Origin of the sequence: Streptomyces sp. NPDC050619, assembly GCF_040654815.1 — a bacterium.
Lineage (GTDB): Bacteria > Actinomycetota > Actinomycetes > Streptomycetales > Streptomycetaceae > Streptomyces.
Genome location: NZ_JBFAIR010000002.1, coordinates 345713 through 576398 on the forward strand (window position 1 = coordinate 345713; position 230686 = coordinate 576398).

General features: G+C 70.8%; 201 protein-coding genes and 10 pseudogenes (2 of these 211 cut by a window edge). 101 read left to right on the forward strand and 110 right to left on the reverse strand.

Annotated features, from left to right (window positions below; genetic code table 11):
- Positions 1-768, forward strand: partial view of a D-alanyl-D-alanine carboxypeptidase/D-alanyl-D-alanine-endopeptidase gene (gene dacB, locus AB0I77_RS04580; protein ID WP_363280853.1) — the 3' portion only. The gene continues 570 nt to the left of window position 1, outside the view; only the last 768 of its 1338 coding nucleotides appear in the window; its start codon lies beyond the left edge, outside the window; the stop codon is at positions 766-768.
- A gap of 176 nt (positions 769-944) precedes the next feature.
- Here dacB and AB0I77_RS04585 read toward each other — a convergent pair whose 3' ends face one another.
- The 4 genes from AB0I77_RS04585 to AB0I77_RS04600 form a co-directional block, all read right to left on the reverse strand.
- On the reverse strand, positions 945-1544 hold the full coding sequence (locus AB0I77_RS04585) for an ATP/GTP-binding protein (protein WP_363280854.1): 600 nt from the start codon (positions 1542-1544) through the stop codon (positions 945-947).
- A complete protein-coding gene (locus AB0I77_RS04590; RefSeq protein WP_363280855.1) occupies positions 1531-1932 on the reverse strand; it encodes a DUF742 domain-containing protein in 402 nt (133 codons plus the stop codon). The genes AB0I77_RS04585 and AB0I77_RS04590 overlap by 14 nt, the downstream gene beginning before the upstream one ends.
- 82 nt (positions 1933-2014) lie before the next feature.
- Entirely contained in the window at positions 2015-2491 is a 477-nt protein-coding gene (locus AB0I77_RS04595) for a roadblock/LC7 domain-containing protein (RefSeq protein WP_363280856.1), read from the reverse strand.
- Positions 2488-5688 (reverse strand): ATP-binding protein, encoded by a 3201-nt coding sequence (locus tag AB0I77_RS04600; RefSeq protein WP_363280857.1) that lies wholly within the window; start codon positions 5686-5688, stop codon positions 2488-2490. Before AB0I77_RS04600 ends, AB0I77_RS04595 begins: the two co-directional genes overlap by 4 nt.
- Before the next feature lie 429 nt (positions 5689-6117).
- On the opposite strand from AB0I77_RS04600, the gene AB0I77_RS04605 reads away from it, so the two are divergent.
- Both AB0I77_RS04605 and AB0I77_RS04610 read left to right on the forward strand, forming a co-directional pair.
- Complete coding sequence (locus AB0I77_RS04605) at positions 6118-7074, forward strand: ABC transporter substrate-binding protein (RefSeq protein WP_363280858.1); 957 nt, start codon at positions 6118-6120, stop codon at positions 7072-7074.
- Between the two features lie 10 nt (positions 7075-7084).
- The gene (locus AB0I77_RS04610; RefSeq protein ID WP_363280859.1) at positions 7085-8569 is read left to right on the forward strand and encodes an aromatic amino acid lyase; all 1485 of its coding nucleotides are present in this window, start codon (positions 7085-7087) and stop codon (positions 8567-8569) included.
- 34 nt (positions 8570-8603) lie between these two features.
- Here the strand turns inward: AB0I77_RS04610 and AB0I77_RS04615 are convergent, their stop codons facing one another.
- The 5 genes from AB0I77_RS04615 to AB0I77_RS04635 are packed head-to-tail and all read right to left on the reverse strand — an operon-like array spanning position 8604 to position 14823.
- Entirely contained in the window at positions 8604-9521 is a 918-nt protein-coding gene (locus AB0I77_RS04615; RefSeq protein ID WP_363281144.1) for an ROK family protein, read from the reverse strand.
- A 5-nt stretch (positions 9522-9526) separates the two neighbouring features.
- The gene (locus AB0I77_RS04620; protein ID WP_363280860.1) at positions 9527-11170 is read right to left on the reverse strand and encodes an ABC transporter ATP-binding protein; all 1644 of its coding nucleotides are present in this window, start codon (positions 11168-11170) and stop codon (positions 9527-9529) included.
- A complete protein-coding gene (locus AB0I77_RS04625; RefSeq protein ID WP_363281145.1) occupies positions 11167-12039 on the reverse strand; it encodes an ABC transporter permease in 873 nt (290 codons plus the stop codon). Before AB0I77_RS04625 ends, AB0I77_RS04620 begins: the two co-directional genes overlap by 4 nt.
- A 20-nt stretch (positions 12040-12059) precedes the next feature.
- Positions 12060-13019: an ABC transporter permease gene (locus AB0I77_RS04630; protein ID WP_363280861.1), complete on the reverse strand. Its 960-nt coding sequence runs from the start codon at positions 13017-13019 to the stop codon at positions 12060-12062.
- A 10-nt stretch (positions 13020-13029) separates the two neighbouring features.
- Complete coding sequence (locus AB0I77_RS04635; RefSeq protein WP_363280862.1) at positions 13030-14823, reverse strand: peptide ABC transporter substrate-binding protein; 1794 nt, start codon at positions 14821-14823, stop codon at positions 13030-13032.
- 187 nt (positions 14824-15010) lie between these two features.
- Between AB0I77_RS04635 and AB0I77_RS04640 the strand changes: the two genes are divergently transcribed.
- Positions 15011-16174: an ROK family transcriptional regulator gene (locus AB0I77_RS04640; protein ID WP_363280863.1), complete on the forward strand. Its 1164-nt coding sequence runs from the start codon at positions 15011-15013 to the stop codon at positions 16172-16174.
- Between the two features lie 14 nt (positions 16175-16188).
- Positions 16189-17691, forward strand: a complete 1503-nt coding sequence (locus AB0I77_RS04645) for a M81 family metallopeptidase (protein WP_363280864.1) — start codon at positions 16189-16191, stop codon at positions 17689-17691.
- Here the strand turns inward: AB0I77_RS04645 and AB0I77_RS04650 are convergent.
- The 6 genes and pseudogenes from AB0I77_RS04650 to AB0I77_RS04675 all read right to left on the reverse strand — a co-directional run.
- A complete protein-coding gene (locus AB0I77_RS04650) occupies positions 17672-18304 on the reverse strand; it encodes an ATP/GTP-binding protein (protein ID WP_363280865.1) in 633 nt (210 codons plus the stop codon). The two genes, AB0I77_RS04645 and AB0I77_RS04650, sit on opposite strands and share 20 nt — an antisense overlap.
- Positions 18291-18656 carry a DUF742 domain-containing protein gene (locus AB0I77_RS04655; protein WP_363280866.1) on the reverse strand — a complete coding sequence of 122 codons (366 nt, stop codon included), beginning with the start codon at positions 18654-18656 and terminating at the stop codon, positions 18291-18293. The genes AB0I77_RS04650 and AB0I77_RS04655 overlap by 14 nt, the downstream gene beginning before the upstream one ends.
- A gap of 1 nt (position 18657) precedes the next feature.
- Positions 18658-19089, reverse strand: a complete 432-nt coding sequence (locus AB0I77_RS04660; protein ID WP_363280867.1) for a roadblock/LC7 domain-containing protein — start codon at positions 19087-19089, stop codon at positions 18658-18660.
- A gap of 14 nt (positions 19090-19103) precedes the next feature.
- Positions 19104-21521, reverse strand: a complete 2418-nt coding sequence (locus AB0I77_RS04665) for a nitrate- and nitrite sensing domain-containing protein (protein ID WP_363280868.1) — start codon at positions 21519-21521, stop codon at positions 19104-19106.
- 74 nt (positions 21522-21595) lie between these two features.
- Positions 21596-22609, reverse strand: a complete 1014-nt coding sequence (locus tag AB0I77_RS04670) for a substrate-binding domain-containing protein (protein WP_363280869.1) — start codon at positions 22607-22609, stop codon at positions 21596-21598.
- Between the two features lie 296 nt (positions 22610-22905).
- Positions 22906-23036: pseudogene (locus AB0I77_RS04675) on the reverse strand (SAM-dependent methyltransferase); the annotation flags it as partial.
- Between the two features lie 84 nt (positions 23037-23120).
- Here AB0I77_RS04675 and AB0I77_RS04680 point away from each other — a divergent pair.
- Together AB0I77_RS04680 and mgtA are read left to right on the forward strand one after the other, a co-directional pair.
- Positions 23121-23465: a metalloregulator ArsR/SmtB family transcription factor gene (locus AB0I77_RS04680; protein ID WP_363280871.1), complete on the forward strand. Its 345-nt coding sequence runs from the start codon at positions 23121-23123 to the stop codon at positions 23463-23465.
- On the forward strand, positions 23455-25986 hold the full coding sequence (gene mgtA, locus AB0I77_RS04685; RefSeq protein WP_363280872.1) for a magnesium-translocating P-type ATPase: 2532 nt from the start codon (positions 23455-23457) through the stop codon (positions 25984-25986). The genes AB0I77_RS04680 and mgtA overlap by 11 nt, the downstream gene beginning before the upstream one ends.
- Here mgtA and AB0I77_RS04690 read toward each other — a convergent pair.
- A complete protein-coding gene (locus tag AB0I77_RS04690; RefSeq protein ID WP_363280873.1) occupies positions 25977-27467 on the reverse strand; it encodes an LCP family protein in 1491 nt (496 codons plus the stop codon). The two genes, mgtA and AB0I77_RS04690, sit on opposite strands and share 10 nt — an antisense overlap.
- Before the next feature lie 80 nt (positions 27468-27547).
- On the opposite strand from AB0I77_RS04690, the gene tatA reads away from it, so the two are divergent.
- Complete coding sequence (gene tatA / locus AB0I77_RS04695) at positions 27548-27745, forward strand: Sec-independent protein translocase subunit TatA (RefSeq protein WP_363280874.1); 198 nt, start codon at positions 27548-27550, stop codon at positions 27743-27745.
- A 7-nt stretch (positions 27746-27752) separates the two neighbouring features.
- On the opposite strand, the gene AB0I77_RS04700 is transcribed toward tatA, so the two are convergent.
- Both AB0I77_RS04700 and AB0I77_RS04705 read right to left on the reverse strand, forming a co-directional pair.
- A complete protein-coding gene (locus AB0I77_RS04700) occupies positions 27753-28184 on the reverse strand; it encodes a DUF6114 domain-containing protein (RefSeq protein ID WP_363280875.1) in 432 nt (143 codons plus the stop codon).
- On the reverse strand, positions 28184-28795 hold the full coding sequence (locus AB0I77_RS04705) for a DUF6230 family protein (RefSeq protein WP_363280876.1): 612 nt from the start codon (positions 28793-28795) through the stop codon (positions 28184-28186). The genes AB0I77_RS04700 and AB0I77_RS04705 overlap by 1 nt, the downstream gene beginning before the upstream one ends.
- Before the next feature lie 396 nt (positions 28796-29191).
- Here AB0I77_RS04705 and AB0I77_RS04710 point away from each other — a divergent pair, with 396 nt between their 5' ends.
- Positions 29192-29845: a Tat pathway signal sequence domain protein gene (locus tag AB0I77_RS04710; protein WP_363280877.1), complete on the forward strand. Its 654-nt coding sequence runs from the start codon at positions 29192-29194 to the stop codon at positions 29843-29845.
- 28 nt (positions 29846-29873) lie between these two features.
- Here AB0I77_RS04710 and AB0I77_RS04715 read toward each other — a convergent pair whose 3' ends face one another.
- A complete protein-coding gene (locus tag AB0I77_RS04715; protein WP_363280878.1) occupies positions 29874-30833 on the reverse strand; it encodes a lytic polysaccharide monooxygenase in 960 nt (319 codons plus the stop codon).
- Between the two features lie 545 nt (positions 30834-31378).
- Here AB0I77_RS04715 and AB0I77_RS04720 point away from each other — a divergent pair.
- Positions 31379-33190: a S8 family serine peptidase gene (locus tag AB0I77_RS04720; protein ID WP_363280879.1), complete on the forward strand. Its 1812-nt coding sequence runs from the start codon at positions 31379-31381 to the stop codon at positions 33188-33190.
- A gap of 68 nt (positions 33191-33258) precedes the next feature.
- Here the strand turns inward: AB0I77_RS04720 and AB0I77_RS04725 are convergent, their stop codons facing one another.
- Positions 33259-34110, reverse strand: coding sequence for an SDR family oxidoreductase (locus AB0I77_RS04725; protein ID WP_363280880.1), 852 nt, complete (start codon positions 34108-34110; stop codon positions 33259-33261).
- Complete coding sequence (locus AB0I77_RS04730) at positions 34107-34751, reverse strand: ScbR family autoregulator-binding transcription factor (protein WP_363280881.1); 645 nt, start codon at positions 34749-34751, stop codon at positions 34107-34109. The genes AB0I77_RS04725 and AB0I77_RS04730 overlap by 4 nt, the downstream gene beginning before the upstream one ends.
- Before the next feature lie 213 nt (positions 34752-34964).
- Here AB0I77_RS04730 and AB0I77_RS04735 point away from each other — a divergent pair, with 213 nt between their 5' ends.
- The 3 genes from AB0I77_RS04735 to AB0I77_RS04745 all read left to right on the forward strand — a co-directional run bounded on the left by AB0I77_RS04735 (position 34965) and on the right by AB0I77_RS04745 (position 37765).
- The gene (locus AB0I77_RS04735) at positions 34965-35831 is read left to right on the forward strand and encodes a ScbA/BarX family gamma-butyrolactone biosynthesis protein (protein WP_363280882.1); all 867 of its coding nucleotides are present in this window, start codon (positions 34965-34967) and stop codon (positions 35829-35831) included.
- Between the two features lie 70 nt (positions 35832-35901).
- Complete coding sequence (locus tag AB0I77_RS04740; protein WP_363280883.1) at positions 35902-36549, forward strand: ScbR family autoregulator-binding transcription factor; 648 nt, start codon at positions 35902-35904, stop codon at positions 36547-36549.
- 43 nt (positions 36550-36592) lie between these two features.
- Positions 36593-37765, forward strand: coding sequence for a damage-control phosphatase ARMT1 family protein (locus AB0I77_RS04745; RefSeq protein ID WP_363280884.1), 1173 nt, complete (start codon positions 36593-36595; stop codon positions 37763-37765).
- A 232-nt stretch (positions 37766-37997) separates the two neighbouring features.
- Here the strand turns inward: AB0I77_RS04745 and AB0I77_RS04750 are convergent, their stop codons facing one another.
- Positions 37998-38255 (reverse strand): hypothetical protein, encoded by a 258-nt coding sequence (locus AB0I77_RS04750; protein ID WP_363280885.1) that lies wholly within the window; start codon positions 38253-38255, stop codon positions 37998-38000.
- Between the two features lie 298 nt (positions 38256-38553).
- Here AB0I77_RS04750 and cyc2 point away from each other — a divergent pair, with 298 nt between their 5' ends.
- Positions 38554-40710, forward strand: coding sequence for a germacradienol/geosmin synthase Cyc2 (gene cyc2, locus AB0I77_RS04755; RefSeq protein WP_363280886.1), 2157 nt, complete (start codon positions 38554-38556; stop codon positions 40708-40710).
- A gap of 15 nt (positions 40711-40725) precedes the next feature.
- On the opposite strand, the gene AB0I77_RS04760 is transcribed toward cyc2, so the two are convergent.
- Entirely contained in the window at positions 40726-41451 is a 726-nt protein-coding gene (locus AB0I77_RS04760; RefSeq protein WP_363280887.1) for a hypothetical protein, read from the reverse strand.
- 87 nt (positions 41452-41538) lie between these two features.
- Here AB0I77_RS04760 and AB0I77_RS04765 point away from each other — a divergent pair, with 87 nt between their 5' ends.
- The 4 genes and pseudogenes from AB0I77_RS04765 (at position 41539) to AB0I77_RS04780 (ending at position 45509) form a co-directional block, all read left to right on the forward strand.
- A complete protein-coding gene (locus tag AB0I77_RS04765; RefSeq protein ID WP_363280888.1) occupies positions 41539-42405 on the forward strand; it encodes a LysR family transcriptional regulator in 867 nt (288 codons plus the stop codon).
- A gap of 125 nt (positions 42406-42530) precedes the next feature.
- Complete coding sequence (locus AB0I77_RS04770; protein ID WP_363280889.1) at positions 42531-43166, forward strand: PDZ domain-containing protein; 636 nt, start codon at positions 42531-42533, stop codon at positions 43164-43166.
- 185 nt (positions 43167-43351) lie between these two features.
- Positions 43352-44480, forward strand: a pseudogene (locus AB0I77_RS04775) (aminopeptidase P family protein).
- 48 nt (positions 44481-44528) lie between these two features.
- Positions 44529-45509: an aminoglycoside phosphotransferase family protein gene (locus AB0I77_RS04780; protein WP_363280890.1), complete on the forward strand. Its 981-nt coding sequence runs from the start codon at positions 44529-44531 to the stop codon at positions 45507-45509.
- Between the two features lie 62 nt (positions 45510-45571).
- On the opposite strand, the gene treZ is transcribed toward AB0I77_RS04780, so the two are convergent.
- The gene (gene treZ, locus AB0I77_RS04785; protein WP_363280891.1) at positions 45572-47317 is read right to left on the reverse strand and encodes a malto-oligosyltrehalose trehalohydrolase; all 1746 of its coding nucleotides are present in this window, start codon (positions 47315-47317) and stop codon (positions 45572-45574) included.
- A gap of 196 nt (positions 47318-47513) precedes the next feature.
- Here treZ and AB0I77_RS04790 point away from each other — a divergent pair, with 196 nt between their 5' ends.
- The 3 genes from AB0I77_RS04790 (at position 47514) to AB0I77_RS04800 (ending at position 50031) form a co-directional block, all read left to right on the forward strand.
- On the forward strand, positions 47514-48065 hold the full coding sequence (locus tag AB0I77_RS04790; RefSeq protein WP_363280892.1) for a DUF1707 and FHA domain-containing protein: 552 nt from the start codon (positions 47514-47516) through the stop codon (positions 48063-48065).
- Between the two features lie 185 nt (positions 48066-48250).
- A complete protein-coding gene (locus AB0I77_RS04795; RefSeq protein ID WP_363281146.1) occupies positions 48251-49615 on the forward strand; it encodes a M14 family zinc carboxypeptidase in 1365 nt (454 codons plus the stop codon).
- The gene (locus tag AB0I77_RS04800) at positions 49612-50031 is read left to right on the forward strand and encodes an SSI family serine proteinase inhibitor (RefSeq protein WP_363280893.1); all 420 of its coding nucleotides are present in this window, start codon (positions 49612-49614) and stop codon (positions 50029-50031) included. The genes AB0I77_RS04795 and AB0I77_RS04800 overlap by 4 nt, the downstream gene beginning before the upstream one ends.
- A gap of 53 nt (positions 50032-50084) precedes the next feature.
- Here the strand turns inward: AB0I77_RS04800 and AB0I77_RS04805 are convergent, their stop codons facing one another.
- Entirely contained in the window at positions 50085-51338 is a 1254-nt protein-coding gene (locus AB0I77_RS04805) for a M14 family zinc carboxypeptidase (protein WP_363280894.1), read from the reverse strand.
- 100 nt (positions 51339-51438) lie between these two features.
- Positions 51439-51648, reverse strand: a complete 210-nt coding sequence (locus tag AB0I77_RS04810) for a hypothetical protein (RefSeq protein ID WP_363281153.1) — start codon at positions 51646-51648, stop codon at positions 51439-51441.
- A 112-nt stretch (positions 51649-51760) separates the two neighbouring features.
- Here AB0I77_RS04810 and AB0I77_RS04815 point away from each other — a divergent pair, with 112 nt between their 5' ends.
- Positions 51761-52981 carry a cytochrome P450 gene (locus tag AB0I77_RS04815; RefSeq protein WP_363280895.1) on the forward strand — a complete coding sequence of 407 codons (1221 nt, stop codon included), beginning with the start codon at positions 51761-51763 and terminating at the stop codon, positions 52979-52981.
- Positions 52982-53003: 22 nt separating this feature from the next.
- On the opposite strand, the gene AB0I77_RS04820 is transcribed toward AB0I77_RS04815, so the two are convergent.
- From AB0I77_RS04820 to glgX, 7 genes are all read right to left on the reverse strand, one after another.
- Positions 53004-54281 (reverse strand): cytochrome P450, encoded by a 1278-nt coding sequence (locus AB0I77_RS04820; RefSeq protein ID WP_363280896.1) that lies wholly within the window; start codon positions 54279-54281, stop codon positions 53004-53006.
- Positions 54278-54889: an ATP/GTP-binding protein gene (locus AB0I77_RS04825; protein WP_363280897.1), complete on the reverse strand. Its 612-nt coding sequence runs from the start codon at positions 54887-54889 to the stop codon at positions 54278-54280. The genes AB0I77_RS04820 and AB0I77_RS04825 overlap by 4 nt, the downstream gene beginning before the upstream one ends.
- Positions 54870-55229, reverse strand: a complete 360-nt coding sequence (locus AB0I77_RS04830; protein WP_363280899.1) for a DUF742 domain-containing protein — start codon at positions 55227-55229, stop codon at positions 54870-54872. The genes AB0I77_RS04825 and AB0I77_RS04830 overlap by 20 nt, the downstream gene beginning before the upstream one ends.
- On the reverse strand, positions 55226-55645 hold the full coding sequence (locus AB0I77_RS04835) for a roadblock/LC7 domain-containing protein (RefSeq protein ID WP_363280901.1): 420 nt from the start codon (positions 55643-55645) through the stop codon (positions 55226-55228). Before AB0I77_RS04835 ends, AB0I77_RS04830 begins: the two co-directional genes overlap by 4 nt.
- Before the next feature lie 103 nt (positions 55646-55748).
- Positions 55749-57452 (reverse strand): ATP-binding protein, encoded by a 1704-nt coding sequence (locus AB0I77_RS04840; RefSeq protein ID WP_363280902.1) that lies wholly within the window; start codon positions 57450-57452, stop codon positions 55749-55751.
- A gap of 204 nt (positions 57453-57656) precedes the next feature.
- On the reverse strand, positions 57657-60032 hold the full coding sequence (gene treY / locus AB0I77_RS04845; RefSeq protein ID WP_363280903.1) for a malto-oligosyltrehalose synthase: 2376 nt from the start codon (positions 60030-60032) through the stop codon (positions 57657-57659).
- A 65-nt stretch (positions 60033-60097) separates the two neighbouring features.
- On the reverse strand, positions 60098-62215 hold the full coding sequence (glgX, locus tag AB0I77_RS04850) for a glycogen debranching protein GlgX (RefSeq protein ID WP_363280904.1): 2118 nt from the start codon (positions 62213-62215) through the stop codon (positions 60098-60100).
- Positions 62216-62412: 197 nt separating this feature from the next.
- Here glgX and AB0I77_RS04855 point away from each other — a divergent pair, with 197 nt between their 5' ends.
- The 4 genes from AB0I77_RS04855 to AB0I77_RS04870 all read left to right on the forward strand — a co-directional run bounded on the left by AB0I77_RS04855 (position 62413) and on the right by AB0I77_RS04870 (position 66811).
- Positions 62413-63243, forward strand: a complete 831-nt coding sequence (locus tag AB0I77_RS04855) for a Tat pathway signal sequence domain protein (protein ID WP_363280905.1) — start codon at positions 62413-62415, stop codon at positions 63241-63243.
- A 53-nt stretch (positions 63244-63296) separates the two neighbouring features.
- On the forward strand, positions 63297-64616 hold the full coding sequence (locus AB0I77_RS04860) for a copper amine oxidase (RefSeq protein ID WP_363280906.1): 1320 nt from the start codon (positions 63297-63299) through the stop codon (positions 64614-64616).
- A 101-nt stretch (positions 64617-64717) separates the two neighbouring features.
- Positions 64718-65959 carry an SAV2148 family HEPN domain-containing protein gene (locus tag AB0I77_RS04865; RefSeq protein WP_363280907.1) on the forward strand — a complete coding sequence of 414 codons (1242 nt, stop codon included), beginning with the start codon at positions 64718-64720 and terminating at the stop codon, positions 65957-65959.
- Between the two features lie 129 nt (positions 65960-66088).
- Positions 66089-66811 carry a 3'-5' exonuclease gene (locus AB0I77_RS04870; protein WP_363280908.1) on the forward strand — a complete coding sequence of 241 codons (723 nt, stop codon included), beginning with the start codon at positions 66089-66091 and terminating at the stop codon, positions 66809-66811.
- A gap of 9 nt (positions 66812-66820) precedes the next feature.
- Here AB0I77_RS04870 and AB0I77_RS04875 read toward each other — a convergent pair whose 3' ends face one another.
- Both AB0I77_RS04875 and AB0I77_RS04880 read right to left on the reverse strand, forming a co-directional pair.
- Positions 66821-67063 (reverse strand): hypothetical protein, encoded by a 243-nt coding sequence (locus AB0I77_RS04875; RefSeq protein WP_363280909.1) that lies wholly within the window; start codon positions 67061-67063, stop codon positions 66821-66823.
- Positions 67033-68001: a DMT family transporter gene (locus AB0I77_RS04880; protein ID WP_363280910.1), complete on the reverse strand. Its 969-nt coding sequence runs from the start codon at positions 67999-68001 to the stop codon at positions 67033-67035. The genes AB0I77_RS04875 and AB0I77_RS04880 overlap by 31 nt, the downstream gene beginning before the upstream one ends.
- A 94-nt stretch (positions 68002-68095) precedes the next feature.
- On the opposite strand from AB0I77_RS04880, the gene AB0I77_RS04885 reads away from it, so the two are divergent.
- Complete coding sequence (locus AB0I77_RS04885) at positions 68096-69013, forward strand: LysR family transcriptional regulator (RefSeq protein WP_363280911.1); 918 nt, start codon at positions 68096-68098, stop codon at positions 69011-69013.
- A gap of 30 nt (positions 69014-69043) precedes the next feature.
- Here AB0I77_RS04885 and AB0I77_RS04890 read toward each other — a convergent pair whose 3' ends face one another.
- Positions 69044-71029 (reverse strand): hypothetical protein, encoded by a 1986-nt coding sequence (locus AB0I77_RS04890; protein WP_363280912.1) that lies wholly within the window; start codon positions 71027-71029, stop codon positions 69044-69046.
- A 191-nt stretch (positions 71030-71220) separates the two neighbouring features.
- Positions 71221-72084: an aminoglycoside phosphotransferase family protein gene (locus AB0I77_RS04895; RefSeq protein WP_363280913.1), complete on the reverse strand. Its 864-nt coding sequence runs from the start codon at positions 72082-72084 to the stop codon at positions 71221-71223.
- Between the two features lie 228 nt (positions 72085-72312).
- On the opposite strand from AB0I77_RS04895, the gene AB0I77_RS04900 reads away from it, so the two are divergent.
- From AB0I77_RS04900 to AB0I77_RS04910, 3 genes are read left to right on the forward strand one after another with little or no spacing between them, the layout of a single operon-like run.
- A complete protein-coding gene (locus AB0I77_RS04900) occupies positions 72313-73248 on the forward strand; it encodes a sugar ABC transporter permease (protein WP_363280914.1) in 936 nt (311 codons plus the stop codon).
- Positions 73245-74078, forward strand: coding sequence for a carbohydrate ABC transporter permease (locus AB0I77_RS04905; protein ID WP_363280915.1), 834 nt, complete (start codon positions 73245-73247; stop codon positions 74076-74078). The genes AB0I77_RS04900 and AB0I77_RS04905 overlap by 4 nt, the downstream gene beginning before the upstream one ends.
- Positions 74078-75352 (forward strand): sugar ABC transporter substrate-binding protein, encoded by a 1275-nt coding sequence (locus AB0I77_RS04910; RefSeq protein ID WP_363280916.1) that lies wholly within the window; start codon positions 74078-74080, stop codon positions 75350-75352. Before AB0I77_RS04905 ends, AB0I77_RS04910 begins: the two co-directional genes overlap by 1 nt.
- 19 nt (positions 75353-75371) lie before the next feature.
- Here the strand turns inward: AB0I77_RS04910 and AB0I77_RS04915 are convergent, their stop codons facing one another.
- Positions 75372-76262, reverse strand: a complete 891-nt coding sequence (locus AB0I77_RS04915) for a DUF3152 domain-containing protein (protein WP_363280917.1) — start codon at positions 76260-76262, stop codon at positions 75372-75374.
- Between the two features lie 149 nt (positions 76263-76411).
- Between AB0I77_RS04915 and AB0I77_RS04920 the strand changes: the two genes are divergently transcribed.
- From AB0I77_RS04920 to AB0I77_RS04955, 8 genes are all read left to right on the forward strand, one after another.
- Positions 76412-77104, forward strand: coding sequence for a response regulator transcription factor (locus AB0I77_RS04920; RefSeq protein WP_363280918.1), 693 nt, complete (start codon positions 76412-76414; stop codon positions 77102-77104).
- Between the two features lie 53 nt (positions 77105-77157).
- Complete coding sequence (locus AB0I77_RS04925; RefSeq protein WP_363280919.1) at positions 77158-78636, forward strand: HAMP domain-containing sensor histidine kinase; 1479 nt, start codon at positions 77158-77160, stop codon at positions 78634-78636.
- Complete coding sequence (locus AB0I77_RS04930) at positions 78633-79202, forward strand: hypothetical protein (protein ID WP_363280920.1); 570 nt, start codon at positions 78633-78635, stop codon at positions 79200-79202. The genes AB0I77_RS04925 and AB0I77_RS04930 overlap by 4 nt, the downstream gene beginning before the upstream one ends.
- Before the next feature lie 60 nt (positions 79203-79262).
- Entirely contained in the window at positions 79263-80462 is a 1200-nt protein-coding gene (gene mgt / locus AB0I77_RS04935) for a macrolide-inactivating glycosyltransferase (RefSeq protein ID WP_363280921.1), read from the forward strand.
- 198 nt (positions 80463-80660) lie between these two features.
- Entirely contained in the window at positions 80661-81209 is a 549-nt protein-coding gene (locus tag AB0I77_RS04940) for a DUF1697 domain-containing protein (RefSeq protein WP_363280922.1), read from the forward strand.
- Positions 81202-81576, forward strand: a complete 375-nt coding sequence (locus AB0I77_RS04945) for a nuclear transport factor 2 family protein (protein WP_363280923.1) — start codon at positions 81202-81204, stop codon at positions 81574-81576. The genes AB0I77_RS04940 and AB0I77_RS04945 overlap by 8 nt, the downstream gene beginning before the upstream one ends.
- A gap of 57 nt (positions 81577-81633) precedes the next feature.
- Complete coding sequence (locus tag AB0I77_RS04950; RefSeq protein ID WP_363280924.1) at positions 81634-82218, forward strand: TIGR03086 family metal-binding protein; 585 nt, start codon at positions 81634-81636, stop codon at positions 82216-82218.
- Between the two features lie 115 nt (positions 82219-82333).
- Complete coding sequence (locus AB0I77_RS04955) at positions 82334-84940, forward strand: fibronectin type III domain-containing protein (protein WP_363280925.1); 2607 nt, start codon at positions 82334-82336, stop codon at positions 84938-84940.
- Positions 84941-85003: 63 nt separating this feature from the next.
- On the opposite strand, the gene AB0I77_RS04960 is transcribed toward AB0I77_RS04955, so the two are convergent.
- From AB0I77_RS04960 to AB0I77_RS05025, 14 genes are all read right to left on the reverse strand, one after another.
- Entirely contained in the window at positions 85004-85744 is a 741-nt protein-coding gene (locus AB0I77_RS04960; protein WP_363280926.1) for a sirohydrochlorin chelatase, read from the reverse strand.
- Between the two features lie 7 nt (positions 85745-85751).
- On the reverse strand, positions 85752-86630 hold the full coding sequence (locus AB0I77_RS04965; RefSeq protein ID WP_363280927.1) for an ABC transporter permease: 879 nt from the start codon (positions 86628-86630) through the stop codon (positions 85752-85754).
- A complete protein-coding gene (locus tag AB0I77_RS04970) occupies positions 86617-87402 on the reverse strand; it encodes an ABC transporter ATP-binding protein (RefSeq protein WP_363280928.1) in 786 nt (261 codons plus the stop codon). Before AB0I77_RS04970 ends, AB0I77_RS04965 begins: the two co-directional genes overlap by 14 nt.
- A gap of 35 nt (positions 87403-87437) precedes the next feature.
- Positions 87438-88541, reverse strand: a complete 1104-nt coding sequence (locus tag AB0I77_RS04975) for an aliphatic sulfonate ABC transporter substrate-binding protein (RefSeq protein WP_363280929.1) — start codon at positions 88539-88541, stop codon at positions 87438-87440.
- Positions 88542-88764: 223 nt separating this feature from the next.
- Positions 88765-90120, reverse strand: a complete 1356-nt coding sequence (locus tag AB0I77_RS04980) for a GTP-binding protein (protein WP_363280930.1) — start codon at positions 90118-90120, stop codon at positions 88765-88767.
- Between the two features lie 2 nt (positions 90121-90122).
- The gene (gene cysD, locus AB0I77_RS04985) at positions 90123-91061 is read right to left on the reverse strand and encodes a sulfate adenylyltransferase subunit CysD (RefSeq protein WP_363280931.1); all 939 of its coding nucleotides are present in this window, start codon (positions 91059-91061) and stop codon (positions 90123-90125) included.
- Complete coding sequence (gene cysC, locus AB0I77_RS04990) at positions 91058-91651, reverse strand: adenylyl-sulfate kinase (protein ID WP_363280932.1); 594 nt, start codon at positions 91649-91651, stop codon at positions 91058-91060. The genes cysD and cysC overlap by 4 nt, the downstream gene beginning before the upstream one ends.
- A complete protein-coding gene (locus AB0I77_RS04995; protein ID WP_363280933.1) occupies positions 91651-92361 on the reverse strand; it encodes a phosphoadenylyl-sulfate reductase in 711 nt (236 codons plus the stop codon). The genes cysC and AB0I77_RS04995 overlap by 1 nt, the downstream gene beginning before the upstream one ends.
- A complete protein-coding gene (locus AB0I77_RS05000; RefSeq protein WP_363280934.1) occupies positions 92358-92546 on the reverse strand; it encodes a hypothetical protein in 189 nt (62 codons plus the stop codon). Before AB0I77_RS05000 ends, AB0I77_RS04995 begins: the two co-directional genes overlap by 4 nt.
- Entirely contained in the window at positions 92543-94240 is a 1698-nt protein-coding gene (locus AB0I77_RS05005) for a nitrite/sulfite reductase (protein WP_363280935.1), read from the reverse strand. The genes AB0I77_RS05000 and AB0I77_RS05005 overlap by 4 nt, the downstream gene beginning before the upstream one ends.
- A 126-nt stretch (positions 94241-94366) precedes the next feature.
- A complete protein-coding gene (locus tag AB0I77_RS05010) occupies positions 94367-94450 on the reverse strand; it encodes a putative leader peptide (RefSeq protein WP_309486338.1) in 84 nt (27 codons plus the stop codon).
- A 92-nt stretch (positions 94451-94542) separates the two neighbouring features.
- On the reverse strand, positions 94543-95112 hold the full coding sequence (locus AB0I77_RS05015) for a GNAT family N-acetyltransferase (protein WP_363280936.1): 570 nt from the start codon (positions 95110-95112) through the stop codon (positions 94543-94545).
- A 38-nt stretch (positions 95113-95150) separates the two neighbouring features.
- Complete coding sequence (locus tag AB0I77_RS05020) at positions 95151-96425, reverse strand: hypothetical protein (RefSeq protein ID WP_363280937.1); 1275 nt, start codon at positions 96423-96425, stop codon at positions 95151-95153.
- Positions 96426-96831: 406 nt separating this feature from the next.
- Complete coding sequence (locus tag AB0I77_RS05025; protein ID WP_363280938.1) at positions 96832-98466, reverse strand: acyl-CoA dehydrogenase family protein; 1635 nt, start codon at positions 98464-98466, stop codon at positions 96832-96834.
- A 107-nt stretch (positions 98467-98573) separates the two neighbouring features.
- Here AB0I77_RS05025 and AB0I77_RS05030 point away from each other — a divergent pair, with 107 nt between their 5' ends.
- The 4 genes and pseudogenes from AB0I77_RS05030 to AB0I77_RS05045 all read left to right on the forward strand — a co-directional run.
- Positions 98574-99719, forward strand: coding sequence for a YihY/virulence factor BrkB family protein (locus tag AB0I77_RS05030; protein WP_363280939.1), 1146 nt, complete (start codon positions 98574-98576; stop codon positions 99717-99719).
- 22 nt (positions 99720-99741) lie between these two features.
- A pseudogene (locus AB0I77_RS05035) lies at positions 99742-100194 on the forward strand (helix-turn-helix transcriptional regulator); the annotation flags it as partial.
- A gap of 79 nt (positions 100195-100273) precedes the next feature.
- Positions 100274-100588, forward strand: a pseudogene (locus AB0I77_RS05040) (DUF6597 domain-containing transcriptional factor); the annotation flags it as partial.
- Positions 100589-100771: 183 nt separating this feature from the next.
- Positions 100772-101068 (forward strand): annotated as a pseudogene (locus AB0I77_RS05045) (Tn3 family transposase); the annotation flags it as partial.
- A gap of 65 nt (positions 101069-101133) precedes the next feature.
- Here AB0I77_RS05045 and AB0I77_RS05050 read toward each other — a convergent pair.
- Complete coding sequence (locus tag AB0I77_RS05050) at positions 101134-101553, reverse strand: helix-turn-helix domain-containing protein (RefSeq protein ID WP_363280941.1); 420 nt, start codon at positions 101551-101553, stop codon at positions 101134-101136.
- 106 nt (positions 101554-101659) lie between these two features.
- On the opposite strand from AB0I77_RS05050, the gene AB0I77_RS05055 reads away from it, so the two are divergent.
- Both AB0I77_RS05055 and AB0I77_RS05060 read left to right on the forward strand, forming a co-directional pair.
- Entirely contained in the window at positions 101660-102145 is a 486-nt protein-coding gene (locus AB0I77_RS05055; RefSeq protein WP_363280942.1) for a DsbA family protein, read from the forward strand.
- A gap of 43 nt (positions 102146-102188) precedes the next feature.
- Positions 102189-102833, forward strand: a complete 645-nt coding sequence (locus AB0I77_RS05060; RefSeq protein WP_363280943.1) for an NAD(P)H-dependent oxidoreductase — start codon at positions 102189-102191, stop codon at positions 102831-102833.
- A 263-nt stretch (positions 102834-103096) separates the two neighbouring features.
- On the opposite strand, the gene AB0I77_RS05065 is transcribed toward AB0I77_RS05060, so the two are convergent.
- The 6 genes and pseudogenes from AB0I77_RS05065 to AB0I77_RS05090 all read right to left on the reverse strand — a co-directional run bounded on the left by AB0I77_RS05065 (position 103097) and on the right by AB0I77_RS05090 (position 107962).
- Positions 103097-103693, reverse strand: coding sequence for a hypothetical protein (locus AB0I77_RS05065; protein WP_363280944.1), 597 nt, complete (start codon positions 103691-103693; stop codon positions 103097-103099).
- Positions 103694-103829: 136 nt separating this feature from the next.
- Positions 103830-104248: pseudogene (locus tag AB0I77_RS05070) on the reverse strand (ASCH domain-containing protein).
- A 372-nt stretch (positions 104249-104620) separates the two neighbouring features.
- Positions 104621-104746 (reverse strand): hypothetical protein, encoded by a 126-nt coding sequence (locus tag AB0I77_RS05075; protein WP_363280945.1) that lies wholly within the window; start codon positions 104744-104746, stop codon positions 104621-104623.
- Between the two features lie 134 nt (positions 104747-104880).
- Positions 104881-106101 carry an amidohydrolase family protein gene (locus tag AB0I77_RS05080; protein WP_363280946.1) on the reverse strand — a complete coding sequence of 407 codons (1221 nt, stop codon included), beginning with the start codon at positions 106099-106101 and terminating at the stop codon, positions 104881-104883.
- A 14-nt stretch (positions 106102-106115) separates the two neighbouring features.
- Positions 106116-106595 carry a hypothetical protein gene (locus tag AB0I77_RS05085; protein ID WP_363280947.1) on the reverse strand — a complete coding sequence of 160 codons (480 nt, stop codon included), beginning with the start codon at positions 106593-106595 and terminating at the stop codon, positions 106116-106118.
- Positions 106592-107962 (reverse strand): MFS transporter, encoded by a 1371-nt coding sequence (locus AB0I77_RS05090; protein ID WP_363280948.1) that lies wholly within the window; start codon positions 107960-107962, stop codon positions 106592-106594. The genes AB0I77_RS05085 and AB0I77_RS05090 overlap by 4 nt, the downstream gene beginning before the upstream one ends.
- Before the next feature lie 149 nt (positions 107963-108111).
- Between AB0I77_RS05090 and AB0I77_RS05095 the strand changes: the two genes are divergently transcribed.
- Both AB0I77_RS05095 and AB0I77_RS05100 read left to right on the forward strand, forming a co-directional pair.
- Positions 108112-109089, forward strand: a complete 978-nt coding sequence (locus tag AB0I77_RS05095) for a MurR/RpiR family transcriptional regulator (RefSeq protein ID WP_363280949.1) — start codon at positions 108112-108114, stop codon at positions 109087-109089.
- A gap of 264 nt (positions 109090-109353) precedes the next feature.
- A pseudogene (locus AB0I77_RS05100) lies at positions 109354-109625 on the forward strand (hypothetical protein); the annotation flags it as partial.
- A 428-nt stretch (positions 109626-110053) separates the two neighbouring features.
- On the opposite strand, the gene AB0I77_RS05105 reads toward AB0I77_RS05100, so the two are convergent.
- The 7 genes from AB0I77_RS05105 to AB0I77_RS05135 form a co-directional block, all read right to left on the reverse strand.
- Positions 110054-110974, reverse strand: coding sequence for an ABC transporter permease (locus AB0I77_RS05105; protein ID WP_363280950.1), 921 nt, complete (start codon positions 110972-110974; stop codon positions 110054-110056).
- Positions 110971-112176 carry an ABC transporter permease gene (locus AB0I77_RS05110; protein WP_363280951.1) on the reverse strand — a complete coding sequence of 402 codons (1206 nt, stop codon included), beginning with the start codon at positions 112174-112176 and terminating at the stop codon, positions 110971-110973. The genes AB0I77_RS05105 and AB0I77_RS05110 overlap by 4 nt, the downstream gene beginning before the upstream one ends.
- Positions 112173-113891 (reverse strand): ATP-binding cassette domain-containing protein, encoded by a 1719-nt coding sequence (locus AB0I77_RS05115; RefSeq protein WP_363280953.1) that lies wholly within the window; start codon positions 113889-113891, stop codon positions 112173-112175. The genes AB0I77_RS05110 and AB0I77_RS05115 overlap by 4 nt, the downstream gene beginning before the upstream one ends.
- Complete coding sequence (locus tag AB0I77_RS05120) at positions 113888-114451, reverse strand: hypothetical protein (RefSeq protein WP_363280954.1); 564 nt, start codon at positions 114449-114451, stop codon at positions 113888-113890. The genes AB0I77_RS05115 and AB0I77_RS05120 overlap by 4 nt, the downstream gene beginning before the upstream one ends.
- A gap of 176 nt (positions 114452-114627) precedes the next feature.
- On the reverse strand, positions 114628-116022 hold the full coding sequence (locus AB0I77_RS05125) for an amidase (protein ID WP_363280955.1): 1395 nt from the start codon (positions 116020-116022) through the stop codon (positions 114628-114630).
- Positions 116022-117017: a BMP family protein gene (locus tag AB0I77_RS05130; RefSeq protein WP_363280956.1), complete on the reverse strand. Its 996-nt coding sequence runs from the start codon at positions 117015-117017 to the stop codon at positions 116022-116024. The genes AB0I77_RS05125 and AB0I77_RS05130 overlap by 1 nt, the downstream gene beginning before the upstream one ends.
- Positions 117018-117361: 344 nt before the next feature.
- Entirely contained in the window at positions 117362-118006 is a 645-nt protein-coding gene (locus tag AB0I77_RS05135; protein WP_363280957.1) for a GntR family transcriptional regulator, read from the reverse strand.
- Between the two features lie 39 nt (positions 118007-118045).
- Here AB0I77_RS05135 and AB0I77_RS05140 point away from each other — a divergent pair, with 39 nt between their 5' ends.
- Together AB0I77_RS05140 and AB0I77_RS05145 are read left to right on the forward strand one after the other, a co-directional pair.
- Positions 118046-118519 (forward strand): hypothetical protein, encoded by a 474-nt coding sequence (locus AB0I77_RS05140; protein ID WP_363280958.1) that lies wholly within the window; start codon positions 118046-118048, stop codon positions 118517-118519.
- Positions 118516-119733, forward strand: coding sequence for an amidase family protein (locus tag AB0I77_RS05145; protein WP_363280959.1), 1218 nt, complete (start codon positions 118516-118518; stop codon positions 119731-119733). Before AB0I77_RS05140 ends, AB0I77_RS05145 begins: the two co-directional genes overlap by 4 nt.
- Positions 119734-119895: 162 nt before the next feature.
- Here the strand turns inward: AB0I77_RS05145 and AB0I77_RS05150 are convergent, their stop codons facing one another.
- Both AB0I77_RS05150 and AB0I77_RS05155 read right to left on the reverse strand, forming a co-directional pair.
- Entirely contained in the window at positions 119896-120486 is a 591-nt protein-coding gene (locus AB0I77_RS05150) for a hypothetical protein (protein ID WP_363280960.1), read from the reverse strand.
- An 804-nt stretch (positions 120487-121290) separates the two neighbouring features.
- On the reverse strand, positions 121291-121671 hold the full coding sequence (locus AB0I77_RS05155; protein WP_363280961.1) for a MerR family transcriptional regulator: 381 nt from the start codon (positions 121669-121671) through the stop codon (positions 121291-121293).
- Positions 121672-121735: 64 nt separating this feature from the next.
- On the opposite strand from AB0I77_RS05155, the gene AB0I77_RS05160 reads away from it, so the two are divergent.
- The 4 genes from AB0I77_RS05160 to AB0I77_RS05175 all read left to right on the forward strand — a co-directional run bounded on the left by AB0I77_RS05160 (position 121736) and on the right by AB0I77_RS05175 (position 126219).
- Positions 121736-122425: an alpha/beta fold hydrolase gene (locus AB0I77_RS05160; RefSeq protein WP_363280962.1), complete on the forward strand. Its 690-nt coding sequence runs from the start codon at positions 121736-121738 to the stop codon at positions 122423-122425.
- A complete protein-coding gene (locus tag AB0I77_RS05165) occupies positions 122422-123252 on the forward strand; it encodes a TIGR03619 family F420-dependent LLM class oxidoreductase (protein WP_363280963.1) in 831 nt (276 codons plus the stop codon). Before AB0I77_RS05160 ends, AB0I77_RS05165 begins: the two co-directional genes overlap by 4 nt.
- A 267-nt stretch (positions 123253-123519) precedes the next feature.
- The gene (gene abc-f, locus AB0I77_RS05170; protein ID WP_363280964.1) at positions 123520-125187 is read left to right on the forward strand and encodes a ribosomal protection-like ABC-F family protein; all 1668 of its coding nucleotides are present in this window, start codon (positions 123520-123522) and stop codon (positions 125185-125187) included.
- 81 nt (positions 125188-125268) lie between these two features.
- Positions 125269-126219, forward strand: a complete 951-nt coding sequence (locus AB0I77_RS05175; RefSeq protein ID WP_363280965.1) for an aminoglycoside phosphotransferase family protein — start codon at positions 125269-125271, stop codon at positions 126217-126219.
- A 17-nt stretch (positions 126220-126236) separates the two neighbouring features.
- On the opposite strand, the gene AB0I77_RS05180 is transcribed toward AB0I77_RS05175, so the two are convergent.
- The 4 genes from AB0I77_RS05180 to AB0I77_RS05195 are packed head-to-tail and all read right to left on the reverse strand — an operon-like array spanning position 126237 to position 128979.
- Positions 126237-126887, reverse strand: coding sequence for a VOC family protein (locus AB0I77_RS05180; protein WP_363280966.1), 651 nt, complete (start codon positions 126885-126887; stop codon positions 126237-126239).
- A 13-nt stretch (positions 126888-126900) separates the two neighbouring features.
- Complete coding sequence (locus tag AB0I77_RS05185; protein WP_363280967.1) at positions 126901-127917, reverse strand: DUF5954 family protein; 1017 nt, start codon at positions 127915-127917, stop codon at positions 126901-126903.
- A 46-nt stretch (positions 127918-127963) separates the two neighbouring features.
- A complete protein-coding gene (locus tag AB0I77_RS05190) occupies positions 127964-128155 on the reverse strand; it encodes a DUF397 domain-containing protein (RefSeq protein WP_363280968.1) in 192 nt (63 codons plus the stop codon).
- Positions 128152-128979, reverse strand: coding sequence for a helix-turn-helix transcriptional regulator (locus AB0I77_RS05195; RefSeq protein ID WP_363280969.1), 828 nt, complete (start codon positions 128977-128979; stop codon positions 128152-128154). Before AB0I77_RS05195 ends, AB0I77_RS05190 begins: the two co-directional genes overlap by 4 nt.
- Before the next feature lie 112 nt (positions 128980-129091).
- On the opposite strand from AB0I77_RS05195, the gene AB0I77_RS05200 reads away from it, so the two are divergent.
- The gene (locus tag AB0I77_RS05200; protein ID WP_363280970.1) at positions 129092-129499 is read left to right on the forward strand and encodes an ATP-binding protein; all 408 of its coding nucleotides are present in this window, start codon (positions 129092-129094) and stop codon (positions 129497-129499) included.
- Between the two features lie 67 nt (positions 129500-129566).
- Here the strand turns inward: AB0I77_RS05200 and AB0I77_RS05205 are convergent, their stop codons facing one another.
- Positions 129567-130475: a hypothetical protein gene (locus AB0I77_RS05205; protein ID WP_363280971.1), complete on the reverse strand. Its 909-nt coding sequence runs from the start codon at positions 130473-130475 to the stop codon at positions 129567-129569.
- 111 nt (positions 130476-130586) lie between these two features.
- Here AB0I77_RS05205 and AB0I77_RS05210 point away from each other — a divergent pair, with 111 nt between their 5' ends.
- From AB0I77_RS05210 to AB0I77_RS05220, 3 genes are read left to right on the forward strand one after another with little or no spacing between them, the layout of a single operon-like run.
- Positions 130587-132965, forward strand: a complete 2379-nt coding sequence (locus AB0I77_RS05210) for an ATP-binding protein (RefSeq protein WP_363280972.1) — start codon at positions 130587-130589, stop codon at positions 132963-132965.
- Positions 132962-133618 (forward strand): response regulator transcription factor, encoded by a 657-nt coding sequence (locus AB0I77_RS05215; protein WP_363280973.1) that lies wholly within the window; start codon positions 132962-132964, stop codon positions 133616-133618. Before AB0I77_RS05210 ends, AB0I77_RS05215 begins: the two co-directional genes overlap by 4 nt.
- Positions 133602-134552: an acyl-CoA thioester hydrolase/BAAT C-terminal domain-containing protein gene (locus tag AB0I77_RS05220; RefSeq protein ID WP_363280974.1), complete on the forward strand. Its 951-nt coding sequence runs from the start codon at positions 133602-133604 to the stop codon at positions 134550-134552. The genes AB0I77_RS05215 and AB0I77_RS05220 overlap by 17 nt, the downstream gene beginning before the upstream one ends.
- Before the next feature lie 22 nt (positions 134553-134574).
- Here the strand turns inward: AB0I77_RS05220 and AB0I77_RS05225 are convergent, their stop codons facing one another.
- The 3 genes from AB0I77_RS05225 to AB0I77_RS05235 all read right to left on the reverse strand — a co-directional run bounded on the left by AB0I77_RS05225 (position 134575) and on the right by AB0I77_RS05235 (position 136645).
- Positions 134575-135465, reverse strand: a complete 891-nt coding sequence (locus tag AB0I77_RS05225) for a DUF2690 domain-containing protein (protein ID WP_363280975.1) — start codon at positions 135463-135465, stop codon at positions 134575-134577.
- Between the two features lie 18 nt (positions 135466-135483).
- Complete coding sequence (locus AB0I77_RS05230; protein ID WP_363280976.1) at positions 135484-136266, reverse strand: peptidoglycan-binding protein; 783 nt, start codon at positions 136264-136266, stop codon at positions 135484-135486.
- A gap of 205 nt (positions 136267-136471) precedes the next feature.
- Entirely contained in the window at positions 136472-136645 is a 174-nt protein-coding gene (locus AB0I77_RS05235; protein ID WP_363280977.1) for a hypothetical protein, read from the reverse strand.
- 38 nt (positions 136646-136683) lie between these two features.
- Between AB0I77_RS05235 and AB0I77_RS05240 the strand changes: the two genes are divergently transcribed.
- Entirely contained in the window at positions 136684-140538 is a 3855-nt protein-coding gene (locus AB0I77_RS05240) for a helix-turn-helix domain-containing protein (protein WP_363280978.1), read from the forward strand.
- A gap of 245 nt (positions 140539-140783) precedes the next feature.
- Positions 140784-141323: a peptidoglycan-binding domain-containing protein gene (locus AB0I77_RS05245; RefSeq protein WP_363280980.1), complete on the forward strand. Its 540-nt coding sequence runs from the start codon at positions 140784-140786 to the stop codon at positions 141321-141323.
- Positions 141324-141376: 53 nt separating this feature from the next.
- Here the strand turns inward: AB0I77_RS05245 and AB0I77_RS05250 are convergent, their stop codons facing one another.
- Positions 141377-141796, reverse strand: a complete 420-nt coding sequence (locus AB0I77_RS05250; protein WP_363280981.1) for a helix-turn-helix transcriptional regulator — start codon at positions 141794-141796, stop codon at positions 141377-141379.
- Between the two features lie 169 nt (positions 141797-141965).
- Positions 141966-142607, reverse strand: a complete 642-nt coding sequence (locus tag AB0I77_RS05255) for a TetR/AcrR family transcriptional regulator (protein ID WP_363280982.1) — start codon at positions 142605-142607, stop codon at positions 141966-141968.
- A 153-nt stretch (positions 142608-142760) separates the two neighbouring features.
- On the opposite strand from AB0I77_RS05255, the gene AB0I77_RS05260 reads away from it, so the two are divergent.
- From AB0I77_RS05260 to AB0I77_RS05295, 8 genes are all read left to right on the forward strand, one after another.
- Positions 142761-143684, forward strand: a complete 924-nt coding sequence (locus tag AB0I77_RS05260; protein ID WP_363280983.1) for an SDR family oxidoreductase — start codon at positions 142761-142763, stop codon at positions 143682-143684.
- Positions 143685-143688: 4 nt separating this feature from the next.
- Positions 143689-144825, forward strand: a complete 1137-nt coding sequence (locus tag AB0I77_RS05265) for a hypothetical protein (protein WP_363280984.1) — start codon at positions 143689-143691, stop codon at positions 144823-144825.
- A 26-nt stretch (positions 144826-144851) separates the two neighbouring features.
- The gene (locus AB0I77_RS05270; RefSeq protein WP_363280986.1) at positions 144852-145739 is read left to right on the forward strand and encodes an alpha/beta fold hydrolase; all 888 of its coding nucleotides are present in this window, start codon (positions 144852-144854) and stop codon (positions 145737-145739) included.
- A gap of 17 nt (positions 145740-145756) precedes the next feature.
- Entirely contained in the window at positions 145757-146680 is a 924-nt protein-coding gene (locus AB0I77_RS05275; protein WP_363280987.1) for a metal-dependent hydrolase, read from the forward strand.
- Positions 146681-146703: 23 nt separating this feature from the next.
- On the forward strand, positions 146704-147807 hold the full coding sequence (locus AB0I77_RS05280; RefSeq protein ID WP_363280988.1) for a PDR/VanB family oxidoreductase: 1104 nt from the start codon (positions 146704-146706) through the stop codon (positions 147805-147807).
- Positions 147808-148052: 245 nt separating this feature from the next.
- Complete coding sequence (locus tag AB0I77_RS05285; RefSeq protein ID WP_363280989.1) at positions 148053-148307, forward strand: hypothetical protein; 255 nt, start codon at positions 148053-148055, stop codon at positions 148305-148307.
- On the forward strand, positions 148304-148894 hold the full coding sequence (locus AB0I77_RS05290; protein WP_363280990.1) for an RNA polymerase sigma factor: 591 nt from the start codon (positions 148304-148306) through the stop codon (positions 148892-148894). Before AB0I77_RS05285 ends, AB0I77_RS05290 begins: the two co-directional genes overlap by 4 nt.
- On the forward strand, positions 148891-150294 hold the full coding sequence (locus AB0I77_RS05295; protein ID WP_363280992.1) for a helix-turn-helix transcriptional regulator: 1404 nt from the start codon (positions 148891-148893) through the stop codon (positions 150292-150294). Before AB0I77_RS05290 ends, AB0I77_RS05295 begins: the two co-directional genes overlap by 4 nt.
- Positions 150295-150327: 33 nt before the next feature.
- Here AB0I77_RS05295 and AB0I77_RS05300 read toward each other — a convergent pair whose 3' ends face one another.
- Positions 150328-150906 (reverse strand): helix-turn-helix domain-containing protein, encoded by a 579-nt coding sequence (locus AB0I77_RS05300; RefSeq protein ID WP_363280993.1) that lies wholly within the window; start codon positions 150904-150906, stop codon positions 150328-150330.
- 85 nt (positions 150907-150991) lie between these two features.
- Between AB0I77_RS05300 and AB0I77_RS05305 the strand changes: the two genes are divergently transcribed.
- Positions 150992-151873, forward strand: a complete 882-nt coding sequence (locus AB0I77_RS05305) for an SDR family oxidoreductase (RefSeq protein WP_363280994.1) — start codon at positions 150992-150994, stop codon at positions 151871-151873.
- A 102-nt stretch (positions 151874-151975) separates the two neighbouring features.
- On the opposite strand, the gene AB0I77_RS05310 is transcribed toward AB0I77_RS05305, so the two are convergent.
- From AB0I77_RS05310 to AB0I77_RS05340, 7 genes are all read right to left on the reverse strand, one after another.
- Positions 151976-153067 (reverse strand): substrate-binding domain-containing protein, encoded by a 1092-nt coding sequence (locus tag AB0I77_RS05310; RefSeq protein WP_363280995.1) that lies wholly within the window; start codon positions 153065-153067, stop codon positions 151976-151978.
- A 185-nt stretch (positions 153068-153252) separates the two neighbouring features.
- Positions 153253-154872: a family 43 glycosylhydrolase gene (locus tag AB0I77_RS05315; RefSeq protein WP_363280996.1), complete on the reverse strand. Its 1620-nt coding sequence runs from the start codon at positions 154870-154872 to the stop codon at positions 153253-153255.
- A gap of 22 nt (positions 154873-154894) precedes the next feature.
- A complete protein-coding gene (locus tag AB0I77_RS05320; protein ID WP_363280997.1) occupies positions 154895-155809 on the reverse strand; it encodes a carbohydrate ABC transporter permease in 915 nt (304 codons plus the stop codon).
- Positions 155809-156693 carry a sugar ABC transporter permease gene (locus tag AB0I77_RS05325; RefSeq protein WP_363280998.1) on the reverse strand — a complete coding sequence of 295 codons (885 nt, stop codon included), beginning with the start codon at positions 156691-156693 and terminating at the stop codon, positions 155809-155811. Before AB0I77_RS05325 ends, AB0I77_RS05320 begins: the two co-directional genes overlap by 1 nt.
- 11 nt (positions 156694-156704) lie before the next feature.
- Positions 156705-158048: an extracellular solute-binding protein gene (locus AB0I77_RS05330; RefSeq protein WP_363280999.1), complete on the reverse strand. Its 1344-nt coding sequence runs from the start codon at positions 158046-158048 to the stop codon at positions 156705-156707.
- 389 nt (positions 158049-158437) lie between these two features.
- Positions 158438-159526, reverse strand: coding sequence for a LacI family DNA-binding transcriptional regulator (locus tag AB0I77_RS05335; protein ID WP_363281000.1), 1089 nt, complete (start codon positions 159524-159526; stop codon positions 158438-158440).
- Positions 159527-159743: 217 nt separating this feature from the next.
- Complete coding sequence (locus AB0I77_RS05340) at positions 159744-160760, reverse strand: hydroxyacid dehydrogenase (protein WP_363281001.1); 1017 nt, start codon at positions 160758-160760, stop codon at positions 159744-159746.
- Positions 160761-161266: 506 nt separating this feature from the next.
- Here AB0I77_RS05340 and AB0I77_RS05345 point away from each other — a divergent pair.
- The 7 genes from AB0I77_RS05345 (at position 161267) to AB0I77_RS05375 (ending at position 172704) form a co-directional block, all read left to right on the forward strand.
- Positions 161267-162616, forward strand: a complete 1350-nt coding sequence (locus AB0I77_RS05345; protein ID WP_363281002.1) for an extracellular solute-binding protein — start codon at positions 161267-161269, stop codon at positions 162614-162616.
- Entirely contained in the window at positions 162613-163611 is a 999-nt protein-coding gene (locus AB0I77_RS05350) for a sugar ABC transporter permease (RefSeq protein WP_363281003.1), read from the forward strand. The genes AB0I77_RS05345 and AB0I77_RS05350 overlap by 4 nt, the downstream gene beginning before the upstream one ends.
- On the forward strand, positions 163608-164480 hold the full coding sequence (locus tag AB0I77_RS05355; RefSeq protein ID WP_363281004.1) for a carbohydrate ABC transporter permease: 873 nt from the start codon (positions 163608-163610) through the stop codon (positions 164478-164480). The genes AB0I77_RS05350 and AB0I77_RS05355 overlap by 4 nt, the downstream gene beginning before the upstream one ends.
- A gap of 44 nt (positions 164481-164524) precedes the next feature.
- Entirely contained in the window at positions 164525-166309 is a 1785-nt protein-coding gene (locus tag AB0I77_RS05360) for a glycosyl hydrolase family 28 protein (protein WP_363281005.1), read from the forward strand.
- Positions 166310-166326: 17 nt separating this feature from the next.
- Positions 166327-169674, forward strand: a complete 3348-nt coding sequence (locus AB0I77_RS05365; protein ID WP_363281006.1) for a putative Ig domain-containing protein — start codon at positions 166327-166329, stop codon at positions 169672-169674.
- 40 nt (positions 169675-169714) lie between these two features.
- Positions 169715-170971: an alginate lyase family protein gene (locus AB0I77_RS05370; RefSeq protein WP_363281007.1), complete on the forward strand. Its 1257-nt coding sequence runs from the start codon at positions 169715-169717 to the stop codon at positions 170969-170971.
- Between the two features lie 95 nt (positions 170972-171066).
- Positions 171067-172704, forward strand: coding sequence for a carboxylesterase family protein (locus AB0I77_RS05375; protein ID WP_363281008.1), 1638 nt, complete (start codon positions 171067-171069; stop codon positions 172702-172704).
- Positions 172705-172736: 32 nt separating this feature from the next.
- On the opposite strand, the gene AB0I77_RS05380 is transcribed toward AB0I77_RS05375, so the two are convergent.
- Positions 172737-173792 (reverse strand): LacI family DNA-binding transcriptional regulator, encoded by a 1056-nt coding sequence (locus tag AB0I77_RS05380; RefSeq protein WP_363281009.1) that lies wholly within the window; start codon positions 173790-173792, stop codon positions 172737-172739.
- Positions 173793-174389: 597 nt separating this feature from the next.
- The gene (mmuM, locus tag AB0I77_RS05385) at positions 174390-175310 is read right to left on the reverse strand and encodes a homocysteine S-methyltransferase (protein ID WP_363281010.1); all 921 of its coding nucleotides are present in this window, start codon (positions 175308-175310) and stop codon (positions 174390-174392) included.
- Between the two features lie 121 nt (positions 175311-175431).
- Between mmuM and AB0I77_RS05390 the strand changes: the two genes are divergently transcribed.
- From AB0I77_RS05390 to AB0I77_RS05445, 12 genes are all read left to right on the forward strand, one after another.
- Positions 175432-176802, forward strand: a complete 1371-nt coding sequence (locus tag AB0I77_RS05390) for an amino acid permease (protein WP_363281011.1) — start codon at positions 175432-175434, stop codon at positions 176800-176802.
- 9 nt (positions 176803-176811) lie between these two features.
- Positions 176812-177960 carry an aminoglycoside phosphotransferase gene (locus AB0I77_RS05395; RefSeq protein ID WP_363281012.1) on the forward strand — a complete coding sequence of 383 codons (1149 nt, stop codon included), beginning with the start codon at positions 176812-176814 and terminating at the stop codon, positions 177958-177960.
- An 81-nt stretch (positions 177961-178041) separates the two neighbouring features.
- Positions 178042-179295 carry a hypothetical protein gene (locus AB0I77_RS05400; RefSeq protein ID WP_363281013.1) on the forward strand — a complete coding sequence of 418 codons (1254 nt, stop codon included), beginning with the start codon at positions 178042-178044 and terminating at the stop codon, positions 179293-179295.
- Between the two features lie 568 nt (positions 179296-179863).
- On the forward strand, positions 179864-181072 hold the full coding sequence (locus AB0I77_RS05405; RefSeq protein ID WP_363281014.1) for a helix-turn-helix transcriptional regulator: 1209 nt from the start codon (positions 179864-179866) through the stop codon (positions 181070-181072).
- Between the two features lie 102 nt (positions 181073-181174).
- Positions 181175-181414: a hypothetical protein gene (locus AB0I77_RS05410; protein WP_363281015.1), complete on the forward strand. Its 240-nt coding sequence runs from the start codon at positions 181175-181177 to the stop codon at positions 181412-181414.
- Complete coding sequence (locus tag AB0I77_RS05415; protein WP_363281016.1) at positions 181411-182031, forward strand: hypothetical protein; 621 nt, start codon at positions 181411-181413, stop codon at positions 182029-182031. The genes AB0I77_RS05410 and AB0I77_RS05415 overlap by 4 nt, the downstream gene beginning before the upstream one ends.
- Positions 182018-182584: a DUF6415 family natural product biosynthesis protein gene (locus AB0I77_RS05420; RefSeq protein ID WP_363281017.1), complete on the forward strand. Its 567-nt coding sequence runs from the start codon at positions 182018-182020 to the stop codon at positions 182582-182584. Before AB0I77_RS05415 ends, AB0I77_RS05420 begins: the two co-directional genes overlap by 14 nt.
- A gap of 122 nt (positions 182585-182706) precedes the next feature.
- A complete protein-coding gene (locus tag AB0I77_RS05425; RefSeq protein WP_363281018.1) occupies positions 182707-182895 on the forward strand; it encodes a hypothetical protein in 189 nt (62 codons plus the stop codon).
- 209 nt (positions 182896-183104) lie between these two features.
- Positions 183105-183401: a putative ATP-grasp-modified RiPP gene (gene tgmA, locus AB0I77_RS05430; RefSeq protein WP_363281019.1), complete on the forward strand. Its 297-nt coding sequence runs from the start codon at positions 183105-183107 to the stop codon at positions 183399-183401.
- Positions 183398-184351 (forward strand): ATP-grasp ribosomal peptide maturase, encoded by a 954-nt coding sequence (gene tgmB / locus AB0I77_RS05435; RefSeq protein WP_363281020.1) that lies wholly within the window; start codon positions 183398-183400, stop codon positions 184349-184351. The genes tgmA and tgmB overlap by 4 nt, the downstream gene beginning before the upstream one ends.
- The gene (gene tgmC / locus AB0I77_RS05440) at positions 184348-185478 is read left to right on the forward strand and encodes an ATP-grasp peptide maturase system methyltransferase (RefSeq protein ID WP_363281021.1); all 1131 of its coding nucleotides are present in this window, start codon (positions 184348-184350) and stop codon (positions 185476-185478) included. The genes tgmB and tgmC overlap by 4 nt, the downstream gene beginning before the upstream one ends.
- Positions 185479-185507: 29 nt before the next feature.
- On the forward strand, positions 185508-185825 hold the full coding sequence (locus tag AB0I77_RS05445) for a DUF6087 family protein (RefSeq protein WP_363281022.1): 318 nt from the start codon (positions 185508-185510) through the stop codon (positions 185823-185825).
- On the opposite strand, the gene AB0I77_RS05450 is transcribed toward AB0I77_RS05445, so the two are convergent.
- A complete protein-coding gene (locus tag AB0I77_RS05450) occupies positions 185810-187930 on the reverse strand; it encodes an autotransporter (protein ID WP_363281147.1) in 2121 nt (706 codons plus the stop codon). The two genes, AB0I77_RS05445 and AB0I77_RS05450, sit on opposite strands and share 16 nt — an antisense overlap.
- Positions 187931-188118: 188 nt before the next feature.
- Between AB0I77_RS05450 and AB0I77_RS05455 the strand changes: the two genes are divergently transcribed.
- Both AB0I77_RS05455 and AB0I77_RS05460 read left to right on the forward strand, forming a co-directional pair.
- Positions 188119-189216, forward strand: coding sequence for a glycoside hydrolase family 43 protein (locus AB0I77_RS05455; RefSeq protein ID WP_363281023.1), 1098 nt, complete (start codon positions 188119-188121; stop codon positions 189214-189216).
- Between the two features lies 1 nt (position 189217).
- Positions 189218-190630, forward strand: coding sequence for an RICIN domain-containing protein (locus AB0I77_RS05460; RefSeq protein WP_363281024.1), 1413 nt, complete (start codon positions 189218-189220; stop codon positions 190628-190630).
- A 27-nt stretch (positions 190631-190657) separates the two neighbouring features.
- Here AB0I77_RS05460 and AB0I77_RS05465 read toward each other — a convergent pair whose 3' ends face one another.
- On the reverse strand, positions 190658-191308 hold the full coding sequence (locus AB0I77_RS05465; RefSeq protein WP_363281025.1) for a GNAT family N-acetyltransferase: 651 nt from the start codon (positions 191306-191308) through the stop codon (positions 190658-190660).
- Between the two features lie 51 nt (positions 191309-191359).
- Positions 191360-193042 carry a rhamnogalacturonan lyase B N-terminal domain-containing protein gene (locus AB0I77_RS05470; protein ID WP_363281026.1) on the reverse strand — a complete coding sequence of 561 codons (1683 nt, stop codon included), beginning with the start codon at positions 193040-193042 and terminating at the stop codon, positions 191360-191362.
- Between the two features lie 201 nt (positions 193043-193243).
- On the opposite strand from AB0I77_RS05470, the gene AB0I77_RS05475 reads away from it, so the two are divergent.
- The 3 genes and pseudogenes from AB0I77_RS05475 to AB0I77_RS05485 all read left to right on the forward strand — a co-directional run bounded on the left by AB0I77_RS05475 (position 193244) and on the right by AB0I77_RS05485 (position 195881).
- A complete protein-coding gene (locus AB0I77_RS05475; RefSeq protein ID WP_363281027.1) occupies positions 193244-194290 on the forward strand; it encodes a rhamnogalacturonan acetylesterase in 1047 nt (348 codons plus the stop codon).
- A gap of 130 nt (positions 194291-194420) precedes the next feature.
- Positions 194421-194607, forward strand: a pseudogene (locus tag AB0I77_RS05480) (hypothetical protein); the annotation flags it as partial.
- A 272-nt stretch (positions 194608-194879) separates the two neighbouring features.
- Entirely contained in the window at positions 194880-195881 is a 1002-nt protein-coding gene (locus AB0I77_RS05485) for a hypothetical protein (RefSeq protein WP_363281028.1), read from the forward strand.
- A 77-nt stretch (positions 195882-195958) separates the two neighbouring features.
- On the opposite strand, the gene AB0I77_RS05490 is transcribed toward AB0I77_RS05485, so the two are convergent.
- From AB0I77_RS05490 to AB0I77_RS05500, 3 genes are all read right to left on the reverse strand, one after another.
- Positions 195959-197350: a hypothetical protein gene (locus AB0I77_RS05490; protein ID WP_363281029.1), complete on the reverse strand. Its 1392-nt coding sequence runs from the start codon at positions 197348-197350 to the stop codon at positions 195959-195961.
- Between the two features lie 68 nt (positions 197351-197418).
- On the reverse strand, positions 197419-198204 hold the full coding sequence (locus AB0I77_RS05495) for an alpha/beta hydrolase (RefSeq protein ID WP_363281030.1): 786 nt from the start codon (positions 198202-198204) through the stop codon (positions 197419-197421).
- Positions 198197-198784: a WHG domain-containing protein gene (locus tag AB0I77_RS05500; RefSeq protein ID WP_363281031.1), complete on the reverse strand. Its 588-nt coding sequence runs from the start codon at positions 198782-198784 to the stop codon at positions 198197-198199. The genes AB0I77_RS05495 and AB0I77_RS05500 overlap by 8 nt, the downstream gene beginning before the upstream one ends.
- A gap of 305 nt (positions 198785-199089) precedes the next feature.
- On the opposite strand from AB0I77_RS05500, the gene AB0I77_RS05505 reads away from it, so the two are divergent.
- The gene (locus AB0I77_RS05505) at positions 199090-200211 is read left to right on the forward strand and encodes a class I SAM-dependent methyltransferase (protein WP_363281032.1); all 1122 of its coding nucleotides are present in this window, start codon (positions 199090-199092) and stop codon (positions 200209-200211) included.
- 68 nt (positions 200212-200279) lie between these two features.
- On the opposite strand, the gene AB0I77_RS05510 is transcribed toward AB0I77_RS05505, so the two are convergent.
- Entirely contained in the window at positions 200280-201599 is a 1320-nt protein-coding gene (locus AB0I77_RS05510; protein ID WP_363281033.1) for a jacalin-like lectin, read from the reverse strand.
- A gap of 221 nt (positions 201600-201820) precedes the next feature.
- On the opposite strand from AB0I77_RS05510, the gene AB0I77_RS05515 reads away from it, so the two are divergent.
- Positions 201821-202654, forward strand: coding sequence for an NAD(P)H-binding protein (locus AB0I77_RS05515; protein WP_363281148.1), 834 nt, complete (start codon positions 201821-201823; stop codon positions 202652-202654).
- 3 nt (positions 202655-202657) lie between these two features.
- Here AB0I77_RS05515 and AB0I77_RS05520 read toward each other — a convergent pair whose 3' ends face one another.
- Both AB0I77_RS05520 and AB0I77_RS05525 read right to left on the reverse strand, forming a co-directional pair.
- The gene (locus AB0I77_RS05520) at positions 202658-203191 is read right to left on the reverse strand and encodes an AAA family ATPase (protein ID WP_363281149.1); all 534 of its coding nucleotides are present in this window, start codon (positions 203189-203191) and stop codon (positions 202658-202660) included.
- Between the two features lie 29 nt (positions 203192-203220).
- Positions 203221-204636, reverse strand: a complete 1416-nt coding sequence (locus AB0I77_RS05525; protein WP_363281034.1) for an NAD(P)/FAD-dependent oxidoreductase — start codon at positions 204634-204636, stop codon at positions 203221-203223.
- Between the two features lie 145 nt (positions 204637-204781).
- On the opposite strand from AB0I77_RS05525, the gene AB0I77_RS05530 reads away from it, so the two are divergent.
- The gene (locus tag AB0I77_RS05530) at positions 204782-206128 is read left to right on the forward strand and encodes an MFS transporter (RefSeq protein WP_363281035.1); all 1347 of its coding nucleotides are present in this window, start codon (positions 204782-204784) and stop codon (positions 206126-206128) included.
- Here the strand turns inward: AB0I77_RS05530 and AB0I77_RS05535 are convergent.
- Both AB0I77_RS05535 and AB0I77_RS05540 read right to left on the reverse strand, forming a co-directional pair.
- Positions 206102-207505 (reverse strand): DHA2 family efflux MFS transporter permease subunit, encoded by a 1404-nt coding sequence (locus AB0I77_RS05535; RefSeq protein ID WP_363281036.1) that lies wholly within the window; start codon positions 207503-207505, stop codon positions 206102-206104. The genes AB0I77_RS05530 and AB0I77_RS05535 overlap by 27 nt on opposite strands.
- A gap of 11 nt (positions 207506-207516) precedes the next feature.
- Entirely contained in the window at positions 207517-208119 is a 603-nt protein-coding gene (locus tag AB0I77_RS05540; RefSeq protein WP_363281037.1) for an NAD(P)H-dependent oxidoreductase, read from the reverse strand.
- Between the two features lie 113 nt (positions 208120-208232).
- On the opposite strand from AB0I77_RS05540, the gene AB0I77_RS05545 reads away from it, so the two are divergent.
- Complete coding sequence (locus AB0I77_RS05545; RefSeq protein WP_363281038.1) at positions 208233-208919, forward strand: TetR/AcrR family transcriptional regulator C-terminal domain-containing protein; 687 nt, start codon at positions 208233-208235, stop codon at positions 208917-208919.
- A 133-nt stretch (positions 208920-209052) separates the two neighbouring features.
- Positions 209053-211056, forward strand: coding sequence for a calcium-binding protein (locus tag AB0I77_RS05550; protein WP_363281039.1), 2004 nt, complete (start codon positions 209053-209055; stop codon positions 211054-211056).
- On the opposite strand, the gene AB0I77_RS05555 is transcribed toward AB0I77_RS05550, so the two are convergent.
- The 7 genes from AB0I77_RS05555 to AB0I77_RS05585 all read right to left on the reverse strand — a co-directional run bounded on the left by AB0I77_RS05555 (position 211043) and on the right by AB0I77_RS05585 (position 221285).
- Entirely contained in the window at positions 211043-212212 is a 1170-nt protein-coding gene (locus AB0I77_RS05555) for an MFS transporter (protein WP_363281040.1), read from the reverse strand. The two genes, AB0I77_RS05550 and AB0I77_RS05555, sit on opposite strands and share 14 nt — an antisense overlap.
- Positions 212213-212350: 138 nt before the next feature.
- Positions 212351-215245 carry a glycoside hydrolase family 2 TIM barrel-domain containing protein gene (locus AB0I77_RS05560; RefSeq protein ID WP_363281041.1) on the reverse strand — a complete coding sequence of 965 codons (2895 nt, stop codon included), beginning with the start codon at positions 215243-215245 and terminating at the stop codon, positions 212351-212353.
- A gap of 27 nt (positions 215246-215272) precedes the next feature.
- Entirely contained in the window at positions 215273-216166 is an 894-nt protein-coding gene (locus tag AB0I77_RS05565; protein ID WP_363281042.1) for a carbohydrate ABC transporter permease, read from the reverse strand.
- Positions 216163-217128, reverse strand: coding sequence for a sugar ABC transporter permease (locus tag AB0I77_RS05570; protein WP_363281043.1), 966 nt, complete (start codon positions 217126-217128; stop codon positions 216163-216165). Before AB0I77_RS05570 ends, AB0I77_RS05565 begins: the two co-directional genes overlap by 4 nt.
- Positions 217129-217148: 20 nt before the next feature.
- Positions 217149-218414, reverse strand: a complete 1266-nt coding sequence (locus AB0I77_RS05575) for a sugar ABC transporter substrate-binding protein (RefSeq protein ID WP_363281044.1) — start codon at positions 218412-218414, stop codon at positions 217149-217151.
- A gap of 243 nt (positions 218415-218657) precedes the next feature.
- Complete coding sequence (locus AB0I77_RS05580) at positions 218658-219905, reverse strand: ROK family transcriptional regulator (RefSeq protein WP_363281045.1); 1248 nt, start codon at positions 219903-219905, stop codon at positions 218658-218660.
- Between the two features lie 126 nt (positions 219906-220031).
- Positions 220032-221285 carry an FAD-binding protein gene (locus AB0I77_RS05585; RefSeq protein ID WP_363281046.1) on the reverse strand — a complete coding sequence of 418 codons (1254 nt, stop codon included), beginning with the start codon at positions 221283-221285 and terminating at the stop codon, positions 220032-220034.
- A gap of 183 nt (positions 221286-221468) precedes the next feature.
- Here AB0I77_RS05585 and AB0I77_RS05590 point away from each other — a divergent pair, with 183 nt between their 5' ends.
- From AB0I77_RS05590 to AB0I77_RS05610, 5 genes are all read left to right on the forward strand, one after another.
- Complete coding sequence (locus AB0I77_RS05590; RefSeq protein WP_363281047.1) at positions 221469-222788, forward strand: radical SAM protein; 1320 nt, start codon at positions 221469-221471, stop codon at positions 222786-222788.
- A gap of 192 nt (positions 222789-222980) precedes the next feature.
- The gene (locus tag AB0I77_RS05595; RefSeq protein WP_363281048.1) at positions 222981-224459 is read left to right on the forward strand and encodes a cellulose binding domain-containing protein; all 1479 of its coding nucleotides are present in this window, start codon (positions 222981-222983) and stop codon (positions 224457-224459) included.
- 252 nt (positions 224460-224711) lie between these two features.
- Positions 224712-225815: a ribosome small subunit-dependent GTPase A gene (rsgA, locus tag AB0I77_RS05600; protein ID WP_363281049.1), complete on the forward strand. Its 1104-nt coding sequence runs from the start codon at positions 224712-224714 to the stop codon at positions 225813-225815.
- A gap of 77 nt (positions 225816-225892) precedes the next feature.
- Positions 225893-227293, forward strand: coding sequence for an AlkA N-terminal domain-containing protein (locus AB0I77_RS05605; RefSeq protein WP_363281050.1), 1401 nt, complete (start codon positions 225893-225895; stop codon positions 227291-227293).
- Positions 227293-227787 carry a methylated-DNA--[protein]-cysteine S-methyltransferase gene (locus tag AB0I77_RS05610; protein WP_363281051.1) on the forward strand — a complete coding sequence of 165 codons (495 nt, stop codon included), beginning with the start codon at positions 227293-227295 and terminating at the stop codon, positions 227785-227787. The genes AB0I77_RS05605 and AB0I77_RS05610 overlap by 1 nt, the downstream gene beginning before the upstream one ends.
- A 32-nt stretch (positions 227788-227819) precedes the next feature.
- Here AB0I77_RS05610 and AB0I77_RS05615 read toward each other — a convergent pair.
- The 4 genes and pseudogenes from AB0I77_RS05615 to AB0I77_RS05630 all read right to left on the reverse strand — a co-directional run.
- Positions 227820-228155 (reverse strand): annotated as a pseudogene (locus AB0I77_RS05615) (leucine zipper domain-containing protein); the annotation flags it as partial.
- A 28-nt stretch (positions 228156-228183) separates the two neighbouring features.
- On the reverse strand, positions 228184-229131 hold the full coding sequence (locus tag AB0I77_RS05620) for a nuclear transport factor 2 family protein (protein ID WP_363281052.1): 948 nt from the start codon (positions 229129-229131) through the stop codon (positions 228184-228186).
- Between the two features lie 63 nt (positions 229132-229194).
- Positions 229195-229914 carry a YceI family protein gene (locus AB0I77_RS05625; protein WP_363281053.1) on the reverse strand — a complete coding sequence of 240 codons (720 nt, stop codon included), beginning with the start codon at positions 229912-229914 and terminating at the stop codon, positions 229195-229197.
- 149 nt (positions 229915-230063) lie between these two features.
- A pseudogene (locus AB0I77_RS05630) lies at positions 230064-230686 on the reverse strand (SDR family NAD(P)-dependent oxidoreductase); it runs 308 nt beyond the window's last position.

Consider the following 230686-nt stretch of genomic DNA (forward strand, 5'->3'; position numbering starts at 1 on the left):
GCCACCGGCTGGAACGCCGACTACGTCCCGAGCGAGGTCGCCCCGGTGCGTGCCCTGGTGGTGGACGGACACGCGGTCACGGACACCTCCCTGGACGCGGGACAGGTCTTCGCCAAGCTCCTCGCCGACCAGGGCGTCACGGTCACCGGTGACGTCACCCGCGGCGTGGCAGGGTCCGGAGACGTCGATGTGGCTCAGCACCAGTCCGACAAGCTGTCCACGATCGTGAAGCACATGCTCAAGGTGAGCGACAACAACATCGCCGAGACGCTGCTGCGGATGACCGCGCTGGGCGCCGGCCGCCCGGCCACGTTCGAGGACGGGACGGCGGTCGTACGGGACGTGCTCAGCCACACGTACGGCGTGTCGTTGGACAACTTCGAGATGTACGACGGCAGCGGGCTGTCCCGCTCCGACCGCATCCCGGCCCAGACCTTGGCGGACATCCTCGACCTGACCACCGACTCCCGCTACAGCCAGACCCTGAAGTACATCGCGGACGGCCTGCCCGTCTCGGGCGAGGCGGGCGCCACCCTGGGGCCCGAGTGGGGCCGGTTCGACACTGCGGACTCGAAGTGCGCGGTCGGCAAGGTCAAGGCCAAGACCGGCACCCTCACCGGCGCCATCGCGCTGAGCGGGATGACGCAGGCCCAGGACGGGCGCTGGAAGATCTTCTCCTTCGTCGAGAACGGCTCCACCGCCAGCGGAAGCGACATCAAGGACAGCCTGGACGGCCTCGCCGCCACGGTCAACGGCTGCTGGGCGTAACCCTGAGGCGCGCACACAGCCCGGACGCCGGTCTTCCCGGTGCAGGTTCCCGCTGTCCATGCCGCCGTGTCTGAAACCCGGTTCCCCTACACGAGTGTGCTTTCACTCTGGTCGCTGTGGTCTACGAAAGCGGGCCCGGGGCGATGGTCGCATCGCCCCGGGCCCGCCGCCGTACGTCATCCCTCGGTGCGCGCAAGCGCCTGTTCCAGTACGACGAGCAGGGCGTCGCGTACCGAGCCGCGCTCGCGGGCGTCGAACACCACGATCGGGGTGCGGTCGTTGACGTCGAGCGCCCAGCGGACCTCCTCCAGGGTGTGCTCGACCTGCCCGTCGAAGGCGTTGACGGCCACCGCGAACGGGATCTGCTTGTGCTCGAAGTAGTCGACGGCCGCGTAGCAGTCGTCGAGACGGCGCGTGTCCACGATGACGAGCCCGCCGAGCGCGCCCTCGACCAGGTCGTCCCACATGAAGCCGAACCGCTCCTGGCCGGGCGTGCCGAACAGGTACAGCTTCAGGGTCGGGTCGATGGTGATGCAGCCGAAGTCCATCGCGACCGTGGTCGTGGTCTTGCGCGGGGTGTGGCTGAGGTCGTCCACGCCCGCCGCGACCTCGGTGATGGCGGCCTCGGTGGTCAGCGGCGCGATCTCGGAGATCGAGCCGACGGAGGTGGTCTTGCCCACCCCGAAGCCGCCCGCGATCACTATCTTGACCGGCAGCGGCGGTCTTGCTGCGGCCTGCGCGGCCGCGGGGCGGGTGGCCGGTTCAGTCGGAATCACGGAGAACCCCTCGGGAGTCGGGGATGGCACGGAGGCCATCGATAACCCTTCGCAGGACGGATGCGTCGCGGATGATGCCGGTGTCGGGCACGTGCACTGTCAACTGCCCCGCCGTGCGCAGGTCCTCGGCGAGGATCCGCACCACGTTGAGGTGCAGCCGCAGCCGGGCCGCGATCTCCGCGATGGACTGCGGCTGTCGGCAGGCGGCGACGATGTCGTGCTGTTCGAAGGAGAGCCGGTCGAGCACGGCGAGGCCTTCGGCGGTGGCCACCACCTGGGTCTCGACGGGCATCGTCCGGCCGTTGGCGCTGGGTGCCACCCGGCCGGCGGTGACCAGGAACGGTCGTACGGCGGGGACGGGGCCGATCGCCCCCGGGCCCGGGGGCATGCCGCCGTCCTCGCCTGCACCTCTCGCAGTGCGGCCGTCCGCCATGGCTGTGTGTCTTCCTCCTCGGCCGGGCGGTGCCCGGTCAGCGCTTCGACGCGGCGCCGACGCTGTTCTTCAGTTCGAGTACGAGTTGAGGGCTGAGGGCGGCACCGGCACGGTTGGCGAACAGCGTCATCTCGTAGGCGATGTTGCCGAGCTTGGCCTCCTTGTCGGTGACGACGCCGAGGACGGCGCCGCTGCCGATCGCGGAGACCAGGACGTGGCCGCCCTCAAGGTCGATGATGACCTTGTTGAGGCCGCCCAGGCCGTAGTTGCCGGAGGCTCCGGCGGCCAGGCTGGTGATGCCGGAGACGATCGCGGCGAGGCGTTCGGAGTCGGCGTGCTCGCGCAGTTCGGAAACGGCGATGAGCAGCCCGTCGGAGGATACGGCGATGGCGTCGACGACGCCCGCCGTCTCGGTGGCGAAACGGTTCAACAGCCACGTGAAGTCGGCTGCCGCGGCCTGCAGTTCGGCCGGCGTGGTGCCTCCCGTCGGAGTGTCACCTGTCGACGTGCTCACTGCTCCGCTCCTTCCGGGGAGTGGTTCTGGTTGTGCGGGGGGTTGGGGACGGGGTTGGAGGTGGTGGAGTCGGTCGGGTGGGTCGCGGTCTTGTCGACGGTGGCGCCGCCGCTCCCGCTGTCACGGTGCGCACGTTCCACGGCCGCCTCGAACTCGTCGAGCGCGGCCCGGACGGCGTCCGCGTCGGCGGGGCGGGGCGCGGCGCGGTGCCCGGTCTGCTGACCGGCGTCGGCCCCGAAGGTCGTACGCAGCGTGGCTCCCCGGACGCGCCGACGCAGTGGGCGTGCGCCGGCGTCGGCGTGCCCGGACGGGCGTGTCTCGCCGCTCCGGGCCCTGGGGATGAAGGGCGCGTCGTCGGGATCGGCGGACATGTCTTGAGGGCGGGGGGTGGTTGGGGAAGCGCCGGCCGGGCTGGGCGCGGTCGATATGCCGTACGGGCCGGATGGCGGTGGCGCGTCGGTCGGGGTGGTGGGTGCGGGGGACGTGGTGTCCGAGGTGGGTGGTGTCGGGGAGGTACTGGCCGGGCCGGGGGTGGGCGTGCCGTCCGGGTCGGGGATGGCCGGCGTGGTGGGTGTGGTCGGCGAAGTGCCGTCCGCACCGGGTGTGGGCGTGCCGTCCGGGTGCGGTGCGGACGACGTACTGGCTGCGGCCTGCGCCGCCGACGCGCCGTTCAAGGTGTACGTGGCTGATGTGCCGGGCGGGGCGGGGTCGCGCCGGGGGATCCTGCGGGGGAGCGGTCCGGGCTCGTCGTCGGCCGGGATAGTGCCGTTGGAGGCGGCGTCCGCGGGGACCGCCGGGCGTGAGCCCGAGACAGCGGTCCCGTACTCGCCCGCCGGTGACGCGGCGCCGGCTTCGGAGGCCGCACCAGGCGCTGCCACCCCTGAGGCCGACGCGTCGGAGGAACTCCCCCGACCGGCCGAGGCGCCCGACCCCGCACCCGGACTCACCCCCGACCCGGAAACCAGGCCCGAACTCGCCGCCGCCCCAGAACCCGTTCCTGACCCGTAAGCCGCGCCCGCGTTCGACCTGGCTGCCGCCCCAGAACCCGCTCCTGACCCGGAAGCCAAGCCCGAATCCGACCCCGCCCCGGAACCTGCTGCCGCCCCAGAACCCGACCCCGCCCCAGAACCCGACCCCGCCCCGGAAGCCAAGCCCACCCCAGACCCCGCCGCCGAACCGCCGGAGGCAACCCCTGCCGAACCGCCGAAGGCAACAACCGGACTCATCGTCAGCAGCAAAGACGAAGGAATCGACACCTCGGCCGTCACCCCACCACCCGGTGTACGCGACAAGGCGACCCCCACCTCCCAGCGGCGCGCCAGCGTGCCCACCACGAACAGGCCGAGCACCTTCGTAGGCACCACGTCCAGGCGTTCGCGGCGGATCAGGCGGGCGTTCTCCTCGGTGAGGCGCTCGGCGCTCATGCCCAGGCCGTGGTCGGCGACCACGATCAGCGCGCCCTGGGCGCCGTTGCGCACCGTCACCTCGACGGGGCTTCCCGCGGGTGAGAACGACACGGCGTTCTCCACGAGTTCGGCCACCATCAGCGTGAGGTCGCCGATGATGTCGGGCTCGACCATGACCTCGGTCCCGGCGGACAGCTGAACCCGCTGGAAGCCCTCGATCTGGCCGAGTGCGGCCCGTACGACGTTGGTCAGGGCGGTGGGACCGGAGTCGAGGACCGTCTCGCGGATGCCGGCGAGCAGCATCAGGCTGTCGGCGTTGCGGCGCAGGCGGACCGCGATGTGGTCGATGGAATACAACCGCTCCAGCAGCGCGGGGTCGGTCTCCCCGCGTTCCACCGCGTCGATCAGCGCCAGCTGCCGCGTGGTCAGGTTGCTCACGCGGCGGCCGACGTTGCCGAACATCTCGGCGACGTTGCGGCGGCTGAGCACCTGGCGTTCCAGCAGCGCGGACGCGGTGGTCTGCACATGGTTGAAGGCCTCGGCGAGGTCGCCGATCTCGTCCTGCGCGGTGACCGGTACCTCGCGCAGCCGGGGCGCGCTGTCGTCCTCGGCGTCGTCGTCGGCCACCCGGGCGAGCTCGCGGCCGCCCGCGTCGGCGACCTGCCGGGCGGCACCGGTGAGGGCCTGCACCGGGCGGACCACCGAGCGCCGCACGAGCACCGCGAAGGCGATCCAGACGGCGAAGCCGAACAGCGCGAGGCTCAGCAGCAGGACCGCGCGCCAGGCGGCGTCGCTGGAGGCGGCGTCGGCGCGGTCGGCGATCTGGCCGATGAGCGACGAGGTGATCTCCAGCCGGGTCTGGGCCTGCTCGCGGTAGGCGGGGTAGGCGGCGAAGGCCTCGGTGAACGCCGCGCGGATCCGCTCGGGCGTGCCGGCCTGGAGGTTGCTGGGGTCGATCTGGAGCTCGGCGTAGTGCTGGCCGATGGTCGCCTGGGCGCTGTTGTGCTCGATGCCGCCCAGTTCGTCCGCCTGGGCCTCGGTGGCGAACCGGGAGAAGCGGTCGGCCTGGTGGTCGTACTCGTTGTCGAAGCCGACCGCGCCGATGAACTCGATGAGGGCGTTGCTGTCCCCGGTGCGCGCGGAGAACACGGCCGTCTCGAAGGCGCTGTGGGCGGCGTCGGCGCGCAGCAGGGAGTCCAGCAGGTTGCCGGTGAACGTCCCGGCGAGGGCCGTGTTGTGGTCCAGGCCGAGGCCGTCGATCAGGCCCTTGGAGGCGTTGGTGTAGGCCGGGTCGATGTTGTCGGCGGGCAGATAGCCCTGTGCGACGGTGTCACGCAGGCTGCTGAGGCCGTTGATCTCCCGCAGGGCCTGCGCCTCGGTGGCCGGCAGCCGGTCGCCGAAGGTGTCCTGCACCTTCTCGACCTGGGAGGCCACCGCGGCCTGCGCCTTGCGGTACTCGGCGGCGGAGGGACGGGTGCCGGGGCCGGCCGCCTCGTGGCGCACGGACAGCAGAATGGCCTGCTGGTGCTCGGTCTCCACCCGGTCCACCAACTGCGCGACCTGCGCGCTGTCCCGGACCAGCCGGGCGGCGGAGTCGGCGTCCCGCGCCTGGCTCACCTGGTCGGCGATGAGGTAGGCGAGCAGCACGGCGACCACGGCCAGCGGCACGCCCACCAGGACGTTGAGCTTGCGGCGGAACGGCCAGCGGTCGGCGAAGCCCCGTATGCCACCCCGGACCGGCGACGGTGCCGGTGCCGACGGGACGGATGCGCCCACCTCGTTCGTGGACACCAGGCCTCCTTCATGGGTGTCTCACGGCGCGCGAGGAACTCACGTGACCGTTTCTGATCGATACGGGAACGGTGTGCAACGGCACTCATACTGGTGCCAAACAAGGCCAAACAACACCGAAGCGGCCCCCGCACTCCACTGTGACCGGCGCCAACTTCCGCGAGACTACAGGCTCTTCCAGCCCCCACCAGCGCCACCCTGCGTCAAGAATCAATTACGACCCGCCCACGGTTCCGGGGGTTCGGTGCGGGTTCGTGGGTCTTTCCTTCACGAGCGGATCACAACCGATCCGCAACGATCTTCGTTCGGCAGCGCATTGACGCCAATTGGTGACCAAGCGGCTCTTGACTGACCAAGAACCCGCTGGATTGGATCAGCGGAAGAGCTTCTTCGCAAGCCCACTGAACCCCACAGGCCGGAACGGAAATCGTGACTTCTACCGCCGCACACAGCAGGTCCTTCAGGAAACACCCCGGCGTGGCCGCCGTCGCGCTCGCCGCCGCCACGGTCCTGCTGGCGGGATGTGGCTCCTCCGACGACAAGTCCGACCCGCTCTCCGAGGACACGCCGGACGGCGGCACCGTCGTCGTCGGTTCCAACAACTTCGCCGAGAGCATCCTGCTCGCCGACATCTACGGCGAGGCCCTGAAGGCCAAGGACATCAAGGTCACCTACAAGCCGAACATCGGCAGCCGTGAGACCACCTACGGCCTGCTGAAGAACGGCTCCATCACGGTCCTGCCGGAGTACAACGGCTCGCTGCTCGCCTACCTGGACCCGAAGGCGGAGCAGAAGTCGAAGGAGGCGGTGAACGCCGCGGCGAAGGCCAAGCTCGACCCGAAGCTGACGCTGCTGGAGTCGTCGCCCGCCGAGGACAAGGACTCCGTCAGCATCAACGCGGAGACCGCCAAGAAGTACAACCTGACCGGCGAGTCGACCCTCGCGGACCTCAAGGCCATCGCTCCGCAGCTGGTCATCGGCGGTTCGCCCGAGTTCCAGACCCGGCAGCAGGGCCTGGTGGGCCTGAAGTCCGCGTACGGCCTGGAGTTCAAGTCCTTCAAGGCCCTCGACGCGGGCGGCCCGCTGACCCAGGCGGCGCTGACGAAGAACACCGTGCAGGCGGCGGACATCTTCACCACGGACCCGACCATCGTCAAGGAGAAGTTCGTCGTCCTCCAGGACCCGAAGAACCTCTTCGGCTTCGCGAACGTGACCCCGCTCGCCTACAAGAGCGGCCTCTCCCAGGAAGGCGTGGCGGCCCTCAACGAGGTCTCGGCCAAGCTGGACACCAAGTCGCTGCTGGAGATGGACTCCCAGGTGCAGCTGGAGAACAAGGACCCGCTCGACGTCGCCAAGGACTGGCTGAAGTCGGTCGGCCTGAGCTGACGTCCGCACCTTGGACACCACATCGGACGGACCGGCGCGGGCGCCCTCTGGAACAGGGGGTGACCGCGCCGTCCTCGACGGCACCTCCCTCGGCCTCGGCTCGCTCGTCCGGCTCGCCGACCGCACCGCCGTACCCGCCGTGCCGCCCGAGGCGCAGGCGCGGGCCCGGCGGTCGTGGCACACCGCCCAGCGCCTCGCCGCCGCCGGACGGCTCTACGGCCGCGGCACCGGCGTCGGCGCCCACCGCTCGGTGCCGGTCGACGCGGGCGACGAGAGCGAGCACGGCCTGCGGCTCCTGCGCAGCCACGCCGGCGGCTTCGGCGCGCTCCTCCCGGCCCGCCAGGTGCGGGCGATGCTCGCCGTGCGCGCCAACCAGCTGCTCGCCGGCGGCTCCGGCATCCAGCCCGCCTTCATAGACGCGCTCACCGAGGCCCTGCGGCTCGGCGTCCACCCGGCGGTCCACGAGTACGGCGGTCTCGGCACCGGCGATCTGACCGCCCTGGCCGAGACCGGCCTCACCCTGATCGGCGAACACTCCTGGCTGGGCGACGGCGCGCAGGGGCTGCCGACCCCCGTGACCCCCGAGCCGGGCGACACCTTCGCCCTCCTCAGCAGCAACGCCCTCGCGCTCGGCCAGGCGGCGCTGGCCTGCCACGACCTCGACGTCCTCCTGCGCGCCTCGCACGCGGTGGCCGCTCTGTCCCTCGCCGCCGTCTCCGGCTCCCTGGAGGCGTACGCGGCCCCGGTGCACGCCCTGCGCCCGTACCCCGGCGCGGCCCGCGCGGCGGCGGAGGTACGGCGACTGCTGGGCGGGGCGAGTGTCGAATCCCGCCGCGTCCAGGACCCGTACGGCTTCCGCGCCTTCCCCCAGGTGCACGGCTGCGCCCTGGACGCCGCGGCGGCCCTGCGGCGGATCGTCGAAGTGGAGATCAACTGCCCCTCGGAGAACCCGCTGATGGCGGCCGACGGCACGGAGGCCTACCACCATGGCGGTTTCTTCGCCGCGCCCCTGGGCCTCGCCCTGGACGGCCTGAACCTGGCCGTGCTCCAGACCGCGCAGCTCTCCGCCGCGCGCCTGACCGCGCTCGGCCGCGCCGACCTCACCGGCCTGCCCGCGTACCTCACGGCGGGCCCCGCGAGCAGCTCCGGCACGATGATCCTGGAGTACACCGCCAACTCGGCACTCGCCGAGCTGCGTGTCAGCGCCGCCCCCGCGTCGACCGGCCACGCGGTCGTGTCGCACGGCCTGGAGGAGGCCGCGAGCTTCGCCTCCCAGGCCGCCCGCCAGTCACTGCGCGCGACACAGGCCTACGCCACCGTCCTGGCCTGCGAACTCGTCACCGCCGTACGGGCACTGCGCATGCAGCCCGCGCCGCCGCCCGTCCTCGTGTTCGCCAAGGCGACCGCGGCCCTTCCGTCCGGCACCGAGGACCGTCCGCTGACGGGGGATGTGGCGACGGCGGCAGACCTGCTCTCTGTACTCGCGGAGGTGTAGCGCCGCCCCTACTGGCGGAGTGGTAGCGAAGCCCCTACCGCACGTGCGTCACCGAGCCGAGTTCCGCCCGTGCCCGGGCCGCCGCGCCGATCGTCACCGCGTCGTCGCCCAAGCGTGCGGGCAGCACCCGTACCGGGTGGCCGCTGACCGGGGGCTCGGCCGCCAGGGTTCGTTCGATCGACGGCTCGACGAGGGCCCACGACCTGGTGACGCCGCCGCCGATCACGAAGGTCGTGACGTCCAGCAGGCCCGCCGTGACCAGGATCGCCCGGGCCACGGCGGCACCCGCCCTCTCGTACACGGCGAGCGCGTCCGGGTCGGCAGCCCCCGCCGCCTCGGCCACCTCGCGGGCGCTCAGCGTCAGCCCGGTGCGCTCGCCGTACCGCGCCGCGATCGACCGCCCGGACGCCAGAGTCTCCAGGTGGCCGCGTCCGCCGCAGGTGCAGGGCAGGTCGCCGAAGCCGGGGACGTGGCCGATCTCGCCGGCCGCTCCGTGCGGGCCGTCGTACAGCCCGCCGTCCAGCCACAGCGCCCCGCCCACCCCGGTGCCCAGCGTCATCCCGAGCACATGCGGCTCGCCCGCCACCGCGCCGGCCGCCGCCTCGCCGCGCAGGAACGCGTTGACGTCGTTGTCCAGGAACGCCGGCACCCCCAGCGCCTCCTCGACGGCCGCCGTCACCGCGAACCCGGCCCAGCCCCGGAAGGAGTCGCTCGCCACGAGGATCCGCCCGGCCCGCGCGTCCACCAGGCCCGCCGCGCCCACCCCGACGCCCAGCAACCGCGCGGACGTACGGCCGAGCAGCAGACGTACGGCGTCCAGCGCGGCCCCGACCATCGCCGCCCCGCCCTCGGCCGCCGGGGTCGGCACCTCGACGCGGTCGACGACGCTCAGATCCTCCCCGCACAGGGCCACTTGGGTCGTCGTACCGCCGATGTCGACACCGGCGATCAGGTGCGTCACGCGGTGGCCTCCGTCCTCGGGGATTGCCTGCGGCGCCGTTGCAGCACCGGATCGGGCACCGGCACGGCGGCGATCAGCCGGCGCGTGTACTCGGTCTCCGGACGCAGCAGGGTGGACATGGTCGGCCCCTGCTCCTCGACCCGACCCGCCCGCATGACGACGACCCGCTGGGCGAACTCCTGCACCACGGCCAGGTCGTGCGAGACGAACAGGCAGGCGAACCCCAGCTCGCGCTGCAACTCGGCGATCACCTCCAGGACCGTGCGCTGCACACTCACATCCAGCGCACTCGTCGGCTCGTCCGCGACCAGCAGCCGCGGCCGCAGCACCAGCGCCCGGGCCAGACTCACCCGCTGCCGCTGACCGCCCGACAGCTCGCGTGGCCCTCGGCCCGCCAACTCCCTCGACAACCGGACCAGTTCGAGGGCCTCCGCGACCCGCTCCCGTCGCTCGGCCGCCGGCATGCCGCGCCGGTGCGTCCGCAGCGGCTCGGCGACGCACTCCGCCACACTCATTCGCGCGTCCAGCGAGGCCACCGGATCCTGGAGCACCAAACCCACCCCGGAGAGCAGCGCCCGGCGGGCCCGTCCCCGCGCCCGCCCCAGGTCACTGCCGAACAGCGACACCGAGCCGGCCACCGGCACAACGAGCCCGAGCGCGACCCGCGCCGCCGTCGACTTGCCCGATCCCGACTCGCCCACGAGGCCCACGGTCTCGCCGGGGCGCACCGTGAGCGACACCTCCTCCAAGGCCCGTACGGCATGCGGCCCTCGGCCGAAACGCACGGAGACGTCCTGGAGTCGGACCACAGGAGTGTCCTCGGAAGCCGGCTTCGGGGGAGGTAGAGCCTCCCCGGTGACCCTCAGTCGCGGCACCGCCGCCAGCAGCCGTTGCGTGTACTCGTGAGTCGGACGCAACAGCACCTCCTCCACGGAACCCGTCTCCACCACCTCGCCCCGCAGCATCACGGCCACCCGGTCGGCGAAGTCCGCGACCACGCCCATGTTGTGCGTGACCAGCAGCACGCCCGTGCCCGAGTCGGCCGCCAACGCCCGGAGCAGATCCAGGATCTCGGCCTGCACGGTGACGTCGAGCGCGGTGGTCGGCTCGTCGGCGATCAGCAGGCCCGGCGAGTTGGCGATGGCCATGGCGATGACGACCCGCTGCCGCTGCCCGCCCGACAGCTGGAACGGGAACGCGGACGCCCGCCGCTCCGGCTCGGGTATGCCGACCCTGCGCAGGAGATCGACCGCCGCACGCTTGGCCTCCGCCCGCGGAACGCGCCGGTGATTGCGTATGACCTCGGTGATCTGCGCGCCGACCCGGGTCAGCGGATCCAGCGCGCTGGCCGGCTCCTGGAACACCATCGACGCCGTACGGCCGCGCAGCCGGGCGAGCTCCGCCTCACCGGCTCCGACGACCTCCGTACCGTCGACCGTGACCCGCCCCGACGCCCGCGCGTTCCCGGGCAACAGCCCCATCGCGGCGAGCGCCACCGTCGACTTGCCCGACCCGGACTCGCCGACCAGCGCCAGCGTCTCGCCGGGCCGGACCCGCAGGGACACGTCCCGTACGGCGGGCACGTCACCCGTGTCCGTCGAGAAGGTCACCCCGAGCTTCTCCATCTCCAGAATGTTCATCCACGCCCCTTCACGTCGAAGGCGTCGCGCAGTCCGTCGCCGATCGCGTTGAACGCGCACACGACGAGGATGATCGCGAGGCCCGGCGGAACGATCAGCCACCAGCGCCCGGAGTACGCGGCCGTCAGACCGGCCGACAGCATGCCGCCCCAGTCCGTCGACGGCGGCTGGACGCCCAGGCCGAGATACGACACGTACGCGACGAGCAGGATCGCGTCGGCGACCTGGAAGGTGGCCGCGACCACGATCGTCGACACCGAGTTCGGCAGGATGTGCCGGACGATCGCCCGGCCGTGCGTGCCGCCGGTCGCGCGCAATGTCAGTACGTAGTCACGGTTCTTGAGCGTGAGCGTCTCCGCCCGGATCAGCCGGGACGGCACCAGCCACGACACCAGGCCGAGGATCACGATCAGCCCCAGCGTGCCCGGCGACGTGATCGCGGAGACGACCAGCAGGATGAACAGCGCGGGAATCGCGATCCCGGCGTCCACCACCCGCATCATCACCGCGTCCACCCAACCGCCCGCGTACCCCGCGACCGCACCCCACAGCGTGCCGATGACGGTAGCCAGCAGCCCGGCCGCGAGCCCGACAAGCAGCGAGACCTTCCCGCCGTACATCAACCGCCCGAGCTCGTCGTGCCCGACGGCGTCCGTGCCCAGCCAATGGGCACCGCTCGGGGCGAGGTTGACCTGGGTGAGGTCGGTGTGGGTCTGGTCGGTGGAGTAGAGAAGTGGGCCGACAAAGCAGAACAGCAGAAAGAGCAAAACGACCATGAGCCCGGCGACGGCCAGCCTGTTGCGCGCGAAGCGAGCAACCAGGGGCGCGGGGAACTGCGCGACAAGCCCCCACCGGCCCGCACTTTGAATACGGCCTTCTCCCGAAACACTCACGCCGGGCCCCCCTTCACTCGAGGATCGACAACCCGCTGCACAACATCCGCGAGCAACGTCCCCACCACCGTCGCCACGGAAATGACCAGCACACACCCGAGCAGCACCGGATAGTCGGACGACTGTGCGGCGGACCAGAACAGCAGCCCCATCCCCGGGTAGTTGAACAACTGCTCGACGACCAGCGCACCACCGAACAGCACGGGCACGTAGTACCCGAGCATCGCGACCACCGGGGTCAGGGAGTTGCGGAACACGTGCCTGAACAGGATCGCGCCCTGCGTCGAACCTCCCGCCCGCGCCGTCCGCACGTAGTCCTCGGAGAGGTTCTCCAGCGTCGCCGCCCGCATGTACCGGCTGAACACGGCGATCATGGACGCGGCCCCCGTGACGACCGGCAGCACCAGCGCCGCCGGGTCCGCGAAGACCTGCGCCAGCGTGTCCCCCTGGGGTGCCTGGGAGGGGAACCAGCGCAGGGTCTGGGTGAAGAGCAGCACCAGGATGAGCCCCAGGAAGTACACGGGCGTCGAGTACGCGACGAAGCTCAGCGTCGTGATGACGTAGTCGGCCGGCTTGTTGCGGCGCACCGCCTGCCACATGCCGAGCGGGATCGCCAGCAGCAGCCCGACGAGCGCGGACAGCACGGTCAGCACCAGGGTTTTCGGCAGCCGTTGCTCGATCAGCCGGGAGACGGCCTCGTTGAGTGTGTACGAGGTGCCGAGGTCGCCGTGCAGAAGGGTGTTCAGGTAGTAGAGGTACTGGACCGGCAGCGGGCGGTCCAGCCCCTGGTCGTGGTTGAACGCGGCGATCTGCTCGGCGGTCGCCTGCGGGCCGAGGATCCCGCGTGCGGGACCCCCGGGCAGCGCGTGCAGCAGACAGAACACCACGACGGTGACGATGAGGATCACGGCCAGGGCCTGGAGGATCCGCCGGGTGAGGTAGAGAAGCGTGTCCATGTCCGAGGCCTCAGCTCGTCCACTTCCACTGCGCCGGGTGGAAGTTGGCGAGCGAGTCCTGGGAGAAGCCGCCGAGGCCGTTCTTGACGACCGAGACCTGGTAGACGGGCTCCGGCAGCCAGATCACCGGCAGGTCCTTGGCGAGGGCCGCGCTGTATTCCTGGATCTCCTTGTTCGAAGTCGACGTCGTCGACGCGGTGATGAGCTTGTCGACCTCCGGATTGGAGTAGTTGCCGAAGTTCGAGCCGCCCTTGGTCTGGAACAGGGAGTCGCCGGTCGGGAAGGCGTTGAAGTACCAGCTGCCCGCCGTACCGAAGTAGGACAGCTGCCACTTGCAGATCGACTGGCCGGAGGTGCACTGCGGGGTCTGCGACAGCACCGAGTTGACGGGCGCGGTCTTGATCGAGAACTTGATCCCGGTCTTGGCCAGCGAGGACTGGATGGCGCTCATCATGTTGTCCGTGACCGTCGAGCCGGACTGTGACAGCACCTGCATCTCGAACTTCGTCCCCTTGGCGACCCCTTCACCGCACTGGGACGCGCCGCTGCCCGGGCTCGTGCAGGTCATGACCCCGCCCTGCTCGGTCCAGCCGCGGTCGGTCAGCAGCTTGCTCGCGGCCGCGTTCGAGAACGGATACGGGTTGTTCTTCTGCACCGGCGAGAGGAAGTCCGACGCCTGCCCCTGCGGAATGGGCCCGTAGCCGGGCACCGCCGTCCCGTTGAAGACGACTTTCGACAACGTGGTCTGGTCGATGGAGCGTTGCACCGCCTGCCGTGCGTACAGCTGCTTGAAGACGGCGCCCATGGCCGGGTTGTTGAAGTTGTACGGCATGTAGGTGATCGCCCAGCCCGACCACGGCTTCACCGAGTAGCCCTGCGCGGTGAAGCTGTCCTTCTGGTCGAGGTCGGTCGCCTCGATGTAGCCGTAGTCGACGCTGCCGGAACGCAGGGCGTTCTTCTCGGCGTCCGCCGTGGTGAAGGGGAGCAGGTTCACCGTGGGGATGGCCGGCTTCTCGCCGCCGTCGTACTTCTTGTTGGCGGTGAGGACGACCTTGCCGGCGGTCGAGAACGACTTGACCGCGTAGGGGCCGCTGATCGTCTTCCAGAGGGCGTTCTTCTCGTAACCGCCGATGTTCTTCGCGGCGTTGTTGAGGTACGTCCACACCTGCTTGGCGCCCGCGGCCGTGCGGTCGGCGTCGGACACCGTCGCCGAGGCGCTCGTCCTGTCCCAGGCGTGCTGGGGAAGCGGGTTGATGGAGTTGAGCTCGTTGGCCAGCATCCACTGGGAGTTGTAGGTCTGGTCGAACGTGATGGTGAAGTGGCGGTCGTCGACCGTCTTGAAGGACGTCCAGTTGTCGGGCGCCTTGCCGGGGTTGTAGCCCGCCCACTCCGCCTTGTTCGCCTTGATCAGGTTGAACCAGAACTCGACGTCCCGCGAGGTGACCGGCTTTCCGTCGCTCCAGTGGCGGTTGCCCAGCGTGATCGTCACGCTCTTTCCGTCGGACGCGAAGTCGGCGGCGGTGGCGAGCGAACCGGCCTTGTTCCAGCCGATCTTCCCGGTCGAGCCGTCGTAGGCGACGAGCGGCTCCCACAGGGTGTCCGCGATGGAGATGTTGTTGGTGTTCAGGTGTGCCGCCGTACCGATCGGCAGGATCCAGTTCGGCGTGAAGTTGGCGGGCAGCGCGTAGTCGATCGAGTCTTTCGACGCGGACGACGAGCCGCTCGTCCCGGAGCAGCCCGCGAGCAGCAGTGTGCCCGCGCATAGGGCAGCACCGGCAAGAAGTCTCGTGCGAGCAGGGGACATGGCTCTCCTCGGGGAAACACAGGGAAACAGAAGGCGGGGGGTGGAGCCAGTGAACGCCCCGACTGTTCGAAGAAACAGACGCGCTGCTGTAAAAAGTCTGTTTCTGCCGTTCTGGAAATAGCCTGAGGGGCGCTCGATTGGCCTACGCTCGCTGCCTCGGCCGCCGACGACGGAAGTAACCAACCTCTTGCCTGAAAAAAGTTCCTCACTGACCACGCGCGTCCTCGAACTCCTCGCCTCCGGGCAGGCGTCGACGCGTACGGAGCTCGCCGCGCTGCTCGGTGCGGCGCCGTCGACGGTGTCGTTCGCGGTGAGCAAGCTGCTGGACTACGGCCTCGTCGCCGAGGAGGGCACCTCGGCCTCCACCGGCGGGCGCCCGCGCAAGGTGCTGCGGCTCGGCGGCAGCGACGGGTACGCGGTCGCGGCCGATCTCGGCGGCAAGCACGTCCGCGTGGGGGTCGTCCACCCCGGAGGCGGTCTCACCGACGTCTCCACCGTGCCGTTCGCGACCGCCGACGGGCCCGAGGCGGCGCTGCCCGGACTGGCCGAGACCCTCGAAGGCCTCGCCGGCCGGCATGGACGGGACCTGCTGCGGGGCGTCGGCCTCTGCCTGCCCGGCCCGGTCGACGTCGAGCCGGGCCTGGTCACGCTGCCCGCGCGCATGCCCGGCTGGAACAGGTTCCCGGTGCGGGACTGGCTGGAGGACCGGTTCGGGGTGCCGGTGGCCATCGAGAACGACGCCAACTGCATGGCCGTCGGCGAACACAGCGTCCGGCCGGCCGAGCACCGTCAGGCGATCATGGTGAAGGCGGGCTCGGGCATCGGCGCGGGCGTCATCGCCGACGGACGGCTCTACCGGGGCGGCACCGGCGCCGCGGGCGAGATCACCCACGTCCGCGTCGAGGCCGCCCAGGACACCCCCTGCTCCTGCGGCAACACCGGCTGCCTGGAGACCGTCGCCTCCGGCGCGGCCCTCGTGCGCATCCTGGGCGAGCGCGGGCTCGACGTGGCGTCCACCGAGGACGTCGTACGGCTGGCCCTGGACGCCGACCCCGAGGCGACCCGCGCCGTGCGCCAGGCCGGCCGCTACCTCGGCATGGTGCTGGCGGCCAACGTCAACTTCTTCAACCCCGACGCGGTGTACCTCGGCGGGATCCTGTCCACCCTGGAACCCTTCGTCGCCGCCGTCCGCAGCCAGCTCTACGAGGGCTGCCATCCCCTGGTCACCGAGCATCTGGTCATCGAGCGGGCCGGGCTCGGCGCCGACGCCGGTCTCGTCGGCGCGGGCCAGTTCGCGCTGCAACGGGCCCTGGCGCACGCGCTGCGCGCGGTCACCGGCCATCAGTCCTGACTCCCGGAGGAGCCATGTCCCGTCCTGTCATCGCGATCGCCGGACTCGGCATCGAGTCCTCGACCTTTTCCCCGGCCCGCACCGAGGTCCCCGCCTTCCACCCGCAGCGGGGGGCGGACATCCTGACCCGCTACCCCTTCCTCGCCGCCGGGCAGCCCCTGCGGGCCGCCGCCGACTGGCGCGGCGCGCTCGTCGGCAAGGCGATGCCCGGCGGTACGGTGACGACGGCCGCGTACGCCGAACTGGCCGCCGAACTCCTCAACAGGCTCACGGAGTTGGGCCCCATCGACGGCCTCTGGTACGACATCCACGGCGCGATGACGGTCGAGGGACTCGACGACGCCGAGGCCGAACTCCTGCACCGCGTCCGTGAAGTGGTCGGCCCGCGCGTGCTCGTGTCGACCTCCATGGACCTGCACGGCAACGTCTCCCGCGACCTCGTCCACCAGAGCGACCTGATCACCTGCTACCGCATGGCCCCGCACGAGGACGCCATGGAGACCAAGGAGCGCGCGGCCCGCAACCTCGTCGACCTGCTGGCGAGCGGTGCGCCGCGCCCGGTCAAGGCCTGGATCCCGGTGCCGGTGCTGCTGGCCGGCGAGCAGACCTCCACCCGGATCGAACCCGCGAAGAGCGTCTACGCGGCCGTCGAGGAGGTCGAGGCGGCGCACGGCGTGACGGACGCGGCGATCTGGGTCGGCTACGCCTGGGCGGACGAACCGCGCAACCGGGCCGCTGTCGTCGTCACGGGGCCCGCGGCCGATGCCGTCACCACGGGCGCCGAGCGACTGGCCCGCGGTTTCTGGCAGGCCCGCCACGACTTCGACTTCGTCGCGCCGACAGGCACGCTGGACGAGTGCCTCGACGCCGCGCTGGCTTCCCGGGAACGCCCCTACTTCGTCAGCGACACCGGCGACAACCCGACGGCGGGCGGCGCCGGCGACGTCACCTGGGGCCTCCAACAGGTTCTGGACCGCCCGGAGTTCAAGGACCCGTCCGGCCCGACGGTCATCTACGCGTCACTTCCGGGCCCGGCTGCCGTGGAGGCGGCCGTGCGGGCCGGCGTCGGCGCGAGCGTCACCGTCACCGCGGGAGCGGAGGTCGACGACCGGCACGCGGGCCCGCTCACCCTGACCGGTGAGGTCCACGCCATCCGGCACGGCGACCGGGACGCGGAGGCCGAGGTGGTGCTGCGGGTGGGCAGCGTGCACGTGATCCTCACCCGGCTGCGCAAGCCGTACCACCACGAACACGACTTCACCGGCCTGGAGTTGAATCCCCGGGCCGCCGACGTCGTCATCGTCAAGATCGGCTATCTGGAGCCCGAGCTGTTCGCCATGGCCGCCGACTGGAAGATGGCGCTCACCCCGGGCGGCGTCGACCAGCAGCTGACCCGCCTCGGCCACCGCCGTATCCGCCGCCCGCTGTTCCCCTTCGACCCGGAAATGGCCGAACCGGACCTCACCGCCCGGCTGATCGCGCCGTCGGACGAGGCGCTCAGCGGACCGGACGAGTGAACCCGCCGGTGTCGCCGCCGCCCGCGTCCGCCTCGGCGATCAACTGGTCCAGCAGGGCGATCAGCACGTCCCGGGACGAGCCGCGCTCGCGTGCGTCGCACAGCAGCACCGGGACGTGCGCCGGCAGTGCCAGGGACTCCCGGATGTCCTCGGCCGGGTACGGATGCCGTCCGTGGAAGCCGTTGACGCCGACGACGAACGGGATGCCCCGGGACTCGAAGAAGTCGACGGCGGCGAAACTCGACTCGGGTCTGCGGACGTCGATGAGCACCACCGCGCCCAGCGCACCGACCGCCAGGTCGTTCCACATGAACCAGAACCGCTGCTGCCCGGGCGTGCCGAAGAGGTAGAGCACCAGCTCGTCGCTGATCGTGATCCGGCCGAAGTCCAGGGCCACGGTGGTGGCACGTTTCTGCTCGATGCCGTCGAGGTCGTCGACGCCCAGGCCCGCCGAGGTCAGCGATTCCTCGGTGCGCAGCGGGGCGATCTCGCTGACCGACCCGACCATGGTGGTCTTGCCGACGCCGAAGCCCCCGGCGATGAGGATCTTGACGGTGTCGGGTGCCGCCGGAGTGGCGGGTGCCGCCGGGGTGGCGGTATCAGAGCCGGCCAAGGCCGTCCCTCACTTTCTGAAGCAGGTCCAGGTCCAGTTCCGGGTCTCGGGTGACGGGATGCGGCGGATGGGCGGTGATCAGGCCGGCCTCCAGCAGATCGCAGAGCATGATGACGATCACGCTCACCGGCAGGTCCAGCAGCGCCGCGAGCTCCGCCACCGCGACCGGGTCGGCGCACCGGCGCAGGATCCGGGCCTGCTCGGGCTGCGGCCGAGGGGCCCGGTCCGGCGGCGGATCCACCGCGGTCACCGTCGTGATGAGGGTGAAGTCGGCGCGGCTGGGCCGGGTCCGTCCACCGATGAGGGCGAAGGGCCGTACCAGCCGGCCCGCCGCCGCCTCGCTTCCGCTCACCTCACTCGCCGGTGGCGGCCGTGGGCCCCACATGGGCCCGCGGCGCCGCGCTGAGATGCTCGCCGATCTTCTTCACCAGCATGTTCATCTGGTACGCCACCACGCCGACGTCCGCGCCCGGCCCGGTCAGGACGACGAGGTTGGCGCCGGTTCCGGCGGAGGTCAGGATCAGATAGCTGTTGGCCATCTCGATGAGCGCCTGGCGTACCGGGCCGCCGCGGAAGTCCATGCTGACGCCCTTGCTGAGGCTCATCAGACCCGAGGCGGTCGCCGCCAGCCGTTCGGCGTCGTCGCGCACGAACCCGGTGGACCTGCTGACGACCAGTCCGTCCTCGGAGAGCACCACGGCGTGGTTCACATCGGCGACCCGCTCCACGAGTCCGGTGAGCAACTGGTCCAGCTGGGTGTCCGTGGCGGGGATGGGGCGTGTCATGGCGGTGTCCTTCGTCAGCGGTCGGAGTGGGGAGTCGGGATGGCGGCGGGGTCCGCGGAGCGGGCGGACGTGTCCGGGGCCTTGGGCGAGATGGGGACCTCCTCGGGCGTACTCGGGTCCGCCGCCGCCCGCAGGGTGCCGCGCTGGAATCCCGCGAGCGAGGAAGCGGCACGTTCCGCGGTGTACTCCTCGAGGTCCTCCTCGTGAGCGGGCGCGGACTCCTCGCGGAGTTCGGGGACCAGGCTGGTCTGCGGCACCCGGCGGGGCAGCGGGGTGAGACCGTCGGAGCGGGGGGTGGGAGCGGGGGCGGGGGCGGTTCGTGGAGCGGGGAGGGGACGGGCCGTACGGGCGGGCGGGGTCGCGCCCTTGACGGACTCCGACTCCGGCCGCGACTCCGACTCCGGCCGCGACTCCCGCTCCGGCCGCGACCCTGATGTCGGCTCCGCCCCCGACTCCATCGCCCCCTTCGCCTCCGGAGCGCCGGCCCCGGCCCCGGCCTTGTGGACGGCCTCGGGCACCACGACGTCGTGCGGGATCAGCACGATCGCCGTGGTTCCGCCGTACGGCGAGGGACGCAGGGTGACCGCGATGCCGTGCCGGTCGGCGAGCCGGGCGATCACGAACATGCCGAGCCTGAGGTCGTCGGCCAGCGCCACCACGTCGAACTCCGGTGGCTCGGTCAACTGGGCGTTGAGGGAGGCGTAGTCGTCCTCGGACATGCCGAGGCCCCGGTCCTCGACCTCGACGGCCAGACCCTTGGCCACCATCGCGGCCCGCACTCCGACGGGGCTGGGCGCGGGGGAGTACGCGGTGGCGTTGTCGATGAGTTCGGCCAGCAGGTGGATCACGTCCGCCACCGCGGGCGGGGCGAGATACACCTCCTCGTCGGTCTGCACCTCCACCCGCTGGTACTCGGCGACCTCGCCGACCGCGCTGCGCAGGATGTCGATCAGCGCGACCGGTTCGGTCCAGCTGCGGCGCGGCTGCTCGCCGCTGATGATGACGAGGTTCTCCTCGTAACGGCGCAACTGGCTGGCCATGGAGTCCAGTGCGTACAGGCCCTTGAGGACGTCGGGGTCCTGGTGCTCGCGTTCCAGCGCGTCGAGCCGGCTGAGCTGGAGGTTGACCAGGTTCTGGCTCTGCCGGGCGATGCCCAGGATCACCTTCTGGAAGCCGCGCCGGGTGTCGGCGAGCTCCACCGCGGTCACCACCGCCGTGCGCTGTGCGGTGTTGAACGCCTGGGCCACCTGCCCGAGTTCGTCCCAGCCGTAGTCCAGCTCGGGCGCCGCCAGGTCCACGTCGACCTTCTCGCCCCGGTCCAGCCGGACCACCACGTCGGGCAGCCGCTCCGCGGCCAGCGAGAGCGTGGCCTGGCGCAGGCCGCGCAGCCGCCGGGACAGGGAGCGGGTGATCCGCCAGGACATGCCGACGCACAGCAGCAGGGCGACCAGACCGGCCGCGCTCAGCGAGGCGGCCGTCAGCAGCAGCCCGTCGGCCTTGTCGGCGCTGCGGGCGAGCAGCCCCGAGGTCTGCTGCCGGATCAGGACGCCGTAGTCGTCGGAGACCTTGTCCAGCGCGGTGGTCCACCGCTGCCGCGCGTCCGGCAGGGCGACGCGGTCGGCGCCACCTTCGGGCCGGGCCGCGAGCACCTCGTCCTCGACGTCCTGAAGGGCCTGCCACTCCTTGCTCTGGAGGATGCGCTCGGTCTGCGTCTTCGCGCTGCCGCGCAACGAGGGGACGATCTGGTCCTGGACGATCCAGCGGCGCGTGGCCACCATCTGGGCGAACCCGGTCCAGGCCTTCTCGTCGAGATACCCGGACGGCCAGGCCAGGGTGAGCTGCGCGTCCTCCTGGGAGATCAGCTCCGCCGCGTGCTCCAGCGCGACCAGCGGACCGGCCTGCGAGGTGAGGTCGCCGTCGTCGACCTGGGAGAGCTCCTGGAAGGCGTGGATCTGGTCGTCGATGATCGAGGTGTACTGGTCCAGCGCCTGTTCGGCGGTGATGTCGGTGGGGTCGTCCACCTGGCTGCGGTAGTACTCCAGGCTGCCCACCGATCCGACGACCGAGTAGAGCCGGTCCGCGATCCGGGCGGGGGCCCGCTGGATCGCGTCGGAGTGGCCGACGAGCTGCGCGACCGCCGTGTCCGTCTCCTCGCGCCCCCGGTCCAGGGCGGCCCGGGAGCCGGGGACCTTGGCCAGCCAGGCGGCCGACAGACCGCGTTCCCGCTGGAGATCGAGCGTGGCGTCGGTGCCCATGGCGCCGGTCGACCGGCTCAGCTCCGTCTGCGACCGCAGCCTGAGGCCCTCCGAGAACATCTGCGTCGTCGTCACGCCCCACATGGCGCCGAGCGTGACGCTCGGCACCAGTGCCAGGAGGATGAGGGAGAGACGTATGGAACCCAGGCGGCGCCTGGCACCTGTCCGTCGAGACATGGTCGTCCTTGGGCGATCAGCGGGGAGGGGAGCGGGGAGCGGGGAGTGAGCGGGTGTCGTGCGGTGGCGGCCGGTCAGCGGGTTCCGGCCGCGGCGAAGCGCGCGACCGCGGCGACGTTCGTCCGGGTGACGAACGCGGGGCCGGTCAGTACGGGAGCCACGCCCCCGCCGCTGAGGTTGGCGTTGGTCTTGTACAGCCACAGCGCGTCCACGGCGAGGTAGCCCTGGAGATAGGGCTGTTGGTCCACCGCGAACTGCACGTCCCCGTCGCGCACGGCGTTGACCAGGTTCTTGTCGAGGTCGAAGGTGGCGACCTTGGCGCCGCTCCCCGCCGCCTCGACGGACTTGACCGCGCTGAGCGCGAACTGCGCGCCCAGCGTGACGACTTCGTCGATGGAGGGATCCTGCCGCAGCCGGGAGGTGATGGCGGCGTTCACCGCGTTCATGTCGGTGCCCTTGACGTAGACCATCTCGGTCTCGCCGTGGAACGCCTTCTTCACGCCGGCGCAGCGCGCCTCCAGGGCGACATTGCCCCGTTCGTGGATGACACACAGGGCGTGCTTGGCCCCGAGGCCGTCCAGTCTGTCCCCGACGGCCCGGCCGGCGAGGCTCTCGTCCTGCCCGAAATACTCCAGGAGACCCTGGGAACGCCAGGCGTCTATACCGGAGTTGAGACCGACGACCGGTATGTCCGTCGCCTTCGCCTCGGCGATCGGCTGCCGCATCGCCTGCGGCTTGGCCAGGGTCACCGCGATGCCGTCGACCCCGTCGCGGATCGCGTCCCGCACCAGCTGGGCCTGCCCCGCCGGGTCGGAGTCGTTCGCGTACGTCAGCTCGATGCCGTCCTTGGCGGCCGCCGCCCGGGCGCCCTTCTGCACCAGGTCCCAGAAGGCGTCGCCCTGACCGCCGTGGGTGATCAGGGCGACCTTGAGCCGGCCGTCGTCCGCCGTGCCCGTACCCGAGCCGAGCCGTGCGTCGCCGGAGGCGGAGCCGGAGCAGCCCGCGAGGAGCAGGCAGACCGCGGCGGTCAGGGCGGCGGCTGTGCGAGCGGGTCGGGAGAAGGCCTGAGGTGGGGGAGGGATGTTCATGGAGCACCTCGCTGTGCGGCCGAGCAAGCAGAACGCGAAAGCCGGGCCGAACCGCATGATGTCCGCCGACCGGGTGAAACCTTCGCTGGCTCGGAGCCAATCGCGTGTGACCACCGGTAGTCAAGTGATCGACCGCTTGCAGTGAGTTGTCGCTGCGACATCGTGATGATCTTTTACCTCAGGTTTTCCCTCAGGCTTCCCCTCAGGCTTTTCATCAGGTGGAAGACAGCGGCGGCCCCGGTCACGGCGGTTCGACCAGTTCCAGCCCGGCGAAGAACTCCCCCGCCTCGGCGAAGGGAGAGGGTGAGGACGAGCGGGTCGTTGTCGACGTAGACGACCCGTGACCCGGGGGCCGCCGACTGGGCGAGCGTTGCCTGCCGGGGCACTAGGTCGGGATGCCGGTGCCGATGTCGATGTCTCGCTCCATGCACCTCCCTTCCCATCGGCGACTCGCCTCTAATCCGGCCACCTACACTGGACCGGCTCGTACGACCTGAGGAGGGCGAGGACGGTGGCGGCGGACGGCAACGGCTTCGAGGACCCCTCCGCCGACGTGCTCGCGCAGGCGGCCGCGGCGTTCGGACTGCTGGCCTCGTCCGCCCGGCTGCACATCGTGTGGGCGCTGGCCCAGGGCGAGAGCGATGTGACCGGGCTCGCGGAGCGGGTCGGCGGCGCGCTGCCCGCCGTCAGCCAGCACCTGACCAAGCTGAAGCTCGCCGGTCTGGTCCGCTCCCGCCGCGAGGGCCGCCGCCAGGTCTACTTCGTCGACGATCCGGACACGGTGGACGTGGTGCGCCTGATGGTCGGCCGGCTCACCGACCGCGCCGCCCCGGCCCGCCGCCTCCATGGACTCTGACACGGCCGCCGAGTCCGCCGAGGGCACCTCGCTCCAGGCGTTGCGGCGGCTGGACACCGGCCCGCGCGGACTGACCGACGCCGAGGCCCAGACCCGGCTCGCCGAGACCGGCGAGAACACGCTCCCGCAGCCGCGTACGACGCCGTGGCCGCACCGGTTCGCGCGCGGCCTGCGCGACCCCTTCACCGCCGTACTGCTCTGCCTCGGCCTGGTCTCGGCGGCCGTCGCCTCCTGGGGCACCGCCGCGGTGATCCTCGCGCTGGTCGCGGTCAGTTGTCTGCTGCGGGCGGGCGGGGAGCACCGCGCGGACCGCTCCATGGCCGCGCTGCGTGCCCTGGTCGCCGGCACGGCCACCGTGCTGCGGCGCGGCGCGGGCGAGAGTGCGGAGCGGGAGATCCCGGTCGCCGAGCTGGTGCCGGGCGATGTGGTGCGGCTCGGGCCCGGCGACCTCGTCCCCGCGGACGTACGACTGCTGCGCGCGCGGGGGCTGACCGTGCACCAGGCCGCGCTCACCGGCGAGTCCGCGCCGGTCGCGAAGACCGCGGCCGACGCGCCCGGCGGCGCGGACGACGGTCCCTTCGCGCAGCCCCACCTGTGCTTCCAGGGCAGCGGCGTCGCCACCGGCAGCGCCACCGCCATCGTCCTCGCCACCGGCGCGCGGACCCGGCTGGCCGCCGCGCACGGGGCGCCGGTCCCGCGCGGGGCCGGCGCCTTCGACCGGTCCGTGCACGGCATCTCCTGGGTGCTGATCCGGTTCATGCTGCTGACCCCGCCGTTGGTGCTCATGGCGGGCGCGGCCCTGCGCGGGCGCGGTCTGGAGACGCTGCCGTTCGCCGTCGCGGTGGCCGTCGGACTCACCCCCGAGATGCTCCCGGTGATCGTCACCACCTGCCTGGCGCGCGGCGCCTCGGTGCTGGCCCGCGGCCACGGCGTGATCGTCAAACGCCTGCCCGCCCTGCACGATCTGGGCGCGGTCGACGTGCTGTGCGTCGACAAGACCGGCACCCTCACCCAGGACCGCCCGGTCGTCGAACGGTCCCTCGACGCCACCGGCCGCGACGACCCCGACGCACTGCGCTGGGCCGCCGTCGGCGCCTGGTGGAGCCTCCAACTCGCCGACCTGCCCGCGCCGGACGCCCTCGACGAGGCACTCCTGGACGCGGCCGGCCCGGTCGGCGAGGAGTACGACGGTGTGGACGCCGTGCCCTTCGATCCGGTCCGGCGCCTGTCCACGGCGGTCGTCCACGGGCGCCTCGGCACGCACACCCTCGTCGTCAAGGGCGCCGTCGAGGACGTACTGGAACGCTGCGCGGCCGACCCGGCCGAGCGCGAGCGGCTGCGCGGGCTCGCCGCCCGCGAGGCGGACGCCGGGCTGCGGCTGCTGGCCGTGGCCACGGCCGAACGCCCGGCCCGCACGCGCGCGTACGGCCCCGCGGACGAGCGTGGCCTGACCTTCCGCGGCTTCGTCACCTTCCGGGACGCCCTGGCCCCGACCGCGGCCGAGGCCCTGCGCGACCTGGCCGCCCTCGGCGTCACGGTCAAGGTCCTCACCGGCGACCACCCGGCCACGGCCGCCCGCGCCTGCCGCGACCTGGGGCTGGAGCCGGGGGAGGTGCGCGACGCGCGAGACGCGTCCTCTGTCGCCTCTGTCGCTTCCGGCCCCTGTGTCGTCGCCCGCTGCACCCCCGACGACAAGGCCCGCGTCGTCGCCTCCCTGCGGGCCGCCGGGCACACCGTCGGCTTCCTCGGCGACGGGGTCAACGACGTGCCCGCCCTGCGCGCGGCGGACGTCGGGATCGCGCCCCGGGACGCCGTCGACGTGGCCCGCGAGGCCGCCGACGTCGTGCTCGCGGACAAGGACCTGGCGGCGATCGGGCACGCGGTCACGGCCGGCCGGTACAGCAGCGGCAACATCGCCTCGTATCTGCGCGTCACGCTCTCCTCGAACCTCGGCAACGTCCTCGCGATGCTCGCCGCCGGACTGCTCCTGCCCTTCCTGCCGATGCTCCCGGCCCAGGTCCTCGTCCAGAACCTGTGCTTCGACGCGGCCCAACTCGCCTTCGCCTACGACCGCCCCGGCGCCGCGGCACTGCGCCGCCCGGCCGTGCTGCGACCGCGCGCCTTCCTGCGCTTCATCACCGGCTTCGGCGCGCTCAACGCGGTCGCCGACCTCGCCACCTTCGCCGTCCTCGCGCTCGCCCTGAACGGGCCGGACGCGCTGGACGACCGTACGGTGTTCCACTCCGCCTGGTTCACCGAGAACCTGCTCACCCAGGCCCTGGTCATGCTGCTCCTGCGCACCGGCCGGGGCCTCGCCGAGGGCCGCGCACCGGGCCCGGTCGGCCGGGCGGCGGCCCTCCTCGCCGTGGCCGGCCTGCTCCTGCCGCCGAGCCCGCTGGGCGCGTCCCTCGGCATGACGGCCCTGCCCGCCGCCTACTACCTGTTGCTCGTCGCCGTCCTCGGCCTGTACGCCCTCGCGCTGACGGCGGCCCGGGTACGGCACGACCGGCGTCAGCCGTAGGTCAGGTTCGAGCAGGGGTTGTCGTCCGCCGAACGGGCGCCGTCGGCGACCTCCGAGGGCAGCGCGGTCGGGGCCGGGGAGGCGGTGGCCGCGGGGGCGTCGGCGTACGACTGGCCGAGTACGACGCTGACGCCGGACCCGGTCACGGCTTCCAGCCCCGCGCCGGGGAAGGCCCGGACGAGGGTCTGGGCCTGGGACTCGAGCCCGGGGCCGTACTCGACGAGCGTGGTGGCGTGGTCCTGGGCGGTCGCCGTCGCCGTACCGGTGACCGTGAAACCGTCCGCGGTGAGCGCGGCGGCGGCGCGGTTGGCCAGGCCGGTCACGGTGGTGCCGTTGTAGACGGCGACGTCGATGCCGGTGCCGGACACGGGTGCGGAGGTGGGGGAGGGGGAGGGGGAGGGGGAGGGGGTGGCCGAGGGCTTCGTCTTCTTCCCGTCGGCGTTCTTGCCGTCGATCGTGCGGTCGGCCTTCAGCGCGGCGAACAGCTCGTCGGCGTCCGGCTGCACGATCGCGACGCGCGACCCCTCGTACCGCCAGGGGACGGTGACGAACTTGGTGTTGTGCAGGTCGATGTCCTGGAGCGACATCGCGAAGGAGATGAGCTTGTCGGCCGAGCCGAGACCGGGGTCGACGGTCAGCGACTTGGTGGCGGCGTCGGCGAGCGGCAGCAGCTTGACCGGGGTCAGGCCCTTGCTCTTCACCTCCTTCAACAAGCTGGCGACGAAGGCCTGTTGGCGCTTGATGCGGCCGATGTCGGAGCCGTCGCCGATGCCGTGCCGGATGCGGACGTAGTCCAGGGCGCGCTGCCCGGAGACGGTCTGCTCGCCCTTCTTGAAGAGCAGCTTGCCCGGGGTCGTGCGATGGGGGTTCAGGTCGTTCTCGTACACGTCCTGCGGAAGACACACCTTCACCCCGCCCACCACCTCGGTCAGCCGGGCGAAGCCCTTGAAGTCGACGACGACGGTGTGGTCGACCCGCAGCCCGGTGAGCTGCTCGACCGTGTTCTGGGTGCAGGCGGGGTTGCCGGTGGCGGTCTGGCCGACGGAGTAGGCCGCGTTGAACATCGTGTCGGGCTGCGCCGCCGTCCAGCTGCCGCCGGGCACCTTGCACGGCGGGATGGTGACAAGGGTGTCGCGGGGGATGGAGACGGCCAGGGCGTGCTTGTGGTCGGCGTATATGTGGAGCAGGAAGGTGGTGTCCGAGCGGCCTACGTCGTTCTTGTCGCCGCCGCCGAGCGCCGCGTTGCCGTCGTTGCGCGCGTCGGAGCCGATGACCAGGACGTTCTCGCCCTTCGACGAGCCGGCCCGGGGGCGGTTGCCGGACAGGCCGGCCGAGTCGAACGTGGTGATGTTGCCGTCCAGCTTCAGGTACAGCCAGCCGGCCCCCGCTCCCACGAGCACCAGCAGCGACAGACAGATCGTGAGCGCGACGCGTGCCTTTGACCGGCGCTTTCGCCGACGCCTCTTGCTGTGGTTGCTCACGGCCACGTCCTCTTGCTCACCCTGGTTGTACAGTTGCGCAATGTAGCAACTGTCGGTGAAGAGAGAGTGAGAGGGCCGTCATGCTCCGCAACGGACTGGAACCCTGGCACCTGCTGATCGTGGCGATCGTACTCATCGTGCTGTTCGGCTCGAAGAGACTGCCGGACGCCGCTCGGGGCCTCGGCAAGTCGATGCGCATCCTCAAGAGCGAGGCGAAGGCGATGAAGGACGAGAACGCGAGCGCGACCCCGGCGGAGCCGCCCACCACCGCACCCTGAGCCGGCGTCAGGCGGGTTCGGCGGTCTGCGGTGCCCGCGCCTCCTTCCGGCGCCGGCGCCGGCTGCGGCGCGGCTCCTGGTCGGGCAGCCAGCCGAAGGCGAGGCAGCTGCCCACCACCCCCAGCAGCAGGCCGAGGAGGAAGCCGCCCAGATTCGAGGTGACCCAGGTGCCCAGGGACAGCAGGACGCCGGTGATCGAGTAGAAGAGCCGCTGGGCGGGGTTGAAGAGGATCAGCAGCCCGAGCAGCAGCATCAGGGCCGGCAGGAGGTAGCCGGCCAGGCCCTGCATGCCGATGTGCAGGACGACCTTCATCGACGCCTTCTCGGTGAGCAGGATCTCCGCCCCGCCCAGGGCGAGCAGCAGCCCGCCCCAGAACGGACGGCCGGCCCGCCAGCGCCGGAAGGCGGACCGCATGCCCTGACCTGGCCGGCCCGACATCAGCAGCCCGTGTCGCTGAAGCGGAGCTTCAGGCCCGGCAGCTTGAACACCCCTGCGGTGGTCGCGTAGTTGGTCTGCCGCAGGTTGGCGATGTGCACGGTGTCGGCCTGCTGGCTGAACACGCCTTTGGGGCCCTGTACCCCGGCCTTGGTCAGGGTGCTGGCGTCGTTGCCGATCTCGATGTTGTCGAAGGCGGCGTTGCCCGACAGCTCGGTCGAGTCGGTGGTCAGGTCGCTCGCCTGGACCTTCTGCGCCCCGCTGCCCGCGGTGAGGAGCAGATTGGTGCCGCCCAGGTCGACGCTCTGGCACAGCTTCGTCAGCGTCGCCTTCTTGATCGCGGAGGTGATGACCAGCACCTGGCCGCCGGTGTCGCCCTCGTTCGGGCTGCCCGGCGCCATGTTGTCGAGGCCGCCGAACTGCTCGAAACCGGTGCCGTTGAGCTCCGTGGCAGTGACCGTGAACGGCATGCCGGAGATGGCGAACTGCACGCCCAGCGCCCCCTCGGCTGTCAGGACGGCGAGCGTCGCGGCGACGGCGGCGGCCGGTACGGCCATGATCGCGGCCCGGCGCGCCCGGACCCGGCCCCGTCTGACCTCAGGTGCTTCAGCCATGTTCTGCTCCCGTGGGCATAGTCGATCGGCTGGCAGTGGTTTGTTGTCCTGGCGCGGACAACCGTCGAGGAAGTTACCGGCGGTTACATTTGAGGGTCAAGCAAGTTGTGCAAAAAAGGTGTTGATTGTGCATCACCTGTGACCCCGGCACATTCCCGGACGTCCGCATACCCCCCGACCGACATCAACTGCCGTGCGAAACCTTGACGTTGACTGACCATCAGGTCTACAACTCTCCCTGGTTTCACCGGATCCGTGGCGCCGGATCCACTCACCGCGCGGCACCGTCCGCGTTCCCGGACGCTCTGTCCAGTCACGGGCTCTTCACATCCCGAGCCCAGCGCCTTCCATGGCACGCGCACGGCCGCTTCCCTCACCCCAGAAAGAGGCACCCGCATGCGTACGCGCCCCCTCCTCACCCTCGCCGCCTCCGTCGCCGCCCTCACCCTCGCCGCGGCCGTCCCCGCGTCGGCGGCCGAGACCCCGGTCCTCACCACCGGCGGCCTCGGCGGTACGCCCGCCGCCGTCGGCGACGTCCTCACCGCACCGCTGGCCGCCGGCACCAAGGCCACGCTCTACTCCAGCGCGACCGGCACCAGCGGCATCTCCTGCACGTCCTCGCAGTTCACCGCCACCGTCACCGACAACCCCGCCGCGCCCGGCACGGCCACCGAGTCACTCGGCGCCCACACCTTCGACAGCGCCGGCTGCACCGCCAACGTCGTCGGCGTGCTCGGCGTCACCAGCATCACGGTCAACAACCTGCCGTACAGCACCGCCGTGTCCTCCGACGGCACCGTCACGGTCACCGCGCCGAGCGGCTCCGCCGTCCAGACCACGGTCGTGCTGCGCACCCTGCTGGGCAGCATCAACTGCGTCTACCAGACGCCCAGCCTGACCGGAAAGGCCGACAACGCCGACAACAGCATCACCTTCACCAACCAGCAGTTCACCAAGAAGTCCGGCTCCTCGCTGTGCTTCGCCAACGGCTACTTCACCGCGAAGTACGCCCCCGTGACCGACGGCGACGCGCTGGTCTACGTCAACTGAGGTCAACCGGCCCGGTAGCGCCCGGCGTTCAGCGCCGACGTATCCGCAGGGCCACGGCGGCGCCCCCGGTGAGCACCAGCACCGCGGCGGCGCCGCCCGCCATCATCGAGGGCTGACCGGAGTCGGGTTCGGCGGCGGAGGCCACCGGAGTGCTGTCGGCGGGGGAGGCTTCGGCGGTGGGCTCACCGGCGGCCGCGGCCGACGGGGTGCTCGTCCGTGCCGGACGCCGCGACGGACCGGCCTGCGACGGACCGGCCTGCGACGGACTGGCCTGCGACGGACTGGCGGCCTGCGCGGGCCCCTTCTTCGCGGGCGTGGGACTGGCACTCGCGGCGCCCGAACCGTTCGCCGCCGGGAACACCACGTCCGAGCACGAGTAGTACGTGTCCGCCGTGCTGCTGTTCTGCCAGATCGTGTACAGCACATGCCGCCCCGCCCGGTCGGACGGCAGCGTCGCCCCGATGCGGTACGCGCCGTCCGTCAGCGCCGGGTCCGTCACCTCCGCGAAGGGCCTCTCCGGAAGGTCGGCCCAGGTCAGCGGCTTCGCCGGGTCGTAGCCGGGCTTGGTGAGATAGAGCTTGAACGTGCCGGTGTGCGGGATCGTCGAGACGTACCGCATGGTCAGCTTCGCGCCGGGGGCCAGCCGGGTGGACGGCCAGTCGGAGCGGGCGAGGTCGAGGCCGCGGTAGGCGGGCAGCCCTCCGCTGCACAGCTTCCCGTCGGGGATGGTCTGCCGGTCCTGGCCGTTCACGTTCGCGACGCGCAGGTTGTCCCAGGCCGTGAAGGGCGCCCCGTTCGCGGCGACGGCCGCCTCGCAGGCCGCCGACCCGGTCTCGTCCCCGTCGGGAGAGCAGGCGAAGACCCGGCTGACGGGATCCGTCGGCGTGCCGTGCGCCTGGGCCGGCGCCGCCGCCCATACGCCCAGCAGCAGTTGGCTCGCGGCGGCGACGGCCAGGGCGGCGGCGCGGTGTGCGGTCATCCGGGGCATCCGGAACGTCTCCTCGGGCGGAACGGGAACGGGTCCGCTCCCGTGCGGTGAACGGTCTGCTCCCGTGCAGTACGGGAAACCGGCCCGGCGCGTTCACCGCGCGGCACTCGGCGCAGAACGGCCCATTGCCGGTCAACCGGCCGACGTCGAGGGTGGGTTCTCGGCCGGATCGAGGGTTTCCCCTGTATCCGCCTGACCTTCCCTTTGCCTATCGTTCGACCACAGCTGACCCACAGGTAACCCCGACGGGCGGCGTCTCTCGCTCGGCCCTGTCGTCAAACTCCCGTCTGCCCCACGGCGCCATGCACGCACTCTCGCCGCACCGGGCGAAAGCCCAAGTACGTCCAGTACGAGGCCTTCCGCCCGGCACGCCGAGAGCACGCACCTGACGCCGCGAGGCCCGCCCTTCGGGCGGACGACGGGAGTTTGACGACAGGACCGAGGCCGGCCTCCGCGCTCCTCGATGCACCCCCCGCCGCTTCACCGACGAAGCGATTCGACCGCCGCTCCGCGCTGCCCGGAGTACGGCCACGAAAGGCGAGCCCTTGCGTACCTCTCGTACCTCTCCCTCCCTCAGACGGACGCTGATATCCGTCGCCGCGGCGTCCGCCGCGCTGCTCACGGCGGCCTCCGCCTCGGTCGCCGTGGCCCAGGAGTCCGCCGCCCCGGACGCCGCCGCCGTCCCGGCGGCCCAGGCCGAGGCCGCGCCCGGCACCCCGGCCGAGCGCCTCATCGTCGGCTACAAGTCCGGTGCCGCCGAGGCCAAGTCGAACACGGCCGCCGCGGCCGACGCCGCGGCCAAGGGCAAGGAGGCCGGCGAGGACGTCGACTTCCAGCGCCGCCTCGGCACCGGTGCCGCCCTCGTCGACCTGGGCGAGCAGCTCAGCACCGCCGAAGTCGCCGGTGTCGTCGCCGAGTTCAAGGCCGACCCGCAGGTCGCCTACGTCGTACCGGACCGCCTGAACACCCCGAAGGCCGACCCGAACGACACCGAGTACAGCAAGCAGTGGGACCTGTTCGAATCCACCGCCGGCATGAACGTGCCCGGCGCCTGGTCGACTTCGACGGGCACCGGCGTGACGGTCGCCGTCATCGACACCGGCTACGTCGCCCACACCGACCTCGCCGCGAACATCGTCGCCGGCTACGACTTCATCGCCGACACCGCCGTCTCGGTGGACGGCAACGGCCGCGACAGCAACCCGGCCGACCCGGGCGACTACTACGCCGCGGGCGAGTGCGGCTCCGGCATCCCGGCCAGCGACTCCTCCTGGCACGGCACGCACGTGGCCGGCACCATCGCCGCCGTCACGAACAACAGCAAGGGCGTGGCGGGCATCGCGTACGGCGCGAAGATCTCCCCGGTGCGCGTGCTCGGCAAGTGCGGCGGCTACGACTCCGACATCATCGACGCCATCACCTGGGCGTCCGGCGGCACCGTCTCCGGTGTCCCCGCCAACTCCAATGTCGCCAAGGTCATCAACATGAGCCTGGGCGGCGACGGCGCCTGCACCTCGGCGACCCAGAGCGCCATCACCGCCGCCGTGAACCGGGGTACGACGGTCGTCGTGGCCGCGGGCAACGAGAACGACAACGTGGCCAACCACTCGCCGGGCAACTGCAACAACGTCATCTCGGTCGCCGCCACCAACCGCACCGGCGCCAAGGCCTCCTACTCCAACTACGGCGCCGGCGTGGACATCTCGGCACCCGGCGGCCAGACCAGCACCGGCACCGCCAACGGCATCCTGTCCACGCTGAACTCCGGCACCAAGACGGCGTCCACGGAGTCGTACGACTACTACCAGGGCACCAGCATGGCCACCCCGCACATCGTGGGCCTGGTCGCGCTGATGAAGTCGGCCAACACCTCGCTGACCCCGGCGCAGATCGAGACGGCCATCAAGAACAACGCCCGTGCCCTGCCGGGCGCCTGCTCCGGCGGCTGCGGTGCGGGTCTGGCGGACGCGGCCAAGACCGTGGCTGCCGTCAGCGGCGGTACGAGCACGGGGACGACCTTCTCCAGCACCACCGCCGTCTCCATCCCGGACAACGGCTCGGCGGTCGAGTCCTCCCTCGCGGTCAGCGGCCGCAGCGGCAGCGCGCCCTCGGCCCTCCCGGTCGGCGTCGACATCACCCACACCTACCGCGGTGACCTCGTCATCGACCTGATCGCGCCGGACGGTACGGCGTACCGCCTGAAGGCGGCCAGCTCCTCGGACTCCGCGGACAACGTCAACACCACCTACTCGGTGAACGCCTCCGCCGAGACGGCCAATGGCACCTGGAAGCTGCGCGTCCAGGACACTGCCGCGCAGGACACGGGCACCCTCAACGGCTGGAAGCTGACGTTCTGAGCGGTACCTCTTGAAGCGGCGGGCCGGCCGGTGCCGATGCGGCACCGGCCGGCCCGCCGTACGTACCGTCAGGCGCGGAACGCCGAGAGGTGGTCGCCCGCCCAGTCCCGGTAGCCCCGGGCCGGCCGGCCGAGCAGTTCGGCGAGCGTCGGGTCCACGCGCCCCTTCTTCCCGTCCCGACCCCGTGCGGCGCTCTCCAGGAGGGCATGGGCGACCGGGGCCGGGTAGCGTTCGAGCAGCCCGCGCAGCATCTGGTCTTCCGTCAACTCGACGAATTCCAAGGGCTGTTCCAGGAGTTCCGCGAGGATCTCCGTCTGCCGCACCGGACTGACGGCCTCGGGGCCGGTCAGCGGGTACGCCCGGCCCTCGTGGGCCACCGGATCCGTCAGGACCCGCACCGCCGCATCGGCGAGGTCCCGCGGATCGACGGTCGCGTTCTCCGCGTCGCCGTGGGGTGCCCGGACCACTCCCGACTGCCGGACGGAGCGGGCCCAGCCCAGGGTGTTGGACATGAAGGCGCGCGGCCGCAGGAAGGTCCACACCAGGCCCGACGCGCGCAGCAGCCGCTCGTTGTCACGCTGCCACTGTGTGATCAGGTCGGTGGCGGCCGGATCGGTCACCGCCTGGGCCGACAGTTTCACCACATGACGAACTCCCGCCACGCGGGCGGCCGTCAGGAAGTTCTCGTCGTGCGCGTGCGTCAGCGGATTCGCGGTGACCAGCAGCGCGGCCCGTACGCCGGTCAGCGCCTCGCGCAGGCTGCCGGGATCGTCGAAGTCCCCGCCCACGGCCTCGGTCCCGGGTCCCGCGAGGGGTGCCCGGCGCGGATCGCGGCTGAGCAGACGGACCGGCCCGGTGCCGGACAGACGCTCGGTCACCAGCCGCCCCACGGTGCCGGTGGCCCCCGTCACCAGGATCACGACGCGGCCGTGGTGGCGGAGAGGATACGGACGCCACGGTCGGCTTTGCTGTCCAGGCCCAGCAGCAGCCCCGGCACCGCGATGCTGGGCAGGATGTGGGACCACAGGACCGAGATCCGGTGGCTGAGGTCCGCCCGGTCGGTCAGCGCCCGCGACATCAGCTGGATGCCCGCGAAACCCCCCACCAGTAGCTCCACCGTGTCCCGTGGCTTCACCGTGGGCAGCAACTCGCCCTGGGCACTCGCCTGTTCCATGAGCACCGTCAGCCGCTCCGCCCACTGCCGGAACGGTCCGGTGTGGTCGACCCCGGGGGGCGTGGCCTGGTCCACCGTCAGCCGCACGCTGCCCCGCAGCAGGCAGTCCGTCAGCAGCCGCTGCCCGACGACGAAGGTCATGTCGATGACCTCCTGAAGTTTGCAGTGCTGTTCCGGCACCGTGCCGAACGGCACCTGCTCGTCCAGCACCGCCTGGGCCAGGGACTCCTTGGAGGAGAAGTGGAAGTACAGGGCGCCTTTGGTCACTTCGGCCCGCTCAAGGACCATGGCGATGGTCGTGGACGTATAGCCGTGTTCGTCGAAGACCGCGCCCGCCGCTTCCAGGATCGCTCTGCGCGTCCTGATGGCGCGCTCCTGCCGTGCCATGAGAGCCCTCCGCTGCGCCGAGTTGGCCGATTACCCGCGATCGTGTGCCGCAGAGGCCGATCATAGGGTGCCGCCGACTGATCTCATTGAAAACAAACCGGTCGCCTCGTACTCTAACGCTCACCGGAGTGGACGCTTCGCCGTCCGCCCATGGCTTCGGGGACCGTAGGGAGAGAGATGCCTCAACCGCGGCAACTTGCCGAAAGCCCGTCGATGACGGCGACCGTTCCTCGTCAACTCGTCCACCGCGCGGCCGTCGCGGAGACCTTCCTCACCGGGTGGCACCGGACGGCGGACGACCGGTTCTCCGTATCGGCGCAGTGGCCCCGTGGTCACGGTTTACACGTGTCGCCCGACCGGTCCGCCTACGAACCCCTGCTCGTCGTGGAGACGGTGCGGCAGGGCGGGACGCTGATATCGCACACCGAGTACGACGTGCCGCTGGACCACCACTTCGTGCTCCAGGAGTTCGACATCGTCACGTTTCCCCAGCACCTGGCCGTCGACGCGGTACCGGCCGAGGTGGTCGTCGAACTCGCCTTCACCGACGTCCAGTACCGGGGCCGCCGGCTGGCGGGCGCCCGCTACACGGCGGACGTCCTGCGCGGCGGGGAGTGCGTCGCGACCGCGCGCGTCGCGTTCACCAGTACCAGCGACGCCGTCTACCGACGGCTGCGCGGCGGTCGCACCCTCGCCACCGTCTCCGCCCTGCCGCTGCCGCCCGCGGTGCCGGCCGCCGCCGTCGGCCGCGCCCTGCCGGCTGACGTCGTCCTGGCCCCGGCCGACCGGCCGGGCCGCTGGCAGTTGAGAATAGATACCGCGCATCCCGTTTTCTTCGATCATCCGCTTGACCATGCCCCCGGCATGCTGCTCCTGGAGGCCGCCCGCCAGGCCGCCCGGGCACAGACCGCGGGGGCCCGGTCACCCGTGTCGTTCCGCATAGCCTTCCACCAGTACGCCGAGCTGGACGAACCCGCCTGGATAGAGGCGACGGACGGGAACGGCACCGACATACAAGTCGTGGGAAAACAGGGGGAGTCGACGGTCTTCGAGTGCACGGTCGGTACTGCGGCATGGTGAGCTATCGTGTAAGGGAGGTCAGAAACAAACGGCATGACCCGTTCTTTCCCGTCCCAGGAGTGTTCCGTCGATGCCGAGGCAAGTACGCGCCGAGCAGACCCGCGCGACGATCATCACGGCCGCCGCCGACCTGTTCGACCGGCACGGCTACGAATCGACCAGCCTGAGCGACATCGTCGAACACGCCCAAGTCACCAAGGGCGCCCTCTACTTCCACTTCGCGGCGAAGGAGGACCTGGCGCACGCCATCATGGAGCTCCAGTCCCGCGCCTCGCGCCAGATGGCGATGGAGACGGACGCCCGGGGCTACACCTCGCTCGAGGCGCTGATGCGTATCACGTTCGGCATAGCGCGGCTGTCCGTCGAGGACCCGATCCCCAGGGCCGGCCTCCGCCTGGCCACCGGGGGAGTGGAGGTACGTCCGCCGCTGCGGCACCCCTTCACCGAGTGGCTGGACCTCGCCTCCCGCAAACTCCTCGGCGCGGTCAAGGAGGCCGACCTCCATCCGGACACCGACATCGAGGCCGTGGCCCACGCCCTGGTCTGTTTCTTCGTCGGCACGCGCGTGGTGGGCCGCTCCCTCGAACCCGTGGCTCGTCAGCCGCGCCGGCTGGCCGAGATGTGGCACATGATGATCCGGGGGCTGGTCCCGGTACCCCGGCGCGCCCGCTATCTGACCCTCGTCGCCCAGCTGGAGCAGGAGATCAGGGCGGTGTGACGAGCGCGCTGACGGGTGGGGCACGCGAGATACCGTGAGGCGCATGCCCGACACCCCGCCCGTGCCCGTGATCCTCGGCAACGAACCCGGCTCCTTCCCCCACGGCGTGCTCGCCGAGCGGCATCCCGCCATCGTCCGGCAGGTGCGCGAGGCCTTCCCGTACGGCCCCGAGCAGCACCGCGCCCTCGACGCCCTGCTCGAAAGCTGCACGAAGGGCGTGATCGAGCCCCTCCCCGCCGACGCGTCCGACCGGGACCGCTGGGCGGCCTGGGGCATGGACGAGTACACCGGCCGATCCTGGTTCGACGTGCCCTGGCTCTGGTCCGAGAGCCACTTCTACCGCCGACTCCTCGACGCCGTCGGCTACTTCGGCCCTGGCCCCTGGCAGGGCATCGACCCCTTCCGGCCGTTCAAGCTCGCCGAGCTCGACTCGCGGGAGACGGACGAGGAACTGGCCGCACTCGACGACCTCGCCTCCCTGTCCACCGGTGAACAGGCGCAGTCCCTGCTGCACGGCTCCCTGTGGGGCAACCGCGCCGACCTCGGCTTCCGTCTCTCCGACGCCGGCGCCGAGGACCGGGCCGCGGCCCCGAGCCTGGTCGCCGACGACAGCGACACCCTCTGGTCGCTGCTCGCGGACGGCGGCACCCTGTGTGTGATCGCCGACAACGCGGGCCGCGAGCTGATCCCCGACCTCCTCCTCATCGCCCATCTCCTCGACCACGGGCGCATCCAGCGGGCCGTCCTGCACGTCAAGCCGTACCCCTACTACGTCTCCGACGCCACCACCGCCGACGTGGTCGACGCCCTGCGCCGGCTCACCCGGGCCCCGGGCCGGGCCGCCGACCACGGGCGCCGCCTGTGGTCCGCCATGGCCGACGGCCGCCTCACCGTCCGCGCCCACCCCTTCTCCTGCGCCCCGCTGCCGTACGCGCGGATGCCCGACGACCTCCGCGAGGAACTCGCCGCCGCCGCACTGACCGTCGTCAAGGGCGACCTCAACTACCGCCGTCTGGTGGGTGACCGCCGGTGGCCGCCGACCACGCCGTTCGCCGACGTCACCGCCCACTTCCCCGGCCAGGTCGCCGCCCTGCGCACCCTGAAGTCCGACGTGATCACCGGCCTCGACGCCGGCACGGAGGCCGCGTTGGTCGCCGCGGAGGGGCAGCGCTGGCGGACCAGCGGAACTCATGCGCTGGTCCAGGTCAGGCCGTGAGGAGGCGTTGCGCCACCGACCTCGAGGGCAGGAAGCTCGCCGTCGACGTCCTCAACAGCGTCCAGTCGCTGACCGTCAACGAGATCCTGGAGAAGCGGGGGAGCGGGCCGTCCCGTCTACCGGCAGATCGCCTTCCCGCGGATGGGGGCCGCGCTGGAGCGCGGACAGGTCGACGCCGTGCACGCGGTCGAGGCGCTGCGGGCGGAGGTGGGGCGGGCCGTTCGCACGCGGATCAGATGAGGCGTATGTCCTGCCACACCAGCCGGTGATCCGACGTCGGCACCGTCGTCCCGTTCCCCACCAGCCGGTACAGCGGGTCGTCGGACGTCGGCCGGAAGACGCCGTTCGCGCCCGGGACCAGACCTTGGGAAGGGAGGACGTGGTCGACGCGCGGATTGCCCGGGGCGGTGTCCCCGAAGTCTGCCGTGTCGTACGCCGGGTTCCCCGTGTGCGAGGTGTTCGCGCCGCCCTGGAGCCGGGCCGCCTCCACCCCGCCGCGCTCGCCGGAGGCGTGGCCGGCAGCCGCACCGCCGGGTGGTCCAGCAGCTGCTGCAGGACGTCGGGGTCGACGCGCTGGACGGTCTCGGCGGCGTTGCGCGCCTGGGCGTTGTCCGGGGTGGACAGGTCGGTGACGAGGGCGCCCTGGGCGGAGCGGTTCAAGGACGCGTTGAACGTGGCGAACCGGACGGCGCGGCTCGGCCGCTGGGGTTCGTTCTCGATTCACACGATGGTGTGATCATGTCCGGGCCCGTGGATGCCGTCGCGGGGCCCTGGGTAGGGCCCCGCCCATGACGCAGCAGCCTTTCGAACTCCCGCACTTCTACATGCCGTATCCCGCGCGGCTGAACCCGCATGTCGACGAGGCCCGCGCCCATTCGACGGTGTGGGCGCGCGACATGGGCATGCTGGAGGGGTCCGGAGTCTGGGAGCAGGCCGACCTGGACGCGCACGACTACGGCCTGCTCTGCGCCTACACACACCCCGACTGCGACGGGCCCGCCCTCTCGCTCATCACCGACTGGTACGTGTGGGTCTTCTTCTTCGACGACCACTTCCTGGAGATCTTCAAGCGCACCCAGGACCGCGCCGGCGGCAAGGCCTATCTGGACCGGCTGCCGCTGTTCATGCCGATGGACCTCGCCACCCCGATGCCCGAGCCGCAGAACCCGGTCGAGGCGGGCCTGGCCGACCTGTGGACGCGCACGGTGCCGTCGATGTCCGCCGACTGGCGCCGCCGCTTCGCCGTCGCCACCGAGCACCTGCTCAACGAGTCCCTGTGGGAACTGTCCAACATCAACGAGGGGCGGATCGCCAACCCCGTCGAGTACATCGAGATGCGCCGCAAGGTGGGCGGTGCCCCCTGGTCGGCCGGCCTGGTGGAGTACGCGACCGCCGAAGTGCCCGCCTCCGTCGCCGGGTCGAGGCCGCTGAGGGTCCTGATGGAGACCTTCTCCGACGCCGTCCACCTGCGCAACGACCTGTTCTCCTACCAGCGGGAGGTCGAGGACGAGGGCGAGCTCAGCAACGGAGTGCTCGTCCTGGAGACCTTCTTCGGCTGCACCACCCAGGAGGCCGCCGACCTCGTCAATGACGTCCTCACCTCACGCCTGCACCAGTTCGAGCACACCGCGCTCACCGAAGTGCCCGCCCTGGCCCTGGAGAAGGGCCTCACGCCGGACGAGGTGACCGCGGTCGCCAAGTACACCCAGGGGCTCCAGGACTGGCAGTCCGGCGGCCACGAATGGCACATGCGCTCCAGCCGGTACATGAACGCGCGAGCGCGGCCCACCAAGCCATGGCAGGGGGTGACCGGACCCGGCACCTCCGCCGCCGACGTCGGCGCACTGCTCGCCTCGGCCGGCGTCGAACGCCTGCGGGCCTACACGCACGTGCCGTTCCAGAAGGTCGGCCCGTCCCTGATTCCCGACCTGTACATGCCCTTCCAGTTGGAGCTCAGCCCGCACCTGCCCGGCGCCCGCCGGCGCCTCACCGACTGGGTCAACCGCATGGGCATCCTCCAGGAGGGCGTCTGGGACGAGGACAAACTCGCCGCGTACGACCTCCCGCTGTGCTCGGCGGGCCTGGACCCGGACGCGACACCGGAGGAGCTCGACCTCAGCTCGCAGTGGCTGGCCTGGGGGACGTACGGCGACGACTACTACCCGCTCGTCTTCGGCCACCGCCGCGACCTGGCCGCCGCCCGCCTGACCACGCACCGCCTGTCGGGCTGCATGCCGGTCGACGGCGAGGAGGCCGTCGTCCCGGTCAACGGCATGGAGCGCGGACTCGCCGACCTGTGGACGCGTACGACGGCGGAGATGACCCCCGACCAACGACGCACCCTCAAGGACGCGGTGGACGTCATGACCGAGAGCTGGGTGTGGGAGGTGTCCAACCAGATCCAGAACCGCATCCCCGACCCGGTCGACTACCTGGAGATGCGCCGCGCCACCTTCGGGGCCGACCTCACCATGGGACTGTGCCGGATGGGCCACGGCCCCGCTGTTCCGCCGGAGGTGTACCGCAGCGGACCGGTCCGCTCGCTGGAGAACGCCGCCGTCGACTACGCGTGCCTCCTCAACGACATCTTCTCGTACCAGAAGGAGATCGAGTACGAGGGCGAGATCCACAACGCGATCCTCGTCGTGCAGAACTTCTTCGGCGTCGACTACCCGACCGCGCTCGGCGTCGTCCACGACCTGACGACCCAGCGCATGCGGCAGTTCGAGCATGTCGCCGCGCACGAACTGCCCGTCGTGTACGACGACTTCGAACTCTCGGACGAGGCGCGCGAGATCATGCAGGGCTATGTGACCGATCTGCAGAACTGGATGGCCGGCATCCTGAACTGGCATCGCGAGGTCAACCGCTACAAGGCCGACTGGCTGTCCCGTCGCGCCCACGGCTTCCTTCCGGACCGGGCTCCCGCGGTGCCCGTGGGCTGACGCTCTCGGCGCGGGTCACACGGGCTGTCCTGTCGCCCGCGCCGCGTGCTCCACCGCCGCTCGCGCCAGCGCCCGGACGATCGGGTGCGGGCGCGAGCCGTCGCCGGACAGCTCCGGCTGGAACAGCGAGGCCAGGAAGAAGGGGTGGCCGGGCAGTTCGACGATCCGGACGTGACCGTCCTCGTCGTACCCGGAGAAGCGCAGCCCGTGCGCGCGCAGCGTGTCGAGGTGGCGGGAGGGGCCGTAGGCGCAGAAGTAGCGCTCGACCGTGCGCTCCGAGCCGATCACGGACTGGGCGAGCGAGCCCGGCTCGATCGCGACCACGCCCTCGTGACCCACGAGCGAACAGGCCAGCGGCTCGATGAGCGGGTCGTCGGCGTCGGGATCGTTCTCGGCGTGCGCCACCCGCGTCAGCCCGCACACATCACGGGCGTACTCCAGGAGCGCGTGCTGGAACCCGCCGCACGTGCCGAGGAACGGGATGCCGGCCACGCGCGCGGTGTGGATCGCGGCGAGCACACCGGCCTCACTTCGGTACGGGCTCCCCGGTACGACCCACACCGCGTCGAACCCGCTGACGGCGTCCTCGTCCCCGGCCTCCTCGGACGGGATCCAGTAGGCGTCGAGGACGAGCCGGTCGCGTGCGGCGAGGGCGTCGAGGAGGAGCGGGATGCGCGTGTGCGAGCCGACGTTGGGGGAGCGGTCGCCGACGAGGGCGAGGCGGGCGGTGGTGGAGGTCATGTCCTCATCCTGAGAGGCGCGGCCGGATCGCGTCCAACGATGATTTCTGCATCCTCGATAAGCCGAGCTGATGACATCCTGCCGGTCATGGACCCGCATCTCCTGCGCACGTTCGTCGCCGTCGCCCGCCTCGCCTCGTTCTCCGAGGCCGCGCGCGAGCTCGGTTACACCCAGTCGGCGGTGTCCCAGCACATCGCCGCGCTCGAACAGGATCTCGGCGCACCACTGCTCGGCCGCCGTCCCGTCGCGCCCACGGCCGCCGGCGAGCGGCTGCTGGAACACGCGGGCCCGCTGCTGCTGCGTCTGGAGGCGGCCCGCGCCGAAGTCGTACGGATGGCGGCGGCGCCCGAGCACGGGCTGACGCTCGCCGCCGCGCCGACAGCCCTCGGGTCGCGTGTCGTGGCGGCGCTTCCGGTCGCGGGCGTGACGGTGCGGGTGCTGCCCCGCGAAGCGATCCCGGCGGCCGTCGCCACCGGCACGGCGGACCTGGGCCTGGTCGACGGCCTGGCCGCGCCCAGCGACCCGCTGCGGCTGCCCGACGTGGCACCGTTGACCACGCACGGCGTGGGTGAGGAACCCGTGTGCGTCCTTGTGCCAGGCACCCATCCACTGGCCCGCCGCACCGGCCTGCGCCTCAGCGACCTCGCCGATGCCCGCTGGCTGGACGCGCCCGACGCGGGCCTGCCGCTCACCCAGCTTCGCGCGGCGAACGGCGGCCGCGGATTTCGCCCGGCCCTGCGCTACGAGGGCACGGACGTGCGGGTGCTGACCGCACTGGCCGCCGCGGGCCACGGCCTGACCGCGCTGCCCCGTTCCGCCGCCAGTGGCGTGCCGGGCGCGGTCGCCGTCCCGGTCAGCCGGCCGCGGGTCGTGCACCGGACGGAACTGGTGTACGCGGGCAGACCGGGCGGAGCCGCGGCGAGGCTCGCGGACGTGCTGGTGGAACGTGCGTGAGCCACGGGTTCACGGTCAGCCGTGCTGGTGGAACGTGCGTGAGCCACAGGTTCACGGTCAGTCTCACTCGTTCGTGGCTCGTCGGACGCCGGTGCCCCGGGTAGAGCACCAGCCGGAGGCGATTCATGGAACAGGCTGCGTTGCGTCCCAAGCCGATGCCCGGTCAGGAGCCCGGCGGCGGCCCCAAGCCCGGCCCCGCCCGGCGTCCGCATGCCGCGCGACAGCGCGGCCGACGGCTGAGAACCCTGCTGTTGGCGGTCTTCGCCGGGACGGTCCTGGTCCTGACCGGGGTCGGCCTCGGCACGGTCGGCGCCACGGTGATCGGCATGAGCAAACTCGCCGAGCTGCAACGGCAGGCGGGACAGCAGGCGGGGCAGCAATCGGGACAGGAGGCGGGGCAGGGGCCGCCGGGGACGCGGGGGAACGCGTCCGCGTCGACGTACGCCCGTCCCGGCACGGCGGCCTCGACATCGGCGCCCGCACCGGCCCCCGCGGGCGGCGCCACCCTCGGCCTGGAGGCCGTGGACGCCGAGAAGGTGGGCGCCCAGGTCGTCGGTGTCCATGTCCCCGGCCCGGGTTACTCGGCGGGCCTGGTCCGGGGCGATGTGCTCCTCGCGTTCGGCCGGACCCGCATCGACTCGGCCGCCGACCTGGCCCGCGCGGTCGCCGGTGCCCGCCCCGGCACGGAGATCGTTCTGACGCTGCGCCACAAGAGCGGCGGCTACCAGCAGTTGACGGTCGTCCCCGGGGTCGTCACGTGACCAGCCGGAAGTGACCGGTCAGCCGCTCCCGGTCCGCTCCTCGTCGTCCGGCACGGGGAAGGAACGGCTGTCCGCCGGGAGAGGTGGGGGTGGCCCCGCGAAACACGTGACAACTGGCTCGCGCGGCCCCCGCTGTCCGGGCAGGATGCTCCCCGTAGCCCTTTCGCCCGCTCAGGGAGGCCCGGATGACCGGTAGCACGCCCGCGCTCTTCACCGCCGACGACTACAGGGCCCGTATGGAGCGTGCCGCGCGAGCGGCCGCCGACGCCGGGCTGGCCGCTCTGCTGGTGGCGCCGGGACCGGACCTGGTGTGGCTCACCGGCTACGCGCCCCCCGCCGTCACCGAACGGCTCACCCTGCTGGTCCTCGCCCCCGGACAGGACCCCGTCCTCGTCGTCCCCGCCCTGGAGGCCCCGGACGCCGCGAAGGCGGTCGGCGCGCCCGCCCTGACCCTGCGCGACTGGACCGACGGCAAGGACCCCTACGCCGCCACCTCGGCCCTCCTCGACTCCACCGGCCGCTTCGGCATCAGCGACAACGCCTGGGCCATGCACCTGCTGGCACTGCACAAGGCGCTGCCCGGCAGCTCCTACGCCTCGCTCACCGAGGCCCTGCCGATGCTGCGTGCTGTGAAGGACGCGGCCGAGCTGGAGCTGCTGGCGGCCGCGGGAGCGGCCGCGGACGCGACGTTCGAGGAGATCCGGAAGGTTCCCTTCGCCGGCCGCCGCGAGTCCGAGATCGCCATGGACCTCGACCGGTTGCTGCGTCACCACGGCCACGCGGTGGTCGACTTCACCATCGTCGCCTCCGGACCGAACGGCGCCAACCCGCACCACGAGGCCGGCGACCGCGTCATCCGGCGCGGCGACATGGTCGTCCTCGACTTCGGCGGCCTCAGGGACGGCTACGGCTCCGACACCTCCCGCACGCTCCACGTCGGCGCCCCCACCGACGAGGAGCGCGAGGTCCACGACCTGGTGCGCGCCGCCCAGGAGGCGGGCTTTGGGGCGGTAGAGCCCGGTGTCGCCTGTCAGGAGGTCGACCGGGCCGCTCGCGCGGTCATCACCGACGCCGGGTACGGCGAGTACTTCATCCACCGCACCGGCCATGGCATCGGCGTCACCACGCACGAGCCGCCGTACATGATCGAGGGCGAGGAGCAGCCCCTCGTACCCGGAATGTGCTTCTCCGTGGAGCCCGGCATCTATCTGCCGGGCCGTTTCGGGGTTACGCATCGAGGACATCGTCACGGTCACCGAGAACGGCGGCCGCCGCCTCAACGACACGACCCGCGAGATGGTCATAGTGGACTGACGCGACACAGGAGCCCCTACCGCCTCACGAACGACAACGGCTTGCCCCATGACCCAGGCACCGACACCCACCGCGGAGACCGTCCGCCGACTGGTCCGTTCCCTGCTCAAGGAGAGAACGGACAGCGCGGACGGCACCGTCGGCACGTCCGGCGCGGACAACGCCGCCGGGCCCGAGCTCCGGCCCGTGACCGGGGGCCGCGAGCACTTCACCTGGTGGGTCGGCGCCCGTCATGTGCTGCGCCTCGCCCCCGACCGCAAGGCCGCCGCCCGCCTGCGTCGCGAGCTGCGCCTGCGCGACCTCGTACGCCCGCACCTGCCGGTCGCGGTGCCGACGAGCGTGGCGCACGGCGAGTGGGCTCCCGGGCTGGCCTACACCCTGGACACCAGGGTGCCCGACGGCTCGGGGGAGGAGCACGACGTGTCCGCCCTCGGCGAGGCCGACCTGGCCGCGCTGCTCACGGGGCTGCGCGAGGTACCGGTACGGCAGGCCGAGGCCCTCGGGGTGCCGCGGGTCGCCCCGCGATCCCTGGAGGCCCTGCGCCGGGAGGCCGTACGCGCCGCCGAACGCCTGGGCGCGGCCGACGAGTTCGACCCCGGCCGCCTCCTCCAGCTGGCGGCGCCGGCCGCGGTCCAGCTCGCCGCCCAGCCCGGCAGCGCGGTCCTCGTCCACCACGGCCTCACCGGCGAACACCTCGTGGTCAGCGCCGACGGCCGGGTGCGCGGTGTCCTCGACTGGTCCGAGGCGGCCGTCGGCGATCCCGCCGAGGACATCGCCGGCCTCGCGCTCGCCGTCGGCTCCCCGCCCGCCGTCCGCGCCGCCACCCTGGCCGGCTACGGCGCCCGCCCCTGCCTGCGCGGCCTCTGGCTCGCCCGCTGCGACACCGTCGTCCGCCTCGCCGCAGGCCTGGCGGGCCGCGACGACAGCCCCCTGCCGCTCCTGAGGACCCGACTGCGGCGCGCCTGGGAGGCGATCCTGCTGGAACGGGTCACGGAACTGCGGGACGGCGAGGCGGACGACGTCCTGTAGGCGGCCCGTAGCGGACATGAGCGCGTACGGCCGTACGGCCGTACGGCCTCCCGACGCGACCGTCAGTCCTGCAACAGCACCACGCACGACTCCCCGGGCATCTGGAGCATCCCGTGCGCACCGGGCGCCTCCACGGGCTCCCACGCGGCGAGCACGCGCGCGGGGCGGGTGCCGAGCGGGATGGCGGCCGGCTCCTTGGCGAGGTTCACGGCCACCCGGACGTCCCCGCGCCGGAAGGCGAGCCAGCGTTCCCGCTCGTCGTACGCCACCTTCGTGTCGGCGAGATCCGGATCGGTGAGGTCCGCCTGCTCGTGCCGCAGCGCGATGAGCCGGCGGTACCAGGCCAGCACGCGCGCGTGGGGCTCGCTCTCCGGCTCGGACCAGTCCAGGCAGGAGCGGTCGCGGGTCGCCGGGTCCTGAGGGTCGGGCACGTCCTCCTCGGCCCAGCCGTGCGCCGCGAACTCCCGCCGCCTGCCCCGCCGTACGGCCTCGGCCAGCTCGGGATCGGTGTGGTCGGTGAAGAACTGCCACGGCGTGCCCGCCGCCCACTCCTCGCCCATGAACAGCATCGGCGTGAACGGGGCGGTCAGCGTCAGCGTCGCCGCACAGGCCAGCAGCCCGGGCGAGAGCGTGGCGGCGAGGCGGTCCCCCTGGGCGCGGTTGCCGACCTGGTCGTGGGTCTGGCCGTAGCCGAGCAGCCGGTGCGCCGCCACGCGCGAACGGTCCAGGGGGCGCCCGTGGCGCCGGCCCCGGAAGCTCGAATAGGTGCCGTCGTGGAAGTAGCCGCCCATGAGCGTCTTGGCGACCGACGCCAGGGGAGCGCGCGCGAAGTCGGCGTAGTAGCCCTGGGATTCGCCGGTCAGCGCGGTGTGCAGGGCGTGGTGGAAGTCGTCGTTCCACTGCGCGTGCAGACCGAGGCCGCCCTCCTGGCGCGAGGTGACCAGCCGCGGGTCGTTCAGGTCCGACTCGGCGATCAGGAACAGCGGGCGGCCGAGGTCGGCGGCGAGGGTGTCCACGGCCGTCGACAGCTCTTCCAGGAAGTGGCACGCGCGCGTGTCCGCCAGCGCGTGCACCGCGTCCAGGCGCAGCCCGTCGATGCGGTAGTCGCGCAGCCAGGCCAGCGCGCTGCCCAGCAGATACGCCCGCACCTCGTCCGAGCCGGGCGCGTCCAGGTTCACCGCGGAGCCCCAGGGGGTGTGGTGCGTGTCCGTGAAGTACGGGCCGAAGCGAGGCAGGTAGTTGCCCGAGGGGCCCAGGTGGTTGTGCACCACGTCCAGGATCACGCCCAGACCGAGCTCATGGGCCCGGTCGACGAAGCGTTTCAGCGCCTCGGGGCCGCCGTACGGCTCGTGCACGGCCCACATCGACACCCCCTCGTATCCCCAGCCGTGCCGCCCCGGGAAGGGGCACAGCGGCATCAACTCGACGTGCGTCACGCCCAGTTCGACCAGGTGCCCGAGCCGCTCGGCGGCCGCGTCCAGGGTGCCCTCGGGCGTGTACGTGCCCACGTGCAGCTCGTACAGCACCGCTCCGGGCAGCGCGCGGCCGGGCCACTCGGCGCGCCACGCGTACCGCTCGTGGTCGACGACCGCGCTCGGCCCGTCCGGGCCCTCCGGCTGCCGGCGCGAGCGCGGGTCGGGCAGCACGGGACCGTCGTCCAGCGCGAAGCCGTACCGCGTGCCGTCGCGCGCCTCGGCCTCCGTCCGCCACCATCCGGCGCGTTCCGGATCACGCTCCAACGCGCGCGTGGCGCCCTCGCAATGGAGCGTCACACGATCGGCCTCTGGTGCCCACACCTCGAACTGCACGGACGGTTCCCCTTCGTCTGCTCACCGTGATGTAGCCCGTCCATGGTGCGTCAAAACGCGATCAACGCGCGATCAATACGCGATCAATGCGTCGATGAGTCCGTCCCGTTGCGGCAGGTGCCGTCGGGCACACGCGCGTGGCGGCCGTTCCCGCGTTTTCTGGACACCCGGCGTTCACTGCCCGACAATCACGAACGTGACGTCGTCCTTCGAGTTCAACACGTACCCCGCGCGGCTGTCCGACGCGGAGCGCGACAGGGCGCTGAAGGTGCTCCGCGACGGCGTCGCCCTGGGGCGTCTCTCGCACGACACGTTCATCCGGCGCATGGAACTCGCGCTCGCCGCCCGCCGGTCCGACGAGCTCGCGGCGCTCACCGCCGACCTGCCCACGGAGAGCCGCGTCGCCCGCCTGGTGTTCGGCACCGTCGAGGCCGTCTCCGGCTTCACCGTACGGCTGCGCAGGGCCTGGCAGGCCGAGCGGCTGCCCAAGCTGCTGCTGCCGCACCCCGGCGACGGCTACCCGCTGCACATCGGCCGCGACCCCGCCAACGGGCTGCGGCTGACCCACGAGACGGTGTCCCGCGTGCACGCCGAACTCAGGCGCCAGGGCGGTATGTGGGTCCTGCGCGACCTCGGCTCCACCAACGGCACGACGGTCAACGGGCGACGGGTCATCGGTGCCGCCGTCGTCCGCGAGGGCGACCAGGTCGGCTTCGGTCAGATGGCCTTCCGGCTCGCCGCCACCTGAGCCGGACGACCGGCCGCGACTGAGCCGGACCTTAGGGCCTGTCCGGCGGACAGGCCCTAGCTCTGGCCTTGATTTCACGCGCTGCTGTGGCTGAAATCCCTTTCCTCTTCACGGTGTTGACGTACTGGTCAACTCGTGACTGACTGTGCGTACACCATGCACACCAGGTGAATCGACGGCACCACATGTGGAGGTGTGCCCTGCCGCCACTCCTCCGCTACCCCACCGTCGACGAACTCGGCACCCGGGCGGCCGCGCTGGCCGCCCGTCACCCCGGGGACGCCCGGCTGCGCCGGGTGGGCACCTCCCGCGCGGGCACGCCCCTGTGGCTGCTCTCCGTCGGCCACGGCAGCCGCCAGGCCCTCGTCGTCGCCGGACCGCACGCCAACGAGCCCGTGGGCGGCGCCACCGCCCTGCGGCTGGCCGAACGGGCCCTCGCCGACCCCACGCTCACCGCGGGCGCCGACGCCACCTGGAACCTGCTGCTGTGCATCGACCCCGACGGCCTGCGCCGCAACGAGGGCTGGCTGCACGGCCCCTACACCCTCGGCCGCTACTTCCGGAACTTCTTCCGGCCCGGCTTCCTGGAACAGCCGGAATGGCTGCCCGACGGCGCGGCCGGCGCCGTACTGCCCGAAACCCGCGCCCTGCTCGACCTCCAGGACGAGCTGCGGCCCTTCTTCCAGTGCTCCCTGCACGGCGTCGACGTCGGCGGCGGCTTCGTCGAGCTCACCCGCGACCTGCCCGGCCTCCCGGCGCGCGTCGCGCACACCGCGGCCCGCCTCGGCATACCGCGCGAACTCGGCGCGTACGACACCCTGTACTGGCCGACTCTGGGGCCCGCCGTCTACCGGATACCGCCGCCCCGGCGAGGCGACCTCGCCGCCGCGATCACCGAGGCCGCCGTCGAGTCGACCTGGTTCCACCCGCACCGGCACGGCACGGTGACCGCCGTGGTCGAGGCGCCCATGTGGGGCGTGAGCGCGGTGGAGGACGGCAGCCCGCCCACCGACCCGGCCGCCGCCCTGCGCACCGTGAGCCACACGCTGCGCCACGACACCCGGCTCCTGGAGCGGCTCCTCGCGCGGATCCGGCCCCATGTCTCGGCCGCCCCGGACGTGGCGCGCCTGCTCGCCCCGGTCGAGGACTATTTACTGGTCTGCCCCGGCCTCGCCGACGCGTGGGACCCCGACATTCCCGACGGCTCGCGCCCGCTGCCGCCCCTGAGCACCGCCCACCTGGCCGCCCTGCGCATCGCGGGACGACGGCTGGCCCTGCGTACGGCGGGGCTGCTGCACCAGCTCGTGACGCGGGCCGGCACCGACCCGGCCGGTGCGCTGCCGGAGCTGGACCGGCTGGTCGACGAGTGGTGCGCCGACTACCGCGACGGCTGCGGGGCGCGCTGGATCCCGGTCGCCCGCCAGGTCGAGTACCAGTCGCGGGTCGTGCTCGCCGCGTTCGACCTCGCCGGGCGAAACGCGCCCGCGTGCTCCCGTTCGGGTGAGCCGGGGTGGGGTTCCGGGGCCGCCGTGCCGATGCATCGGGAATGACGCACACCACCACACCGCATGCGGTACGGGCCGCCCTGCCGGCCGCGGCCGCCCTCCTCCTCGCCACCGCGGTCCCGGCGCACGCCGCGCCCCGGGAGGCCGCCCGGGGCGACTGGCTCTTCGTCACGGTCACCACGGGCGACGCCCGCTCCAGCGACATGCGCGGCACCCTGCTGCTGTGCGACCCGCCCCAGGGGCACGGGCGCGCCGCGGAGGCCTGCGCACAGCTGGAGACGGCCGCCGGTGACATCCCCGCCCTGTCGACCGAGGACACCTACTGCCCGATGGTCCACGCGCCGGTGACCGCCCACGCGTACGGGGAGTGGCACGGGCGGCCGGTCGACTACACGGAGACCTTCTCGAACAAGTGTGTGATGGGGGCGCGGACAGGAGCGGTCTTCGCGCTGGACGGCTGACCCTCATGCCCTCATGCCGTCATGCCGTCATGCACAGCCCTCATGCACAGCCCTCATGCCTCGTGCCGGTCGCGCGCGTGCAGCGCCGCCGAGACCACCGTGCGGGCCTGATGCTCGACCTGGTGCTCCAAGGGCACCCAGCGGGCCCGGAAACGCTCCGCGAAGGCCTCGCTCCAGGTCGCGACGAGCCGTTCGAGGCGCGGCGCCGCCCGGTCGTCGGTCTCCCGCAGGACGCGCAGCACCATGGCCGCCGCCCGCAGCGGCAGCCGGCGTCCGAACGCGTCCACGCTGCCGACGTACGCCCTGGTGTGGTCGGTGGGCGGGGTGAACATCCAGTCCGCGGCCAGCCCCGGCACCAGTTCCATCCCCCACCTCGCGGCCCGCAGCAGCGGGCCGTCGAGATCCCGCAGCCGCGGCAGCGCGTCGGCGAGCACCCGTTCCACCTCCCGCGTGTCCCGCATCAGCCGGCCGGCCAGCTGTCGTATCGCCGCCGCCGGGGCCGGATGCGGCGCCGGATCGTCCACCAGGTCGCTCGCCCACATCGGCACCTCGACGACCGCGGTCAGGCCGCCGTACCGGTGCACGTGGTACCAGGTGCTGTGCCGCGCGTCGTCCGGCATGCTCGGGTACGCGGCGTCCGCGTCGGGGGCGGGCATCACATGCACCCCGGGCCCGGCGGCGGGCCAGCCCACCGCGTCCGAGGCACCCGTCTCCACCGGGATGTGCAGCTCCGCCGCGGACTTGGCGAACGGCTCCGCGAGACCCGGGACGTCCTTCGTCAACTGCACCCAGCTGCCGCCCAGATCGGTGCCGTGCAGGGTCACCTGGAGGTAGGGCCGCAGCTCGTCGATGACGCCGGTCAGCACGCGGGTCTCGGGCGGCAGCCGGTCGGGCGGCACCAGTGACGGCGACCACTCGGGCTGCTCGGGTCCCGCGGGCCGGTAGAAGCCGAGGTGGTAGTCGAACAGACTGCGCGGCGCCGGGGTGACATGCAGGCTCGCCCCGTCGGGGTCCGCGCACAGCAGGAAGTGCCAGGACGTGCCGGTCCGCAACTCCCGCTCGCACAGCACGCGTTCGGCGACCGCGAGGAGTGTGGAGCCGCCGGTCGGTTCGTTGGAGTGGGCGCCCGCGACCACCAGCACGGCACGTCGGGCACGGCCCACGGACAGCAGATGGAGGGGTCTGCCCGCCTGGGAGACGCCCACCTGTCTCAGCGTGCACACGCCGGGTCTGTGGGCGGCCAACGCCCGGGCAGTCGCGAACATTTCGGACACCGTGGGGTACCGCAGATCCGGCAGGAGACTCACCCCCGTCACTTCCGCCCGGCTTGGCCATCGCAGTACCCCATGCTCTCGTTGACGTGTCAAGGACTCCACGGGGGAGGCTCCAGGGGGCGCTCAGAAGCATTCACCGCCGGCGGGTGGGGACATTGGTGCCGGCGGGGTTGCCGGTGTCCGGGTGGACGGGGTGGCGGGCCGCGGCCCGCGCTGCCGGTGGCCGGAAGAGCGCGTCGTCGTTCGTCACCACGCGCCGGCCGTCCGGTACGAGCCCCGGGAGCACACGCGGGCGCGAGCCGGTCGCGAGGGCGATCCCACGGCGTACGGCGAAGTCGTACACGCCCGGCTCCGCGGTGCGGACGGGTGAGCCTGATCATCACGGCCGTCTGGCCCCGGATGGTCATGCTCAATAGCCTTGACAGGATTGTCCGTTGCCCCAACAAGGGAGTCTCATGGCCACGGCGCAGCAAGTCCCCGACATCCTTTCGCCTCAGTTCGCGGCGAATCCGTACGCGGCCTACCGCATGATGCGCGAGAGTGCTCCGCTGATCTGGCACGAACCCACCCAGAGTTACATCATCTCCCGGTATGAGGACGTCGAGCGTGCCTTCAAGGACAAGGAGTCGGTCTTCACCACCGACAATTACGACTGGCAGATCGAACCGGTGCACGGCAAGACGATCCTCCAGCTCAGCGGCCGTGAGCACGCGGTGCGGCGCGCGCTGGTGGCGCCCGCCTTCCGGGGCAGCGAGTTGCAGGAGAAATTCCTGCCCGTCATCGAGAACAACGCGCGCGAACTCATCGACACCTTCCGCGACGCGGGCTCGGCCGAGTTGGTCGGTCAGTTCGCCACCCGATTCCCCGTCAACGTCATCGCCGACATGCTGGGCCTGGACAAGGCCGACCATGAGAAGTTCCACGGCTGGTACACCTCGGTCATCGCCTTTCTCGGTAATCTGGCGGGCGATCCGGAGGTCGCGGCGGCCGGTGAGCGCACGCGTCAGGAATTCGCCGCCTATATGGTCCCGATCATCCGCCGGCGGCGGGACAACCTCGGCGACGACCTGCTGTCGGCTCTGTGCGCGGCCGAGGTCGACGGCGTACGGATGAGTGACGAGGACATCAAGGCCTTCTGCAGCCTGCTGCTCGCGGCCGGTGGCGAGACCACGGACAAGGCCATCGCCAGCATCTTCGCCAACCTCCTCACCCACCCCGAGCAGCTGGCCGCCGTACGCGCGGACCGTGGCCTGATCGACCGGGCGTTCGCGGAGACCCTGCGCTACACCCCGCCCGTCCACATGATCATGCGTCAGACAGCGGCCGAGGTCTCCCTCAGCGGCGGCACCATTCCCGCCGGCGCGACTGTCACCTGTCTGATCGGCGCGGCCAACCGCGACGCAGCGCGCTACGCCGACCCCGACACCTTCGACATCTTCCGCGACGATCTGACGACGACCCGCGCGTTCTCCGCGGCCGCCGATCATCTCGCGTTCGCGCTGGGCCGGCACTTCTGCGTCGGCGCGCTGCTGGCCAGGGCCGAGGTCGAGACAGGCGTCAACCAGCTCCTGGACGCGATGCCCGACCTCCGCCTCGACGACGATGTCCTGCCCACCGAGGAGGGTGTGTTCACCCGCGGCCCGGCCCGGCTGCCGGTGCGGTTCACTCCCGCTTGAGGCCGGCCGCGCCAGCGGGTGCTCAGGAGGACAAGGGGGCGGGCGTGAACTGCACGGGCAGCGCGGTCAGCCCCCGCATCCACACCGAAGGGCGCCAGGTCAGCTCCTCAGGCTCGACGGTGAGCACGATGTCCGGCAGGCGCTCGAGCAGCGCGTCGATGGCCGTACGGGCGATCACGTCGGCGAGGAGCGGAGCGGGGTAGGGACAGCGGTGCTCCCCGTTGCTGAAGGACAGGTGGGCCGAGTTCGCGGCGGCGCCGAGATGGCCCTCGGGCCAGATCTGCGGGTCGGTGTTGGCCCCGGCCAGCCCCAGGACCAGACAGTCGCCCTCGCGGATCTGGCGACCGCCGAGCTGGGTGTCGCGCACGGCCCAGCGGCCGATGAAGTTCTGCGTGGGGGTGTCCAGCCACAGCACCTCGTTGAGGGCCTCGCCCACGCTGAGCCGGCCTCCGGAGAGATCGAGGGCGAACCGGTCGTCCGTCAGCAGCAGCCGCAGGGTGTTGCCGATCCAGTTCGCGGTGGGCTGCTGGGCCGCGGCGATGACCGAGATCAGGTCCTGGACGATCTCCTCGTCGCTCAGCCCGGCCGGATCGGTCAGCATCCGCGAGGTCACGTCCGCGGCCGGCCGTGCCCGCCTGTCCTTGACCAGCTGCTGGATCCGCGCCCCGACCCTGCCGTAGGCGGCGACCGGATCCTCGCCCTCGGCCGCGTCCAGGGACATGCGCAGGTCGTCGACGAGTTCGTCGGTGTCCGTGCCGGAGACCGGCATGCCGCACATCTGCACCGCGGCCCGCATCGCCAGCGGGTGCGCGAAGTCGGCCTTCAGATCGGCCGCGCCGCTGCCGACGAAGCGGTCGATGAGCACATCGGCGATCTGGCGGCAGCGCGCCTCCAGTTCGAACTGGTCGACCCCCTCCAGCGCGTCGCTGATCACACCGGCCCGCCGGTGGTGTTCCGCCCCCTCGGTGAACAGCACCGACGGCTGGTATCCGACGAACGGCAGCAGCGGCCAGTCCGCGGGGATGGAATCCCAGGCGTTCCAGCGCCGCGAGTCCCGCGCGAACAACTCGTCGTGGCTGGTGACGAAGTGCACCTCGGAGTAGCCGAGGACCAGCCAGGCAGGGATGCCGCCGTCGAGCAGGACCGGCGCGACGGAACCGTGCTCCTGCCGCAGCTTGCGGTACAACCGGTCCGGGTGCTGCTGGTATTCGAGGCCGCCCAGCGGCACGGCCCCGGGATGCACGGGGCAGCCCGCGGCGGCGGACCGGGGCGCGGGGGAGGAGGTCAGCGGGTCGGTCATCGTGTCAGCTCCCGGGCCGTGGACAGCTTGTACAAGTGGTTGACGAGAGTGACCAGCACGTCTTTGCCGGACGACCGTCGGCGCGCATCGCAGTCGATCACCGGTATGTCGTCGGAGAGTGACAGCGCCTTGCGGATCTTGTCCAGGGAGTGCGCGGGGGCACCGTCGAATCGGTTGACGGCCACCACGAACGGTGTGCCGTGCTGTTCCAGCCGGTCGATGGCGTACCAGGAGTCGGACAGGGAACGGGGGTCGATCAGGACGACCGCGCCGAGTGTGCCGCTGAAGAGCCGGTCCCACAGAAACCAGAAGCGTTCCTGGCCGGGGGCGCCGAAGAGATACAGCACCAGCTGGTCGTTGAGGCTGATCCGGCCGAAGTCGAACGCCACGGTGGTCGTGGTCTTCCGGCCCGTCCTGGGAGGCTCGTCGATGCCGACGCCGGCCTGCGTCATGATCTCCTCCGTGCTCAGCGGCCGGATCTCACTGACCGAGCCCACCAGCGTCGTCTTGCCCACGCCGAAGCCGCCGACCACGACGATCTTCAGTCCGGTGTCGGCGGCCGGTCCGAGTGGCGTGCGGGCGAGGGGATCAGAGGTTTTGCAGTCCATCGAGAACCTGCTTCAGAAGAGCGGAGTCGGGCAGTTCGGCACGGTCGGGTGCCGCGCGCGGATGACGGGCGGTGATCTTCCGCGTCGCGAGGAGGTCACTGAGGAGGATCTTCACCACGGTCACCGGCAGGGCCAGTTCCGCCGACAGCTCCACCACCGCGGTCGGATGCCGGCACAGCCGAAGGATCTGAAGGTGCTCCGACTGCATGCCGGGAACCGGCTCGCACTCACTGACGATCAGGGTGACCAGGTCGAAGGAGTCGTCGTCCACCCGATGCCGACCGCCGGTGACCATGTAGAGCCGGTCGGGATCACCGGTGTCGACGGGCCGCCGGGTCATGACTCGGGGTTCTCCGGCAGCGGCGAGCGCGGCGCGGCACTGAGGTGGTCGGCCAGCTGTTCCACCATCTCGTTCATACGGTGGCCGACCACGCCGGGATCGGTGGTCTCGTCCGCGACCACGGCCAGGTGCGCCCCGTCACCGGCCTCGATGATGAACAGCAGGCCACCGTAGAACTCCGTCATGGACTGCCGTACTCCGCCGGAGCCGTCGCCGAACTCGAGCGACGCTCCGTGGGCCAGGCTCTGCATGCCCGACGCGATGGCCGAGAGCTGATCGGCCTGGTCCACGCTCAGCCGCTCGCTCCAGCACAGCTTCAACCCGTCCTTCGAGAGGACGAGCGCGTGCTGGGCGCCGGGGGTCCGGGACAGCAGGTTCTCCAGCAGCCAGGTCAGGCTGCGATCTGTCGTCTGCATCGTGGTCGTAGCCGGCCGGCCGAATGAGCGGCCGGGCAGGCTGTCTCCAATCTCGAAGCGGGGAGGGAGCCAATACCTCGGAGGTCTACGAAGCCCCGTAGGTCTACGGAGCCGTAGGTCCGTCCTCGGTGAACTGGCCCTGGCTTGCCTGGCGGAAGGCGCGAAAACGGCTGCCGGTGTCGCCGGAGGAACGCGGCGGGGCCGCCGGGGGCGCCGCCGGGCGGGTCTGACGTCGCGAAGCCGCGGCGAGGGTCGCGCCGGGAGCCCGCTGGGGCAGGTCTTCGATCGCCTCGGCCTGCGCCGCCGGTGCCGGGGCGTTCTCCGGGGCGGTGTCCCGAGCGGGCTCTCTGTCTGCCATGTCCGCGCCGGCCTCCCGATCCGTGGACGCGCTCGTCTCCTCGGATGTCAACGCGGTGGGAGCGGCGGCAGCGGGTGCGGTCGCCCCGGTGGAACCGTTGCCGCGCTGCTGGGCGAGCAGTTGCTGCGGGATGAGCACCACGACGCCGGTGCCGCCGCGCGAGGAGGGCCGGTAGGTCACGGTCATGCCGAACTTACGGGCCAGGAAGCCGACGACGGGCAGACCCAGGCGGGTGCCTTGCAACGACGCCAGGTCCGTGTGCTTGCCGGACACCGCCTCCTCGGCCCGCCGCAGGGCGCCGTCGGACATCTGCATGCCGCCCTCGACGGTCACCACGATGCCCGCGATGCGCTCCTCCGCGTACACATGCACCTCGTCGATGGGCGGCGAGAAGCTCGTGGCGTTGTCCATGAGTTCGGCCAGCAGGTGCATGACGCCCTCGGCCGCGTACCCGGCGATCGCCGCGGTGCTGGTCGAATGCAGCCGTACGCGCCGGAAGGCGGCGATCCGGCCCACCGCGCCGCGCAGGATGCTCTCCATCACGATGGGTTTGGGCCATGCCCTGCTGGACCGCCCGCCCACCAGCAGGGCCAGACGGTCGGCCAGCAGGCCCAGTTGCGAGGTGCTGTGGTCGAGCTTGAGGAGGTCTCCGAACACCTCTTCGCTCTGGCCGTGGCGTTCCTGCATCCCCCGCAGGTCGGCGAGAATGGCCGTCGCCGTCGCCTGCACCCGGCTCAGGGCCTTCGCGCTGGCCGCCATCGTCGCCGCGCTGCGGCGCTCACTGGTCGCGAACTCGGTGATGACCGTGCCCTGAAGCTCCCTGAGCCGGGTGTCGACCGGCTGGAGAACCTCCATCCGTACGGTCTGAGCCGAGGATCCCTGGCGCAGCCGCTCGAACGCCTCCGGCAGCATGACCTTGACCAGGTCCTGGACGTCCGCCGTCCACTGCTCCAGTCGCTCCTTGGCCGCGGTGCTGTCGGCGACCGCGGCAGCGGTGCGATCCTCGCTGGCGGCCAGCGAGGTGGCGAACACGTGCAGCAGCCGCTGGAGTTGAGCGTCGGCGGGTGAACGGACCTCCGTGAGCGCGGCGTCGACCGAGGCCCCGTCGTGCAGATGCCTCGCCACCGTCGGCACGGTGACGTTCGCGAGCTGGGCGCTGTCCGTACTGACCTGTGCCGAGTGGGCTCTCAGCTGCTCGGATTCGGCGCGCACGGCCGCCAGACGTTTGGCGTTGCGCCGCACGAGCGAGGTGATCACCGCCGTGAGGATCACCATGCACGTTCCGGCCACGGCCGCCGTCGCACCGACCCAGGCCCTGGCGGCCTCCGGCGCCACGGCGGCCACCACCACGCCGGCGACGGCGATCACCAGCGCGGCCAGGGCGACGGCGAGAGCTGCCCGACGGGCCGCGGGAACCGCTGGAGGAGGGGAAGTTAAGGGAACTGACATCAATCGGTCCTCTGAGCTCAGGCTGGCGGAGAGCGGAGCCGACCAGGGCACACCGCCACCACCGTATGGCCGCGCGGCAAGCAGGCCGAGGTGATCCACCGTGCCACGCGTGGGGCGCATGTTACTAGTGGGGAGCGAGAGCTCATACGATTGTCAGCCCGCACTGGGAGGAGCGGTCGTCGACCTCCCGCGCAAGACCTGGCTCTACCCGGAAACGCCTGCCTGACCGACCTCACCGACCCGCACCAGCAGCGCCACCGGCAGCCGCTCGAAAAGCTCCGCCACGCGCGCGTGCCCCCCGAACTCCCGCTCCGGAGCCAGCGCGTCGGCCCACCGCCCCGGCGGCAGCGGCAGCAGGGTGTCACGCCAGCCGCCCGCCTCCGCCAGCCGCAGCGACAGCCGGGTCACGGCGGTGAGCACCTCTGAGGAGCGCACGAAGGCCACACAGTGGGCCGCCGCCGGACCCTCGGCAGGCAGCGGCGCGTACGTCGCCGAGTCGCCGAAGACGTCGGGCCGCCGCGCGCGCAGCAGCAGCGCCGCCCGCGTCACCGCGCCCTTGTCGCCGGGATCCTCCGGCGGAAACCGCACGGGCCGCCGGTTGTCCGGGTCCACCAGCGCCAGGTACTCGCCCTCCGTGCCCTGGTAGACGTCCGGCACGCCCGGCATCGTCAGCTGGACCAGCGCCGTGCCCAGCACGTTCGCCCGGACGTAGGGCTCCAGCGTGCTCCGGAAGGCGGACACCCGCTCGCCCGGCGCCCCGCACGGCCCGGCCGCCACGAACGCCGCCACCGCCTCCTCGTACGCGGGCTCCTGCTCCGTCCAGCTCGTGTACAGCCCGGCCTCGCGCACGTGCTTCAACAGGGCCCCCTGGACACGTTCCGGGTCCGCCGGGCCCAGCCCGAACACCGTCTGCCAGGCCGCCCACGCCAGCTGCGCGTCCGGCACGCCCTCCCCGGTGCGGGTCACCTCGGCCAGCACGTCCGCCCAGCGCCGCGGGCACTCGGTGAGCACCGCAAGCGCCGCCCGCACGTCCGCACTGCGCTTGGTGTCGTGCGTCGACACGACGGTCCCGGTCGCCGGCCAGTCGCGCTGCACGCGCGCGCAGTAGGCGTGGAAGTCCTCCGGGGACACAGCCGGGCTGCCCGGATTCCCGCCCACCTCGGTCGCCGACAGCAACGGCACATACCGGTAGAACGCCGTGTCCTCCACCGACTTGGCCCGCAGCGCCGACGCCGTCTGCGCGAACCGCGCCCGGAACTCCAGGTGCTCGGGCCCGTCTCCGTAGCGTCCGAGCACCAGGTCCCGTACGACGTCGACGGCACCGGACTCCTCGGGCACGAGGAACGCGAGCCGGGCCTCGGCCGCGGCCTCCTCGGTGACGATCCGGGCCGCGTCACCGGAGGCGTACGGCCGGTACACCTCCAGGCGGACGAGGAGTTCCTGGAGGGCGGTGCGCAGCGCCCAGGGCGCGCGGTCGCGCAGCGCGGGCTCCGGCGAGGTGGCGCACAGCCGGCTCGTCACCCGGGTCAGCCGGTCGACCTCGGTCGCCAGCTCGTGCGTGAGCACCTTGTACGCCGCCCGCCGCACCGTCGCCGCCCAGTCCCCGCCCCGGTCCGTCTGCGGGGCCGCGAACCGCCGGTACTGGCCGAGGAGTTCTCCGGCCCCCGCCGGATCCGCGAAGAGGCCGTCGATGTGCCGCAGGGCGTCGTAGCCGGTCGTGCCCGCGACCGGCCAGGAGCCCGGCAGCTGCTCCCCGTCCGCCAGGATCTTCTCGACGACCGTCCAGCGGCCGCCGGTCGCCTCGTGCAGCCGCTGGAGGTAGGTGTCCGGGTCGGCGAGGCCGTCCGGGTGGTCGACGCGCAGCCCGTCGATCACACCCTCATGGAGCAGTCCCAGGATCTTGGCATGGGTGGCCTCGAACACCTCCGGGTCCTCCACCCGCACCCCGATGAGCTCCGAGATGCTGAAGAAACGCCGGTAGTTGAGCTCGGTACGGGCCAGCCGCCACCACACCGGCCGGTACCACTGCGCGTCCAGCAGCTGCGGCAGGGGCAGCTCCTCCGTGCCCTCGCGCAGCGGGAACACGTGGTCGTAGTAGCGCAGCAGGTTCCCGTCGACCTCCAGGCGGTCGATCTCCGCGCCGAGCGGCTGCCCGAGCACCGGCAGCAGCACCTGGCCGCGCTCGGCCTCCCAGTCGATGTCGAACCACCGCGCGTACGGCGACTTGGCGCCCTCCCGCAGCACCTCCCACAGGGCGCGGTTGTGGCGCGGGGCCATGGCCATGTGGTTCGGCACGATGTCCACCACCAGGCCGAGGCCGTGCTCCCGCGCGGTGCGCGCCAGCGCCTGCAGTCCCTCCTCGCCGCCCAGCTCCTCCCGCACGCGCGCGTGGTCCACGACGTCGTAGCCGTGCCGGGAGCCGGGGACCGCCTCCAGGACGGGGGACAGGTGCAGGTGCGAGACGCCGAGCGAGGCCAGGTACGGCACGACCGCCGCCGCGGCCTCGAACGGGAACTCGGGCTGCAACTGGAGCCGGTAGGTGGCAGTCGGCACCGCCGGGGCAGGTCGCTCAGGTGTCATGCAGACGTACGTACCCGCCCGGCCGCCTTTCGTGTCACCAACCCTCCATGTGCACCATCACACGCCTAGACAGGCCGTTGCAGCACCGTCATGCTCCGGTCCACCAGGGTCAGCCGGTCGCCGGCCTGTACCTTCGCGGTCGTGCCGGGCGGCACCCCGTCCGTGCGGGAGGTGTCGACCACCACCTGCCACTGCCGGCCGTGATTGACCGGCACCACGAAGTCCAGGGTCTTGTAGGACGCGTTGAACATCAGCAGGAACGAGTCGTCGGTGATGCGCTCCCCGCGCGCGCCGGGCTCGGAGATCGCGTTGCCGTTGAGGAACACGGTCAGCGCCGACGCCTGCGCCGTGTCCCAGTCCCGCTGGGTCATCTTCTTGCCCTCCGGGGTGAACCAGGCGATGTCCGACAGCTCGTCGTGGGTGCCCTCCACCGGCCGCCCGTGGAAGAAGCGCCGCCGGCGGAAGACCGGATGGTCCTTGCGCAGCCACACCATCGCGCGCGTGAAGTCCAGCAGTTCCCGGCCGATCCCCTCTTCTCCGGGCCACTGAACCCAGGCCAGCTCGCTGTCCTGGCAGTACGCGTTGTTGTTGCCGCGCTGGGTGCGCGCGACCTCGTCGCCGTGGCTGATCATCGGCACGCCCTGGGACAGCATCAGCGTGGCGATGAAGTTCCGCATCTGCCGGGCCCGCAGCTCCAGCACGGCCGGGTCGTCGGTCTCGCCCTCCACCCCGCAGTTCCAGGACCGGTTGTGGCTCTCGCCGTCCCGGTTGTTCTCGCCGTTGGCCTGGTTGTGCTTGTCGTTGTACGAGACCAGGTCGTGCACGGGGAACCCGTCGTGGCAGGTCACGAAGTTGATGGACGCCAAGGGGCGCCGCCCGTCGTCCTGGTACAGGTCGGAGGAGCCGGTCAGCCGGGAGGCGAACTCCGCGAGCGTACGCGTCTCGCCGCGCCACAGGTCCCGTACGGTGTCGCGGTACTTGCCGTTCCACTCGGTCCACAGGGGCGGGAAATTGCCCACCTGGTAACCGCCCTCGCCCACGTCCCACGGTTCGGCGATCAGCTTCACCTGGGAGACCACCGGGTCCTGCTGCACCAGGTCGAAGAACGACGACAGCCGGTCCACCTCGTGGAACTGCCGGGCCAGCGTGGCCGCGAGGTCGAAACGGAAGCCGTCGACGTGCATCTCGGTGACCCAGTACCGCAGCGAGTCCATGATCAGCTGGAGCACGTGCGGGGACCGCATGAGCAGCGAGTTCCCGGTCCCCGTGGTGTCCATGTAGTAGCGGGGATCGTCCGCCAGGCGGTAGTACTGCGGGTTGTCGAGGCCCTTGAAGGACAGCGTCGGGCCCAGGTGGTTGCCCTCGGCGGTGTGGTTGTAGACCACGTCCAGGATGACCTCGATACCGGCCTCGTGCAGCGCCCGCACCGCCGACTTGAACTCCAGGACCTGCTGGCCGCGGTCGCCCCAGGAGGCGTACGCGTTGTGCGGGGCGAAGAAGCCGATCGTGTTGTAGCCCCAGTAGTTGTTCAGGCCCATGTCGACCAGGCGGTGATCGTTCACGAACTGGTGTACGGGCATCAGCTCCAGCGCCGTGACGCCCAGCTCGGTGAGGTGCTCGATGATCGCCGGGTGCGCGAGGGCGGCGTAGGTGCCGCGCAGCTCCTCCGGCAGCCCCGGGTGCCGCATGGTCAGGCCTTTGACGTGGGCCTCGTAGATCACCGTGTGGTGGTACTCGGTGCGCGGGCGCCGGTCGTCGCCCCAGTCGAAGTACGGGTTGACCACGACGGACGTCATCATGTGCGGCGCCGAGTCCAGGTCGTTTCGCTTGTCGGGCGCGTCGAAGTGGTAGCCGTACACCTCCTCGCCCCAGTCGATCGAACCGCTGATCGCGCGCGCGTACGGGTCGAGCAGCAGCTTCGACGAGTTGCAGCGCAGGCCGCGCTCGGGGGCGTACGGGCCGTGCGCACGGAAGCCGTACCGCTGTCCCGGCATGACGCCGGGCAGGTAGGCGTGCCGCACGAACGCGTCGCTCTCGCGCAGCTCCACGGCCGTCTCCGAGCCGTCGTCGTGCAGCAGACACAGCTCTACTCGGTCCGCGGCCTCCGAGAAGACCGCGAAGTTGGTACCGGCGCCGTCGTACGTGGCACCGAGTGGATACGCCTCACCAGGCCAGACCTGCATGGATACGACTCTTTCAGGTGTCCCGCGCCGCTGGTGGCGCCTTGGCCCCGAGTCTCCCCGAAAGTGAGGGAACCACCTATGACTTACGACCCTCTTACCGGGCGACCAGTGCATACCCCGATGACCACGGACGGTATGCCGAACCAGTGGGGCAAAAACACGTACTCCCGTAGAGGTTCGGGGAGTAGGGGGAAGATGTGCGCAACATAGTGCACCGCCATCTAGGCAAAGTGGTGGCGGGCGCGGGCATCGCGGTGGCCGCGACCGCCGCGATGATCGCAGTCACCCTGCCGGGGACGGCGGGAGCCGACGAAACGGGAAACGACCAGGCGGGCAGCGGCCGGTCCGCACAGCAGACAGGGCAGGAACAGGAACCGGGGCAGGGCGCCTCCGCCGCGCCGGGGGTCGTCGAGCAGGCTCCCGCCGAGGGCGAGAAGGGCAGGGGCAGCGACCCGCTGACCGACGACGAGATCGAGCGCGTCGAGCGGATCGCCCTGAACCGGCAGGTGCTGGGCGCCAGTGAGGACGTCGAGGGCGAGCGCGGCCCGCAGCGCCTCACCGTCGACCTGGCCGAGCCGGAGGCCGACGAGGTCGACGACCCGAACGCGCCCCGGCGCGCCGACGTGACGTACTACGACTACCGGGACGACGCCCTCGTCACCAAGACCGTCGACCTCGCCACCGGCAAGGTCGAGCAGACCGGCACCCAGCACGGCGTCCAGCCGCCGATGAGCCGTGCCGAGAACGCCGAGGCAGCCGCGCTGCTGATCGCCCACCCGCTGGGCGCGGGCCTGAAGGCGGACTACAAGGACGCCACCGGCAAGGAACTCACCTCCCCGGACCAGCTGCTCCTCAACGGCGCGGTCTACCGGGCGGCGCCGGGCGCCCAGCCCGCCGTACTCGACCGGTGCGGCGAACACCGGTGCGTGCGGCTGTTCCCGAAGATCAAGAACGGGTCGTGGATCGACGCCAGGTCACTGGTGATCGACCTGAGCGCCCGCAAGGTCGCCGAGCTCGACCGCGGCTGAGCCGCCTCCGTCAGCTTTTCCCACCTGTCCTCCTGTAAGGGAGTCATCTCTTCATGCACGTCAACAGAATCAGCCGCGCCCGCGGGCGGACGGCCCTGGGTCTGGCCGTGGCCGCGCTGACCGCCGGTGTGACGGCCGGCGCGGGGCCGGCCGCCGCCCAGCCGAGGGCCGCCGCCGCGCCCGCCGCCGATTGCAGTGCCGCCTACCGCGTCGAGCAGAAGCTCTCCAGCGGCACGACGTGGCGCATGTGCTGGCGCTACGACAGCAAGGCCGGGCTCGTCCTGGACGACATCTCCTACCAGCCCAAGGGCGAGCCCGAGCCGATCAAGGTCCTCAACAGCGCCCGGCTCGGCCAGATCCACGTCCCCTACGACGACGGCAGCGTCGAGTACGACGACCTGACGGGCTTCGGCTTCGCCCAGGGGCTGATGAACCTGGCGCCGGGCGAGTGCCCCGGCGGCACCATCAAGACCGTCAAGGTGCCGGACGCCGTGAACCCGGACGAACCGAACGTCAAGGGCCTGTGCACCACCACCCGCTCGCGCGGCCACGCCTACCGCATGCAGGGCGACACCGCGAACAAGGTCTACCAGGCCCAGGGCAAGGACCTGCTGGTCTACACGGTCAACCAGGTCGGCTGGTACGAGTACATGACCGAGTGGCGCTTCCAGGACGACGGCACGATCACCATGAACGTCGGCGCGACCGGCAGCCTCTCCTTCGATGACTACGACGCCGGAGACGGACGCGGCTGGCCCATCGGCAAGGGCCCGCGGGCGAAGGCCACCAGCCACAGCCACAACGTCTTCTGGCGGCTCGACTTCGCCCTCGACGGCTCCTCCAAGAACAGCGTCGAGCAGTACGGCTCGGCCGTCAGCGCGCCCGCCACCGGCCAGGAGGCCCCGAGCGTCAAGACGACCCGTACCAAGGTCACCAAGGAACTCGCGGGCGACGCCAAGGCCTACCGCTGGTGGCGGGTGGTCAGCGCGGCCGGCAAGAACAAGGACTGGCACGAGCGGTCGTACGAGATCGTCCCCGGCACCACCACCCGCTACCCGGGTCGTAGCTACACCAACCACGACGTCTATTTCACGCAATACAACAAGTGCGAGCTGTTCGCCAGCAACAATCCGGGCAACTGCGGGGCCGGTGCGGGCACATCGGTCGACAAGTGGGTCAACGGTCAAACCCTCACACACCCGGTGACCTGGGTGAACGTCGGTTTTCACCACATAGCCCGGGACGAGGACCAGCAGCCCATGCCGGTCCACTGGCAGGGCTTCTCCATCGTCCCGAGGGACGTCACCGCTATGAATCCGCTCACGCCCGCCGACCTCGCCTGGCAGAACGGGCACTGGCGGCCCCGTAGTTGAGAAACACCTGTCCATCCGGCTGCACCGCCGACCGCTACCGGAGTACCCTTCCTTGATCGTTGGGATGGGGAGTGCTCGGGGGAGCGGAAGGCGGTGCGCGGGTGGGCTCGGGAGGGCTGGAGCTGCCCCCTGGCGACGAAGGTCGCGAGGGGCACTCCGCAGACGCCCCGCCCGGCACGGTGTCGCTGGCAAGGCCGATGGACGCGGGTGCCATCGGGCCGGAGCTGGACTGGGACGCCGACGCCTGGCGCGAGGTCCGCACGCGCGCCCAGCGGGCCGGGCGGGCCTACATCTGGCTGAATCTGGTCGAACAGCGACTGCGCTCCGTCGTGGCCGCGGTCCTGCGCCCCATCTACGAACCCGTCCACCACGACGACGACTGGGTGGTCGCCGCCGCCGGACCCGCCGGCCAGGAGTGGGTCCAGCGCGCGGTCGCCGTACGCGAAGTCAGCCGCCGCAAGGGCTACCTGCTCGACCCGGCCGACGACAACGTCCTCAGCTTCCTCACCCTGCCGCAGCTGCGCGAGCTGATGGTGCAGCACTGGCCCTGCTTCGAGCCGTACTTCGACGAGCGCCGGGACGTCGAACTCGCCCTGGACGAGCTGGAGGTGACCCGCAACGTCGTCTCGCGCAACCGGGCTCTGTCCGAGGCTGTCCTCAATCAGGCCGAGCGGGCCTCGGCCCGGCTGCTGGAGATGCTCGGCACCGGCGGCGACGTGCCCTCGGCGCGACGGCTGCCCGTCGACGCGGTCGAGGATCTCGTCGGCGAGCGGTACGCGGACGTCGTCGCCGTGCACTCCGACCGGGTGCGGCTGCTGCGCCAGTTCCCCGCCGAGGACATCTTCGGCAGCGCCCGCCGCCTCGACGCCGTCGGCATCGGCCTCAACCTGCTCGTGCAGAACTTCTCCGGCCGCCGCCTGGTGCGCCTGGCCGAGTCCGGCTGCCGGGTACGACTGCTGTTCCTGAACCCGGCCTCCAGCGCGGTGAAACGACGCGAGCGCGAACTCGGCATCAAGCGGGGCGAGTTGAGCCGCGCCGTCGAGATGAACATCCTGCACATGCGCCGGGTGCGCTCGAAACTGCGCGACCCCGGCGCCTTCGAGATCCAGGTCTACGACGAGACGCCCCGCTTCGCGGCCTACCTCGTCGACGGCGACGGCTCGGACGGAATCGCCGTCGTGCAGTCCTATCTGCGGCGCTCGCGGGGCATGGAGGCGCCGGTGCTGGTACTGCGCGGGGGGAGCAAGCTGGTCAAGTCGGGCGAAGTGGAGGAGGGCGGACTCTTTCCGACCTACCGCGAGGAGTTCGAGCTGGCTTGGGCCGATTCGCGCCCGGTGTCCTGAAGTGTCCCGGGGTGTCAGCGGGTTCAGCGGGTTCGGCGGCGTAAGCGGAACGCGGTCCTCTGATTGTCAGTGGCGCATGCGATCGTGGAGACCACTGGGGGAAAGCACCACCACGAAGGGGGACCGCCCATGGGCTGGCACCGGGAACTGCTGATCGGCTTCGACCTGGAGACGACCGGGACCGATCCGCGCGAGGCGCGCATCGTCACGGGCGCGGTGATAGAGGTCAGGGCCGGACAGCCCATGGGACGCCGGGAATGGCTCGCCGACCCGGGCGTGGAGATCCCGGCGGACGCGGTCGCGGTGCACGGGATCAGCAATGAGCGCGCGATGACCGAGGGCCGGCCGGCCGACGAGGTCGTGGCGGCCATCGCGGACGTCCTCGTGACCCACTGGAAGACGGGCGTGCCGGTCGTCGCCTACAACGCGGCCTTCGATCTGACCCTGCTCTCCGCCGAACTGCGCAGGTACGGACTGCCGTCCCTGAGCGACCGCCTCGGCGGCATCGACCCCGCCCCGGTCATCGACCCGTACACCATCGACCGCTGGGCCGACCGCTACCGCCGCGGCAAGCGCAACCTCGAAGCGGTCTGCACCGAGTACGGCATCGCGCTCGACTCCGCCCATGACGCCTCGGCCGACGCCCTCGCCGCGGCCCGGCTGGCCTGTGCCATAGCCGACCGCCACCCCAAGGTCGCGGCCCTCGGCCCGGCGGAACTGCACCGCCGCCAGATCGAGTGGTATGCCGAGTGGGCGGCGGACTTCCAGAGCTTCCTGCGCCGCAAGGGCGACGCGGCGGCGGTGGTGGACGGCACATGGCCGCTGCGGGAGTTGGCCGACGAGCCGGTGTGAGCCGGCCCGTCAGGCAGCCGACGCGGGGGTCGCGATCGTCTCCACCCGGGGCTGCGCGACTCGCGCGTAGTCCGCACCCGAGATGCACAGCGACCGGTCAAGACGATGCACTTCGCGGCCTCGGACGCGGGGTGTCCGCAGCGCGCAGACCTTGTCGGTCATGCCCCCGGAGTCGTGGTCGATGAGGCGGTAGTCCACGGAGGAGGTGTCGAGCAGGGAGTTCAGGTGCTGGTAAGTGTCGTGGTCGGGCACGAGGTGTTCTCCTGAGTGGGTGGAACTTCGGTTTCGCGGAGGGCGTGGGTGCGGCGGTGAGTGCGTTCCACCGCCTGACCCCAGTACATACCGGCGACCATCAGGGCCGCCCCGAGACCGGTCAGGGCCGTGAAGCGCTCGCCGCCCAGGGCGACGCCCACCGCGGCGGCCCAGATCGGCTCGGTCCCCAGCAGCAGGCTTGCCCGGCTGGCGGAGGTCCGCTGGACGGCCCAGGTCTGGGCGAGGAAGGCGAACACACTACAGAACAGCGCGAGATAGACCAGTTGCGTCCAGGTCGCGGCGTCGGCGCGGGCCAAGGTGGGCAGTTCGCGCGCGGCCGGTGCCAGAAAAAGGGCCGAGCCGACGAGGGTCTGCACGGTGGTCAGATGCAGTGGACGGATCGCCCGGCCCGCGGTGAGCCGGCCGACGAGCGCCACGTGCACCGCTCGGACGAAGGCCGCGCCGAGCATCAGCAGGTCGCCGAGGCGGGGCGCGTGGAAGCCGTTGCCGGACATGAGCAGTCCAACGGCGAGGACGCACACGCCGGCGGCGGCGTAGAAGGCGGGAGGCAGTCCGCCCGGGTGCCCGGTGCGGTCGAGGAAGGGGGTGAGGACGATGGTCAGGCTGATGATCAGCCCAGCGTTGGCGGCGCTGGTGTGGGCGACACCGTACGTCTCCACGAGCAGGACGGCGGCCTGGGTGATCCCGAGCGGCACACCGGCCCGGAGTTCCTCGCGGGTCCACCGGCGTGACCCGCGCGATGCGCCTGCGCGGGCGGCGACGAGGCCGAGACAGGCGAGCGCGGAGAGGGCGTACCGGGCGAGGAGGACCAGCAGGACGGGGAGGGCCGCGGTGGCGGTCTGGGCGGACAGATAGCTGGAACCCCAGACGAGGGCGACCAGGAGGAGTACCGCGTCGGTACGGCGGGCGTCGGACACCTGCCTACGGTGCACCGGCGAGATCCCTGAAGCCCAGAGCCACCTTCTTAAACAATCCTTTAGTTTCGCTACATGGTGCTCCTAGACTGAGGGGGTGGACGAACGGCAGTTGCGGATCCTGCGGGAGCTGGGCGAACTGGGCAGTGTCACCGCGGTCGCCGAGGCGCTGCTGGTGACACCGTCGGCGATCTCGCAGCAGCTGCGGCTGCTCCAGCGCTCCATGCCCGTGCCGCTGACCGAGCGCGACGGGCGGCGGCTCGTGCTCACCGACGCCGGGCAGGCGCTGGCGGGCGCGGCGGTCGAGGTGGAGACGGCACTGGCGCGCGCCCGGCACACGGTCGAGGAGTTCGTGGACCGGCCGGACGGCGAGGTGTCGGTGGCGGCGTTCCACAGCGCGGGCGCGGCGTTCTTCCCGCTGCTGCTGCGGGCCCTCGCCGGGCCCGGCCACCCGGTGCTCGCGCTCGCCGACGAGGACGTCGCGCAGGACGACTTCCCGCGGCTGACCCGGGAGTACGACCTCGTCCTCGCCCACCGTCTGGACCACGCCCCGCCGTGGCCGCGCACGGTGACCGCGACGACTCTGCTGCGCGAGCCACTCGACGTGGCGCTCCCCGCCGACCACCGGCTCGCCGCCAAGCGACGACTGACACCGACGGACGTAGCCGACGAGCCATGGATCACCGTCCACGACGGCTTCCCGGTCATGGCGACCATCGAGGCCATCGCCGCGGCAGCGGGCCGCCGACTCCATCTGGCCCACCGCATCAACGAGTTCGCGGTAGCGGCGGAGGCGGTAGCCGCGGGCGGCGGCCTCGCACTGATGCCCCGCTGGACCAGCCGCCCCCACCCCGCGCTGGTCCTGAGACCCATCGTCGGGGTACAGGCCAGACGCCACATCGACGCCCTGCACCGCCCGGAACGCACCGCGCACAAGGCGTTCCGCACAGTCCTGACAGAACTACAACGAGCGGCACGAACCATCCAGGCCCGCGATGCAACCCCGCCCCGGTGACGGGGTGCGGCCGCAGGGGGTGTCGGTCGGTCAGAGCTTCGACGTGGTGCCCAGGTCGAGGCGGAGGTCGGGCAAGGAGTCGGTCAGGCTGCCCACTGTCGTGCCCAGGAGGGGCGGGAGGACGGGCAGGCCGGGGATCCAGCCGGTGTCGATCACAGTGAGGCCGGTGGAGACCTGTTTGGCCTGGGCCCGGTCCAGGTCCCAGTCCTCACCCGGGGTGCTGTCGTACGAGAGCGAGGCGGGTGCGGTGGGTGGGATGTCGCCTTGGGAGAGCGGCCAGAGCACGCCGCGGAAGCGGCCGGATTCCAGGTAGCCGAGGAAGCCGTGGGCAGCCGAGCTGCCCTTCACCGCAGCCTCGCCGCTCGGAGTGATCACCAGCCACTCGAGTTCGGTGGAGACGATCGTCCGGCGTCCTGAGTCCGTGGGCACGGAGAGGGAGACCGCTCCGGCGGGAACGGTGGAGTCGGCGGAGGGGTACTTCGCCAGGACGCTGAAGCCGAGGCCGTCGTTCAGGGTTCCGGCGCCGGCGGCGAGGCCGGCGCGCGGGTCGTAGACGACGATCATGCGTTCGTCGGAGTCGGATCCTCCGTCGTCATCGGTGACCTGGATCGAGAGGGTGTCCATTCCGGCGTGGTCGTAGGCGTGGGTGGTGTCGCAGGTGCGGTCGGTGGCGGCGAACTCGCTGGTGCTGCCGTCGTCCCAGGTCACCTCGCAGGTGTGGGTGTCGTTGCTGCCCGGGTCGGTGAAGGAGGCGGCAAGGCCCACCTCGGTCTCCACGCGGTGGACGTCCCACCCCTCGGGCTGCTTCAGGGTGAGGGCCGGGGCGACGTTGTGGACGGTGAGGACCGCGCTGTCGGAGACCGGGCTGTTGACACCGTCGTCGGCGGTCAGGGTCACCTTGTACGTACCGTCATCGGTGCAGGTGACGGTCGTACGGGGGGCGGCTTCGTCGGCGAAGGAGCAGGTGGCGCCCTCGTCGACGTTGTCGACCGGGGTGTAGGTCCAGGTGGTGGCCGGAGTGCCGTTGTCGTCAGCGGCGGTGCCCTTGAGGGTGACCGCGGAGCCCTCGTCGCCGGTCACATCCGGTCCCGCGTCGACCACGGGGGCCATGTTCTCGGGGTCACGGTCGGTGGGCCGCTGGTAGTCGTAACCGTCGGTCTCCGATCCCCAGTTGCAGGTGTGGGCGTTGACGTCGATGGGTCCTTCGACATCGCCCCAGGGGATGTTGGGGCGATCTGCCTCCAGGTCCCAGGTGTGGCCGCCGAACTTCTCACCCGGCAAGGCGTACTTCAGGTGGCACCACAACTGCTTGTACAGAGACTCCCGCTGGTCGGAGGTGAGATCGTCGGGAAGTGGTGTGCGCTCCTCGATCTCGTTCCAGATCTTTGTGGTGGGCGAGTTCTCCGCCAGGGTTTCTGCCGGTCCGGCCCAGACGAAGTAGGCCAGGGACGTCGGCTTGATCGTCACGACCCGAGTGGTGCCGCCCTCGAAGTACTCGTCCTGGTAGACGCTGGAGTACGGGAAGTAGTCCGAGCCCTCGTCATGGGAGTAGGAGCCCGCCCAGTCGGTCATGACCTGGGTGCTGTCCAGGGGGATGCCGTCTGCGTCCCTGGTCATGAGGAACCACTGCATCGCAGCCATGTCCCGCTCTTCGTAGCCGGTCTTGACCATGTAGAACTTGAAGCCCAGGATGCCTCCCGTGCAGTCGTCCGCCTTCCACCCGTCGACGTTTCGGCCCTCGATCGTCCAGCTGAGGGCAGGCCCCACCCCGTCATCGCAGACGTCCATCACCTGGAAGAAGTTGACGTTGTCCGGACTGGAGTTGTCGTTCTCGTGGTAGTGGTGCAGACCGGAGTTGAAGCCTGTGAGGGCGAGGAGGCCGCCGTCTTCGTCGTAGATCTTCCCGTTGCTCGTCGCGGCCCGGGCGTCCTGGGGCGCTCCCGGGCCGAAGGGGACGGCCAGCAGGGCGAGGCTGAGGGCGAGAACGGCAAGGCAGCGCGATAAGGCTCTCTTCATCTGAGACGTCCCCCGTGAATGTGGCCGCGCGGGCTCCCCGTCCCCGTCGGTCGGGTCCTGCGCGCGGCATGCGGGAGGATCATAAGGTGGGCGGCGTGCTTGTGGGTGTGTGAGACGTGTGCCCCTTTGGGGGCATTCTGTTCGACAGCCCCGCCAGGCAGCGACAAGCCCCCGGACCACAGGCGCTCAGCTCAGAACGAATCCCACCGCACCGTCGCATCCCCGCCCCGCAACGCCCCCACTCGCCGCTCGAACTCCACCCGCGCCTTCGGATTGCTCGGCGCATGCTGCCCCACCCACGCACAACTAGCCGTCTCCCGAGCACCCCGCAGCACCGAACACCCCTCCCACTCCCGCACATCCCACCCGTACGCCGAGACGAACGAGTCATAAGCCTTCGCGGGCATCCCGTACCGGTCGCGCGACAGCGCCATGACCACCAGGTCGTGCTCGCGCAGGTCGGCGGAGAAGGTCTCCAGGTCGACCAGCACCGGCCCGTCCGGACCGACATGGACGTTACGGGGGAGCGCGTCACCATGAATGGGGCCCGGCGGCAGATGCGGCACCAGCGTGGCCGCGGCTGCCGCGAAGCCGTCGCGGCGTTCCCGCAGATACGCCGCGTCCGCCGGGTCGATCGCGTCGCCCGCGAGACGCAGCCAGCGTTCCACTCCGCCCAGCAGGTCGCGGGGTGGCAAGGCGAAAGCAGGAGCGGGCAGGGCGTGGACGACCCGTAGCAGTTCGGCCAAATCCCGTGGCTGTGCCGGTCGTACGGGATCGGGCAGCCGGTGCCAAAACGTCACCGGGTGCCCCTCGACCAGCAGCGCCTCGGTCTCGGCCGCCCGCACCGCGGGCACGCCCGCCTCGGCGAGCCAGAGGGCGATGTCCAGTTCGCGGCGAGCCCGGTCGAGGAGTTCGGCGTCGCGGCCCACCTTGACGACCAGGTCACCGGCGGCGAACACCGCGTTCTCGCCCAGGGCGAGCAGCCGCGCGTCCCGTGCCGGGCCGGGCAGCACGCCCGCCGCGGCCAGCACGTCCCGCGCCCGTGCCTCGTCCATACGTCCGCCTCCGCCTCCGTGTCGTCGTATGTCGTCGTCGTATGTCGTCTTGGTATGTCCCGCAGTGGCCGGACGGCGTCGGGTTCCCGCCATCCGAACGTCAGTCTCGCATTCGCACAGGTCGGCCCGTGTGTGCGGTGTCTTGACGGCGTACAGCACCTTCACGACCATGACGGGGGCCCGCCAGCCAGGCCCTCTCGTCACGATCCGCGCAAGGGAGCCGATTACGTGACATTGGTGACCGCGACGAAGCGGTCGGCACAGGGCGCGCCGCGTGCCGACGGGGGTCGGCGGCCTCCCGACCACGGGGCCTGGTTCCTGGTGCTGCCCGCGCTGATCCCGATCCTGGTGCTGAGCGTGGGCCCGCTGCTCTACGGGATCCTGCTGGCCTTCACCGACGCCCAGTCGGGACGGACCGAGGCCACACAGTGGATCGGCGGGCTGAACTTCCAGGACCTGCTGCACGACACGCTGTTCTGGGATTCCTTCCGGATCGGCCTGGTCTGGGCGGTCGGGGTGACCGTCCCGCAGTTCCTGCTCGCGCTCGGTCTCGCCCTCCTCCTCAACCAGGACCTGCGCCTGCGCTGGCTGGCCCGTGCCCTGGCGATCATCCCGTGGGCCATGCCCGAGGTGGTCGTCGGTGTCATGTGGCGGCTCGTCTACAACCCGGACGCCGGTGTTCTCAACGAGACCCTGCGCGACCTCGGCCTCGGCGACGGCCGCGACTGGCTCAGCGGACTCGGCACCGCCCTGCCCGCCGTGATCGTCGTCGGTGTGTGGGCGGGCATGCCGCAGACATCCGTGGCCCTGCTCGCCGGCCTCCAGAACACTCCGCGTGAACTCCACGAGGCCGCGGCCATGGACGGCGCCGGTGCCTGGCGGCGCTTTTGGACCGTCACCTGGCCCGCCCTCCGCCCCGTCGCGCTCGCCATCACCGCGCTCAACTTCATCTGGAACTTCAACTCGTTCGCCCTGGTGTACGTCCTGACCAGCGGCGGACCCGGCGGCCGTACCCGCCTGCCCATGCTCTTCGCCTACGAAGAGGCCTTCCGCTACGGCCAGTTCGGCTATGCGGCGGCGATGGGCTGCGTGCTGGTCGCGGTGGTCTCGGTGCTGCTGGCCCTCTTCCTGGTGGGCCGGCTCAGGGGAGGTGACGACGCGTGAGGACCAGTACCGGTGGCCGCGCCGGCCAGTACGTCGCCCTGCTCGGGTATCTCGTCTTCCTCGCCTTCCCCTTCCTCTGGCTGATCTCCACCGCCTTCAAGTCCCCACCGGAACTGGGCAGTCTGCACCCCACCTGGATCCCGAAGGACCCCACCCTCGACAACTTCCGGCAGGCCTTCGACGAACAGCCGTTGCTGCGCGCCGCGGGCAACTCCCTGCTCGCCGCCCTCGGCGCCGCCCTGATCGCCGTACTCATCGCGACCCCGCTGGCCTACGTCATGGCCCGCCACCGCACCCGCCTCGCGAAGGCGGCGACGGGCTGGGTGGTGGTCAGCCAGGCGTTCCCGCTCGTACTGGTGATCATCCCGCTGTTCCTGGTGCTGAAGAACCTGCGGCTGATCAACTCCCTGCCGGGGCTGGTCATGGTGTACGTCGTCTGGGCGCTGCCGTTCGCGCTGTGGATGCTCGTGGGCTACGTCCGTGCCGTGCCCGTCGAGTTGGAGGAGGCCGCGGCGGTCGACGGGGCCGGGCGGATGCGGACGCTGGTGTCGGTGACCGCGCCGCTGCTCGCGCCGGGGCTCGTGGCGACGGGGCTCTTCGCGTTCATCACCGCGTGGAACGAGTTCTTCTTCGCGCTCGTGCTGCTGAAGACGCCCGAGAAACAGACCCTGCCGGTCGTCCTCACCCACTTCATCGGCGCGGAGGGCGTCGCCGACCTCGGCCCGCTGGCAGCCGCCGCCTTCCTCGCCACCCTGCCCTCACTGGTCGTCTTCGCGATCATCCAGCGACGGATCACGGGCGGCATGCTCGCCGGGGCGGTGAAGAGCTGATGCGCACACGATGGATCGTCGTCCTGATGCTGCTTCTCGCCGGGTGCACCAGCGGCGGCGGCACGTCCGCGGACGGACCCGTCACCCTCCGGTTCCAGTCCCTGGCCTGGCAGGAGGAGTCCGTGGCGGCCAACAAGGAACTGGTGAAGGAGTGGAACGCCACCCACCCGGACGTCAAGGTCGAGTACGTCCAGGGCAGTTGGGAGAGCGTCCACGACCAGCTCCTCACCTCCTTCGAGGGCGGTGAGGCGCCCGACATCATCCACGACGCCTCGGACGACCTCGCCGACTTCGCGTACGGCGGCTACCTCGCCGATCTCACCGACCTGCTGCCCGCCCGCCTCAAGTCGGACATCCCGCAGCGCAGTTGGGACACGGCGACCTTCGACGACGGGATCTACGGCGTGCCCTTCCTCCAGGAGCCGCGCGTCCTCATCGCCAACGCGAAGTGGCTGAAGGAGTCCGGTGTACGGATCCCCACTCCCGAACACCCTTGGAGCTGGCAGGAGTTCCGGCAGATCACCGAACAGCTCAGCGGCGACGGCAAGTACGGCGTCGCCTGGCCGCTCAAGGAGCCCGTCTCCGCGACCCTCAACCTGTCGCTGTCGGCGGGCGGGCAGCTCTTCCACCGGGGCGCGGACGGCAAGGTGACGATCCGGTTCGAGGCGGCGGACCAGACCGTGCCGCGCACCATCCACGACCAGGCGAACGCCGACGGCAGCGCCTCTCCCACCACCCTCGGCAGCGGCGGCTCGGACACCCTGCCCGGCTTCTTCGGCGGCAGGTACGCGATGGTCCCGCTCGGGTTCTCCTACCGCCAGCAGATCGCGCAGCAGGCGCCGAAGGGCTTCCGGTGGCAGGTGCTGCCCGCTCCGGCCGGTGCCGACGGGCTCACCCAGGGCGTCAGCCCGCAGACCCTGTCCGTCGCCGAGGACAGCCCGCACAAGAAGGAGGCCGTCGAGTTCGTCGACTTCCTGCTCCAGCCCGAGAACATGGTCCGGCTGGCCCTGGGCGACTGGATGCTGCCCACCGGCACCCAGGCGCTGCGGGACCCCGCCCTGCGCACCGCGAAGGACGGCTGGGCCACCGGCACCGCTCTCGCCGCCCACCTGCGCCCGGCGCCCGCGCAGTCCGTGCGCGGCTATCCGGAGTGGAAGGACAAGATCGCCACGCCCGCGTTCCAGGAGTACTACAGCGGGGCGATCGGGCTGGCGGAACTGCGCGAACGCCTTGAGGAGGACGGCAACCTGGTGCTGGCCCGCTACCAGCGCTGAGGGCCGCCGCCCGCCCGGGTCAGGGAACGGCGGGACCGGTGATGAGCCGTCCCTGCTCGTCGTACGGCCAGACGTTGGGAACGCAACCGCGCATGCCCTTGATCTGCTGCATCATCGCGGGGGCCGGCTGCCCCGGGCCGGGGCAGGTGACATGGCCGTGGCCGAGGAAGTGGCCGACCTCGTGGTTGATGATCAGCGCGCGGTAGGCCGTGACGTCCTTGGCGTAGACGGGTGTGGCCAGCAGCCAGCGCTCGAGGTTGACCATCACGTTCTGGTCCACGCGGCAGTTGACCTCGCCGCCGGTGTCCAGCCCGTACTGGCCGCAGATCTTGTCCACGGTCCCGGGGGTCGCGACCCGTATGACGAAGTCGCTGGTGCCGCCCGAGACCCGCTGGAACGCCGAGTGGCCGTCCGCCGTCCAGCCGCGCCGGTGGGCCAGGATCTCTTCCACCTGCCGGGCGACATCGGTGGCGGACAGGTCGAGGCCCTGCTCGACGTCGACCCGGTAGCGCAGGGCCGTCCCCTTCCCCACCTTGGTGCTCGAGCCGGACGCGGTGGTGAACGTGCCCGGTCCCGTGGCGGGGATGACGGGCTTGGCGGGGGTGGCGGACGGTTTCTCCGATCGGCTGACGGACGGGCTGACGGACGGACCGGTCGGGGCGGGGCTGGACGCCGCCCGCCCGGTGGGTTCGGCGGCCGGTGCGGTGGAGCCGCTCCGGGCAGCGGCCTCTCCCTGGCCCGGAGACGTGGACGTGGACGTCCATCCCACGGCCGCGAAGCCGATGACCCCGAGAAGGACCAGCGCGGCCAGACCTCCCCAGAGCGGCCCCTTCCGCAACCGCGTGGGGGCGTGCGCGGGTCCGCTCCTACGGCGGCGGCTGCGGGACGAGTTCGATCGGTTCGCGGTCATGGTCGTTCAGGTTGTGATCGCGATGTGATCGCATCTGGCTCGGACGGCAACGAAACGGTAACGGAACCGCGTTGGAGCCTCATATGATCATCCGGTAACAATGCCTCGGACGGGCGGGAGTGTGAGGATGCCGTGCGGATACTGAGCGCATGCCACGCGTTCTGCTGATCGAAGACGACCGCGCCGTGCGGGAAGGAGTCGCCCTCGCGCTGCGCCGCCTGGGCCACGAGGTCACCGCCGCCGAGACGGGGGAGGACGGACTTGACCGGCTGCGGTCCTTCCGGCCGGACGTCGTGGTGCTGGATCTGATGCTGCCCTGCCTGCCGGGCCTGGACGTGTGCCGGGGGATGCGCTCCCTCGACCAGACACTGCCGATCATCATGGCGACCGCACGGGGCGACGACGAGGACATCGTTGTCGGACTGGAGGCCGGAGCCGACGACTACGTGGTCAAGCCGGTGCAGGCCCGGGTGTTGGAGGCCCGTATCCGCGCCGTGCTGCGCCGGGCCGGGGGCGCTCCCGCCGACAGCGGCATACCGAAGATCGACACATACGGGGACCTGGCCATCGACCGGGCCGGTCTGTCGGTCAGCCGGCAGGGCGAGCCGATCGCGCTCGCGCCCTCCGAACTGCGGCTGCTGCTGACCCTGTCCGCCTCGCCCGGCCAGGTGTTCAGCCGGCAGCAACTCCTGGAGGCCGTCTGGGAGCACGGCTACCACGGCGACGCGCGTCTGGTGGACGCCTGCGTCAAACGACTGCGCGCCAAGATGGGCGAACCCCCGCGCGAGCCCCGCTGCATCCAGACCGTGCGCGGCTTCGGCTACCGGTTCGTGTCCCCGTGAGCACATCACTCAAAGCCCGGGTCAGAACCGCCAGAACCGCCAGAACGGGCGGAATGGCCAGAGCGGTCAGAACCCCCCAACTGCGCGGCCTGCGCGTACGGCTGGTGGTGGCGTTCGCGCTCGTCGCCGCGGTCACCGCGGCGACCACCGGTGCCCTGAGCTTCCGGGAAGCGCGCACGGGAGTGCTCCAGCAGAGCCAGGACACCGTGATCACGCTGCTGCGAACCCACGTCGACCGGCTCGCCCCAGACCTCGGCTTCCCCCCGGGCGAGGCCGAACTGGGGCGATTCGCGGCCGACGTGGCCGACGCCGAACCGTCCGGGACCTGGCGCGTACTGGTGGCCTACGGCGAACTGAGCGCCACCTCCGACCCCGGCGACCCCTTCGAGGAACTCACGTCCGAGGTGCGCGAGGCCGTGGACTCCAGCCGGGCCACCGTATTCCAGCGCGTGGACAGCGGCGACCACACCTCCCTGGTCGTCGGCATGTCGGTCGTCTTCGGCGTCTCCGGAGCGGAGGGCTCGTCCGCGTCCGGGGTCCAGGTCTTCCTGACGGTGCCGCAGACCACGGAACAGGCGTACGTCGACGCCCTGGTCACCGCCGTCGAACGGGCCACCGTGCCCGCCCTGGGCCTCGCCGTGCTGCTCGCGCTGCTCGCCGCCCGCGGGGTACTGCGACCCGTGCGTGCGCTACGACACGCCACCCGCAGCATCGCCCAGGGCCGGCTGGACACCCGGCTCGCCGTCAACGGCTCCGACGAACTGGCCGATCTGTCCCACACGTTCAACGAGACGGCCGCCGCCCTGGAGGAGTCGGTGGCCGAACTGCGCGGCATGGAGGCCCGGGCCCGCCGTTTCGCCGCGGACGTCTCGCACGAGCTGCGCACCCCGCTGGCCGCCATGTCGGCGGTCACCGACGTCCTCGACGAGGACGCCGCCGGCCTCGACCCCGACACCGCCACCGCGGTCCGGCTGATCAGCGAGGAGACCGTGAAACTGGCCCGCCTGGTGGACGACCTGATGGAGATCTCCCGCTTCGACGCGGGCGCGGCGGTGCTGCACCTGGACGAGATCGACCTCGCCGAATCGCTGCGCCGCACGCTCGCCTCCCGCGCCTGGACCGACCAGGTGGACGCCCGCCTGCCACCGCCCGACGCCCTGCGCGGCCGCGTCGACCCGCGCCGCCTCGACGTCGTCGTCGCGAACCTGGTCGGCAACGCCCTGCGGCACGGTGCCCGGCCCGTCCAACTGCGCCTGTACGAAGGCGGGGAGCGGATCGCGGTCATCGAGGTGCTGGACAGCGGGCCGGGCATCCCCGACAGCGTGCTGCCGCAGGTCTTCGAGCGCTTCTACAAGTCGGACGCCGCCCGGACCCGCACCGAGGGCAGCGGCCTGGGACTCGCGATCACCGAGGAGAACGTCCGTATGCACGGCGGCACCGTCCGGGCCGCGAACCGACCGGAGGGCGGCGCCGTCTTCACCGTCGAACTCCCGCTGCGGCGGGACGAGCCGGCCCCGGGGAGCGGACAGTGAGAGCCGTACGCCGAGGTGCGCTGGCCGTTTCCGCGCTGTGCGCGCTCGTCTCCTGTGGCATCCCCACGACCGGCGTGGTGGAGGCGGGCGGGCCCGCCGGCGGGGTCGTGCCGAGGATACGGGTCTACTTCGTGGCGGACGACACCCTGGTGGGGGTCCCCCGCAGGACCGTCGCGCCGGTCGATGTCGAGACCGCCGTGGAGGCGCTGCTCCAGGGGCCGACCGGCGCGGAACGGGCCAAGCGCCTGACCACGCTGCTGCCGCTGCAGGCGCTCCTGCCGTCGCCCGTTCCGGCGGCCCCGGCCACCGACGGCCCCACCGAGGGACCGCAGGAGGCTGATGCGGCGGCGGACCTCGTGAAGGTGGTGACGGAGGACGACCGGGTGTCGCTCGAACTCACCGCCGGAATACGAGAGTTGCCGGGCATCGCGGTGGACCAGCTGGTCTGTACGGCCCTCGGGGCGCAGCGCGTCGCCGACCCCGGGGCGCGGCCGTTGCCGGTGACCGTCACGGGCCCGGGCGGCCGACCCGTCGAAGGGACCGGCGCGGGCTGTTCAGAACGCTGACCGCGTGCCATCCCGGCCATCACGTTGCACGAGACGTATCGTCTCGCTTAGGGTGACGTCATGACCAGTCGCCCCGCACATATCGCCATGTTCTCCATCGCCGCCCATGGCCACGTGAACCCGAGCCTGGAAGTGATCCGCGAGCTCGTGGCGCGCGGGCACCGGGTCACGTACGCCATTCCGCCCCTGTTCGCCGAGAAGGTCGCCGAGACCGGAGCCGAGCCGAAGCTCTGGAACTCCACGCTGCCCTCGCCCGACGACGACCCGGAGGCCTGGGGCACCACCCTGCTGGACAACGTGGAGCCGTTCCTGGCCGACGCCATCCAGGCATTACCCCAACTCATCGAGGCGTACGAGGGAGACGAGCCTGACCTCGTGCTGCACGACATCACCTCCTACCCCGCCCGGGTCCTCGCCCACCGCTGGGGCGTCCCGGCCGTCTCCCTGTCACCGAACCTCGTCGCCTGGGAGGGGTACGAGGAGGAGGTCTCCGAGCCGATGTGGGAGGAGCCGAAGAAGACCGAGCGCGGACAGGCCTACTACGCCCGCTTCCACGCCTGGCTGGAGGAGAACGGGATCACCCAGCACCCGGATCCCTTCCTGGGCCGTCCCGCCCGCTCCCTCGTGCTGATCCCCAGGGCGCTGCAGCCGAACGCCGACCGGGTCGACGAGCGTGTGCACTCCTTCGTCGGCGCCTGCCAGGGCGACCGTGCCACCCAGGGCGACTGGCGGCGGCCCGCCGGTGCCGAGAAGGTGGTTCTCGTGTCGCTCGGGTCCGCCTACACCAAGCTGCCGGCCTTCTACCGGGAGTGCGTGAAGGCGTTCGGCGACCTGCCGGGCTGGCACGTGGTGCTCCAGATCGGCAAGCATGTGGACCCCGCCGAGCTGGGAGCCGTACCGGACAACGTCGAAGTGCGGTCCTGGGTCCCACAGTTGGCGATCCTCAGGCAGGCCGACCTGTTCGTCACGCACGCCGGTGCGGGCGGCAGCCAGGAGGGCCTGGCCACGGCCACGCCGATGATCGCCGTACCGCAGGCCGTGGACCAGTTCGGCAACGCGGACATGCTCCAGCGTCTCGGCGTCGCCCGCCGCCTCGCGACGGAGGAGGCGACCGCGGAGACCCTGCGCGAAACCGCCCTCGCGCTGCTCGACGACCCGGAGGTGGCCCGCCGGCTGAAGGACATCCAGGCGGAGATGGCCGAGGAGGGCGGGACCCGCCGGGCGGCCGACCTCATCGAGACCGAACTGCCCGGGCAGTAACAGGCACAGGCGAGGGCCCGTTGGCTCCCCGGCGACCAATGGCCCTCACTAGTGGGTGGTTCACGGCCCTTGGTTCACGGGGTTCGCCGTGTCGCTCATCGGCGTCGGCGGTGTGTGTCTCGCTGGGGTGGTGTACGGTCCGGTACCGGCCGTCGTGCCCACCCCCACGGGGCACGACGGCCGCTTTATGGTGTGCGGATGACGACGACGTATGCGGCGCTGCTGCGCGGGATCAACGTGGGTGCCGGCAAGAGGCTCCCGATGGCCGAACTGCGTCCCCTGATGGAGGGCCTCGGCTTCGGCGGCGTACGCACGTACCTGCAGAGCGGCCAGGCCGCCTTCGCCAGTGACCACGGCGACGAGAAGTCCCTGGCCGCCGAGCTGACGCAGGCGATCGAGAAGCGCTTCGGCTTCGCCGTCGACGTGATCGTGCGCGACCACGCCTATCTGAAGGCGATCGTCGAGGCCTGCCCCTTCCCGGCCGCCGAGTTGGAGGCCAAGCAGCTGCACGTCACCTACTTCTCCGCGCCGGTCGAGGCCGAGCGGTTCGCGGAGATCGACCCGGCCGCCTACCTCCCGGAGGAGTTCCGGCTCGGCGACCGCGCCCTGTACCTCTACGCCCCGAACGGCCTGGGCCGCTCCAAGCTCGCCGAGCACCTGGCCAAGCCCCGCATCAACAAGGGCCTGATCGCCACCACCCGCAACTGGAACACCGTCGTCAAACTGGTGGAGATGACCGGTGCCTGAGCGCAACCCCGCCGTCCAGGCCGCCATCGAGGGCGAGTTGAAGCTGCTCGACCCCGAGGTCCGCCGCTCGCCCGAACTGCTCGGAGCGCTGCTGCACCCCGACTTCCACGAGTTCGGCGCGTCCGGGCGGCACTGGGACCGCCCCTCGATCATCGAGGCACTGACCGCGACCGCCAGGCCGGGGGTCCAGCTCAGCGTCACCTCCCGGATGAAGGCCGTCCAGCTCGGCCCCGACCTGGTCCAGGTCACCTTCGACACGGAGTACAACGGCAGGCATGTGCACCGCAGTTCGCTGTGGCGGCGGACGGAGGGGGAGTGGCTGCTGTACTTCCATCAGGCGACGCCGTTCAGCGCCGAGGGCGAGTAGCCGCGGCTGTCGCGTTTCTTCAAGAGTCCCGGGCGAGCCCTCCCTAGCGTGAGGCGCATGACCAAGGACGACCTGTATCCGTACCTGACCGAATGCGCCGCCGAGGCGGCCCGCGTCGCGCGCGGTGTCACCGCCGCACAGCTCGACGACCCGACCCACTGCACCGACTGGGACGTCCGCGCCCTGGTCAACCACTGGGTCCTCTACACCTCGCACGGCCTGGAACACCGCGCCCTGCGCAAACAGCTCCCCGAGGAGCTGACCGCACGCGACTTCACCGCCCACCCGGACTGGGCCGAGGCGTACGCCGCCCAGCTGGACCGCGCGGTCGCGGCCTGGGCCGACCCCGCGGCGTGGGAGGGTGAAGTGGACCTGGGCATGGCGAAGATGCCCGCCGCCGAACTCGCCGCGATGATCATCAAGGAGACGGCAGTACACGGCTGGGACGTCGCCACGGCCACCGGCCAGGAGTTCCGTGTCTCGCCGGGCGCGGCCCGACTCGTCCTCGACGTGGTCGTCCAGCACGGCGACCTCTACCGCCAGTACGACGGCTTCGCCGACCCGGTGCCCGTCCCCGACGACGCACCCGTCTTCGACCGCGCACTCGCCTCCAGCGGACGCGATCCTCGACTGATCGGATGAATCCTCCTCCGACTGCAAGGATTTCGTCAGTTTCTGTCCCATTCATTGACTGAGGCGCCTAAGTGCTCCTACCTTTCCCGGCGTTGGGTCCAGGCTGATCCCACGGGAGGGGTACATGCCCACGCACCGAAGAGCCGTCCTCGTCACCCTCGTCACCGCTGTCCTGGCCCTCGGTGTCCCGGGCCTCGCGGCCCCGGCCCAGGCCGCGTCCTCCGACGTCTATGTGTCACCCGCCGGCGACGACCACGCCGACGGCACCGCCCGGCATCCCGTCCGCACCCTGGAACGCGCCCGCGACCTGGTCCGGGCGCGGGCCGCGAACCTCACGTCCGACCTGACAGTCCGCCTCGCCTCCGGTACGTACCGGCAGTCGGGCCCGCTCGTCCTCGACGCCCGGGACTCCGGCACGAACGGGCACAAGGTGATCTGGCAGGGCACCGCCAACACCGTCATCAGCGGCGGCCGTCAGGTCAGCGGATGGCAGCCGGTCGCCGGACGCAAGGGCATGTGGTCCGCGCCCGCGCCCCAGGGGCTCAAGGACACCCGGCAGTTGTACGTCGACGGAGTGCGCGCCCAGCGGGCCCGCGGGGCCGTGCCCGTCGCCCTCACCCAGACGGCGACCGGCTACGCCGCCTCCTCGGACACGATCGCCCACTGGAAGCACCCCTCGGACGCCGAGTTCGTCTACACCAGCGGCGAGGAGCTCTGGAACATCGAGCGCAACGGACTCGGCCAGTGGACCGAGCCGCGCTGCCGCATCGCCTCCGCCGAGGGCACCGCGATCACGATGGTCCAGCCCTGCTGGGACAACTCCAACAAGCGTGTCGAGTTCCCCGACATCCCCGGCCGCACGGTCGGCATGGTCGGCCCCGGCCGCCTCACCAACAGCGGCAAGGCGTCGTACATCGAGAACGCCTACGAACTGCTCGACCAGCCCGGTGAGTGGTACCTCGACAAGAGCGCGCACAGGGTTTACTACATGCCCCGCAAGGGCGAGAACCTGGCCCGCGCCGACGTCGAGGCCGCCGCCGCCGAGAGACTGGTCGACGGACGTGGCACCGCCGACGCCCCCGTCCACGACGTCGCCTTCCGTGGCCTCCAGTTCAGCTACGCGACCTGGCTGACCCCCTCACAGCCCGAGGGCTTCTCCGAGATCCAGGCGGGCTACACCATCACCGGTGACAAGGGCTGGGCCGCCCAGGGCCTGTGCCAGTACGTCGAGGGCGGCACCTGCCCGTTCGCGTCCTGGACGAAGATGCCAGGGAACGTCTCCTTCGCCTACGGGCAGCGCATCGAGTTCAGCGACGACGTCTTCGCCCACCTCGGCGCGTCCGGGCTGGACCTGGGCACGGGGACGAAGGACGCCACCGTCAAGGGCACCGTCTTCACCGACATCTCCGGCAACGGCCTGGAGATCGGGGGAGTGGACGGCCAGACGCCCGCGTCCGGCGTGCAGGTGACGGACAATCATCTCTACGGCCTGCCGCGCGAGTACCACGGCGCAGTGGCGATCCTGAACGGCTACACCCAGAACAACACCATCGCCCACAACCAGATCGACCACGTCGGCTACTCGGCGATCTCCATGGGCTGGGGCGGCTGGCCCGACAAGATCGGCGACGCGGCGACCCCGAACCCGAGCCACGACAACGCCGTCCGCGACAACCTCATCCACGACTACATGCAGATGCTCGACGACGGCGGCGGCATCTACACCCAGGGCCTGACCGGCACCTCGATGACCGACGGCGAGAAGGTCACCGGCAACGTCATCCACGACCAGTGGGGCCTGGGCAAGAGCGTCTACACCGACAACGGCTGCACCTACGAGACGATCGAGGGCAACGTCCTCTACAACGCCTCGTACGCCAACGTCGGTACCACCCACGTCGACTACCGCGACGACCTCGGCAACAAGGACCCGACCCTCATCAAGGACAACTGGTGGGAGGAGGGCACGGCCGACGGCGACAACAAGGGCGCGGTGACCACCGGCAACAAGACCATGACGGGACTGTCCGACGTACCGGCGGAGATCCTCGACAACGCCGGCCTCGAGCCCGCGTACCGAGGGCTCCTGGATCGCCGGATCGGCGCTCCGTCCGCCCCCGAGTCGCCCTCGCGGGTCGGCGCGACCTCCGCGGGCGCCGACGCCCTGGACGTCACCTTCAACCCGAGCTTCGTCGAGGGCGGTTCACCGGTGACGGGCTACACGGCCCGCGCCTACGACGCGACAGGAAAGCAGGTCGGTGAACAGGCCGTGTCCGCAGCGGAGTTCAAGCGCACCGCCCTGGTACGCATCGGTGGACTGCCGTCCTCCGGCGGCCCGTTCACGGAGACGGTCACCGCGAACAACGCCAACGGCACCAGCGCCCCGTCCCTCGCCTCGCTGCCGCTGACCCCCACGGCCGTGAGCGCGCTGCCTGCGGCGCCGACCGGCCCCAAGCTGCGGGCGAAGTCCACGGCGGCGACCCTCGCCTGGACTCCGCCGACGGCCACCGGTGACGCGAAGGTGATCGGCTACCGGGTGACGGTCTCCGACGGTCGGGACCCGATCCAGGTCACCGGCAGGGACGTCCTGGTCACCCAGCCCTCCGCCAAGGCCATGTTCCGGGTGATCGGCGGGCTCGAACAGGGCACGTCGTACACGGTGACGGTCGCCGCGGTGACGGCGGCCGGCATCGGACCCGCGGCCACGGTCACGGCGACGACCACGCCCTGAGGGGTCAGCGCCCTATGGGGCTTCTGATGGATCTCCGTGGAAATGGATCTCCGTGGAAGCCCCTTAGACGCCGACGGCCTCCGGCACCGGCGCCCGCGCCGCGTCGTACCGCTTCAGGAGCACCCGCGCCACCTCCGGCGCCGGGCCGAGTACACCGGCGAGGACGTCGGCCCCGGCCGCACCCCGCGCGATGCGGTCGGGCAGGAAGCCGGGGGCCAGGACGTACGGCGCGACCGCCACGCGTGAGCAGCCCAGTTCACGGAGTTCGCGCACCGCGTCCTCGGTGCGGGGGAGGGATGCGGAGGCGAACGCAGGCCGCACGGCGCACCAACCGGTGTGCCGCCACTCCCGCGCGATTTCTGCGATCACTGCGATCGCCTCCGGGTCGGTGGACCCCGCCGAGGCCAGTACGACCCCGGTCGAGGACTTGTCGGCGGGCGTCAACCCCGCCTCGTACAACCGCCGTTCGAGAGCGGCGAGCAGCAGCCATGACGGTCCGAGCACGTCGGCCTGCCGGATCCGCAGCTGCGGCGGCGCGTCCCGCAGGACCGCCGGGATGTCCGCCTTGGCGTGGAACGCGCGGGTCAACAGCAGCGGCAGAGCGACGACATCACGCACGCCCTCCGCCGCCAGGGACTTCAACACCCCCTGTACGGACGGGATGTTGAAGTCCAGGAAGCCGGTCTCCACCCGTAGGTCCGGACGCGTCGAGCGCACCCGGCGGACGAGAGCGTGCACCGTCGCGGCGTGCCGCGGGTCGCGGCTGCCGTGGGCGATGACGAGAAGAACCGGCTTGTGGAACATGAGAATCTCAGCCCTTCACCAGCAGGCCCCGGTTGCGCAGCACCCGCCGCTCCAGAGGGTTGAAGACCAGTAGCTCGATCGCGATGCCTACGAACAGGATCAGGAAGATGGCCTCGAACACCATTGCCATGGAACTGGCGTTGCGGCCGTACTCCAGCAGCGCACCCAGGCCGATGCCCAGATCGGGCGAGGGCGCGATGATCTCCGCCGCCATCAGCGAGCGCCAGGAGAACGCCCAGCCCTGCTTCAGTCCGGCCAGATAGCCCGGCAGCGCGGCCGGCATGACGATGTGCCGGGCGTTGTTCAGGCCCGTGGCGCCCATCGACCGGCCCGCCCGCAGGAACAGCGGCGGCACCTGGTCGATGCCGGCGACCAGACCGTTGGCGATGGAGGGGACCGCGCCGAGCAGGATGACGGCGTACATCATCTTGTTGTCCAGGCCCAGCCAGATCACGGCCGGCGGCACCCACGCCACCGACGGCAGTGACTGCAGACCGGACAGGACCGGCCCGATGGCCGCACGCACGAACTTCACCCGCGCGACCAGCAGACCCAGCGGGGTGCCGATGGCGAGCGCGAGCAGGAAGCCGAGCAGACCGCGCGAGACGCTGGTCCAGATGTAGCCGAGGAGTTCGCCCTCCAGCCAGGAGTTCTTGAACTCAGCTGCCACAGCGCCGGGGGAGGGCAGCTTGGTCGGGTTGTCGACGGTCGGAGTGAGGAGGGACCAGACCACCAGGACCAGCGCGATCGCGGCGATCGGCGGCAGGATCTTCTGGGTGAACGTCTGCCGGAAGGGCGTCCGCCCGCCGACTGTGGTCTCCAGCGCGTCGAGGCCCGCCTCCACGCTCCCGGCGTTCTCGACCGGTGTCGTGTCAGTGCTGGCCATGACGGCGGATCTCCCCACGCAGTACATCGGTGATCTCAAGGGACAGTTCGGCCACGGGGGCGTCCTCGATCCGGCGTGGCTGCGGAATGCCCACCGTCCACTCGCGCGCCACGCGGCCCGGACGGGAGGACAGCAGCACGACCCGCTGCGCCAGCCGGACGGCCTCGCGCACGTTGTGCGTCACGAACAGCACGGACACCCCCGTCTCCGCCCACAGACGGGTCAGCTCGTCGTGCAGCACGTCCCGCGTGATCGCGTCGAGCGCGGCGAACGGCTCGTCCATCAGCAGCAGCCCGCTGTCCTGTGCCAGCGCGCGGGCCAGCGCCACGCGCTGGCGCATACCGCCGGACAGTTCGTGCACCCGCTTGCCGTACGAGCCCTTCAGCCGGACCAGTTCGAGCAGTTCCTCGGTACGGCCGCGCCGCTCGCCCTTCGGAACTCCCCTGAGCTTCAGAGCGAGTTCGATGTTCTTGCCCGCGGTCAGCCACGGGAACAGGGCGTGCTCCTGGAACATCAGAGCCGGGCGCCCGTTGGTCGTGATGCTGCCCGAGCTCGGGTCGTCGAGCCCGGCGACCAGGTTGAGCAGTGTGGATTTGCCGCAGCCCGAGGCCCCCAGGAGGGTGACGAACTCACCCGGTGCGACATCGAGCGTGATGTCGTCGAGGACCAACTGCTGTCCGGCGGGACCGGCGAATGACTTCGAGACATGCTCGATACGGGCGGCGTGCTCGACTGACTCGGCCGGTTCGGCCTTGGCGATCGCGGTGGCCATGGTCGTCACCTCCTGGGAACTCTCTGGATTCGGGCTTACTTGACGCCGAGACCGGCGTCGTCGACCGTGCTCTCGCCCTCGGCCTTGAGGACCTTGTTCAGGATCGTGAGGTCGTAGATGCCCTTCAGCTGCGGGTCCTCCAGCAGACCGGCCTTGACCGCGTGCTCCGCCTCGGTGTTGAGGGTGGAGGCCAGTGGGTCATTGGTGAACTGGATGGACTTCCACGCCGGGTCCAGGACGTTCGCCGGCAGTTCCTTGCCGGAGTCGATGCCCAGCTGCTTGTTGGCCGCCGCCTTCGCCGCGTCGGGGTTGGCATTGATCCACTTGTTGGCCTCGACCGAGGCCTTCAGCACGGCCTCGACGGCCTTCGGGTGCTCCTTGAGGAACTCCTGCCGCACGATGATGTTCGTGATCACGAACTCCTTGTCCGGCCACAGCGACGCCTCGTCGAGGAGCACCTTCGCGCCCTCGGCGACCAGCTTGGACGCGGTCGGCTCCGGCACCCAGGCGCCGTCGATGGACCCGGCCGCGTAGGCGTCCGGGGTCACCTTGTTGTCGGTGCGGACCACCGACACGTCGCCCTTGCCGCTCTTCGCGTCGACCTTCCAGCCCTGGTCGGCGATCCAGTTGAGGAACGCCACGTCCTGGGTGTTGCCGACCTGCGGGGTGGCGATCTTCTTGCCCTTGACGTCCGCCAGGGACTTGATCTTCTTCGGGTTGACCACGAGCTTGACGCCGCCCGAGGCCGAACCGCCGATGATGCGCAGGTCCTTGCCGGCGGAGGCGGTGTAGCCGTTGATCGCCGGGGACGGGCCGATCCAGCCGATGTCGATGGAGCCCGCGTTCAGCGCCTCGATCTCGGACGGGCCGGCGTTGAAGATCGTGGGCGAGACCTTGGTGGCGCCCAGCTCCTTCTGGAAGAGGCCCTTGCCGACACCCACCAGAGCGGTGCCGTGGGTCAGATTGCCGAAGTAGCCGATCCTGACCGAGTCGAGACCGTCGATCTTCTTCGCCCCGGCGGCGACCTTGGCGGCGCCGTCGTCCTTGGCTTCAGATCCGTAACCGCAGGCGGCGAGCGTAAGAAGAGGGAGCGCGGCAACCACCGCGAAGGTACGGCGAAGTGCGGATGTAGCAGGCACGGGAGGTGTTCCCCTCGTTGGCCCGGCGGTCACGGTCTCTCAGGTCGTGGCCGGGAGGTCGGCAGGTTTTCGTCTACGGCGGTGGGGGGTGAGGGCGCGCGAGCGGTGCGCGTACGTCAGCGCACACATCGCGCCACCCCGCCCTGCCCGCTGCCGAGCGCACCGCTGCCGACGCGGCCGCCCTCCTTCGCGAACGTGGAGTAGTAGTCGGTGGAGTTCATGATCAGAAGTCCCACCCGTCGTCGTCCGTCTCGTCCTTGACGGGCTCCGGAGACGCGAACGACTCGCCGACCATGCCCGCGGTGAGCGTGGTGCCGTCGTTCGGGTCGATCAGGATGAACGAGCCGGTGCGCCGCGAGTCGGCGTAGGAGTCGACGGGCAGCGGCTCGGCGGTACGGATCTTGACCCGGCCGATGTCGTTGGCGATGAGCTGTCCCGGATGCGGGTGCAGGGACAGGTCGTCGAGCGTGAGCCGGGAGGGGATGTCCTTGACGATCGCCTTCACCGTGCGGGTGCCGTGCTTGAGCAGCACCCGGTGGCCGACGGTCAGCGCCGCGTCGGCCACGTGGCAGACGGTCGCCTCGATGTCCTGGGTGGTGGGCGGCGCGTCCTTGCTGGGCACGATCAGGTCGCCGCGCGAGATGTCGATGTCGTCCTCCAGCAGGACGGTCACCGACTGGGTCGTCCAGGCCACGTCGACCGGCTTGCCCAGCAGGTCGATGCCGGCGATCTTCGTGGAGCGGCCGGAGGGCAGCACCGAGACCTGCTCGCCCACCCGGAAGGAACCGGCGGCGATCTGGCCCGCGTAGCCCCGGTAGTCCGGGAGCTCGGCGGTCTGCGGCCGGATCACGTACTGCACGGGCAGCCGGGCGTGGCAGTGGCTGAGGTCGTGGGCGACCGGGACGGACTCCAGGTGTTCCAGGAAGGTCGGTCCGCCGTACCAGTCCATGTTCGCGGACGGGTCCACCACGTTGTCGCCGGCGAGCGCCGAGATCGGGATCGCGGTGATCTCCGGGACGCCCAGTTCGAGCGCGTACGCCGTGAACTCCTCGGCGATCGCGGCGAACACCGACTCCTTGTACTCGACCAGGTCCATCTTGTTGACGGCGAGGACCACGTGCGGCACACGCAGCAGCGCGGCGATCGCCGCGTGCCGGCGGGTCTGCTCGACGACGCCGTTGCGGGCGTCGACCAGGATCACCGTCAGCTCGGCCGTGGAGGCACCCGTCACCATGTTGCGGGTGTACTGCACGTGACCGGGGGTGTCGGCGAGGATGAACCGGCGGCGCGGGGTGGCGAAGTAGCGGTAGGCCACGTCGATGGTGATGCCCTGCTCGCGCTCGGCGCGCAGGCCGTCGGTGAGGAGGGCCAGGTCCGGCGCGTCCTGGCCGCGGCTGGCCGAGGCGCGCTCGACGGCCTCCAACTGGTCGGTGAGGACCGACTTGGAGTCGTGCAGCAGGCGCCCGACGAGGGTGGACTTGCCGTCGTCGACCGACCCGGCGGTGGCGAACCGCAGCAGGGTGGTCTCCGACAACTGCTCGACCGACAGCGGCTCGATGGGTTCCGTGATGCTGGTCATGGTTAGAAGTACCCCTCGCGCTTGCGGTCTTCCATCGCGGCCTCGGACATCTTGTCGTCGGCGCGGGTGGCGCCGCGCTCGGTGAGCCGGGAGGCGGCGATCTCGGTGATCACGGCGTCCAGCGTGGTCGCGTCGGAGTCGACGGCGCCGGTGCAGGACATGTCGCCGACCGTGCGGTAGCGCACGAGCCGCTTCTCGACCGTCTCGCCGTCCTTCGGCCCGCCCCACTCACCGGCGGTCAGCCACATGCCGGCCCGCTGGAACACCTCGCGCTGGTGGGCGAAGTAGATCTGCGGCAGCTCGATGCCCTCGCGGGCGATGTACTGCCAGACGTCCAGCTCGGTCCAGTTGGACAGCGGGAACACGCGGACGTGCTCGCCGGGAGCGTGCCGGCCGTTGTACAGGTTCCACAGCTCGGGCCGCTGCCGCCGCGGGTCCCACTGCGAGAACTCGTCCCGCAGGGAGAACACCCGCTCCTTGGCGCGCGCCTTCTCCTCGTCCCGGCGCCCGCCGCCGAAGACGGCGTCGAACTTCTCGGCCTGGATCTTCTCGGTGAGCGGGAGGGTCTGGAGCGGGTTGCGGGTGCCGTCCGGGCGCTCCTTGAGGACACCCCGGTCGATGTACTCCTGCACGGACGCGACATGCAGCCGCAGGCCGTGCTTCTCGACCGCGCGGTCGCGGTAGTCGAGGACCTCGGGGAAGTTGTGCCCGGTGTCCACGTGCAGCAGCGAGAACGGGACCGGGGCGGGGGTGAACGCCTTGAGCGCCAGGTGCAGCATGACGATGGAGTCCTTGCCGCCGGAGAACAGGATCACCGGCCGCTCGAACTCACCCGCCACCTCGCGGAAGATGTGGACGGCCTCGGATTCGAGGGCGTCCAGGTGAGAGAGGGCGTACGGGCTGTCCATGTCCTCCTCGACGTGTGCGACGGTCGTCGTCATGCCAGTCCCCTTTCGGTGAGCAGCGCGTGGACCACGGCCGCGGACTCCCGCACCGTCTGGTGCTGCGACTCGATCCGCAGGTCGGGCGACTCGGGCTCCTCGTACGGGTCGTCGACCCCGGTCAGCCCGGACAGCTCGCCCGCCGCCTGCTTTGCGTACAGACCCTTCACGTCCCGCTCACTGCACACCTCGACCGGAGTCGCCACATGGACCTCGAGGTACGCCGACCCGTTCTCCTGGTGCCGCTTGCGCACCGCCTCGCGGCTGTCCGCGTAGGGCGCGATCACCGGGACGAGCGCCTTGACGCCGTTGCGGGCGAGCAGTTCGGCGACGAAGCCGATGCGCTGCACGTTGGTGTGCCGGTCCTCGCGGCTGAAGCCGAGGCCCGCCGAGATGAACTCGCGGATCTCGTCGCCGTCGAGCACCTCGACGAGGTGGCCCTCCGCACGGAGCCGGTCGGCCAGCTCGTAGGCGATGGTGGTCTTGCCGGCACTCGGCAGACCCGTGAGCCAGACGGTGGCTCCGGTCGTCACGTGAGTCTCCTCGCTCGTAGAAGGCACTGTGGGCACGGTCGTAGCGGGCACGGTCATCAGCCGTGGATCCCGCACTCGGTCTTGCCGCTGCCGGCCCAGCGGCCGGCCCGTGCGTCCTCGCCCTCCAGGACGCGGCGGGTGCAGGGGGCGCAGCCGACGGAGGCGTAGCCGTCCATCAGCAGGGGGTTGGTGAGGACGCCGTGTTCGGCGACGTACGCGTCCACGTCGTCCTGGGTCCAGCGGGCGATCGGGGAGATCTTGACCTTCTGGCGCTTCTCGTCCCAGCCGACGACCGGGGTGTTCGCCCGGGTCGGGGACTCGTCGCGGCGCAGACCGGTCGCCCAGGCCTGGAAGTTCTTCAGCCCCCGCTCCAGAGGCTCCACCTTGCGCATGGCGCAGCACAGGTCGGGGTCGCGGTCGTGCAGCTTGGGGCCGAACTCCGCGTCCTGCTCGGCGACCGTCTGGCGCGGGGTGAGCGTGATGACGTTGACGTCCATCACCGCCTCGACCGCGTCGCGGGTGCCGATGGTCTCCGGGAAGTGGTAGCCGGTGTCGAGGAAGACGACGTCGATGCCGGGCATGGCGCGGGAGGCGAGGTGGGCGACCACCGCGTCCTCCATCGAGGAGGTCACGCAGAAGCGCTTGCCGAAGGTGTCGACCGCCCACTGGAGTATCTCCAGCGCGGTGGCGTCCTCCAGGTCGCGGCCCGCCTGTTCGGCGAGCGCCTTCAAGTCCTCTGTCGTGCGCTCTTCCTGGGTGGTCGTCATATCGTCTCTCCCCCTGCGTCGGTCGGCTGAAGGCCCCGGGCGAGCAGCCCGAGGAACTTCAACTGGAATGCGCGGTTGCACGCCGCGCATTCCCACGCGCCGTGGGTGCCTTCCAGGGCTTCGCTCGGACGGAGGTCCTCGTCGCCGCAGTAAGGGCAGTAGAAGGGGGCGGCCCGCTCGCTCATGAGAGGGCCTCCTCGCTGGCCCGGGCCGCCCAGGCGGCGAACCGCTCGCCGTCCTCGCGCTCCTCCTGGAACCGCTTGAGGACGCGCTCGACGTAGTCCGGCAGCTCCTGTGAGGTGACCTTCAGGCCACGGACCTTGCGGCCGAAGCCGGCCTCCAGACCGAGCGCGCCGCCCAGGTGCACCTGGAAGCCCTCGACCTGCTCGCCCTGGTCGTTGAGCATGAGCTGGCCCTTGAGACCGATGTCCGCCACCTGGATACGCGCGCAGGCGTTCGGGCAGCCGTTGAGGTTGATGGTGATCGGCTCGTCGAAGTCCGGGATCCGGCGCTCCAGTTCGTCGATCAGCTGGGAGCCGCGGGCCTTGGTCTCCACGATGGCGAGCTTGCAGTACTCGATGCCGGTGCAGGCCATGGTGCCGCGCCGGAACGGGGAGGGCTTGGCGGTCAGGTCGAGGGCCTCCAGGGCCTCGACCAGCGACTGGACCTGCGCCTCCTCGACATCGAGCACGATCATCTTCTGCTCGACGGTGGTGCGGACCCGGCCCGAGCCGTGCGCTTCCGCCAGCTCGGCGATCTTCGTCAGGGTCGTGCCGTCCACGCGGCCCACGCGCGGGGCGAAACCGACGTAGAAGCGGCCGTCCTTCTGCCGGTGCACGCCGACGTGGTCGCGCCAGCGCTCCACCGGCTGGGCCGGGGCGGGGCCGTCGATCAGCTCGCGCTTGAGGTACTCGTCCTGAAGGACCTGACGGAACTTCTCCGGGCCCCAGTCGGCGACCAGGAACTTCAGGCGGGCGCGGGTGCGCAGCCGCCGGTAGCCGTAGTCGCGGAAGATCGAGATGACGCCCTCGTAGACGTCCGGGACCTCGTCCAGCGGGACCCAGGCGCCGAGCCGGACGCCGATCTTCGGGTTGGTGGACAGGCCGCCGCCGACCCACAGATCGAAGCCGGGGCCGTGCTCGGGGTGCTCGACGCCGACGAACGCGATGTCGTTGATCTCGTGCGCCACGTCCAGCAACGGCGAGCCGGAGATCGCGGACTTGAACTTGCGGGGCAGGTTCGAGAAGTCCTTGTTGCCGATGATCCGGCGCTGGATCGCCTCGATCGCCGGGCTGCCGTCGATGATCTCGTCCTCGGCGATACCGGCCACGGGCGAGCCGAGGACCACGCGGGGCGTGTCACCGCAGGCCTCGGTGGTGGACAGGCCGACCGCCTCCAGGCGGTTCCAGATCTCGGGCACGTCCTCGATCCGGATCCAGTGGTACTGGACGTTCTGCCGGTCGGTGATGTCGGCGGTGCCGCGCGCGAACTCCTGCGAGATCTCGCCGATCACGCGCAGCTGCTCGGTGGTGAGCCGGCCGCCGTCGATACGGACGCGCAGCATGAAGTACTCGTCGTCCAGCTCCTCCGGCTCCAGGATCGCGGTCTTGCCGCCGTCGATCCCGGGCTTGCGCTGGGTGTACAGCCCCCACCAGCGCATCCGGCCACGCAGGTCGTTGGGGTCGATCGAGTCGAAGCCGCGCTTGGAGTAGATCGTCTCAATGCGTGTCCGCACATTGAGACCGTCGTCGTCCTTCTTGAACTGCTCGTTGCCGTTGAGCGGGGTGTAGTGTCCCGCGGCCCACTGGCCTTCACCGCGGTGACGGCTCACCTTGCGGCGGACAGGCGCGGCGGCAGGCTTCGGCGGGGTGGCGGCCATGGTGGATACGTCCTTCGGGACAGGCGGGAAGCGGCTCTGACCTGCGCATACGCGCGCATGGGTGTAGATGCGCGTCGTTGCGCGGGATGAAGCGGAAAGTCGGGAAATGTCGGGCGGCGTTAGGGCTCAGCTCGCCGGACAGATGGCGCTGGACATGCGGCCGAGGTCGACGTGCCGCCGACTCACCAAGGCAATTCCAGTTCCAGACATGACGGAAGCGTGTCACGGCGATCTGGACACAGTCCAGCTTTGTCCGCGATTCGGACACCCTTGTCCCGGATCATGAGACAGAGTGTTGTCGGTCACAGAGAGGCGCCCGGCCACGGCCCCGGCGCGGTGACCTGCGGCTCCTCCTCGACCTCGGTGTCGAACAGCTTGAAGCCCCGGCGCAGATAGTTGTCCATCGCATGCTCGCCGTCCAGGCTGCACGTGTGCAACCACACCCGCTTGGTCTGCGGCAGCTCCGGCCAGCGGTCCGCGAGGTCCCAGGCGCGCGCGGCGCCGTACGACAGCAGGTGCCCGCCGATCCCGCGCCCGCGGAAGGCCGGGATCAGCCCGAAGTAGACGATCTCCACGACCCCGTCGTCCTGCGGCTCCAGCTCCACGTACCCGGCGGGCGTGCCCCGGTCGTGCGCGACCCACGTCTCCACGCCGGGCCGGTCCAGCTGCTCCTGCCACCGCGCGTACGTCCAGCCGAGCCGGTCGATCCAGCGGATGTCCCCGCCGACCGACGCGTACAGGAAGCGGCTGAACTCGGGGGAGGGGACCTCGGAGCGGACGATCCGTACGTCCTCCTCCGGCGCGGCGGCCGGCAGGAGGTCGGTCGGGGCGGTCTGCTCCAGGGACCAGGTGGTCACGGGGATGTTCGTCATGGCGGCCAGGGAACCACTGATCGCGGCGGACTGTCGAGTCAGCGCACAGAGCTGTCGAGCGAGGCCAGCGGCAGCGCGAACAGCGTCTGCCCCGACTGCGACCAGACCTCGCCGGTCGCCGCCCAGTAGGACAGGGACCGCGTGCGCGGGCTCCAGCAGTGCTTCGTCTCGTCGGACCCGCACTCGGCGGCCCGGCCGCCGCTCGCGTCCTCGCGCCACAGCGTGCCGTGCCCCTGGTCCTCGCCCGCGTCCCGGCTCACGTACCAGTCGGAGTCGTACGACAGGACGCCCCCGCCCCCGCCCCCGTCGCCCTTCGTCTCGTACGCCTCTACGGCCTTGGCCTGCCCGGTGGCGTCCGTGGCCAGCAGCCCGCCGCGGTCCGGGTCCGTGCTGAAGGAGTAGCGCCACAGCCGGGCGGGCCGCTCGCCGCCTGCCGTGGTGCGCCCGCTCGCGACCAGGCTGTCGGGCGTCGTGCTGCGGTCGAGGGAGAGGGCCTCGGGACGCGGTGCGCCGTCCGCACCGCTCAGGCGGTACGAGCCGACGGCCGGCAGAACGTACCGGTAGCCGTGCGCCGACCAGCCGCCGCGCACCCGGCCGATCGCCGCGCTGTCCACGGTGGCGCGCTGGACGCGGTTCACGTCGTACACGTAGAGCCCCTTGGCGGAGGTGACCAGCAGCTTGTCCTGGTACCAGACCATGCCGGAGACGTCGGAGTCGAGCGCCCGGTAGTTCCGCCCGCCGTCGACCGGGACGGTGAGCAGGGCCGAGGTGTAGGTGAGGTGGTTCAGATCGTTCGCGTCGACGAAGGCGACCCGGGCGAGGCCGCGGCCGGCCGTGGGGCCCTCCTGGCTCCAGCCGGAGAGGATCGCGCGGTTCTGGCCCCAAACGCCGTCGTCGTCGGCGTCCCCGGAGGTGGTGACCGCACCGGGCCGCCAGGACCGGGTGCCGGCGGCGTCCCAGCAGTAGGCGCGGGTGGCGGCGGGCTCGACGGGCAGCGCCTCCCGCTCGGCGCCGGTGCAGCTGGCCGCGTCGCGCAGGGTGTGCTCGGCACTGTCGAGGACCGCACCGACCCCGACGGGCCGGCCCATCCCCGAGGCGAGCCGGTCCAGTGACTGCTGCGGCACGCGATGTTCCCTCAGACTCAGCGAGCCGGTCTCGGCGAGTGGCTTCAGTGCCCCGGGGTTGTCACTGACCGTGGCCTGCGAGGCGCTGATCAGGGTGGCGGCGCCGGTCAGCGCGAGGGCGGTCCCGGCCAGGAAGGCGCGCAGCGCCTTGCCCCGCTTTTGCCGACGGTGTCTGCCGCGCTGTTTCATGCGTCCTCCCGAGGCGGGCCAACTGCGCCTGGTGATCCGTGCGTTGACCAAGGAGCAGGTGGGGTGGCCCGTAGAGGGATGCTACGGCAGTCGGGCACCGCCGGGGACGAAGACCCCGCAATTAACTGCAATTATGCGGATGACGAACTCCGAGGCTGCCGCGACCGACAGCAGCCCCTCCCGCGGCACCGGCAGCATGTCCGTCGGCGTCCGGGGCGGAGGGACACAGTCCGCCCACAGACACCAGCAAGTTGCAACCCCCTGCAACCCTGGTGAACGACGGCCCTCTGCTTGAAACTTGAGCGACGCCGCCCCGTGTGGTGTCGCCGGCCTGAACGGGCCAGCGGCGGGGGTGGTGCCGTGTCGGCGCAGCACCACCCCCGCACCGTGTGGGACAGGACGCGTATCAGGCCACCGGACGCGCCCGCTCCACCACCGACTTCAGGTCCAGGCTGGGCGGCAGGGTGCCGAAGGCGGCGCCCCCGTTCGCGCCGAGGCGCGCCGCGCAGAACGCGTCGGCGACCTCCGGCGGCGCGTACCGCACGAGCAGCGAGCCCTGGAGCACCAGCGCGAGCCGCTCGGCCAGCCGCCGGGCCCGCCCCTCGGCCTCCTCCAGATCGCCGAGTTCGGTCAGCAGGTCCTTGACCGCCGTGTCGAGCCGGTGGTCGGCGCCGCGTGTCCTGCCGACCTCCAGCAGGTAGGCGTTCAGGGCCGACGGCTCCCGCCGCAACGCCCGCAGCACGTCAAGGGCCTGGACGTTCCCGGCCCCCTCCCAGATCGAGTTCAGCGGCGACTCGCGCACCAGCCGGGGCAGGCCCGACTCCTCGACGTACCCGTTGCCGCCCAGGCACTCGGCGGCCTCGACCACCACCGGCGCACACCGCTTGGTCACCCAGTACTTGGCGGCCGGCACCGCGATCCGCAGCAGCGCCCGCTCCTGCTCGCCGCCGTCGTCACAGGCCGCCGCGAGCCGGAGTGCGAGCGTGGTCGCCGCCTCGGACTCCAGCGCGAGGTCGGCCAGCACGTTGCGCATCAGCGGCTTGTCGACGAGCTTCCCGCCGAAGGCCTCGCGATACGCGCAGTGGTGGACGGCCTGCGCGACGGCCTGCCGCATCAGACCCGCCGAGCCCAGCACGCAGTCCAGCCGGGTCGCCGCCACCATCTCGATGATGGTGCGCACCCCGCGCCCCTCCTCGCCGACCCGGCGCGCCCACGTCCCGTCGAACTCGACCTCGCTCGAGGCGTTCGACCGGTTGCCCAGCTTGTCCTTGAGCCGCTGGATCAGGAACACGTTGCGGGCGCCGTCCTCCAGCACGCGCGGCACCAGGAAACAGGTGAGCCCCTCCGCGGCCTGCGCCAGCACGAGGAACCCGTCCGACATCGGCGCCGAGCAGAACCACTTGTGCCCGGTCAGCTCGTAGGTCCCCTCCTCGGCGAGCGCCCTGGCGGCCGTCGAATTCGCGCTAACGTCGCTGCCGCCCTGCTTCTCCGTCATGCCCATCCCGAACAGCGCCCCGGCCTTGAGACGGGCGGGCCGCAGCTCGCGGTCGTAGACCATGGACGTCAGCCTGGGCTCCCACTCCGCGGCGAGCGCGGGGTCCGTGCGCAGGGCGGGCACCGCCGCGTGGGTCATCGACAGGGGGCAGCAGTTGCCCGCGTCGACCTGCGTCCACAGCTGGAACGCCGCCGCGCGCCGCACATGCCCGCCGGGCCGCGACCAGGCAGCGGTCAGGCCCGCCGCGACGCCCTTGCCGAGCAGCCGATGCCAGGCCGGATGGAAGTCGACCTCGTCGACGCGACGGCCGTACCGGTCGTGCGTGCGCAGCCGGGGCGGATGCCCGTTGGCCTGCGCGCCCCACTCCTGCGTCTGTGCCGAGCCGCAGGCCCGGCCGAGCGCGGCGAGCTCTGCGCGCACCTCGTCGAGAAGTTCCGGGGCGGTGTGCCGCTCCATCGCCGCCGACAGAGCGCGGTCGGCCGTGAACGCGTCGTATCCGATCAGCGGCGGAGGCTGATTGATCACGATATGGGTGCTGCCTGCCATACCGGCGAACTTACCCCGCACGGCGTACGTCACCACAGCGACGCGGCACCCGGCCCACCAGGGCACCGGGGGTGAGCGTGGCCTGCCGAGACGGATACCTTTGGTTCGTGCAGCCAGCAAGTGAATCCCCTCAACTACCCTCCGGCCGTCTCCATCGGGCGCGTGCCCTCTACCGGAACGTCTCGAAGCGCAAGACCGCCTGGCTGCTGGTCAAGGACACCGTCAACTCCTGTATGGAGTACCGCATCCTGGGCCTCGCGGCCGAGGCCGCGTTCTTCACGCTGCTGTCCGTGCCGCCGCTGCTGCTCAGCATGATCGGACTGCTCGGCTACGTCGACTCCTGGACCGGCGCCGACACCATCCAGAGCCTGGAGAACAACCTTCTGGAGGCCTCGCGCACGGTCCTGTCCGACAAGGGCGTGAGCCAGATCGCCCAGCCGATCCTGCACGACGTGACCAAGGGCGGCCGGCCCGACATCATCTCCATAGGCTTCCTGTTCGCCCTGTGGTCCGGCTCCCGCGCCGTGAACGTCTTCATCGACACCATCACCGTGATGTACGGCCTCGACGGCGTCCGCGGCATCGTCAAGACCCGGCTGCTCGCCTTCGCGCTGTTCCTCGTGGCCCTGGTGATCGGCTCGATCGCGCTGCCGCTGATGGTGGCCGGGCCGGACGCCGTGGTGGACATCGTGCCCTGGTCGACCACGGTCGTACAGGTGCTCTACTGGCCCGTTGTCATGGTGCTGTCCATCGTCTTCCTGACCACGCTGTACCACGTGTCCGTGCCCGTGCGCTCCCCGTGGATCGAGGACGTCCCCGGCGCCCTGGTCGCCCTCGGCATGTGGGTGCTCGGCAGCTTCCTGCTGCGCATCTACCTGACCAACACCGTCGAGGGCCCCACCATCTACGGCTCCCTCGCCGCGCCCGTCGCCGTACTGCTGTGGATCGGCGTCTCCGCGTTCGCCGTCCTGGTCGGTGCGGCGGTCAACGCCGCCATCGACCGAGTCTGGCCGGCCGCCGCGACGGCCGCGGCCCGCGCCGTCAACGAGCGCCTGCGCGAGGCCCAGGTCGCCGAGTACGTAGCCCGCCACGCCGCGGCCCGCGAGACCGACCCCGACCCCGAGGACCCCGACATGCCCTCCGAGTTCCCGGAGCGCTGGTCGCGCTTCCTGCCACCGGAGGACGTGACGTCCCGCCTGCGCACGCATGTGAAGAGCACCCACCCGCCGCACCACAAAGAAGACGATCACTGAGGCGTACCCATAGGGGCGCGGGCCGTTCCTCGCGGAGGAGCTCGTGCGTGACGAACCGGGCCAGGGGGTGGTCCTCGACCGCCTGCTGGACCTGTTGGTCATCGCCGCGCTGCGGGCGTGGTTCTCCCGCCCCGAGGCCGAGGCCGAGGCACCGGCCTGGTACCGGGCCCTCGCGGACCCGGTCGTCGGCCGGGTGCTGCGTCTGGTCCAGGAGGACCCCGCCCACGCTTGGACGGTGGCCTCGCTCGCCGCAAAGGCCGGGGTCTCCCGGGCCGCGCTCGCCCGCCGCTTCACGGACCTTGTGGGCGAGCCCCCGATGTCGTACCTCACGGGCTGGCGCCTGGCCCTCGCTGCCGACCGCCTGCGCGATACGGACGACACCCTGGAGGCGATCGCCCGCCAGGTCGGCTACGGCAGCGCGTTCAAGCGGGTGTACGGCGTGAGCCCGCACGAGCACCGGACGCGCGTGGCGTAGCGGATCCCCCCATGTACGCGGAGAGGCCTTCCCGCGCAGCGCGCCGTGCGGCGCATGGGGCGAGCGGATCGGGCTGCGTATGGCGGGCGCGGTCGTGTGGACGAATACGCCGGCCGTATCCGGCTCCGGTCGTGTCCTGCCCGACGGGTGTATGGACCTGTTGTGGAATGACGGGCGGCTGCTGGTCGCGGGGCCCGACACGCGCGCGTACGTCGCCGAGGGTGAGCCGAGTGCCTGGGCCGGCGTGCGCTTTCCTCCGGGCATCGCACCGGCCCTGCTCGGCGTGCCCGCGCACGAACTACGGGACCGGCGTGTGGAGTTGGCCGATCTGCGGCCGGTCCCGCAGGTGCGGCGACTCACCGCGGAGGTGAACGGGGCGGCCGACCCGGCGAGTCGGTCGGTACCGTCGGCCGGATACCGAGTCGGAGGTCCTGAGCGCGACCCCTGCTTCCGACGCGCTGGGCCCCCTGTGTGCTGGGCATCAACTGGGTGTGCGGTTCAGGTGATTTGGGGCGGTTGCTGCCGCATGTGGCCGGTGTGGTGGTGGAGTCGGTGGAGCGGACCGCCGGGGGGGGCATACCGGACGGGACAAGAAGACCAGCTCGGCGCGCTCCGCCTGGTCTTGAATGCCGCCGTGCTCTGGGCGACCCGCTACCTGGACGCCGCGGTCGACCACCTGCGGGCCCTGCCGCCCGAGGAGCGGGAGCACGACGTCCTGGACGAGGACGTGGCCCGCCTCTCCCCGCTCAAGCACGCCAACCTCAACTGCCTGGGCCGCTACAGCTTCGTCGCCCGCCGGCCGCGCGAGGGTCTGCGGCCCCCGCGCGACCCGGCAACCGTCCACCTTGACGAGGACCACGGCGACTCGGTGTAGCAGCGGGTGAGACGGCTCCGTCGCGCTTTCGGCCAGCACCCCCGAGTATCGGTGGCTGCCGCAGCTCAGGACCGGGACGCGGAGGAGGCGGCGGTGCCGGCACGGGAACGGTTGGCGCGGATCTCGTCGTGGTGGTCGGCCGCCCAACCGATCAGCTGCTTGACGATCTCTTTCAGGCCGCCGCCGAGCGGGGCGAGTGCGTACTCCACGCGCGGTGGCACCTCGGCGTAGGCGGTACGGCTGATCAACCCGTCCTCTGTGAGCTGGCGAAGGGTGTGGGTCAGCATGCGCTGGGAGATGCCCGGGACCTGGCGCTGCAAGTCGGTGTAGCGCATCGGGCCGTCCTCCAAGACGGCGATGATCAACATGCTCCACTTGTCGCCCACCCGGTCGAGCATCTGGCGGATGAAGTCCATGTGCTCGGCGGGGACACTCGCGCACGGCCCGACCGCAGCCGCCATCCCGATACCCGCGCTGTCCTGCATAGCGCCCGTTCCTCTCCGTCGCGCACACCGATGTGCCTTTTGTATCGCCTTCCATACTGGCTCATCATGGCGTTACGAACAAACAGTAGGAATTGGAGGTCAGGCCATGAACGTCGAGATCTGGTCTGAGATCGCCTGCCCCTGGTGCGGCCTGGGCGGCCATCGGTTGGATCGGGCCGTGGAGCGATTCGAGCACAGCGGCCACGTAGAAGTGATCCACCGCTCGTTCCCTCTGGGCAGTGGCCTCCCCGAGGACCGCACGCTCAGCGTCCGCGAATTTGTGCCGGCCAAGTACGGCGTCATCCCCGGGCAGGCCGGCGTACCGGATATCGAAGGCATGGCCGCCGCCGAGGGCCTGGCCCCCTACCGGGTCCTGGACAACCGAGTCGGGAACACCGACCTGGCCCACGAGTTCCTGGCTCACGCCTCCGCCGAAGGCAAGAACGGCGAGGCCTGGAACATGATCTTCAGCGACGCCCTGCTCGGGCTGCTACGGACCGCGTGGAACGAGACCCACCCGGTCACCGTGGCACCCGCCGGCGACGCGCCGGCCTGCGGCCCCGACGGCTGCGCCGTCCCCAGCCGCCCGTGAACCACCGCACCATCACGCACATCAACTTTCGAAAGGCTCCACCATGTCGTACCTGCTGCACATCGACTCCTCCTCGCTCGACGAGGCGTCCGTCTCCCGTCAGGTCGCCCGGTCCTTCCGTGACGCCTGGCAGGGCGAGGTCGTTCACCGCGATCTGGCTGCCGCTCCCGTGCCGCATCTGAGCGCCGCGGGCATCACCGCCCGCGTCACCGACCCGGCCCAGCACACCGCGGAGCAGGCATCGGCCGCCGCTCTTCAGGACGAACTCATCAAGGAGTTCCTCGACGCCGAGGCCTACCTTTTCACCGTGCCGATGTACAACCTCACGATGCCCTCGGTGTTCAAGGCGTGGCTGGATCAGCTCATCGTCTTCGACCGGACCGTGATCCACGGCGGCCCCTCGCCCGCCGCCGGTCGTCCGGCCGTGCTGATCTCCGCCCGTGGTGGGGCGTACGGCCCCGGCGCGCCCAGGGAGGGTTTCGACTACGTCGTGCCCCCTCTGGAGGCCATACTCGGTCGGGACGAGCTGCTCGGCCTGGACGTCGCCACGGTGACACCGGAGCTGACCGCGGCCCCGCACACCCCCGCCCTCGCCTCGCTCCTGCCCAAGCACGAGGCGTCCATGGCCAACGCCCACGATCAGGCCCGCCGCCTGGCCACCGCCATCGGCACCCCGCTTGCCGCCTGATCTTTCTCACCAAGTAGTCCCTACGACTGACCTGCTCGTTCTCGGGGGCAGCGGCCGCACCGTACGTGGGTTCGTTCGGCCTGCTCGATCGGGCCGGCGGCGGTGAGGTCGTCGCCGATCCAACCGTCCGGCAGGCTCGGAATGCCGTTGGTTCGGGCGGTCGCAAGCACGCGACCGCGGTCCACCCCATGCCCAATGCCGGCGGCGTCGGCCGACACAAATTCCAGGTCAGGTAGGGACCGTTGGCGTGGCCTCACGCTTCGTCAGGCCGCAGGGGGCAGCGCCCGGCGTCGTCCGCGACAGAGGCGGCACGGAGGCAGACGGCCGGGCCGAACTACCAGGCCCGAGGGAGACTGCTGGAGATGGGCGGCAGCCTTCTCCGTCAGGTCGTCGAGTCGCTGGTACACCTTCGTCGCCTGCGGGAATCCATTCCCGTGGGCAGTTCGGGCGAGCGCCCGGTTGAGCTCCTTGAGGTGCCAGACCGCGCCTTGGGCGAGGGCGGCCATGTCGGGCGGCGACTCCAAAGCCATGTCCAGAGCCTTCTTTTCGAGCAGCAGAATTGCACTGCTGAACCGTTCTCGGGAGTCCCGGCGTTCGTCGTCGGTGACAGAAGAGTCGATGGTGGCGGCGCGCAATGTGAGGTCCCCCATGTCGTCGGCGAGGACGCGAGCATCATTGAGGAAGGTGGTGTAGACCTCACGCCGAACCTGCCGGAGCCATTGTTCGTACGCACTGGATGCCTGCTTGTCCGCCTGGTACATGGCGCCTTTGAGGGCGATGCGTGCCGCGCCCCAGGCGCCGCCCGCGCCGACTAACGCGCCGCCGAGCGCTCCGACGAGACCGGCTATCGCTGCGTCCATCCCAACTCCCCCGTGTGCAGATCGATCACGCCGGGTGAGCCTAAGCGAAATGGCCAACTGTCTTTGAGCACAGCCCGGTCACCAGTGTCCCGTCTCGGCTGATCTGGTCCGGCTCTGCTGCATCGAAGTGAGCCCGTCAGACCGTGTGCACCAGCCGGAAGCGCTGGGCCAGCACCGCGTGTCGTCGTCGACGGTGAAATCCGGGTCGCTCAGCTCCTCGCGCACCTCCGTGCTGTGCCAGAGCCTTTCGTGCACAGCCCGCCACTCGGCCACCGACTCGTAGCTCTCCCCTTCGTCGAGGGCGTGCTGCAGGTCGACGTCGGCGAGTCGGACTATCCGGACCTCAGTCAGTTCGATCACCGCGACCCGGCGCTCTTCGGAGTCGACCACGGCCGACAGCTGGCCGACCTTGGGCAACGGCTCGTTCTCCCGCTCGTACCCCAGCACCAGCCCGGAGGTAGAAGTCTTGGCACCGGACAGGACTGCGGCGACCAGCTGGTCGCGCAGTGGACCGGGGAATTCGAACTCCATCAAGGGAAGATCATCGAGGTTCATGCCCCGCAGGCTACCGAGCCTGTGGCCTGGAGGATCACGCTTTCGCCGTGCTTGCCGGGCTGTCCGTTCTACCGCCTGAGACAGGTGAGACGTCACCGGGTCTGACCTGTCCGATCTCATTAGATCTTGCAGAGATGGGGCCGTTGACCTGCGGGGTGACAGGTTGGCGTGGGATTCGGGGAGAGGCTCGGCGGGGCATCTTGGAGGGGGTGTCACTGGTGCCGAGCGTGAGTCTCATTGATCATGGCGGGAGCTGGATCCGGCGCAGGATCCGGACTGGGAACCCGATGCCGACTTGATGTGACGAACCCGTTGCTCCCGCTTCGCGACCGCCGATCCCCGCGACGTCCCCGGGCCCCCGGACGGTCGCGGTCAGCGTCTGGTTTCTTCAGGAGGTGAGGCATCGACCGTGCCGAAGGCAGCGGTCACCGCGTCGACGTCCACGTCGTCGATCCCGTCGAACACGAGAGAGTCCCAGAACGATGCGTCTGACTGCATGACCAGCAATCGAACACCGCGCCTACCCTCCGCGACCGCTCCCTGATCTGTGCCAGAACCCGCAACAAACGAACGAAGCCAACCTCCCGGTTGCCCGTCGCTTGGATGCGCCCAGCGTGACAATGCGCGGGCGCTCACAGACCCTTGTCGGTCACCAGGTCGCCGCCTTGGATGACGCAGGCGATGTTCGCCGGGTCGGCGAGGAAGTCGATGTCGGTGAGCGGGTCCCCGCGCAGAATCACCAGGTCCGCCTGCGCTCCTGCGGCCAGGACACCGATCTCGCCTTCGCGGTGAAGAAGTTGAGCCGCTGTGACGGTTGCCGAGCGGATGACCTCGATCGGCTTCTGTACCTCGGCGCGGATACGGAACTCCTCGTTCTGGTAGCGGTGCATACCGCCCAGCAGGTCGCTGCCGTAAACGACCCGTACACCGCCACGGGCCGCCCGCTCCAGCGCGGCCAGACCCGCTCCCAGCACCTGGTCCACCTTCTGGTGGCTGGAGGCGGAGAGGCCGTGCTCGGGCCCCTCGTGTTTGAGCGCCCAGTAGGTGACCAGGGTCGGCACGAGGAAGGCCTCGTGCTCGGTGAACAGTCGCACGCTCTCGTCGTCGAGGAGGTTGCCGTGCTCGATGGATCGTATACCTGCCTCCAGGGCCCGGTTGATCGCGCGGGCGGTGTAGGCGTGTGCGGCGACGTAGCGGTTGGCGGCCTCCGCCTCGTCCACGATGGCGCGCAGCTCGTCCATCGAGTACTGGGTGGAGTCGATGCGGTCGGTGGGCGAGGCGACGCCGCCGGAGGCCATCACCTTGAGGTGGTGGGCGCCCTTGCGCAGCTCGTCGCGGGCCGCGGCCCGAACGGCGTCGACCCCGTCGGCGACCCGGCCGAGACCTGCGCAGCAGGGGTGGTCGTCATGGACGCGCGTGCCGCGACCGCGGCTGTCGCCGTGGCCGCCGGTCTGGCTGAGTGCCCGTCCGCAGAAGTGCAGCCGGGGGCCGCGCAGCAGCCCTTCTTCCTGGGCGTCGCACAGACCGTAGTCCGCGCCGGAGGCGTCACGCACCGTGGTGAAACCGCGGTCGAGCATGCCGCTCATGATCCGCGCGCTGTGGGCGGCGATGTAGCTGGGCGACGACGACGCGAGGGAGCCCAGGTCTGCCGTGGCCGCTGTGACGTGCACATGGGCGTCGATCAGACCGGGGAGGACGGGCGCGCCGGCCAGGTCCAGGACCCGTACGCTGTCGGGCGCGGCCAAGCCGGTGCCGATCTCGGCGATCCGGCCGTCGGCACACCGGAGGTCGGCCTCCTGGTAGACGCCGGTGGCCACGTCGAGCAGCATGGCGTTGCGCAGCAGAAGCGACAACTTGGTTCGTCTCCTCAGATGTTGGGTCGGTCGGTGCAGGCACGCAGGGCGGGGACGGCGCGGCCGGCGAGTGCGCACACGCGCTGCACCGAGGTGTGGTCGTAGCGCCCTTCGGCATCCAGCACGTTGAGTATGCCCAGGGTGCGGCCGTCGTCGACCACCGGCGCGTTGACGACTGCTCCGCAGCCGAGTGCGTCGATGGTGCGGTGGTCGGCGAAGACCTCGCGCACCTCGTCCCGGTTGGCTCCGAGGTAGGGCAACTGGCGCTCGATGCACTGCTCAAGCCACCCGGCGTCGACCTCGACCGTCTTCTCGCCGCCGACCGGGTACTGGCCGGGGTCGCTGCTGTGCACGCGGCGCAGCACGCGCCGCTCGGGCAGCCATGCGAGAACGGTGAACAGCCGCACGCCTACCGCAGAGCGAATCTCGTGCTCCAAGGCGTCCATGGTTTCCCACTCCTTCAGTGCGGACGGCTCCCGGCTTTCGCTGCTCACAGAACGGTCGTCTCCTTCTCGGCAGGTGCCTTGTCCACGGTGGCCGAGGACTCGTTGAGGTGCTCAAGGGAGCGCCCGGCGGTGCGGACCCCGAAGAGCACCGTGCACACGACTCCCACTGCGAGTACCGCGGTGGTCAGGCCGAAGACGCCGCTGAAGCCGAAGCTCGCGGCGGAGGCGCCGATGACGATCGGGGCGATGATGCTGCCGACGCGGCCGAAGGCGCTGGACAGACCGGTGCCACTGGCCCTGATCCACGTGGGGAAGACCTCGGGAGTGTACGAGTACACGCCTGCGTAGGTGCCGTTGAGGAAGAACGAGAGTGCCACCCCCGCCACCGTGATGGACACAGGAGTGGTCATCTGGCTGAGCCACAAGGCGCTCAGTGCTGAGCCGGAGAGGTAGAGGGCGATGACGTTCTTACGGTCCAGGCGCTCGGACAGCCATGCGGCGGAGAAGTAACCAGGTATCTGGGCCACGTAAATGATGATCGAGAACTCGAAGCTCTTGGTCACCGCGATGCCACGCTGCACCAGCAGGGTGGGGATCCAGGAGAAGAAGCCGTAGTACGAGAACGTGATCACGAACCAGATCAGCCACGTGATGGCCGTGCGGCGGGCCATGTCCCCGCTCCACAGGTACTTCAGGGCGGACAACAGGCCGGGCGTCCGCACCGGGGCGGCCGCCGCGGGGGCCGTTTGCGGCACGGGCGGCAGCGGCATGCCGGTGGCCAGCTCGACGCGGCGCTCCAGGTCGACGACGACGCGCTCGGCTCCGTCGGCGTCGCCGCGGGCCAGCAGGTAGCGCGGCGACTCGGGGAGTGAGCGCCGCCACCACAGGAGCAGCAGGACCGGCAGGGCGGTGATCACCTGGGCGATCCGCCAGCCGTCCGACAGGTTCGGTACCACGAAGCGCCCGATGAGTGCTGCGGCGACGAATCCGAACGAGAAGAATCCGGCCAGCGCGCCCACGAACCAGCCGCGCCGGGCAGCGGGCACGAACTCCGAAAGGAAGGGGGCGATGATGGCGCTCTCCGCGCCCGCTCCGGCCCCGGCCAGGACACGGGCAACCAGGAAGATGTCGTAATTTGGCGCGAATGCGGCCACCAGGGAGAAGGCGGCGTAGAAAGCGAGCGCCCACATCATGACCTTGCGCCGTCCGATGCGGTCGCCGAGCAGCCCTGCCGTCGCGGCCCCGAACAGGAAGCCGAACGGTGCGGCGGAACCGATGAGCCCCAAAGCGCCGTTGTCGAGGTTCCAGACCTCCTGGGCACTTGGCATCACGAAGGCCACGATGGCCCCGTCCATGCCGTCGAAGGTGTAGCCGAGGCCGCCTATCAGCAGCAGGGCGTAGTGAGGTCTGCTCAACGGGAGTCGATCAAGCCGTGCCAGGAGTGTCATGCCGCGCCTCCGGGGGATTCGAGTGATCCGCAACATATACTGCAGAAAATTAGATCTGCAATATTGTTTGCATAGATGTAACCGATAGCGTGTTCCCGAAACACAAGGGAGGCCACGTGACACGGACCGAGTCCGCGAAGGACACAGGGGACGGCTTTGAGGACTGGCTGCGCGCTCGGCTGCCCGAGCGCGGACTGCGATCCAAGGGGGCGGCGGTCCTGGAGGTCCTGCTCACCCAGCCCCGTCGCGCCTCGTTCGCCACCAGCGCCGAACTGGCGACGCTGGCCGGGGTCAACATCGCCACCGTCACCCGCACCGCCCAGGCGCTCGGCTTCACGGGGTGGCCAGCTCTGCAACAGGAGCTGCGCGCCCGCTACCTGTCCGCGCTCAGCGCACCGGAAGTCGCCGCCGAGCACCGGCCGACCGGCGCCCCCGCCACCGCATCGCTGCGCCGCGATCTGGACAGCGTCGCGCTGCTCACCCGCCGCCTCGACCCCGCCGCGGTGCGCAGGATCGCCGAGGCGATCGCCGGCGCCCGGCACACAGTGGTGGTGGCCGACGGCAGCTACGCCGCCACCGGCCTCGCCTTCGCGCACAACGCCCGGCTCGCCGGCTACGACGTCACCGCCGCCACCAGCGGCCCCGCCCATCTGGCCAACGCTGTCTCCGCACTGACCGACCGGGACGTCCTCATCGCCATCAGCTTCTGGCGGCTTTATCAGAGCACCGTCCTGGCGGCCCAGGAGGCGCACGCCCGCGGCACGAGGGTGTTCGCGCTGACCGACGCGGCCAGCCCGGCCCTGGCCGACGCCGCCGACGAGGTGCTGCTCATCCCAGCCGAGGGCGTCGCGTTCTTCCCGTCCCTCACCGCAGGAATGGCCGCGGTGCAGGCTGTCGTCGCCGAACTGGCCGCCCTCGACCCCGACCGGACCAGGCACGCGATCGAGGCCGCCGAAGCCCAGTGGGACCGTTTCGGAGTCCTCCACCGCAGCCCCAGACCGCGCGAACGACTGGCCGCCCCTTCCCACCGCCCCCGCCCGGGCGGGGACGGGTCGGCCGACGCCGCTTCACCCCATGCGGCCGGGCCGCAATGACGCGCGGCACACGTCGACCGTGAACGGGCATCCAGTGGTGGCCTGGTTCGGGCGTGTGGTGTGGCCGGCCGGGCCGGCTTCTACGGTCGTCGGCGTTGAGCCTGGACCTGGCACGAGAAGCAGGAGTACGCCCGCAACCACCAGGCCCGCTACCGCGACCAACTCACACTCACGGCCTGATCTTCGTCCTCGATCCGCCTGACCGTACTGTTCGGGTCCGGCAGGCTAGGCGGAGTGTCGAGGGAGCGCTCGCGATGGGCGACGATGGCGGCGACGCCCCGCCGCCGCAGGCACGCCGCCATATGGGAAGGCCTCTCCGCGTTCAGTGGCGCGGTCGTGTGGACGAATGCGCCGGCCGCCTCCGGCCCGGTCGTGTCCTGCCCGACGGGTGTATGGACCTGTGGTGGAACGACGGGCGGCTGCTGGTCGCGGGGCCCGACACGCGCGCGTACGTCGCCGAGGTGAGCCGAGTGCCTGGGCCGGCGTGCGCTTTCCCGCGGGGCACGGCACCGGCCCTGCTCGGCGTGCCCGTGCACGAAACCCCTGTCCTGACCGGTGTGCACGCGTTGTGCACGGTCTCTGGTCAAACGGAACATCCGCGCAGGTCAGAGGCCATTCATGTGAACCTCGCAGCTGTCCCCGGCGCTCTGGTTCGCTGCCGGTGCGCTCAGCGTGGCGGCGGTACTGGTGTTCCTGATCCCCAGCCGGCGCAAGGCCGGTGGCCCGGCTGCCGACCTGGCCCCAGGGAATACTCCGGCCGGCGTCCCAGCCGCCATCTGAGCTTCGCCCAGCGCCCAGCGCCCACGCCCAGCGCGCCTCGTACGCCCGCATCGTCGAGGGCATCCAGACCGCCGCTGACAGACCGCCGCTGACAGACCGGGCTGTGCCGGACAAGGGGTGCCCCCTCACACCTTCAGCACGCCGCCCGGCCGGCGCTCTCGATCTCGTGGACATGGCAGCGCCCTCACGCACGGGCCTCTCTCACGAAGGGCAGGGTGAGCGCGGACGGCGCCCGGCTGGCGCCGGTCAGGCCGCTGACCGCGAGCAGCGCCAGCAGGTAGGGGGACATGACGAGGACGGCCGTCGGCAGGTGGATGCCGAACGCCGGGGCAGCGAATTGAAGGGCCTGGGCGACGCCGAAGAACAGGCAGGCGAACAGAGCCGGCCAGGCCCGCCAGCGTCCGGCGATGACCGCGACCACGGCGAGGTAGCCCGCGCCGGAGGTGAGGTTGTCGGTGAAGGCGTGCACGTCGGCGAGGGCCAATTGCGCCCCGGCCAGCGCCGAGGTCAGGCCGGTCAGCAGGACCGCGCCGTAGCGGACCGCGGTGACGGGCAGCCCGGAGCGGTCGGCGGTGACGGCGTCCTCGCCGATCGCGCTCACCGCCAGGCCGAGGCCCGTCCGCCGGCCGAACAGGACGGCCAGTACGGCCACGAGGGCGAAGGAGGCGTAGCCGAGGACGGTCTGCTCGAACAGGGCGGGGCCCAGGAACGGGATCTCGTGGAGCAGGGGGATCCGCACCCGGTCGAAGCCCGGCACCGACCGGCCCTCGGTGAAGATCAGCCGGGCGCCGTAGGTGGTGGCGCCCAGCGCGAGCGCGTTGGCGGCGATCCCGGTGACGATCTGGTCGGCTCCGAGCGTCACGCTCAGGACGGCCTGAAGGAGCGCGACCAGCAGCCCTGCGGCGAGCGCGCACCCGACGCCGACCAGGGCGCTGCCGCTCTGGCGCGCACCGACCGCCCCGGCGAACGCGCCGGTCAGCATCATGCCCTCGACGCTGAGGTTGAGGACCCCGGCACGCTGGCTGACCAGTTCCCCCGAGGAGGCCGCAAGCAGCGGGACGGCCAGGCGTACGCCTCCGTCGAGCAGTTCTCCCACGGCGCTCACCGGGCAGTCTCCTTTCTGAGGGTCGCCGCTCCGGCGATGAGGATGATGAGGACGCTCTGCACGACCTGGACCGAGGAGGCCGGTACCCCGGCCGCGAGCTGGAGGTTGATCCCGCCGGCGGCGAGCATGCCGAAGAGCAGGGAGATCCCGGCGACGGCCGTCAGGGAGCCGCGGGCCAGCAGGCCGACGACGAGCCCGGCAAAGCCGTAGCCGGAGGTGAAGTTCTCGGCGAGCACATAGGGGACGGTCGCGACGAGGGCGGCTCCGGCCGTCCCGGCGAGTCCGCCCGCGGTGGCCAGCGCGCCGATCTGGAGGCGGGCCACCGAGAGCCCGAGCCGCCGGGCTGCGGGGGGCGACTGGCCCACCGCGGACAGCCGGGTGCCGGTCGCCGTCCGGTGCAGGACGATCCAGGTGACGACGGCTGCCGCGACCGCCACCAGCACCGCGATGGTCGCCGGCGACTCCGTCAGGCCGAGCAGCGGCAGCCGGGCCCCCACTGCGAGCGGCTCGGACTGCGGCAGCGTGTCGGCCGAGGTCACGGGCTGCCGCAGCAGCCCCTCCTCGTGGACGGCCAACGAGACCAGGCCAAGACCGACGAAGTTCAGCAGCAGCGTGGTGATGACCTCGTTGACCCCGCGCCGCGCCTTCAGCCAGGCCGCGATCGCGGCCCACGCCGCTCCGGCGCAGAACCCGGCCCCCAGCACGAGAGGCACCGCCAAGCCGGCGGGCGTCGCGTCGGGCAGGCTCACCCCGACCGCGGTCGCGCCAATTCCGCCAACCGCCAGCTGCCCCTCACCCCCGACGTTGACCAGCCCCGCCCGGTAGGCGACGGTGAACCCGGTCGCGATCAGAGCAAGTACGGCAGCGGCGTTCAGCGCGCTGCCCAGCGCGTAGGGAGTCCCGGCCATGCCCTCGGCCAGCGCACCGGCGGCCTGCCCGACGGAGGCCCCGCTCCCGACGACCAGCATCACCCCGACGGCGAGCGCCGCCCCTACCGCACCCGTGTAAACCAACAGGTCCCGCGCCACCCTCCCGGCCCGGGGAATGCGGGCCACGCGCTCGATCCGCAGGATCCTCGCGGCGCGCAGCGCGTGCCCGGCGGCGCCTCGGGCGCCGCGACCGGCCAGGGAGGGGTCACCGGGAAGCGGCTGCTGTTCGGCGCGGTCTTCGGAGTCGCTCAGGCTCTTCGTCGTCTTCGTCATGGGGTCGCTCCCACCATGAGATTGCCGATCTCGGCGCGCGCGTTCCGCGCCGCGCAGGGGACGGGGCCGAGGAGGCGGCCCCGGTAGGCGACCATCACCCGGTCGCAGAGGGCCAGCAGCTCGGACAACTCGCTGGAGACGACCAGCACGGCCGCTCCGCCCTCGGCGACGCGGCGGATCCGGTCCAGTACCGCGTCCACCGCGCCGAGATCGAGGCCGCGCGTCGGCTGCGCCGCCACCAGAAAGCGCAGCGGGCGAATCCCCAGTTCCCGGGCGAGGACCACCTTCTGCTGGTTGCCGCCCGACAGCGTCGCCATCGCCGCCCCGGGCCCCGCGGCCTTGATGCCCTGGCGCTCGATCACCCGAGCCGCCTCGGCGTGCAGGGCTTTACGGTCGAGCAGCCCCCGCCGCCGGAACCGCGCCAGCTCCCCGAGGAACAGGTTCTCCGCGACGCTCATCCCGGGCACGCACCCCTCGTGATGCCGATCCTCGGGAATCACCCCGACCCCGGCCGCGGTCCGCCGGCCCGGGCCGACCCCGCTCAGCTCCACCCCGCCCACGCGGAAGCGCCCTACGGCATCCAGCGCCCCGCTCAGAAAGGCCACGAGCTCGCTCTGCCCGTTGCCCTCCACCCCCGCGATCCCGACGATCTCGCCGGCCCCGATCCGCAGATCGACCCCGTCGACCGCCGCACTCCCGTCCTGCCGGGCGACCCGCACCCCCTCGATCGCAACCTCGGCCGGCGCCTCGGCCTCAGCGCCACCCGCCCCCGCGCCCCCAGCCGGTGCGACGGGGGCAGCGCCACTCGCTCCCGAGCCCCCAGCCGGTGCGACGGGTTCAGCACTGCGCGATCCGGAGTCCGAAGCCGACGCGACAGCCTCAGCCTGACGCGTGGCTGTGGAGTCGGACGACGCGGTGACGGCAGCGTGCGGCGGGGCTGGAGGGTGGGACGGGGTGGTGAGGTCGAGGCCGGCGGTGAGGAGGGGATTCAGGTCGGCCAGGGGGCGGCCGAGCATGAGGGAGACGAGGTGGTCGCGGCCCAGGGCGCTGAGAGGGCCGGTGCCGGTCACCCGGCCGCCGCGCAGGACTGTGGCGGTGTCGCCGACGGATTCTATTTCGCCGAGTTTGTGGGTGATGAGGAGGACGGCATGGCCGGCGGCGGCGATTCTGCGGCAGGTGGCCATGAGGGACCGGACCTCGGTGGGACCCAGAACGGCGGTGGGCTCATCGAGGAGGATCAGGCGTGGAGAGCCGAGAAGGGCCTTGACGATTTCTACCGACTGGCGTTCGCCTACGGGGAGGTCGGCGGGGCGGGCGGTCAGGTCGACCGACAGGCCGTAGGAGGACTCGATCTCTGCGACGCGAGCCTTCAGCTCCCTGGTCGGCAGGCGCAGTCGCAGGCCCTCGCGGAGCAGGAGGTTCTCGGTGACCGTCAGGTTCGGGACCAGGCTGAAGTGCTGGTGGACCATGGCGATGCCGTGCTTGAGGGCGTCGGCGGGGCGGCGCGGGCGGTAGGGCCGGCCGTAGAGGCTCATCGTGCCCTCCTCCAGCGCGGCCGCACCGTAGACGAGGTTGCAGAGCGTCGACTTCCCGGCACCGTTCTCGCCCAGCACGCAGTGCACCTCTCCCGCGCGGACCGTCAGGTCGATGCCGTCCAGAGCGCGCACGGTGCCGTAGGTCTTTCCGACGCCGGCCAGCTCCAAGGCAGGATTCATGAGGCGCTTCCTTGCTTACTGTGGCTTGCTGACTGTGGCTTGCTCACTGGGGTTTGGCGGACCCTGCTGCGCGAGGCCTTGCGGATGCTCGCGGCCGTGGGCCTGATCGTGCGGAGCGTGGGCGCCTGGTCTCGGTGTTCACCGCTGCCGACGTGCGGCATCCGGTCCACCCGCGCGACGTGCCGCAGTCGCCGGCCACCCGGCCGGCCGCCGTCGGCGCCGCCCTCCATGCCGGGACCGTCGCTTCGGCGGGCAATCCCCTCCTCACCGGGATGGGGACGCGGGCCGCGGGCACCGCGCGGTGGTGCCGACTGACCGCCGGCCGCGTTCCAGCCGAGCAGCGGACCGAGCACAGGGAATTCCGCGACCTCATCGCGGCGGGCAACGAGTCGAACCCCGCGGCCTGCGCGTTCGCGCGTATCGCCGCGGGGCGCGCGGCCGGCCTCGCCGAGCGCCACCGCGTCGGTGCCCGCATCGCCCTTCCGCGCGGCCTCCATGCGGGCCGGGCCCAGCACACCGAGTGCGAAGACGACGACTCCGATCATCACTCCGGTGCTCACCGCGGCGACCTCGCCGAGGGCGGTCCGGCCGGCCTCGCGTCGGCTGACACCTGGTCGGACACCGAGATCGGCCCCACTGGGATCGCCGAGATCGGCCCCGCTCGGATCGTCGAGATCGGCCCCGCTCGGATCGTCCGGGCCCGCCGTCGGCGCCCGGCGGCATGCTGGAGGCCGGTTCACAGAACCGGCCAGGGAGCGGTTTCCTCGAAGGCGAACGCCGCGTTCAGGACGTCCAGGTCGGCGAGGTGCCGGCCGACGAGCTGGATCCCGACGGGGAGGCCGTCGCCAGTGAGTCCGGCGGGCAGCGAGATCGCGGGCTGGCCGGTCAGGTTGAGCGGGAGCGTCATCGACAGCCAGTAGGACGGGTCGACGTCGCGGCCGTCGATGACGGTCGGGCCGATGTCCCCCGGGACGAACGCCGGAATCGGCGAGGTAGGGGTCAGCAGCAGGTCGAAGCGTTCCATGTGGATGGCCATGGTCCGGCAGACGCGCTGCCGGACGACGCGGGCGTCGGTGAGGTCCTCTGCCGTCCAGGGCCGGTCGAGCAGGCCCCTCAGATAGGGGGCCGGCTCATGCTTGAGCGCGAGCTCCCGCAGACCCCGTAGGTCGGTCTCGTTGGCGATCATCGCTCCGAACGCCGCGAACGGATCGGGAAAACCCGGATCTGCCTCCTCCACCACGCAGCCGAGCCCCTCGAACACCTCGGCGGCCCGGTCGGCCAGCACCCGGATCTCAGGTTCGACCGCGGCGTAGCCCCAGTCGTAGGAGAGCCCCACGCGCAGGCCGTCGAGGGGACGCCGGGCCACGGTCGCCGGTGCGGCAGGCAAACTGAAGCGGTCGCGGGGATCGGGGCCGGTGAGGACCGCGTAGGCGAGGGCGGCGTCGGCGACGGTGCGGGTCAGGGGGCCCAGGTGTTCCAGGGCGTCCCAGCTGGAGACGCCGGGGAGCCGTTCGTCCTTGCAGCCGGGGTAGGCGGGGATGCGGCCCATCGACGGCTTGAAGCCGACCGTTCCGCAGAGTGCGGCGGGGATCCGGATGGAGCCGCCGCCGTCGCTGCCGAGCGCCAGCGGCACGAGTCCGGCCGCGACCGCGGCGGCCGAGCCCGCGCTGGAGCCGCCGGGGCTCAGCGCGGTGTTCCACGGGTTGCGGGTGGGGGGGAAAAGGAGGTTGTCGCCGACCGCGGCGTACCCGAACTCCGAGGTGTTGGTCTTGCCGACCACGATCGCGCCGGCGGCGCGCAGCCGCTCCACCACGATGTCGTCCTCGTCCGGGACATGGTCGCGGTAGGCGGTGGACCCGAACGTGGTGCGCAGGTTCCGGGTGCAGATGAGGTCCTTGACACCGACCGGCACCCCGGCCAGCGGTCCCGGGTCCTCACCGCGGGCGATCCTGCGCTCCAGATCGGCGGCGGCTTTCCGGGCGCCTTCGGCGTCGAGGGTGCAGAAGGCGTGGATCTCGGGCTCGACGCCGGCGGCGTGCGCAAGGAACTCCTCGACCAGGTCCGTCGGGGCGAGGCCGCCGGTGCGGACCTGCTCGGCGACAGCCGTGGCTGTCAGTGTGCGGGTTGCCATCAGCTCGTCTTGATTTTTCCGGCGGCGAGGTCCGCGCGGATCTGCTCGATCTTGGAAGTGACGGTCTTGTCGGCTCCGCAGAGCACGATGCCGGAGGCCTCGGTGCCGGAGGCCAGTCCGAACGGCTTGGCCTCGGCCTTCCAGGTGCCGGCGACCATCTGCTTCACTCCGTACTCGGTGGCGAAGCCGATGTCGGACTTGGTGAACCCGGCGAACGCGGAGTCGGTGGAGCACTTCTGGACGAGCGGGCCGCCGAGCACCTTGGTGCCGGTCTCCTTGGCGCCCTGGAGCATGCCCTGCAGGCCGTTGTTGAGGATCTGGTAGAAGACGTCGCCGCCGGCGCCCGCGTCGGCGGTCAGGGCCTGCTTGGCCTTGGCCACGTCGTCGAAGTCGCCGGTGTACTGCGGGGGCAGCACGGTGATGCCGGGTCTGGCGTGCTTGGCGCCCGCCTCGAACTGCTTGGCCACGGCGACGATCGGCGGGATCTCCAGGCCCGCGATGAAGCCGACCTTGCCCTTCTTGGAGACGAGCGCGGCGTCGGCGCCGGCCAGGAACGCGGCGTCGTCCTGCTTGGGGTCGTAGGCCGCGAGGTTGGCTGTGGCGGTCGGCGGGCCGCCCACCTCGACGAACTTGACGGCCGGGAACTGCTGGGCGGCGCGGCGGACGTCGGCGTCGGTCTGGCCGCCGATGGAGATGACGAGCTCGGAGGTCTGCGCGAACCGGACGAGGGCCTGCTGGTAGTCGGCGGGTGCGATCTTCTCCACATAGGTGATCTCCACCTGGCCGCCGAGGTCCTTCTTGATCCGCTTGATGCCCTCGTAGGCGGACTGCATGTAGCCGGCGTCGGAGACCGAGCCGGGGATGAGGACCCCCACTTTGATCTTGGTGTTCTTCGCGGAGGTCGCGGCGTCCTTCTGCTCGGACCCGCAGCCGGTGGCGGCGAGGGCGAGGACCGCCGCGCAGATCGCGGCGGTGCGCAGGTTTCCAGAGGTCATGTCGACGTCTCTTTCGGGGAACGGCATAGCTGTGCAATAGCCGTGCAATAGCTGTGGGTTCCCTTGTATACAAGGATCGTGTTTCCCGGCGGAGGTTAAATCGTTTCCGGTGCGATCCAGTCCGCGGACACCGGTCGACCCTTCATGGCCGTCTTCCGACCTGCCGGCAGGCGGGGGAGCGGCGACTGGGTGGCGAACTAGGCCGTCGCCCCTGAGTACAGGTCAGGGGCATGATCGCACCACGAGGCCGGCAGGACAGGGAAGGCGGGCAGGGTGCCGCCGCCCGCGACGGCGGCCGACGTCCAGGAAACCGGCGTAGGCGAGTCAGGGTGTATACAACGGTGTCAGAGGCCGGACCGGCGGCGGTAGGCGGAAGCCGCCTGGGCGATGTGGTCGGCGACCACCCGGCGGGCGCGCTCGGGATCCCCCGCCTCCAGGGCGGCGCAGATCTGCTGGTGCTCGTGCCAGGAGTCGTGGGCGCGGCGCGGCAGTTCGACCGCGTAGACCCAGGCGATCTTCTGGCTGAGCTGGGTGATGAGATGACTGAGGGTGGCGCTCCCGGAGGCATCGGCGAGCACCTCGTGGAAGCGGCTGTTGAGCCGGGTCACTCCGTCGAGCCGGCCGTCGGCGACGGCCTCGAGCCCCAGCGAGGTCAGCTCTTTGAGGCGGCCGAGCTGTTCGGGGGTGCGCCGCAGCGCGGCGCGGGCGGCGCCGAGGGGCTCCAGGAAGGCGCGGACCTCCAGGAGGTCGGCGGCCTCGTCGTCGGTGAGCTCGGCGACGAAGGTACCGACATAGGGCTGGGACAGGACGAAGCCCTCGGCCTCCAGCGTGCGCAGCGCCTCGCGCACCGGGATGCGCGAGACCCCGTATCGCTCGGCAAGAGACTCCTCGGTGAGGCGCTGGCCGGGCACGAAGGTGCCGCGGATGACGTCGTCGCGGATCGCGCCGCACACCTGCGGCGGCGACATCCTGCGGCTGCTGGCGCTCACATTCCCCCTCGCGGGCTGGCATTCCTCTCACGAGAATGCTTGTATACGACGATCTCTGCTGGTGATCGCTCGCGATCGGAAGTTTCTTTGAGGAACCTACTACAGCCTGGTCGCGGCGCGATTTCGGGCGATGTATACCTTCCGGCCGAGCCTGGCGAGGTCTCCTGGGGTCTGCTGCCGAACGCGGCCGGCCCGCCGGTCCACCGGGTCGTCTCGGGCACGGCCGTGTGCCTCGAGACGATCAGCCATGAGGGCCTGCTGGAGGACCAGGGGCGCGACCCCGCCGCATGCTTCGCGGCGGCCGGGATCGGCGCGGTCCTCGACGACACCGCGGAGCCGGCCCGCTCAGGGACGCATGACCCGTTCGTCCATGGACCGCATGTCGCCACCGGGCCGATCGAGGTCGAGGGCGCACTGCCGGGTGACGTCCTGGATGTCGAGCTTCTGGAGGTCGTCGATACCGTCAAGGGCGTTCACTTCGCCGTTCCCAAGCTAACCCTGGAATCCCTTTGACCGCGGAATCCGCCTTCGTCCCCTGGCTGCCCGTCACCGAGGCCGCCGCGGGCCGCCGGATGGCGGTCAAGGACGTCATCGACGTCGCGGGTCTGCCCACCGGAGCGGGCCACCCGCTCTGGCGCGAGACCCACCCCGTTCCCGGCCGCGACGCGGAGGCCGTCGCCCGCCTCCGCTCCGCGGGCTTCACCGTGATCGGCAAGACCCACACCGATGAACTCGCCTACAGCCTGGCCGGCACCAACGCCCATTACGGCACTCCCGAGAACCCCGCCGCCCCCGGCTGCCTCCCCGGCGGCTCCTCCAGCGGCTCCGGCTCGGCCGTCGCGGCAAACCTGGCCGACCTGGCCCTGGGCACTGACACCGCCGGCTCGATCCGCGTTCCCGCCTCCTACACGTGCCTGATCGGCTTCCGTCCCACCCACTCCCGCGCCCCCCGCTCCGGCATCGTCCCCCTTGCCCCCTCCTTCGACACGCCGGGCCTCATCGCCCGCGACCTTTCCCTCCTCCGCATCGCTGTGCCGGCCCTCCTCGCCCCGCTCGCGAACCACTCGGAGCGGGTTTTGAGGCCCACGGGCCCTGGCGTGCGCGCGGATCCGCGAGCCGCCGTCACGCCCGTGGATCGCGTGCCCGGGTTCGAGCGGGTGCTGGTGCCGACGGATCTGCCGGTCGCTGCGGAGGTGCGCGACGCCGTGCTGGCCGGTGCCCGGGCGCTCGGCGTGGAGGTCGGGGAGGAACCGCTGTTCGGTGGGGCGCACGGGTGGGAGCGGGCGCGGGCGGCGTTCGCGGTCGTCCAGGGCGCCGAGGCGTGGGCCTGCCATGGTGAATGGATCCGCAGCAGGCGGCCTCGCTTCGGGCCCGGCGTCGCCGCGCGCTTCGCCGCGGCGGAGGCGATCAGCGCCGATGAGCACGCCAAGGCCCGGGAGATCGTCGAGAAGGCCGCCGACCTCCTGCACCGAGTGCTGTCGGCGACCGTGGTCGCCCTGCCGACGACGCCGGGGCCCGCGCCCCGGCTGGGCGCGGCGCCGGCCGATCGGCTCGCGGTCGTCCGGCTGACATGCCTGGCCCCGATCGCGGGGGCACCCGCCCTGAGCCTGCCGGCCCTGACGGCCGAGGGGCTTCCGCTGGGGCTGTCACTCATCGCATCACCGGGACTCGACGAGTCCCTGCTCGACCTCGCCGCTGATCTCGGCAGGCGCGGGGCGCAGGACTGACAACCTGTCACCCGCGGGAGCCGCCACCGGTATCGCCGGGCGGCATTCCGCCCGGCGCCCGCCTCGCCTTACCGGTGAAGGACGTTCAGCTGCGGGGCCCTCCGGGGCCTACCGGAGTCTGCGGTCATCGGCGAGGGAGACCCTGTCGGACGGTTTGTTCGCTCACAGCGCCGGTGCCGGGAAGAGCAGGGACACCTTGGCGCCCGTTTCCCGCGCCGGCGCCGGGCTCATGGCCCGCACCGTGGTCCGGGTCCGGGTCCGGCCAGCGGCGAAGACGAACACACGCAGCACCAGGAAGCGCCCGATACCGGCGAGTCCGGCGGCGGTGAGGTAGACGACCTGCTCGTAGAGCACTCCGGCCGACGGCTGCACGAGGTGCAGGACGAGTACCGCGGTGGAGGTCACCACGTAGGCGGCCGTGGCCGACCCCGCGGACTGCCAGTGCTGACGCCATCCGGCATGCCCTGCCCCGAAGGTGAAACGTGCGTGGAGCTCCGTACTGAGGAGAGTCGAGGCGACGGTGATCAGAGCGTTCGCCGCAACCCAGGGCATCAGCCCGGCGAGCCCGGCCACGGCAGCGCTGGAAGCGACCCCGACACCGCCGCCGAACAGGACGAACCGAGCGAAGGAGGCGAGGGGACGGGGGGCGTCCGGGGTACGTCGTGCCGCGGGCGCATAGGCCTCTGTCCGCTCCGCATCCCACGTCTCGCCCGCCGTGCCCGACTTCGCCTTCGGCAAGACCAGCGCGTTCATGGGATGCCCTTTCGGATGGAGCCCTCTTGGACCGGCGGGGTTCACACGATGCTGTCGCCCGCCACTCCGGAGCCTTTTGCATTACGACCATACGACCAGAAGGGAGGGCCTTGATCAAGGGCCTGACCACTTTTAAATTATGACCGTACTCACATGGCGGTGGGCGAGGACGTTCACCACGGAGCCGACACCCGGGGCAACGCCCGTCCCGCTGCCGCAAGACCACCGGCCTGGGCAGTACCGCCTCCCGGCTTCACCACCGATTCCGCTGAACACGCTCCCTGCCGCGGGACGGGAACCGGGCTGCCTCCGAAGCGGGGAGACTCCGCTACCGACCGGTGCAGGCAGCCGCCCGCGCCACGCCCTCGCCCTCATCCTCACCCAACTCTCTTTGCCGGCATGACTTGGCCGGGTCGGCTGACCCAACGCGAAGCGGAGGCCGGTGGCGCCGGTCCTGGCTGCGGACCGGTGCGCCGGGCCTCGATCGCCGCGCCTCCTCGGCTTCGGCTCCGTTCGGGACCTGCGAATCCGCATGGGTCGGTCCAGGTACGTCGGCGGGCGTTCCATGGAGGCCGTCCCCGCCGACACCGCACACCCAGGCTCCATCCGGGCCTCCTACCTGCTCCCGGGCAGCACCTCGGACTCGGTCACGGCAACCCGGTCCGCCGCCGCTTCGGCGGCATGGTGCGGTGCAAGCGGCGAGTCCCCGTGCACCTGAAGTTCGCGGCGGGCAAGTTCCGTGACCTGGCACGGGCACCATGATCGTGGTCGGCAAGGTGCCCGCATCCAGGCGGCCAGCGCCCCTCAGTGAGCCTGCGCCTGCCCCTGCCCCTGCCGCGCCTCGGTCGCGTCACGGAACGCGGCCAGCGCGGCCCGGCGGCGGTGCAGATCCGCGATGTCCGCGTCCATCCGCTCCAGGTGCGCGGTCATCGTCCGCAGTACCTCCGGGCAGGGCTCGATCCCCGGCCCGGCGTCGGTGGCGCATGGCAGCATCTCGCGGATGGCGTCGGTGGTCAGCCCGGCCGCCAGCATGCCCCGGATGCGGGCGACGATGTACGGGGCGTCGGGCGCGTACACGCGGTATCCGCTGCTGTCGCGGCCGGGACACAGCAGGCCCTGCTCCTCGTAGTACCGCAGCAGCCGGGCCACAACTCCAGTCCGCCGTGACAGCTCGCCTATCAGCACCGATTCTCCTCACCACGCCTGGGACTTGACCTTCACACCGGTGTGATGGGTCAACGTACGAGGCATGCGCGATTCATTCCCCGCCCTCGCCACCACCGTCACCGGAACCGGCCCAGGACTTCTGCTCGCCCACGGAGCCACCGGCAGCATTGAAGACAACTTCGCCCCGGTTCTGCCTGCCCTCGCCGCCGCACACACCGTCGTCGCCCCGGACTACCCCGGCTCGGGTGGCACCCCGGTCGCCGCCGCCCCACTGGACCTCGATGAGCTCACGGACGCGGTCGTCGACTCCGCCGTACGGCGCGGCGTCGGGCGGTTCGCGGTGCTCGGCTTCTCGCTCGGCACGCTGGTGGCGGTGCGCGCCGCCGTACGCCATCCCGAGCGGGTGACCGCGCTCGTACTGACCGCCGGGTTCGCGCGGCCCGACGACCATGTGCTCGGCCTCCTCCCCGGCTGGCGGGCCGAGGTGCCGCCTGCACTCCACCCGCACATCGACCTGATCCCCTCCCTCGACACCACCGGTGAACTGGCCGAAGTCGCCGCCCCGACGCTGGTCGTCGCGACGACCGCCGACAGCATGGTCCTGCCTGCCGGCTCCCGCGCCTTGGCGGCCGGGATCCGGGGCGCGCGGTACACGGAGATCGACAGTGACCATGTGGTCATGGTCGAGCGGTCGGAGGAGTGGCTGAAGCCCGTCCTCGACTTTCTCCACTCCCTTTCGCTTTCGGAAGGGAAGGACGGTGAGGCGGAGTGAAACTGCAGGTCGTCCTCCCGAACGAGGCCGCGGGGGCCGACCCGCGCCGACTCGCCGACCTGGCACGGCAGGCCGAGGCCCTCGGCTACGACACGGCATGGCTCCCCGACCACATCCTGCCGCCCGGCGAGTACGGCCCGGTGTACGGAGGAGTCCTCGAACCGCTGGTGACCATGGGCTGGCTGGCAGCCGCGACCACCCGGATCCGGTTCGGCACCTCCGTGCTCGTCCTGCCCCTGCGCAGTCCTTTCGTGGTGGCCAAACAGGTCGCGACCCTCCACGGGCTGTCCGGCGGACGGATCGCCCTGGGTGTGGGGATCGGCTGGGACGAACGCGAGTTCACCGCCGTCGGCGCCGACTTCAGGAGCCGGGCGGCCCGCACGGACGAAGCCATCGCACTGCTCCGGCACCTGTTCCGGGCCGGCCGGGGGCCCTTCGAGGGCCGCTGGTACGGCTTCGAGAGGGGCGTCTTCGAGCCACGCCCCGACGGTCCGGTGCCGGTGATGACCGGCGGTGTCACCGACGCCGCCCTGCGTCGGGCCGCCCGGTACGCCGACGTCTGGCAGGGCGTGGGCCTGGACCCGGCAGCGTTCGCCGAACGGCTGGCGTACCTGCGGGCGAGTACGGATGGCCGCGCTGTGTCCCCCGGCACCCGGATCGACTGGCATGGCCCGGACAGCACCGTCGGCGAGGCCGCCCGCACCGCCGAGGCCTTCCGGGCCGCTGGAGCCGAGCACCTCGCGGTGCACTTCGGCGACCCGGACGGTTACGCCCGACGGATGGCCGCCTTCGCCCGGCACACTCCTGACAGCCTCTACCGACAGTGACCAACTACAGCGTCCAGGTCTCCCGATTGCTCACGCTGAACCTACGCGATCATGGCGGGGCAGAAGGAGTGGATACGTGCCTTGTTCGCCGAGCTCCTCGGGGACGTGGCGGCCCCGGACGCGGCCGAGCGACTCCAGTATTGAGGCGAGACGGTTCGTCTTGTTAAGGTGGGCGCATGGCTTTCCTCTTCTTCGTCTGAGTCCGGGCACGGCCGATGCCGCCGTTTCCACTGCCCCCAGACCCTTCGCATGCCCAGGGAAAGTCATATGCGCGACCGCGCCCATACCGCCGTACCGACCACCACCAACAGCGCCACCGCCCCCGCTTCCGTGGCACAGCTGTCCGTCAAGGACGTCACCAAGTCCTATGGCACCCGGACCGTCCTCGACCAGGTCTCCTTCACCGTCCGTCCGGGCGAGAAGGCCGCCGTCATCGGTGAGAACGGCTCCGGCAAGTCCACCCTGCTGCGGCTGCTCGCCGTAGCCGAGATGCCGGACGCCGGGGAGATCACCGTCCGCTTCCCCGGCGGCACCGGCCATCTCACCCAGACCCTCGACCTCGACGCGGACCGCACCGTGCAGGACGCCGTCGACCTCGCCCTCACCGAACTGCGCGACATGGAGCGCCGGTTACGGGCGGCGGAGGAGTCCCTCGGCGAGGCGGCGGAAGAGGATCTCGCCGCGTACGGCGAACTGCTGATCGCCTACGAGGAACGCGGCGGATACGAGGCGGATGCCCGCGTGGATGCCGCGATGCACGGGCTCGGGCTCGCCCGGATCAGCCGCGACCGCCTGCTCGGCTCGCTGTCCGGCGGCGAGCAGTCGAGGCTCGCGCTCGCCTGCGTCCTGGCCGCCGCCCCCGAACTGCTGCTCCTCGACGAACCGACGAACCATCTCGACGTGTCGGCCGTGCGCTGGCTGGAGGAGCACCTGCGCGCACACCGCGGCACCGTCGTCGCGGTCACCCACGACCGCGGCTTCATGGAGCGCATCGCCACCACGATCCTCGAGGTCGACCGGGACGCGCGCACAGTGCTCCGGTACGGCGACGGCTGGGCCGGCTACCGCGCCGCGAAGGCCGCCGCTCGACGCGGCGCGGCGCAGCGGTACGCCGAGTGGGTCGAGGAGGTGGCCCGCATGGAGGAGCTGCTCGAGGCCGCGGAGAGGCGGCTCGCCACCACCGGCCGCGACCCGAAGCAGGGTTTCGGCAAGCACCGTCGCTCGCACGAGGCGAAGCTCGGCGGGCAGGTGCGCTCCGTCCGGGAGCGCCTGGCCCAGCTGCGGCGCGACCCGGTCGCGGAGCCGCCGGCACCGCTCCGCTTCACGACCTCGCTGTCGGCGGCAGACGGCCCCGCCCAGGGCCCTCTCGCCGAGTTGGACGGCGTACGGGTCGGCGAGCGGCTGTGTCTGGACGGGCTCCTTACGATCGCGCCCGGACAGCGACTGCTGGTCACGGGCGAGAACGGCGCGGGCAAGACAACGCTCCTGCGCGTCCTGGCGGGCGACCTGGAGCCGGACGCGGGCACGGCACGCCGCCCCGCCCGGATCGGCTATCTCGCGCAGGAACTGCCGGCGCACTCCACGCGGCTCCCGCTGCTCGCCGCGTTCGCGGCCGGGCGGCCCGGACTGCCGGACGAGTACGCCGAACAGCTCCTGGCACTGGGCCTGTTCCGCGAGGAGGACCTGCACGTCCCGGTCGCCGCCCTGTCGGCGGGACAGCGGCGGCGGCTTCAGATCGCCCGCCTGGTGACCCGGCCCGGGGACCTCCTCGTCCTCGACGAGCCGACCAACCACATCGCGCTCGACCTGGTCGAGGACTTCCAGGCGGCGCTCGCGACGTACCCAGGGGCGGTGGTCATGGTGTCGCACGACCGCGGCTTCCGCGAGCGCTTCGAGGGCGAGCGGCTGGAGCTGCGCGCCGGCCGCAGATGCTGACCCCGTGCCCCCCGCCCCGACCTGTCCAACCGCCAGAAAACCCGCTGAACGAGAGAGCAACGAGGGAGCAACGAGGGAGATATGACCACCTTCCTGACACCACAACAGCTCGCCGACCGCACCTCCGCCGCCGTCGACGCGGCCGTCGCGGCAGGGCGCGAACTCGGTCTGACCGTCGCCGACCCCACAGTGCTGCACGACGTCTTCTCCGTCGTCGTCCATCTGGCGCCCTCGCCGGTGGTGGCCCGGATTCCCACCGTCCTGCCGCACCCGGACGACCTGGTCGCCCTCGCGCGCCGCCAGCAGGACGAGCTGGACGTGACACGCTGGCTCGCCGACCAGGGAACCCCCGTGATCGCGCCCAGCCCGCTCGTGCCGCACAAGCCCGTGCAGCGCGACGGCTTCTCGATGACGTTCTGGCCGTTCGTCCCGGAGGACCGGGACAAGGAACCCGACTACGTGGCGAACGCCGAGAGCGTCGCCGACCTGCACGCGGCCATGCGCGCCTACCCGGGCCGCCTGGAGTTTCTGGCCACGGCCGATCCGGATTTCGTCGCGGAAAGCCTTGCCCGGCTCGACCAGCACCCCATCCTGATCGGTGCGGCCGACCTGGACCGCGCCCGCCGCGAGTGGCGGATCCTGGAACCTCTCGTGCGCTCACGCACGGCCTTCGAGGCTCGGTTCCCGGGTGTCGCCCTCCAGCCCCTCCACGGCGACTCCCCGCCCGCGAACATCTTCTCCGGGGTGGACGGGGACCTCTACGCCGACTTCGAACTGGTCACGCTGGGGCCCGTCGAGTGGGACCTCGCCGCTCTCGGACCCGAGCTCGAAGCCGCCTACAACCGCGGCGCGCGGCGCAACGGCATGAGGCCGCTCAACGAGGAGGTCCTGGGTTTCGTCAACGCCCTGGGCATGCTGCGGGTCGTCGCCACCCTCACACTGGTCCCGCAGCTGCCCGAGCTGATGGAGTACCTCAAGCCCGCCGTCGACCACTGGCAGACGATGCCGTTCGCGGGCGGCATGGACAACTGACCTGCCCGCCGGGGAGTTCACACAGCTGCGGGCGGAGGTTCGAAAGTCACCGGTCCGCGAGGTGTGTCCACCGTGAAGGAGAACCCCACCGGCCCCGAGGCGAGTTCGAGCGAGGTGCCGACGGCGGACAGCAGGGGGCGTATCTCGTCCGGGTCGGGGGCGCTCGCGGACAGCGCCAGCAGGGGAGTGGCGGGCAGGTCGGCGGCGGTGGGGTGAGGGGAGGAACCCCAGTCGATGAGGAACGGCACCAGGCCCGAGGGGTGGGCGGTGTCGCCGTCGGTCAGGCGCCACTCCAGCAGGGTGCCGTCGGGCCGGCGGCGGCTCATCGGGTGTATGTGGCCCGGGTCGTAGCCGGCGGCCCGCGCCGCCGCGACCGCCGCGTCCAGGTCGGGCGGGCTGATCGCCCAGGTCAGCACACGCGGGGCGGCCAGCTGATCGACGTCGAAGGGCCGCGGCTGCCCGGGTGTGACCTGCTCCGGATCAGGCCCGATGATCTCCAGGTAACGGGTGCCGCCCAGGGACACCAGATGGTTCCGGGTACCCAGGCCGACGTGTACGCCGCCGGGAGCGGGGGTCACACCGGTACGCCGGGCGAAGTCGCCGACCGTTGCCGCCAGATCGGGGGTCGCGAGGACGAGATGGTCCAGCAGCGCGGGAATCGTGTTCATCGCTCTGACCGTTTCATTCGTAGGTGATGGTGCCGTCCTCGTCCATCGACGGGTGGATCTTCATGGGCCCGTACTCGTCGAGGTCCGAGGAGCGCGGGGGCTCCGGACCGTCGGGGCCCATCCTGAGCATGCGTTCGACGCGGCAGATACGGAAGACGCGGTCGTCGACGCGGAACTCGTCGGCGCGGTCGAGCGCCCGGTACTTCTCGGCGGCCTTCGCGTACCGGGCCTTCTTGTCGTCGTCGTACTGGTACAGCAGCGCCCAGGTCTCGGCCATCCCGTCGTAGAGCATGCGCCGGGCCTCGTGCGGGGTGGACATGAGGGCACCGAGCGGCTGCCAGCCGCGCGCGCCGCGCTCGGCCACGCTGAAACCGGTGGGCAGCAGCACGAGATCCGGATGGGTGGCGACCGCCAGTTCGGAGTCCGCGCGGACCTCGGCGGGGAAGCGGGCGCCCGTGTACGTGAAGCCACGCAGCCCCAGCTTCAGCGCGCCCGCGGCCGGGCCGTCCGCGTGATCCGGGTTGAGGAGGAACCCGATGTCCGGGGACGGGGCGTCGCGCACCTTACGGTCCCACGACCGCTCCACCGGCTCCGGGTCGGTGGGCCGGGGCGGTTCGATGCCGTCGTCCCCGACCCGCGCGAACTCGTCCCCGCGCACCACCCGGTAGCGCACCCCGCAGGCCGTCACCTCGTTCGCCGACTCCCGCTCCAACACCGCGACGGCCGCCAGCAGTTCCCGCCGTACGGCCGGGGCGTCGGTGTCGTCCTTCGCGGAGAACCACAGGTGCGAGTTCAGCCCGTCCCGGGCCATCTGCGGCATGCCGTCCACCACCGGCTTCACCACCCGCCACCCAGGCCCGGCCGCCGGATCCTGCTTCGCGACTCCGAACACCGGCCCCCGTAACGCGAGGTGGGGGTAACGCCGGGTGGCCTCCACCGCGTCGACCTCCCGCACCCAGGCGGCGGGGTCGTCGCGGTGGATCAACTCCTCGTGGAGCGCGTCGATCTGTTGCTGCCAGTCGTCGTTCATGCACACATTGTTGCGGGACGCGTGCGCTCGCCGGGGCCGAACCGACTCAACAACCGGGGTTGTTGGGTAGCTTCAGGAACGCGGTCCAGGTGGCGGGGGTGATGGTGAGGTGGGGGGTGGTGGGGGTTTTGGAGTCGCGGATGTGGATGGTGGTGGAATGGAGGGCGACCTCGACACAGGCGCCGCCCTCGCCGCTGCTGTAGCTGGACTTGAACCACTCAAGTGCGGTGCCGCTCATTGTTCTCCCAGAAGACGGTCCAACAGGTCCCTTGTGTCTTCGGTGTTCAGGGCCTGCGTCCGCAGCATCGCATATTTGTGAGTCAGGATCCCTACCTCGTCGGGATCGGCGATCAACGTGCTGCCGCGCTGGGTTTCGCTGTACGCCAGCCGCTGGTGCTCGGGGGTTTCCAGCAAGATGAAGGGGCCTTCGAGTCCGGCGTGCGAGGTGCGGCCGAGCGGCAGGATCTGGAGCGCCAGGCCGGGCAGATCGGCGTACTCCCGCAGGTGTCGCAGCTGCTCGACGTACACGGCCTTCCCGCCCAGTTGATCCTTCAGTGCCGCCTCCCAGATCACAAAGCTCATCACGGGCGGCACTCGGCGGTGCAGGATCTCCCGCCGCTCGATGCGGGCCGCGACCAGTTGCTCGATCTCGTCCTCGTCGTAGACCGGCACGCGATTGCGGAAGACCTCCCGCGCGTACCCCTCCGTCTGGAGCAGACCTGGGATCAGCAGACTCTCGTACCAGGAGATCGCAATAGCCTCCCGCTCCCGATCCAGATACTCCTCCGCCCACAGCGGGATGAGATCAACCTCCGGCATCCTGCTCAGCGCCGTCGACAACGCCCCCTTCGTGCAGAGCAGTTCATCAAGCTGCTCGGCCAGGTCCGGCTTCAATGGCCGTCTGCCCTGCTCGATCGAGGCGATCTGCTGTTCGCCTACGACGAACCGCTCGCCCAATGACTTCTGCGTGTATCCGGCGGCCTCGCGGAAGAGGGCGAGCAGCGCGCCCACCATCTTCATCGCCGAGGCGTTCCTGCGTGACCGTCGAGTCGTGGTGCTCATGCGGTCCAACTCCCCACCCGCGCGCGTACGTTCACTGTCGCGCGCTCGTACAACCCAGCTGTACGGGTGCGCGTACTGTCACATAATGGCCACGTAGCGTGACTCTCGTCCCGTGAACACCGAAACTCAACCCCCGTCCCCACGCGAGCGTTTCTACCGGCGCGAGCGCCAGTCCGTCCCCGCCGCCCGTGCGTTCACACGCGAGGCCCTGGCCGAATTGGCCGTGCGGGAACGGGCGTACGACATCGTGCTGTGCGTCAGTGAACTGGCCACCAACGCCCTCGTCCACGGCGTCCCGCCCGGCCGCGGCTTCCTGCTGCGACTGCTGCCGCTGCCGTGCGGCGGGGTGCGTGTCGAGGTGCACGACAGTGGGGACGGCGATCCGGCCGTGCCGCAGACGCGGGCGCGGGAGTGGGACGAGGGCGGGCGCGGGCTGCTGCTGGTGTCGGAGCTGGCGGACAAGTGGGGGGTGGGGGAGCGGGATCCGGGGAAGTTCGTGTGGTGCGAGTTCGCTTGGTGATGAGCCGGTGACACCGCAGAGGTGCGGTCGCCTTGTGGCGACCGCACCTCCCGTCGAATGCCGGAGATTACATGGTGGATTCGAAGAGCACCGACAGGCGTGCCTGCTCCAAGGGAGAGACGCGTTCCTGCCAACTGGACCAGGTGTTGCCCCGCGCGGTGTGCTTGGCCCTGCTGTTGTACCTTCCGGAGCGGATGGTCCGGAGTTCGTTGTGGCTGATTCCGTCGTTGTACTGGACTTCATGCTCCGCGATGCCGGCGATGCCGGAATGTTCGGAGACGATTCCGTCGTTGTACGACGAAACGGTGGTCCAGTCGGTGCCGCCCCTCATCCCGGAATTCGGCATGACGCTCCGGAGGTTGTTGAGGAACGGGCTGCCCGGCTCCATGTCCGCACACTGCTGCAACGTGTTCGGACAGAAGAAGGTAGTTCCGCCGTGCGGGGTGCCGAGCGTGACGACATCCTCGATGTAGAGAGGGCCCTGCGGGAAGCCCGCGGCGCCGAGGGCGGTGTAGCGCAGTGCGGCGCGCACGACGAGACCGCCCATGGAGTGGGCGACGACGTCGACCTTTATGTTCCTCTTCGAGTAGTTGTTGTAGACGTAGTTCGCGAACGCCTTGGCCACATCCTTGATGGCCGTGTCACGGCCGCCCCTGACGTTGTGCGAGCAATTCGTGTTGCCCGAGTAGTAGCCGAAGGTCAGCAGGTTTCCCCTCCACCCCTTGTTCGCGAAATGCGTACGGGCGGAACGGAAGTAGTCGGCGCAGTCGTGGTTGCCGTCCGGAGCGAACCCGTGAACGAAGATGACCCGGTTACCGGACCCGTCCGACCGGGACGGCGCCGCATTGGCCGGCGTGACCGTAAGCATGGTGATGGCGACTGCCAGCATCGCGGAAAGAAACAGCGTGAGCCGTCTCTGTGTTTTCTGCATGGAAATTCCCCGTGATTGATGGTTGGTTTCTGGCGCCGGATTCAAGCGTTTTTTCCGGCGACGAGCGGCACAGTAGCCCGGCCCGTTCACAGGGTGTGCCGGTCGTTCGCCCCACAAGGAGCAGCCGCCCCCCAACCGTCAACTACGCTTGACCCCATGCGGCTCGGGGGGCACGTGGGTAACGGGGGGTCCAGCGAGCGCCTGCTGATCCTGGCCCTCGAGCGGTACGGGGTGTGGCTCCGGTCCACGGTGGTCTGCCTGTGCAGTGCGCTGGGCGTCGTCTCGGCGGATGCCTCGGAGATTCCCCTGGCGACGTCTCTCCTGGTACCCGCTGTCCTGGCCTGCGGTGTGCGCCTCTACTCGCTGCGCCACCCGCTCCCGTCGGCCCTGCTGTGGACGTTGGACGCGTCGGTGCTGGTGCTGACCGGGCTGTCTCAGCCGGTGATCGGCGGCGAGGGCGCGGACGTGATGGTGGAGGCGGTTGTCGGCATCTGCGTCGTCGCTTTCCAATACGAGTGGGCGACGCGCCCCGTGGCCGGGTTCGGCCTGGCCGCGGTGGGGGTCGTCGTCTGCGTGCTGGGCGATGTCCTCTCCTCGCCCGGTCAGAGCCCCGACCTGGTACCCCAGCTGCGCATGTTGATCCAGGTGGGCCTGTCGAGGGCCGCTTACCTCGTGGTTCGGGCGCTGGCCAGGGCGGCCGACCGGTCGGCCGCGGCCAGGGCGGCGGCGCGCCGGGAAGTCGAGGTCGCCGCCGCACGGAGGGCGACCGAGCGCGAGTACCTGGCGACCCTCCACGACACGGCGAGCGCGACGCTGCTGATGGTCTCCCAGGGCGACGGCCGGGACTGGTCCTGGCTGCCTCCACGAGCCAGACAGGATCTGGAGGCATTGTCCGCCGTGCCCGGATTCGAGACGGGGAGCGTCGACCTCGCGGCGCTTCTCGGCTGTGTGCCCGAGGGTGAGGGACAGGCCAGGGTGCGGCTCAAGACGCACATCGAGGGCCCGCTCGCGATTCCGTCCGGCCCTGGACTCGCGATATTCAACGGCGTCCGGGAGGCCGTCACCAATGTGGCACGCCATGCCGGGGTGCCGGAAGCGGAGCTCAGGGCATGGACGGAGGGGGACGGCACCGTCGTCGAACTGTCCGACGCGGGACGGGGCTTCGACCCGCAGGCCGTCCCCGCACGGCGCCGGGGCATCTCCGGTTCCATCATCGGCAGGATGCACGCGGTCGGCGGCTCCGCTTCCGTCACCTCGTATCCGGGCACCGGGACCCGCGTGCAGTGGCGCTGGCACGACCGGACTTGGGCGTCACAGCCACCGGACGGAGCGCACGTGACGGACGTACCGCGCCCGCCCCGCCCCCAGCCACAGCACACGGCCGCCGTCCGCTTCATCCGCGGGCGGCTCCTTTACGGGACCCAACTGGCCGTGCTGCTGATCAGCCTGGTGTGGCAGTTCACCGTCTCGCTGCGCCGGCTCGTGGTCCACCAGGACGTGTACCGCCCCGCGTGGGCACAGACAGCCGCCTTCGTCTGCCTCGCCGCCGTCGCGGTGGCCGGGGGCGCCTATCTGCTGCGGGGCAGGCAGATCCCGCCGAGGGTGCGCGGGTGGAGCGTGGGCTCGGTGCTGGCCGTTTCGGCGGTATGCGCGTTCACGCTCCCGCCGGGGCAGTCGACAGGTCCGCCGGACTGGGCGTTCGGAGTGGTCGGCTGGCATGCGCTGTTCCTGCTGGCGGACCTGCGGGTCCGGGCGTTCGCGGCCTTCCTCGGAGCGCACATGGGGCTCAACGCGACCGCCGTGTTCCTGTCGGGGGCGCCCACCGCCGCCGAGTTGGCGGTCATGGGGATCTCCACGATTTCCGCCTGCGGCTTCCAGTTCTCCGTCGGTGCGCTCATGACGCACCTGCTGCACGGTACGGCGCCGGCGGCGGGGGTCGCGGCCGCGCAGGAGGAAGAACTGCGTACCCGGGAACGCATCCACGAGGACAGGCAGCGTGACCACAAGGAGCGCTACCGCGCCCTGACGGCGACCACAGTGCCGCTGCTGGTGGGCCTCGGCCACGGTGCGCTGAGTCCGCACGACGAGGAGGTCAGGCTGCGGTGCGGCGTGGAAGCCGCCCGTATGCGCCGCCTGTTCGCCGAGGGCGATGCCGTCTCCGACCCGCTGCTGAACGAGTTGCGGGCATGCGTCGAGGTGGCCGAACACCAGGGGGCGACGGTGAGCCTGGCCGTACGAGGCCGGCCGGGTGAGGTGCCTGTGGAAATACGCAGGGAGCTGATCGACCCGGTGGCGGTGACGCTGGGCCATACTCGCTCGACCGCGCGGGTCACTGTCGTGTGGACCCCCGGCGCGGTACGTGTGAGCGTGGTCGGCGTGGACTGCGCCGACGGCCGCGGCACGGGAGAGGCTGCCGCGTCGCAGGGCGGTGCCACGGACGCGAAGGTGTCCGTGGCCAGAACGACGCGGGGCGGAAGTGTGTGGGTGGAGGCCAGTTGGAGAAGATCGGCGGTCCGGGGAGTTGACCTTGCATGAGTAACGACGCACCAGTCAGCGTGGTCATCATCGACGACCATCCCGCCATCCTCTCCGGCGTGGAGATGTGGTACGCCGCATCGCGGCGGCCCATCACCGTGGTCGCGGCCGGCGACTCCGTGAAGGAAGCCTGGACCGAGCCGGGCAGCACGGCCGACGTCGTCGTCCTCGATCTGCAACTGGGCGAGGGCGGCCCCGCCTTCAGCAGCCTTCGAAGACTTGTCGACGCCGGGCGGCAGGTGATCGTCTACTCGATGCGGGACGACGAGAAGACCGCGCTCAGCTGCCTGGACCTGGGAGCCGCGACCTTTCTGACCAAGAGCGAGGGCCGAGACCACCTGGTCGAGGCGACGCTGGCAGCGGCCGATGAGCGGCCCTACATGCCGCCCGCGCTGGCCGGCGCGCTGGGCACGAACGCCCGCGCCGACCGCCCCCAGCTCTCCGTGCGCGAGGAGAACGTGCTCATCGAGTGGTTCCAGTCGGAGTCGAAGGAGCTGGTCGCCCAGCGTCTCGGCATCTCCGTACGGACGGTCAACTCCTATCTGGACCGGGTCCGGATCAAGTACGCGAACGTCGGCCGCCCCGCGCGGACCAAGGCAAGCCTGGTCGCCCGCGCTGTCCAGGACGGGCTGGTCGATGTCGACGACCTCTGAGCGCGAGCTGACCGACCCCTGGGAAGGCGTCCTGGTCGCTCCCGCCCGCGGCAGTGACATCGGTGTCCTGGTCCTGGCGGGATCCAGCGGGCGCGTCGAACGGGAGAGGGCGCGCATCCTGGCCCAGCAGGGCATGACGGCCGTGTCGATCCGCTGGTTCGGCGGGCCGGGGCAGTCCCCGGGGATCTGCGAGATCCCCCTGGAGACCTTCACCGCCGCCGTCGACTTCCTCCGGTCGAACGGGGCACGACGCATCGGCATTCTGGGCACGTCCAAGGGGGCTGAGGCGGCGCTGCTCACGGCGGTGCATGATCCGCGCGTGGACGTCGTCGTCGCGATGTCGCCCACGTCCCGGGTCTGGTGCAACGTCGGACCGGGGCGCGATGGAGCCCACCGCCCTTATCGATCGTCCTGGACCTGGCGAGAGCAGCCGGTGCCCTTCGTCCCGCTGGACGACTCCTGGACTCCGGCGACTCCGGCGGCTCCGGCGACTCCGGCGGCTCCGGCGGCTCCGGCGACTCCGGCGGCTCCGGCGGCTCCGGCGGCTCCGGCGGCTCCCGCGGAGCCGGACGGTGGGCCGGTCGCCATCCGCGGGTGGTACGAGCTGAGCGAGCGGACGTTCGCCGATCTGCTCCCTCCGGCGGAGATCCCCGTGGAGCAGGCGCGAGCGGATCTGCTGCTGGTCGCGGGCGGCGACGACGCGATGTGGCCGTCCCTTCCCTTCGCCGAACGACTGGCACAACGCAGGCGCTCGGCCGGGGCGACGGTACGTCTGATCACCCGCCACGACGCCGGCCACCGCCCACGTCTTCCGGGCGAGGGCCAGGCGTCGCCCTCCCCACGCTTCCAGTACGGAGGCACACCCGAAGCCGACGCGCTCTTGGGGACGGCAGCCTGGCCCCACGTCCTCGACGCGTTCCGCGGCGGGGGCTGACCGTGGCGGTTTGTGGGCGGGATCAACTGGACGGCGAAGCTGCTCGCACAGCGCGGCTGTCGAAGCATTCCCTCTCACCGCCCGCCGCGGCCCGGAAGCAGGCCCGCAGGACGGTGCCGGGGCGGATCGCAAGCATGGCGGTGTAGACGTATGCCTCCGCGTCGATCTCGTCCGAGACCTCGGCGCCATGGGTACGACCGTCCGCGCTCACCTGGATCCGGTCGCCGATCCGCGTACCCCACATCCGGGCCCAACCGGCCCCGCACGCCTCGCTGTAGCGCAGTTCCATCCGGGCTCCGGTGGCCGTGAGATGCGAGGCGAGGGTGTCCGGGCCGGCGCCGCAGACCATGTGCAGCGGGTTCTTGCCCTCACAGGCGGCTCCCCGGCAACGGGGGCCGGTGGGGTCCGCGGAAGCGGACGGGGTGAGGGACGCGGACACCGATGACCGCGGTCCGCCGTCCTGGTCCGGCAGCAGGAGGAGGGCCGCCGCCAGGCACCCGAGGACCACGGCACACACCGACACCAGCAGGGTCGCGACTGTTGGGCCCCGAGGCGACTGCTTCGGCGCACCCGCACCCGCACCCGCATCCGCATCCGCATCCGCATCTGTATCTGTATCTGTACTCGCGCCCGCACCCGCCTCCGCTACCTCCGTCGCGCGTCCGCTCCACTCCGACTCCGCGATCTCCCACAGCGCCAGGCACCGCCCCTCCGGTTCACGGGCGAGACGGCACAGGTCCCGCACCGCCTGGCGCGGCGGCAGCGTCCTGCCGTTGAGATAGCGGTCCCAGGACGACTTGCTGTACGGGGTCCGCTCCGCCAGGGCCGCCAGACTCAGACCCGTGCGTTGCTTCAGCTCCCGCAGCGCGGCGGCGAGGCGGGAGCGTTCCGGCGACGGTGTCGTCCTAGTCATCCCAGAGTCATTCCCGAGTCATCCCCGCAGGGCCTTCCAGGTGTGCGGCCCGATGATGCCGTCCACGACCAGGCCGGCCCGCTTCTGCACGCGTTCGACCGCGCGTTGGGTCAGCGGACCGTAGATCCCGTCGATGTCCCCCGGCGCGATGCCCGCCCTGCGCAGCAGGCACTGTGCCTCGGCCACCTCCGGCCCGGCCTGGCCGTGCGCCAGGATGGCGTCCTGGGTACGGCTGTTGCCCGCGTACCAGCGGCCGTCGGTCCGCTCCAATCGGCAGGTGTACGTGGGCGCCGACCGCGACGCCGACGCCGGCGCGCCGGACGAGACGCGGGGAGCCGCCGCTGCCTCGCCGTCGCCGTCCTGGAGCCGTACGACCAGGAGGACCGCCGCGGAGACGGCCAGTACCAGGGCCACCGCGCCCGCCACGAGCGCGACGCGCGGGGAACGCCGGGGAGATCGCGCGCTCTCGGCCCCCGCCGACAGGGTCTCCGGCTCCGCCTCGGCCGGCTGCGCTGCGGAGGCGTCCGCGCGGCCGTCTCCCCAGGCCTCGGCGGCGACTTCGTGCAGGGCGAGCAGCCGGGTCGGATCCTCACCGCTGATCCGGGCCATCGCCTCGACGGCGGCCCGGGGCGGCAGCGATCTGCCGCCCAGATACCGTTCCCACGACTTCGTGCTGTACCCCGTCTTCGCGGCCAGCTGCCGCTGGCTCAGGCCGCTGTGGTCCTTCAGCCTGCGTAAGCGCAGCAGTAACTGCCGGACGCGCGGATCCAGTTCCGCGGGCAGCGCTTTCCAACGCGACATGCTTCCCCCACTCGCGTTCCTCGCCGCCGGCCTTGGTCAGCGGCCCCTTGCCCCCGTCCAGCCCCGTCGCATTCTGCATCAGCATCCACGGTCCGTACCGGAACGTGGTTCCCGCACCGGTACGGAATCGGCCACCGCCCGTCACAGTCGTCCCGCCCGGCCGTTCCACCGGTCGACCGCGTGAACAACGCTCGGGCCGATACACCTAGCGCCTCCTCCAGCCACGGAGAAAGCCGAGGATTCGGGTGAGCACCTTGAGCGCCGCATGCCGGCGGACCGGCTTCCGCGACCATACGGCGGGCAGGACCACGCCGCCGTAGAGCGCGGCGAAGACCACCACCGCGAGCAGCACCGGCAGGTGAAACGGCTGGAGTGTCATGAGGCTTCCTCCGGAGGTCAGGAGTCGAGTGTCGGGAGGTGCGAGTCGGGTGTCGGAAGCGACGGTCGACTGCTCGTGGAACGAGGTTCGCCCCGTGGGAGCTTGCCCGAGCCGAATCCCGAATCCGGCCGAAGTCCCGGCGGTATACGCAGGTCAGGCCGTACGCTTCGGAGGAATTCGCCGAACCGCGCCGAAGGGGCTGGGAGTTGGCCGCACCACCGACGGGTCCCGTCGCGGACTTCTGCACCGAGCTGCGCCTTCTCGTGCGCAGGTGTCACGTGTCGCAGACGGAGATCGCCACGCTGCTCGGCCTGAGCGAGAGCTCGGTCTCGGAACTGCTGGGTGGGCAACGGCGCAGGCCGCCGGACTGGGACGCGGTACGACGCATCGTCGGCCTGTGCGCCGAACGGAACGGTCCCGGAGCACCGCCTCCGCCGGGCATGAGTCTGGACGTGCGCTGGTGGAAGGGGCGGCACGCGGAGCTGGAGCGGACGGTCGAGACGGCATCCGTGCGGCGTCGACGGCCGGCCACGAGCCGTTCCGAGGGTCCCGCCGAGGAACTCGACGCGACCGAATGCGTCGACATGGGCCTCGACAAGGCGGTGTACGTGCTGGCCGACGGCCGGCCGGAGCTGACGCACCACGCGGACAGGCTGTTGGGGCCGTCGCTCGGAGAGCCGGCCCTGTTCCGCGTCCTGGACGAACTGCTGGACGGTTTCCCGCAACGGGTGCGGGCCGCGTACGGCCTTCCCCGCACTGTCCTGCTCCACGCCGCGCGGATGACGCTGATGACGGCGGCGACGGCGAGGTGCGCGAGCGGCGAGGAAGCTTTCGGCGCTCCCCATCTGTCGTACCCCGTCTACCCCGCCTCCGCGTACGCGTGGGCCGCAGGGAGCGGGCACATCTCCATGGCCCTGTCGACGGCGATCCAGGACGGCACCAACGTCCACCTGGCGCGGACGATCGACGCCGAGTACGTGCGACTGGCCACCCCACTGGCCACGTCCTGTCCCGAGTTCGCGCTGACGGCCATCCTGCCGCGTGCCGGGTCGAGCGACGAGGAGGGACAGTCAGAGGAGGGACAGTCAGAGGAGGGAAAGTCACCGGGGCCGTCACCCGAAACCGGGCTGGCCGGTCTCGGCGCGTTGCTGGCGGAGTTCGCGGGCCGTGGCGAGCCCCCCGCCGTCGGCCGTTCCCTGTTGCGTACGCCGATCGCCTCGCTCGACTCGCCCGGCCCCCGGCTGCCGAGCCTGGCGTCGGGATACGTCTGCCCCCGCTTCCAGCTGGCCGGACCGGGCCTGACGGCGAGCGACACGATCGCCTCGGACAAGTGGTGGGAACAGCGGCTGACCCACGACTCGTTCGAGCACTTCCTCGCCGCCCACCTGCTCAGCCCGTCAGCCCTGCTGACCCCCCTCCTGGTGCTCGGTCACCCGGGCGCCGGCAAGTCACTGCTCACGACACTGCTGACGGCGCGTCTCCCGGCCGGTGAGTTCCGGCCCCTGCGGGTGGAGTTGCGGCACACGCCGGCGGAGGCGGACGTACAGCAGCAGTTGCAACACGGGCTGTGGCGGGACACGGGGCGGTCGGTGGGGTGGCCGGAGTGGTCCGAGGAAAAGCCCGGGGTGGTCCCGGTCGTGCTGCTGGACGGGTTCGACGAACTGCTTCAGGCGGGCGCACAGCGGCTCGACTCCGCACGGCAGTGGGGCTACTTGCGGAGCATCGAGGAATTCCAGAAGCGTGAGGCGCTGCTCGGCCGTCCACTGATCGTGATCGTGACGAGCCGCACCGTGGTGGCGGACCGTGCGGAGATCCCCATGAACAGCCAGGTGTTACGACTGGAGCCGTTCGGGATGCCGGAGATCGACCGCTGGCTGTCCATCTGGAACGCCACGAACGGTCCCTACCTGGAACAGCGCGGCCTGCGCCCACTGACCCAGGAGGTCGTACGGCCCCACCGGGAGCTCGCGGCCCAGCCCCTCCTGCTGCTGATGCTCGCCCTGTACGACGCGGTCGGCAACGCGCTGCACCGGCTCGGCGACGAGGGCATCAGCCGCACGCAGCTGTACGAGCGGCTGCTCACGGAGTTCGTCCGACGCCAGGTCGACAAGGACGGCTCGCTGCCCCCGGCCGAGGAGGCCGCCGCCGTCGAACGCGAGCTCCACCGCCTTTCGGTGATCGCCCTCGGCATGTTCCACCGCGGAGCCCAGGCCATCAGCGGCGAGGAGGCGGACCGGGACCTGCGGGCTCTGGCGGATACGGAGGCCCACGGGGAGCCCGGCGCTACCGGGCTGCTCTTCGGGCGGTTCTTCTTCGTGCACGAGGCCCAGGCCCTCGTCACCGAACAGCGCCTGCGCAGCTACGAGTTCATGCACGCGACATTCGGCGAGCACCTGGCGGCACGGCTGATCGAACGCGCCCTGCGAAAGCTGGCCGACACTGCCGCAGAGCACGGCCGGGGCACCCTGGACGACGGCGAGCTGTACGCGCTGCTGTCCTTCGCCCCGCTCACCGACCGCGCCCAGCTGGTGGAGAACCTGTCGGACCTGCTCGCGGCCTGGCCGGCGGGCCGGGCGCGCGACGCGCTTCCCGGTCTGCTGGTCGAGTTGTTCCGAGCGGCCCAGTGGGAGCCCGGACACCGCAGCGGCCTGGGGCACGCCCCCGTGCGCGTGACCAGGACGTACCGGGACGTGGTGTACGAGGTCAACCTGATGGTGATCGGTGTCGCGGCGGCGGGAGAGGTGTACGCCTCGCAGTTCCTCGGGACCGAAGGGCTGGTCGACAGCTGGCGGCGGCGCGCGATGATGTGGCGGTCTCAGCTGTCCGAGGACTCGTGGCAGCTGTTCTCCGCCACGCTCAGCCCCGACCGCTGCTGGAAACCCGACCCGGCCGGTGTCCAACGACCTGACCTGAGGATCAGTACAGTCTCGAGGCCGTCCGTGGACCCCGACATGGGCTGGCTGTTCGGCATCCAGGCTGAATCACACTCGGGGCTACTCGAAGTGGGCACGGGTTTCTTCGCGGACACCGCGTCGGACGTGTTCACACAGATCACGTTCCTGGGTGACCAGCACGCCGAGCATCTGCTGCACGCCGCCTACCCGTTGCTGCGCGGGATGCCCGGCACCCTGCTGACGTACCGGACCGCCCAAGGGGGACACTTTCAATCGGCGGCACAGTCACTCATCGCACTGCTCACGCGACAGACGCACGGCCCGGCCGGCCTGCCCGAGCTCTACGCCATGTGCCTGAACCACACCGAGAGACTGCCGCTCGTCGACATGCACCCCTACCTGGAGGCAGTGAGCCGTCAACTGGTCCATGACATACCGGTGTTGCCGGACGAGGCACTGCTGTCCGTGCTGCGTCACCTGTACCAGTGCCTCCAGCGCGGCGGTCCTCTCACCTGGACGGCACAAAAGACACTCCGCGACTGCGTGTACACCGCTCTGGGACGGCAGGACCCGAGGCTGACCGCCCTGCTCGCCGATCTCTACCAGGCGGTCATCCAGCTCGGCCGATCCGATACATCGAACGACTGGCGCCTCGCCGTGCTGCGCCTGGCCGAAGCCGGACACTCCAGCAGCACCTGGGAGTGGTTCGGCCTGCCGGGCGGTGACCTGGCCGGTGAATACTTCGACGACGTCCTCGCCGAACTCGACCTCGCCGACCTTGCCGCCCGCCACCCCTCGGCCGTCATCGCTCTCCTGCGTACCGCGGCCGAGCTGGGCCTGACCGACTGGCTGGCCGCCCGAGCGGCGGAACTCCTCGGCCTGCTTCCCACCGCGGCCTTCGGCCTCCTCCGCCCCTCCGACCTCCGCTACCTGCGCGATGCCCTGCCGCCGGGGACGTACGACGCGAAGTTCGCGGAGGTGGAGAGGGCCTGGCGCTGAGGAGGCCGACGACGCTCGGTGGGCCGGCCCGTCCCAGTCCGTCCCACCTGGTCCCTCTACGACCCGCCTGCGGCGGGGACGCCGCCGTACGGAGGGTGGATCGTCCCCTGCCGGCCCACGTATGCCGTCAGGCCTCGCCGCGCTCGCCCCGGGACGGCGACTCTTTGCCGTGGCAAGCGAAACGAGCCGCCCCAGGGGGAACCAGCGGGAACCAGGGGGATCGGCGGTTCGGGAAGGAAGACCGCATGAACAAGCGCAATCGGGTTGTCGCGACGGTGTCGGCCGCGTTGCTGGTCGCCGGGGGTACCGCAACAGCCCTGGCACCGGCCGCGAGCGCCGCCGGCTATCACGGCATCGACGGCAATGGAGTCGTCTACGACGACTGGCAGGACGAGGAGAACCTGGGCGTCGACGACTACGCCAGCAGCAACGCCACAGCCCTGTGGGAGACCGTCCTGTGGGCGGACGGTGCCCTGTACGAGGACGAGGACGGCGACTGGCACCCCTTCAAGAAGAACAAGATCGACGGCTCGTTCGGCCCGGAGACCGAGTCGGCCACCCAGTGGTGGCAGAACCACTACGGCATCCCGGAGAACGACGGCGTCGTCACCGACGACTGCTGGCAGTCCGCCCAGAACCGGCTCCACGGCCCGTACGCGGGCGGCGGCGTCCAGTACTGGGGCAGCGTGCGGACCGTCACCTTCAAGCGGGTCAGCGGCAAGTACCGGGTGAAGCTCAAGGGCACCGGCCCCTGGAAGATCGCGTACTACGACAGGGTCGGCTGACCACACCGACAGCGCTGAGGTAGCGCCGAGGCCCGGGGCGGGTGGCCGAGAGGTCACCCGTTCCCCGACGGCAGCGCCCACAACAGCCCCACCGTCAGCAGCACGATGACGGCGAACGAGACCAGCGCCGCTGTCCGCCACCGTCGGTCCTCGACGGCGGGCGGCGGCGGCGCGTTCTCCGTCATCCCCGCGGGCACCATCGCGCCGCGCGGCCAGGTCTGGTCGGACAGGTCCCACAGCGCCAGCAGCCGCGCCTGGTCCGCCCCCGCCACCCGGCACAGCGCCTGCACCGCCCCCCGCGGCGGCTGTTTGGTCCCGCTGAGATACCGCTGCCAGGACGACTTGCTGTATGCGGTCCGCCGGGCCAGTTCGGCCAGGCTCAGGCCCGTACGGTCCTTCAGCCCACGCAGTTGCTCGACGAGGTGCCGTGCCTCCCTCGGCAGCGCATCCGGCAGCGGCCGCCAACGCGTCATGGTCGCCCCCAAGTGCTCGCCGCCGCCCCGCCCCCGGGCAACGGCCCCCCTCCCCGCCGCATCGTTCGACGCCTGCCCGTCCCGGCCAGTTCCCTGCCTCCGTTTATGACCGAAAGTGAGCGAATCCGGCGGTACGTTCTCAGCGTTGGCGTCGGGCGCCGACGCTTGATCAGGGCTGATCGCTGATGGCCCGGTGGGCCGCGACGAACAGGGTGTAGCACAGGTCGATCAGTTCTTCGACGGTGGCGTTCTGGTGGCCGAGGGTCCAGTCCACGAGGAGTTCGTTGACTCCGCCGACCAGGCTCATCGTGGTCATGGTGAGCCGGTTGGAGGAGGCTTCCGGGCCGGGGAGCGGTCCGACGACGGCGGCGATCAGCTCGGCGAATTCGTGCAGGACCTCACGGCGGCGCACTTCGAGGCGGGGGCTGGCGCCCACGACCTCGATGAGCACCACGCGGGCCTTGCGGGCGTCGCCGGCCAGCGTGCGGATGAACACCTCGAGACCGGCGCGCAGTTGGGCGTCGACATCGGGTGCGGCAGCGGCTGCCGCCTGCGCGGTCTCGGCTTGGATCGTAGTGATCAGCTCGTTGTAGACCCCGGCGAGAAGGTCTTCGCGGTCGCGGAACGACTCGTAGAAGTAGCGCTCGGTCAGTCCGGCGTGCGAGCACACCTGCTTGACGGAGACCGAGGCGTATCCGGCCGTGCCGAACCTGTCGAGGCCCGCCTGGATGAGGCGGGTGCGGCGCTCCTGCTGTCGTTGCGCCGCATCGCGTCCGCCGTAGCGCCGCCCGGCGGACTGTGTGCCGGTCATGTTCTGGCCTTCGCAGAGGAGTTGACACCGGTGTGCTCCGAACTGACACTCTAGCTTGTCAGTTCATCTGACATGGCGTCGTGTCAGACACGCTTGGGGGCCACTGGCCGCTCGGCGTTCCGCTCATGCTCAGGGCAAGGAAGGGGCTCGACCGTGGCAGCACCGCCCAGGAACCCGTACAGGTTCAGCCGAAGAGACCGCGACCGTGACCGCGACAGGTTCCCCCGCACGGAACCGCTGGCCGGCCGAGTGATCGCGGTCACCGGGGCGGGCCGCGGAATCGGGCGGGCCGTCGCAGCCCGGCTCGCCGCGGCCGGAGCCGCCGTGGCGATCGGCGATCTCGACGCGGAGCTGGCCACGGAGACGGCCGGTGCCATCGGCGCGCACCCCGGTGGCCGACTGCTCGGGCTGTCTCTCGACGTCACCGACACACCTTCCTTCGAGGACTTCCTGCGCACCGTCGAGACCCAACTGGGGCCGATCGACGTACTGATCAACAACGCCGGAATCATGTGGGTGGGCCCCTTCGAGGAGGAACCGGAGGAAGCCGCCCTGCGCCAGTTCGACGTCAACGTCCACGGCGTACTGCGGGGGATGAGACTCGTGCTCCCGGGGATGCGGAAACGCGGTCGCGGCCACGTGGTGAACATCGCCTCCGCCGCCAGCAAGGTCGCCCCCGCCGGCGAGGCGACCTACGCGGCGACGAAGCACGCCGTCCACGGCTACAGCACCGCCGTCCGCGCCGAACTGCGCGGCACCGGCGTGCACGTGTCCCTGGTGATGCCCGGCGTCGTGGACACCGAACTGGCCGTGGGTACCGCGACCGGCCCCACCCGGCGCCTGACGGCGGATCAGGTGGCCGACGCGGTGCTCGACGTCGTGCTGCGCCCGCGGTTCGAGGTCTTCGTTCCCCGCCAGGTGGCCGCCCTGACCCGGCTGGCCGCGGTGCTGCCGGGCCGTGCCCGCGACGCCATGCATCACCTCCTTGTCCCCGACCAGCTCGCCGCCCTGTCCGACCGGACGGTCCGCGCGGCCTACGAGCAGCGCACCCGGACCGCCCGTCTGCCCGAAGGATGAGCCCGTGACCACCACGCCCAAGCCGGCGCCCAGCACGAAGAAGGCCCAGGACGCCGCCGCTTTGCGTCCCATCCCCGAATTCGAAGGTGTCCACGACGTATGGCCCCGTGGTGACCGGCTGCGCGCCGTGCGCAGCGCCGCTGCCACCTACCGCGAGCGGTTCGTCCAGCAGGGCCGCATCCACGCCGTCCGCGGTTTCGACATCGCCGCCGCCCCGTACCCGACCCGGTTCGGCTTCCACGGCGCCGCGCTCGCCGTCAACCCGTTCGTGAGCATCGTCAACCGGATGCTCGTCGTGCAGTTCGACGGCTTCGACGGTGAGCCGAAAACACTGGTGTGGGAGCCGACCGTCGCCGCCGGAACGGCTCAAGCGCCGTTCTACGCCCAGCTCAAGCGTCTTGTGGGGGACTTTCTCACCGAGCACGTCTTCGCCCGCTACTACCGGGACCCGAACACCGTCCTGCCCTCCTGCGGTCTGCGCCCCGAGGACGTGGACTTCGTCAGCTTCGACCACCTGCATGTCCAGGACGTGCGCATGATCATGGGAAGTACCAGCACGATTCCCGGCGAACGGGCGCCCCGCGAAGCGCTGTTCCCACGCGCCCGGTTGTTGGTGCACCGCAAGGAGCTGGGCACCTTCGAATCGACGCATCCGATGCAGTGGGCCTGGTACGTCGACGGAGGCATGGACGGGGTACCGGACGAGCGCGTCACCGCCTTCGACGGCGATGTCGAACTCGGTGTCGGCGTCAGCCTGCTGTGGACCCCTGGCCATACGGACGGCAACCACTCCCTGGTGCTGAACACCCCCGACGGGGTGTGGGTCTCCTCCGAGAACGGCATCTCGGCCGACAACTGGCAGCCCGAGCTCTCCCGCATCCCCGGCGTGCGCCGCCACGCCGCGTTCTACGGCCGTGAGGTGGTGCCCAACGCCAACACCCTGGAGGACTCTCTCGACCAGTACGACTCCATGGTCAAGGAGAAGACCCTCGCCGACCCCAGCCGGCGCGATCCGCGCTGGCTCCAGATCCTGCCCTCCTCGGAGCTGGCCCCCTTCAAGCGGCAGTGGCCGGTGCTGCCCAGCTTCTTCCACGGCGGTCTGGACTACGGCCAGTTGACCCCCGCCAGTCGTCGCCGATGACCGGCCCGGCCGCCCACCGAATCACTGTGGACGGCGCGGACGGCGTGGAGTTGGCCGCCTGCCAATGGGGAGCGCCCACGGCTCCTCCGGTGGTGCTGGTCCACGGCTACCCGGACACCAGCGCCGTGTGGCGCCCGGTCGCCGAGCGCCTGGCCGACCGCTTCCACGTCACCGCCTTCGACGTGCGGGGAGCCGGTGCCTCCCACCGGCCCAGAGGTCTGCGCGCCTACCGGATGTCCCGCCTGGAAGCCGACCTGGAGGCGGTTCTCGACGCCGTGAGCCCCGACCGCCCGGTGCACCTGGTCGGACACGACTGGGGATCGATCCACTCCTGGGAGTCGGTCACCGGCACCCGCCTGGCCGGGCGGATCGCCTCGTTCACCTCCATCTCCGGACCCTGCCTGGACCACGTAGGCCACCTGATCCGGGCCCGCCTCCGGCCGCGGCATCCGGATCTGCCGAAGCTGCTGCGGCAGGCCGCACGGTCCTGGTACATCGCCTACTTCCATCTCCCGCTCCTGCCCGCCCTGACCTGGCGAGCACTGGGGCACCGCTGGCGCGCCTTCCTCACCGGCTCCCAAGGCGTGCCCGGGCACACCCCCTACCCCGCGCCGACGCTGGCCCGCGACGCCGTGACGGGCACCGCGCTGTACCGCGCCAACATGCTGCCCCGCCTGCTGTGTCCCCGGGACCGGCCGACCACCGTCCCGGTCCAACTCGTCATCCCCACCCGCGATTTCTGCGTCACCCCGGTGCTGTCGTACGGAGTGGAGCAGTGGACGGGGCAGCTACAACGGCACCCGATCGACGCCGGGCACTGGGTGCAGCTCAGCCACCCCGAGGAGATCGCGTCCCGGATCGCGGAATTCGCCGCCCGCGTGGAGGACGGCTCCCTCGCACACACCGACCACTGACGGAGGACGAACCTGTCATGTTCCGAGCCGCACATGCCCACCCGCACCGTCCGTCCGAGCCCATCGACCACGCCATCGACCACCACGACCTGGTGCTGCAACCCCGGGACGTCACCTTCGACTGGGGCGCCACACCGCTGCACTGGCTGCCGGGTGAGCCCTTCGCGACCCACACCTTCGACGTGCTCCACCTCATGCTCCCCGAACTCGAACGCTGGTTCGTGCGCACCTTCGAGCAGGCACTCCCACTGATCACCGATGACCGGCTGCGCGAGGACGTACGCGGCTTCATCGGCCAGGAAGCGATGCATGCCGAGGCGCACCAGGAAGTCCTGGAGCACCTGCTCACCAAGGGTCTTGACCCGGCTCCGTACACCCGGCAGTCCGAATGGATCTTCCGAAGGGTGCTCGGAGACCGGCCGGAGCTGACGCCGGCCGCCGCACACGCGCACCTCCTCCAACGGCTCGCCCTCATAGCGGCCTTCGAGCACTTCACCGCGTACATGGGTCACTGGATTCTCAGCAACGGGCACCTGGACCAGGCCGGCGCGGACCCCGCGATGCTCGATCTGTTCCGCTGGCACGGCGCGGAGGAGGTCGAACACCGTTCGGTCGCGTTCGACCTGCTGGTGCACCTCGACCCCCGGTACCGGCGCCGAGTGGTCGGCATGCTCGTCACCGCTCCGGTGCTGACCCGGCTGTGGATCCGCGGAGTCCGCTTCCTGATGAGCGCCGACCCCGAACTCGACGACCGGGTCGAGGTCCGCTTCCGCGACTACCTGGCCGCGGCCCGCGAGGACCTGCTGCCCCGGCCGGGCGAGTTCGCCCGCTCGGTGCTGCGCTACTTCCGCCCCGGCTACCACCCGACCCAGGAGGGCTCGACCCAGCAGGCGGTCGCCTACTTGGCGGCGTCCCCCGCTGCCCGAGCGGCTGCCCAGTGACCCGGCAACAAGCAAGGCATCCCATGGACATCAGCACACCCGTCACCCGGCCGCCGGACCTGTACGGCAGGCCGCGCGGCGACTCCTTCATGCGGAAGCTGGCGGCTTTCAGCGACATGGCGGTCACGGGCCTCGGGCGGCGCGGCACTCCTCCCAGGCGCCCGCCGGCCACCGAGACGCCCGTGATCCGGGAACTGGTGGTCGCCGCCAGGCACCAAGAGGCCGAGGATGTCGTCTCCCTGCGGCTGGCGGCACCCGACGGGGGAACACTCCCGCTTTGGCAGCCCGGCGCCCACATCGAACTGCGCCTGCCCTCCGGCCGTAAGCGGCAGTACTCGCTGTGCGGCGACCCTGCCGACCGGTACCGGTACCGCATCGCGGTGCGCCGTATCGCAGGCGGCGGAGGCGGTTCGGCCGAGGTGCACGACGCCCTCACAGACGGAATGCGGGTCGCCGTCACCGGGCGGCCCCGGAACGCCTTCCCCTTCGCCGCCGAGGCATTCGTCCTGCTCATCGCGGGCGGCATCGGGATCACCCCGATCCTGCCGATGGCCCGGGAAGCCGCCCGACGCGGGCTGGACTGGAGGCTCGTGCACACCGGCCGCAGCCGCGACTCGATGCCCTTCGCGGCAGAGCTGGCCGAACTCGCGGCCGCGGCCCCCGGCCGGGTCTCCATCCGTCCCGACGACGAGTCCGGAGTGCCCGAGGCAGCCGATCTGTTGAGCTCGATCCCGGCGGCGGGTGCGGTGTACTGCTGCGGGCCCGCGCCCATGATCGACGGCGTTCGGCGCGCGTTCGGTGGCAGCCGCGCGTCGGCCCTGCACTTCGAGCGTTTCGCCCCGGCCCCGATCACGGACGGCCGTCCCTTCGAAGTCCAGCTGGGCGACACCGGACGGGTTCTGCCAGTGCCGTGCGACCGTTCCGCCCTGGATGTTCTCCACGAGGCCCTGCCGGACCTGCCGTTCTCCTGCCGCCAGGGGTTCTGCGGCACCTGCCGGGTACGGGTGGCCCATGGCCAGGTCGATCACCGGGACCGTCGGCTCACCGCCACCGAACGTGCGGCCGGCGCCATGCTGCCCTGCGTCTCGCGTGCACCGGAAGGAGAGCGGTTGGTGCTGGAGGTGTGAGCGACGGCCGGGCGCCCGTGGAGCACGGCCGTCGCCGCGAGGAACCTCAGCGGCGGGCTGGACAGCCGACCCAGGCGCGACGCACTGCCTGGACGGTGAGACGGTCCATCTCTGGACTGCGACGAACGCGAGGACGCCAGGGGTACCCGAAACCGCCGCGTGCGTGGATGTAGACGGGACACTGTTTCCGTCGAGTGAAGGCCGGTGGTCCTGCGGTGCTGGAATCTGTGAGTCCCGGTGAGGTGGTGGCAGCCATCTCAGGCCTGTGCGGCCTGACCGCCGCGGCGATGCGGATCCGGGGACGGGTGGCACTCGCCCGGGAGCAGCGGCGGGCCATGGCCGTCGTGATCGGCGCGGCCAGCGGCAACGGCCGGTCGGTGACCGCGCGTCAGCAGGTCGCCGGGGCACGGTGGTTCGTCGACATCGGCCCGGACGACCCGGTCGCCGACGGCCGCGGGGCGGGTTCCGGGCGGGCGGCAGACGGTGAAGAGGCCCGATGAGCCCGGCACAGGACGACAGCGACTTTGCCCGTGCGACGCAGGGCCGTGAGCGCCGGGACGCCATGCGGGCCTTCTATACGGCACACCACCCGAAGCTCGCGGCGTTCGTGGCCCGGCGAGTGGAGGGGAAGCCGGAGGCGGAGGATCTGTGCCAGGACGTCTGGCGCCTCTTCTTCATCAGATACGACCACTACGTCGAGTTCTACGACGAACCGGTGAAGGCGCTCTACGCCATCGCGCGGTGCCGCATCGCGGAGTTCTGGAAGCGGCGCGGACGCGCGCGAGAGGTTCCCTTCGAAGGCGAGGACATGACCTTGCTGATCCATGCGATGGCCCCGGACCTGCCCACGGGCATCGAACGCCGCGTCGACGTCGGGCGTGCGCTGGCCTCCTTACCCGAGAGGCAACGTGAGGCCCTGCACCTCCACCACATCGACAGCCTGACGGTCGCCGAGACGGCCGTCCTCATGGGGATCGGTTCGAACGGAGTCAAGAAGCTGCTGAAGAAGGCCCTGGAGACGCTCCGCGACACCGCTGCTCTGAGCGCCTACGGGCCGGCGGGTACAGGCGAGGGGGTACGCAAGTGAGTACCGAGGACCAGCATCGGCAGTCCGTCCCGGACGGATCCGGTGACGGCTTCGACGCCATCATCGACAGCATCGACCGCCTCACGGACGAGGAACGCGCCGCCCTGGCCCTGCAAGCCGATCAGGCGGAACTGGGCCACGAGGCCTATGCGTTGGGACTGGAGCACCTCGCGCTGGGACACCAGGAGCAGGCGCTGCGCTGGCTGCGCACGGCCGCCCGTTACCACGTGACGGGTGCGCAGCGCGCTCTGGGGCAGCCCCGGAGCGCGTCCGCCAGGAACGAGGCCACGGCCAACGACGAAGCGGCGCCACCGGCAGACCCCCGCGCGCGGGAGCCGGAAGCGGCGGACCGCGGGCCCGGGCGCCCGGCCGGCGCGGCGGCCTCGCCCGCCGGTGTACGCCGTCCCGCGCGGCCCGCCCTCACCCCGACCGCGCACCGAATGGTCCTGGGCACCCTGTTGCGGGAGCTGCGCCGGGTCCGCCAGGTCACCTTGGAGCAGGCCGCCCGGACCATCCCTTGCTCGTTGAGCAGAATCAGCCGTATGGAGCGGGGGGCTGGCCTGCCGAAGCTGGAGGAGCTGGAACAACTGCTCACCCTGTACGGGGTCGACGAGCCGGAGGAACGGCGCCGCCTCCTGGACGCCTGGTACGGGGCCAACGAGAAGAGTTGGTGGGACGAGTACGGCGACATCACGCCCCCATGGCTACGAACGCTGTTCGACCTGGAACGGAGCGCCTACCTGATCAAGACCTTCGAGGTGCAGTTCGTTCCCGGACTGCTCCAGACGGCGCACTACGCAAGGGCGGTCATCCGCACCGGACACCCCACGGCGACCGATCAGGACATCGACCGCCAGGTGCGGCTGCGTATGGAACGCCAGCAACTGCTTCATACCGCCGACGCGCCGAAACTGTGGGCCGTCATCGACGAAAGTGCCCTGCGTCGGCAGGTGGGCGGATCGACCGTGATGCGGGAGCAACTGGAGCACCTCATGCGGATGTCGGACCTGCCCAACGTCACGCTCCAGATCCTGCCGCTCCGAACGGGTGTCCACGCGGACGTCGGCGCACCGGTCACCATCCTGCGATTCGCGGAACCCGCGTTGTCCGATGTCGTCTACCTGGAACAACTCTCCGGCTCCGTCTACCTCAGCAGCGGGGACGACGGCAACGGCTACCGGAGTCTGATGGATCAGCTGGCGACCGCCGCCGAGGAGCCCCGCCACACCGCGGACATCCTGTGCCGAATCCTCGAACGCGCCGGTACGGCCCGGGGCAGTACGGTGCCGGACGCGGACACGGGCGCCTACACGAGATTCATGGAACGACTCACGGCCGAGGCTCCGCACCCGAACTCCACGGAGGAGATCCTCGACAACCTCATCGCCAACAGCGGTTGAGGCCGCCGACGCGCCGACGGCTGGGCTGTCCGGTCAGCCCAGCGACGCGCTCGCCGCCCGCAGCTCGTCCAGGGCCGCCAGGGTGTACTCGGCGAGCCCGTCCTGGGCGTCGCGCTCGCCCTCGGACCATTCGGCGAACCCCCGTCTGAACGCGAGGACGCCCAGCTCGCCCGCGAGAGCCGCGAGCGGATCGGGTACGCCGCGGTCGACCAGAGCGGTTGTCATCGCGGCAGCGAGGCTGACGCTCTTGAGGGCGTCACGCTCCTGAAGTTCGGCGCTGGCGGCGACGGCCGCCTTCAGGCGAGGGGCGAGCTCGCGATTCATGGGGCCCATCGCGCTCGACGCGCGCTCAAGACCGGCGGCGACCGCCTCGAGCGGGCTGGAGTTGCCGGGCGCCTCGGCGATCCCCTCGGCCAGCAGCCGGCTCAGCGTCTCCTGCCCGGCCACCAGCAGCTCGCGCTTGTCGGGGAAGTGCCGGAAGAAGGTGCTTTTGGTGACTCCGGCGCGTTCGGCGATCTGCGCGACCGTCGTGGCGTCGTACCCCTGCTCGGTGAACAGGTCGACGGCAGCCACGACGAGGCGTTCGCGTGCGCCTGGTTCCCAACGACCCATGGGCCCATCGTACGTGATGGGACTCTTGTCCCGTCACCTTGCTAGAGTGACGGGACAAGAGTCCCATCACTTGCGGGAGATCCTCATGCGCGTCTTTGTCACCGGTGGCACCGGCCTGATCGGTTCCGCCGTCGTCGCCGAACTGCTCGGCAGCGGCCACACCGTCCTCGCCCTCGCCCGCTCCGACGCGTCCGCACTGGTCGCCGAGGAGGCCGGCGCCGAGCCGCTCCGGGGAGGTCTCGCCGATCTGGACATCCTGCGCGCCGGCGTTGCTCAGGCCGACGGCGTGATCCACCTGGCATTCGCCAACGACTTCAGCAGCCCCGACGCCCTCGCGAAGGCGGTCGCCGAGGAAAGCGCCGCCCTCGCGACCCTCGGCGAGGAACTCCTCGGCAGCGACCGCCCCTTCGTCACCGTCTCGGGTACGCCCCAAGTGCCGGGCCGGGCCTCCACCGAGGCCGACCCGGTGCTGACCGACGGGCCGGTCGGTGGTCGTGGCCGCGCGGCCACGGCGGTGCTGGCACTGGCCTCGCGCGGGGTCCGGAGCACGGCCGTACGCCTGCCGCGCACGGTCCACAATCAGGGCACGGGCGGGTTCGCCGGACTGCTGACCGACATCGCCCGCCAGAGCGGAATATCCGGCTACCCGGGCGACGGCGCACAGCGCTGGCCGGCCGTGCACGCGCTCGACGCGGCAGTCCTCTTCCGGCTCGCCCTGGAGCAGGCGCCGGCCGGTAGCGCCTGGCACGCGGTGGACGACGAGGGGGACAAGGTGCGGGACATCGCCGCGGTCATCGGCCGACGGCTGGGCCTGCCGGTCGAGTCGGTGCCCTCGGAGACCTACGGCCCTCTCGGCCCGATCTTCGAGACCGACCAGCCCTCGTCCAGCACCCACACCAGGCAGGCGCTCGGCTGGGAGCCGAAGCACCCGCGCCTCCTGGAGGACCTGGAGAACATCCAGCCCTGACCGGCGACGGGGAACTGGGGCAGGCCGGCTCGCTGACGGATTCCCTCACCTGGCTCGCCGGACCCACCCGGCCAACCCGCCGCGCCGGCTCGCCCAGGCCGGTCACACCCCCGTGCCCGCGCCCGTACCGACAGGCGGGGCGTCGGGCCGTCGGACACGCGGCCCCGCCGTGCTCCCCCGTTCCACCAACCGCGTGGACAGCTCGGTCCGCGTGCTCTCCGGCCGGTCGCCGTCCATCATCCGCACCAGCAGCCGCAGCGCCGTCGCCGCCATCTCCGACAGCGGCTGGCGGACCGTGGTGAGGGCCGGGGTGATCCAGCGGGCCTCGGGCAGGTCGTCGAAGCCGACCACGCTGATGTCGTCCGGCACGCTCAACCCCCGCTCGGCCAGCGCCTCGTACACCCCGAGCGCCATCCGGTCCGAGCAGACGAAGACGGCCGTGGGCGGCTCGGGCAGGTCGAGGAGTTCCAGCATGCGGCGGCGGGCGACACTCTCGTCGAAGCCGGCGTGCCGGACGTACTCGGGGAGGTGGCGGGCCCCGGCCGAGGCGAGCGCGGAGCGGTAGCCGGCGACCCGCGCGCTGCTGCACATCTTGCGCTGGTGTCCGGCGATCACCGCGATCCGCTCGTGGCCCAGCGACAGCAGGTGTTCCGTCGCCGTCACTCCGCCGTGCCAGTTCGCCGCGCCCACCGACACCACACCCGCCGGCGGTTCGAGCACCGGGTCGATCATCACGTACGGGATGCGGTGCTGGTCCAGCCAGGCGTACTGGGACTCCGTCAGCTCGGCCAGGTTGAACAGCACCCCGGACGAGCCGCGCGCGATCAGTTTGTCCAGCCAGCCGCGCTCCGGACGGCCGCCCCGCGTCCGGGTCAGCCCGGCCGAGACCACCACCTCCAGACCCGCGTCGTGCGCCGCCGCCTCCACCCCGTGCAGCACCGCCCCCGACCAGGAACTCTCCAGCGAGTGCACGACGAGATCGACCAGCCCGGACGCCTTCCCCGCGTCGAAGCGGGGTCTGCGGACGTAACCGAGCCGGTCGAGCGCCTCGGTGACCCGGCGTCGGGTCTCGGGGGCCACGTCCTCACGGCCGTTGACCACCTTGGAGGCGGTCGGCACGGACACCCCCGCCTCGCGGGCCACGACCGCCAGGGTCGGCCCGGCCGTCACGCTCGCACTCCCCGTGCGGACCATCGGGAACCACCTCTCCGGCCCGCCCGAGGGCCATGAAAAGTTTCGACCAGCGCTGCGCATAGTAAGCGCTCTCTACCCTAGGTTCGCCGCACGACCTCGGGAAGAGGCAGGAGTTCGCAGGTCTTGGCGGACCCGGGCTTTCGAAACTCCGAACACGGCTATCGGGATGCGGCCGGATGCGCCGGCTACGGCTGTCGGCAGTCGAGGCGGAATCCCGTGAAGTCGGCCGTGAACCCCCCGTCGACGAGATCCACGGCATGGATACCGGCCATCGCCCCGGTGAAGCGCAGCTTCGATCCGTGGTCGTCGGAGAGCTGTGTGAAGTCCAACGGCGGCCCGACGGGCGTACGTACCCCGTCCTCGACGCCCCGGACGTACCAGAACCGCGCTTCGGCGCCGTCGACGGTCACGCCCAGAATGAGCGGCACGCTCGCGTCCACCTCCACCACGGCCATCCGCCTCGTGCCGTCCTCGTCCCGCTCCACCAGGCTGAGCACCGTACGGCCGCCGCCCCGCCACTGCTGGCCGCGCTGCTCCTCGTCCTCGGGCTCCGCCCAGGTCAGGTCGAGGGCGAGATACGCCTCGGTGTTGTACCAGAGCACCAGGCCGGCGGCCTGCGTGAAGGTGCGTGGCCGCGCCTCGACGGTGACCTCGGCCTCGGCGCGGTGCTCGGTGATCCGCTGGGCGAGCAGGCTGTGCGCCCACCGCGACTCGGGACCGTGCCGGCCGCGCAGCCGGATCCAGTCGGCGCGGGTGGTGGCGTCCGCCCAGGACGGATCGGGTGCGGCGCGCAGGGTGCTCCAGGGCCAGCCCAACGGGTCGGCGGAACGGGAGGGTTGGTCCGGATCGGCAGGTGTGGGTACGTCATCGGCAGGTGTGGGTACGTCGACCTCGACCGCCGGATGCCACCCACCGTGCCGCAGCCTCGGCCAGCCCTGCGCGTCCCAGGTCACCGCCTGGATCGCCGTCTCGCGGCCGAGCGGGCAGCGCGGTCCGGCCGGCGTGCGCAGCGGACGGGCCGTCAGATGGCTCAACACCCACTCACCGCCGGGGGTTTGCGCCAGCTCGCCGTGCCCTGCCTTCTGCAACGGCAGCGACGGGTCGTCCCGGGAGGTCAGCAGCGGCCGTTCGTCGAGCTCGTACGGGCCGGTGATCGTACGGCCGCGGGCCACCCGTACCCCGTGCTCGAACCCCGTACCGCCCTCCGCGAGGACCAGGTGGTACCAGCCGTCGCGCCTGACCAACTTCGGCCCCTCGATGAGCCGTTCGTGCTGGAGGAGCAGGTGCGTGTCACCGAGGGGACTCAGCGTCTCCCGGTCCAGTTCGGTCAGCACGATCCCGGCGAAGCGGCTGCCGCCCGGGCGGTGGTCGTTCTGGAGATTCAGCAGCCACACCCGGCCTTCCTCGTGGAAGAGCGCGGGGTCGAAGCCGTGGCTCGCGACTCGGCGCGGTGCCGTCCACTTGCCGCCCGCCTCGGTCGCCGTAGTGACGTAGGTGTCCGTGTCGAAGTACGGCGTGCCGACCGAGCGCACGATCGAGTAGACCATCCAGAAGCGCTCGCCGTCCCAGCTCAGCGACGGGGCCCAGATGCCGCCCGAGTCGGGGACGCCGGCCAGGGAGTCGCCGGGGACCGCGCCCTGGACATGGCCCGCGTACTCCCAGCGCGCCAGGTCCCGCGAGCGGTGGATCGGGATCGTCGGGAACCACTCGAAGGAGCTCGTCGCCACGTAGTACCAGTCGCCGACGCGGACCAGTGACGGGTCGGGCGCGAAGCCGCGGATGACCGGATTGTGCAGCACGGTCACGTCAAGTCTCCCGGGATCATGGTCATTTGAGGGCCCCCAGTGTCACACCCGTCCGCCAGTAGCGGCGCATCGCGACCATCATGATCGCCATCGGGACGATGGAGAGCAGGGCGCCGGTCAGGACGAGGCTGGTCAGGTCGACGCCCGACTCCAGGCGTTTTCCGGACCAGTTGTACAGGCCCAGGTTGAGGGTCCAGTTCTCCTCGCCGCGCAGCACGGTCAGCGGGAGGAAGAAGGCGTTCCAGGTGTTCACGAACGCGAGCAGGAAGACGGTCGCGCCGCCCGTGGTCATCATGCGCAGCACGATGCTGAAGAAGATCCGCAGCTCACCGGCGCCGTCGATGCGGGCCGCCTCCAGCAGTTCGAAGGGGATCGTCGCCTCGGTGTACACCTTGGCCAGGTACACGCTGAACGGGTTGATCAGGCAGGGGATCAGCATCGCCCAGGGCGTGTCGACCAGACCGATCTCCGAGAACAGCAGGTACAGCGGCAGCGTGAGCAGCGCGATCGGGATCAGGAACGAGCCGACCACGCAGGCGAAGACGAGGTTGCGTCCGGGAAACTGGAAACGGGCCAGGCCGTAGCCCGTCATGAGGGCGAGCAGCGTGCCGCCGAGCGAGCCGACACCCGCGTACAGGAACGAGTTGGCCGTCCAGCGCAGGAAGATGCCGTCCTCGTACGTGAACAGCTGATGCAGGTTGTCCCAGAAGTGCCAGCCGGAGAACCACAGGCCGTTCGACTGGTACAGCCCCGTGCGGTCCTTGGTCGAGGCGACGATCAGCCACCACACCGGGAACAGGCTGTAGACACTGGCCAGGCTCAGGCCGATCAGGAGGAAACGCTGGCCGCCGCGACCGCGCGAGGCGGGGTCGGGCTGGGCGAGCCGGCGGGCGGTGCGGGACGACGCCCGCTTCGTGCCGTTTTCGGTCATCAGCATCAGTCCACCTCCTTCGAGGTCAGCCGGTAGAACAGGAAGGAGGCCACGCCGAGGATCAGGGCGAGCAGCACCGACAGGGCGGCGGCGTAGTGGTAGTTGCCGGCGTTGAACGCCTGGTTGTAGATGATCATGATCGGGGTGAAGCTGTCGCTGACCGTCTGCGGGGTGATGTTCCTGAACAGCGCCGGCTCGTTGAAGATCTGGAGCATCTGGATGACGGACAGCATGCCGGTCAGCACCAGCGCGCCGCGCACGAACGGGATCTTGATGTTCAGGGCGATCCGCCGCTCGGAGGCCCCGTCCAGGCGCGCGGCCTCGAACAGCTCGCGGGGCACGCCCTGGAGCGCCGAGTAGATGATCACCATGTTGTAGCCGATGCCGTGCCAGGTCAGCAGGTTGCCGATGGACGGCCAGACCATCGAGGGCGCGAAGAAGTTCCAGTCGAAGCCGAACAGCTTGCCCAGCGGGGTCAGCGGGCCGACGTCCGGGCTGTACACGTTGATCCACACCAGGGCGGCGACCACCCCGGGGATCATGTACGGCACCAGCAGCACGATCCGGAACCGGCCCGCCGCCCGCGAGGTGAGCACGTCCAGGGCCAGGGCCAGCAGGAGGCTGATGAGCAGCATCACCGGGATCTGCACGCAGGCGAAGAGCACCACCCGCAGGACCGAGCCCATGAACGCCGAGTCGGTCAGACCCTGCTGGTAGTTGTCGAGACCGGAGAACTCCTGTGTGGCGCCCCCGAGACCCAGTCCGGACTGCTGCTCGCGGAACAGCGACTGGTAGACGGCGTAGCCGATGGGGAGCAGGTACAGGAAGACGAAGCCGAGCTGGAAGGGCACCGTGAAGGCGGCACCCTTCCAGCGCAGTGAGCGAATCATCGGTGTCTGCCTCAGCCCTTGACGCTGATACCGCGGGACTTCAGGTCCTTGACCGTCCACTCCTGCATGTGCGCCAGCAGGTCGGTGACCTTCTGCTCCTTGTTGACGACCTTGGCCCAGCCGGCCTGCATCTCGGTGAACATCGCGGTCCAGTCCGGGCCGTAGACCCAGTCCGTGGTGACGGTGCCCAGGCTGTCCGTGACGACCTTCTTGGCCGGCTCGTAGTTCGTGCCGAGCAGCTTCTCGGAGATCGCGTCACCGACGTAGGTGTCGCTGTCGGCCAGCGCCGGCATCACGCCGTTGCCGGTCTCGGGGCTCGCCATCGTCTTGACCGCGCCGGCGTTCGTGGACATCCACAGCGCGGCCTCGGCGGCCTGCTTCTGGTTCTCGCACTGCTTGGTCACCAGGTTCACGCTGCCGGTCAGGTTGGTGCCGGCCGGGGTCTTGGGCGCCTCGCCGGTGAAAGCCGGCCAGGGGGACAGGGCCCACTTGCCGAAGGACTTGGTGAAGTTCTGCACCATGCCGGCCATCTGCCAGGTGGAGATCTGCCGGGTCGCGGTGCCGCCGGTGTCGTAGTTGCGCTGGACGGCCGCGTAGTCGGCGAAGGACAGCTTGGAGTTGAGGTCGTTGTCGATGATCTCCTGGATCACCTTGGCGGCCTTGAGGGTGCCCGGGTCCTGGAAGTCCACCTTCCAGGCGTTGCCGTCGATGGAGTACCAGTGCGCCCCGGCCTGCATGGCGAGCACCTCCAGGGTGCTGGGGTCCTCACCGGCGTAGTTGGTGATCTTGACGCCGTGCTTCTTCAGCACCTTGCCCGCGGCGATGAACTCGTCCCAGGTCGTCGGGGCCTTGATGCCGTACTTCTTGAAGAGGTCGGTGCGGTAGATCGTGAAGTTCGGCGAGGAGCTGGTGGGGACGCCGTAGAGCTTGCCCTGCACCTGTGCGCTCGCCCAGGCGCCCGTGTTGAACTTGTCCTTCTCGCCCTCGACGTACTGCGTGATGTCGGCGAGCGCGTCCTGCGACACCCAGCTGGTCACGTACTCGGCGGTGTTCTGCACGAGACAGGGGGCGTTCTTCGCCTTCACCGCGTTGGTCAGCTGCTTCTGCATGGTCAGCTGGTCGGTGACCTTGGTGTACTTCAGCTGGATGTCCTTGTGGGAGGCGTTGAACGCCTTGACGACGGCATCCTGGCCGTTGGCCCAGCCCCAGAAGGGGAGGGTGACCGGACCCGAGGAGCCCGAGGAGTCGGAGTTCCCTGAGTCCGATCCGCCGCCGCATGCGGAGAGCAGACCTGTCAGCGCGAGTCCCGCGACGGCTGCGCGGGCGAAGCTTCTCCGGGGGCTGGTGAAGTTCATCTGACCGTGTTCCTTCGGATCGGGGCGTCTCAGCAAGGGGAGAGCGGAGGACGGCGGCTCGGTGCCGGCCGGGAACGGCGGCCGGAAACCATCGGCTCGCGGTTGCGGGGGGTCGGCCAAGCGGAAGATGTAGTAAGCGGTTGCTGGGACCGTAGGCCGACGGTCCTGCTCATAGCAAGAGGTGCGCGGCAAATTTGTTACGCGGGTTTGTCCGCCGGGTTATGAGCAGATGCACGCGGACCGCGCCCGCGCGGGCTGAGGTAGGCGCAGGTCAGCGGCGTGTCGGCAGGGCTCCGGCCCGGCGGCGGCCGGTGCCTGGAGCCCGCTGCGACGACCGTCAAAAAGTGCGGGAAAACGTTTACTAACGATCTATCTGCCGTCGGTCGTCTTCAGCCGTGCCGAACAGGCGGCCGCACGGAGCTCCGTACGACGACATGGGTGCCCAGCACGAGGTGGTCGCTGTCGCCGACCTTGCGGCGGCCCCCGCCACCCTCACGCCGGTCGGCGACGGCCCGCAGGGCGACCCGGCCCATCTCCTCGTACGGCACGTGCACGGTGGTGAGTTGGGGGGTGAGCTGGGAGGCGAGCGGGATGTCGTCGTAGCCGACGATCGACACGTCCTCGGGGACGCGCAGGCCGGCCGCGCGCAACGCCTGCATCGCGCCCGCGGCGACCACGTCGGTGCCGGCCAGCACCGCGGTGAAGTCGAGCCCGTCGCGCAGGCTCCCCTGGACGGCCTCGTAGCCGTGCTCGTAGTCGTAGGGGCCGTGGCGCACCATGCCCGCATCGAAGGGCACGCCGTACGCCTCGAAGGCGCGGGTGGCGCCCCTCAACCGGCCCTGCGCGGTGGTGAGTTCCTTGTGTCCGGGCAGGACCAGGACCTTGCGGTGGCCGGCCGACAGCAGGTGGCTGGCCATCGCGTAGGCACCGCCCTCGTTGTCGTAGTCGACCGTCGTGGCCGGTACGTCGCCCTCCAGCGGAGGGCGGCCCACCAGGACCAGATGGGAGCCGGCCGCGTCCAGGGAGCGGGCGAAGCGGGCCATGCGCAGCTGGTACTCGGCGTAGTCGTAGGCACCGCCGAGCAGGACCACCGCGGCGACGCCCTGCTGGCGCATCAGGTTGACCAGGGCGAGTTCCCGCTCGGGATCGTCCCCGGTGGTGCCCACCAGGGAGAGCCAGCCGCGCAGGGTGGCGGCGCCCTCGACTCCCTTGGCCACGTGGGCGAACGCGGCGCCGGTGATGTTGTTGATGAGGATGGCCACCGTCGGCGTGCCGCCGCCGGCGAGGGAGCGGGCGTGCGCGTTGGTGACGTAGTCGAGGTCGCGGACGACCTTCATCACCCGGCGGCGCAGGTCCTCCGAGACCGGGTAGTTGCCCGACAGGACGCGCGACACGCTCGCGACGGAGACGCCCGCCTGCTCGGCCACATCGCGGATGGTGGCCCGTCCGGCGTCCCCGGCCGCCTTGCGCTGACTCACCGTTGCGGCTCCTTCATGGTTGCGGCTGCTACGCCGGGCGGCCGTAATGCCCGCCTTTCGGCGGCCGGCCAGGGGCTCGGAGCAGGTCCTGCGGATCTGCCGAGACCGGTGGGGGTGTCCCGTGCCCCCACGCCCGTACGGAAACCGTATCCCATTGTTTCCCGCAGGTGTTTCCCGCGCCCGGCCTCGCCGGCCGGCCCGGGGCCCGGTCCGGTCGTCACGCGACCCGGGCCAGGTCCGAGTGACGCACCTCGTGGGCCGGTGGCGCGCCTGCGACCAGGCGTTCCAGTTCCTCGACGACGATACGGCCGAGGCGTTCCAGCTCGTTGCCGAGGGAACCGGCGATGTGCGGGGTGAGGAAGACGTTGGGCAGGCGGTAGAGGGGGGAACCGGCGGGCAGCGGCTCGGGTTCGGTGACGTCGAGGATCGCGTGCAGCCGGCCGGAGACCAGCTCGTCGGTGAGCGCGTCGGGGTCGACCAGGGCGCCCCGGGAGGTGTTGATCAGGACGCCGCCGTCCTGGATGAGGGCGAGCCGGGCGGCGTCGAGCATGCGGTAGGTCTCGGGGATGTCGGGGGCGTGCAGGCTCACGATGTCGCTGTGTCTGAGCAGGTCCTCCAGCGACAGCGGTTCGGCGCCCAGGGCGGCGGCCTCGGCGGGGCTGACGTACGGGTCGTGCAGCAGTACCGAGAAGTCGAACGGCCGCAGCAGCTCCAGGAGCCGGCGGCCCACGCGGGAGGCGCCGATGACCCCGATCCGGCGGCCGACGTTGCCGGTGGCCGCGGTCTCGGCGGGGGACGGATAGGTGTGGGTGGCGCGGAAGCGCTCGCGGTGGGCGAAGGTGTCCTTCCCGGCCAGCAGGATCATGGCGAGGGTGTACTCCGCGACCGGCAGGGCGTTGCCGGTCACCGCGCTGGAGACGGTGATGCCGCGTTCCCACAGCGCCTCGCCGACCAGCGAGCGGACCGAGCCCGCGGCGTGCAGGACGGTGCGCAGGCGGGGGGCCGTGGCGAGCACGCCGGCGCCGAGGCGGGGGCAGCCCCAGCCGGTGATCAGTACCTCGGCGTGGGCCACGGCCTCGGCCGAGGCCGGATCGGTGAAGTCCCGTACGACGAGCGCGGGGTCGAGGTCGGCCGCCCGCGTCAGCCGGGCCATGAGCGGCGGGGGGAAGAGCAGGGGGAGGTGCACGGGATCCATCGCGAACACGGCCCTGGGTGGCTGCTGCGGGCTGGGCATGTCTCTCCTGACGCACTGAGTGGAAACATTTTCTGAAAGCGCCTTCTACCGTAGATCTGGCGACGAGCGACGGTCAATCGGCAGGACAGGACGGTCAATCGGCAGGACAGAGTGCCAGGTCGGCTTCCGGGTGGCTCCGGGCGGGCGCTCGGGGCGCCGGGTGGCGTGAAATCGCTTACTGGGGCTTCCGGAGCCTTTCCGGAAGGATCGGGATGAGGTGGACCGGCTACGGCAACCGGTTCCCGATCCGGCGGCCGACGGCGTCGTCCCGCTCCCCGTTTTCTTTGCAGATCAGACCGCGTTCCACCGGCTTCGTGCGGCCGGTCGGCCCATGACGCCGAGGTTACACAGTCTTTTCGAAAGTTCGTCAAGAGTCTTGACGCCGTTTCCGGACAGGAAGAAGCTCCTCCCCAACACGCAACAACCGGTTGCTACCGGTGAGCTGTGATCGACGAGCCGATTCTTGGCCGAAATCTCGTACGGACAGAGCAGGAGGTGGTGCGTTCATGCGCCCACATGCCGGTGCCCCCCTGAGCCGCCGCCGTTTTCTCTCCCTCTCCGCAGGAGGCACGGCGGCCGGCGCGGCGGCGCTCAGCGGCTGTGCCCTCCAGGTGTCCTCCGGGGTCAGCGGGGCGGGGGAGACCATCACCGTGATGGTCAACTCCGGCGACATCACCCCGGAGCAGGTGAAGCAGGCCCAGAAGGAACTCGGCATCAAGATCGCTCTGGTGAAGTACGACATCACCAAGCTCATCGCGATGCTCACCAGCGGCAACCCGCCCGACCTGGTGCGCGGTGTCGGTGCCGTGGACCTGCCGTACTTCGCGGCGCGGGACGTGGCCGAGGAGCTGGACCCCTACTTCGCCCGGAGCAGCGTCCTCAAGCCGGCCGACCTGGACCCCGTCAACGACCTGTGGCGCTACGACGGCCGCACCCAGGGCAAGGGTCCGCGCTACGGCATGGCGAAGGACTTCTCCCAGGACTCCATGTACTGGTACAACACGGCGGCCTTCGACAAGGCCGGTGTCGCCCACCCACCGGAGACCGAACCGGTCACCTACGAGGAATGGCTGGACAAAGCCAAGAGCCTCGTACAGCGCAAGAGCGGCCAGACCACCGTCTTCGGCGGCAGCTACAGCGGCCTCACCCGGTCCACGCTCCTGACGACCATGACGGCGTCCGCCGGAGGCAGCCTCTTCAACGACGACTTCTCCCGGGTCGATTTCACCACCCCCGAGGCCCGCAAGGCCCTGGCCTGGTTCATCGACTACTGCAAGACCAAGGTCGGGCCGAGCCTCATCCAGCCCGACCCCAATGGCTGGGACGGGCCCACCTACCAGGCCGGGCGGATGGCCATGTCGAACTCCGGCTACTGGCTGGGCGGCATGATCTACCCGGACAAGAAGCTGGCGGAGGTGTCCAGCCTGGCGCCCGCCCCGCTCTTCGCGGGCGGCGCGCGGATCAGCGCCTGCCAGGGCGGCACCGGACTGTGGATGCCGAGGAAGGCGAAGAACAAGGACGCCGCGTGGCGCGTCTTCGAGTGGTTCTTCGGCCAGGGGCCCGCCAAGGAGCGCGCCGCCGGCGGCTGGGGCATCCCCACCCTGAAGTCGATGCGTTCCCTGATGCCGGCCCAGGAGGACTACCAGAAGCGGGTGCTGAAGGTGCAGGACAACGAGCTGAAGCACTTCTCGGTGGTCTCCTTCACCCCTTACACCAGGGCCGACGCACTCGACGCCCTCTTCAACCAGATCGCCCCGGCCGCGATGAACGGCCAGATCTCCGTCGACACCCTCGCGGGACGCCTCAACTCGTCCGTCAACGAGCAGCTGAAGCGCGGTAAGGAGCAAGTGGGATGACGGTCGACCAGATCTCCTCCGTCGCGGGCCGGCCGGACGCCGTCGCGCACGCCGGTCGCGCACCGGCCGTCGGCGGATCGCGGACCTCGATGACCGCGCGCAGGCACCGCGCGTTCTACATGTTCACCTCGCCCTGGATCATCGGGTTCCTGCTGCTGACCGTGACGCCGATGGTGTACGCGCTGTGGCTGAGCTTCACCACGTTCGACGGTATCTCGCCCAACTGGAAGTACGTCGGGCTCGGCAACTACCGCGAGCTGCTGAACGATCCGGTGACCTGGGACGCGCTCGGCCGCGCGGGCCTGTTCGCGGTGACCTCGGTACCGCTGTCGATCATCGCGGGACTCTCTCTCGCCGTCCTGGTCAACCGGCCGATCAAGGCGCGCGGTCTGTTCCGCACCCTGCTCTATCTGCCCGCGGTGGTGCCGCCGGTGGGCGCGGGCCTCGCCTTCAAGCTGCTCTTCGACCAGAACTCCGGCGCTTCCAACGGTGTCCTGACCTTCTTCGGCTTCGACGCCATCGGCTGGCTCGCCGACCCCTACGCCCGCTACGTCCTGTTGATGACGGTGCTCTGGGCAGCCGGAAACGTCATGATCATCTCGCTGGCGGGGCTCCAGGACGTCCCCCGCGAACTCCACGAGGCGGCCCGCATCGACGGGGCGAGCGCCTGGCGCACCTTCCGCAGCATCACCGTGCCGCTGCTGTCACCCGTCCTGCTCTTCCAGGCGGTCACCGGGATGATCGCCTCGGTACAGACCATCATGCCGCTGCTGCTGGCGCCCCTCGGCGACACGAGCGGCATCACCACGGTCCCGCAGTCCAACTACCTCTACATGATGCACGTGTTCGCGCAGTACTTCGCGCTCGGCCGCTACGGCTACGCCTCCGCACTGCTGTGGGTGCTCTTCGTGCTGATCCTCATCGTGACCGGACTCATCTTCAAGTTCACGTCCGGCGTGGTGTTCTACAACGTCGAACCGGAGGCGAAGAAGTGACCGCCACCAGCCTGCCGCCCAAGTCGTTCGCGACCGACGCCCGCGTGCGGGTGCGTGCCAAGCGCCTCGTCCTCTACACGGTCCTCGTCTGTGTTACCGGGCTGTTCCTCGGCCCCTTCGGCTGGCTGATCCTCTCCGGCCTGAAGACCCAGGGCGAACTGGCCGCCTCGCCCGTGCACTGGCTGCCCGACGTCTTCCAGTGGCACAACTTCGCCGACGCCTTCAACCAGATCGACTTCCTCGGCTACGCCCGCAACTCCCTGATCATCGCCCTCCTCTACGCCACTCTCGTCACCCTCAGCTCGGCCTGGGTCGGCTTCGGCTTCGCCCGGCTCGAGGCGCCCGGCAAGAAGGTGCTGTTCGGCGTCCTGCTCGGCTCGATGATGTTGCCGCAGATGGTCACCCTGCTGCCGACCTACCTGATCTTCGCCAAGGTCGGCATGGTCAACACGTACTGGCCGTGGGTGCTGTGGGGCCTGTCCGCGGCGCCGTATCTGGTCTTCCTCTTCCGGCAGTTCTTCGCGGGCATGCCGCGCGAGCTGGAGGAGGCCGCGATCGTCGACGGCTGCGGTTACGCGTCGATCTTCTGGCGGATCTTCCTGCCGCAGTCCTGGCCCGTGCTGTCCGCGAGCTTCATCATCGCCTTCACCTGGAGCTGGGGCGACTACATCGCCCCGCAGCTGCTGCTGTCCACCGACCGCACCACGCTCGCCGTCGCGGTGATGACCGCCTACGTCAACGAGGGCGGTACGCCCGTCCCCGAGCTCCAGGCCGCGGCCTCCGTGATGTACGTCGTCCCGATCCTGCTGATCTTCCTGATCGCCCAGCGCGGCTTCGTCGCCGGGATGTCCACCACCGGACTCAAGTGACCTTCCGTATCCCTCATCCCTCCCCTTACTGAAGGAACCGCTTCATGAACGACACCCAGAGCACCGGCCTGTCCCGGCGCACCGTTCTCCAGGCCGCGGGTGCCACGGTCGCCGCGTACTCACTGATCGGAGGGGCGGCCGGCACCGCGAGAGCGGCGGACGGGCCCGCGTCGACCGACAAGCTGGTGGTGTACCCCATCCCGAGCGGGGTCCCGACCAACTCGAGCTACTCGGTCAAGGCCCGTACGGCGGGCGGTGAATGGCAGACGGTGCCCGTCTACCGTTCCAGGGCGAAGCAGATCGACGCGAACACGGGCAGTGGTCCGGTCTTCAACTCCTCCGTTGCCACCTTCGACTTCACGGGCACCGTCGAGGTCGCCGTCACCTCGGCCAAGGGCGCCATCGGCACCGCGCGGATCCGCCCCCTGTCGTACGACATCGACTTCACGGTGGACGGCGCCACGGTGAGCTTCACCCTCACCGAGCCGCGCAACCTCTCCATCGAGGTCGACGGCGATCTCTTCAACAACCTTCAGCTGCACGCCAACCCGATCGAGACGAACGCGCCCGACCCCGACGACCCCGACGTCATCTACTTCGGCCCCGGCCTGCACAAGACCACCGACAACGTGGTGAAGGTGCCCAGCGGCAAGACGCTCTACCTGGCCGGCGGCGCGGTGCTGACGTCGCAGGTGGCGTTCCAGAAAGTGGAGAACGCCAGGATCATCGGGCGTGGCGTGCTGTACAACTCGCCGAGCGGCGTCCTGGTGGAGTACTCGAAGAACATCGAGATCGACGGCATCATGGTGCTCAACCCGAGCAGCGGCTACTCGGTCACCGTCGGCCAGTCCCAGCAGGTCACCATCCGCAACCTGCACTCCTACAGCCACGGCCAGTGGGGCGACGGCATCGACGTCTTCTCCAGCGAGGACGTCCTCATCGAGGGCGTCTGGATGCGCAACTCCGACGACTGCATCGCGATCTACGCCCACCGCTGGGAGTACTACGGCGACGTCCGCAACGTCACCGTCCGCAACTCCACCCTCTGGGCGGACGTCGCGCACCCGATCAACGTCGGCACGCACGGCAACACCGACAAGCCGGAGACCATCGAGAACCTCGTCTTCAGCAACATCGACATCCTCGACCACCGCGAACCGCAGATGGACTACCAGGGCTGCATCGCGCTCAACCCCGGCGACAGCAACCTGGTGAGCAACGTCCGCGCCCAGGACATCCGGGTGGAGGACTTCCGCTGGGGCCAGCTGATCAACATGCGGGTCATGTTCAACAAGTCGTACAACACGTCCGTCGGGCGGGGCATCGACGGTGTGTACATCCGGAACCTGACGTACAACGGGACGCACGCGAACCCGTCCATCATGGTCGGCTTCGACGCGGACCACGCCATCAAGAACGTCACCTTCCAGAACCTCGTCATCAACGGCAAGGCCATCGCCAACGGGATGAAGAAGCCCGGCTGGTACAAGTTCACCGACATGATGCCGGCCTACGCCAACGAGCACGTGCTGAACACCCGGTTCCTGAACTCCACCGAGGCCACGTCCGCCAACAAGCCCGGGATCAGCAGCCCGGACCAGGCCACGGCCACCAAGAACCAGATCTTCAACTACCTGATCACGGCCACCGAGCTGCCGACGTCGTTCGGCGCCGACGCGCTGCCGAAGGGGCTGGCCATCGACACCGCCACGGGTCTGATCTCGGGGACCGTCGAGGACAACGTCGGCACCTTCACGGTCACCGTCTCGGCCACCAACAGCGTGGGCACCGTGACGCAGCCCCTCACGCTCACCGTCCAGCACGCGTGACGCGGCCCCTGAGAACCATGGAGTCACCCGTGTTTCCTCTCAGTCGACGGTCCTTCATCGGCGCGGCAGGGCTCGTGGTCGCGGCCGGAGGCGGACTGCTGTCCGCCTCCGCCGCGGCGGCGTGGGCCCAGGACGACAAGGCCCGGCTGCGGGCCTTCACCCACCCGGGGCTGCTGCACAGCGCCGCCGACCTGGCGCGTATGAAGGCAGCGGTCGCCGCGCAGGAATCGCCCGTCTACGACGGATACCTGGCCTTCGCGGCCCACGCCCGCTCCAAGTCGACGTACACGATCCAGAACACCGGCCAGATCACCTCCTGGGGCCGCGGCCCCACGAACTTCCAGAACCAGGCCGTCGCCGACTCGGCCGCCGCCTACCAGAACGCGTTGATGTGGTGCGTCACAGGGGAGCGCGCCAACGCGGACAAGGCCCGCGACATCCTCAACGCCTGGTCGGCCTCGCTCACCATGATCACCGGCGCCGACGGGCCGCTCGGCGCGGGCCTCCAGGCCTTCAAGTTCGTCAACGCGGCCGAACTGCTCCGGCACAGCGACTACGACGGCTGGGCGGACGCGGACATCGCCCGCTGCGCGGAGTCCTTCCTCGACGTCTGGTATCCGGCGGTGTCCGGATACATGCTCTACGCCAACGGCAACTGGGACCTGACGGCCCTTCAGACCATCCTGGCCATCGCCGTGTTCTGCGAGGAGCCCACCCTCTTCGAGGACGCCCTGCGCTTCGCCGCCGCCGGCGCGGGCAACGGCAGCATCCTCCACCGCGTCGTCACCGACGCCGGCCAGGGCCAGGAGAGCGGCCGCGACCAGGGCCACGAGCAGCTCGCGGCCGGTCTGACCGGCGACATCGCCCAGGTCGCCTGGAACCAGGGCGTCGACCTGTGGGGCTACGACGACCACCGCATCCTCGCCAACTTCGAGTACGACGCCCGCTACAACCTGGGCAACGACGTGCCCTTCGTCCCCGACCTCGACCGCACCGGCAAGTACATCAAGCAGACCGTCTCGGCGATCGGCCGCGGCAGCATGCCGCCGATCTACGAGATGGCGTACGCCCATTACGCCGGCGTCCGCGGCCTCGACACCCCGTACACCAAGGCGGCCGTCTTCCGCGGCACCGGCGGTGCCCGTTTCGTCGAGGGCAGCAACGACGACCTGCCGAGCTGGGGCACCTTCGCCTACGCCGGCACCAAGGCCCCGGCGCCCACCGTGCCCACGCCGCCGGCGGGCATCACCGCGACCGGCGACGGCAGGTCCGTCACCGTGAGCTGGCTGCCGTCGGCGTGGGCGAGCACGTACACCGTCCGCCGGGCCACCGCTCCCGAGGGACCGTATGCGGAGGTCGCGTCGGGCGTCGACGGGACACTGCATACGGACGACGACGGTGTGCGCCCCGGCCGGACCTACTACTACACGGTCACCGCCACCAACTCCCTCGGCAGCAGCGGTGATGCGAGCCCGGTGTCCGCGACCGCCGGACTTCCCGAGCCCTGGTCGACCCAGGACGTCGGGGACGTGAAGATCCCCGGGTCCGCCGCCTTCGACGGCGAGCGGTTCGTCCTCGAGGCGTCCGGCACCGCCGACACCTACCGCCTCGCCCACCTGCCGCTGACCGGCGACGGCACGGTCACCGCGCGGATCGTGTGGCCGCTCAGCTCGCAGTACTCCAAGATCGGCGTCACCCTCCGGACCTCCCTGGACGCGGACGCGGCACACGCCTCCATGCTGATCCAGGGGCTGCCGCTGCACACCTGGAGCGGGGTGTGGACCGTACGGCCGTCGGCCGGAGCCAAGACCTCTGGCACCGGCAGCACCCCCGTGCCGCCCACCCAGCAGCAGACGATCACCACGTCCGCCGCCTTCCCGATCTCCAGCCTCGGCACCCTGCCCGAGTCGGCGACCCCGCTGGAGGCGCCGTACGTCGAGGGCGCGGGCGACGGCTACCGGCTGCGGACGCCGTACTGGGTGCGGGTGACCCGCAAGGGCCGCCGCTGCACCGGGGCGATCTCCCCGGACGGCATCCGGTGGACGGTCGTCGGCTCGACCGAGGTCGACGGTATGCCGCGCACCGTATACGCGGGCCTCGCCCTCACCTCCTGCCTCGGCGTCGACGAGGAGTACGCCGAGACCGGCACCGGCGCCTTCGACAACGTCAGCGTGACGTCCGCGACCTCCGGCGAGGTGTGGTCGGTCCCGGGCCCCGCCCGCACGGCAGGCGACCTCAAGGCCACCCCCGGTGCCGACGCCGTCGAACTGGCCTGGACCGACCCGGATCTCTCCGCCCGCTACAAGGTGCTGCGCGCCACCGACGCCGACGGCCCGTACGTGACCGTCGCGACCGGCGTCGGCCCGGTCGGGTCCGGCACCCGCATCCGGTACGCGGACGCCACCGGCACGCCCGGGACGACGTACCACTACGCCGTCGCGAAGACCAACACCGCCGGGCGCGGCCCGCTGTCGGAGTCCGCCGCCGCGCGGATGCCGTCGCCGTCCGTGCCCCAACTCATCTCCGCCACCTCGGCGTTCGCCAACAGGGGCGTCGCCTTCCGGCACCTGCTGCGCGGCTCGCACGAGCCCATCCGGTTCGCCGCGACCGGCCTGCCCGACGGGCTCGGCGTCGACAAACGCACCGGCCTGATCTCCGGAACCCCCACCGAGACCGGCGAGTTCAAGGTCACGGCCACCGCGGGCAACGCGGCCGGCGACGGCACCGCAACCCTCACCCTCACGGTCGGCACCCCGCCGCCCGCCCCCTGGACCTACGGCGACCTCGGCGACGTGGTCCTCGACGACCGCGCCTTCGGGACACTCGGCGTGGTCGCCATCCGTACCCCGGGCAGCACGTCGTACGACGGCGGGACCTTCACCGTGCGCGGTGCGGGAGTCGATCTGACCGTCAACAACCAGGCAATGACAGGGCAGTTCGTACGACAGCCCGTCACCGGCGACTGCGAGGTCACCGTACGGCTGGTCTCCCGCACCGGAGCCACCGGCGACCGGGTGGGGCTGCTGATGGCCAAGTCGCTGTCACCGTTCGACCAGGCGGCCGGGGCGATCGTCAGCGGCGGCACCACCGCGCAGCTCATGCTGCGCACGACCGTCGCCGGAAAGTCGGCCTTCACCGGCAACGGAGCCGCCAACCAGCCCTCTTCGCTGCGGCTGAAGCGCACCGGGACCGCCTTCACCGCAGCCCTGTCCACCGATGACGGCGCCACCTGGACCGACCTCGCCTCCGGCGAGATCCCCGACTTCGGTGACGCCCCCTATTACGTGGGCCTCGTGGTCTGCTCCCGCAGCCCGCTTGCCCTCGGCACCGCGCAGTTCGAAGGGGTGAGCATCACGCCCCGGTAGAGCTCCCCATAGATCTCCCCACAGATCGGAGACGCACAGCATGAGCCGCACGAGCCGCAATTCCCCCCACGGGCACCTTCACACAACCGAGTTGAGCCGCCGCGGTCTGCTCAGGACCGCCGGCGGTCTCGGCGCCGCCGTCGCCCTGGGCTCCGCCTTCGCCGCCACCTCGGCGGACGCGGCGCCCGGCACCTTCACCCACCCCGGCATGCTGCACAACGCCGGTGACATCAACCGCGCCAAGGTCAGGGTCGCCGCGGGCGACGACCCCTGGCTGTCCGGCTGGAACAAGCTGACCGCCAACTCCCACTCCCAGTCCACCTGGACGCCCCGGGCGACGGCCACGATCATCCGCGGCGGCACCGGCGAGAACTACAGCCTCCTCTTCAACGACATCGCCGCCGCCTACCAGAACGCCCTGCGCTGGAAGGTCGGCGGCACCGAGGCCAACGCCCAGTGCGCTGCCAAGATCCTCAACGCCTGGGCGACGACACTCACGACCGTCACCGGCAACGCCGACCGGTTCCTCGCCGCCGGCATCTACGGCTGGCAGTTCGCCAACGCGGCCGAACTCATGCGGGACTACTCCGCGTTCGACCTCGGCGCCTTCCAGGAGATGATGACCAAGGTCTTCTACCCGCTCAACAACCAGTTCCTCACCGGCCACAACGACGCCTGCATCACCAACTACTGGGCCAACTGGGACCTGTGCAACATGGCCTCGATCCTGGCCATCGGGATCCTCAACAACGACGGCGCCAAGTACGACCAGGCCGTCACGTACTTCAAGTCCGGCGCGGGCAACGGCTCCATCGCACACGCGGTGCCGTTCCTGTACAGCAACGTGGACGGCTACGACCTCGGCCAGTGGCAGGAATCCGGCCGCGACCAGGGGCACACCGTCATGGGCATGGGCCAGATGGGCGCGATCTGCGAGATGGCCTGGAACCAGGGCGAGGACCTGTACTCGTACGACGGCCGCCGCTTCATGAAAGGCGCCCAGTACGTCGCCAAGTACAACCTCGGCAGCGACGTGCCCTTCACCACCTACACCTGGGGCACCGGCCAGAGCTGCGCCCAGCAGTCGCAGACCGTGGTCTCCTCGGCCTCCCGCGGCCAGGTGCGCCCGGTGTGGGCCCAGCTCCACTACCACTACGGCCGGCGCCTCCTGCTGGACGACAAGTACATCTCCCAGATGTGCTTCTCGGTCGCCCCCGAAGGCGGGGGAGGTGACTACGGCACCACCAGCGGCGGCTTCGACCAGCTGGGCTTCGGCACGCTGATGTACGCCAAATAGCCGCAAAACCGCGCTCGCGCACCGGAATACCGGGCCACCATGTGGTGCTCTGAAGTTCACGGTGCACGAGCGCGGAGCGGGAGGCTGGTGGGCACATGCCGGCAGCGGACCAGGCGGACAGGGCGGACCACGGGGCGACGGACCCGGTGGTCAGGACGCCGTACGGGGCCGTACGCGGCCGGTACGAGCAGGGCGTCGCGGTGTTCCGGGGCATCCCGTACGCGGCCCCGCCCTTCGGACCCCGCCGGTTCAGGCCGCCCGTGCCGCCCGAGCCCTGGGACGGCGTGCGCGACGCGGGCGACTTCGGGCCGACGGCGCCGAAACCGCCGTACTCCGAAGCCTTCGCGCAGTACCTGTCCGACCCGGACCTGCCCGGTGACGACTGCCTCAACCTGAACGTGTGGACGCCGGAGCCGGGCCCTGGTGCCCGGCTCCCGGTCATCGTGTGGCTGCACGGCGGCGCCCTCACCCGGGGCTCCTCGGCCGTGCCCGTGTACGACGGGCGCACCTTCGCCCGCGACGGAGTCGTCTTCGTCTCCATCAATTACCGACTCGGGGTCGAGGGCTACGGGCTCTTCCCCGACACCCCCGCCAACCCCGGCCTGCGCGACCAGATCGCCGCCCTGCGCTGGGTGCACGAGTCGATCAGGGCCTTCGGCGGCGACCCCGAGCGGGTGACCCTGGCCGGCCAGTCCGCCGGGGCCATCAGCATCGGCGCCCTGCTCGCCGCCCCGCAGGCCCAGGGACTGTTCCGGCGTGCCGTCCTCCAGAGCGGGCCGCCCGAGGCCCACGACCGCGACAAGGTACGGCGGATGGTGCGCCGCATGGCGACCCGGCTGAAGATCCCCGCCACCGCGGCCGCCTTCGCCGAGGTCGACCGGGAGCTGCTGCTGCGCACCCAGGCCGAGGTGGGCAAGCTCAGCAGCCCGGTGCTCGGCGGCCCCGCCTTCGGGATCGTCGTCGACGGCGATGTCGTACCGCGCGATCCCCTTCAGGCCCTGGTCGAGGGCGACGCGGCGCCGGGCGTCGACCTGATGATGGGCTGGACCCGCGACGAGTACCGGCTGTGGCTGGTGCCGGGCGGGCTGCTGGAACGCCTCGACCGGCTCGGCGCGGTCGCGCTGGCCGGCGCCATGGCCCGCTGCCACTGCGGCCACGAGGTGCCCCGCGGCTACCGGGCCCTGCGCCCCGAGGCCGGCACCGCCGAGATCGTCGGCCAGATGGTCACCGACCACCTGCTCCGCCTCCCGCTGCACCGCCTGGCCGAGGCCCGCCCGGACCACAGTCACGTCTACGAGTTCGCCTGGCCCTCCAACCTCCCCGACCTCGGCTCCTGCCACGCCCTGGAACTCGGCTTCGTCTTCGACACCGGCGAGGTCCCCGAGTCCGCCAAGCTGGCCGGCTGGGGCACCCCGCAGGAGCTGGCCGACGCGATGCACGGGGCCTGGGTGCGGTTCGCCGTCGAGGGCGACCCCGGCTGGCAGCGCTGGGACGACTCACACCCGGTACGGATCTTCGGCGACGGCGAACCGCACACGGCGTACGGCCCGCGCGACCGGGAGTTCGCGATGTGGACGGCCGATGCGGCTGCCCGGGACCAGGAAGCCGCGTCGGGGGCGTCCAAGGCTGCGGGGATGGTGCCGGCGAACGGCAACGGCGTGCCCGTGCGGAGCATGGAGCTGCGGTCGGTGGTACGGCGGCTGCGGTTGCCCGGGTCGGTCCGCCGGAGCTGAGCAGTCCCCGGACGGATCCTGGTGCCGAGGCGCTAGGAACCGGTTGCCGCCACCGAGTCCCGCATCACCACATGGGTGCCGAGCAGCAGATGCTCGTCCGGCGCCTCCGTCGTCCGCCCCAGCGCGGTGCGGACGGCGAGGCGGCCCAGCTCCTCGTAGGGGACGTGGACGGTCGTCAGGGCGGGGTGCAGATCGCGGGCGAACGGGATGTCGTCGTAGCCCGCCAGCGAGATGTCACCCGGCACGGCCAGGCCCGCCTCGTGCAGGGCGGTCAGCGCACCGGCGGCGACCATGTCGGTGGCGGCGACCACGGCCGTGAAGTCCAGCCCGTCCTTCAGCGCCCCGCGCATCAGACGGTGGCCGGAGTCGCGGGTGAAGTCGCCGTGCAGCAGCAGCTCCGGGTCGGGGTCCAGGCCGCGGGCGCAGTGGGCGGCCAGATAGCCGCGCTCGCGGCCCTGCGCCGTCGTGTGGTCCGCCTTGCCGCCGAGGAAGAGCACACGCCGGTGGCCCTGCGCCAGGACGTGCGCGACCAGGGCGAAGGCGCCGCCCTCGTTGTCGTACTCGATGACCGTCACCGGCGCCCCGGGCCCGAGCGTCGGACGGCCGCACAGCACCAGCCTGGACCCCGCCGACGCCAGCGAGTCGGCCATCCGGCGGGTGCGCTCGCGGTACTCGGCGGTGTCCGCGGCGCCGCCCACCAGGATCACGGCGGCGGCCCGCTGGGCGCGCATCATCTCGACGAACTCCATCTCGTGCCGCACGTCGCCCTCCGTGCTGCACACCAGGCACAGATGCCCGAGCCGGGTCGCCTCGCGCTCCACGCCGTGCGCCATGAGCGCGAACGACGGTCCGGTGATGTCCTCCAGGACGAACGCCAGCGTGGGCGTCGCGACCCCCGCGACCGCCTTGGCCCGCGCGTCGGCGACGTAGTCCATTTCACGCACCGCCCGCATCACGCGCGTCCGCGTCGCCGAACTCACCGGGTACACCCCGCCGAGCACCCGCGACACCGTCGACGCGGACACCCCCGCGCGCGCCGCCACGTCCCGGATGGTGCTCCGGCTCGCGTCCTCGCTCTTCCTGGTCATGTCCGCCTCGTCCCTCTCCCCGGGCTCCATCGCCCACCCCTCGGGAACAGCGGCAACGTGATGGCAACCGGTTCCCGATCCGGAGGCTAGCAGCGGGGAGGGTGAACCGGCAGGAGTTGGGCGGGGCTTCGGGGGTTGGGCGGGGCTTCGGGGGTTGCGTGGGCCTCGGGGGTTGGGCGGGTCTTCGGGAGTTGCGTGGGCCTCGGGGGTTGCGCCGGCCTTCGGGGGTTGGGCGGGTCTTCGGGAGTTGCGTGGGCCTCGGGGGTTGCGCGGGCCTTCGGGGGTTGGGCGGGTCTTTGGGGGTTGGGCGGGTCTTCGGGAGTTACGCGGGCCTCGGGGGTTGCGTGGGCCTTCGGGAGTTGCGCCGGCCTTCGGGAGTTGCGCGGGCTTCGGGAGTCACGTGGGCCTCGGGGGTTGCGTGGGCCTCGGGGGTTGCGTGGGCCTTCGGGGGTTGGGCGGGTCTTCGGGGGTTGGGCGGGTCTTTGGGAGTTACGTGGGCCTCGGGAGTTGCGCAGGCCTTCGGGAATAACGCGAGCCTCGGGAATAACGCAGCCTCCGGAATAACGCGAGCCTCGGGAAGTACGTGAGCCTCGGGAGTTACGCAGGCCTCAGCGTCCGCGCGATCGACCCGATCGCTTCCGGCCCCACCCGGCAGCACCCGCCGATCAGCCGGGCCCCGGACTCCCGCCAGCCGAGCACCTCTTGGGGCGCGAAGGTCGAGCGGCCGTTCCAGGCGCGGGCCTCGGCGTCCCAGGTCTCGCCGCTGTTGGGGTAGACCACGACCGGCTTGCCGGTGACCCGGGCCGCGATCTCGATCGCGCCGTCCACATCCTCCGGGACACAGCAGTTCACGCCGACCGCGATCACCTCGTCCGCGTCGGCGGCCAGGGCGAAGGCCTCCTCCAGCGGCTGCCCGGCACGGGTACGGTCGCCCGCGACGCTGTACGACAGCCAGGCCGGCACCCCGAGCCCGCGCACCGCCCGCAACTGCGCCTCGGCCTCCTCGGCGTCGGGCACCGTCTCCAGCGCCAGCACGTCCGGACCGGCGGCGGCCAGCACCTCCAGGCGGGGCCGGTGGAAGCGCTCCAGTTCGGCCACGCTCAGTCCGTACCGGCCCCGGTACTCGGAGCCGTCCGCGAGCATCGCCCCGTACGGGCCGGCCGAGGCTGCCACCCACAGCGGCCGGGTGACACCCTTCGCGCGCGCCTGCCCCGCCGCCTCGCGCGCCAACTCGACGCTCAGGCCCAGGAGTTCGGCCGCCCGCTCACGCTCGATCCCGCGCTGCGCGAAGCCCTCGAAAGTGGCCTGGTAGCTGGAGGTGATCGCCACGTCCGCGCCCGCGAGGAAGTAGGCGAGATGCGCCTCGGAGATCGCCTCGGGCCGCTCCGCGAGCAGCCGCGCCGACCACAGTTCGTCGCTCAGGTCGTGCCCGGCGGATTCGAGCTGGTTGGACATGCCGCCGTCGAGGACGACCGGGCCGGTGACAAGGGCTTCGGCGAGGGTGGAGTTGCTGGTCATACGACGACGGTAGTCCAGTCGCAGCGGTATACCGCACCGGATCATGTCCAGAACGTGAACAGATTGCCCACGATGTGGAACGCCGGATACGATCACACTTCCCCACCTCCCGGAATGTGACATGACTGCCCCCAGTACCACCGAGTCCGCCGAGCCCGAGGCGCGGCCGGCCCCGCGCCGCCGCACCTTCGGCCCGGCCGCCGCCACCGCCCTGGTGATGGGCAACATCATCGGCGGCGGCATCTTCGTGCTGCCCGCCACCGTGGCCCCGTACGGCGGCGTCAGCCTGGTCGCCTTCGTGGTGCTGTCGGCCGGCGCGGTGCTGCTCGCGCTGCTCTTCGGCAAGCTGGCCCGGCGCAGCCCGGTCACCGGCGGTCTCTACGTGTACCCGCGCGACGCCTTCGGCCCCTTCGCGGGCTTCCTGTCGGCCTGGTCGTACTGGACGATGTGCTGGGTCAGCATCGCGGCCCTGGCCGTCGCGGTCGTCGGATATGTAGACGTCCTGATACCCCTCCACGGCGACCACACCCTCGAAGCGCTGGTCGCGCTCGCCGCGTTGTGGCTGCCGGCCGCCGCGAACTTCGCCGGCACGCGCTGGGTCGGAGCGGTCCAGGTCGTCTCCACGATCCTGAAGTTCGTGCCGCTGCTGCTGGTCGCCACGATCGGCCTGTTCTTCATCGACACCGACAACTACGGCCCGTTCAACGCCTCCGGTGAGAGCGTCTCCGGTGCGCTGGCCGCCTCTGCCGCGCTGCTCCTCTACAGCTTCCTCGGCGTCGAGTCGGCCGCCGTCAGCGCGGGTGAGGTCCGCGACCCCGAGCGCAACGTCGGCCGCGCCAGTGTCCTCGGCACGCTGGGCTCCGCCCTGGTCTACATCCTCGGCATCGTCGCCGTCTTCGGCCTCGTCCCGCACGACAAGCTGGCCGCTTCCGGCGCCCCCTTCGCCGACGCGGTGAACTCCATCACCGGCGGCACCTGGGGCGGCACCGCCATCGCCCTGGTCGCCGTCGCCTCCATCACCGGCTGCCTCAACGGCTGGATCCTGATGGCCGCGCAGATGCCGTACGCCGCCGCCCGCGACGGCCTCTTCCCGGCGCCGTTCGCCCGTGTGGGCAAGGGCGGGGTGCCGGCGTTCGGCGTCTGGGCCGTCGCCGTCCTCGGCACGCTGCTCATCGCTCTCAACTACACGGCGGGCCCGGACACGACCTTCCGCGTCCTCGTCCTGATCACCACGTTCACCGGCTGCGTGCCCTACCTGCTCTCCGCCGCCGCCCAGCTGTACTGGCTGGCCAAGGGCACCCGCGAGCAGGTCCGCCCGGCCGGCCTGGTCCGCGACCTGATCGTCGCCGCCCTCTCCTTCGCCTTCTCCTTCTGGCTGATCGCCGGCGCCGGCTACGCGGCCGTCTACCAGGGCGTGCTGTTCCTCTTCGCGGGCATCCCGGTGTATGTGTGGCTGCGTGGACGCCAGGAGACGGCGGAAGAGCCCGCATAACCTTGGGGGATGTCTGACACCGATGCCGTGGCCGCGGAGGGCCCCGAAGTCGCCGATGCCGTGCACGCCGAGGCCCGAGAGGTCCTCGGCCCCTTCACCGGACCGGTCGTCCTGGACCCCCTCACCCACAACCCCAAGAACGGTGTCACCGGCGGCGTCTGGAACGTCACCGCCGGAGACCGCTCGGCCGTCCTGAAGGTCCTCACCCGCAACAAGGACGCCACCGGCCGCTGGGCGGCCTCGGACGACCCCCGGCACTGGAACTACTGGCGGTGCGAGGCCGACGTCTACGCCTCCGGCCTCGCCCAGGCCTGGGCGCCGTATGGCGTCCGCGCGCCCCGGCTGCTGGCCCGCGTCGAACGGGCGGACGGGGACGTGGCGTTGTGGCTGCAGCGGGTGCGGGGCGAGCCGGCCACGGACTGGTCGATCGCCCGGCACGTGGAGCACGCCCGGCGCCTGGGCGCCGCTCAGGGCGCGGTCGGTGCGACGGACGACGAACCGTGGTTCTCCCGCCGCTTCCTGCGCCAGTACGTCGACAGCAACACCCTCGGCCAGGAACTCCTCGACGACGACGAGGCCTGGCAACAGCCCCTGGTCCGCGACCACTTACCCGACGGCCTGCGCCGCGCCATGGTCCGGCTGCACCACGACCGCGAGTGGTTCCTGGACATCATGGAGTCCCTGCCGCGCGCCTTCAGCCACCTCGACCTGTGGCCCGCCAACGTCCGCGCCGACGGCCCCGACAGCGCCCTGTTCGACTGGGCGTTCGCCGGGGACGGCGCCCTCGGCGAGGACCTCGGCAACTACCTCCCCGACTCCGTCTTCGACCTGTTCGTCCCGGCCACGCGCCTGCCCGAGTACGCGGCGGCAGCCTACGACGCCTATCTGCACGGCCTGCGGCAGAGCGGCTGGAAGGGGGACGAGAACCTCGTACGGCTGGCGGTGTGCGCCTCGGCCGTCAAGTACGACTGGATGACAGGGCTGATGCTGGCCCGCGCGGGGGAGGAGCAGCTCGATTACGGCGGCGGCCGGGCCGTGGATGCCCAACGCCGTTACCGCGAACGCGGGTTGACGCTCGCGTTCCTCGCGGAGTGGGCGGATCGGGCGCGTGCGCTGGCCCCGCGGCTGGGGTATCCGGAGGCGCCGAGCGGCCGTTGACCCTTGTACTTGAGTGGACTCCAGCACCTAGCGTCGAGACAGAACTGGTCTTTCCGGTACGCCTGAGAAAGGAGAGTCGTGATGGAGGAGAACATCGGGGCGAACCCGACGGGAGCCACAGAGCCCCGAGTGCCGTCCCGTCGGCGGATGCTCGGCATGTCCGGAGCTGCCGGGCTGGCCGCCGTGGGCGCGTTGGGCGCGGCGAGGCTCCCGGACGAGATATCCGGACCGGGAAAGGACGCCGAACCGAGCCAGGTCGCGGCCCGCGTGACCGCACCGCCCCCCGATGGGGTCCTCGGGGCGAACTTCAACGGTGCCCCGAACGAGATGTTATTCGCCGAGCTGGAAGATCTCTCGGCCACCTGGGTACGCGGGTTCTTCCCCATGCCCAACGCCGATCAGGGCCCCATCGCCGAAAAGCCGCAGATCGAAAAGCTTCTGACGGCCGGCGAACTTGGATACGGCACGGTGCTGTCGCTGAAATTCCCGTACAAGAAGAATCCCATCCCGACCCCCGGCAGCGATGCCTGGATGACCGCGTTCGCGCGCCTGGAAAGGGTGCTGCCGGTCGTCATGAACAAGGTCGACATCTTGGTGATCGGCAACGAACCGTTCGTCGAAAGCCAATCCCAGGATCGCGATGAACGCCTCAACGAATTCTACGAGCAGCTCGCTCAACGCGTCATCGCTTACCGTGACAGCAGCTCCGCGACCAGGACCAAGCTCTACATGGGGGCGCTCAACCATCGAGCCGCTTGGCGTACGGATGCCACGAACCGCTGGCTGCGCTTCGTGAACAGGACCCTGGCCATCGACGGCGTGGACATCCATCCGCACCTGGCGGCCCCGGGCGGTGCCCAGAAGTACCTCGAGTACGTCCTCCCCCTCATGCGCCCCGAACAGAAGTTCCTGGCCACCGAGTTCTCCCTCGTCCACCTCTGGGGGGACCATCTGACAGACCCGGTCTCCGCCGAATTCGCCAAATGCCACCCGGAGGAGGGCGGGAAACTCGTGTGGGAGGTGCTCCGCGGAGCCACCCAGCAGCGCTTCACCCAGCAGAAGTGGGACGACTTTCTCTCCAAGAGTCCCTGGTTCGAAAGCAACAAGACCTATCTCCAGGATCAGGTCGAGAAGTTCCGCAGCTCGAAAAGGCTCGCGGTGGCTACCTATGGGGTGAGCCAGGACGAGGCCATGGCGACTGGTTTCACCGAGAAGTCGGTTCCATGGATACTCAACAGCTTGTTCTGTCCCTATACCGTGCAGGGCGGCGAGGACGGTCTCCCCGGACGGAACCGCACGTGGATCAACCAGTTCCGCGCGCTGCAGAGCACCTAGCCCCGCCCCGCATGCCGTCCACTACTCCGCCGTCCACGGCGGCTACGCCGAGCCGCGGGCACCAAGAGCCCGACAGCAGCCCGACGGCCAGCACGTACGGCCACCAGCTCGAGATCAGCCGCGGCGGCGCCCAGTGAGGCTCGTTCGTGACCCACGGGGCCGACCGTGGGTACGGTTCTGGTGTCGAAGCTGAAGGACACCTACCCGTGCCGGTGTGGGACTCCTCGGAGGAGGGCCTGCGCTGCAAGTGCTATGCCAAGTGCAAGCGGTACGGAGCCGGCGCCAACTCGCTGTGCCGTTGCGCTTCGCGGAGATCGCGGCCAAGTGGGCGCCGGGAGTTCGTCAGAAGGGCTACAACGCCTGACACCGAGACTGCCGCCCAAGTGGCCGTCCTTCTTGGCCTGGACACGACGGCGGCCCACACCCTGTGAGGGGCGAGCCGCGGTGTGGGTAGGGCCTCCTCGCTTCCTCAGCGCCCTGCCGCTGGTGACCACGCGCCCGTACATTGGCGGTGAAGGCTCATCGTGGACGTGAGGGGCGCAGCGTGGATTTCCCCGAAGATTCGAGTATGGGCGAGCGGATTCGGGCCTTGAGGGAGTCGCGCGGCATGTCCCGCTCGGTCCTCGCCGGAATGTGCAACCGCGGCCCGGACTGGCTGAAGAAGATCGAATCAGGTGACCGTGAACTCAGGTCGCACACGCTTCTGCTGAAGCTCGCGGCGGCGCTCTCTGTCTCCGACCTGTCCGTCATCACCGGCAACGCGTCGGACGTCGCGGCGACCGTCCCGACGGGCCGGCTCAACCATCCGGGCCTGCCGCGCATCTGGGACGCCGTCATGACCCGGCCTCTCTTGATCGGCCAGCCGGCGGTGCCGCCGGACCCGGCGCAACTTCAGGGGCGGGTCGACCAGTCGTGGCGGCTGTGGCACTCATCGGAGCACAACCGGACCGAGGTGTGCGCGCTGCTGCCCGATCTGATCCGCGATGCCGAGGCGGCCGTCCGGTTCCTCGACGGCGACGCTCGGCGGGCCGCGCGGGTGGCGCTGTCGGACGTGTACCGGCTGACCGGGCAGGCGACGGCGTACATCGCACCGGCCGAACTGGCGTGGGTAGTCGCCGACCGGGCGTTGACGGCGGCGCAGGACGCGGATGATCCGTCGGCGATCGCGGCGGCAGCCTGGAACCTGGGCAACATCCTGCGAGAGACGGCGTACCCGGAGGAGGCGCTGAGGGTCGTCGTCGAAGCGAGTGACCTGATCCGCCCGCACCTGGAGACCGCGCCTGAAGACTGGCGCGGCATCTACGGCGCGCTTCAGCTTCACGCGGCCGTGACGTACGCCCGTGACGGCGCCGAGGGCGACGCCTGGCGGTGCTGGGACAAGGGGAACCAAGTAGCGAAGTCGCTGCCCGTTTCGTACGTACATCCGTCGACGGTTTTCGGCCGAGCCGTCGACTTCCATCAGGTGTCCGTGCACACCGATCTGAGGAAGGCACAGAAGGCGCTCGGGCTGGCCGACGAGATCGACCCCGAGATCATGCCGTCCACGGAACGCAAGGCCAGGCTGTGGGTCGAGGTAGCGCGCGGGCATCTCCAGCGCGGTGACCGCACAGCGGCGTTGATGGTCATGAAGATCGCGTACCAGACCGGAGCGGAGACGGTGCGGTTCACGCCGTCGGCACGGCATGTGGTCGCTGACCTGTGGCGGAAGGCGCCGCGAGCGCTGAGGCCCGAGGCGGCGCAGTTGGCCGAATTGGTGGGGGTGAGCGAAGCGGGATAGGGGGGCAGGCTGTGGCCCGGGGACGTTCTGTCCCTGTTACCGCCCGGTAGACCTCTTACGGTGACGGACCTTGCACAGACCGTCTCCGACCGGAGGTCAATCGTGGACACGCCTTTCACCCGATGGCACGCGTCGCCCCGGCGTGCAGCGGCGCCGTACAGCGATGGCCAGACCGGCGAGGTCCGGATCCCGTTGTCGCTGTTCTGCGTCGACGAGAACCTTCGAGACATCGACCTCGTCCTGTCCCGCGCCGAGGGCGAAGATCTGCTCGAACAGCTCCGGGGCGCGCTGAATGCTTCGAGCGAGACGGCCTTCACGCGCCGGCCGGAGGTCGTCCGGTGACCGGGGTCGAGATGTTCCCCGGCGAGCGGGAAGACGTCGAGCCGCTCTTCGAGGACGAGCCGGGACAGGAGCGCGACGGCACCGAACCGCGAGTCGTCACCCGGCAGGAGCGCGATACGGCGGCCCGGACATGGCTGCTGCTGTCCGCCGACAGCATCGAGACGACCAGGGCCCATTGGGACAAGGTCGGGATCTCGCTGCTGAAGTGCGGCGCCCTGTTCGGCGCGGTTCGTATGGAATCGGCCCTCGTACACATGGCGGCCGGGTCGGACGACCTCGACAAAGTACGGGACTTCCTGACGGCCGCCCTGTTCGGCGGGCCGGTGTTCATCGACCACAACAGCGCCCGCTACTACGCGCTCGTACCGGCGAGCACGGCTGACCGGTTGGAGTGGCAGGACCGGCTCCATACGCCGAAGGCCGAAATGCTCGGTCGGGACAGCTACCTCGGGGTGCCCCGTCCCGGCCTCGACGAGCCCGACGGTGAGCACTTCAGTTACTGGTGCGTCCCGATGTACGGGCCCGGTGACCTCTGCGACCCCGAAGCGGTGTCACAGCTCGTCACCCACGGGCGGCACCTACTTGCCATGGCGGGCGAGATCGATGCCCAGAAGTGAGGCACCCACCGTCAAGAAGGCGGCCGGCCCAGCCGTGCCGGTCGACGCGCAGACGATCCGCGCGACGTACAACGGCGTTCTGTTGGCGCCGTCCGTGCCAAAAGGGCGACAGCTCGACGTGACGTGCGAGCGGCTCGTCGGGCATGTCGGGCTGCTGATCCCCGAGGTGATGGCGGTTGCGGCGCGGATGCGTACGAGCATGCGGCACATGGCGGTTCACTGCCTGGTCCGCGCCCATCAGACGCTCGCGGTCGATCCGGGCGCCGGGCAGCGCGAGGGATACGTGTACGACATGGCCACGTGCGCTCGTGCGCTGCTGACGCTCGTCGAGCATCCGGGCCCGCTCGGTGAGCCGGTCAGCGAGGACGAGATCGAGCAGGCGGTCCGCCGGAAGATCTGCGGCGGCTGCTGCGAACCGATCGAGGACGACGAGGGCTTCGAAGAGGCGGTGTTCGCGGCGGCGGCGAGCGGCGGCATCCGCGTCTACCGCCACACGGATAGCTGCGCCGTCCTCGCGGAAGAGCGGCGGACGCTTCTGCGCGCCGTGACCTGACCGCCGCCACAGACCTCCCTGGGGCTACCCGTGCCTTGCCCAGGGGGATGAGGCTTCGGCCGCCTGCTCCCCCCGTGGCAGGCGGCCGAAGCCACCTATGAACACGAAGGAGGAAGCGTCGAGTGGACGGGCATTGGATCACCGGTGACTGCTGGCTCGGGTGCGCGCGTACGGGCGTGCCGGTTATCTGGCTCGGCCCGTTGCAGTGGGACGGGCAGCACGCCCCGGTGTTCACATGCGCCCCCTGCCTGGACCGCATCAAGGCGCAGGCCCTCGCGTACTTCCTGTCCCAGCAGCCGGTGACGGCCTGAGTTGGCGCCGGAACGCTCCCAAGACCCCTGCCCGGCGGCCTGGTTGCCGGTTCGGCCTCGGCCGTTGGGCAGGTAACAAGCTCCGCCCGCACGATCAGCATTCGGCGCGGGTGGGAAGGACGCCAGGGCCCGTCCCTTGCGGGCCTCGGCGACAGAGGGAAAGTCCGTGACCTGCCCAGGCGGGTCCTATTGCGACACAGAGGAGAGGCATGTTCGTCCACTCCGACCGTCTGCCCACGAGCACGGCGGTCCCGCAGGGAACCATCACCCCGATGCCGTGGGGAGTCGGCCGCATGGCGCCCTACCCCACGATGGCCCCCGAGTACGCCACCGCCCGACTGGACCCGGCCACCCAGACCGCCGTGTTCTTCGGCGCAGCTGGCCAGGTCATGGAGATGCCGGGCCACGGCACCAGTACCGGCACCAGCCCCTCCACCGGTACCAGCCCGGATGGCCAGAACCAGGGCGCCACGGACACCGACACCGGGAGTGACAGCGACCAGTGAATGACCCGCGTCCGGTGTTGGTCGTCACCAGCCTGCACGACCCCACCGCCGACGTGGTGATCCGCGAGCTGCACGACCGGGACATCCCGGTCGTGCGGCTCGACTCCGGGGACTTCCCCGCATCACTGTCGGTGGAGGCAGAGATCACCCCACAGGGCATCCAGGGCCGCCTCCTCACCCCGTCCCGCACTGCCGACCTGGCCAACGTCCGTGCCCTCTACTACCGTCGGCCGACCGGATTCGCCTTTCCACACCTCGACGAGCATGATGCGCGGTTCGCCATCACCCAGGCCCGGTATGGGCTGGGCGGAGTGCTCGCGTCACTGCCGGGGTGCCTCTACGTCAACCATCCGCACCGCATCGGGGACGCGGAGTTCAAACCGTCCGGTCTGGCCACGGCGGTAGACGCTGGCTTCCTGGTGCCGCCCACTCTCATCACTTCCGGCGCCGACGCCGCTCGGGCCTTCATCAAGCGGCACGGGTCGGTCATCTACAAGCCCCTGCACAACCCCGTCTACCGAGTCGCTGGCGTCTCGAACGTCGTGAAGGTCGCCGAGGTGTCCGCAGCGGACATCGACGACAGCGTTGCGGGCACCGCCCACCTGTTCCAGAAGCGCATCCCCAAGACCGCCGACGTACGGGTGACCGTGATCGGCGACCAAGTGTTCTGCGTCCGAATCGACTCCGACCTCTTGGACTGGCGCACCAACTACGACCGGCTGACCTACACGCCCGTGGAGCCGCCACATGGGATCGTGCCGGCCCTCCGCCAATACATGGACCACTTCGGGCTTGTCTTCGGGGCTTTCGACTTCTGCGTGGCCGAAGACGGGCAATGGTGGTTCCTGGAATGCAACCCCTCCGGCCAGTGGTACTGGCTGGAACCTGAGACGGGCCTGCCCATGTGCACGGCCCTGGCAGACCTCTTGGAGAGGAAGACCACGACGTGACCGACGACAAGGGCCTCCGTCTCGCGCTCGCCGAGCGCCTGGCCGCTGGCGGCCAGCTGCGCACCGACCCGTGGCGGGCCGCCGTCGAGGCCGTGCCCCGGCACGAGTTCCTCCGTGGCGGCTTCTTCGAACGGGTCGACAGCCCCGGCCAGACTGCCTGGCAGCCCGTCCTTCCCGATGCCCCACAATGGCTGGGCCGCTGCTACGACGATGACTCACTCGTCACCCAGATCGCCGGGACGATCGCACCTCACGACATCCGCGGCGAGATCCTGCGCGAGCCCACCTCATCCAGCACCCTGCCCGGCCTCGTCGTTCGGATGCTCGAAGACCTCCAGGTCGAAGACCAGCACCGTGTGCTGGAGATCGGCACCGGCACCGGCTTCTCCACCGGCCTCCTCTGCCACCGGATCGGCGACGACTTCGTGACGTCCATGGAAGTCGACCCAGAGGTCTCCACCCGCGCTCGTGCCGCACTCGGGCATGCTGGGTACGCGCCACTCCTGGTCGTCGGTGACGGGCTCGCCGGTCACCCTGACGGCGCCCCGTACGACCGGCTGATTGCCACGTGCGGCGTCACCGAGATGCCTTATGCGTGGGTGGAGCAGACCCGGCCCGGTGGGATCATCCTCGCCACCCTGTCCGGCTGGCTCTACTCCTCCGAACTCGCCCGCCTCACCGTGGGCGAAGACGGCACCGCCCGAGGCCGACTCCTCGAGGGCCGAATCTCCTTCATGATCGCCCGCCCCCAGCTCCCGCCCTCACTCGGCCTACTGCCCGATCTGGACGACAGCGACGACGAACGCGCCACCCCGCTCGCCGCTGACTCCCTCGACGACTGGAACACGCGCTTCGTCGCCCAGCTCGCAGCCCCCCACGCGCAGCGCCTCAGCATCGACCGGGACGGTCGAACCGAACACCTTCTGGTGGACGTCGACGCCGACGCCTGGGCCGCCCTTGTCCAGGACGGCGACAGCTGGACCGTACGTCAGCGCGGACCCGTTCGCCTGTGGGACGACATTGAGGAGACCGTGGCGCAATGGCGTGCCGACGGTGCTCCGGGGCTCGACCACTTCGAGGTGACCGTCACCCCTGACGGGCAGACCGTGACCTGGTCTAAGGTCTGACGGCAACGAGCACCAGGAGGACGCGGGCGATGGCGGAAGAGGAGCCCCTGCACGAGTGGGCTGCCCGACGTGACCGGCGCCGGGCGGCGGAGCGGGAGATGACCGGCACACGCCGAGCCGTTCCCCTCGCCGACGGAGCCCGCGCCTCCCACGTTGCCCCTGACGCCCCGCGTGCCCTGATGGAGTGGGATGGGCACACATGGGTGACCGTCGGCGTCGCCCCGAACGCAGACGTTGCCCGGGAGTTCCTCGGCCACGTGCCCGCCCCTGCGCTCGAAAACGCGCCGGACGACCGACCCGTCCACCCCGGTTTCGGACCCGGCCGAGGGCGTCACCGCAAGCCCTGAGGGGGCTGGCCCCGCCCCGCATGTCGTCCGCTCCTCCGCCGTCCACGGCGGGTACGCCGAGCCGCGGGCACCAAGAGCCCGATCAGCAGCCCGACGGCAAGCACGTACGGCCACCAGCCCAGCCCGTTGCTCGCGGTACTCGCGGTGCGCGGATCGGCGGCCGGGGCCTCGCCGGGTGCGGCGGAGGGCGGGGCACTCGCAGGCGTGTGGCTCGCGGCGACCGTGCTGAGCACGACGTCGTTGCCGTCTCCACCCCGATAGCTGATCCGGTATGTCGTGTCGGCGAGCTTCAGCTTCGCGCCCTCCTTCAGGCCGGCGAACGCACCGCTGACCTTCGAGCGCCCCGCGTGGTCGAGGACGGTGATCCTGCGCGCGGGGTCGCTCCCGGCGGCTGACAGATCGAGGTCTCCGGCCAGCCACACCGCCCCCGTCACCTTCAACGGCCTGTCCCGCAGGACCAGTTCACCCTTCGCGCTCTGCCGGTAGGCGCCGGAGACCGTGAGTCCGGTCGCCACCACACCGTCATTCGTCACCGCCCCCTTCACCGTGCCCTTGCCGGTCAGCGTGGTCGCCACCCGCAGTCCCGTCGGCCCGGCGTCCAGTCGCGCCCCCGCCGAGGTGAGCCGGATCGCCTTGCTGCGCGCGAGAGTTGCCCCTTGGCGCAGGGCGAGCGTGCCCTTCGTGACGGTCGTCGTCCCCGCGTACGTCACCGCGCCGCCCGTCAGCGTCGTCGTCGCGGCGCCGGACTGGACGAACGCCCCGGAGCCGCTCACCCGCGACAGCGACACCGGCGTCGAGGCGTTCCGCACCACCAGCGTGCCGTCGTTCACCACCCGGCGGCGGGGGCCGCCCATCAGCAGTGAGCCGTCCCCCTGGCTCGACCCGAGCCGCAGTACCGCCCCCTGCTCCACGGTGGTCGAACCGTCGTAGTACTGCTTCGCCGCGAAGGTGACGTCGTTGCCGCGCGTCCCCGCGATCACGATGTCCCCGGCGCCGGGCGCGGACAGCGTGTCGTGGAACACGCCGCCGCCGATGGGGGCGCCGAGCGTGACCGGGCCGTCGTAGTCGAAGGTGAGCTGCGAACGGGAGCGTGCCGCCAGCAGGTTGATGTAGACGGTCTCGGCCGTGCCCGGCATGAAGATCTTGTTCGTCGTGCCGTCACCCCACTGCACATTGGCGCCCTTGATGTTGGTGCCGCGCTTGTTGACGTTCTTTCGCGCGGGTGTCCAGTTCAGGGCGGGGTCGCTGAGCGAGGGGTCGGTGTCGCCGCCCTGGTTCGACCAGCTGTACTGGCCGGTGAGGATGACTTTGCTGCCGGGCCGGGACTGGACGTTGATGTCGCTGCCGTACTCGCGCTGGTAGAAGTCCATGCGCTCGGTGACGGTCTGACCCAGCGGGGTGTCCACCGTCCAGGTGCCCTGGTTGAGGACCTTGCGGACGTTCGGCAGCGAGGTGGCGTACTCCGGCCGGCCGGCGTTGAGCTGCGTGCCGTTGTCGATCGTCCCGGAGAAGGGGTGGGTGCCCGACAGGTCCCAGGTGCCCCAGAGGAACCTGGGCTGGGTGATCAGTCCCGAGCCGCTGATGGTGCCCAGGTTGTAGGCGCTCTTCAGGGACAGCCGCAGGGTGCCGTCGACCCGGATGTTGTCCTGGTTGAGCCGGAACGCCGGGGTGTTGTACGGGAAGTGGCCGATCAGCCCGGTCGTACCGCCGTTGCCGTACTGGAGGGTGGCGCCCCGCTCGACCGTGATCGCGGGCGCGTCCGGGTTGCTCACCGTGACGTACGGATGGTTGCCGCCCGGCGTGGCGACTCGTTGCCGCTGCCGGGCCTTCGGCAGCGTGAAGTCGCTGTCCTTGGTCAGCACCAGCGTCCCCCCGCCGCGCACGGTGAGCGTGCCCGCGCCACGGAACACCCCGTCGTACGTCGTCGTCCCGGCGGGCACGGTCACCACCGTGTCGCCGGTGAGCGTCACGTCCCGGTCCGCGAGCACGTCGGCGGTGACGTCCCGGGCTCCGGCGGCGGCCGCCGGGGGAGCGGCGACGAGGAGGGCGGCGACCGCGGCGAGGGCACCGGCGGCTGCTGCTGTGGTGTGGGTATGGCTGCGCACGTGAGCGGAGACGGGCGGGGCGGTGGCCGATAACAGAAAATCCACACACTTGTTTGTCTCGTCAGACCCGTTGACCTCCACGTAACACGCCCTTACCTTTTCGGCGTTCGTAATGACAGATGTTGTTCGATATCCCGAACCCTCAATCTGATCCCCGAGATCTCGTTCCCCCGCGAGAGGCAGCCCGTATGAGCCGCGACAACGACCTGCCCGAAGCCGCTGAGGCCCCCAGCCGCAGACTGATGCTGAAGGGCGCCCTGGCCGCGGGCGCGCTGGCAGCCGTCACCCCCGGCATCGCCCACGCCGCCCCGACCCCGAAGGCAGCCCCGTACGTGAACCCGCTCGTCCGCAACCGGGCCGATCCCCACATCCACCGTCACGCCGACGGGTTCTACTACTTCACGGCCACCGCCCCCGAGTACGACCGCATCATCCTGCGCCGCTCCCGCACCCTGAACGGCCTCGCGACCGCCGCCGAGTCCGTCATCTGGACCAAGCACGCGACCGGCCCCATGGGCGCCCACATCTGGGCGCCGGAGATCCACCGCATCGGCGGCAAGTGGTACATCTACTTCGCCTCCGCGCCCGCCGAGAGCGTGTGGGACATCCGCATCTGGGTCCTGGAGAACGCCAACCGCGACCCCTTCAAGGGCACCTGGACCGAGCGCGGCCAGCTCAAGACGGCCTGGGAGACCTTCTCCCTCGACGCCACCACCTTCACCCACCGGGGCAGCCGCTACCTCGCCTGGGCCCAGCACGAGCCCGGCATGGGCAACAACACCGCGTTGTGGCTGTCCAGGATGGCGAACCCGTGGACTCTGACCGGTCCTCAAATACGGCTGTCCACACCCGAGTACGACTGGGAGACCATCGGCTTCAAGGTCAACGAAGGCCCGTCGGTCATCGCCCGCAACGGCCGCCTGTTCATGTCCTATTCGGCCAGCGCCACCGACTACAACTACTGCATGGGCCTGCTGACCGCCGACGCGGACAGCGATCTGATGAACCCCGCGAGCTGGTCCAAGTCGCCCACGCCCGTCTTCACCAGCAACGACACCACCAAGCAGTACGGCCCCGGCCACAACTGCTTCACCGTCGCCGAGGACGGCCGCAGTGACGTCCTCGTCTACCACGCCCGCCAGTACAAGGAGATCGTCGGCGACCCGCTGAACGACCCCAACCGCCACACCCGCGTCCAGAAGCTGGGCTGGAAGCGCGACGGCACCCCGGACTTCGGCATCCCCGTGGCCGACACGGCCGCCTCAGCCGTCAAGGAGAGTGCGTGACATGAGACGTACGTACGCCGCTCTGCTCGCCCTCTGCCTGGCGCTGCTCGGCGCCCTGGCCACCGCGGGACCGGCCCAGGCCGCGCCCCAGACGATCACCAACGGCACGCAGTTCACGGACACTTCGGGCAACCCCGTGCACGCCCACGGCGGCGGGGTCATCAAGGTCGGGAACTACTACTACTGGTTCGGCGAGAACCGCAACGCCGACAACACCTTCCGGTACGTGGACGCCTACCGCTCCACCGACCTGAAGAACTGGGAATTCCGCAACCACGTCCTGACCGAGGCGACCGACCCCGAGCTGGCGACCGCCAACATCGAGCGGCCCAAGGTCATGTACAACGCGTCCACCGGCAAGTTCGTGATGTGGATGCACAAGGAGAACGGCACCGACTACAGCGAGGCCCGCGCCGCCGTCGCCGTCTCCGACACCGTGGACGGCAACTACACCTGGCGGGGCAGCTTCCGCCCGCTCGGCCAGCACATGTCCCGCGACATCACGGTGTTCGTGGACACCGACGGCGCCGGATACATGATCTCCGCCGCCCGTGAGAACTACGACCTCCAGATCTACCGGCTCACCGCCGACTACACCGGCATCGCGAGCCTGGTCGCCGACCCCTGGCACGGCGGCCACCGCGAGGCGCCGGCGCTGTTCAAGCGGGGCAACGTCTACTTCATGCTGACGTCGGGCGCCACCGGCTGGAGCCCCAACCAGCAGCAGTACGCGACGGCGACCTCGCTGTCCGGTCCCTGGACGGCGATGAAGAACGTCGGCGACTCGACGACCTACGGCTCGCAGACCGCCTACGTCCTTCCCGTGCAGGGCAGTTCGGGCACCTCGTACCTGTACATGGGGGACCGCTGGGGCAACTCCTTCGGCGGGACCGTCAACGACTCGCGGTACGTGTGGCTGCCGCTGACCTTCCCCTCCTCGACCTCGATGTCCATGTCCTGGTCGCCGGAGGTCACCATCGACACGGCCGCCGGGACCATCAACGGCACGAGCGCCACGTACAACACCCTGATCGCCCGGCACAGCGGCAGGTGCGCGGACGTGACCAGCCAGTCGCTGTGGCCGGGCGCCCAGATCAAGCAGTACGACTGCAACGGCGGCGGCAACCAGAGGTACTGGTTCAAGTCCGTCGGCAGCGGCTACTACCAGCTGATGGTCCGCAGCAGTTCCCTGTGCGTGCGGGAGAACGCGAGCACGGTCACCCAGGAGAACTGCGACGCATCGGCCACCGGCCAGCAGTGGTCCCTCACCACCACCGGCTCCTACGTCACCATCAAGTCCCGCGCGAGCGGCGAGTGCCTGGACGTAAACGGCGCGTCCACCGCCAACTCCGCCGCGGTCATCACGTACACCTGCAACGGAGCGACCAACCAGCAGTGGACGCGCGGCACTTGAGCCTTCCGGACGGAGCGCGAAGGGCGCTCAGAAATCCACCCGCATGACGGCGCGCCGGGGACTGGGGCGACTCACCTCGGCGAAGCCGGCGTCGGCGAAGACGTCACGGCTGCCGACGTGGAGTTCGCCCCAGGTGATCTCCTTGCCGGGCTCGGTCAGCATCGCGTAGCCCTCGACCGCGCGGGCTCCGCGGTCGCGGGCGAAGCCGATGGCGGCGCGGGCGAGGCCGTAGGTGACACCGCGCTTGCGGAAGCCCCTGCGGGTGACGAAGCAGGTGACGGCCCAGACGGTGTCGTCGGTCTTGTCCTCGCCGCGCCCCGTCCAGGGCGTACGGGTGCGCGGCAGTCGCGGGTAGGCGGTGCGTGGCTCGACCGCGCACCAGCCGACCGGCTCACCGTCGAGAAAGGCGACGAGACCGCTCGTCGAGCGGGCCCCGGGATCTCCGCACCCGGTCTGCTCGCGCAGCCGGTCGGCCCGTTCGGCGTCGGAGAACGAGGCCCAGTGGGAGTCGCGGACCTTGTAGCGCTGGCACTGGCACTTGCCCGGATAGTCGGTGGTGCCGAAGATCGCCCGCAGGTCGTCCCAGGAGGCCTCGTTCGCCGGGACGATCGTGAGCCGGTCGGGCGGTATGGGGCCGTCCGGGACGGGGCCGGGGGCAGCCGTCTTGTCGTCGTTCATGAGGCAGGACGGTACCGGGCACCACTGACAAGGTGCCCGGCGGCGCGATGGTCAGGCCAGCAGGTCGAGCGCGTCGATCGCCGTACCGGCACTGAGGTAGGAGGTCGTCCCCGACCCGCTCACCACGTTGATCTTCAGCACGTTGTACTGGCTGGTGTCCGTCTGCCAGGCACTCGCCGGGACGCTGTAGGTGAACGTGTGGTTGTTGCCCCGGTAGGACCCGTTGGTCAGCGACCTGGTGTTCGGCTGCGTGGGCGGGGAGGGGATGGCCGACGTCCAGGTGTCGTTGACGGCGACCTGCGGGCGGCCGTTCGCGTAGGCCGTCGTCACCCCGATGCGCAGGGTGTGCGCGGCGGCGGCCTGGGCCGCGGTCAGCTTGAAGTACACCAGCAGGCCGCTGTTGACGTCCTTCCAGAGGTAGCAGGGGAAGGCCGACGTCTCGCTGCCGCTGCCGATCACCACATTGCCGGTCCAGGAGGCGGCCCGGACGTCGGAGGGGTGCGCGTACGTCATCAGGGCGGCGTTCTTGAAGCCGCTGGGGGAGCCGGTCCAGTCGTTGATCCGCCAGATCGCGCTCGCGTTGCTCGGATCGTTCGAGGACGGGATCGCGAGCGAGTTGAGCGTGGTCGTCCCGCCCGCGGATACGGTCACCTGCGTACTGTGTACAGCCAACTCGCTCTTGTAGACAGTCAGCGTGTACGTTCCCGGCAGCACCCCGCCGACCGAGAAGTAGCCGTCGGAGGCCCGCGCCGAACCCCAGTACTGCGCCGCCGAGTTGGCGAGCCCGACCGTGTACGGGTACGCCGTGTTCCGCCCGGTGATGCCGACGCCCGCGACCCGGCCCCGGCCGCTCGCGCCGACGTACCCGGAGATGCCGAGCGAGTCCGCCCACGAGGTGGTCAGCGTCCCCGGGAACAGCGACGAGGACGGCGCTCCGCCGTCCGTGAAGGCGATGACGTACGGGCCCTGGAGGCCGAAGCGCTGGTCCTCCGTCTGGTTCTGGCCGTAGTACAGGATCTCGTACAGCCCGCCGCCGTCCGCGCTCTGGTGGCGCAGCAGGGAGCGGTAGAACGGGCCGCCCGAGGCCTTCTCGTGGTTGCTGCGCACGACCCACAGACCGACGCCGCCGCTGCTCCAGCCGACGTAGTCGTAGTCCATCACCCGCAGCTTCGAGTAGTGCTTCGAGCGGGTCTGGCCGTCGGACTTCGCGAACACGTCCGAGGCCTCGATGGTGCTGTTCGTGTACGTGTAGGAGTCGGGCTCGTCGTTGAGGAACGCGCCCTTCTTGACGCGCACGATGTAGCGGGTCGCGGAGACGGACGTGTCGGCCTTGTTGGTCCACAGGTAGACGTTGTTCTCGCCGCTGCGGGCCGCGTAGTAGTGCTTCAGCGTGCCGTACGCGACGGAGATCAGGATCGTCGTACCGGACTGCTTGACGCTGACGGTGGAGGTGCCGAGGCCGGACTCGATGTGCGAGTTCATGCCGCCGTAGCCCTGGTACTCCACCCCCTTGTAGACCAGCGAGGTCAGGTCGCCGTTGGTCTTGCTGACCTTGAAGACGAGGCTCGCGCCGGTGTCGACGACGTAGTTCGAGCCGTCGTCGCTGTAGCCGAAGGCAGCGGCCGACGCGGTGGTGGCGAGCGGCCCGGCGAGGGCGGTCGCACCGGCGGCGGCCGCGGTGGCGAGGACGAAGGTACGGCGTCGGACCGGTCTGTCGTTCTCGGTTCCGGACATGGGGGTGCCTCCTTCAGGAGGTGTGGGGGTGCGGGTGTCGGTCAGGGTGACAGTTGAATCGATTTCGCGAAAGGGCTTTCGCTCGCCGGAAGTTGGCAATGCTGCGAAATCTGTCCGAGGTCTAGAAAGCGCTTGCCAGAGGCGGTACCGTCCAGCGGCCAGGCCTTGTCGACCTTGCGGTTTCGTCGGAGGGATTCGCGAATGAGACGTTTCAACCTCGCCGTGCTGACGGCGGTGGTCCTGAGTGCCGGCCTGATCGCCGTACCGGCCCAGGCCGCCCCCGAGGGGCAGCGCCCGCTCGGCATCGAGAACTGCACCGCCACCGCCTGCCACTTCGACGTCCCGCCCGGCACGTACGACGTGAAGGTCCTCCTCGGCGGCGACGCCGGGTCGAGCACGAGCATCGCCGGCGAGACTCGGCGCTCGCTGCTCCCTGAGACGCCGGTTACGGCCGGAGAGCGCGTGTCCCGCAGCTTCACCGTGAACGTCCGCACCCCCGAGGGCGAACCGACAGGCCTTGAGGGCACCCCCGGCCTCGACCTCGCCCTGGGCGGCTCGGCACCGGCCCTCGCCGGCATCCGCGTCACCCCCGCCCACCGCGCCCGCCAGATCTTCCTCGTCGGCGACTCCACGGTCTGCGACCAGCCCGGCGACCCGTACACCGGCTGGGGCCAGCAGCTGCCCCAGTACCTCCGCAAGGGCCTGTCGGTCGCCAACTACGCGGACTCCGGCGAGAGCACGGTGACGTATCTGTCCGACGCTCGGCTCTGGGCCACCGTCCAGCCGCAGATCCGCCCCGGTGACCTGGTCCTCGTCCAGCTCGCCCACAACGACAAGACGACGGACGAGGCGACCTACCGGGCGAATCTGGAGACGCTGGTGGCGGGCGTACGGGAGAAGGGCGGCAGCCCGGTCCTCGTCACCCCCATCGTGCGACGCTGGTTCAACGCCGACGGCACTCTGAACAACGGGACCGCGCTTCTGGTCAACGGCCTCGGCGTGAACCATCCTGAAGTCATCCGCTCGGTGGCTGCCGCCGAGGACGTCCCCCTGATCGACCTGACGGCGAAGACGAAGGCACTCGTGGAGTCCCTGGGCGTCGAGGGCTCCAAGGCGCTGTACCTCTACAACGAGAAACGGGACAACACCCACACCTCCGCCCACGGCGCCACGGTCTACGCGGACCTGGTCCGCGACGAACTCTTCGCCCAGCACCTGGTGCCCGAGGGCCTGGTGCGGGTGGGATAGATCCCTGGGGCGCTCCGTCCGGAACCGGGGCGCCCCAGGTCTGTGCTCGAAGGGGGCTCTGTCCAAAGGGGCCCTGCTCGAAGGGGTCTCTGCGTTGAAGGGGCCCTGCTCGAAGGGGCTCTGCTCGAAGGACGAGGACGTACGCCGACGGGCCGCGGCCTGGCCTCGGTGACGCGCTGACGGCCGAACCCTGGCCCTGCGTCTGGGAGTTGTCCCCGGTCACGGTCGGCGGCTTCCTGCTGCCGGTCGGGCATGGGCCCGAGGCGTCCCGCAAGGCGATCGAGCGGGGTCTGGAGCGCATCGAGGAGTGGTACGTCGCGGCACTCGGCCGGTGGGGGTGCACGGGTGACCAGCGCCGTGCTAATGCACGGAACCAGGCGTGACCTGGGACGACGGCTCCGAGTCGGCGATTCGGGTGGAGCAGCGTTGACCGGCCGGTATGACTGGCTTCGCCGTTCGGGTGGTCAGCGGCGTCCGTTCGGCGCATCTGTACGCGCCGTGTCGAACTGGGTGTGCTGAGCGCTGCCAATACTTCGGGACGAGGCGCAAGCCCTCAACTCGGACACCGAAACAAGGTGGAGCAAAACCTATGACAGCAACCGCTCGAGCGGTTCGAGCAGGATCGCAGGCCCGTGGCGCGAGGCTTTGGGCGTCACTCCTCGGCGTCGGCCTGGTGGCCGCGCTGACGGGCCCCTTGGCGGGCGTCGCGTCGGCCGCGCCGACCCCCATCCGCGTGCCGGGCAACCCGTCCTGTCCGGCCGGCACATTCTCGTACAAGCTGGAGGGCGGTGATCTCCACGACTACACGAACGACCCGGTAACGGTCGACGGCCTCTCGGGGACGCTCACCCTCGACATCAGGAACACCGCGCCTGGGCAGGTGTTCGACTACACGTTGACCGGCGAGCTTGCCGCCAGCTCGGTCATCGTCAAGGGCGGACCGAACGCCAACGTCTACAACTACCCGACGCCCGAGACGCAGGACACGGGCCTCCACGCTCCGAACAGGACGGCCAACAAGTACTACGGCATCAGCCACATCGACTTCTGCTTGGTCGAGGCGCCGCAGACCGGCGCGCTGCGGATCCGAAAGACCAGCACCAAGGGAGACAACCCGCTCGTCGGGACCGCCGGTGCGACGTTCACGGCCACCGGCCCCGGTGACACCGAATTCATGGTGACCGACAACGGCGGGAACGACGAGAACCCGACCGTCGGCGAGCTGTGCGTGTCGGAGCTCCCGCCCGGCAACTACACCGTCACCGAGGACACGCCGCCCACCGGATACGGCGCTGGGACCGCAGTCCCGGACAACACCGGGACAGTGGTGGCCGGCACGGACTGCGGGGACACCCCGCCCAGCGAGGCCAACGCGGTCGAGTTCCAGAACCCGCCGCTCGCCGACGGTCATGTGACGCTGGAGGGCCGGAACGACGAGACCACGAACCGCATCGTCTGCGTGGACGAGGGCGGAAACGTGATCGGGGACAGCGATTGGGGCAATTCCGTCAGCGTGGACCTTCCCGCCCTCGAGCCGGCAAGCGACGGCGGCACGGCAACCTACACCTGCACGCTCGAGGTCGACCCCTGACCTGATCGAGTAGAAGAGCCCAGCAACTGACGACGGGGCCCGGCACATGCCGGGCCCCGCCGTCGTGTCTGAGGGGGTCACGGTGTCAGACGGGCGATCTTCAGCGTCTTCGTGGTCGGTGACGCCCCGTTGAGGGCGGTCGTGTACGACGGGGTCGCCGGGGCGTACGCCCAGGTCAGCGCGGTGTCCTTCAGAACCGCGAAGTCACCGGAGATCCGGGCCTTGACGACCTTGTCGGCGCCCTGGAGCTTGCCGTTCCAGTCGACCAGGCGGAAGTGGGTGCCCGTGAAGGTGCCGGTGCAGGTGCCGCTCGCGCACTTGGCGTTCTTCAGGGACTCCCAGGAGACCAGGAGCCGGTTCTTGCCGTACGGCGCGACGCGGACGTTGACATGCTCCGTGCCCTTGGCGCTGGTGAGGTAGACCGGCTTGCCTGAAGGGGTGTTGCGGTTCTTCAGGAAGGCCACCGCCACCTGGTGCGTGCTGGTCTTCGGCTTGACCGTCCACCCGCGGCCGCTCGCGTCGTCCGGGTTCTTCGCGGCGGAGGCGGCGCCGCGCGAGGCGAAGGCGGTGGCGTAACGGCCCGTGGACGACTTCACGAGGTCGCCGGTGCGACCGGCGAAGGTGCCGCCGCAGTACCCCGCCCAGCACTGCTCGCGCTGCACGACCGGAGCGTTGTCCGGGGCCCCGATACCGGTCGAGACGAACAGCCCCGAACGCCAGTCGTCGAAGCAGAGGGAGGTGAAGGCGCCGGTCTTCTCGGCGTGCAGGGCGATGCCCTCGTTGTGGCTGCATCCCCAGCCCCAACCACCGCTCAGCTTGGCGCCCTTGGCGCTGACGTAGGACAGCTTGTCGCCGAAGTGCCCGTCGGCGGCGCCGCCCGCTCCGTGCACGACGAAGTACGCGCCGTACTTCGTGCCGTTCCAGGTGAGCTGTCCGTCGAGCAAGGGGGCCGTGTCGTGGGAGGCGGTGGAGGTGAGCTTGGTGCGGAAGGTCTGCTTGCCGCCCGTGTAGCGGACGATCGCCGCCGCCGTCTCCTTCCACTTGTTGGTGTCGGCGACCCGGGTGAGGAGCGCGAAACCGTCGTTGTGCGCGACCAGGCCGCCGACCTCCTTCGCGCCCTTGACGACCGTGTCCGCGCCCGAGCGCTTCCCGGCGGACGTCAGCGGGGTGACGTGGATGCCGTCCGCGGCGGGCCATGCCACGCGCAGGGTGCCGTTCGGGGCCACCGCGGTCGCCGTGCGCGTCCACTCGCGAGTGTTGTTGTAACCGGCGGACAGATAGGGGAACTTGGCCGGCAGGCTCACGGTCGTGGTGGTCACGGCGAGTGCCGGGGCGGCGGTCGGGGCGGCACCGGCAACGGCGTACCAGGCACCGACGAACGCGCCGGCCGCGGCGAGTGAGGCGATGACGGGCTTGCGGGCGGCGCGGACTCGGCGGTGGCCGGTGGTGGTGCGTCTTGCGGATGTCATGCCCGTCAGTCGCCGCCGTCGATCAAAGGGTTGCCACCCTGTCGAAAGGGGCTGTCCACGACGGTCGCCTAGCTGTTGTCCTGCAGCGTCTTCGTGAGCTGCTCGGCGAAGGCGACGGGACCCTCGATGGCGCCGATGTGTCCGCCGGGGAACTCGACGAACGGGCTCTTCGTCCGCTCGGCGATGAACTCGGCGGTGCGGTGGAGGAGTTGGCCGCGTGAATCGACTCCGGCGGCGAGGGTGAGGCTGAGGGGACCGAGTGAGGTGAGATCCGGCACGTACGAGGAGAACGGACGCAGGACGTGCGCCAGGAAGACGGGCATGGGCTCGGCCAACTCCTCCTCACGGGTGAGCGGTTGGCCCGTCGGGTGCGCCTCCGGTTCCTGCCCGGTGAGAAAGGCGCTCATGTGGGCCGCGGCGGCTTGAAGTCCCGCCGCGCGATAAGTGTCGTACACCGCATGGAACATGGCCTGTTGCCGCGCCCCGTCCGGCAGCACGCCCACGCACGCCGGCTCGTGCGCGACCACGTGCCGTATCCGCCCCGGGTGCCTCAGGAGCAGGTCGAGGGCCGCAACGCCGCCGGCGCTGGTGCCGAAGACGTACGCCGACTCGCCCTCGGGAAGCGTCTCCTGGAGCACGCGGTGCGCTCCGTCGCTCCAGTCCTCCACCCGCTGATCGGCGACGGGCAGGCCGAGGCGGCCGTGGGCGAGGCCGAGGGGGTCGTACGTAACGACGGTGAAGTGGTCGGCGAGGGCGTCCGTCATCGGGTCGAGCCCCATGGGATGGCCGGCACCGCCGGGGATGATCAGGAGAACGGGGCCGCTGCCGCGGACGTCGTAGTGGAGTTCAGTCATCTTCCGTGTGCTCCTCACGGGGCCAGTGTTCGAGTGTGATGTGCAGGGCGTCGATCGCCTTGTCCCAGGAGGCCTGTAGGGCACGGGAGTGGCCGAAACCGCCGGTGGACTCCAGGGCGCAGTAGCCGTGGAAGGTGGCGCGCAACAGGCGTACGGCATCGGTGAGGTCGGGTTCCTCGAGGCCGTAGGCGCGGAGCATGCCGTAGGTGATCTCGGCGGTGCGGCGCAGGGCCGGGGAGTCGGCGACGAGGGACTGGTAGAGGCGGATCTGGGTGGCGGCATAGCGGCCGGGGTACTGGAGGGCGTACGCCCGGTAGGCCCCGGCGAACGCGGCGAGCGCGTCCTTGCCCGCGTGCCCCGCCACGGCGACGGCGATCCGGTCGATCATCTCGCCGCCGGCGAGGAGCGCCACGCGGGTGCGCAGGTCCTGGAGGTTCTTGACGTGCGAGTAGAGGCTCGCGTCCTTGACCCCGAAGTGCCGGGCGAGGGCGGACAGGGAGACGTTCTCGAAGCCGACCTCGTCGGCGAGGTCGGCGGCGGCCGTGGTGATGCGGTCGGGGGTGAGGCCGGCGCGGGGCATGGGTCCTCCGGGGCGGAAACCTAGGGTGTATAGGCTGCATGCTAGCGGGTCGAGGTTCCGGAGTGGAACAGATGGAAACAGCGTGGAACAGATCCGCGTGACTGTGCGAGGCTGTGGCGTCATCTCGCTGCTGTCTCCCTGCTATCTCTCGGAAAGAGCTGGTCATGACGCTCGGCATGGTTCTCGGCGACGCCTCCTCTCGCGCTTCGACGCGGGAGCGGTAGCCCTTCCTGCCCTGACCCTCCTCCCGCTCCTCGTCGAAGTGCTCTTCGTGCCCCCGCACGTTCGATCACGAGGAGTACGTCGTGTCCACGATCAACTGGACCGAGAACAACACCCCGCGTTCCGCCCGTTGGCATTCCGAGAGCGCTACCTGGCCTCCCTGCCGGGTCGCGGTCGCCGACGACCGTATGAAGGCGGCCACCGCCTACCGTCTGGCCTGCGAAGGAACCGCCCTGCTGTGGCGGGGCGACTTCCACAACGGGCGTCTGCTGCTGCAAGCGATGGGCCGCCGCGTCGACCGGAAACCTCCCCGGCAGGGTGCCGGCCCGGCTGAGTCCTTCCATCTGTACCGCCGGGCCCGAGGCCACCGTGCCCGCGTGCTGGGCAGGCTTCTCGTTCTGCTGGGCGAGGACCACTCCCTGGACCTGCGCAGAGCTCCCGATGTGCGCCGGGCCTGCACCGAGGCGTACGGCTTGCCGTCCGAGCCGATGGCGGTCTCTCTCACGGAGCTGCTGGGGGTGATCGGAGCGCATCAGTGGCGCACGAAGGGCGTGGAGGTACCGGCCCTCGGCGCTCGTGTCCACCCGCACTACGGCGTGTTCTCCCCGGTCAGGGGCGAATACGTCGACCTGGTCGGGCGAGCACCGCTGCCGGCGTCGGTGGGCCGGCGTATCGCGTTCGACGTCGGGACGGGGACAGGAGTCCTCGCCGCCCTCCTGGCCCGCCGGGGGTTCGGACACGTCGTGGCCACCGACATCAGCACCCGCGCCCTGGCCTGCGCACGGGACAACGTCCGCCGACTGCACCTCACCGGACGCATCGACGTCGTGGGCCCAGGCCTCTTCCCCGACGGGCGCGCGAACCTGGTCGTCTGCAACCCGCCCTGGATTCCGGCACGGCCCAACTCAGGCCTGGAGCAGGGCGTTTACGACGCCGACAGCGGCATGCTCCGAAGCTTCCTGGACGGGCTGGCCGCCCGCCTCGCACCCGGCGGCGAAGGGTGGCTCATCCTCTCGGACTTGGCCGAACGCCTCGAACTCCGGACGCGAAGCGAGCTGTTGAGCGCCATCGCGGCGGCGGGCCTGCACGTGGTGGACAGGATCGACACCAGTCCGCGGCATCCACGGGCGAGGGACACCGCGGATCCCCTCCACTCCGCGCGGACCGCGGAGATCACCTCGCTCTGGCGCCTGGCGGCCGATTGACGTCGGCGTGACGGAGAAACGAGTCACCCACCCGCGGCGATGGGCGGAGGTTCCCGGCGAACCCGGGTTCAGCTGACCGGCGCGTACAGCACGCCGAGCTTGTCGATCCCGTCGCCCGACCGTCCCGTGAAGCCCACGATCTGCCGGCCGGACGGGGCCGTGAAGGTCTTCGTGTTCGTGGTGGCCGTGCCGGAGGACAGGGTGCGGCCCTTGTCCGTCGTGAAGCTCGCCGAGAAGAGCCGGGTGCGGCCGTCCTTCTGACCCTGTGTCAGCTTGACCGACGTGAGGTGTTCGCCGGACGCGAGGGGCAGGGACGTCGCCGTGCCGCCCGTGCCGCCGTGGGAGACGGTCGTACCGCCGTCGTAGGAGAGCGAGATCGCGTCCAGGCGTGAGCCGCCGCGCAGTGTCAGCGTCCGGGGCGAGGGGGTGGCCGGCAGATCGTCCGCGTCGTTGAAGGCCGTGCCGTGCGGGCCGCCGAAGAAGTCGCTCGCCGTGAGGGGCGAGTTGAGGGTGTAGGAGAAGTCGACCGTGTGCGGGAAGTGGTCGGAGAGGTTGCCGCCCGCGGAGTCCAGGAAGGACGCCCACTCGTTGTTGTAGCGGGTGGCCGAGAGGGAGAACAGTTTGCTGCCGCGGTAGAGGACCTTGTCCACGACCTCGCAGTCGTTCGGCGGGGCAGTCGTCGGGCAGACGATCGCGTCCGCGCCCTGGGCCGGCGGCGTGCCGCCCTTCGCCAGTTCGACCCACGCGTCCGTCAGGCCGTTCTCGCTCGCCAGGGTGCGGATGTTGTCGCCCGAGCGCGTGTAGCGCGTGTTCGTGTCGCCCATGACGATCACCGCGTTGCCGGACGAGTTCGCCTGGACGAAGTCGGACAACTGCTCGACGTTGGCCCGGCGGGCGGCGAGCGCGTCGGCGGTGTCGTCCGCGTTGGTGTGGACGTTGTACAGGTCCACGAAGACGCCCTCTGCGAGGCGCACCCGGGCCAGCGAAAAGCCCTTCGGGGTCAGGCAGTTGGTGCCCGTGCAGGTGTTCCACTTGACCCGGGCGAAGTCCTCGAAGGCGTAGTCCGAGAGGGTGTTGAGGCCGTCGCCGAAGGGCACGCCGCCGCTGGTCGCGGTGCGGTACGGGTGGTTGTCTCCGGCGTACAGGGCCGCGTGGTAGTTGAAGTCCTCCTGGACGTTCACGATGTCGTACGCCCCGAGGCGCGGGGAGATCAGCGGGGTGTTCGTCTCCGGGTTACCGGAACTGAGGCCCTCCGGCAGGCCGGCGACGTTGTACGTCAGGACGTTGAACGAGCCGGTGGTGGCCGCTGCCGCGGGCGTCGCGCCGGTGGCGGCGAGGCCGGTCACGGCCAGGGCGGCGGCCACGAGGGTGCCGAGGAGTCTTCTCATGTGGGGGTGTCTCCGGTCGGGAGGGACGGCGGGGAAGATGAACGCTGCTCAGCTTTGATGTCAACCAGTGTGACCGGCAACGGCAATTGGGGGAACAGTGAGAGACGAGGTGAGCTGCCGGAGACCACGACCGAGCGATGAACCTCTCTTGACCTCAAGCAAAGTTGAGGTCCTAGCGTGCCAGGGGATGTGATCACCACCCAGGACGGGAAGAGATGACGATGATCCTCGTGACCGGCGCGACCGGAAACATCGGAGGCGCGCTGCTGCGGCAGCTGCGCGTGCGGGGCAGCGGACCCGTGCGAGGCCTGACCCGTGACGCGGGACGGGCCTCGTTCCCCGAGGGGACCGAGGCCTTCGAGGGCGATCTCGAACGGCCGGACATCCTCAAGTCCGCGCTGGAGGGGGTGAGTTCGCTGTTCCTGCTGTCGAGCGTGGGCATGATGACAGACACCCTCGCGATGGCCCGGGAAGCGGGCGTGGAGCACGTGGTGCTCGTGTCGTCGATCACGGTCCGTACGCATCCGCATCTGAACGCCGCGCGCCAAGGCGCGGCCCTCGAGCGCTCGCTCCAGAACAGCGGCATGGCCTGGACGATCCTGAGGCCGACGCAGTTCGCCTCCAACACCCTGGGGTGGGCGCCGTCGATCCGTGAACAGGGCGTGGTCCGGGCGCCGTACGTCGATATCGGGCTCCCCACGATCCACCCCGCGGACATCGCGGCGGTGGCCTGTGCGGCGCTGACCGAGCCGGGGCATCGAGGGCAGACGTACGCACTGACGGGACCGGAACGCGTCACGGTCCGCCGCCAGGTCGAGGCCGTCGCCGCGGCCCTGGGCCGCGAGGTGTCCCTCGTCGAGATCAGCCGGCCGGAGGCCCACCGGCAGATGGCCTCCTTCATGGGGGACGAAGAGGCCGACGCGGTGCTCGACCTGATCGGCGGGGACGTCAACGACGAACTGCTGAAGGTCCACGACACGGTCGCGCGGGTCACCGGCTCCCCGGCCAGGTCGTTCGAGCGGTGGGCGAGGGGGAACGCCGCCGCCTTCCGCTGAGCCTCAGCCGTCCCGTGCGGGGAGACCCGCCAGGCCGGTGGCGAGCACGATGTGGTCGACCGTCTCGGTGAGCGTGCTGTCGGGGCCGATGACGGTTTCGATGCCGTCGGGCAGCAGATCGAGTGGCCGGTACCAGTCGCGCAGTTGGCTGGGGCGGACCTCGTCGGCGATCGGCTTGGTGGCGTGCCGGGTGAGGGTCTCCTCGAAGGGTACGTGCAGGTAGTAGGCGTGCGTCGGTCCGCGGTGGTCGGCGCGCAGGCGGGCGAGCATCTCGCCGTAGCGGTCGGCGTAGAGGATGCCCTCGACGACGACGTGGTAGCCGGCGTCGAGGGCGTAGCGGGCGACGGCGTCGATCAGGCCGATGTTCGCCGCCCCGGGCCGGTCGTGTTCGCGCAGGACGACACGGCGGAGGTTGTCCTGGCCGACCAGGGCCACACCGCGGCCGAAGCGGTCACGGATGCCGGCCGCGACCGACGATTTCCCCGAGGCGCTGTTGCCGCGCAGCACGATCAGCCTGGTCTCGTCCGTGCCCACCATCACGCGGGTCACCGTAACGGGGGAGCAGGTCACCGCGTCAGGCGGCGCAGCGCCGACGCCGCGGCGTGCGCCCCGCACATGCCGTGCGCGCCCGCGCCCGGCGGGGTCGCCGCGGAGCAGAGGTACATCCCCGGTACGCCGGTGTCGTACGGGTCGAGGGCGAGGCGTGGGCGGGCCAGCAGCTGGAAGGCGGTGTTCGCGCCCATGACGATGTCACCGCCGATGTAGTTCGGGTTGTACCGCTCGAGCGTGGCCGGGGAGCGGACCGCCGTGGCGACGACCCGGTCCCGGAAGCCCGGGGCGAACCGTTCGATCTGCCGGACGATCGCCTCGGTGGCGTCGCCGGCGTAGCCGTGCGGCACGTGCGCGTAGGTCCATACGGGGTGGATGTCGCCGTTCGACCGGAGGGGGTCGGCCAGGTACTGCTGGCCGACGAGCATGAAGGGGCGCTCGGGCATCCGGCCTGCGTGGACCGCGCGTTCGGCGTCGGCGATCTCCTCGAACGTGCCGCCGAGGTGGACCGTGCCCGCCCGTCGCGCGGCCTCGTGCGCCCACGGCACCCCGCCCTCGACCGCGAAGTCCGCCTTGAAGGCGGCCGGGCCGTGCCGGAAGCGGCGGTAGGCGCGGGCCACCCGGGGCGGCAGCCGGTCGCCGAGGAGGTCCGCGACCGCGCGCGGCGCGAGGTCGAAGAGCACCACGTCGGACGGGGGCAGCTGAGCCGCCGACCGGACGTGGACGCCGGTCTCGATCCGGCCGCCGTGCTCGGCCAGGAGCGCGGCCAGTGCGTCGGTGATCGCCCGGGAGCCGCCCTCGGCCACCGCCCAGCCGTGCCGGTGCCCGGCCGCGATGACCGACAGCCCGATCGCGGCGGTCGCCGGCCGGTGCAGCGGGCGGAAGGCGTGCGCGGCCACCCCGCCGTACAGGGCGCGGGCGGCCTCGGTGCGCCACACGCTCGCCACGGCGCCGGCGGGCAGCAGCGCCGGGAGCCCGAACCGCGCCAGCAGCAGGGGGTGGCGGGGCACGCGGGCGAGCGGGCCCATGAAGTCCTCGGCGAGCGCGTCGAATCCGTCGGCCAGCGGCCCGAACAGCCGCCGCCAGGTGCGCCCGTCGACCGGCCCGAGACCCTCGGCCGTCGCCCGCACCGAGCGGTGCAGCACCCCCGCCTCGCCCGAGTCCAGCGGATGCACGCAGTCGATCTCCGGCAGCCGCCAGCGCAGCCCGTACCGGCCCAGGTCGAGCGTGCGCAGGAACGGGGAGCCCACCGCCATCGGATGCGTGGCCGAGCAGTGGTCGTGCAGCAGCCCCGGCGTCAGCTCGCCGGTCCGGGTGCCGCCGCCGATCGTGCCGGCCGCCTCCAGGACGGTGACGTCCACGCCCGCGCGGGCGAGCAGGACGGCCGCCGCGAGACCGTTGGGACCGCTGCCCACCACGACGGCTGTGCTCATGGGCGCTCCTCGTCGAGACCGTCGCCTTGGCGCGTACCCACGAACGCGCCTCGTCAAGACGGCTCACCGCGGTCTCTCCGGGGCAGAGAGCCCAAGGGAAGCCCAAGGGAGGGCGCCGTAAGGTTGCCCGGACACCGGGAGGGGCATGACGCACGGGGCGCAGCGCGAGGAAGAGCCGGGCAGCCGGACACCGCGCACACCAGGCACCGGCCGGCCCCCCGGCGGCAGCCGACCCCTGTGGCGGCAGCGGGACTTCGGGGTCTTCTGGGCCTCGCAGACCCTCTCCGTGCTCGGCGACTCCTTCGCCCTGATCGCCCTGCCCCTGCTGGTGCTCCAGGCCACGGGCTCCCTCGCGCGGATGGGCCTGCTGACGGCGGTGGGCGGGGCCGCCGCGGTGCTGGCGGCCGTCTTCGCCGGAGCGCTGGTGGACCGGGTCGACCGCCGCCGGCTGCTCATCGTCTGCGATCTGGTGCGCATGGTGCTGTACGGGGTGATCCCGCTGGTGTGGCTGTTCGGGCCGCAGGTGTGGCTGCTGTATGCCGTCCTGCCGCTGTGCGAGGCCGTCGGCACGCTGTTCGCCGTCGGCTACGTCACCGTCGTGCGCAGTCTGGTCGGTACCGGGCAACTCACGGAGGCCAACGGCCGGTTGAACGCCACCGCCGCCGCGGCCGGCGTGCTCGGACCGCTGTGCGCGGGGATGGTGGCCGCCTGGACCGGCCCGGCCGCGGCGGTGGGCGTGGACGCGGCCAGCTTCGGGGTATCGGCGGCGTGCATGTTCCTCGTACGGTTCGCCGCGCGCTCCGGGGACGACGGCGGCGTGGCGGACAAGGCGGGCAAGGCGAAGAGGGCGAGCCTGTGGGGGGACCTGCGGGCCGGGGTGTCCTTCATCCACGGCCACCCGGTGCTGCGCTCGCTGACCGCCCTGCTGTTCGTCTTCAGCTTCCTCACCCTCGGCCTGAACGACCTGATCATCTACCACCTCAAGCACGACCTCGGCCATGACGACGGCACGGTCGGCACCGTCATGGCCGTCGGGGCGCTCGGCACGATCACCGGTGCCCTGCTGGTGGCCCGGGTCCGGCGGCGGCTCGGTTTCGGCCCGACCTGGACCGGTGCGGTCGCCCTGTGCGGGGTGGCGTTCGCCGGACTGGGCTGGGCGCGGGACGTGCCCGTCGTCGCGGCCCTGAGCGCGGCCTTCCTCGCCTGCGTCGCCGTGGCCGGCACCTGCTCCATGTCCCTGCGCCAGGAGGTCACCCCGGAACCGCTCCTCGGCCGGGTCACCTCCGCCTTCTGGACCCTCCACTACTCGGCGGCCCCGATCGGCGCGGTCGTCCTGACCTGGGCCGCGGAACGGCGCGGCACGGCTCCCGTCGGACTCGTCGCGGGAGCGTGCTGCGTGCTGATCGCGGTCGTCGCGCTGTTCACGCCGATACGGGGATCGGGCACCCCAAAACCGTCAGCCGCGTCAGCCGCGGCGGCCCGGAAGCAGTGACGCCGGGACCACGGCCAGGGCGAGGAGGGCCGCCGCGACCGCGTAGGAGATCCGGAACCCTGCCGGATCCGTGCCCGTCGAGCCGAGGACCACGGAGATCAGGGCCGTGCCGACCGACGCCCACACCTGCGCGTTGATGTTCAGCGCGGTGCTCGCCGCGGCCATCCGGTCCCTCGGCAGGTCGCGGCTCGCCGTCGTCATCGTCGGCATCAGGACCATGCCGGCGCCGACGCCCATCACCATCGCCGCCCCGACGAGCCGCCACGCGGCCACGTCGTCCGCTCCGACCTGGAGCGCCGTCAGCGCCATGCCGAACGCCCCCACCGCGATTCCGGCCGGGATCAGGCGGCGTGGCGCCACCTTGTCGATTCGGCGCGCGGCCACCTGCATGGTGATGCCGACGGTGAGGCCGACCGGCGCGCCCAGCAGCCCGGCCGCGGTCGCGCTCGTGTCGCGTACCTGCTGCCAGTACAGCGGGAAGAGCAGCATCGACCCGAAGTAGCCGCAGGTGAACAGCGCGAGCGTGCCGATCCCGGCGGCGAAGGTGCGGTCGCCGAGCAGCCGGAGGTCGAGCAGCGGCGCACGGGCGGTCAGCGCACGCCGTACGAAGGCGGCGACGAGCACGACCCCGGCGAGCGTGGGCCCGAGCGCGCCGACTGCCGTGAAGTCGCCCCGCTCCCCGCCCCGCGCCAGCCCGAACAGCAGCAGCGCGAGGCCCGGCGAGAGCATCAGCAGGCCGGGAACGTCCAGCGTCGGTGCCTTGGCGCGGGGTTCGTCGGGCCGCAGCAGCTTCGCCGCGAGCACCAGCGCCACCGCGCCGACCGGCAGATTGACGAGGAAGATCCACTGCCAGGACGCGTGGTCGATCAGCCAGCCGCCGAGCACCGGCCCGGCCACCGGCCCGACCATGATGGGCAGCCCCATCAGCGCCATCGCCCGCCCGAGCCGCTCGCGGTCGGCGCCGCGCATCACCATCGCCATGCCGACGGGCATCAACAGCCCGCCGCCGAGTCCCTGCACCGCCCGGAACGCGATCAGACTGGCCGCGTCCCAGGCGAACGCCGCGAGCAGCGAGCCGAGCGTGAACAGCGCGAGGGCGGTCAGATAGGCGCGCTTGGCGCCGATCCGGCCCATCGCCCAGGCCGCGGTCGGGATGACGGCGGCGAGCGCGAGGGTGTACGCGGTCGCGGTCCACTGGATCGTCTCCAGCGGAGCGTGGAACGCCTCGGAGAGGCTGCGCAGCGCCACGTTGACGATCGTCATGTCCAGCACCGACATCACTGAGCCGATGATCACGACCAGGATGGTGCGGTTGAGGGCCTGCGCGGCGGTCCGGGACGCCTCCGACGGCGCCTCGGCAGCCGGTGTGGTGGTCATCCCCTGCCCCTTCAGCCCGAGTACGGCCGGATCTCGCGAGCCGTCCGCAACGACCGCCCCCACCAGGAGAGTTGGCCGAGCATGCCCTTGGCGGCGCCCTCGCACACGGCCTCGTCGCGCGGTGCGCCGTCCTCCGTGAGGCCCGACCACGGTCCGTGCAGGCTGACCGAGTCGCGCACGGTCATGGCGTGCAACTCAGCGAAGATCAGCCGGAGTTGCTCGACGGCACGCAGGCCGCCGGAGAGCCCGCCGTAGGACACGAAGCCGACCGGCTTGGCGTGCCACTGCTCGTGGTGCCAGTCGATGAAGTTCTTCAGGGAGGCCGGGAAGCTGTGGTTGTACTCCGGCGTGACGACGACGAAGGCGTCGGCGGCGGCCAGCCGCGGGGTGACGTCGGCCAGCGCGGCGACGGCCTCGGGGCTCGGCGTGCCGCCCCAGCCCGGCATGACCATCGGCAGCTCGACGTCGGCGAGGTCGACGACGTCCAGGTGCAGATCGTCGGCGCCCTCGGCGGTGCCGAGGAACCAGTCGGTGACGGCACGTCCCGCGCGGCCCTCGCGGACGCTGCCGACGATCACGGCGATGCGCAGGGGCGCGGTCTCGGTGGCGGACATGGTGGTACCCCCTCGTGAACGGTGCGACCGCCCTCATGCGGCCTGCTTCCGGTAAGCTACAACGGGCGTTGTAAAAAATACAACGCCCGTTGTACTTCGATGGGGAGGCGAGTGTGGGCAGCGCCAATGACGCGTGGGTGGCGAAATCCCGGGGCGAGGTCTCGCCGCGCAAGCTGGAGAAGCAGATGGCCATCGCGAGTTCGTCCTGCACGGTCTTCGGCCGCGAGGGCTACACGCGTGCCTCGGTCGACGCCCTCGCTGCCGCGGCCGGCGTCTCCACCCGCACGCTCTACAACCACTTCCCGGGCGGCAAGGCCGATCTCTTCCGTACGGTCGTCACCTGGACGTCGAGCGCGGTCAAGGACGCCCAACTCGCCAGGTTGCACGCCCTGTTGGACCTCGAACATCCTCCCCGCCCGGAGGACCTGGAGCGCGATCTCGTCGCCCTCGCCCGCGCCTTCGTCGGCCTCATGACCGAGTACCCGGACCACTTCGCGCTCGTCCGGCACATCCACGCCGAGGTCGACCACGTACCGCCCGAGGTGCTCGAGGCGTGGCAGGACGCCGGGCCCAGGCCGGCCGGCCGGGGCCTCGCCGACGCGATGGCGGGCCTCGCCGCCGCCGGTCTGATCGACACGCACGGCGACGCCGCCCTCGCGGGAGTCCACTTCTCGGCCCTGACTGCGCACCAGATCGTGCAGCTCTCGCATTACGGCGTCCGCCCGCTGCCCAAGGAGGAGACAGAAAGGCTGATCACAGGGGGTGTCGCGGCGTTCCTGCGGGCGTACCGGGCCGCGTGATCCGGGCCGCGCACCGTCCCGCCGGTCCGAGCAGTGCCCCCCGTCACCCCGGCGAGTGGAACTCTGCGTCCTGGTGGCCGCACCGGCTGGCCAGCCGCGGGAAGGGGGCGCAGGGCGTCCGGAAGCTGGGCGCATGCCCACCCTTCCATCCCTACGGGGATCCCTGCGCGCCGCCTCCGCCCTGGTCGCGGCGCTGGCGCTCGTCGTCGCCCTGCCGCACGGCGCGGCCGCCGCACCAGGTGACCTGGACCCCGCGTTCGGCACCGGCGGCAAGACGGTCATCAACCGCGGCTTCTGGGAGGAGGGCCAAGACGTCGCCCTCCAGGCCGACGGCCGGATCGTCACCGTCGGCAGCAACCTTCAGGCCGAGTACCTGACGTCCGAGTTCTCGGTGATGCGGCACAACGCCGACGGCAGCCTCGACACGTCCTTCGGCGACGGCGGCGAGACGATCACCGACTTCGCGGGCGGCGAGGACCGGGCGCACGCCGTGGCGCTCCAGCCCGTCGCAGGCCAGGTGAAGATCGTGGTGGCGGGGGAGGCCGCCGCGTCGGAGGGCGGCTGCTGCGTGTTCACGGTCGCCCGCTACAACGCGGACGGCAGCCTGGACACCGGCTTCGGCACCGGCGGACGCGTCCCCACCGACCTCTCCGGCGTTGCCCGGGCGGTCGCCGTGCAGCCTGACGGCAAGATCGTCGCCGCGGGACAGAGCGTCGCGGGGCCGGGCGACGTCCGGTTCGCGGTGGCGCGGTACAACCCCGACGGCACTCCGGACAGCACGTTCGGTACCGACGGTCGCGTGCTCACCCCCTTCGAGGGCGGCGGTTCCGGCAACGACCTCGCACTCCAGCCCGACGGCAGGATCGTCGTCGTCGGCAACAGGGGCGCCCTCAACGGCCCCACCGACTTCGCACTGGCCCGCTACAACACCAACGGCACTCTCGACAGCACATTCGGTACGGGCGGCAAGGTCACGACCGTGTTCAGTGCCGCGCCCGGTTTCGCCGGCGACGACTCGGCAGGCGGCGTGGCCGTGCAGTCCGACGGCAAGATCGTCGCGGCCGGGTACACCGGTTACGACTTCGCGCTCGCCCGCTATACCGCAGGTGGCGCACTCGACCCGGCCTACGGCACCGGCGGACGCGTGATCACCGACTTCAACAACACCGTTGACCGCGCCTACGACCTCGCACTACAGCCCGACGGCCGCGCCGTCGCCGTCGGCCTGTCCGCCGCCGACTTCGGCGTGGCCCGCTACAACGTCGACGGCAGCCTGGACTCCGGATTCGGCACCGGTGGCAAGACCTCCAACGACATGGGCTTCGGCTACTTCGACGAGGCGAACGCCGTCGCCCTCCAGCCCGACGGCAAGATCGTCGCGTTCGGCAACGCCGGCGACGACCGCGCCCTGGCCCGCTACGTGGTCGACTCCACGCCGTCCGGCGTCGACCTGTCCGTCACCAAGACCGGTACAGGCACCGTCAGCATCGGTGACCGGGCCACCTACACCATCAGGGTCACCAACAACAGCACCACCACGGCGGCCACCGGTGTCGCCCTGACCGACACGTTCTCCGGCCTCATCCGCACGGTCATCTCGGCGACGCCCTCCCAGGGCACCTGCACGACCGCCGTCACCTGCGCTCTGGGGACCCTCGCCCCCCGAGCGACGGCCACCGTGACGGTCGTCGTGGAACCCCGTTCCACCGGCACCCTCACCGACCGGGCCACGGCGAGCGCCACCCAGACCGACCCGGTCGCCGGCAACGACACCGCCACCACGACCACCATCGTCAACAACTCCCGCGGCTGTACCCGCATCGGCAGCAGCGGCAACGACACCATCACCGGCACCTCCGGCAACGACGTGATCTGCGGCCTCGGCGGTGACGACACGATCAACGCCGGTTCCGGCTACGACACCGTGTACGGCGGCTACGGCAACGACCGCATCGACGGCGGCTTCCACAACGACAACCTCTACGGAGGCTCCGGCAACGACAATCTGATCGGCAACTACGGCAACGACCGGCTGAACACCGTCGACAACGTCTCCGGCAACGACACCGCCAACGGCAGCTCCGGCGCGGACGCCTGCACGACGGACACCGGGGACATCCGCATCAGCTGCTCGTAGGCACCCGCACCCACCTGGCCAGCAGCGCGGCGCCGACTCCCGACACGATCAGCGCCGCCAGCGCCAGGCGCAGGCTCGTCGCCCCGGCGAGCAGGCCCACGGCCGGGCCCGCCAGCAAGAAGCCCGGCCACTGGCCGATGGTGATGACCGACACCCCCTCGCCGGCCGGCACCCCGCGTTGCCGGCCGGCGAGGGCGATCAGTGCCGGGAGCACACAGGCGATGCCCAGGCCGATGATCGTGAAACCGGCCAGCGCGAGCGGCAGTTGGGGCCGCAGGACGACAAGTGCCGCGCCCAGCACGGCGGTCAGCAGGGACAGCCGTACGAAAGTCCGACGGCCCAGGCGGGTCACGGCACGGTCGCCCAGGAGCCGGGCGAGAAGGATCGCCACCGAGAAGCTCGTGTACGTCGCCGCGCCGAGCGCCGGGCCCCCGCCCAGGAAGTCGGCCGTGTACACCGAACTCCACTGCGAGGCCGCGCCCTCGACGAAGGACGCCAGGAAGGCGATGGAGGCGAGCAGGGTCAGCTGAGGAGTGAACCGGTCCCGCAGCGGCCGGCGTTGCTCCCCGGGTTCCTCGCGGGCCTGTTCCTCCTCCGGCAGCCAGCGCGCCCACGCCAGCAGCAGCGCCCCGAGCACACCGCTGCTGATCGCCATCTGGACGCCGGGGGAGACGCCGGTGGCCGCCGCGAGCGTACCGAGGGCGCCGCCCGCGAGCACCCCGCAGCTGTAGGAGGCGTGGAAGCCGGACATCAGCGGCCTGCCCTGGTGCCGCTCCACGGTCACCGCGAGCGCGTTCACCGGCGTGGCCAGGAAGGTCGCCGACAAGCCCCACGCCGTCAGGCCCACCACCAGCGCGGGCACCGCCGAAGCCCCCGCGAGCACGGGCGCGTTGAGCAGCACCAGCGCGGCGGCCGCGAGGCTCAGCAGACGGCTCGACACCCGCCCGATCAGCACCGTGATCAGCACGATCGCGACCAGGTCCCCGGCCGCCGACGAACCGCTCAGCAGCCCCCACCGCGCCGTGTCCACGCCGACCTGGTCCCGGATCGCGGGGATACGGGCCATCCAGCCGCCCTGGGTGCCCCCGAGGACGACGAACACGAGGCTCACCGCGAGGCGCGGCCGTAAACCGGAAGCGGTGGCGGTCGCCGTCATCCGTTCACCCCCGTGTAGCTGCCGCTCACGTTCTGAACTCCCTCGCAGAGCACGCGAATCGCGGCCGGTCGACGGGGAGTCGACCGGCCGCGGAGGACGCCACGACGGTGTCAGAATGTCGATCAATCGGTCAATGGATTAATTGATCAACGAGTTGGACTGATCCGTCACCGAGAAGACGAACGAGAACTCCGTCGGCTCGGCCCGCAGGAAGTACCGCGGCAGCGGGCCCGGACCGCAGGACTGCGAGCCGATCCCGTGCTGGCCGTGGTCCAGGTTGACCCACACCGTGTCACCGGCCGTGAGGTCGGTGCGGTGCGTGGCCGCGTCCAACTGCTCGGTGGTCCAGCGCCGGGCGCTGAACCAGAACTCCGGTTCGCCCTCGATCCGCAGACCGCCGAGCTGCGCCCAGCGGACGTCGGCACGGGCGCCGTTCTCCTGTGGACGGACGTAGGGAGTCTGGAGGTCCTCGATGCTCGCGTCCCACTGCAGGAGCTTCGCCGCGGCCTTGGTGTCCGGGTATGCCTCGCCGGCACTGCCGAACCAGAACGCGGACTCGGTGGACGCCGCCGGCAGCCCGAACCGGACGCCGAGCCTGGGCAGCGGCACTGCCCAGTCGCCCTCGGGATCGACCGAGACGGTCAGGCCCAGTCGCGTTCCGTCGGAGGTCCACCGGTACACCGTGCGCAGGCCCGCCTCCCGGGCCGCGGGCGCCACCCGGGTCCGTACGGTCAGCGCGTCGTCACCCGACTCCACGCCGTCCAGGCGGTGTCGCATGCGGTGCAGGCCCAGCTGCCGCCACAGCACGCCGTACCGCGTGTCGTCCTGCCAGGACGCTCCCTCGTCGTTGTCGGTGGTGGCACGCCACACGTCCAGACGCAGGCCGGTGACGTCCACCCCGCCGATGGACCGCAGGGCACCGGTGCGGGCGTCGAAGGTGGCCGGGCCGAGCACGATCCGGTCGCCGTCGGCCGCGGGCCTGGCACCGGTGGTCGCGGGGAGGGGCGCACGCGGTTCGACGGTCTGCTGCGCCCACGACACCTCGTGGCCCCGGCCGGCCCAGGGGGTGTCCTCGGCGAGCAGCGCGCGGACCGTCCACTGGACCTCCTCGCCGTTGCCGTCGGGGGCGGGTGCCGGCAGCTTGACCTCCGCCGACTCACCCGGCGCGAGCGGCGGCACGGTGAGTGTGTGCGCACCCGTGGGGAATCCGTCCACCTGGTAGGAGAACTCGAACTCCAGGTGCGAGAGACCGGCGAAGTCGTACGCGTTCGTCACCCGTACGGTGCCGTCCGGCCCGTCGCCCTCGATACGGACCGGCTCGATCACCTTCTTGTACTCGATCAGCCCCGGGGACGGCGTCCGGTCCGGGAAGATCAGTCCGTCGCAGACGAAGTTGCCGTCATGCAGCTCCTCGCCGAAGTCGCCGCCGTAGGCGTAGCCCAGCTCGGGGTGCTTGATGCCGTGGTCGATCCACTCCCAGATGAAGCCGCCCTGGATCCGGTCGTAGGACTCGAAGATCCGCTGGTAGTCGGCGATCCCGCCCGGTCCGTTGCCCATCGCGTGCCCGTACTCGCACTGGATGAAGGGGAGCCCGCGCCGCTTGTGCGTGCCGCCGTCCAGGCCCTGCCCGATCCGCTCGACCTCCTCGTGGGAGGCGTACATCCGCGAGTACACGTCGGTGTCGCGGCAGTTCCAGTCGCCCTCGTAGTGCACGAGGCGCGAGGAGTCCCGGCCGTGGATCCACTCGGCCATCGCGGTCAGACCGCGGCCGGTGCCGGCCTCGTTGCCCAGGGACCACAAGACGATGGAGGGGTGGTTCTTGTCGCGTTCGACCATGCGGGCGGCGCGGTCGAGGAGGGCCGGGGTCCAGCGGTCGTCGTCGACCGGGTTGTCCCGCCAGTCCTGTTCGACGAAGCCGTGGGTCTCCAGGTCGCACTCGTCGATGACCCACAGGCCCAGCTCGTCGCACAGATCGAGGAAGGCGGGGTGCGGCGGGTAGTGCGAGGTGCGGACGGCGTTGAGGTTGTGCCGCTTCATCAGCAGCACGTCCTCGCGCATGGTCTCCAGGTCGAGCGCGCGGCCCTTCTCGGGATGCCACTCGTGCCGGTTGACGCCCTTGAAGAGGACCGCCTTGCCGTTGACCTTGATCAGGCCGTCTTCGAGGACGACCGTACGGAAGCCGATGCGCAGCGGCACCCGCTCGCCCTCGGTGCTGAGGATCCCGTCGTACAGCGTCGGCGTCTCCGCCGTCCACGGATCGACCCGCACCGTCACCGGCTCGCCCGTCGCGACATCGATGTCGAGGGCGGGCACGGTCACCCGGCCGTCGACGTCGGAGTCGACCCGCAGGGTGCCCTCGCCGCTGACATGGTCGTAGGAGGCGTGCACGAAGAAGTCGAGCGCGCTGCCCGCCGGACGGTGCAGCAGGGTGACGTCACGGAAGATGCCCGGCAGCCACCACTGGTCCTGGTCCTCCAGGTACGAGCCCGCCGACCACTGGTGGACCCGGACCGCGAGCACGTTGCCGCCCGGCTTGAGCAGATGACCGACCGCGAACTCGTGCGGCAGCCGGGAGCCCTTGAACTCTCCGATGTCCGTGCCGTTCAGCCAGACCCGGGCGCAGGACTCGACGCCGTCGAAGCGGAGTACCACCCCGCCGTCCGCCGGCCAGTCGTCCGGCAGGTCGAAGACCCTCAGGTGGTCACCGGTCGGGTTCTCGGTCGGGACGTGCGGCGGGTCCACCGGAAAGGGGTAGAGGTGGTTGGTGTAGATGGGCGATCCGAAACGGCCGTCGCCCTGGAGGACCCAGTGGCCGGGGACCGTGACCTCGGCCCAGTCCCCGGCGTCGTACCCCTCCTCGGCGAACGCGTCGTCCTCGGCGTCGGCGGTGGCCGACAGACGCAGGCGCCAGCTGCCGTTCAGCGACAGGGACCTCGCGTCCGAGGACGCGTACCAGGCGCGGGGCGGGAGGGCCCCGCTGCCCGGCGAGACGTCCTCGACGTAGTCGACAGCGGGGGTGGTGCGGAAAGACATCGGTCTCCAGGTATCGAGAAGAAGGTGTCAGCCCTTGATGCCTGTCTGCGCGATCCCCTGCACCAGCCAGCGCTGGAGGAAGAGGAACACGAACACCAGGGGCAGGATGGACATGGCCGTGGCCATGAAGATCATGTGGAAGACGACGGTCTGGTTGGTCATGTAGTTGGAGAGCGCGACCTGAACGGTCCACGAACCCGGATCCTGCCCGATGACCAGCGGCCACAGGAAGGAGTTCCACCCTTGGATGAAGGTGATGGTCGCCATCGCGGCGAAGAAGTTCAGCGAGTTGGGCACCACGATGCGCCAGTACGCACCCCAGTAACCCAGTCCGTCCACGCGCGCCGCCTCCTCCAGCTCCTTGGGGAACCCCAGGAAGTACTGCCGGAAGAGGAAGCAGGTGAAACCACTGAACAGCCCCGGGATGATGAGACCCCGGTAAGTGTCCACCCAGCCGAGCGAGGAGACCAGCACGAAGCTCGGGACGAAGGTGACCGCCGTCGGGACCATCAGGGTGCCCAGGACGGCGTAGAAGACCTTGTTGGCGTGCTTGTACGGGATGCGGGCGAGACCGTAGCCCGCGAGGGAGCACACCAGCAGGACGCCGACGGTGTGCAGGGTGGCCACGATCGCCGAGTTCCACAGGGACTGGGCGAAGGGCACCGTCTCGTCGCTGAACAGCTCGCTGATGTTGCCCCACTGGATGTCCGTGGGGAAGAACTTCCAGTTCTCTCCGGTGATCTCGGCATCGGTGGAGAGGGCGTTGCGGATGATCAGGTAGAACGGGATCAGGAAGAGGAAACCGGAGATACCGGTGGCGATGTAGAGGCCGGTGGAGCTCATCACCCCGCCGCGCCTGACCCGGCGTGTCCTGGCCGGCGGCGGTGTGGACTTCCGTACCTCGGGTGCGGTGGTGGTCACTTGGAATCCTCCCCCCTTCCAAAGCCCAGGAGCTTGCCCTGGAACAGGGTCACGACACAGATGAGTACGGTCAGGATGACCGCGCCCGCGCTGCCGGAGCCGTAGTCCTGGCTCTCGCCCAGGGCCTTGTAGTACAGCTCGACGAGGGGCGGGCGTCCCCAGGTCGTCTTCTGGAGCAGGTTGAAGAACTCGTCGAAGGCCTGGTACGCGGCGATGAGCAGCAGCAGGATCACCGCGGTGGACGTGGCGCGCAGCTGGGGCAGGGTGATGTACCGGAAGGTCTGCCAGCCGGGCTTGGCGCCGTCGATGGCGGCGGCCTCGTACAGCTCGCCCGGGATGTTCTGGAGCGCGGCCAGGAACAGGATCATGTAGAAGCCGGACTGGAGCCACAGCCGTGCGGTGACGATGACGAGCCAGTACCAGGGCGGATTGGGGTCGGCCAGCCAGGCGATGTTCTCGATCCCGAACCAGCCGAGGACCGTGTTCATCAGACCGAAGCGGACTCCGCTGAAGATGGACATCTTCCAGATCAGCGCGGCGGCCACATAACTGCACGCGGTCGGCAGGAAGAAGACCGACCGGAAGAACGCCCGCATGAAGCGCAGCCGGTTCACTATCAGGGCCAGGCCCAGCGAGAGCGCCCAGGTGGTGGGCACGATGAACGCGGCGAAGACGGTGAAGGTGCCGAGCGAGCCGACGAAGTCGTCGTTCGTCAGCATGTACGTGTAGTTCTCGAAGCCGACGAACTTGTCGGGGGTGACGGTGAAGCGGGCCTCGAAGAAGCTGAGCCAGAGGCTCCAGAGGATCGGTGCGTAGACGAAGATCGCCAGACCGATGAGGAACGGCCCGGTGAAGAGCCAGAAGTTGAAGGTGGCATTCCCCCGCAGACCCCGCCGCGGCTTGGCCGGTGAGGCCTTCGCCGGGGCGGGGGACGCGAGGTCGCGCGTGGAGGTCGTCGACATGGCGCAGTCCGTCCCGCGGTCTATCCGAAAAGCTTCTTGAGCTCGCGGTTCACGGCCGCGTCGGCCTTGTCGAGCGAGGCCTGAGGGTTTCCGTTCTTGCGGACGCTGTTGGCGAAGACGTCCTCCAGCGCGGTGATCATGGCCTGGGTCCAGCCGATGTTGTCGAAGTGGCCGAACTCGTTGAAGAGCTTGACGCCCTCGGCCGGCAGACCCGACTTGAGCTTGGTGGCGCTCTCGGCGATCGAGGTGCGCGGCGGGATGTGGAAGCCGAAGGAAGTGGCCCACTCCTCCTGGTACTTCTTCTGGTCGATCCACAGCCACTTCACGAACGCCTTGGCCGCGTCGACGTTCTTGCCCTTGGCGTTGACGAACATCGACCAGCCGCCGTTGTAGACCGACTGTTTGCCCGAGTCGATGGTCTTCGGGAACGGGAAGACGCCGATGTCGTCGCCGAGGACCTGCTGGAACTGCGGCATCGCCCACATACCGCAGAACTGCATGGCACACAGGCCCTGGTTGAGCGCGGAGGGGTCCCAGTAGTCGGTGGGGGCGTCGAGGAGAAGGTCGCCGCTGGTGAACAGCTTGCGCATCTTCTTCAGGCCCTCGACGACGCCGTCCGTGTGGTAGGCGATCTCGTTCTTCTCGTTGAGGGTGTCCGCGCCCGCCGACCAGATCATCGGGCTGATGACCGCGTGCAGGTCGTTGCCGAGGTACAGGCCCTTGACCTTGCTGGTGGTGAGCTTGGCGGCGGCCTCGATCAGCTCGTCGAGGGTCTGCGGGACCTCGACGCCGGCCTTCTCGAAGAGCGAGGGGCGGTAGAAGAAGAACTGCGGGTCGTCGATCATGCGGACGCCGTATATCTTCCCGTCCACCGTGTGCGAGGCGATGTCGGCCGGGTTGAAGTCGTCCTTGACCGGATCGATGATGTCGGTCAGGTCCGCCACCTGACCGCTCTTGACCATCTGGATCTGCGGGTGGAACTCGAACAGGTCGGGCGCGCTCTTGGTGAGCAGCGTGGCGAACAGCTTGCTCTCGAAGTCGGAGCTGGTGATCCACTGCGTGGTCACGTTGGCCTTGTCGTAGGCCTTCGCGTACTTCTTGATGGCCTGCTCGGTGCCGGCCTCGCCGTACGCGTGGAAGAACTGGGTCAGGTTCGTGCCCGAACCGCCGCCGCCGCTGCGGCCGTTGTTGCCGCCGCAGGCGGCCAGCCCGCCGGCCGCGGCCAGGCCCATGGCGGCTCGCAAAACGTTTCTGCGGTCCCAGTTGCTGTTGCTCAATGCCGACATGTGACGTCCTTGTCTCGTGTGCGCGGCTGCGGCTCTTCGGCTCAGCGCCAGATGGCTGAAAGGAGGGTGCGGTGCGGGACGTTAACCTTCGGCTAAGGCTTCGGCAAGGGGTTGGACGAAGCCTGTTCGAAGCGTTGCGTAGTGTTCGGGATACCGGACGTGACAAGGAGCGGGCCGCCGCCGAAGCGGCCCGCGGACTCGTCGAAGGGGGCTGAACTCCCCAGGAAGAGGAGGCTGAACTCCCTAGGGAGACGGTGCGGAACGGGTCCTTGCGCGCGGCGTGCGCTTCGCGCTCCGCTGTCCGACCGACTGGAGCGCGCCTTCGAGCGCGAAGGTCGCCGCACCCAGGCACGCCGGATCGGTGGGGATGGGGGAGAGGGCGATCTCCGTGGCCGCCATCGGCCGCTTGAGCGCGTGCCGGGCGACGGCCTCGCGCACCTCGGCGACCAGGGGTTCGCCCAGCGTGGCCGCGACCCAGCTGCTGAGCACGACCACTTCGGGGTTGAACAGGTTCACCAGGTCGGCGATGCCGGCGCCGAGATACCGGGCGGTGTCGCGGACCACCTTGAGCGCCACCGGGTCGTGCGCCGCGACCCCGCGGGCCAGCGCGTCGATGGTGGCCGTCTGGTCCTCCGGGTGCAGCAACGCGCTGCCGGGGCTCAACTCCCGCAGATTCAGCATGATTCCGGGCGCGCCGACGTACGTCTCCACACAACCGTGGTTCCCGCAGTGGCACAGCCGTCCGTCCAGGACGATCGTGGTGTGGCCCCACTCGCCGGCGCTGTTGCTCACCCCCCGGTGCAGCCCGCCGCCCAGGAGGAGCCCGGCGCCCACCCCGGTCCCGAGGTTGACCACCACCGCGTCCCCCCGCCCGCGCGCGGCCCCGAACCACAGCTCGGCCACCGCGACGGCGCGCAGCGAGTTGTCCAGGTACAGGGGATAGGCGATGTGCTCGGTGAGGAGGTCGAGCAGCGGCACGTCGTGCCAGTCCCAGTTGGGCGCGTACTCCGAGATCCCGGTGGCCCGGTCCACCTGCCCGGGCATGCTCACGCCGACGCCGAGCACCCGCGCGCCCTCGACCCCGGCCTGCGCGACCACCGAGCCGACGGCGGCGGCGACATGGCCGACCACCTGCTCGGGGCGGCTCTCGCCGGGGCGCATGTACTCGTCGGCGCGGGCCAGGACGTTCAGCGCGAGGTCGAACAGCTCGACATGGACGTACGTCTCCGCGATGTCGACGCCGATCAACGCGCCCCCCGGCGCGTTGACGGCCACCAGACCCCGGGGCCGGCCGCCCGCCGAGTCCTCGAACCCGACCTCGGTGATCATCCGCAGTTCGAGGAGCTCGCCGACCAGGGTGGCGACCGTGGCGAGGCTCAGACCGGTGGCGGCCGCCAGCTCCTGCCGGGAGGTGGGGGCCTCGGCGATGATCTGGCGCAGCACCTCGTAGCGGTTCGCGGTGCGGATGTCCCGTGATGTGCCGCGCCTCATCGGACTCCCCTCGCTGACAAGACCGGCGCAAGGCTATGGGCTGCGCCGACGTTCGACAAGGGGTTAGGAAAGGGGCTTTATAAAGTGCCTCGGTGCTTCTTTGTGCTTCTTGCCGGTTGGCCGAAGTCAGTCGGCGAGGACCGCCCGCACGAAGGGGTTGGCGAAGGTGCCCGTCGGGTCGAGCTCCTTCGCCAGCCGCCGGAAGTCACCGAGCCGCTCATAGTGCCCGCGCAGCTCCGTCGCCGGGACGGTGAAGACCTTCCCCCAGTGCGGCCGGGCGTCGAAGGCGTCCAGGGCCTCCTCCAGCCGCCGTACCACCGGCAGCACCGCCGCCGTGTCCTCGATCCAGGTGAAGTGCAGCGCCACCGTGTCCCGTCCGTACGCCGGGCTCAGCCACTGCTCGTCGGGGGCGACGGTCCGCACCTCGCAGGTCTGCAGCAGAGGGGCGACGGTCTCCCGGATCCCGTCGATCGCATACAGCGCGTCGAGGGCGTACCGGCGCGGCAGCAGGTACTCCGACTGAAGTTCGGCGCCGCTGCTCGGCGTGAACTCGGCCCGGAAGTGCGGCAGCCGCTCGTGCCACGGCCCCGCCACCCCGAACTGCTCGGTGCAGTTGACCGCGGGCATCCCCGGCACCGGGTGCATCTTCTCGGTGGCGGGCGCGGCCCAGGGGAAGGCGGGCAGCGGCTGGTCGGTACGCCGCTTCAGCCACACCTGCCTGAAGCCCGGCGCGCGCCAGTCGGTGAACAGGCTGACGCTGTACGCGGCCGCCATCACCGTCTCGAACGCGTCGAAGTCCAGCCCGGTGAGCGGGAACTCGGTGAACACATGCTGCTCGACGTCGAAGGAGGGCTCAAGATCGAGGGTGAGCGCGGTGACGACGCCCAGGGCGCCCAGCGAGGTGACCGCACCGCCGAAACGGTCGTCCCCCCTGCCGATGACCACCGTCGAGCCGTCCGCCGTGACGATCTCCACCTCGCGCACGGCCGACGCCAGCGCACCGTTGCCGACCCCCGAGCCGTGCGTGCCGGTCGCCACCGACCCGGCCACCGAGATGTGCGGCAGCGACGCCATGTTGGGCAGGGCCAGCCCGTGGGCGTGCACCTGATGGGCCAGTTCCGCGTACCGGACGCCGCCTCCCACCCGTACCGTACGGGCCGCCATGTCGACGTCGATCTCCGGCGGCAGCGCGGCCAGCGACAGCAGAACGCCGTCGGCGCCCGGCTCGGCGATCTCGTTGAAGGAGTGCCCGCTGCCCAGCACCCGGATCCGAGCGCTGTCCGCGACGAGTGCCCGTACCGCGTCGAGCGAGTGCGGCCGGTGCAGCTCCTTGGCCGTGTAGGTGATGTTGCCGGCCCAATTGGTCACGGTCTCGGTCATCCCGTCGCCCCTCCCCGGGGAATTCAGCGCCTGGCATGGAAACCAGGAGTTCACCGCTGGAACGTACCTCGGCCGGCCGCCGCTCTCCCACCGGGGACGACGCGAGAGGGACCCGGCCCGTGCGATGTCCGAGCGAGGGCATACCGTGAGGAGTCGTACACCCGAGCCGGGAGGAGACACGGGATGGGCAGCCGTACCGCACTCGTCGAGGATCTGATGGAGCGGTTCCCGCACGTGCCGAGGGAAGCCGTCTTCAAAGAGGATCTGCTCCGGGGCGGGGTGGCGTTCGACCCATCGGCCCTCAGTGACAATGAGGACGGGGAGATGAAGCCGAAGTCGTACTTCATCTTCTCCTTCGACCACGGCACCCTCCCCGAACTCGGCGAGGCCGCGCTCAGGCGCCCGCCGGAGGAGATCATCCTCACAGGGGGGCCGTACGACCTGCGCCGGACCGTCGTGTCGGTCCGCGTGAACCCGTCGTCGCCGTACCGTGTGGCCGCCGACGCGGACGGCGTGCTCGGGCTCTACCTCGACGGGAAGCGGATCGCCGACGTCGGTGTGCCGCCCATGCCGGAGTACTACCGGCACACCCTCGCCAGCGGGAAGTCGGTGATGGAGGTCGCCCCGACGATCCAGTGGGGCTACCTGATCTACCTCACAGTCTTCCGCGTCTGCCAGTACTTCGGCGCCAAGGAGGAGTGCCAGTACTGCGACATCAACCACAACTGGCGCCAGCACAAGGCCGCCGGGCGGCCGTACACCGGGGTGAAGGACGTCGAGGAGGTCCTGGAAGCCCTGGAGATCATCGACCGGTACGACACCGCGAAGGTGTCCACCGCCTACACGCTGACCGGCGGCGCGATCACCAAGACGGTCGCCGGGCGCGACGAGGCCGACTTCTACGGCCACTACGCCAAGGCCATCGAGGAGCGCTTCCCCGGGCGGTGGATCGGCAAGGTCGTCGCCCAGGCGCTGCCGCGCGACGACGTACAGCGGTTCAAGGACCACGGCGTGCAGATCTACCACCCCAACTACGAGGTGTGGGACGAGTACCTGTTCAAGATGTACTGCCCCGGCAAGGAGCGCTACGTCGGCCGCGACGAGTGGCACAAGCGGATCCTCGACTCGGCGGAGATCTTCGGCGCCCGCAATGTGATCCCCAACTTCGTGGCGGGCGTGGAGATGGCCGAGCCCTTCGGCTTCACCACGGTCGACGAGGCCATCGCCTCCACCACCGAGGGCCTGCGCTTCTTCATGTCGCACGGCATCACGCCCCGCTTCACCACCTGGTGCCCCGAGCCGACGACCCCGCTCGGCAAGGCCAACCCGCAGGGGGCACCGCTGGAGTACCACATCCGGCTGCTGGAGGCCTACCGCGCCACGATGGACGACTTCGGTCTGTCCTCACCTCCCGGCTACGGCCCTCCCGGCCCCGGCCGCGCGGTCTTCTCCGTGAGCTCCTTCATGGACAGCCTCTCGGAGCTGGAACCGGTCGAGGTGTAACCCGTCCCATCCGGATCGATACTTCTTGGCCTTCCTTCCGTATAACTCACTGAACAACGTGGCTCACCGGATTTGAATAGCGAGCTTGTCAGTTGTGCAGGAGACGTGAAAGGGTCGTCTCCTGCCGTGAGGTTCCCCCCAACTCCTTTGTCGTTATGGCGAGTTGGCCTCACATGTGAATGCAGGAGACCTATGCCCGACCTGCCGACTCCCCAGAACACCGCCGAGGCCGCGCTGTTCTCCGAGTGCTGGGATGCCGTGCTCTCCTACGCCGACCTGTGCACGTCCGGCTCCACGGCGGCCACCCAACTGGCCACGGAGGCATTCTCCCTCGGCATGCGCGAGGCCCGCGCCGCGGAGGCGACCCCGGGCCGCTCCGCCGGCCGCCGCCCGGCCCGCCTGCCCAGGATCCCGCTGCTCCTGACCGCCGTCCGCAACACGGCGGCCACCTGGGAGAGCCAGGGCCACGGACACCGGCTCGACCCGGAACTGCGCCTGTGGCTCAACTCCGACAAGGCCACCCGCTACACCGGACCGCCGCTGCGGCGTCCGCTCGCCCTGCGCGGCCTGCGTGACCTCCAGGAACCGGACGCGGCCCTGCTGTGGCTGGCCGAGGTGGAGGCGCTGCCGCTGTCCGTGGCGGCCCGCCGGCTCGGCCTCGATCCGGCCGCCGCGGCGGAGGAACTCGACCAGGTCCGGGGCCTGTTCCGGGACCGCTGCCACCGCAACCACCTCGACACGCCGATGGACGCGCAGTGCCGCAGCTACGCCCGGCTGCTGGACGCGGTCACCCGCTCGCCCGCCGCCGACACCCCGAAGGACCTCTCCCGGCACCTCGCCCGGTGTGTGGAGTGCGCGGAGGCCGCCTCGTGCCTGCGGCTGCACGGGGGCGGACTGCCCGCGGCCCTGGCCGGCGGAGTGATCGGCTGGGGCGGCCTCGCCTATCTGGAGCGCCGTCGAAGAGCCGCCGAGGTGCGGCTCGGCGCCGGACGCCCGGGCCCGGCCGACAGCGAGCCCCCGAACCCCGGCGCGCACAAGGCGCGCGTGGTGCGCAACGGACTCCTCGTGGCGGCCGTCCTCGTCTCCCTGCTGGCGCTCGCCGTCTCGATGATGCCGGGCGGCGGCACCGACAACGGCGCCGTGTCGCCCGGCGACTCGGCCGACCGCGAGCCGGTGGCCCAGCCCCGCCCGTCCGCCCCGCCCGCCTCGTCCGCTGACACGAGTCCGTCCACCTCCCGGGAGCCGTCGGACACCGGCGCGCGGAGCACGTCCCGGCCGTCCGCCGGGAAGAACCCCGCCACCACGGCCCAGGGCACTTCCCCCTCCGCCGCCCCCGGCGCTGACAAGGGCGAGGCCCCGGCCTGCCGGGTCCGGTACGAGCTGGTCAGCGAGTGGCCCGACGGCTTCCAGGCCACGGTCACCGTCACCACCGTCCGGGCCCTCGACTCCTGGCGGGTCGCCTGGTCCTTCCGGGACGGCCAGAAGGTCGGCCAGATGTGGGACGCGAGCTTCGCCCAGAAGGGCTCCCGCGTCACCGCGACCGCCGCCGACTACAACAAGTCGGTCCGCGCGGGCGGCAGCCTCGCCCTCGGCTTCCTCGCCTCCCGGCAGGGCGAGAACACAGCGGCGTACGACTTCACACTGAACGGGCGCAGCTGCGCGAAGGCGTGAGGGTCTCCGATATTCGGTGGCAGCCCGGTGAGCGTCCCTCTAGGGTGAGGTCTGCTTCGCGCGGCCGCCGTTGGCTGCCGCTGTCGGCTGAGTGTCGAGTGAGGAACGGGAGGTGTGACCGATGGCTGTCTCTGTGATGGGCGCTGCCCGTAACCAGAAGATCATCCACTCCACCTCCGTGGCCACCGGCTGACAATTCCTCTGCGCGCTCGTGCGCGCGGCTGCCGGGGCCGCCCCTGTGAAGGGCCACCCTTGACTTCCACCTCTGCTTTTTCCACCTCTTCCGCGCTCGTTCCCTACGGCTGGGACGAGGCGTGGGCGGACGAGTTCGCCCCCTACGAGCCCGACGGACTGCTGCCCGGACGCGTGATCCGGGTCGACCGCGGGCAGTGCGACGTGGTCACCGACGACGGACTCGTGCGGGCCGACACCGAGTTCGTCGTCCCCCGTGACCCGATGAAGGTCGTGTGCACGGGGGACTGGGTCGCCGTCGACCCCGAAGGCAGCGACCCGCGCTATGTACGGACGTATCTGCCACGCCGTACCGCCTTCGTCCGCTCCACCTCCTCCAAGCGGTCCGAGGGGCAGATCCTCGCGGCCAACGTCGACCACGCGATCGTCGCCGTGTCGCTGGCCGTCGAACTCGACCTCGGCCGTATCGAGCGCTTCCTCGCCCTGGCCTGGGAGTCCGGCGCGCAGCCCGTGGTCGTGCTGACCAAGGCCGACCTCGTGCCGGAGGCGGCGACGCTCGCGCATCTCGTCCAGGACGTGGAGACGGCCGCCCCCGGTGTGCCGGTGCTGGCGGTCAGCGCCATGGACGGGGACGGGCTCGACGTCCTCGTCGCCCTCGTGTCCGGGGGTACGTCCGTGCTGCTCGGGCAGTCCGGCGCGGGCAAGTCCACGCTCGCGAACGCGCTGCTGGGCGAGGAGGTCATGGACGTCCGGGCCACCCGGGACGCCGACGGCAAGGGCCGTCACACGACCACCACCCGCAACCTGCTCGCGCTGCCCGGCGGCGGTGTGCTGATCGACACGCCGGGGCTCAGGGGGGTCGGCCTGTGGGACGCCGAGAGCGGGGTCGGTCAGGTCTTCTCCGAGATCGAGGAACTGGCCGAGCGGTGCCGGTTCCACGACTGCGCGCACGAGGCGGAGCCGGGGTGTGCGGTGCTCGCGGCCCTCGAGTCCGGTGAGCTGCCCGAGCGGCGGCTGGACAGCTACCGCAAGCTCATCCGGGAGAACCAGCGGATCGTGGCCAAGACCGATGCGAGGGTCAGGGCCGAGCTCCGCAAGGACTGGAAGCGGAAGGGGGCGGAGGGGAAGGCGGCGATGGAGGCGAAGCGGGGGCGCTGGAAGTAGGGCACCCCGCGTTGGTCGATTCGACGTCCGAATTCCGCTAGCCGGTGCTCTCCTCACGGTCGACACTGGAGAGCGTGATGGACGAGGACACCAGGTACGAAGCGGTGCGGAGCCGGGACGGGCGGTTCGACGGGGAGTTCTTCTTCGCCGTCGAGACGACCGGGATCTACTGCCGGCCCAGCTGCCCGGCGGTGACGCCGAAGCGGCACAACGTCCGGTTCTTCGCGACGGCCGCCGCCGCGCAGGGCTCGGGATTCCGGGCCTGCCGGCGGTGCCGGCCGGACGCGGTGCCCGGCTCCGCCGACTGGAACGTACGGGCGGATGTGGTGGGCCGGGCCATGCGGCTGATCGGCGACGGCGTCGTCGACCGGGAGGGCGTCGCCGGGCTCGCCACGCGGCTCGGCTACAGCGCGCGGCAGGTGCAGCGCCAGCTCACCGCCGAGCTCGGCGCCGGACCCGTCGCGCTCGCCCGCGCCCAGCGGGCACACACGGCGCGGGTCCTGTTGCAGACCACCGACCTGCCGGTCACCCAGATCGCGTTCGCGTCCGGATTCGCCAGCGTGCGGCAGTTCAACGACACGATGCGGGAGGTGTACGCCTCGACGCCGAGCGAACTGCGGGCCGCCGCACCGCACGGCGGCCGCGCCTCCCGCCGTGCGGCCACGCCGACCGCGGGGATCCCGCTGCGGCTCGCCCACCGGGGGCCCTACCAGGCCGGCGCCGTCTTCGACCTGCTGGAGAGCGAGGCGGTGGCCGGGGTGGAGGAGATGAGCGGGCCGCGCGGACGGCGCACGTACCGCCGTACCCTGCGGCTTCCGCACGGCACCGGCATCGTCGCCGTCGACGAGCGGCCGGGCCGGGCCAGGTCCACGTCCGGTGCCCACCCGGGCGGCTGGCTGGACGCCCGGCTGCAGCTCACCGACCCGCGTGACCTGACCACCGCCGTACAGCGGCTGCGGCGGCTGTTCGACCTCGACGCCGATCCGTACGCCGTCGACGAGCGGCTCGGCGCCGACGACCGGCTCGCCCCACTCGTCGCCGCCCGCCCGGGCCTGCGCTCGCCGGGCGCCGCCGACCCGGAGGAGCTGGCGGTGCGGACACTGGTGGGGCGGGCCGAGGCCGAGCGGCTGGTGCGCGGCTACGGCAAGGCGCTGGACTCCCCTTGCGGCAGCCTCACCCACGTGTTCCCCGAACCGGCCGTCCTCGCCGAGGCCGAGCCGGACGGTCCCCTGGGCGCGCTCGCCAGCGCCCTCGCCGACGGCGCCGTACGACTGGATCCGGGCGCCGACCGGGAGGACGCGCAGGCGGCACTGCGCTCCGTGCCCGGTCTGGACGCCCAGACCGTCGCCGTCATCCGCACCCGTGCCCTCGGCGACCCGGACGTCGCCCCGCCCGGCCCGGACATCCCCGACACCTGGCGCCCCTGGCGCTCATACGCCCTGCGACACCTGTGCGCAGCAGGAGAGTTGGAGTACTGATGACCATCGACACGCACTACACCACTGTGGACAGCCCGGTCGGCCCGCTCCTCCTCACCGCCGACCCGGCAGGCACCCTGACCTCGCTGTCCGTGCCCGGCCAGAAGGGCGGCCGCGGTGTCCAGGACGGCTGGCACCACGATCCCGGACCCTTCCGGGAGGCCGAGGAACAGCTCGCCGCGTACTTCGCCGGTGAACTCAAGGAGTTTCGGCTGGAGTTGCGGAGCGAGGGCAGCGAGTTCCGGGAGAGGGTCTGGGCCGCCCTCGACACCGTGCCCTACGGGGCGACCACGACGTACGGCGAGATCGCCGCACGGATCGGCGCGCCCCGGGCCGCCGTACGGGCCGTCGGCGGCGCGATCGGCGCCAACCCGCTGCTGATCCTCAGGCCCTGCCATCGGGTGATCGGGGCCGACGGTTCGCTGACGGGGTATGCGGGCGGGCTGGAGCGCAAGACGAGGCTGCTCGCTCTGGAAGGCGCTCTGGGTGCCTAGGTGTCTGAGGTGCAGGGCTGGTGGTAGGCCCATTCGCCGGGCCGGGAGCGTTCGTAGCGGCGGACGGGTTCGCCAGTGACCCGGTCCAGCACGGCCAGGGCGGGCAGGCCATGGCGCTGGAGGATGCGGTGGGCGGTGGACGTGGCGATCCGGGCACGGGCGGCCAGACGCAGCGGTCCGATGCGGTGCTCGCGCCGCATCCGCACCACCTCTGCCTCAATCGTGGCGGGCCTCTGCCGGGGTGAGCGGTGGGGGCGGCTGGAGCGGTCGTGCATGCCCTCGGCGCGGTGGTGGCGGTAGCGGCGGGCCCAGCGGGCGGCGGTGGTGTGGCTGACCTGGAAGCGTTCCGCGGCCCGCCGCTGGGGCCATCTGACAAGCCCGCGTGGCGGAATGGGCTCAGAACATGGTGTTGTCGTTGAGGGGAGGGGTCGACGGCACGTCCTGGACGGAGTCCCAGTGCTCGAGGATCTTGCCGTCCTTGCCGACCCGAAAGATGTCCACGACGGCCTGGCCGCGGTCCCCGGGGCTGAGCCGGTAGTGGGCGTGGATGGCTACGAGGTCGCCTTCGGCGATGACGCGCTTGCGTTCCACGATCAGGTTCGGGAACTGCTGGAAGAAGTTGGTGAACTGCTCGCGCAGGCCGGCCGAGCCGTTGGGGATGGTGGGGTTGTGCTGGTAGTACTCCGGCGTCAGGTACCTGACCGCGTCGGGGTTCTTGTCGACGAGGAGTGTGTCGAAGTAGGCGGTGGCCACCTTCTGGCTGAAGGGGGTCATCCAGCGGGGGCCGGGCTGGTTCGTGCGCGGCTGGCTGACTGTGCCGAACATGTCGTTGCCGTTGACGGTGGTCTCCGGTACCGCCTGGACCACGTCCCAGTGCTCGGCGATCATGCCCTTCTTGTCGAAGCGGAAGATGTCGACCACGGACGAACCGCGGGTGCCGGACTCGGAGACCGGGTTGGAGTGCACCATGACCAGGTCGCCCTGGGCGAGGACCCGCTTGACGTTGTACACGTGGTCCGGGAACCGCGCGTGCCAGTCGCGGATGAAGTTCTTGATGGCCTCCCGGCCGTTGGGGGCCATCGGGTTGTGCTGGATGTAGTCCGCACGGATGTACTGGTCGGCGACGCTGAGGTCGCCTTCCTCGAAGAGCTGCCTGAGCACGTGGACGGCGACGCGCTTGTTGCGCTCCTGGACGTGAGGGCTCGTGCGCCAGAAGTCCGCGACGGCCCGGGAGGATGCCGGGCTGGACGCAGTGGCGGCGGGTGCGAACCCGGCCACGGATCCGACGATCGCCGTGGCCAGCAGAGCTGCGACGGCCTTCCTGGACAGGGAGGTGCTGTGCATGACGGTGTTCTCCAATACGGGAGCGATGAGCGATGCGTTACGTGGTGGCTGTGGGCGGCGGAATCACGCGGGGGTGAAGGCGAGGAGGAACTCGACGGCCCCCTCGTCCTCGACGGCGATCCCGCCGAAGTCCGGTGCGTCGATGCCGTAGTCGGCGAAGGTGACGGGGATCGAGCCGTTCACGCGGAAGCTGTCGGCGGTGCGCTGGGCGGTGAGGTCGAACGTGACGGAATTGGTCTGGCCGTGGATGGTCAGGTCCCCCGTGGCCTCGCCGGTGACCTGTTCGTTCACGTCCGGCACCGAGCCGAAGTCCACGGGCTCGGTGAGCTCGAAGACGGCGTTGGGATACCGCTCGGTGTTCATGACCCGGCCGCGGAACTGGCCGTCGCGTTGGCCGGAGTCGCTCCGCACCGAGGCCAGTTCGACGGTGAAGCTCCCGCTGACAGCCCGGGTGCCCTCGATCTCCAGCTCCCCGGTGACCTCTTCGGTACGGCCCACGGCCGTGACGTTCTGGCCGAAGAGCACCTCGTCGACGCGGTAGCCGGCCTGCGAGCCGCTGCCGACCCGCCACGCGCCCTCGACGCCCTCCCGCGCCTGCTCGCCGGAGCCGGAGCCGGAGGTGCTCTCCGGCGTGGGCGGTGGACTGTCGAGTGACAGCGCGGCTGGTGGATCGTCCTGGATGTAGTTGATGTAGACGTACGGGCCTCCGACGCCCACGAGGGCGGCGGCGGCAACGCCGACGATCAGCCAGCGCTTCCAGCGTCTGGGTGTGGTGCGTGCCATTGGTTCCTCCGAGAGGCAGATGGTCGGGTAGTCGATCTTGAAAGTTCAAGTATTGGCCTAAAAAAGTGCCTGTCGGTGACGTCCAGGGGCAGTGCGAGCCGCGATCCAGCGCGGCTTCGACGAACGAGCGGGGTTGACGCAATGGCGGGTCAGGCCAGGAGCTGCTCGGAGACCTGCCACAGCCGCGCGGCCGCCTCCGGGTCCACGGCGTGCGCGGCGACCCCGGTGTTGGTGCCGGGCCGGTGCGGTTCGGCCTCGTCGCAGTCCTCGAAATACCGGCCGGTGACACCGTCGACCACGGGCGACGCGGCCAGCAGCACCGAGTTCGCGGCCCCCTGCTCCACCGTCTTGAGGGTCAGCTCGGGTGGCTGCGTTCCCTCGCCGATGAGGGCCTGGAGGTGGGCTGTGAACTGCGCCATCTCGGCGTCCCCGATGTGGCGCGTTGACCGCGATCCCGTCGTCGGACCAGCGCCGGCCGGCCTCGACCGCGAACAGCACGTTGGCCGTCTTGGACTGCCCGTACGCGAGCCACGGGTCGTACGGCCGCTCGGTGAAGTGGAGGTCGTCGAAGACGACGGGTGAGAAGCGGTGTCCGCTGGAGCTCACCGACACCACCCGGGCGCCGCCGGCCGCCGCGAGCGCGCCGTGCAGCCCGGTGGCGAGGGCGAAGTGCCCCAGGTGGTTGGTGGCGAACTGCAGCTCCCAGCCCCGCGGCGTCCGGGTCTGAGGAGTCGCCATCACGCCCGCGTTGTTGACGAGGATGTGCAGCGGC

Coding starts and splice junctions, on each gene's coding strand:
- AB0I77_RS04910 (WP_363280916.1), top strand. CDS start 74,078: ATGCGCACACGATGGATCGTCGTCCTGATGCTGCTTCTCGCCGGGTGC.
- AB0I77_RS05310 (WP_363280995.1), bottom strand. CDS start 153,067: ATGGTCCGCACGGGGAGTGCGAGCGTGACGGCCGGGCCGACCCTGGCG.
- AB0I77_RS05175 (WP_363280965.1), top strand. CDS start 125,269: ATGACCACCTTCCTGACACCACAACAGCTCGCCGACCGCACCTCCGCC.
- AB0I77_RS04760 (WP_363280887.1), bottom strand. CDS start 41,451: ATGACCTCCACCACCGCCCGCCTCGCCCTCGTCGGCGACCGCTCCCCC.
- AB0I77_RS05020 (WP_363280937.1), bottom strand. CDS start 96,425: ATGAAACAGCGCGGCAGACACCGTCGGCAAAAGCGGGGCAAGGCGCTG.
- AB0I77_RS05625 (WP_363281053.1), bottom strand. CDS start 229,914: ATGGCACGCACCACACCCAGACGCTGGAAGCGCTGGCTGATCGTCGGC.
- AB0I77_RS04780 (WP_363280890.1), top strand. CDS start 44,529: ATGACCCAGGCACCGACACCCACCGCGGAGACCGTCCGCCGACTGGTC.
- AB0I77_RS04730 (WP_363280881.1), bottom strand. CDS start 34,751: ATGGCACGGCAGGAGCGCGCCATCAGGACGCGCAGAGCGATCCTGGAA.
- AB0I77_RS04765 (WP_363280888.1), top strand. CDS start 41,539: ATGGACCCGCATCTCCTGCGCACGTTCGTCGCCGTCGCCCGCCTCGCC.
- AB0I77_RS05405 (WP_363281014.1), top strand. CDS start 179,864: ATGGGCGAGCGGATTCGGGCCTTGAGGGAGTCGCGCGGCATGTCCCGC.
- AB0I77_RS05580 (WP_363281045.1), bottom strand. CDS start 219,905: ATGAGGCGCGGCACATCACGGGACATCCGCACCGCGAACCGCTACGAG.
- AB0I77_RS05190 (WP_363280968.1), bottom strand. CDS start 128,155: ATGAGCGGCACCGCACTTGAGTGGTTCAAGTCCAGCTACAGCAGCGGC.
- AB0I77_RS05230 (WP_363280976.1), bottom strand. CDS start 136,266: ATGTCGCGTTGGAAAGCGCTGCCCGCGGAACTGGATCCGCGCGTCCGG.
- AB0I77_RS05525 (WP_363281034.1), bottom strand. CDS start 204,636: ATGAGCACAGCCGTCGTGGTGGGCAGCGGTCCCAACGGTCTCGCGGCG.
- tatA (WP_363280874.1), top strand. CDS start 27,548: ATGCTCCGCAACGGACTGGAACCCTGGCACCTGCTGATCGTGGCGATC.
- AB0I77_RS05445 (WP_363281022.1), top strand. CDS start 185,508: ATGGCGGAAGAGGAGCCCCTGCACGAGTGGGCTGCCCGACGTGACCGG.
- AB0I77_RS04700 (WP_363280875.1), bottom strand. CDS start 28,184: ATGTCGGGCCGGCCAGGTCAGGGCATGCGGTCCGCCTTCCGGCGCTGG.
- AB0I77_RS05350 (WP_363281003.1), top strand. CDS start 162,613: ATGACGGTCGACCAGATCTCCTCCGTCGCGGGCCGGCCGGACGCCGTC.
- AB0I77_RS05195 (WP_363280969.1), bottom strand. CDS start 128,979: ATGAGCACCACGACTCGACGGTCACGCAGGAACGCCTCGGCGATGAAG.
- AB0I77_RS05015 (WP_363280936.1), bottom strand. CDS start 95,112: ATGACGAACATCCCCGTGACCACCTGGTCCCTGGAGCAGACCGCCCCG.
- AB0I77_RS05275 (WP_363280987.1), top strand. CDS start 145,757: ATGTTCCGAGCCGCACATGCCCACCCGCACCGTCCGTCCGAGCCCATC.
- AB0I77_RS05595 (WP_363281048.1), top strand. CDS start 222,981: ATGCCCGACCTGCCGACTCCCCAGAACACCGCCGAGGCCGCGCTGTTC.
- AB0I77_RS05570 (WP_363281043.1), bottom strand. CDS start 217,128: ATGTCGACGACCTCCACGCGCGACCTCGCGTCCCCCGCCCCGGCGAAG.
- AB0I77_RS05235 (WP_363280977.1), bottom strand. CDS start 136,645: ATGACACTCCAGCCGTTTCACCTGCCGGTGCTGCTCGCGGTGGTGGTC.
- AB0I77_RS05365 (WP_363281006.1), top strand. CDS start 166,327: ATGGAGTCACCCGTGTTTCCTCTCAGTCGACGGTCCTTCATCGGCGCG.
- mgtA (WP_363280872.1), top strand. CDS start 23,455: ATGGACTCTGACACGGCCGCCGAGTCCGCCGAGGGCACCTCGCTCCAG.
- AB0I77_RS05150 (WP_363280960.1), bottom strand. CDS start 120,486: ATGAACGCGCTGGTCTTGCCGAAGGCGAAGTCGGGCACGGCGGGCGAG.
- AB0I77_RS05255 (WP_363280982.1), bottom strand. CDS start 142,607: ATGACCGGCACACAGTCCGCCGGGCGGCGCTACGGCGGACGCGATGCG.
- AB0I77_RS05605 (WP_363281050.1), top strand. CDS start 225,893: ATGGACGAGGACACCAGGTACGAAGCGGTGCGGAGCCGGGACGGGCGG.
- AB0I77_RS05010 (WP_309486338.1), bottom strand. CDS start 94,450: ATGTCTGGAACTGGAATTGCCTTGGTGAGTCGGCGGCACGTCGACCTC.
- AB0I77_RS04590 (WP_363280855.1), bottom strand. CDS start 1,932: ATGCCCCCGGGCCCGGGGGCGATCGGCCCCGTCCCCGCCGTACGACCG.
- AB0I77_RS04825 (WP_363280897.1), bottom strand. CDS start 54,889: ATGGACTGCAAAACCTCTGATCCCCTCGCCCGCACGCCACTCGGACCG.
- AB0I77_RS05220 (WP_363280974.1), top strand. CDS start 133,602: ATGTCGACGACCTCTGAGCGCGAGCTGACCGACCCCTGGGAAGGCGTC.
- AB0I77_RS05530 (WP_363281035.1), top strand. CDS start 204,782: ATGACGCACGGGGCGCAGCGCGAGGAAGAGCCGGGCAGCCGGACACCG.
- AB0I77_RS05515 (WP_363281148.1), top strand. CDS start 201,821: ATGATCCTCGTGACCGGCGCGACCGGAAACATCGGAGGCGCGCTGCTG.
- treY (WP_363280903.1), bottom strand. CDS start 60,032: ATGACACCTGAGCGACCTGCCCCGGCGGTGCCGACTGCCACCTACCGG.
- AB0I77_RS04715 (WP_363280878.1), bottom strand. CDS start 30,833: ATGCCCCGGATGACCGCACACCGCGCCGCCGCCCTGGCCGTCGCCGCC.
- AB0I77_RS05055 (WP_363280942.1), top strand. CDS start 101,660: ATGAACGTCGAGATCTGGTCTGAGATCGCCTGCCCCTGGTGCGGCCTG.
- AB0I77_RS05490 (WP_363281029.1), bottom strand. CDS start 197,350: ATGACATCCGCAAGACGCACCACCACCGGCCACCGCCGAGTCCGCGCC.
- AB0I77_RS04950 (WP_363280924.1), top strand. CDS start 81,634: ATGACCAAGGACGACCTGTATCCGTACCTGACCGAATGCGCCGCCGAG.
- AB0I77_RS05500 (WP_363281031.1), bottom strand. CDS start 198,784: ATGCCCCGCGCCGGCCTCACCCCCGACCGCATCACCACGGCCGCCGCC.
- cysD (WP_363280931.1), bottom strand. CDS start 91,061: ATGACGACGACCGTCGCACACGTCGAGGAGGACATGGACAGCCCGTAC.
- AB0I77_RS05485 (WP_363281028.1), top strand. CDS start 194,880: ATGACAGCAACCGCTCGAGCGGTTCGAGCAGGATCGCAGGCCCGTGGC.
- AB0I77_RS05535 (WP_363281036.1), bottom strand. CDS start 207,505: ATGACCACCACACCGGCTGCCGAGGCGCCGTCGGAGGCGTCCCGGACC.
- AB0I77_RS05225 (WP_363280975.1), bottom strand. CDS start 135,465: ATGACTAGGACGACACCGTCGCCGGAACGCTCCCGCCTCGCCGCCGCG.
- AB0I77_RS05305 (WP_363280994.1), top strand. CDS start 150,992: ATGCGCGTCTTTGTCACCGGTGGCACCGGCCTGATCGGTTCCGCCGTC.
- AB0I77_RS05495 (WP_363281030.1), bottom strand. CDS start 198,204: ATGACTGAACTCCACTACGACGTCCGCGGCAGCGGCCCCGTTCTCCTG.
- AB0I77_RS05575 (WP_363281044.1), bottom strand. CDS start 218,414: ATGTCGGCATTGAGCAACAGCAACTGGGACCGCAGAAACGTTTTGCGA.
- AB0I77_RS05370 (WP_363281007.1), top strand. CDS start 169,715: ATGAGCCGCACGAGCCGCAATTCCCCCCACGGGCACCTTCACACAACC.
- AB0I77_RS04830 (WP_363280899.1), bottom strand. CDS start 55,229: ATGACCCGGCGGCCCGTCGACACCGGTGATCCCGACCGGCTCTACATG.
- AB0I77_RS04940 (WP_363280922.1), top strand. CDS start 80,661: ATGACGACGACGTATGCGGCGCTGCTGCGCGGGATCAACGTGGGTGCC.
- AB0I77_RS05050 (WP_363280941.1), bottom strand. CDS start 101,553: ATGCAGGACAGCGCGGGTATCGGGATGGCGGCTGCGGTCGGGCCGTGC.
- AB0I77_RS05245 (WP_363280980.1), top strand. CDS start 140,784: ATGAACAAGCGCAATCGGGTTGTCGCGACGGTGTCGGCCGCGTTGCTG.
- tgmA (WP_363281019.1), top strand. CDS start 183,105: ATGTTCGTCCACTCCGACCGTCTGCCCACGAGCACGGCGGTCCCGCAG.
- AB0I77_RS05460 (WP_363281024.1), top strand. CDS start 189,218: ATGAGACGTACGTACGCCGCTCTGCTCGCCCTCTGCCTGGCGCTGCTC.
- AB0I77_RS05420 (WP_363281017.1), top strand. CDS start 182,018: ATGCCCAGAAGTGAGGCACCCACCGTCAAGAAGGCGGCCGGCCCAGCC.
- AB0I77_RS05560 (WP_363281041.1), bottom strand. CDS start 215,245: ATGTCTTTCCGCACCACCCCCGCTGTCGACTACGTCGAGGACGTCTCG.
- AB0I77_RS04955 (WP_363280925.1), top strand. CDS start 82,334: ATGCCCACGCACCGAAGAGCCGTCCTCGTCACCCTCGTCACCGCTGTC.
- AB0I77_RS05075 (WP_363280945.1), bottom strand. CDS start 104,746: ATGCAGTCAGACGCATCGTTCTGGGACTCTCTCGTGTTCGACGGGATC.
- AB0I77_RS04925 (WP_363280919.1), top strand. CDS start 77,158: ATGGCCAGAGCGGTCAGAACCCCCCAACTGCGCGGCCTGCGCGTACGG.
- AB0I77_RS05345 (WP_363281002.1), top strand. CDS start 161,267: ATGCGCCCACATGCCGGTGCCCCCCTGAGCCGCCGCCGTTTTCTCTCC.
- AB0I77_RS05510 (WP_363281033.1), bottom strand. CDS start 201,599: ATGAGAAGACTCCTCGGCACCCTCGTGGCCGCCGCCCTGGCCGTGACC.
- AB0I77_RS05455 (WP_363281023.1), top strand. CDS start 188,119: ATGAGCCGCGACAACGACCTGCCCGAAGCCGCTGAGGCCCCCAGCCGC.
- glgX (WP_363280904.1), bottom strand. CDS start 62,215: ATGCAGGTCTGGCCTGGTGAGGCGTATCCACTCGGTGCCACGTACGAC.
- AB0I77_RS05465 (WP_363281025.1), bottom strand. CDS start 191,308: ATGAACGACGACAAGACGGCTGCCCCCGGCCCCGTCCCGGACGGCCCC.
- AB0I77_RS05475 (WP_363281027.1), top strand. CDS start 193,244: ATGAGACGTTTCAACCTCGCCGTGCTGACGGCGGTGGTCCTGAGTGCC.
- AB0I77_RS04745 (WP_363280884.1), top strand. CDS start 36,593: ATGCCCGACACCCCGCCCGTGCCCGTGATCCTCGGCAACGAACCCGGC.
- cyc2 (WP_363280886.1), top strand. CDS start 38,554: ATGACGCAGCAGCCTTTCGAACTCCCGCACTTCTACATGCCGTATCCC.
- AB0I77_RS05280 (WP_363280988.1), top strand. CDS start 146,704: ATGGACATCAGCACACCCGTCACCCGGCCGCCGGACCTGTACGGCAGG.
- AB0I77_RS05320 (WP_363280997.1), bottom strand. CDS start 155,809: ATGCTGATGACCGAAAACGGCACGAAGCGGGCGTCGTCCCGCACCGCC.
- AB0I77_RS05400 (WP_363281013.1), top strand. CDS start 178,042: ATGGAGGAGAACATCGGGGCGAACCCGACGGGAGCCACAGAGCCCCGA.
- AB0I77_RS05520 (WP_363281149.1), bottom strand. CDS start 203,191: ATGGTGGGCACGGACGAGACCAGGCTGATCGTGCTGCGCGGCAACAGC.
- AB0I77_RS05590 (WP_363281047.1), top strand. CDS start 221,469: ATGGGCAGCCGTACCGCACTCGTCGAGGATCTGATGGAGCGGTTCCCG.
- cysC (WP_363280932.1), bottom strand. CDS start 91,651: ATGACCGTGCCCGCTACGACCGTGCCCACAGTGCCTTCTACGAGCGAG.
- AB0I77_RS04895 (WP_363280913.1), bottom strand. CDS start 72,084: ATGGACGAGGCACGGGCGCGGGACGTGCTGGCCGCGGCGGGCGTGCTG.
- AB0I77_RS05005 (WP_363280935.1), bottom strand. CDS start 94,240: ATGGCCGCCACCCCGCCGAAGCCTGCCGCCGCGCCTGTCCGCCGCAAG.
- AB0I77_RS05000 (WP_363280934.1), bottom strand. CDS start 92,546: ATGAGCGAGCGGGCCGCCCCCTTCTACTGCCCTTACTGCGGCGACGAG.
- AB0I77_RS05290 (WP_363280990.1), top strand. CDS start 148,304: ATGAGCCCGGCACAGGACGACAGCGACTTTGCCCGTGCGACGCAGGGC.
- AB0I77_RS05325 (WP_363280998.1), bottom strand. CDS start 156,693: ATGATTCGCTCACTGCGCTGGAAGGGTGCCGCCTTCACGGTGCCCTTC.
- AB0I77_RS04840 (WP_363280902.1), bottom strand. CDS start 57,452: ATGTCAGTTCCCTTAACTTCCCCTCCTCCAGCGGTTCCCGCGGCCCGT.
- AB0I77_RS04705 (WP_363280876.1), bottom strand. CDS start 28,795: ATGGCTGAAGCACCTGAGGTCAGACGGGGCCGGGTCCGGGCGCGCCGG.
- AB0I77_RS04665 (WP_363280868.1), bottom strand. CDS start 21,521: ATGTCTCGACGGACAGGTGCCAGGCGCCGCCTGGGTTCCATACGTCTC.
- AB0I77_RS04960 (WP_363280926.1), bottom strand. CDS start 85,744: ATGTTCCACAAGCCGGTTCTTCTCGTCATCGCCCACGGCAGCCGCGAC.
- AB0I77_RS04620 (WP_363280860.1), bottom strand. CDS start 11,170: ATGAACATTCTGGAGATGGAGAAGCTCGGGGTGACCTTCTCGACGGAC.
- AB0I77_RS04920 (WP_363280918.1), top strand. CDS start 76,412: ATGCCACGCGTTCTGCTGATCGAAGACGACCGCGCCGTGCGGGAAGGA.
- AB0I77_RS05110 (WP_363280951.1), bottom strand. CDS start 112,176: ATGACGAAGACGACGAAGAGCCTGAGCGACTCCGAAGACCGCGCCGAA.
- AB0I77_RS05555 (WP_363281040.1), bottom strand. CDS start 212,212: ATGACGGCGACCGCCACCGCTTCCGGTTTACGGCCGCGCCTCGCGGTG.
- AB0I77_RS05210 (WP_363280972.1), top strand. CDS start 130,587: ATGCGGCTCGGGGGGCACGTGGGTAACGGGGGGTCCAGCGAGCGCCTG.
- AB0I77_RS05470 (WP_363281026.1), bottom strand. CDS start 193,042: ATGTCCGGAACCGAGAACGACAGACCGGTCCGACGCCGTACCTTCGTC.
- AB0I77_RS05180 (WP_363280966.1), bottom strand. CDS start 126,887: ATGAACACGATTCCCGCGCTGCTGGACCATCTCGTCCTCGCGACCCCC.
- AB0I77_RS04670 (WP_363280869.1), bottom strand. CDS start 22,609: ATGAACATCCCTCCCCCACCTCAGGCCTTCTCCCGACCCGCTCGCACA.
- AB0I77_RS05585 (WP_363281046.1), bottom strand. CDS start 221,285: ATGACCGAGACCGTGACCAATTGGGCCGGCAACATCACCTACACGGCC.
- AB0I77_RS05550 (WP_363281039.1), top strand. CDS start 209,053: ATGCCCACCCTTCCATCCCTACGGGGATCCCTGCGCGCCGCCTCCGCC.
- AB0I77_RS05115 (WP_363280953.1), bottom strand. CDS start 113,891: ATGAATCCTGCCTTGGAGCTGGCCGGCGTCGGAAAGACCTACGGCACC.
- AB0I77_RS04800 (WP_363280893.1), top strand. CDS start 49,612: ATGACGCACACCACCACACCGCATGCGGTACGGGCCGCCCTGCCGGCC.
- AB0I77_RS04915 (WP_363280917.1), bottom strand. CDS start 76,262: ATGACCGCGAACCGATCGAACTCGTCCCGCAGCCGCCGCCGTAGGAGC.
- AB0I77_RS05375 (WP_363281008.1), top strand. CDS start 171,067: ATGCCGGCAGCGGACCAGGCGGACAGGGCGGACCACGGGGCGACGGAC.
- AB0I77_RS04635 (WP_363280862.1), bottom strand. CDS start 14,823: ATGTCCCCTGCTCGCACGAGACTTCTTGCCGGTGCTGCCCTATGCGCG.
- AB0I77_RS05215 (WP_363280973.1), top strand. CDS start 132,962: ATGAGTAACGACGCACCAGTCAGCGTGGTCATCATCGACGACCATCCC.
- AB0I77_RS05025 (WP_363280938.1), bottom strand. CDS start 98,466: ATGGCAGGCAGCACCCATATCGTGATCAATCAGCCTCCGCCGCTGATC.
- AB0I77_RS04835 (WP_363280901.1), bottom strand. CDS start 55,645: ATGCAGACGACAGATCGCAGCCTGACCTGGCTGCTGGAGAACCTGCTG.
- AB0I77_RS05360 (WP_363281005.1), top strand. CDS start 164,525: ATGAACGACACCCAGAGCACCGGCCTGTCCCGGCGCACCGTTCTCCAG.
- AB0I77_RS05250 (WP_363280981.1), bottom strand. CDS start 141,796: ATGACGCGTTGGCGGCCGCTGCCGGATGCGCTGCCGAGGGAGGCACGG.
- AB0I77_RS05620 (WP_363281052.1), bottom strand. CDS start 229,131: ATGCACAGCACCTCCCTGTCCAGGAAGGCCGTCGCAGCTCTGCTGGCC.
- AB0I77_RS04795 (WP_363281146.1), top strand. CDS start 48,251: ATGTGGAGGTGTGCCCTGCCGCCACTCCTCCGCTACCCCACCGTCGAC.
- AB0I77_RS05330 (WP_363280999.1), bottom strand. CDS start 158,048: ATGAACTTCACCAGCCCCCGGAGAAGCTTCGCCCGCGCAGCCGTCGCG.
- mgt (WP_363280921.1), top strand. CDS start 79,263: ATGACCAGTCGCCCCGCACATATCGCCATGTTCTCCATCGCCGCCCAT.
- AB0I77_RS04710 (WP_363280877.1), top strand. CDS start 29,192: ATGCGTACGCGCCCCCTCCTCACCCTCGCCGCCTCCGTCGCCGCCCTC.
- AB0I77_RS05340 (WP_363281001.1), bottom strand. CDS start 160,760: ATGCCCAGCCCGCAGCAGCCACCCAGGGCCGTGTTCGCGATGGATCCC.
- AB0I77_RS04735 (WP_363280882.1), top strand. CDS start 34,965: ATGACGGCGACCGTTCCTCGTCAACTCGTCCACCGCGCGGCCGTCGCG.
- AB0I77_RS05610 (WP_363281051.1), top strand. CDS start 227,293: ATGACCATCGACACGCACTACACCACTGTGGACAGCCCGGTCGGCCCG.
- AB0I77_RS04870 (WP_363280908.1), top strand. CDS start 66,089: ATGGGCTGGCACCGGGAACTGCTGATCGGCTTCGACCTGGAGACGACC.
- AB0I77_RS04660 (WP_363280867.1), bottom strand. CDS start 19,089: ATGACACGCCCCATCCCCGCCACGGACACCCAGCTGGACCAGTTGCTC.
- AB0I77_RS04965 (WP_363280927.1), bottom strand. CDS start 86,630: ATGGCCAGCACTGACACGACACCGGTCGAGAACGCCGGGAGCGTGGAG.
- AB0I77_RS04980 (WP_363280930.1), bottom strand. CDS start 90,120: ATGACCAGCATCACGGAACCCATCGAGCCGCTGTCGGTCGAGCAGTTG.
- AB0I77_RS05125 (WP_363280955.1), bottom strand. CDS start 116,022: ATGGCAACCCGCACACTGACAGCCACGGCTGTCGCCGAGCAGGTCCGC.
- AB0I77_RS04860 (WP_363280906.1), top strand. CDS start 63,297: ATGCACGTCAACAGAATCAGCCGCGCCCGCGGGCGGACGGCCCTGGGT.
- mmuM (WP_363281010.1), bottom strand. CDS start 175,310: ATGACCAGCAACTCCACCCTCGCCGAAGCCCTTGTCACCGGCCCGGTC.
- AB0I77_RS04630 (WP_363280861.1), bottom strand. CDS start 13,019: ATGGACACGCTTCTCTACCTCACCCGGCGGATCCTCCAGGCCCTGGCC.
- AB0I77_RS04770 (WP_363280889.1), top strand. CDS start 42,531: ATGGAACAGGCTGCGTTGCGTCCCAAGCCGATGCCCGGTCAGGAGCCC.
- AB0I77_RS05380 (WP_363281009.1), bottom strand. CDS start 173,792: ATGACCAGGAAGAGCGAGGACGCGAGCCGGAGCACCATCCGGGACGTG.
- abc-f (WP_363280964.1), top strand. CDS start 123,520: ATGCGCGACCGCGCCCATACCGCCGTACCGACCACCACCAACAGCGCC.
- AB0I77_RS05300 (WP_363280993.1), bottom strand. CDS start 150,906: ATGGGTCGTTGGGAACCAGGCGCACGCGAACGCCTCGTCGTGGCTGCC.
- AB0I77_RS05185 (WP_363280967.1), bottom strand. CDS start 127,917: ATGAACGACGACTGGCAGCAACAGATCGACGCGCTCCACGAGGAGTTG.
- AB0I77_RS05060 (WP_363280943.1), top strand. CDS start 102,189: ATGTCGTACCTGCTGCACATCGACTCCTCCTCGCTCGACGAGGCGTCC.
- AB0I77_RS04995 (WP_363280933.1), bottom strand. CDS start 92,361: ATGACGACCACCCAGGAAGAGCGCACGACAGAGGACTTGAAGGCGCTC.
- AB0I77_RS05395 (WP_363281012.1), top strand. CDS start 176,812: ATGTCTGACACCGATGCCGTGGCCGCGGAGGGCCCCGAAGTCGCCGAT.
- AB0I77_RS05390 (WP_363281011.1), top strand. CDS start 175,432: ATGACTGCCCCCAGTACCACCGAGTCCGCCGAGCCCGAGGCGCGGCCG.
- AB0I77_RS04815 (WP_363280895.1), top strand. CDS start 51,761: ATGGCCACGGCGCAGCAAGTCCCCGACATCCTTTCGCCTCAGTTCGCG.
- AB0I77_RS05130 (WP_363280956.1), bottom strand. CDS start 117,017: ATGACCTCTGGAAACCTGCGCACCGCCGCGATCTGCGCGGCGGTCCTC.
- AB0I77_RS04970 (WP_363280928.1), bottom strand. CDS start 87,402: ATGGCCACCGCGATCGCCAAGGCCGAACCGGCCGAGTCAGTCGAGCAC.
- AB0I77_RS04890 (WP_363280912.1), bottom strand. CDS start 71,029: ATGAAGAGAGCCTTATCGCGCTGCCTTGCCGTTCTCGCCCTCAGCCTC.
- AB0I77_RS04645 (WP_363280864.1), top strand. CDS start 16,189: ATGTCCCGTCCTGTCATCGCGATCGCCGGACTCGGCATCGAGTCCTCG.
- AB0I77_RS05160 (WP_363280962.1), top strand. CDS start 121,736: ATGCGCGATTCATTCCCCGCCCTCGCCACCACCGTCACCGGAACCGGC.
- AB0I77_RS05065 (WP_363280944.1), bottom strand. CDS start 103,693: ATGGACGCAGCGATAGCCGGTCTCGTCGGAGCGCTCGGCGGCGCGTTA.
- AB0I77_RS04740 (WP_363280883.1), top strand. CDS start 35,902: ATGCCGAGGCAAGTACGCGCCGAGCAGACCCGCGCGACGATCATCACG.
- AB0I77_RS05540 (WP_363281037.1), bottom strand. CDS start 208,119: ATGTCCGCCACCGAGACCGCGCCCCTGCGCATCGCCGTGATCGTCGGC.
- AB0I77_RS04820 (WP_363280896.1), bottom strand. CDS start 54,281: ATGACCGACCCGCTGACCTCCTCCCCCGCGCCCCGGTCCGCCGCCGCG.